Source organism: Dermacoccus barathri (assembly GCF_015070805.1).
GTDB classification, from domain to species: Bacteria; Actinomycetota; Actinomycetes; order Actinomycetales; family Dermatophilaceae; genus Dermacoccus; species Dermacoccus abyssi.
Map to the genome: position 1 here is coordinate 288,358 of NZ_JADCTK010000004.1, position 181,480 is coordinate 469,837.

Sequence of the window (181,480 nt, forward strand, 5' to 3'; positions counted from 1 at the left end):
GGTGCGCCGCTTGGAGGACAAGACGGGCACGGCTCTCGTCGAGCGCCTCGGACGTTCGGTGCGTCTGACCGAGGCGGGCCACGTGCTCGCCCGCACAGCCACTCCGGTGCTCGCCGCTCTCGAGGCGGCGGAGGGCGAAGTGGCCTCGATCGCCGGCCTGAGGGCGGGACGAGTGCGCCTCATGGCCTTCCCCTCGGCCTCGTCGACCGTCGTCCCACGAGCGCTGTCGCTCGTCAAGCAGCGCTACCCCGACGTTCAGGTCACCTTCGCGGAAGCGGAGCCGCCGGAGTCACTCGCGGCGCTTCGGGCGGGAGATTGCGATGTTGCAGTCGCGTTCTCCTACGACGGCGACGAGATCGCGGCACACGCGGAGGATCTCGAGGGGCTCACCACGCTCGACCTGCTCGAGGACGAGGTGCGCCTCGCCGTACCGGCCGATCACCCGTTTGCGGGAAGGGGCTCCGTGTCGATGGAGGAGCTCGAGTCCGCGTCGTGGATCGCCGGATGCCCGCGCTGCCGGGGCCACCTGCTCTCGCTCGCCACCTCGGCGGGTTACACCCCTGACGTCGCGTTCGAGACCGAGGACTACGTCACCGTGCTCGGACTCGTGGCCGAGGGGTTGGGCGTGGCCCTCATCCCGGAGCTCATCCTGCGTTCGACCCAGCACCCCCGCGTGGCCACCATCGCCATCGAGCCGGCGAGCCGTCGTTCGGTTCAGGCTGTCACCACGCCCGACCTCCAGCGTGTGCCGGCGGTCAAGGCCACCCTCGACGCGCTGCGGGAAGCAACCGACGCTCTGCCGAACCTGTAGCCGGTTCCCTCCGGCTCGCGAGTGGAATCTCCTACGACTCTCACCGGTGTCATCTCTGCGGTTCGACCGTGAGCGATCTACCGACGGGTACGACGTCGAGGTCTCCTGAAAGGTCCGTTCGGTAGACGGCTGTTCCGCTCTGGGCGAGTAACGACAGGAGCGATTCCTTCGGGTGTCCGTAATCGTTGCCCTCCCCCACCCCGATGAGGCCGACCCGCGCCGAAGCCGCCCGATAGAGCCCGGCACTCTGGTTCGCGCTGCCGTGGTGAGCGACCTTGACGAGGTCGTAGGGACGCGACGCTGCTCGGCGCGTCACCTCCCCGATGCACGCGGCCTGCGCCTCCCGTTCGACGTCGCCGAGCATGAGCGCATGCACGCTCGGCGTCGCCACATCGAGCACGAGGGAAGCATTGTTGACCGGCGAACCCGCCGCCAACGCTCGGCGCGGCCAGAGGACGTCGAGCACGGCGTCACCGACACGGACCTGCTGACCCGGTGCGAGGCGTTGCGCAACCTTCCCGTGACGGCGCAACACCTGCGTCGTCTGGGCATCGGCATCCCTCTCCCCTCGCCCACCACGAGGGCTCGAGCTGTGGCTCGTCAGCCACGTCACGAAGACCTCGACCGACGGCTGCCGCTCGAGTACGGCCCCGAGACCATCGACGTGGTCGGCATGCAGGTGAGTGAGCACGACGGCGTCCACGCGCGTCACGCCGTGACGATCGAGGCACCCGGTGACGTCGCCTTCCTCGGGTCCGGTGTCGACGAGGATCGCCGCCTGCTCGCCGGTGCGTACCAAGGCGGCATCTCCCTGCCCGACGTCGCACTGGGCATACAGCCACCCCGGATCTGCGCGTCCCTCCCCGGGGATCGGAAGCCACAGGGCCGCGGGGACGAGCGCCACCAACGTGACGGATGCCCATCCTCGAAGGCCGAGCCACGGGACGATTCGCCACCCGAACAGGAGCGCCGCGAGGAGGATGACGGCCAGCACGATGCCAGGCGCTCCGCTCGGCCACGGCAACGAGCCCCCTGGCACGGACGCGGCGACGTGCGCAATCGTGGAAATGGCCCAGGCGGGAAGACCCGCCGCCCACACGAGCAGATCGGCCAGAGCCGGGACGAGTGGCGCCACGAGCAGAACGACCATCCCCGCGAGCGTGGCCGGTGCGACAAAGGGCTCCGCGAGAACGTTCGCCGGCAGGGAAACGAGCGACACGGCACCACTCAGCGCCACGAGGATGGGCAAGCACAGCGCCTGGGCGGCGACGGGAATGAGACACAGTTCGATTGCGTGGGTCAGCTTCGACGACGGCGTTTGCGGCAACCGTTCCGTCAGGGCGTTCGCCCATCGCTTCGCGAAGAGCACGAGGCCGAGCGTGGCGAGCGCCGAGAGCGCGAACCCCGCACTCACGGCGAGCCACGGATCCCACATGAGGAGCAGCGTGATGGCCGCCCCGAGCGCCGGGCAGGCAGCTTTCGGTCTGCCCCACGACGTGCCGAGCAAGCCGACGATGCCCATCGCTCCGGCACGGACAACGCTCGGATCCGGATGGCACACGAGCACGTAGAGGAGGACGACAAGAAGAGCCACCACTGTGCGGGCGCGCCGACGCAGACCACACCAGGACAGACACCACGACGCCGCGACGAGCACGATGGTGACGTTCGACCCGCTCACCGCGTTGAGGTGCGACATGCCCGTGACGCTCATGTCGTCGTTCAACTCGGTCGAGATCGCGGCGACGTCACCGACGACGAGAGCCGGCACGAGGCCGCGCGGGTCGTCCGGGAGGTTTCGAGCCGCGTGCGACAGACCCCGGCGCAAGACTTCGAGTTGTGCGATGACCGGTGGCGACCCGTCAAGGACATGAGGTCCACCGCGCGCCACGAGCAGCGCCTGGGCAGACCCGAGCCGTTCCGAGGGCGCGAGTCTGCCCTTCACATCGAGCCGAGCTCTCCACGGCACGGTCCGCCACCGCCCGTCACCGATCAGGACGACCGGCGTCGCCACGTCGACCCGCGTTCCGCGGGCCTGGACTCGGTGCACGGTGAGGGGAACGAGATACCGCGTCTCCGCAGCGCCCGGCCCCTTAGGTTCAAGGGCGCGGGGTTGCCCCGTGACGACGGCCTCGAACGTTCCGCTGGCTCGTTCGGCCGCCAACTCGGCGAGCGGCCCCTGACGTTGGTGAGCGAGTTGTCCTCCGGCCGCCGTGGCGATCAGCGCCGTGACGACCGCACAGAAGGCAACGCCCACGACGAGCGCGCGCCGAACCCGCGACAGGAACAGCGCTCCCCCCAGCGCTGCGGCGGCGAGCGCCACCACGACGACCTCGGTGGCCGAGGCTCGTAGTGCGAGCAACACGGCGAGCACGCCCCAGCCACAACATGCCGCGCCGAGCAGCCGGAGGTCGTGCTCGCTCCTCACACCGTGACCTTGGAGCGCAGCCGCTCCAGGGCCTTGTCACCGATGCCGCTGACCTCACCCAACTCCTCGACGCTCGAGAATCGGCCGTGTTCCGTGCGCCAGTCGAGGATTCTCTGCGCGAGGACCGGCCCCACTCCGGGCAGGGTGTCGAGCGCGGCCGCGTCGGCCGTGTTGAGATTGACGAGGGCGGACGCCCCTGCAGAGGCCCCCGGGGTTCCCGGTGTGATGGCCGCTGCACCCGCTGACGGTTGACCACCCGCCGGAGCCGCGGGCGGGCTGGGAACCGGCGGGGACTCCCCCGGCCTCGGCACGATGACCTGCTCTCCGTCGGCGAGTGGCCGCGCGAGATTGATGCCGGAAGCATCGGCTCCCTTCAGCCCACCGGCTGCCCTGACGGCGTCCTCGACCCTGGCGCCCGGTGTGACCGTGACGACGCCGGGAGTGCGCACCGCCCCGACGACGTGGATATTGAGCACCGAGGGCGACGCCGCAGCGGCGGGGGTGGCCGCTGTCGAGGCAGCGTTCGTGGGCGCCGCGGCAGCGCCCGATGGGGTGCTCGACACTGTGGCACGACCCGCGACCTGCAGCGGTTTGGCTGAAGAGCCAGTTGCGGCGCTCGATGTGTCCGGCGTGAGCATGACACGCACACCGAAGACGAGAGCAGCGAGCAGTGCACACAGTGCAACCACGACAACGGCCGTGCGTGACGGCGCCCAGCGAGCCTCGTCGAGCGGAGCAGGAGGGCGGATGAGCCGTCGGGGCGTGCGCTCCGGCTCAGGGGTCCACGCGGGTTCACGACGTGCCCGTTCGATCTCCGCGAGCACTTCGTCGAGCCGGTCGTCGCTGTCGTGTCGAGTCGTCATGGCGTGACGCTACGAAGGCCTCCGGAGTGAACACCATCCTGCGCCGCTTGAGCCTGTGGAAGCGCCTGCAGCGACAGTTCGGGGGCATGCGCAGGCATCACGCCTGTGGATGAAAGCTCGGACGCTGCCCGCCCGGCTCACGACGGAATCAGACCGTCACGCGGCGTCGGTGTCCCCGTCCGGGTCGGCCTCCGACGAATCCTCCGGCATCCGCGCCACGGCCACGCCGATCGCCCCGCTGCCGATGTGCGCCGTGACGGCGGCGGCCAGCGGTGCCTGCACGATGGGTTCTGCCCAGGTCACCGGCTCTGCTCCGTCAGTGTCCTTCTCCGCCGATTCCGTGAGGAGCCCCGTGAGTCGCTCGGCAAGGTCCTGTCGCGTCACGGAGTGCACGGCGCAGACGACCGGGCCCGGTCCGAGGGCCCGCGCCTCCGCAAGCGCCCACCGCCCCAGGCGTTCGATGGCCTTGCCCGTCGTTCGCACGCGTGCCAAGGGCTCGATCACCCCGTCCTCGAGGCGCAGCAGCGGCTTGATCGACAGCGCGGAGCCGAACAGAGCACCGGCGCGACCGACGCGGCCACCGCGACGCAGCGGTTCGAGCGAGTCGACGTAGAGCGCCGTGCGCGACGTCGTCGCCACGGAACGGATGACCTCCTCGACCGCGGCGAAGCCCTCCCCGCGCACGGCCGAACGGGCCCCCGCGAGCGCCGCGAAACCCATCGCCATGCCCATCGTCGTGGAGTCCACGACGGACACGGGCACCGGCGACTCGGCCGCCGCGAGGCGCGCCGAACTCACCGTGGACGACAGCTGGGCCGCCGCGTGAACGGAGACGATCTCGGTGCAGCCCTGACCCGCGAGGTACTCGTACGCCTCGACCATGCGCGCAGGCGCCGGCCGGGCCGTCGACAGTTCCCGCTCGTTCTGTTCGGCTTGGGCCACCGTCTCCCCGGTGACGCCCTCACCCTCGACGAGCGCGCGCCCGTCGATCGTCACGGTCAGCGGCACGACGGCGAGCGTTCCGCCGAGCGCCGCCACGAGCTCATCCGGCAGGCACGCCGTCGAGTCCGTGACGACGCCCACGCGAGGGGCGTCCCGCCGTCGCGCAGCCATCAGTTCGCGACGATGTTGACGAGCTTGGGAGCTCGGACGATGACCTTGCGAACCGTCTTGCCCTCGAGGAACGACTGCACTCGCTCGCTCGCCATGGCTGCGGCCTCGAGGTCGGCTTCGCTGATGTCGGCGGCGACGTCGAGGCGATCGCGCACCTTTCCGGCCACCTGGACGACGGCCACAACGGTGTCCTGCACGAGGAACGCCGGGTCGGCGACCGGGAACGGCTCGAACGCCAGCGTCGTGTCGTGACCCAGGCGCTTCCACAGCTCCTCACCGATGTGCGGGGCCAGCGGCGCCGTCATGAGCACGAGCGCCTCGGCCGCCTCGCGCGGCACGGCGTCGAGCTTCGTCAGCGTGTTGTTGAGCTCGATGAGTCGAGCGACCGCCGTGTTGAAACGCAGGTTCTCGAAGTCGGCGCTCACCGCGTCGATCGTCTGGTGGAGTGCGCGCTTCGTGGCGTCATCCATCGGCGCATCGGTGACGGTGACCTCGCCGCTGCCCTCGTCGACGACGTTGCGCCACAGACGCTGCAGGAAGCGCTGCGAGCCGACGGCGGCACGGGTCTCCCACGGACGCGACGCGTCGAGGGGGCCCATCGACATCTCGTAGACGCGGAAGGTGTCGGCGCCGAACGCGTCGCACATCTCGTCCGGCGTGACGACGTTCTTGAGCGACTTGCCCATCTTCCCGTACTCACGGGTGACGCGCTCGCCCTGCCACTCGAACACCGTCTCGCCGTCGACCTCGCGCTCGGTGACCTCGGCAGCCGGCACCGGCTGGCCGCGCCCGTCACGGTACGCGAAGGCCTGCACCATGCCCTGGTTGTAGAGCTTGCGGAATGGCTCATCGCTCGAGATGAGGCCGAGGTCGAACAACACCTTGTGCCAAAAACGCGCGTACAACAGGTGCAGGACGGCGTGCTCGGCGCCGCCGACGTAGAGGTCGACGCCGCCCGGGTCGTTCGCGACGCCCTTGCCGAAGCCGCGGCCCTTGCCGAGCCAGTACTCCTCACAGCCCGTGTCGACGAAGCGCTCGTCGTTTGCGGGGTCTGCGTAACGCAGTTCGTACCAGCACGAACCGGCCCAGTTGGGCATCGTGTTCGTCTCGCGCGTGTACGTCTTCGGACCGTCACCGAGGTCGAGCTCGACGCTCACCCACTCGCTCGCACGCGACAAGGGCGACTCCGGCATGGACTGGGCGTCCTCCGGGTCGTAGGTCTTCGGCGAGTAGTCCGCGACGTCGGGCAGTTCGACCGGCAGCATCGACTCCGGCAGGGCGTGCGCCTCGCCGTTCTCGTCGTAGACCACCGGGAAGGGCTCGCCCCAGTAGCGCTGGCGGCTGAACAGCCAGTCGCGCAGGCGGTAGGTCGTCGTGCCGCTTCCGCGCTCGTTCGCCTCGAGCCACTCGATGATCTTGACCTTGGCGTCCTCGATGCCGAGCCCGTCGAGGCTGAGGCCCGAGGTGGCCGAGTTGATGGCGACGCCCGCGCCGGTGAACGGCTTGTTCTCCGGGTGGCCCTCGGACGGCTGCACGGTGCGGATGACGTCGAGGTCGTACGCGGCCGCGAAGTCCCAGTCGCGCTCGTCCTGCGCGGGCACGGCCATGATGGCGCCGGTGCCGTAGCCCATGAGGACGTAGTCGGCGACGAAGACGGGCATGCGTCGACCCGTCACCGGGTTCGTGACGAAGGCACCGGTGAAGACACCGGTCTTGCCCTTCTCGCCGGTCTGACGCTCGAGGTCGCTCTTGCGGGAGGCCTCACGACGATAGGTGTCGACGGCCTCGCGCGGGCTGGTCGCGCCCCCGCTCCATGCGTCCTTCGTGCCCTCGGGCCACGTGTCGGGCACGAGCGTGTCGACGAGCGGATGCTCCGGGGCGACCACCATGAACGTCGCGCCGAAGATCGTGTCGGGGCGCGTCGTGAAGACCTCGAGCTGAGCGCCCTCGTGGTTCTCGACGTCGAAGCGGATGCTCGCGCCGTTGCTGCGACCGATCCAGTTGCGCTGCTGCAGCTTGATCGACTCCGGCCAGTCGAGGCGCTCGAGGTCGTCGACGAGGCGGTCGGCGTAGGCGGTGATACGCATCATCCACTGCGGCAGATTGCGCTTGAAGACCGGGAAGTTGCCGCGCTCGGTGCGGCCGTCGGCCGTCACCTCCTCGTTCGCCACGACAGTGCCGAGGCCGGGCGACCAGTTGACCGGAGCGTCCGACTTGTACGCGAGGCGACGGGCGTTGACGGCAGCGGCGCGCTCGGTGGCGTCCAGTTCGGCCCATGCGCGGCCGTCCGGCGTGGCGACGCGACCACTTTCGAGGGCTTCGACGAGCGTGTCGATCGGACGGGCCTTACCCGCGTCCTCGTCGTACCAGGCGTTGAAGATCTGCAGGAAGATCCACTGCGTCCACTTGTAGTAGGACGGCTCGATCGTGGCGAAGGTGCGACGCATGTCGTGCGACAGCCCGAGCTGACGCAGCTGGCGACGCATGTTGACCATGTTGTCCTCGGTCGTCTTGCGCGGGTGCTGGCCGGTCTGGACGGCGTACTGCTCTGCCGGCAGGCCGAACGCGTCGTAACCGAGGGTGTAGAGGACGTTCTTGCCCTGGGTGCGCTGGTAGCGCGCGTAGACGTCGGTGGCGATGTAGCCGAGCGGGTGCCCGACGTGCAGTCCCGCACCGGAGGGGTAGGGGAACATGTCCTGGATCATGACCTTCTCGCGCTCGGCCACGCCCTGCGGGTCGGCCCACGGCCCCGTGGGGTTGGGGGCCTCGAAGGTTCCCTGCTCCTCCCACACGTCCTGCCACTGCTTCTCGATCTGCCCCGCCAGTTCGGCGGTGTAGCGGTGGCCGTGCTCGGTGTCGCTCAAGGAAGTACCTCACTCGCGTCGTACGGCGTCAGCGCGACGCCGGATTGTTCGCCCGTCATTATGTCAGCAGCCGCCGTCGCCGCCCGGGCACCGGGCTCTGGCGACCTTCGATGTTGCCTCGGAAACGCGGCACCTGTGCCGCGGTCCCCGCTCAACATCGAAGGGTCGTCACCGCGGACGGTGACGACCCTTCGTCGTGCTGAGTCCTCGTGAGGACTCACGGAAGAACTCAGAGGTTGTTGAGCTGCTTCGCCATGGCCGACTTCTTGTTGGCGGCCTGGTTCTTGTGGATGACTCCCTTGGAGACAGCCTTGTCCAGCTTCTTCGAAGCGGCAGCAAGGGCCGTGGTAGCGGCGTCCTTGTTACCGGCCTCGACCTCGGCGCGGAACTTGCGGATCCAGGTACGCAGCTCAGCCTTGTAGGACTTGTTGCGCTCCGTACGAACAGCGTTCGTCTTGATCCGCTTCATCTGCGACTTGATGTTTGCCACGAAAACTCACTTCTTCGGTCGAATGATTCTGTCGTGAGGGCGACAGTCGGCCTCTCGGATATGGCGTGGGGACACCTGGCGATGAGAGACCGCTGGTTACTGCTTGCGTGTGCGCACGACCTGAGCCCACACGCACTCGTCCAAACTTACCAGCCGGACCCCGCGGGCACGCAATCGGCCGAAGCGCTCGGTGTCCGACCAGCTTCAGCCTCGCTCGGGCGGCGCGTGACGCTGCTTGCAGATCTCGAGCACGGCGTGCTCGACGGCGTACTGCGGATCGCGCCCGCCGCCCTTGACGGCGAAGTCGGCCGCAGCCACGGTCTGAATCGCGCGGCCCAACCTGACACCGTCCCAGCCGCGCGACGCGCCGCGGGCACGATCGATCTGCCACGGGGGCATACCGAGCTGCTTGGCGAGTTCAGCGCTGCGTCCTCCCCCGGCGGTGGCCACCTTGGCAACCTGCCGCAGCTGTGAGGCGAGGACCGCCACGACCGGAACCGGGTCGAGCCCGGAGGCGAACGCGTGACGCAGGAGTCGAAGCGCTTCGGGAGCATTGCCGGCGATGGCGGCGTCGGCAACCCGGAAGCCCGTGGCCTCGACCTTGCCCGAGTGATAGGTGGCGACGACGTTCTCGTCGACCACGCCCGTCGTGTCGTCGACGAGTTGCTTGCACGCCGCAGCCAGCTCCGACGTGTCCTTGCCCGCTGCCTCGAGCAACGCCCGCACGGCCTCGGGGGTGATCTTGCGGCGCGCGATACGGAATTCGTTCGTGATGAAGGCCGACTTGTCGCGGTCCGACTTCATGGCCGGCGCCTCGATGACGTGCGCCTTCGCCTTCTTCATCGCTTCGAGGACACGCTTGGCGCGGTTGCCGCCCTGGTGGAGGACGACGAGGTGCGCGTCGTCGAGCGGATGCTTGAGCACGTCGGAGAGTTCGTCGACGAGCGGATCGGTGGCCTCGTCGAGGTCGCGCACGACGACGACGCGGTGCCCGCCGAACAGGCTCGGCGACAGGTCCATCGTCAGCCGGCCCGGCTCGTACTCGAGCGCGTCGAGGCGGATGACCTCCGCGTCGGGGTGGCTCGAACCGAGGGCCTCGAGCACGTGGGAGAGCGCTCGTTGCGCGAGCACGCGCTCGGGGCCGGTGATGAGCACCAGCTGAGGCAGCGCCGACGATTCGTTCATGGCGTCAGCCTCTCACCGGCCACCGACAACCGGGGCGCCGACCGGTGCACCAGCGACGTGGGAAGCACACCTCGCGAGACGAACACCCCGATCGTCATGCTGCTCACAGCGCACGTCACTCCCCCGCCGGGCGGATGCCGAGTTGCGCGCAACGGGCGAGCACCGACTCCGCCGAGAGTTCGAGGTGGTCGGCCAGCTCTTCGGCTGACAGGCCCATGCTGACGCCCTCGCGCAGTTCCTCGTCGGACTCCGCCGTCCACGCCTCGCCGCCGGTGACGGCGGTTCGGGCCGTGTCGTCGACCGGAGGCGGCGTCGGCTTGGTCGGTGCCTTGATGGCGCTGGCCGTCCCCATGCCGCTGACGCCGGCTGCCGCTGCGGCGGCGAGCGCCCGCTCCTTCGCGTCCGCCGAGGAACCTGCCGACAACCCCGACGACGCTGCCGAGGACGCCGACGAAGCGCCCGACGAGCGGACGGAACTCGACCAGGGGCTGGGAACCGACGGCTGCTTCGTCGAGCGCGTACCGGCCGCCGGCGGAGGGGTGACGTCCGGGGCGTTCTCGTCGAGACGAGCGAGCGCCTTGAGGATGAGCGCACGATCGGTGGTCGGCCAGAACGGCGGCAACGAGCGCTGGAGGAAACCGGCGTAGCGGGCCGTCATCATGCGCGAGTCGAGGAACGCGACGACGCCACGGTCGTCGGTGTGCCGGATGAGGCGCCCGGCGCCCTGCGCGAGGCGCAGCGCGGCGTGGGTGGCCGAGACGGCCATGAACCCGTTGCCGCCCATCTTCGCGATGGCCTGCGAGCGAGCCGAGGCGAGGGGGTCGTCCGGTCGCGGGAACGGGATGCGGTCGATAATGACGAGTTGGAGGCTGCTTCCGGGCACATCGACGCCCTGCCACAGCGTCAGCGTGCCGAAAAGGCACGTGCGGGCGTCGGCGGCGAAGGTGCGCACGAGGGTGCCCATCTGGTCCTCGCCCTGGCACAGCACGGGGATCTCGTCGCCGAAGCGCTCCCGCATCGCCTCGGCGGCGGCCTGGGCGGCGCGCATCGAGGAGAAGAGGCCGAGCGTGCGTCCACCGGCCGCGCGCACGAGCGTCTCGATCTCGTCGAGGGCCTGCGGTGAGAGTCCGTCACGCCCGGGCGGAGGAAGGTGCTGGGCGACGTAGGCGATGCCCTGCTTGGGGTAGTCGAACGGCGAGCCGACGTCGAGGCCCTTCCACTGCGGGCCGCCCGCTCCGCGCAGGCCGAGGGTTCCGGCCACGGCGTCGAACGAGCCACCGAGTTCGAGGGTGGCCGACGTCATGACGACCGATCGCTCACCGAAGATCTTGTCCCGCATGAGCATGGCCACGCTCATCGGCGCGACACGCAGCGCGGAGACGCCGGTGCGCTGGTTGTGGGAGACCCACAGGACGTCGAGCTCCCGCTCCTCGAGGATGCGTTCGCACGTCTCGAAGATCTCGTCGATCGCGGCTCGAGCCATCTGGCGAACGCCGTCGTTGTCCTGCGGGTTCTTCGGCTTCAGTTCCGAGGCGATGGAACGTGAGGCGTCCAGAATCGTGCGCAGGGCCGCCTCGAGAACGTCGGAGACTCCGAGCAGCCGCCCTTCCTGGTGTTGCTCGAGTGCCTCGCCCAGCACCTCGGCCCCGCGCTTGAGGTCGTCGGTCTCGGCGAGGCGGCCACAGCGCTTGGCGGCCGCGTTGATCGTTCCGGTCGTCAGTTCGTCGGTGATGGTCGCGGTGACGCGGTCGACGAGCTCGTGGGCCTCGTCGACGACGAGCAAGTCGTGCTCGGGCAGCATCTGGCGCCCCTCGAAGGCGTCGATCGCCATGAAGGAGTGGTTCGTCACGACGACGTCGACCTCCTTCGCGTCGGCGCGCGCCATTTCGACGAAGCAGTCCTCGACGACGGGGCACTTGCTGCCGAGGCACTCGTGGCTCGAGACGGAGACCTGGCGCCACGCCCTCTCGGACACGCCGGGCACGAGTTCGTCGCGGTCGCCGGATTCGGTCTCGTCGGCCCACTCCCGCAGGCGCACGACCTCGCGGCCGGTGCGTCCGGCGTGTTCGTCGACCTGGCCGACGCCCATGAGCGTGCCCTCGTCGTCGTCCGGGTAGCCACCGGTGAGCTTGTGCTGGCACAGGTAGTTACGCCGCCCCTTGACGAGCGCGTACGTGGGCCGGCGCCCGAGCAGCGGTTCGAGCGCGTCGGCGAGGCGCGGCATGTCGCGATCGACGATCTGCGCCTGGAGGGCGAGCGTCGCCGTGGCCACGATGGCCGGCTTGTTCACCTCGAACGCGTGACGGATCGCGGGCACGAGGTAAGCCAGCGACTTTCCCGTGCCCGTACCCGCCTGCACGAGCAGGTGCTCGTCGCGCTCGATGGCCTCCTGGACGGCGTTCGCCATCGTCGACTGCCCCGGCCGCGGGACGCCGCCGACGCCGGAGACGGCCGCGGACATGAGTTCGTCGAGCGAGGGCAGTTCGGGCATGCGCCCACCCTATGGCAGCACCGGGACGCCCTCCGAGTCGCGACGCGGGCACGGCTGTGGAAACGACTGTGCGGGCGTCGTCCCTGTGGACGACGCCCGCACAGGCCACCGCATGCGGCTCACTCGCCGGGCAGAACCCCCGGCAGGTGCGGCGCGTGATCGGAGCAAATGTAGTGCGCCACGAGCGCCGTCCACCCCGTCTGGTGCGCGGCGCCGAGGCCGACGCCGGTGTCGCCGTGGAAGTACTCGCTGAACGTGACGTGCTCGTCCCACAGCGGCCCGTTCGGGTACTCACGCTGGTCGCCCGGGCGGCCGTTGGGTCCGAGACGGAAGAGATTGACGAGCCGGTCCTCGAGGTCGGAGACGATCTCGGACAGCTTGACCATCCGCCCCGATCCGGTTGGGTACTCGTACTCGACGTCGCCCTCCGCCGACGCGGCGTACAGACGCAGCGAGTCGACGACGAGGAAGTTGACCGGGAACCACACCGGCCCACGCCAGTTGGAGTTGCCGCCGAACAGGTCGATGTCGGACTCTCCGGGGGTGTAGCGGATCGACATCGAGCGTCCGCCGATCTCCGCCGTGTACTCCTCGCGGTAGGCCGCGGACAGCGAACGGATACCGAACTCGGAGAGGAACTCGTTCTCGTCGAAGAGTCGTTCGAGCAGCAGGCCGCGGCGTCGCTTGGAGATGAGCGTCAACGTCAGCTTCTCGCCGCCGGAGTCGGCCTCGGCCTGCGTGATGGCCTTCATCATGGCCGGCTCGCGCTCCATCATCCACTCGACCTCGCGCACGAAGTCGGGCAGTTCGTGCTGCACCCAACTCGGGGCGATGAGCACGGCCATGAGCGGCAGCAGGCCGACCATCGAGCGAACGCGCAGCTGGATGATCTCGCCGTCCTCGCGCTGGAGGGCGTCGTAGAAGAAGCCGTCCTCCTCGTTCCACAGGCTCGACACCTTCTCCGGCGTCGTGCGGTCCATCGCGTGGGCAAGGTTGATGAAGTACTGCAGGAACGTCGTGGCCGTGTTGTCGTAGGCCCGCTCGTGGCGCGCGAGTTCGAGGGCCATGCGCAGCATCGACAGCGAGAAGAACGCCATCCAGCTCGTCGCGTCGGACTGCTCCAGCTTGTAGCCCGGGGGCACGGCGGTCGAGCGGTCGAACAGCGCGATGTTGTCCATGCCGAGGAAGCCGCCCTCGAAGAGGTAGGAGCCCTCGGCGTCCTTGCGGTTGACCCACCACGAGAAATTGAGAAGCAGCTTGTTGAAGACCTGGATGAGGAAGGCCTGGTCCTGTCCGCCGTCGATGGCGTAGACCTGCCAGCAGGCCCACGCGTGGACGGGCGGGTTGACGTCCTCGAAGGCCCATTCGTACGCGGGCAGCTGACCGTTGGGGTGCTGGGCCCACTCCCGGCACATGAGCACGAGCTGGTGCTTGGCGAACTCGGGGTCGATGTGCGCGAGCGGCACGGTGTGGAACGCCAGATCCCACGCGGCGAACCAGGGGTACTCCCACTCGTCCGGCATCGAGATGACGTCGGCCAGGGCGAGGTGGCGCCAGCCGACGTTGCGTCCGTGTCGGCCCTCGACGCCGGTGACGCGCTCACGCGGCGGCGCCTTGACGGCCGGGTCGCCCTCGAGCCATTCCTCGACGTAGTAGCGGTAGAGCTGCTTGCCCCACAAGAGGCCCGCGAAAGCGCGACGGGCAATGTGACGGTCGTCGTCGCTCACCGTGGCCGGGATGACCGCGGCGTAGAACTCGTCGGCCTCCTCGGCGCGCACCCGACGGACGATGTCGAAGCCCTCACCGAAGGCCGGGTCGCCGGGCACCGGCTCCTGGTGGGCGGTTCCCTTGGGCTGGTGGGCGCTCGAGCGCCCGACGCCGCGCAGACGCAGCCGCACGGTGACGCTCTCACCCGGCGCGATGGCCTCGAAGTGGTACCAGAAGCCGACCTTCGTGCCGTGGTCGAGGCGGATGCCGTCGCTCTCCCCCGACACGATGCGCTGGTTGATGCCGTCCTTCGTCAGCTCACGAGGGTTGGTCTCCGCGCCGAACACGGCGATCTCGTTCGTCTCGTTGTCACAGAAGATGATGCGCGGCTCGCCGTCGGCGTGCAGTTCGTAGTCGCCGAGCCAGCCGTGTTCGGCGCGCACGCAGTTCTCCGTGACGAGGGAGATCGAGGGTTCACGCTCGTCTCGTCCCCACGACCACGTGTTGCGGAACCACGCCTGCGGCACGAAGTCGAGCGGCGCGGCGACGGGGCCGTGGTTCGTCGCGGTGTACTCGAGGCAGATGTCGGTCGGGTTCGCCTTGGCGTGCGTGACCTCGATGTCGAAGAAGCGGTTCTCGTCGAAGACTCCCGTGTCGATGAGCTCGTACTCGTCGTCGGTTCGCCCGCGCGAGGCGGCCTCGGCGCGCAGGTGGTTGTACGGGAACGCGGCCTGTGGGTAGCGATAGAGCCACGTGCCGTAGGAGTGGGTGGGGGTGGCGTCGGTGGGCCACCAGACCTCCTTGACGTCCTCGCCGTGGTTGCCTTCACCGTTCGTCAGGCCGAACAGACGTTCCTTGAGGCGGTCGTCCTCACCGTTCCACAACGCCAGCGAGACGTTGAAGAACCCGAAGCGGTCGCACAGACCCGCCAGTCCGTCCTCGCCCCAGCGGTAGGCGCGCTGGTGGGCGTGGTCGAACGGCAGGTAAGCCCACGCGTTGCCGTCGGCAGAGTAGTCCTCACGGACCGTGCCCCACTGGCGAGCGGCCATGTACGGCCCCCACAGGCGCCACGGGTCGCTGTCCTTCGGTGCCTGGGCCAGACGGCGGTGTTCGGCGGTGGCCGTGGTGCGGGAAGACGAACTCACGAGCGCATCCTATTGAGGCCCGCTGGGGTGCGACGAATCCGTGGCGCGACGCTCAGGCGACGCTGGACGTCAGGTACGGCTCCAACTCGCCGGCCAGTTCCTTCGTCACCTTGGCGTGCACGTGGGTGCCCTCGGGCCGGTGCTCGACGCCGAGCACGTCACCGTCGGCGTGCACGCGGCTGAGGAGGTCACCTCGCTCGTACGGCAGCAGGAGTTCGACCCGCACGTCGGGGTGGGGCAGTTCGTCGGCGATGAGTTGCAGCAGTTCGGGCAGCCCCTCGCCGGTACGAGCCGACACGGCGATGCAGTGCTTCTCGTGGCGCATCAGGCGGTCGATGACGTCGGGGGCGGCGATGTCGGCCTTGTTGATGACGATGACTTCCTTGACATCGCTCGCGTCGACGTCGGCGAGCACCTCGCGCACCGCGGAGATCTGCGACTCCGGGTCGGGGTGGGAGCCGTCGACGACGTGCAGGAGCAGGTCGGCGTCGGCCACTTCCTCCAGCGTCGAGCGGAAGGCCTCGACGAGTTGGTGCGGCAGGTCGCGCACGAAGCCGACGGTGTCGGCCAGCGTGTAACCGCGCCCGTCCGGCGTCTCGGCGCGGCGGACCGTCGGGTCGAGCGTGGCGAACAGCTGGTTCTGCACGAGCACACCGGCGTTGGTGAGGCGGTTGAGGATCGAACTCTTGCCGGCGTTCGTGTAACCGGCGATGGCGACGCTCGGCACGTTGTTGTTGCGGCGCCCGCTGCGCTTGGTGTCGCGGGTCGTCTTCATCTCCGCGATCTCGCGGCGCAGCTTGGCCATGCGCGTGTTGATGCGACGGCGGTCGAGTTCGATCTTCGTCTCACCCGGACCGCGCGACCCCATGCCCTGGCCACCCGCGGCCTGACCACCGGCCTGACGCGACATCGACTCACCCCAACCGCGAAGACGCGGCAGGAGGTACTGCATCTGAGCCAGCTCGACCTGGGCCTTGCCCTCCTTGCTCTTCGCGTGCTGGGCGAAGATGTCGAGGATGAGCGCGGTGCGGTCGATGACCTTCACCTTGACGACGTCCTCGAGGGCGCGGCGCTGGCTCGGGGCGAGTTCGCCGTTGGCGATGACGGTGTCGGCGCCTTCGGCGACGACGATCTCCTTGAGTTCCTCGGCCTTGCCCTTACCGAGCCAGGTGCCCGGGTCGGGGCGCAGGCGACGCTGGACGACGCCCGCGAGCACCTGGGAGCCAGCCGTCTCCGCGAGAGCGGCGAGCTCACGCAGGGAGTTCTCGGCGTCCTCGCTCGAACCCTCGGACCAGACGCCCGCCAGGACGACGCGCTCGAGGCGCAACTGGCGGTACTCGACCTCGGAGACGTCCTCGAGCTCCGTCGACAGGCCGTGCACACGGCGCAGAGCGGCGCGCTCTTCGCGCTCGATCTGGTCACCGTCGTAGGAGTCGACGACAAATCCGCGGTCGTCGTAGACGACCGTTGCGTCGTCGCCGTCCGCAAGCGCCTGGGCTCGGCGGGAAAGGAAGTCGGCGGGGTTGCGCTCGTTCAGGGCTGATCCTCACGTTGTACGTCGTTGCGGTCGAGGTGACGCGCAGAGTTCGATCGTTGCAGGGTTCAACGAGCGAGGCCAGCGATTTACTCCCGCGGTTGCGACGCGCCCGGGCGGAGTTCTCCGCTCCCGCGCCGGTTCTCGAGCCAATGCGGCGGTCGTAGGCTGTGCCGTGATGAGCGATCACTACTTCTCTGCGGAGCCGGCGTCACCCGACGAACGGCGCACCCTCACCTTGCGCCTGGCCGGGCGCAGCGTCGCCATGCAGACCGCACCCGGTGTCTTCTGCCCCGACCGTCTCGACTCGGGCACTGCTGTTCTTCTCAACCACGCACCGGCGCCGCCCGAGGCAGGCACTTTCCTGGACATGGGGTGCGGCTGGGGGCCGATCGCGACGACGCTCGCGTTGGAGAGCCCGGATGCGCACGTGTGGGCGGTGGACGTCAACGAACGCGCCCTCGACCTGTGCGCGACGAACGTTGCGGCTCAGGGGTGTTCAAACGTGACGACCGCTCGCCCGTCGCAGGTTCCGGCCGACGTTCGGTTCGATCTCATCTGGTCCAACCCGCCGATCAGGGTGGGCAAGAAGGTGCTGCACTCCATGCTGCTCACGTGGCTACCCCGCCTCGTCGTCGGCGGGCGCGCCTACCTCGTCGTCCAGCGCAACCTCGGCTCGGACTCACTGGCGAAGTGGCTCGTGGAGCAGTTGGGCGACGCCTACGAGGTCACGCGCCTGACATCGGTCAAAGGCTTCCGCATTCTCGAAGTCGTGCGCACGTCCGACGGCGGACCTACGCCCTTGGAGGCTGTGGAGGACACCGGAGCGCCGGCGTCGAACACCGACATCTAGGCCGCTGAGCGGCGCGCGGATGCGCCCTCGCTGACCAGGTTTCCCGTTGGGACGCAGACTGTTTCGCCGACCAGACTTCGAGCGTTGCTCGACCCTTCGACTCAGCGTTGCGGCAGGTCGACCTCACCGTCGGCGACAAGCTGAGCCGGACCCGAGAGCGCAACCTCGTCGCCCTTGATGTGCACGCCGAGCGTGCCGCCGAGGACGTCGACCTTCCAGTCGAGCTGGCCCTCGGGCTTGCCGCCCCACCACCACGTCGCGATGGCCGCGGCCGCAGCGCCGGTGCCGCACGAGCGCGTCTCGCCGCTGCCGCGCTCGTGCACGCGCATGCTGATGTGGGCGTGCTCGATCGCATGGACGAACTCGACGTTGCTGCCGTGCTCCGGGTGAGGGTCGACGTGCGGTGCCTCGTGCAGCTCGAGGGAGCCCAGGTGCACCGACGGAGGTAGCGCGACGACGGTGTGCGGGTTGCCGAGGTCGAGGCTGAGCGCGGGCAAGGGGTCGGGCGAACCGTGGACCTGGACGACGGAGTCCATACCGCGGCGCTCGGCCTCCTCTTCCCGGGCGAGGCGCCACTGGCCGAGCTCGACGGCCCAGCCGTGCGGGACGGCCACCATCTCCTTGACGCCGGCGCGCGTCGCGATGGCGAACTGCTCGCTCGCGACGAGTCCGCGCGAGCGCAGGTATTCGGCGAAGACGCGCGTTCCGTTGCCGCACATCTCGGCGAGCGACCCGTCGGCGTTGCGGTAGTCCATGAACCACTCAACCTCTCCGGCGAGCGCCGCGACCTCGGGCACCGCAGCCGTGCGCACGACGCGGATCATGCCATCGCCGCCAATGCCGGCGCGGCGGTCACACAGGAAGGCGACGTCGTCGACGCTGAGGTCGAGGGTGCCGTCATGATCGGGCACGAGGACGAAGTCGTTCTGCGTGCCGTGGCCCTTGGTGAATGGAATGCGCGTCACGCGCTCATCGTGTCACACCCCCGTCGGACCAGTACCCGCCGGATGCGACGTCGCTCGGACTTGACTAGCACAAGAAATGCTTCACTTCAGCCTTTAAAGAAATATGCCCAATCAGGCTCAGGAACCATTTCGATCTCCATCACCCCACTTGCAATGAAATGAACGGCTGCGGCGGTTGCAGAGTGCAGGTACCTCATCACCATCGAAAATGGGGCACAGCGGCGGCTCATCACAAACAGTGGCGATGAGGAGACAACAACCTCGCATTCCGAAGGGAACTCGCCGGAACTCGCGTCGGTGTCGAATGTCAGACGCAACCACGGCGCATTCTTTGCTTCTTCCGAAGCGGAAGATGCCCGACTGCGCAGCGTCTCCAACTCGACCGCCCCAGGGCCTGGATTCATCGGGATGAGTTCATAGTGTTTATCTCGAACAGCGATGTCGTTAAGCAGGGAAAGACCCCGCGTGACATCATTGTCGCTCTTCAGCGGCTGCAGTTGCTCAACGCGGTCAAGCAGGGTTGCGGGCATAGAACTTAGCCACTTGCGCGCATTCCGCCATTCCTTTCCACTCCCAGCGATGGGAAACTGAACCTTCCGAATGTCCACGGGCACAGCCCCTTCCAACATGCACACCTGTTGCATGAGATGATCCAAGGCTGCACGAAGGTCATGGACGGCGTGACCGAACCGCACGGCCCAATCCGTGGGGAACTTGGGCAGATCGGGTTCAGCAACGGTGAGGACGACCTCCGTCCCGGTCGAAGCTACCCAGGCGGGCGCCCACGTGGACGAATGGCTCACGAATTTCGATATATCAGACTCCAGGCTCCGAAATATGGCGGCAGCACTTGCTAATCGAACTGGGACATCCGAGGAAATTTCGAAAGAGACATTTTCACTCACCGCATCGTTTCCCACTCTTCGAGGCGCGAGAACGATCAACCACCCGCGCTTGAGAATGGCTCACGGCGACTCCGTGCCGCGCCGGGCTGTAGCCGTCGACCTCCGCCATGGCGCGGGCGAGGAGATCGGGTGCGTCGTAGGGCAGCCACACCGGCCGCGGATCCGGGCGGAACCAAGCGCGCTGACGACGGGCGAACTGGCGCGTCGCGATCGCCGCCGCCTCCTTCGCGGCCCGCTCGTCGAGAAGGCCGTCGAGGTGCTCGAGCGCCTGGGAGTAGCCGATGGCCCGGCTCGCCGTCCGCCCGTTGCGCAGGCCTCGGGCGTCGAGTTCACGCACCTCGTCGAGCAACCCGCACTCCCACATGAGATCGACACGTCGCTCGATGCGGGTCACGAGTTCCGTCGGGTCGGCCTGGAGGCCGAGCACGATCGTCGGTTCGAGGAAGGTTTTCGTCGGCGCCGTGGCGCTGAAGGGGCGTCCGGTCAACGCGATCACCTCGAGCGCGCGCACGACCCTGCGCCCGTTGCTCGCAAGGATGTCGGCAGCCGCCGCGGGATCCTGCTCGGCCAACTCCCGGTGAAGGGCGCCTGAGCCCTCGTCCTCGAGGCGCTGCTCGAAGTGGGCTCGTACCTGCGGATCGGTCGGCGGGATCTCCAGGACGTCGAGCGCGGCCCGCAGGTAGAGGCCGGAGCCGCCCACGACGATCGGAACGTTGCCGCGAGCCAGCACCCCTTGAATGTCGGCCCGAGCCTCGCGCTGGAAGCGCGCGATCGTCGCCTCGTCGAGGATGTCGAGGGTGTCGATCTGGTGGTGCCGGATGCCGCGCCGCTCCCCCACAGGCAGCTTGGCCGTACCGATGTCCATACCGCGGTAGAACTGCGACGCATCCGCGTTGACGATCTCGCCGCCGAGTCGCTCGGCAAGGTCGAGCGAGAGATCGCTCTTGCCGGTTGCCGTCGGGCCGACGACGGCGATGACGCGCGGTCGCACGAGCGCTCGATCGGTACCGGGGGTGTTCACGCGCCTATTCTCCCAAAGCTCGGAGCACGCTTGCACCAGCCGCGCACGGCGGTGCTTACGCCGCGGCGGGAGTCGGCGCCTGGCCCGCGCGACGCCACAGGGTGAGGGCGAGACCGAGCGCCGCGAGGACGGCGGCAAGCACGAGGACGAGCGTCCCGCCCCATCCCAGCGTGGCGAAGGGCCACCCGGCCAGCGCACCGATGACGGACGAGCCCGTGTAGTAACCGAACAGATAGAGCGAGCTCGCCTCGGCGCGATGGTGCGTTGCGAGGGCCGTGACCCACCCGCTCGCGCTCGCGTGGGCCGCGAAGAATCCACCGGTGAACGCCAGCATGCCGACGAGCAGCGTCGCGAGGTTGTCGAACCAGGTGAGGAGCAGGCCGAGAGCCATCGTCAGGGTCGAGACGGCGAGTACCGGCCCGCGACCGTATCGGTCGGCCAAGCGTCCGGCCCAGGCGGACGTGAGCGTGCCCGACAGGTAGAGGCAGAACACGAGGCCGACCACGGCCTGCGGCAGAGCGAAGGGCTCGCGCAGGAGGCGGAACCCCAGCACGTTGTAGATCGAGACGAAGCCGCCCATGAGGAGGAAGGCAACAGCCACGAGTGCCATGATGCGCGGGTTGCGCAGGTGGTGGGCCAGATTGGCGCTCGACGCGCGAAGGCCGATCCGCTTGGGTTCGAAGAAGCGGCTCGCCGGAGCGAGCTTCACGAAGAGGGCGGTGAACGCCAGCGCGACGACGGCAGCCGCTTCGAGCGCCCACCGCCACGTCGTGACGTCGAGCGCGAACGAGGCCACGATGCGTCCGGCCAGCCCACCGATCGTCGTCCCTGCGATGTAGCGGCCCATGGCCGTTCCGAGGGACGCGCCGTCCACCTCCTCGGCGAGGTAGGCCATGGCGACGGCGGGCACACCGGCGAGGGTCAGGCCCTGGAGGGCACGGCCGGCGAGGACGACCTCGAGCGAGGTCGCGAGAGGAATGAGCAGGCCGATGATCGCGGAGAGCAACGCCGAGGCGACCATGACGCGGCTGCGTCCGAAGCGTTCCGAGAGGATGCTGGCCGGAACGATGGCGAAGGCGAGCACACCGGTCGTCGCGCTGACGGCGAGGGCCGCCACGGCCGGGGCCGCATCGAACTCACGCGAGAGGTCGGGCAGGACGGCCTGCGCCGAGTACATCGACACGAAGGTCGCCATACCGGCCGCGAAGAGCGCCGTCGTGATGCGGGTATAGCCGGCGTCGCCGCGCACATAGCCCCGCGGTGCATCGGCGTGCTGTGCCGCCCCGTGCTGCTCGGTCTCCGCTGTCGCTGTCATGTCCCTCACTCTGCGCCGGGCGACCCACATACGGAAATACGTTCTCAATGCCACACTGATGCACATGACGCATGAACAGGATGCGGAGGTTCTCTCAGGTCACAGCTGGATCGTGACCCTGGCCGAGGTGGAGAACGTCACCGATGCCGCGGCGATGCTCGGGACGACCCAGCCGACCCTCTCCCGGAGGCTTGCGACGCTCGAATCAGCGCTCGGAGCGTCGTTGTTCGATCGACCGGGGCGGCGGCTGCGCCTCAACGACGCCGGACGCATCTACGTCGACGCGGCCCGCCGCGCGGACTTCACCATGGCCGTCGCCCGCGCGCGCATCGCCGAGATGCACGGGGGCGACGACGAACTGCGCCTCGGCTTCCTCCACAGTTTCGGCCCCTGGCTCGTGCCCCACCTGCTCGGCCACGTGCGTCGCAGTCACCCGCACGCACGCTTCCAACTCGTGCAGGACGCCGCCGAGACGATCTGTCGCCTCGTGCGCGAAGGTGACCTCGACGTCGGGATCGTCTCCCCGAAGCCGCGCGTGGAGGAAGGCCTCCAATGGCGCTCTCTCATCCAGCAACCGATCGCCCTGGCCGTTCCCGAAGACCACCCGTTGGCCTCACGCGGGGAAGTGACGCTACGCGACGCAGCCGAGGAAACCTTCGTCACCATGCCGGCTCACTACGGCATGCGACGCGTGCTCGACGAGGCCTGCGCCGAGGCCGGATTCCGCCCGCGTCTGGGGACCGAGTGCCAGGAGTTGGGTACGGTGCGCGGGCTCGTCGAAGCGGGGCCGGGCGTAGCCCTGCTCCCCCGCGAACAGCGTCGATCAGGCGCGGACGGTGTGCGCCTCGTGACTCTGTGCGACCCGGCACTCACGCGCGAGATCGGCATCGTGCGCGCCGCCGATCGGGTGCTCCCCGCCGTGGCACGTTCGCTCGCCGACGCGGAAGCGCCCCCACTACCTTTCGGGCAGTAGGGGCGCGTGGCGTGGGATGCGGAGCGGCGTCAGCCGATGTCGCAGGCGGGGGCGCTCGGCGCCGGGGTATCCGGCTTGCCGATCGACGGCATGCCGAGCGCGACGGCGGGCTTGGCCGCGCCGGCCGGCGTTCCCGCTGAGGCCGCGTCCTGCAGAGCCTGCCAGGCGTCGCCGCCGCGAGTGCGACGCACGTCGTACGTGCCCCCATCGAGACCGGAGTCCGCGACGAGGTGGTGCGGCGCACCGTAGGTGACCTCGACCGTCACCATGTCGCCCGGGCGGGGGCGCTCGGCTCCCTCGGGAACGGCGAAGTGGACGAGACGGTTGTCGCGGGCACGGCCCGACCTGCGGTTGGTCTCGGCGTCCTTGCGGCCCTCGGCCGGGGCGACGAGCACCTCGACCGTGCGACCCTCCTGCTCACGGTTGCCCGCCCAGGAGACGCGCTCCTGGAGCTCGATGAGGCGCTCGAAGCGCTCCTGCACGACTTCCTTGGGGATCTGGCCGTCCATCGTGGCCGCCGGGGTGCCGGGGCGAATGGAGTACTGGAACGTGAACGCGGAGCTGAAGCGCGACTTCTCGACGACGTCGAGCGTGCCCTGGAAGTCCTCCTCCGTCTCGCCGGGGAAGCCGACGATGATGTCGGTGGTGATGGCGGCGTCGGGCATGCGCTCGCGCACCTTGTCGATGATGCCGAGGAACTTCTTGCTGCGGTAGCTGCGACGCATGTCCTTGAGCACCTTGTCACTGCCCGACTGCAGGGGCATGTGCAGGCTCGGCATGACGTTCGGCGTCTCGGCCATGGCCTCGATGACGTCGTCGGTGAAGGCGGCGGGGTGCGGACTCGTGAACCGGACCCGCTCGAGGCCTTCGATCTCACCGCAGGCGCGCAGCAGCTTGCTGAAGGCCTGGCGGTCGCCGAACTCCACGCCGTAGGTGTTGACGTTCTGGCCGAGCAGGGTGATCTCGACGACGCCCTGGTCGACGAGTGCCTTGACCTCGTTGAGGATCTCGCCGGGTCGGCGGTCCTTCTCCTTGCCGCGCAACGCGGGCACGATGCAGAACGTGCAGGTGTTGTTGCAGCCCACCGAGATGGAGACCCAGCCCGAGTAGGCAGAGTCACGGCGCGTCGGCAGCGTCGAGGGGAAGACCTCGAGGGATTCGAGGATCTCGACCTGCGCCTCGGCGTTGTGGCGCGCGCGCTCGAGCAGCACCGGCAGGGAGCCGACGTTGTGCGTTCCGAAGACGACGTCGACCCAGGGGGCGCGGCTGACGATGTCGGAGCGGTCCTTCTGCGCGAGGCAGCCACCGACGGCGATCTGCATGCCCGGCGTCTTGTCCTTGACCGGGCGCAGGTGGCCGAGGTTGCCGTACAGCTTGTTCGAGGCGTTCTCACGCACCGCGCACGTGTTGAACACGACGAGGTCGGGGTTCTCCGGGCGCTCGGTGTCGGGCACCGCAGCGAAGTCGGTGTACCCGGCCTGCTCGAGCAGCCCCGAGATGCGCTCGGAGTCGTGGACATTCATCTGGCACCCGTGGGTGCGCACCTCATACGTCTTAGCCATGGCCCATCGATTCTAGTGCGCCTCGTCGGGTGCGGCCGAACCCTGGATTTCCTTGATGACCGACCACACGAGCGAAGGCGGATATCCCTTGCGGGCGAGGAGCCCGGCGAGACGCCTCGTCTGCGTCTGTTCGTCGAGGCGCGACATCGTTGTCATCTTCTTGCGCGCGAGTTGGAGGGCGACGGCGCGCTCGGCGTCGTCGTCGACCTGTTCGAGGGCGCCCTCGGCCACCTCGGGGGTGATGCCCTTGCGCTTGAGCTCCTGCACGAGCGCCTTGCGCGCCAGTCCGCGGGAGGCGACCTGTGAACGCACGAGCATGCCCGCGTAGGCCTCGTCGTCGACGAGCTTCACGTCCTCCATGCGGTCGAGCACGGCTTCCGCCACGTCGTCGTCGACCTCCTTCTCGCGCAGCTTGTCCGCGAGCTGCGCTCGACTCTTCGGGGCGGCCGTGAGCTGACGCAGAACGATCTCGCGAGCAAACCCCAGCGGATCCTTCTCGCGCTCGGCCGCCTCCTCCTCGCGGCGCTTCTGCGCCCGCTTCTCCCGGCGCTCGGCCTTCTCGGCCCACGTGAGCTGCTTCTTCTTACGCCCCTTGCCCTTGGCGCCACGGCCCGACGACCGTGCGCCCTCGCCGAAGGACGAACTCGAGGAGCCTCGCCGACCGGCCGAAGACGACTGCTCATCATCGCGAGGCTCGAAACCACCCGATGCCGGGCTCGAGCGCTCCTCACCCCAGGTGGTCGATGCGTCGAAGCTCGCCTCGACGACGTCGGAGGGGTCGATGAAGTCGGGCAGCCCCAGAGACTGCCCGACGTCGTCAGGTCGGTGGTTCATGCGCGTGCACGAGTCGGCGCGCGCCGGGTTACCGGTCGCGCGCCGGCGTCGATCAGAAGTCGACCGCAACCTCGGCGTCGATCGGCGCATCCGGGTCGAGAACGCCTGCCGCGTCCTCGGCGTCCGGGTCGGCGAGGATGCCCAGCTTCCGCTTGATCTTCAGCTCGAGCTCGTCGGTGAGCTGCGGGTTGTCCTTGAGGAAGTTGCGGGCGTTCTCCTTGCCCTGACCGAGCTGGTCTCCTTCGTACGTGTACCAAGCACCAGACTTGCGCACGAAGCCCTGCTCGACACCCATGTCGATGAGACCACCCTCACGGGAGATGCCCTGGCCGTAGAGGATGTCGAACTCGGCCTGCTTGAACGGCGGAGCGACCTTGTTCTTGACGATCTTGGCGCGGGTGCGGTTACCCACGGGCTCCGAACCGTCCTTGAGCGTTTCGATGCGGCGCACGTCGATGCGAACCGAGGCGTAGAACTTGAGCGCCTTACCACCGGTGGTCGTCTCCGGGGAGCCGAACATGACACCGATCTTCTCGCGCAGCTGGTTGATGAAGATCGCCGTCGTGCCGGTGGAGTTGAGCGCACCCGTGATCTTGCGCAGCGCCTGGGACATGAGGCGCGCCTGCAGACCGACGTGGCTGTCGCCCATCTCGCCCTCGATCTCGGCGCGGGGCACGAGTGCGGCGACCGAGTCGATGACGATGATGTCGAGCGAACCGGAGCGGATGAGCATGTCGGCGATCTCGAGCGCCTGCTCACCGGTGTCGGGCTGGCTGACGAGGAGCGAGTCGGTGTCGACGCCCAGCTTGCGGGCGTACTCCGGGTCGAGCGCGTGCTCGGCGTCGATGAAGGCGGCGATGCCGCCGGACTTCTGGGCGTTGGCCACGGCGTGCAGCGCGACGGTCGTCTTACCGGACGATTCCGGGCCGTAGATCTCCACGACACGACCACGCGGAAGACCGCCGATACCGAGCGCGACGTCGAGCGCGATCGAGCTGGTCGGGATGACCTCGATGGGCGGGCGCACGTCCTCACCGAGGCGCATGATCGAGCCCTTGCCGTGAGCCTTCTCGATCTGAGCCATCACGGTGTCGAGCGACTTCATCTTGTCGCCGCCTGGGGAAGTGGTGGGAGCCTGGGACTTGGCCATGGCGTTCTCCTTCGTCGAATCGTGGATGAGCGCGCCTACAGACGATCGAGCCCTCGGTCCACGTGCGGGTGACCTGGTGTCGAATCAGACGCTAGAGGCGAACACCGACAACCCCGCAATGGCAGCCCACGCACGTTGTGGACGGGGGTTCCCCGGCGTCGCATCTGTGGATGACGATACACGAAAGTTAGAACACGCGTTCGATCACGTGCAGCGTGGCGTGGCGGGAGGCGTCCCGGCTACTCGAAGGGGCGCTCGACGATGGGGAGATCCTCACCCAGACGGCGCGACTCCGGCACCTCGAAGGCGTCGCACACGGCCTCCCACACGCGGCGCGCGGGTACCCCCTCGGCGAGCGCCTCGTTCGCGGTGCGCCCGCCGAGGTCGGTGAGCACGTGGCTCGAGGCGACCATCGGGCCGTAGGCATCACCGAACTCGCCGAGCATCAGACGATTGAACTCACTCTCACGCACTCCCCCAGACTCTCCCGCCCGCACTCGGTTCGCCAAACGAGCGCCTTGCCCGACGGCCGACCTCCCCAACTCCGCGGACGCGCCACGTCCCTGCGTGCCAGGGTGGAGAACATGCTGGAACGTACGCCCGCCCATGTCCGCCCCGGAACCCGAGTGCTCGTCACCGGCGCTGCACGTGGCATCGGAGCCGCGCTGGCCACGCAACTCGCCTCCCACGGCGCACGTGTCGCGTTCACCGGTATCGAGCCCGACGCGCTCGAAGCGGCTGCTTCGGCCGCCGACAGCCCTTCGTACGCACTCGATGTCAGCGACCGTGACGCCGTCGACGAGGTCGTCGATCGCGTCGCAGCCGACTTCGGCGGCCTCGACGTCGTCGTCGCGAACGCCGGCATCGCACGGCAACTGCCGATGACGGGCGGCGACCCGAGTGTCATGGAGCGCATGCTCGAGGTCAACACCCTCGGCGCGTACTACACGGCCCGCGCGGCCGCGCGACACGTGGCGCACCCCGGCGGCTACCTCCTCATGACGTCCTCGCTCGCGGCCGCGGTGCACCTACCGTTGCTCGGTGCGTACTCGGCGTCGAAGGCGGCCGTCGAGGCGGTCGGCGACACCCTACGCATCGAACTGCGCCCCAACGGAGCCCGCGTCGGCGTCGCCTATTTCGCCGAACTCGACACAGAGATGACCTCCCGCGGGTTCGACACGGGAGCAGCGCACGCCCTGCTCGGGTCCCGGGGCACGTTGAGTGGCCTCGGCTCCCTGCCCCAGGCCGTCGACCGCATCGAACGCGGTATCGCCCGCCGTTCTCGCACCGTCTGCGCCCCGGCGTGGGTGCGCCCTGTCGTCCCGCTGCGTCATCTGGCCCAGCGTGCCGTCGAGTTGCGGGGCTTTCCCAACCTGCGCGAAGCCCTCGAGGTGGCCCGCAGCGAGGACGCCCCGTGGACGACTCCGCAGCCCGACGGCAGGCCGAGCGCACGTCACGGGGAGCACGCACGATGACGGCGCGCATCGCACCCGGCGGCCGTCGCGAGATCGGAGCCGTCGCCTGGCTGGGCTCGCGGATCGCGGGTCGGGTCACAGGAACCGAGCCACCGGCCTTCATCACGACGCTCGGGCGGGGACGGCGGCAGTTCTGGGGGTGGCTCGCGTTCGCCGGTTCACTCATGCCGTTCGGCACGCTGACGCGGCGCGAGAGCGAGTCGGTCATCCTGCGCGTCGCGGCCGTCACTGGGTGCGCCTACGAGAGCGCCCACCACCGTCACCTCGGCGAGCGCGCGGGCTTGAGCGCGGCCCAGGTCGACGACGCCGACGACACGGGCGACCTCAGCCCGGCGCTGTGGAGCGAGCGGGAACTCACAGTGCTCGCAGCCGCGGACGAGGTGGCCCGCACGGGTGACCTCACCGGCGCGACCTGGCAGCGAGTGCGCGGTCAGCTCAGTGAGCGCGAGGCCATCGAACTCGTCCAGCTCACCAACCACTACGTCATGCTCGCCACGACGCTGCGTGTGCTGCGCGTCGAACCGGATGCGCCCCGACGCACGGCGTGATTGAGAGCCCACCGACGCCGGTGGCGCTTCGGGTATACACCGCGACGACGGGGTTGTCGGCGGCTCGTGGGAGGCTGCCGTCATGAGCAGTTCCGTCGTCGAGCGTTTCTCCCCTGCCACGCGTGAGTGGTTCACGGGAACGTTCGGCGAGCCCACTCCCGCGCAGGAGGGCGCGTGGGAATCCATCAGTGAAGGTCGGCACACGCTGGTCGTCGCCCCGACCGGTTCGGGCAAAACCCTCAGTGCGTTCCTCTGGGCGCTCGATCGGCTCGCGAGCACGCCGCGCCCCGACGACGTGGACCGTCGCTGCCGAGTGCTCTACGTCTCGCCGATGAAGGCCCTCGCCGTCGACGTGGAGCGCAACCTGCGCTCACCGCTCGTCGGCATCAGGCACGCCAGCACGCGCCTCGGCCTCGAGGAGCCGGATCTCGGCGTCGCCGTCCGCTCGGGCGACACGACGCCGGCGGAGCGCCGCGCGTTCTCGTCGCGCTCGGCGGACGTTCTCATCACGACGCCGGAATCGCTGTTCCTCCTCCTCACGAGTAGCGCCCGCGAGCGCCTGCGGGGCGTCGAGTACGTCATCGTCGACGAGATCCACGCCGTCGCCGGCACCAAACGCGGAGCGCACCTCGCCGTGACGCTCGAGCGGCTCGATGCGTTGCTCGACTCTCCGGCACAGCGCATCGGGTTGTCGGCGACGGTCAGCCCGGTGAGCGAGGTGGAGCGCTTCCTCGCGGGCGGCCGCCCGGTCACGACGGTGCAGCCGCCCAGCACGAAGAACTGGGAGCTCGACGTCGTCGTGCCCGTGGAGGACATGGCCGACCTCGCGACGACGCCCACACCGGACGCCGAGGCCTCGTACGACGATCACGCGCCCGAGGCAACGGCCTCCATCTGGCCCCACGTGGAGGAGCGCATCGTCGACCTCGTGGCCTCGCACACCTCGACGCTGGTGTTCGCCAACTCTCGGCGCCTCGCCGAACGCCTCACGGCGAGACTCAACGAGATCTGGAGCGAACGCCTCGAGGCGGCCGAGGCCGAGCGTGCCACGAGCGCAGGGGAATCCGGGGGCCCCGGTGACCCCGCAGACGCGCACGAGCCGGAAGCCGACGCTGATTCCGGGGAGTTCATGCACGGGTACGACGCCCGGGCGAGCAAGCCGGCCGCCCAACTCATCGGTGGGGCGGGCACGAGCCGAGGCGCTCCGGCGGTCCTGGCCCGCGCGCACCACGGCTCCGTGAGCAAGGACGTGCGCGCCGACATCGAGACCGAACTCAAGGCCGGGCGCCTGCCGGCCGTCGTCGCCACGAGTTCGCTGGAACTCGGCATCGACATGGGCGCCATCGACCTCGTCGTCCAGGTGGAGTCGCCGCCGAGCGTGGCGAGCGGCCTGCAGCGCATCGGACGCGCGGGCCACCAGGTGGGTGCGACGAGCCACGGTGTGCTCTTCCCGAAGTACCGTGGCGACCTCCTCTCGGCAGCTGTCGTCGTCGAGCGCATGCGCTCGGGTGAGATCGAACCTCTCCGGGTGCCGAGCAACCCCCTCGACGTCCTCGCCCAGCAGGTCGTCGCCATGGTGGCGATGGACGACGTCCCCCGCTCCGATCTGCTCGCGCTCATGCAGCGCAGCGCGCCGTTCGCCTCGCTCACCTCCGGAGTGCTCGACTCCGTCCTCGACATGCTGTCCGGCCTCTACCCGAGCGACTCGTTCCGCGAGCTACGCGCACGCATCGTGTGGGATCGCACCGACGACGTCCTGCGCTCGCGCCCGGGCGCCCAACGTCTCGCGGTCACCTCCGGCGGCACGATTCCCGACCGTGGGCTGTACGGAGTCTTCCTCGCGGGCGGTGACGGCCCCGGCCGTCGCGTCGGTGAGCTCGACGAGGAGATGGTTTACGAGAGCCGCGTCGGCGACGTCTTCACGCTCGGCACGAGCACGTGGCGCATCGAGGACATCACGCGCGACCAGGTGCTCGTGACGCCGGCTCCGGGTCAGGCGGCGCGCCTGCCGTTCTGGAAGGGCGACTCCCTCGGTCGTCCGCTTGAACTGGGGCGAGCCATCGGTGCGTTCGCCCGCGAACTCGGCGACCTCGACGACGCCGCAGCCACCGCCCGGGCTCGCGCCGTCGGTCTCGACGACCTCGCCTCCCGCAACCTCGTCACGTACCTGCGCGAGCAGCAGGAGTCGACCGGGCGCCTCCCCAGCGACCGCACCATCGTCGTCGAGCGCTTCCGCGACGAGATGGGCGACTGGCGGGTCGTCGTCCACTCCCCCTTCGGCGCAGCCATCCACGCGCCGTGGGCCCTCGTCGTGGGCGCGCGGATGCGCGAACGCTTCGGCGCCGACGTCCAGGCCATGCACACCGATGACGGTCTCGTCTTCCGGCTGCTCGACACCGAGGGCGACGACGACACCCTCACGGCGGCCTTGCTCGAAGCGATCGTGCTCGACCCCGACGAGATCACCGCCCGCGTCACCGACGAGGTGGGCGGCACCGCGCTGTTCGCCTCCCGCTTCCGGGAGTGCGCCGCCCGGGCGCTTCTGCTCCCGCGTCAGAACCCGGGACGCCGCCAGGCGCTGTGGCAGCAACGCCAGCGGGCCGCCCAGCTCCTCGAGGTGGCGAGCGACTATCCGAGCTTTCCCATCGTGCTCGAGGCCGTGCGCGAGGTCCTCCAGGACGTTTACGACGTGCCGGGCCTCGTCGAGCTCATGCGCTCGGTGGAGCGCCGCGCCATCCAGGTGGTGCACACCGAGACGACGTCACCCAGTCCGTACGCCAAGGCCATGCTGTTCAGCTACGTGGCCCAGTTCCTCTACGAGGGCGACTCGCCGCTCGCCGAACGCCGCGCCGCCGCTCTGTCCCTCGACCCGGAGTTGCTCGCCGACCTGCTCGGCTCGGCCGGTGGCCTGTCGATCGCGGAACTGCTCGACCCCGACGTCGTCCGTCGCCACGAACGCCGACTGCAACTGCTCGATCCGAGCCGCCGGATGCGTCACGCGGAAGACCTCGCGGACGCATTGCGCACCCTCGGCCCGTTGACGCTCGACGAGATCGTTGCGCGCTCGGGGCGTCACGACTCCGCTGACGATGATTCCGGGAGCCGGGATCCCGGGGAACCTGATGCCTCACCGCACAGCGATGCCGCCCCGAATCTGAGTTCCGACGAGTGCCGTGCCTGGTGGAACGCCCTCGTCGGTGAGCGCCGCGCCATCGAGGTTCGGTGGGGCTCTCAGACGAGGCTCGCAGCCGTCGAGGACGCAGCTCGGTTGCGCGATGCGCTCGGTGTCGCCCTGCCGCCCGGCGTCCCGCAGGCCTTCCTCGAGCCCGGCGACACGCCCCTCGACGATCTGCTCACGAGGTACGCCGCGTGCCACGCACCGTTCACGGCGCAACAGGCGGCCGAGGCCTTCGCCCTCGGGGTGTCCGTCGTTCGAAACGCCCTCACGCGCCTCACACGAGCCGGACGCCTCACGCACGGCGCGCTGCTGCCCGACGCGCTGGGCGGCGGCGATACCTCCGGCGAATACTGCGACAACGCCGTCCTGCGTTCCCTGCGTCGGCTGTCCCTCGCGGCTCTTCGCGCCGAGATCGAACCGGTGTCCGCCACGCAGTACGCCCGGTTCCTGCCCCGCTGGCAGCAGGTGGGCGACACGTTGCGCGGTGCCGACGGGGTGTTGGCCGCTCTCGAACCCCTGCTCGGTGTGCCCATGCCGGCGTCGGCGATCGAGAGCCTCGTCCTGCCCGCACGGGTTCGCGGCTACCGGCCCGCCGACCTCGACGAACTGCTCGCCGCGGGTGAGCTGCTCTGGCAGGGCCACGGCAGCATCTCGACCGACGACGGATGGATCAGTTTCCACACGCCCGACTCGGCACCGTTGACCCTTCGGTCGGGCGGCAGCGACGCACCGGCCGACGATTCAGTTGATGCTCACGCTCCTGCGCCGCGCGCCGACGACGAGATGAGCGATCACACCGAAGCGCACACCACCGACCCTGACACCACCACGAGTCACGAGGTCACTGCTGGCGCGCAGCGCGTCACGTCGCGCGCGGTGCGCGACGTCCTCGCCCGCGGCGGAAGTCACCTGTTCCGTGACATCGCGGGAGCTCTCGGATCACACGATGACACCGCCGTCGCGGCAGCCCTCTGGCAACTCGTGTGGGACGGCGCCGCGAGCGGTGACACCTTCGCGCCGGTTCGGGCCCTGCTCAGCGGCGGCGCCAGTGCCCACAAGCCGCGGGTTCCGAGCAACCGCGGTTCTCGGTACGCGCGCCTGCGTGGCCCGTCGCTCTCCACCCGCTCGCGACCGACCGCCGCCGGTCTCGCGACGGGTCGTGGACCGGCGCACGGCGCGGGTCGTGGACCGGCGCACGGCGCGGGTCGGTGGCGGCTCCTGCCGGAGGCCCACGACGACCTCACCGAGCGCACGTTCATGGCGGCTGAGCTCCTGCTCGCCCGACACGGGGTCGTCACGCGCGGCGCCGTCGTGGACGAAGAAATACCCGGCGGGTTCTCCGCCGTCTACCGGGTGCTCGCCGGCGCCGAGGAGCGTGGCCTCGTGCGCCGCGGCTACTTCGTCGAGGGCCTGGGGGCGTCCCAGTTCGGTGCCGCCGTCGCCGTCGACTCGCTGCGTGCCACACGAGCGCCCGAGCCCGATCCGTGGGGTCGACGCGAACCGGAGATCCTCGTGCTCGCTGCCTGCGATCCCGCCAACCCGTTCGGAGCGGCCCTGCCGTGGCCGGCCGCCCAGGATGCTCACGCCGGGCATCGTCCTGGCCGTAAGGCGGGCGCCCTCGTCGTCATCGCCGACGGCGAGCTCGTCACCTATCTCGAACGTGGCGGTCGAACCGCCCTCACGTGGCCGGCTGACGACGCCGCCTGGGCACCCGTAGCCCGCGCCCTCGCCGACCTCGTGACGCGTGGTGCGCTCTCGTCGCTCACCGTGCGCACAGTCAACGGCCTCACCGCCCTCGGCAACGACGCTCCCCTCGTCGCGGCGCTGCTCGAGGCGGGCTTCCATTCCTCACCCCAGGGCATCCGCAAACGCCGCTGACGTTCCGCGGTCCGAACACGACGAAGGCCCGCCACCCGCTCGAAGCGGGTGACGGGCCTCGTCCTGGCGTGATGCGTCAGGCTGCGCGGGCCACCGCGTCACGCTGCGGGTGCAGCACGACGGGGGCGCTGGCCTTCTCCGCGGCCTGCACGCTCGCGGCGACGAGCGACAGCGTCTCGGACATAGGCAGCTCGAGAGCCTCGCAAACCGCAGCGAGCAGCTCCGAAGAGGCTTCCTTCTCGCCGCGCTCGATCTCGCTGAGGTATCCGAGCGAGATGCGGGCCGTCTTCGAGACCTCGCGCAGGGTGCGCCCCTGTGCGCGGCGCTGCTGGCGCAGCACGTCACCGAGCTGTTCGCGAAGCAAGATCATGCGTTCCTCCTGGCGACGGCGCATCGGTGCGCGCGATTGGCGATGTCAGGTTCCAACATAGCGCTGAGGGGTGACAACCCCAACGGGTGTTCACCGCGTGTGGTCGAGCGCCATCTGCCAGGCCGCCCAGGCGGCTGCCCGACGGATCTCGGCGCGGTCCCCCACGAACTGAAACCTGTCGACATGGCAACGCCCTCGCTCACCCGAAGATTCCCCGGAGAACGCCACGGCGACGTAACAGGTTCCGACGTCCTGGCCGTCCTGGATGGCAGGTCCTGCGACGCCCGTCGTCGCCACGGCGAGGTCTGCCGCGAAGAGGCGTACGGCACCGTGAGCCATCTCGAGAGCGACGTCGGCGTCGACAGCACCGCGCTCACGCAGCAGGTCGGCATCGACGCCGAGCACCGCGGCCTTGGTGGGCGTCGCGTAGGTGGCGGCTCCCCCGCGCAGCACGGCGCTGGCGCCGGGAACGTCGGCGATACGCGCGCTCACGAGGCCGGCGGTGAGGGACTCGGCCGTGGCGATCGTCAGGCCACGATCACGCAGCTGCTCGACGAGACGCGTCGCGAGATCGGCCGAGTCGTTCTCGGTCACGGCGCGCCGGTCCTGCTCGCTCATGACTGCGTCGAGCGCGCCCGCGCCGTCCGGGCGCTCTCACGTCGCAGCTCGGCCGCGCGGAAGAAGTAATCGATGCCAGTCGCGACGGTGACGACGATGGCGGCCGCCATGACGACCCACGCCCCGATGTGGCCCCAGTCCGGAAGCGGCAGGACGAAGAGTCCAGCCGCGAGCGCCTGCAGGGCCGTCTTCAGCTTGCCGCCGTGACTCGCGGGCATCACGCCGTGACGGATGACGACGAAGCGCAGCGCGGTGATGGCGAGCTCGCGGGCGAGCACGACGATCGTGGCCCACCACGGCAGCACGTCGATGATCGACAGCCCGATGAAGGCCATGCCCATGAGCGCCTTGTCGGCGATCGGGTCCATGAGCTTGCCGAACTCGGTCTCGAGGCCACGGGATCGGGCGATCTGGCCGTCGATGCGGTCGGTGATCGAGGCGACGACGAACAGGACGAACGCGATGATGCGGTAGGTGGTGTTCTCACCGCCGTCGGCGAGCAGGAACCAGGCGAAGAACGGTACGAGGGCGATACGGCCCATCGTGAGAACGTTCGCGAGGTTCCAGGTGCTGACGGGCTTGCGCGCCGCGGTGGGCGTCTCGGTCTCGTGATCGCTCATCCGCTTCACCGCACCTCGGCGACGAGGTCGATGCCTTCGGTGGCGACGACCTCGACGCTCACCATGTCGCCGGTGGCGAGGGGGCGCTCGTCGCTCGTCTCGACGTACGTGACGCCGTCGACGTCGGGGCCCTGCTGTCCGGCGCGGCCGACGAAGCGCAGTTCGCCGTCCTCGTCCTCCTCCGCCTCGATGAGGACGTCGAGGCGTTCTCCGACGCGCTCCTCGGCTCGCTGGAGGTTGAGTTCCTCGGTGAGCGTACGGAAGTGCTCGAGGCGGGCTTCGATCTCGTCCGTGGGTAGCTTGTCCGCGTAGCTCTCGGCCTCGGTGCCGTCCTCGTCGGAATAACCGAAGACACCGACGACGTCGAGACGCGCGGCGACGAGGAACTGCTCGAGTTCCTGGAGATCCTTCTCGGTCTCACCGGGGAAGCCGACGATGACGTTCGAGCGGATGCCGGCGTTCGGCGTGCGGCGGCGCACGTCGTCGAGGAGCGTGAGGAACGACTCGCGGTCACCGAAGCGGCGCATCGTGCGCAGGAGCGGCCCGGAGGCGTGCTGGAAGGAGATGTCGTAGTACGGCGCGACGCCGGGCGTGTTCGCCATGACGTCGAGCAGGTCGGGTCGGATCTCCGCAGGCTGCAGGTACGACACACGCACACGCTCGATGCCGTCGATGGCGGTGAGTTCGGGAAGCATGGTGTCGAGCAGACGCAGGTCGCCGAGGTCCTTGCCGTACGACGTCGAGTTCTCCGAGACGAGGAAGACCTCCTTGACGTCGTGCTCCGCGAGCCAACGCGCTTCGGCGAGAACGTCGGAGGGACGGCGGGACAGGAACGCGCCGCGGAAGGCCGGGATGGCGCAGAACGCGCACCGTCGGTCGCAACCGCTCGCGATTTTGAGCGGGGCCCACGGGCGGCCGTCGAGGCGGGCGCGGATGACGCGCGGCGTACTGACGGGCGAGGCGACTTCCACGTCGGAGGGCTCACGCGTCGGAGCGTCGCCGTGGCCGGGCAGCGCGAGGCCGGAGGCTCCCTCCTGACGCTTGGCCGGCGAGATCGGCAGCAACTTACGACGGTCCCCCGGCGTGTGGGCCTCCGGCTTGTGGCCGTTGAGCACGGCAGTGAGGTGGGAGCTCATGTCGGAGTAGGAGTCGAAGCCGAGCACGGCGTCCGCCTCGGGAAGCTGCTCCGCGAGCTGGTTGCCGTAACGCTCGGCGAGGCAGCCGACGGCGACGACGGCCTGCGTGCGGCCCGAATCCTTGAGGTCGTTCGCCTCGAGGAGAGCGTCGATGGAGTCCTTCTTCGCCTGCTCGACGAAGCCACACGTGTTCACGACGGCGACGTCGGCCTGAGCGGCGTCGTCGACGAGGGTCCAGCCCTCGGCCGAGAGGCGACCGGCCAGTTCCTCGGAGTCGACCTCGTTGCGCGCGCACCCGAGGGTGACGACGGCGACGCTTCGTGAGGGGGCGGAAGTCATGGCACCGAGTGTAGTGGCGCACCGTCACCGCGCCCGACGACGCGCGGGGTGCCACCTATGCTGAGCGCTGTGTATGACGCGCCACTGACCACTGCTCCGTTGCTCCTGTCGCTCGTACTCGCAGCCTCGGGGGTGGCCAAGCTCGTGGACCGCGAGACGGTCGGTGAAGCGTTTGTCAGCCTGCGTCTTCCCGGAGCGCTGACTCGGCTGAAGGCACCCACGCTGCTGCCGTTCGCGGAACTAATGCTCGCGTTGGCACTTCTCGTGACGTCAGGAGCGCTCGCCGTCGTCGTCGCCCTCGTCGCGCTCGCGGTGTTCGTCGCGTACCTCGTCGTCATCGTGCGAGCTCTGGGCTTCGACGAGCCGGTGACCTGCTCGTGCTTCGGCAAGCTGGGTCTCGGGACGGTCGACCGTTTCACCGCCGTGCGCAACGGGGTGCTCGTCGCCCTGGCGCTCGTCACGCTCTACGACGCGACACGCGGGCGCAGCGTCGTGTCGCGGTTCGCCGACTTCGACGGCGAGGCCTGGGCCTGGCTCCTCGCCGTGCTCGTCGGCATCGTGCTCACGTGGCTCATCGCGGGCCACCGCGGCGGGCAGGAAGCGTCTGCGCCCAGCGACGCGGGCGACGACTATGTGCGTCAACCCATCCCCTACGCCGTGCTGCGCACCCGCGAGGACGCCGGCGTCACCCTGCGCGAGATGGCCTACAGCAACCCTGTCCTCCTGCTCCTCGTCTCGCCGCACTGCGGTTCGTGCCTCCCCGTGATCGAGCGGGCCCGTACGTGGCAGCACAAGCACGAGAACCTGCGCACCGTTATCGTGCTGAGCGGCGATCCGGACGAACCCACCGGACTGCAGGACGAAGGCGACTTCGACGTGATGTTCGACCCGTCCTTCGAGATCGGCCGCCTGTTCGCAGGCGGCAACCCGACCGCCGTCCTGCTGGGCGCCGACGGAATGCTCGCCGGCGGTCCGGTGAGCAGCAAGGGCAACGTCCTGGAGCTCCTCGACGAGATCAGCGAAGAACTGTCGGCCGTCGAACAGCCTGCGGCCGATGACGACGCGGCCGCTGAGGACGCTCCCGACGCGTCTGTGACGCAGACGTCCCTCGAGACGCCGCCAGCCCTCGCGACACCGGCTCCCGTGGTCCAGTCATCCCCCGCTCCCGCCGTCGACGACGCTGCCGACCTCCCGGTGACCGACACCGGTGTGGCCGAGACCCAAGACGTCGTCGAAGACGACGAGTACGTCACACGCCCGACGCCCTACGCGCTGTTCACCGACGGCACCGGCACGAAGGTCTCGCTCATGGACATCGGCCGGGCCGGGCCGACCGTGTTGCTCCACGTCAGCACCGGATGCGGGTCGTGCAAGGAGGTACTGAACTCCGTCGCCACGTGGCAGGCCTCGCTGCGCGGCGTTCCCATCTTCTGCATCGTCGGCCACGAGGCCGAGGTCGAGCGGCTGGCGCCGTACGGCATCGAACCGAACCGCGCGCTCATCGACGAGCCGCGCGCCGTCGCGACGATGATGCGCCTCGGCACGCCATCGCTGTTCGCCATCGGTCCCGACGAGCACCTCCTCGCCGGCCCGGTGAGCGGCCAGGTCGACATCACGGCAACGATGGAGGCGATCATCGGCGAGGTCAGGGCGGTGCGCCCCGAGGACGCCGGTGACGACCAAGCTGACGGCACGCCGGTCTGAGGCGAGACGGGCCACGCCCCGCGAAGCAGACAGAACGACGGCGCCGCACCTCTCGGGTGCGGCGCCGTCGTCGTTGCCTGTGTTCTCCGTCAGCGGCCGTTCTGCGTCAGTTCCCAGGCGTCCTCGGAGCCGTCGCCGCCGTCGTGACCGTCGTAGTACTGCTCGCCCGGTTCGTCGAGATCGCCCTGCGCCTGGGCGACGAGGTCGACCGGACCGCCGTCGGCGCCGCTGGCCACGGCATCGTCCGGAACGTCCTCGCCCTTGAGCAGCGCGAGCGTCATGGGGAGGTCGTCGGGCTTGACGAGCACGTCGCGGGCCTTGGAGCCCTCCGAGGGGCCGACGATCGCACGCGACTCGAGCAGGTCCATGAGGCGACCGGCCTTGGCGAAGCCGACGCGCAGCTTGCGCTGCAGCATCGAGGTCGAACCGAACTGCGTCGTGATGACGAGCTCGGCCGCCTGCAGCAACACGTCGAGGTCGTCACCGATGTCCTCGTCGATCTCCTTCTTGGGCGCCGTCTGCTGAACGTCCTCGCGGTAGTTGGGCGCGAGCTGAGCCTTGACGTGCGCGACGACGCCGTGGATCTCCGACTCGTTGACCCACGCGCCCTGCACACGCATCGGCTTGCTCGCGCCCATCGGCAGGAAGAGCGCGTCACCCTGACCGAGGAGCTTCTCGGCGCCGGGCTGGTCGAGCACGACGCGGCTGTCGGCGAGCGACGACGTCGCGAACGCCAGACGCGACGGCACGTTGGCCTTGATGATGCCGGTGACGACATCGACCGACGGGCGCTGCGTCGCGAGGATGAGGTGGATACCGGCGGCACGCGCGAGCTGCGTGATGCGCTGGATCGAGGCCTCGACGTCACGCGGCGCGACGAGCATGAGGTCCGCCAACTCGTCGACGACGACGAGGAGGTACGGGTACGGCGCGAGCTTGCGCTTGCTGTCCGGCGGGAGGGTCACCTTGCCCGCACGCACGGCCTTGTTGAACTCGTCGATGTGCTTGTAGCCGAACGCGGCGAGGTCGTCGTAGCGCGCGTCCATCTCGCGCACGACCCACTCGAGAGCCTCGGCGGCCTTCTTCGGGTTCGTGATGATCGGCGTGATGAGGTGCGGGATGCCCTCGTACGCCGTCAGCTCGACGCGCTTGGGGTCGACGAGCACCATGCGCACCTCTTCGGGCGTGGCCCGCATGAGGAGTGAGGTGATCATCGAGTTGACGAAGCTCGACTTACCGGCACCGGTGGCACCGGCGACGAGCATGTGCGGCATCTTCGCGAGGTTGGCCACGACGTAGCCACCCTCGACGTCCTTACCGACACCCATGACCATCGGGTGGTGATTGTTGCGGGCCGCCTGGCTGCGCAGCACGTCACCGAGGCTGACAAGTTCCTTGTCGGCGTTCGGGATCTCGATACCGATGGCCTTCTTGCCCGGGATGGGCGACAGGATGCGCACGTCGGCGCTGGCCACGGCGTAGGCGATGTTCTTGCTCAGACCCGTGACGCGGTCGACCTTGACGCCGGGGCCGAGCTCGACCTCGTAACGCGTGACCGTCGGGCCGCGGGTGAAACCGGAGACGACGGCGTCGATGCCGAACTGGTCGAGCACCTCGGTGAGCGCGTCGACGACGCGATCGTTCGCGGCCGAACGCTCCTTGGGCGGCGTGCCCTCCTCGAGGAGGGTCGACTCGGGCAGCGTGTACGTGATGTCGCCGGCGAGGGCGAGCTGCTCGACGCGCTGTGGGAGCTGTTCCGTCGGCTGAGCCTCGACCTGACGTTGAGGCACCTCGGCGGCCGGGCGCTGCGCCGTCTCCTGGCGGGCTGCGGCGGCCTTGGGCGATTCGCCGGGACGCTGCTTGGAGCCGCCGGCCGTCTCGACGGCGGCGGTGTCGGCCTCGTCTGTGTTGGCCGGACGGGACGTGGTCGCACGCGAGCCGCGGGCCCGAGCCAGGGCTGCGGCGCCCGCCGAAGTGGCGCGCTCGCCCTCGTCGGCGGCGGAGCCGTCCGCCGGGTCGCCGTCTTCGATCGTGTCGATGTCGTAGATCTGCTGCTCGCCGCGCTGGCGACCGAGGGTCTTGCGCGAGCCACGCCCGCGACCGCGCGGACCGCGGCCGACGACCTCTGCTGCCTGCTCGTACGGCTCGTCGCCGTGGTGGACGTCGGCGGCGCGGCGGGGTGCTCCGCCGCGCGCACGGTTGCCGATGTCGGCGCCGTGCAGGTCGTCGGCGACAGCGTCGCTTTGGGCGTAATCGCGCTCCTCGGTCGGAGCGTGACCGCCGAAGATCGTGGCCTCAACCTCACGCAGACGCTGAGGGATGCGGTTGACCGGCGTGCGCGTCAGCACGAGGAAACCGAAGAACGACACGAGGCCGAGGATGACACCGGCGCCCCAGAGCGTCAGGCCTGCGGCTAGCGGGCCACCGGAGATGACGCCGAGCACTCCGCCGGCGTCACGCACGGCGTCGACGTCACCCGCGGCCGGGCGTCCGCCGACGAGGTGAGCGATACCGGTGGAGCCGAGGGCGAGGATGCCGAGACCGATCGACATGCGGTGGGTGGGCTGGTGGCCGCGCGGGTGGCGGAACATGTGCAGACCCATGCCGATGAACACGACAGGCAGGACGTAGGCGATGACGCCGAACGTTCCCGCGGCGACGGCGTGGACGATGTCACCGAACATGCCGGGCAGGTTCCACCACTCGCGCGCCGCGACAACGATGCCGAGGGCGAGGAGGAAGAAGCCGATGCCGTCGCGACGGTGCTCCGGCTCGAGTTCGGCAGCGCTGGCGCCGACACGACGCACGGTGCCGCCGGCGACGTGGGAAACCCCCATCCAGGCGCCACGAGCAGCACGGCTGGAGGCCGACGGGCCCTGCTGAGCCGAGCTCGAACCGCGCCCCTTGCCGGGCGCGCTCTTGGAGGGCGCCTGCTTGCGGGGCGCGTTCTTCGCCGGGGTGGTGCGGGCGCGCGAGGAGGTGGTGCTCCGACTGTTCGGGGCACTCTTCTTCGCTACGAGAACGCTGTCGTTCGGGGGTGTTTTCCGTGTCGCCACCCGGCCAGATTACGGGAGAAGGGGCGCAGTTCTTCGGCCCCACGCCGGGGACCTCGCGACGATCTGGCGGCCCCGAGGGGCGGCGTGAACGGCGAGTCGCATCTCACCATCCGGGCGACCTCGGGCACATTCGTGGACGGTTCGAGGAGTCGCGTGTCACGGTGTTGCTCGGTCACGAGTTCCAGCGCACAGCCCCGGCTTGCTGGGCGGCAACCCTCCACCGCGGTGGGGTGCTCCGGGTGACGACCTGGCTGCGTGCGACCGCACGCAGCAAGTGCGGGTTCGCGACGCTTCTCGTCGGGCGGACCCCTGACGAAGGAGTCTCCTCATGAGTTCTGTGCTTTCGACGCTCGCTGCGACCCGTCAGCCGAAGTCGTTGCCCGCTTCCCTTTCTGCTGTTCGGGCGAGCGCCCGCGCCACCCCTGCAACCGTCTCTGACGGCGTCGGTGTGCCGACCTTGCACCACACGGTTGTCGAGTTCGCGAACCTCGATCACGGTGCCACCGCTCCTGCCCTCGTGGGCGTTGCCGAGGCTGCGGAGCGCATCCTGCGCACCTACGGCTCGGTTCATCGCGGGGCGGGGTACGCCTCGCGTCTGACGACCGGCTGGTTCGAGGAGGCGCGTTCGGAGGTGGCGCACTTCGTCGGTCTCGGCGAGGACAGCCACGTCGTCTTCACGCGCAACACCACGGATGCGCTGGCTCTGCTCGCCCACGTCCTGCCCGACAACGCTCAGGTCTTCGTCTTCGAATCCGTGCACCACGCGGCGCTCCTCCCCTGGCCCGCCGAGCGCACGACGCGACTGTCGGTGCCATCCTCCCCCGAGGCTGCGATCGCCACCGTCGACGGCGCGCTCTCCCGCTTCCGCGCGACATCGGATGCTCCCGCGCTCGTCGTCATCACGGGTGCGTGCAACGTGACCGGGGAGATCTGGCCGATCGGTGAACTGGCCGCCGTCGCGCGCTCCCACGGGGCACGTTCGGTCGTCGATGCGGCGCAGCTGGCTCCGCACCGCGTCATCGACATCGCCGCGTGGGGTGTCGACTACGTCGCGTTCTCGGGTCACAAGATGTATGCGCCGTACGGAGCCGGCGTTCTCGCGGGTCGCGCCGACTGGCTGGATGCGGCCGATCCGTACCTCCCGGCCGGCGGTGCGAGCAAGCGGGTGACAACGGACGACGTCGAGTGGTCCGAAGGCCCGGCACGGCACGAGGGCGGCACGCCGAATGCTGTCGGCGCGATCGCTCTCGCGGCAGCGGCGGCGAAGCTGCGCGCTCACAGTCACGCGATCGAGAACCACGAGCACCGTGTTCACGGCATCATCCGGGACGGGTTGAGCGCGCTGCCGGGTGTGAAGATTCTTCACGTGCTCGGCTCCGACGACGAGCCTGTCGACGGTGTCGGCGTCACGACGTTCACGGTCGACGGGTGCGACCCGACGCTCGTGGCTCAGGTACTCGCGGACGAGCACGGCATTGCGGTGCGCGACGGCCGCTTCTGTGCGCATCTGCTGTGTGACGAGCGGCTCGGCAAGGGCGCGACGGCGGTGCGCGCCTCCATCGGCCTCGCGACGACGGTGGAGCATGCGCACCGTCTCGTCGCGGCGGTTCGTTCGCTCGTGGAGCGCGGCCCGGCGTTCGAGTACGTGCACACGCCGGGCATCGGCTGGGCACCGGTGGGTGACGAGCGGGATCTGAGCGAGCCCCGCCCCTGGTGACGGACGGCTCGGGCCGCCGGTTCTGGGGACCGGCGGCCCGAGTCATTCGCAATGGCCTTGCCCGGAGGGTGCCCGGAAGGAGTGCCGAGAAGGGCACCAACACGCCCGGTTGCCCGGGCCCGCGTCCGACCGTCAAGTGACTACCCAGACGCCGCCATGGCTTGGCGGGCGGAAATTGCGCCGACCACGGGCTGGTGACAGCCATACGAAAGCTGCCCACCCCGAGAAGTGGACGGCCGTGTGTCGCACCGAGACAGGCCCGCCAGGGCCTGGCCGGAAGGCGCGCCGAACAATGCAGCGGTGTGGTTTCACGCGCAGGGAAGGCCGAGCTTGCGAGGCCCTTCCCTGCGCGTGAAACCACACCGCGACCGATTGTTCTGAACGCTCCGCCGGCGCGAAGCGCCGGCTACGCGTTCAGGACAATCGGAATGATCATCGGCCGGCGGCGCAGCTTGCCGCCGACGAAGCCGCCGACGGTGCGGCGGATGACCTGCTGGAGCTGGTGGGTGTCGGTGATGCCCTTGCCGCGGGCGTCGGCGAGCGCCTGTTCGATCTTGGGGCGGATGCGTTCGAACACCTCGTCGCCTTCGGCGAATCCGCGGGTGCGGATGTCGGGGCCGGCGACGATCTCTCCGGTGGAGGCGTTGCGCACGACGGTGATGGTGATGAAGCCTTCGTCGCGAAGGACGCGGCGGTCCTTGAGCATGTCTTCGTCGGTGGTGCCGACGAGGGAGCCGTCGACGTAGACGTACCCGACGGGCACGGCGCCGGTGATGGCGGCCTTGCCGTCGACGAGGTCGACGACGACGCCGTTCTCGGCGAGGAGCACCTGCTCGGCGGGCACTCCGGTGGCTGCTGCGAGCTTGCCGTTGGCCACGAGGTGGCGCCATTCGCCGTGGATCGGCATGACGTTCTTCGGCTTGACGATGTTGTAGCAGTAGAGCAACTCGCCGGCGGAGGCGTGACCGGAGACGTGCACCATGGCGTTGCCCTTGTGCACGACGTTGGCGCCGAGGCGCATGAGGCCGTTGATGAGGCCGTAGACGGCGTTCTCGTTGCCCGGGATGAGCGAGCTGGCCATGAGGATGGTGTCGCCGGGGCCGACGTCGATGCGGTGGTCGCGGTTGGCCATGCGGGCGAGGGCGGCCATGGGCTCACCCTGGGAGCCGGTGCAGATGAGAACGACCTTGTCGTCCTCGAGCTGGTCGAGCTTCTTGACGTCGACGAGCACGTTGTCGGGCACCTTGAGGTAGCCGAGGTCGGCGGCGATCGTCATGTTGCGCACCATGGAGCGGCCGACCATGGCGACCTTGCGGCCGTACAGTTCGGCGGCGTCGAGCACCTGCTGGACGCGGTGCACGTGCGAGGAGAAGCAGGCCACGATGATGCGGCGCTCGGCGCGCTCGAAGACGCGCTCGATGGCGGGCGTGATGTCCTTCTCCGGCGTGGTGAAGCCGGGCACCTCGGCGTTCGTCGAGTCCGTGAGGAACAGGTCGACGCCCTCCTCACCGAGGCGGGCGAAAGCGCGCAGGTCGGTGATGCGCCCGTCGAGCGGCAGCTGGTCCATCTTGAAGTCGCCGGTGCCGAGGATCGTTCCGCCGCCGGTGCGCACGAAGACGGCCAGGGCGTCGGGGATGGAGTGGTTGACGGCGACGAACTCGCAGTCGAACGGGCCGATCTGCTCGCGCTGACCTTCCTTGACCGCCATCGTGTACGGGCGGATGCGGTGCTCCTTGAGCTTCGCCTCGATGAGCGCGAGGGTCAGCGTCGAGCCGATGAGCGGGATGTCGCTCTTCACGCGCAGCAGGTACGGCACGGCGCCGATGTGGTCCTCGTGGCCGTGCGTGAGCACGATGGCCTCGATGTCGTCGAGGCGATCCTTGATGTACTCGAAGTCCGGGAGGATGAGGTCGACGCCGGGGTGGTCCTCGGGGAAGAGCACGCCGCAGTCGATGATGAGCAGTCGACCCTCGTACTCGACGACGGTCATGTTGCGCCCGACCTCGCCGAGGCCTCCGAGGGCGACGACGCGGACGCCGTTCTTGGCCAGGGCGGGCGGTGCGCTCAGTTCGAGTGCGGTGTCGTTCACAAAAGTCCCGATTCGCTCAGGCCTCCGCGCAGGCGCGCACGCATGTCGTCCGTGGCGGGCAGCAGCGGAAGGCGGATGAAGTCACTGTCGATGACACCCTTGTCGGCCATGGCGGCCTTGGCCATGATGGCGCCCTGCGAGGTGTTCATCAGGGCGTCGATGGCCGGGATGAGCCGGGTGTGCAGCTCACGGGCGCGGGTCATGTCGCCGGCGTCCACGGCGTCGATCATGGCGCGGAACTCGTTACCGGCGACGTGTCCGACGACGGAGACGAGACCGACGGCGCCGAGGCTGAGCCAGATGAGGTTGGAGACGTCGTCACCGGAGTACCAGAGCAGGTCGGTCTCGTTCATGAGCTTGGTCGCCTCGAAGAAGTCGCCCTTGGCGTCCTTCACGGCGAGCATCTGGTCGATCTTGGCCAGTTCACGGATCGTGTCGCTCGCGAGCGGCGTGCCCGTGCGGCCCGGAATGTCGTACGCCATCGCGGGCAGATCGGTGGCACCGACAACGGCTTTGAAGTGTTCGACGATGCCGACCTGCGTCGGCTTGTTGTAGTACGGAGTCACGACGAGCACGGCGTCGGCGCCGACGGCCGCGAGCGCCTTGGCCGCGCGCACCGAGTGTGCGGTGTCGTTCGTTCCGACGCCTGCGGTGACGGCGCAGCGGTCACCGACGGCGTCGACGACGGCGCGGACGGTCTCGACGTTCTCCTCGTCCGTGGTCGTCGCGGACTCACCGGTGGTGCCGTTGACGACGAGGCCGTCGTGTCCGTTGTCGACGAGGTGGTTCGCGAGGCGAGCCACACCCTCGTAGTCGATGGAGCCGTCAGGTTTCATCGGTGTGACCATGGCCGTGACCATGCGTCCGAAAGGTGTCGTCGTCATGCGCCCCAGGCTAATGCACGGCCTCCGGCTGTGGCCCGAAGCCTCGCGCGAGGCAGTCCGGCACTCGACACGGGCACGGCTGTGTGGGTGCAGCGCCGTACAGTGACCGGGTGCAGCAGTATCTCGACCTCCTCACGCGCATCCTCGACGAAGGCGCCGTCAAGGGCGATCGCACCGGTACCGGCACCCGCAGCGTGTTCGGCCACCAGATGCGCTTCGATCTGTCCCAGGGCTTTCCCGTCACCACGACGAAGAAACTTCACCTGCGTTCGGTCTTCGGTGAACTCCTGTGGTTCCTGCGCGGTGACACCAACGTCGGCTGGCTGCACGAACGCGGCATCTCGATCTGGGACGAGTGGGCCGACGAGTTCGGCGACCTCGGCCCGATCTACGGCCACCAGTGGCGCAGCTGGCCCACCCCGGACGGCCGGCAGGTCGACCAGTTGGCGCAGGTCGTCGAGGCGATCAGGACGAACCCGAACAGCCGACGTCACATCATCTCCGCGTGGAACGTCGCCGACGTCGACGACATGGCCCTGCCGCCGTGCCACACGATGTTCCAGTTCTACGTCGCCGACGGGAAGCTCTCGTGCGGCCTCTACCAGCGCAGCGCCGACGTGTTCCTCGGTGTGCCGTTCAACATCGCGAGCTACGCGCTGCTCACGCACATGGTGGCGCAGGTGACCGACCTCGAGGTCGGCGACTTCGTCCACACCCTCGGCGACGCGCACCTGTACTCCAACCACCTCGAGCAGGCGCAGCTGCAGCTGACGCGTACGCCGAAACCGCTGCCGCGCCTCGTGCTCAACCCCGAGATTCGCGACATCGACGGCTTCGACCTCGACGACATCCGCCTCGAGGGCTACGAGGCCGACCCCACGATCAAGGCACCGATCGCGGTCTGACCGCACCGAAACACCCCTCGCCGGCTCCCGACCCGGCGCGTTCGAAGGAACCGACGTGAGCCACCTGACATCCATCGCCGCCGTCGCGCGCAACGGCGTCATCGGCGCCGACGGAGACATGGTCTGGAACATCCCGGAGGACTTCAAACACTTCAAGCGCACGACGATGGGGCACCCGATGATCATGGGGCGCACCACGTTCGAGGGCATGGGTGCGTTGCCCGGCCGCCGCTCGATCGTCGTCACGCGCAACCCGGAGTACGCACCGAACCTCACCAAGGGTGACGACGTCGTCGTCGTGCACTCGCTCGACGAGGCGCTCGAGGAGGTCGCCGGCGAGGACGCCTTCGTCGTCGGTGGCGCACAGATCTACGAGGCCGCGATGGACGAGGTGACACACCTGCTCATCAGCGAGATCCCCCTCGAGCCCGAGGGCGATGCCCACTTCCCCACCATCGACCCGAAGCACTGGCGCGAGAGCGACCGCGACCCGCGCGATGGCTTCACCGTCGTCACGTACGAACGGCGCGAAGCATGACGCCCAACGAGCGGCGCGACGAGGTCGGGCCGGCCGTGGGTCACGGGGAACACGGCCACGGACAACACGGCAATGGACAACACGGCGGTGGGCAACACGACGTGGACGGCCGACACGACGGCCCCGTGGACGCGCTCCACGAGGACGAGGGTGCGGTCAAGAAGGACTCGATCTCACTGGCCGTCGCCACCGGCGTCTACGGCATCAGCTTCGGGGCTCTCGCCATCGCGGCGGGCCTCAACACGTGGCAGGCGATGGCGCTGTCGCTCCTGCTCTTCTCGGGCGGTTCGCAGTTCGCCGTCGTCGGAGTTCTCGGTGCCGGCGGCACGGGCGCATCCGCCGTCGCGACCTCGACGCTCCTCGGTGTGCGCAACTCCATCTACGGCCTGCAGCTGAACGCGATCCTGCGCCCCCGCGGTCTCAAGCGTGTCGTCGCTGCGCAATTGACGATCGACGAATCCGCCGCCATGGCCGTCGGTCGCCCGACGGCGAAGCTGTCGGGCATCGGTTTCTGGTGGACCGGCCTCGGCGTGTACCTGCTCTGGAACTCCATGACGTTCGTCGGCACCATCGCGGGCAACGCCATGGGCGATCCGAAGAAGTACGGCCTCGACGCCGCAGCGGTCGGTGCGTTCCTCGCCCTGCTGTGGCCGCGCCTCGGCACGCTCCAGGGCAAGCTGACGGCCGGGCTCGCGGCCGTCATCGCCCTCGGCCTCTCCCCCGTCACCCAGGCCGGCCTGCCGGTGCTCGCCACCGTCGTCGCGGCCATCGCGGTCGGCCTGTGGTGGTCGACACGCACGGACGAGGTGCCGACGCTGCCGAGTGACGACGCCACCGAGGAAGGGGCGGGCGCATGAGCACCTGGACCACCGTTCTGCTCGCGAGCGGCCTGTCGTTCGTCCTCAAGTTCATCGGCTACCTCGTGCCGCCGAAGTACCTCGAAGGCAAGAAGACGTCGAACGTCGTCGCCCTGTTCCCCGTCGCTTTGCTGACGGGACTCGTGTGCGTTCAGGCGTTCGTCGGTGACCACGGCAAGCTGGTGCTCGACGCTCGCGCCGCCGCCGCGCTCGCCGCGGTCGTCGCGCTCCTGTTGCGCGCGCCGTTCATCGTCGTCGTCCTCGTGGCCGCCGCGACGGCGGCGCTCATCCGCTTGATCTGACCCGTCGACCGGCCCGGTCACGAACCGGCCCGGCGACGGAACGACACAACGAACGAACCCGGCCTCCCCCAAGGAGGGAAGGCCGGGTTCTTTCGTCGGCGTCACCGCTGACGGGAGTCGACAGGCGTCAGGCCGCCTTCGGCTGCACCTGGCGCTGCGCGAGGTCGGTGACGTTCTGCGGCTTGCGCTCGAGCTTCGCGGCGAAGTCGTTGGGCAGCGACAGACGGATGATCGTCCACCACGCCGAGGCGACCTGGCGCGGCAGCGAGCCCGTGACGTACGACAGGCCGTAGCGCTCGCAGATGTCCTGCACGTCCTTGCTGATCTCCTCGTAGCGGTTGCTCGGCAGATCCGGGAACAGATGGTGCTCGATCTGGTAGCTCAGGTTGCCCGTGGCCACGTGCATCGCCTTCGAGCCCGAGATGTTCGCCGAGCCGAGCATCTGACGCAGGTACCAGTCGCCGCGGCTCTCGCCGACGATCGACTTCTTCGTGAAGGTCTCGACGCCGCTCGGGAAGTGACCGCACATGATGACGGAGTGCGTCCACAGGTTGCGCGTGAGGTTGGCGATGAAGTTGGCCTTGATCGTCTGCTTGCCCGAACCGGTGAGCGCCGCGAGGAGCGGGTGGGCGACGTAGTCCTTCGTGAACTGCTCGCGGATCTTGTGCAGCACCTTGCGGCTGTCACGCTGGAAAACGGCCTTGTCCTTGCGGCCCTTGAGGTACTTGCCGAGCTCGAGGTCGTACGCGGCGATGCCGTACTCGAAGAAGCACGCGTTGATGAAGTTCCACGCCGGCTGGCCGAGGTAGAACGGCACCCACTTCTGGTCCTCGTCGACGCGCATGATGCCGTAGCCGAGGTCGTTGTCGCGGCCGATGACGTTCGTGTACGTGTGGTGCAGTTCGTTGTGCGAGTGCTTCCACAGGTCCGACGGCGACGCGTTGTCCCACTCCCACGTCGAGGAGTGGATCTTCGGGTCGCGCATCCAGTCCCACTGGCCGTGCATGACGTTGTGGCCGATCTCCATGTTCTCGAGGATCTTCGCGGCGGCCAGGCCGACCGTGCCGACGACGAACGCCGGCTTCTTCTTGGAGAACAGCAGCAGGGCGCGCGAGCCCATCTCGAGGTAGCGCTGGCCCTTGATCACGCCGCGGATGTACGCGGCGTCCTTCGCGCCCCGGCTCTCGATGATGCGGGCGCGCACGGCATCCAGCTCCTCGCCGAGGCGCTCGATGTCGCTGCGCGTGAGGTGTGCGACCGGGTTGACGTCCTTCTTCTGCATCGCGGTCATCGTGCGTCCTTTCGTAGGGGTGACGTGTGAGTCGTAAGGGTTCGGTGGGCGCCGGGGCGGTTGTCCCTCGCGTGGTGGGGTTCATCGCCCGATCTCGCAAGCTCCGGCGACGCTGGAGATGCAGGTCTGCACCATGACGCCGTCGCCTTCGCTTCCCGAGGTGATCTCGCCGGTGCGCAGATCGCGCACGTTTCCCGAGCGCAGGGGCAGCACGCAGCCGTAACAGATGCCCATACGGCAGCCGGAGGGCACGAGGGCCCCGGCGGCCTCGGCGGCGTCGAGGATGGCGGTGTCGCCGGCGACGTCGAGTTCGAGCGTGTTCGAACCGTCGTGGAGGGTGAGCGCGCCGCCCTCGCCGGGCTCGGCCAGTTCGACGGTGAACTCCTCGGTGTGCAGGTGATCGGCGACGCCGTTGAGGTCGGCGTACTCCCGCAACGCGCGCAGCATGCCCGCAGGTCCGCACGCGTAGGTGGTGCGATCGCACCAGTCCGGCACGAGGTCGTCGAGCTCGCGCGGCTCGAGCCGCCCCTCGGCCTGGGTGTGACGCTCGACGAGGCGAATGCGGCCCGTCGCGTCGAGCGAGCGCAGTTCGTCGGCGAAGATGACGTCCTCGGGGTGGGCCGCCGAGTGCAGGACGACGATGTCGTGCGCGCTCCCGGCGTGCTCGGTGTCGGCGGCGAACGCCTCCTCGGCGTCGATGCGGTGACGCAGCATGCCCATGACGGGCGTGATGCCGGAGCCGCCGGTGACGAAGAGAACTGGCTCGGCGCCGCCGTTCCAGGTGAAGGCGCCGTCGGCCTGCTCCATATGGACGATCTGACCGGGACGCAGGCTCTCCTGCAGGTGCGCGCTCACGACGCCACCGGTGAGGGCCTTGACCGTGATGGAGATGTAACCGTCATCGCGCGGGCCGGAGGTGACGGAGTAGGCGCGCCACAGGCGCACGCCGTCGATGTCGACGCCGATGCGGATGTACTGACCCGGGCGGTGGCCGAGCCAACCGCGGCCGGGCTGGAGCGTCACGGTGCTGGCGTCGGCCGTCTCGGGCGTGACGTCGACGACGCGGGCGCGCAGATACCGGCGCGAGCGAAGCGGGTCGACGAGATCGACGTAGTCCTCGGGCACGAGAGGCGTCGTGAGGGCGCGCACCGCACGCCAGGCGAGGCGGGTTGCCGAGCCCGCCGGAGAGGTTCGTGGCGCACTCGGCAGGGAGGTCGTCCGAGTGGGCGAAAGAGAGGTTACGGACACACCGACAGTCTATTTAGCCGAATCGACGCAATTCTTGGCCCAGCCCCGACATGATCCTCGATCTATTTGTTCGTAGAGTGTGAACATGCCGATTCTCACCGACCGCACCCTGGCCGAGCTTCGGGCGTCCCTGCCCGAGACGGCGAGCGCCTGCGTCGAGGCGATCGTCGAGGAGGTCCCCGGTTACGACCGCGCCTTCGATCCTGCGTTACGCAGCAACATCGAGCGCGCCGTCGAACAGGCCCTTTCGGGGTTCGTCGCCACCCAGATCGAGGGCGACCGCGCGACCTCCCGTGCCACCCTCGACGGCGCCTACCGGCTGGGACAGGGAGAGGCAGCGAGCGGTCGCTCCACGGACGCTCTGCTCGCCGCCTACCGCGTGGGTGCTCGTGTCGCGTGGGCTCAGTTCGCTGGCAGCGCCGTGGCCGCCGAGGAGCCGGCGGCGAACGTCGCGGCTCTCGCCGAGAAGACCTTCGCCTTCATCGACGAGTTGTCCGCCCAGAGCCTCGCCGGTCACACGGCGGCCCTCACCGCCCGCACCCGTGAACTGGCCCGTCGCCGGGATCAGCTGACGGCGGCCCTCGTCGCGGGCGAGGCCCGCCCGGCCCTCGAGCACCTCGCCGAATCGGCCCGGTGGAAGGCGCCCGAAACGCTCACCGCCCTCGTCGTCGACGGCGAACCGCGCACGGCGCTCGCCACGGCCCTCGGCGAGCGCGCCCTGTGGTCTCCCGTTGCCGACGGTCCCACCGTCGTGCTCGTCCCCGGCGTGCGAAGCAACGCTCGGAACGGCCTTCTCGAGCGCTGCGTCGGTACGCCCGCCGCTCTGGGGCCGACCGTGGCGTGGACCGAGGCCGGCGAATCAGTCCGTCAGGCACTGCGCGCGCTGCGTTTCGCGAGCGACGACGACGGCGCCGACTGCGACGAGCTGTTGCCCGAACTCGCTCTGGACTCAGCGCCTCTCGTTGCCACCCGACTTCGCGAACGTGCTGTGGCTCCACTCGAGGACCTCTCCCCCGCCAAACGGGAGGTGCTCGCCGAGACGCTGCTCGCCTGGCTCCTGCACCAGGGCCGTCGTGACGAGGTCGCCGGCCGCCTGCATGTCCACCCGCAGACGGTGCGCTACCGCATGAACACGGTGCGCGAACTGTACGGCGACGCCCTCACCGACCCGCGGCGCGTGCTCGAACTGACGCTCGGTCTCCTCGTCGAGGCACGCACCGAACCCACCTCTGACGCGAAGGACGAACGATGACCACCGAACGTTGGCGCACGCCGCTCGGCGACTCGCTGCGCCAGCATGCCGGTGAGATGCCTCCCGTCTCGCACGAAGGCGTCGACGCGGACGTCGTGCGCGTGGCCAAGCCGCTGCTGCGCGGGTGGTTCCACCTCGTCCTCGCGCCGATCTGCCTCGTGGGGTGTCTCGCGCTCGCGATCCTCGCGCCGACGACGGCCGGGCGCGTAGGCGCCCTCGTCCTCGGAGCGACGGGAACACAGCTGTTCGCCACGTCGGCGCTCTACCACCGCAGGTACTGGAGCCCGCGCGCCGACGCGATCCTGCGTCGCATCGACCACTCGAACATCTACCTCATCATCGCGGGCACGTACACGCCGTTCGCTCTCGTCCTGTTGCGCGGCAACCAGCGGTTGTCGCTCCTGCTCATCGTGTGGATCGGTGCCGTTGCCGGCGTCCTGTTCCGAACGTTCTGGGTCGGCGCGCCGCGCTGGCTCTACACCCCGATCTACGTCGCCCTCGGCTGGGTCGCCCTCTTCTACGCCGCCCCGCTGCACGCCGCGGGCGGCACCGCCGTCATGACGCTCATCGCCGTGGGAGGCATCCTCTACACGATCGGCGCCGTCGTGTACGGGTTCAAGAAGCCCGACCCGTGGCCCACCGTGTTCGGTTTCCACGAGATCTTCCACGCGTGCACGGTGGCCGCGTTCGTCGTCCACTTCGTCGCGGCGTGCCTCGTCGTGTTGCGGGCCTGACGAGGGCGGCATGGCGGGTTGGGCGGGGAACACCGCGTTCGGCACGACGCAGGGACGCCGTGAACTCATCGACGACTTCCTCGACGGTGCCGCAATGGACCATCTTGAGGAGGACGACCCCGTGAGGAAGCGCGGGCGGACGACGCGACGATTGCCCGCGTCCTCGATGAGGGTTACCTCCCCAGCCGCGAGGCGCTGCTCGCCATGATGGTGTTCGAGGAATGCGACCTCGACGCGGCGGCCGCGGCGATTCGCGCGTTCGGCGACGTCACGCCCGTGTCACTCGACGAGCAGGCGCCCACCTCACAGCTCTGAGCGTCTCGCCACCTCGGTGGTGACCGGGCCGCCATCAGCGGCACCTCGCGTCACCCCCATGCCCCGGCCGACGAGGGCTCCTTCTCGTCCTGCGACCTCTCCGAGCGCTTTTCGGCGTGGTGGCGGCGCCATTCGAGCAGCCCGGCCAGAACGATCGCGATGCCCATGCCGGTGGCGATGCCCGCGATCGGGTTGTCCTCAAACGCGTGCCCGCCGATGTAGCCGATGACGGTGCCGTGCACGGCCCACACGAGCGTCGCGAAAAGGTCGTACGGTGTGAACGAGCGCAGGGGGTAGCCGGTCGCGCCGAGCGAGAGCGTCGCGACGCAGCGGCCACCGGGGATGAAGCGCACGACGAGGAGCGCCCACGAACCGCGTTGGTGGAGCACGCCTCTCACGCGTTCGACGGTGCGTCGGCGTTTCGGCTTCTTCTCGAGCCACGACGTGCCGAGCAGGTGCCCGAGCCCGTAGGACAGGTGATCACCGAGGCACGCACCGAGTGCGGAGACGAGAACGACGAGGACGACGTTGGGCCCGTGCGGATCCGACGCGGCGTACACCCCGGCAAGGATGAGTGGCGCCTCGCTGGGGAAGACCGGAACGAGCGCGTCAACGGCGCACAGACCGAACAGTGCCGCATACACCCACCACGAGGTCATGAGGTGCTCGAGCGGCCCCAGGATCGCGTCGGTCATTGCCCGAACCTAGGAGGTCGACATGACGGGCACCTGACCCGAGGGTGAACGGTGGCACCTCACCCGGCGACGGCCCGCCGCGGGCCACGCCTCAAGGTGGACAGGGCCAGCGAGTCCTAGCGCGCGGATCCCGCCTCGACGATGTCCTTGATCCGCGCGAGCGTCGCGCCGATGCCCTCGCGCGCGGCAAGGCGACGTTTCTCGGCTTGGGCCTGGGCGTCGTCACCGAAACGTTCGGCGAACGTGCGCTCGCTCTGTTCGGTGAACGTCGTCGAGTGCGTGAGGCGCGTGCCATGACCCTCGCGCTCCATGCGGTAGCTCCAGCGCACCTCGGCGGGCACGACGTCCCAGGCGAACTCGACGGCGGGATCGGCCACCGCCACCTGCGAGGTCGTCGTCCACTCGCGCTCGGGCGTTTCGTTGTGGCCGGTGAAGCGTGCGCCGACGCCGCGGGCGTCGTTCTCCCATTCGACACGGCGGCACTGCTCGCTCCACTCACCGGTGCGTGTGACGTCGCTGATGACGGCGTACACCGCCTCGGGCGTGGCGTCGATGAAGACGTCGTCGGAGAGTTCGTACGTCATGGGACGAGCCTAGGAGGGCCGGTGCGGGTTCCAGGCAGGTCGGGTCAGAGGCCGAGGAAGTTCTCCAGGCCCACGGTGAGGCCGGGCGTCGTCACCACGTTGCGAACGCCGGTGAGCACGCCGGGCATGAAGCTGACGCGCTCGAAGCTGTCGTGACGGATCGTGAGGGCCTCACCCTCCGCGCCGAACTGCACCTCCTGGTGCGCGACGCGCCCCCGCATGCGGATGGCGTGCACCGGGATGCCGTCGACGCGGGCTCCGCGCGCGCCGTCCGGGTCGTGTTCCGTGGCGTCCGGAACGTCGCCGAGACCGGCCTCGCGGCGGCCCTCGGCGATGGCGCGCGCTGTGTGCGCGGCGGTGCCGGAGGGGGCGTCGACCTTGTTCGGGTGGTGGATCTCGACGACCTCGACCGACTCGTAGAAGGCCGCCGCCTCGCGCGCGAACTTCATCATGAGCAGGGCCCCGATGGAGAAGTTCGGCGCGATGAGCACACCGACGCCGTCGGCTGCGTCCACCTGCGAGCGCAGCGTCGCGAGCTTCTCCTCGGTCCACCCCGTCGTACCGACAACGGCCGAGACGCCTTGGGCGACGCAGTGGGCGAGGTTGCCGGGCGACGCGTCCGGCACGGTCAGCTCGATGGCGACGTCGGCGCCCCCGAGGTCGCCGAGTTCGTCGCCGACGTCGAAACGACCGACGAGTTCCATGTCGGATGCCGCCTCGACCGCCTTCGCGGCCTCGCTGCCCATGCGCCCACCGGCGCCGATCACTGCAACCTTGATCGTCTCGCTCATGGGCCCGAGCCTAACGACGCAGCTTCTTGACCTGCTCGACGATCCGCATGCCGAGTGGCTGCCACGTCTGAAGCCGGCCGCGATCGCCCTTGCTGTCCATCCGGTTGCTGTCACCATCCGAGTCGACACGGATGTCCGAGACGAGCCGCAGACGCGGGTGCTCGAGGTCGCCGTCGACGATCTCACCCGCCTCCCAACGGAAGTCGAGGCCCTTCTCGGTGACCTCCACCGTGGCGAGGTTGTTGTCGAACCACGGCCCGTGCGTCGTACGCCAGGTGAAGTGCGGCGTGCGCACGGCCTTCGTCCGCTCGACGACCTCACGCAGCGGCCACGCGAGTCCGCGACCGATGATCGACTGCCCCGCGCGCACATGCCGCGGCAGCGGGTTTCGGATCGGCGAACACACGGCCTGGAAGATGCGCGACTTCGTGCCGTCGGCGTCCTGGACCTCGGAGAGGAACGAGTTGTGGATGTCGCCCGAAAGGAACGTCACCGTGCGCGGGGCCACGCCGCGCTCACCGCGCGCAACCTCGAGCACCATGTCGGAGACCTTGAAGAACGTGTCACTGAACGCGGCCCAGTGCTCGAGGTCGATCGTCTGGCGCATCTTCTCGCCGAGGCTCGCGACCGTCTTGCCCCACGCGCCGTCGCACGCGGCCTCGTCGAGCGCCTCGAGCATGTGGATGCCCTCGGGCATGAAGAACGGCAGCGACGTACCGATGAACAGGTGCTCCACGTCGCCGCGCAGTTCACCGTCGAGCCAGTCGAGCTCCTCGGCGTCCAGCATCGCGCGGTGGCCGGGACGCAGATCGCGTGCCGCGCGCGAGTCCACGACGATGAGCTTGCTCTCACCGAGATCGCGCGTGTACGAGAAGCGGTACGACTGGGCGTCCCGGTCGACCTTCTCCGCAAAGGCCTCGATCATGTCGGTGATGTCGAGCTCGTCGCTACCGGTGTGCGCGGTGATCTTCTGCCAGACCTCGTCCTCGGCGAGCGCCTCGGGCGAGAGGTTGCCGCAGTGCTGGTAGACCCAGTACGACGACAGCGCGCCGACGATGCGACCGTGCCACCAGGAGGTCTTGTTCATCCCCTCGTGCCACGCGAGCGAGGTGTTCCAGTCGTCGCGCACGTCGTGGTCGTCGAAGATCATCGCGCTCGGCATCGTCGAGAGCATCCAGCGCACCGCCGGCTCGCTGTAGGCGAGGCGGTAGAGGTGGGCGTACTCGACGTAGTCCTTGAGCTCCTCGCCGGGCTCGCTCTCGAGGCCGCGCTTCTCCTCGATGAACTCCTGCATGGCCTCCGACGTGATGTCGGCGTACACCTGGTCACCGAGCAGGACGACGAGGTCGGGCCACCGCTCGTCCCTGGGGTGACGCGCCATTTCGTGCGCGTAGGCGCGCAGCGAGTCGATGCCGTTGGTGCGGTTGTGCTTGGCGTCGTGCGGCACGCTTGTGCGGCAGCTGCCGAAGGCCATCTTCGTCGGACGATCGGCCTTGAGCATCTTGACGACCGGCGCGGGGAACGGCGAATCGGGCTGCGGCCACGCGTGTTCGCCGTTCACCTCGACCGTGTACTCGTACACTTGGCCGGGCTCCAGGCCGTCGAGCAGGACGAGGGCGTAGTGGTGCCCGTGCGCCGCGAACGTGCGTGCGCTCCACGACTTCTCGCCGATGCGCACCGTGAGCTCGCCCGCGTCACGCGTCTGAGCCCAGAGCGTCGCCTCGCGCTCCCCCGCATAGCGCACCATGGGGCCGAGCTGGATCGGCTCGTTCGTCCTGAGGTCGTTCGTCATCATTCGCTTCCGTCGACACTGCGGTTGTCTTCCACTTCGGCCGTGAGTCCCCACATCCCGGACGGCCGCGTCGGATGCCCACGCTTCAACCATTGCTCGTGGGCGTCCACTGCATCGTGCCATCGCAGGTCGAGGTCCGAGGGCTGATCGGCAACACCGTCGTTGTTCTTGTCGAAGACGACGTCGATCGCTTGGTAGTTCTTGAAGCGCTGCATCGTGGACTGCAGGGTGTACGCCTGCTGGTCGGCCAGGGTGAGGTCGACGTCGTCCGTGAACTGCGTCATGAGCGAGCGTGGGTACAGACGGCGGTGGAGCACGACGTTGACCTCGCACCCCACGACGAACGCGACCGCCATGATGTAACAGGCGACGAGAATCGTCAGGATGCTGCCGTACGTGCCGTAGATGTCACTCGAACGCGCGCCGAAGATGTTGGTGAAGGTACTGCCCGCGGCCATGAACAGCTGCCACACGACCGTCACGAGCAGCGCGCCAGGAGCCAGACGACCCCACCCCTGCCCGCGAGCCGTCGTCATCTTCATGAGGAGCAGGAAGATGACGGTGCCGAACACGAGATTGAGCGCCAGCACGAGCCAACCGGGCGCGTGCCACGTCTGAGGCAGCCACCCCAGGGACACAAGAGCGACGCCGAGGAAGAGCAGCACCGCAGCGCTGCGCACGCGCATGAGGATGGGGTTGGGGCGCGAGTTGCGCGGCACCGACCAACACGTGTTGCTCGTGTGCTGGAGCGCCTGAGCCACCCCGAGGCCACCGTAGAGGGCCACGATCGAACCGAGCACGATGCCGGAGACGCTGCCGCGCAACGCGCTGGGCGCGGCGTTGCTCAGCGTGTTGCCGAGCACGGGAATCTGGCCGAGCACCGAGTCGAGGATCTGTTTGTGCAGCCGCTCGTTGCCGTGGATGAAGAAGCCGAGAGCCGACTGCAGCAGCAGGATGAGCGGGAAGACCGAGAGGAAGCCGTAATAGGTGATGAGCGCCGCGAGATACGCGCCCTGGTCGTCGATGAACTTGTACACGACACCGATCGGGTACCCGAGCACGGGGTGACGGCGCTGAAACGCGTCCGCCCGGTCGACTGCTCTCACCCGCCCATCCTCCCACGAAGCCCGAATCCCGCCGGAACGTCGTGGCCGGGAAAGGGAACGTCTTCCACGCATGCGGAAAGCTCCGCCCCCGACGAACGTCGGGAGCGGAGCCTTCATGCTCGAACCGGTGTGGCTCAGGCGTCCTCGGAGGTCGCCTTCGCCTCGTTGCCGTCGGAGCCTGCGTCGACGAGCTGGTCGGCGGCGGCGTTGCCCTCGCCCTGCTCGGCGCCACGGCCACGACCGCGACCGCCACGGCGACGCTGACGCGGCTTCTTGTCACCGGACTCGTCCTCGGAACCCGAGTGCGGGTCCATGTGACCGGCGGAGTCGGCGACCTCGGCAGCAGCCTCGGCCGTCGCGGCGTCCGTGTTCTCCGGCGTGTTCGCGGACTCGGCCTTGGCCTCCTCGACGACGGCGAGCGAAAGCTTGCCGCGCGGGTCGACCTCCTTGAGCTCCACCTGGACCTTCTGGCCGATCTTCAGCACGTCCTCGACAGCGTCGATGCGCTTGCCGCCGACGAGCTTGCGCACCTCGGAGATGTGCAGCAGGCCGTCCTTGCCCGGAAGCAGCGAGACGAACGCACCGAAGGTCGTCGTCTTGACGACGGTGCCGAGGAAGCGCTCGCCGACCTCGGGCATCTGCGGGTTGGCGATCGCGTTGACCGCGGCGCGCGCAGCCTCGGCGCTCGGGCCGTCCGTGGCACCGATGTAGACCGTGCCGTCGTCCTCGATGGACAGGTCGGCGCCCGTGTCCTCCTGGATCTGGTTGATCATCTTGCCCTTCGGGCCGATGACCTCACCGATCTTGTCGACCGGGATCTTCACCGCGAGAACGCGCGGGGCGAACGGCGACATCTCGTCGGGAGCGTCGATCGCCTCGTTCATCACGTCGAGGATGTGCAGGCGGGCGTCGCGCGCCTGCGTCAGTGCACCGGCGAGAACCTGGGCCGGGATGCCGTCGAGCTTCGTGTCGAGCTGGATGGCCGTGACGAACTCACGGGTACCGGCAACCTTGAAGTCCATGTCGCCGAATGCGTCCTCGGCACCGAGGATGTCGGTGAGGGCCGCGTACTGCGTCTGACCGTCGATCTCGGCAGAGACGAGGCCCATCGCGATACCGGCGACCGGGGCGCGCAGCGGCACACCGGCGTTGAGCAGCGACAGGGTCGAGGCGCAGACCGAACCCATGGACGTCGAACCGTTGGAGCCGAGAGCCTCGGAGACCTGACGGATGGCGTAGGGGAACTCTTCGCGCGTCGGCAGCACCGGCATGAGCGCACGCTCGGCCAGAGCACCGTGACCGATCTCGCGGCGCTTCGGCGAACCGACGCGGCCCGTCTCACCCGTGGAGAACGGCGGGAAGTTGTAGTGGTGCATGTAGCGCTTGCGCGTCACCGGCGACAGGGAGTCGATCTGCTGCTCCATGCGCAGCATGTTGAGCGTCGTGACACCCATGATCTGGGTCTCGCCGCGCTCGAAGATCGCGGAACCGTGAACGCGCGGCAGCACCTCGACCTCGGCCGAGAGCGCACGGATGTCCGCCAGGCCACGGCCGTCGATGCGGACCTTCTCGCGCAGGATGCGCTCGCGCACGAGCTGCTTCTGCAGCGAACGGAACGCGGCGGAAACCTCGGACTCGCGGCCCTCGAACTCGCGGCCTTCGCCGGCGAGCTCGGCCTTGAGCGCGTCCTTGATCTCGTCGAGCTTGTCCTCACGCTCGGCCTTGCCGGCGATCGTCATCGCAGCGGACGTCTGGTCCTTGGCCGACTTCTCGACCGCACCGTAGACGTCGTCCTGGTAATCGAGGAACACCGGGAAGTCCTGGACCTCCTTGGCGGCCTGCTGCGCGAGCTCGACCTGAGCCTCACAGAGCACGCGGATGAACTTCTTCGCAGCCTCGAGGCCCTCGGCGACGACCTCTTCGGTCGGGGCCTGGGTGCCTTCGGCCACGAGGTTCCACGTCGACTCGGTGGACTCGGCCTCGACCATCATGATGGCGACGTCGTCACCGACGAGACGGCCGGCGACGACCATGTCGAACGCCGAGCGCTCGATGTCGGAGAAGTTCGGGAAGGCGACCCACTGGCCGTCGATGAGGGAGACGCGCACGCCACCGATCGGGCCGGTGAACGGCAGACCGGAGATCTGCGTGGAGGCCGACGCGCCGTTGATGGCGAGAACGTCGTACTGCACGTCCGGGTTCTGCGCGAGAACCGTGATGACGACCTGGACCTCGTTGCGCAGACCCTTCTTGAAGGCCGGGCGCAGCGGGCGGTCGATGAGGCGGCAGGTGAGGATCGCGTCCGTGGAGGGACGACCCTCACGACGGAAGAACGAGCCGGGGATCTTGCCGGCCGCGTAGCTGCGCTCCTCGACGTCCACCGTGAGGGGGAAGAAGTCGAAGTGCTCCTTGGGCTGCTTGCTGGCGGTGGTGGTGCTCAGCAGGCAGGTGTCGTCGTCCAGGTAGGCGAGGACTGCGCCGTTGGCCTGCTTCGCGAGACGTCCCGTCTCGAAGCGAACCGTGCGGGTGCCGAACGAGCCGTTGTCGATGACGGCTTCGGCGAACTGGATCTCGGGACCCTCCATTTGGGCCCTCCTTCTTGTTTCATCTACGTCTCGGATGCGCACATCGTCGTTGTGTGCGACCCGTTTCTTGCTGCCGAGCGGCCCGTCCGAGCCCCTCGAAACACCGAAAGGCGGCCACTCGTAGACGAGTGACCGCCGTCCGGCGTCAAATCATGGTGATCAATGCGATCAACGGCGCAGGCCGAGGCGCTTGATCAGCGAGCGGTAACGCTCGATGTCGACCGACTCGAGGTAGCGAAGCATGCGCTTGCGCTGACCGACGAGCAGGAGCAGACCACGACGCGTGTGGTGGTCGTGCGGGTGCTGACGAGCGTGCTCCGTCAGGCCCTTGATGCGTTCCGTGAGGAGGGCAACCTGCACCTCGGGCGAGCCCGTGTCGCCTTCGGACGTGCCGTACTCGGCGATGATCTTCTTCTTCGTCTCAGCATTCAGGGCCATGCCCAACTCCTTCAACACATCGTTGCGCGGTGCTCCCAGGCCTGTTCACTGGGGCGCTCTTGGTCCGCGGCCGATCGACGGCAGAGTTCAGATTATCAGCGGGGTCGTGTGCCGACCTAATCAGCGCGGGAGCCCTCGGCGAAGCGCGGCGTCGCGTCGAACGCGGCACGGCGCGAGGCACGGCGCAGCGCGACCATGATCGGTCGGCCCGCGACGAGGATGAGGGCGACGTTCGTGATGACGCGCCCGAGGTCCCAACCCAGCGACGTGGCCAGGGTGTAGGCGACGAAGCGTGCGAGGTTGTCGCCCAGCGGCGCGCCGGGCACCGGCATGATGGCCGGGTCGTCACCGGTGGCGAACGGCCAGAAGGACATGTTGAGCACGAACCCGTAGGCGAGCGACGCGAAGGCGCCGTAGACGCACAGCAGGAGCAGTTCGAGCGGCCACCTGAGCCCGCGCCGCCACGGCAGAAGGCCGGCGCCCATGGCGACCCAGGCCGCTCCGAGCATCTGGTACGGCAACCACGGGCCGATGCCCGCGGTGAGCACGGCGGAGGCGAACATACTCGTCGCGCCGAGCGCGAAGCCGAAGCCCGCTCCGAAGACGCGGCCGCCGAGAACGAGAAGGAAGAACATCACCTCGATACCGCCGGTCCCCGCACCGAGGGGACGCAGGACGGCATCCACGGCGGACAGGACGCCGAGCATCGCGACGGCCTTCGCGTCCATCCCTCCGTCCGCGATCTCGGCCAGGACCACGACGAGCATGAGCGGCAGGAGGATGGCGAAGAGCATCGGGGCGTCACGGCTGTGGCCGGCGACGGCCGAGTGCTCCTCGACGAGGAGGGGCCACAGGTTCGCGAGCAACCCGATCAGGCTGACGACGAGGATCGTGGCGACGCTACGCGGCTTCAGACGGACGGCGCTCGTTGCCTTCGAGAGGGTGGCGCGTTTCACCGGTCGGGCGGTGCCCGCGCGCTCTTCCGGGTTCACAGAAGCCTGCGGACTCATGACGGCACTCCGAGCACCGTCAGCGCATCGGCCAACGTGAGAGCGGGAACGGGCGCGAGCACCTTCGCCATCTGTGGGGCCAGGGCGGGCGACGCTGTGAGCACGTCGCGTGCACTGCCGGTGGCGATGAACTCTCCCCCGGCCATCTGGATGACCACGTCGGCCACTCCAGCGGCAAACTCGACGTCGTGCGTCGCCACGAGAACGGCCTGCCCTTCGTCGGCGCGCGTGCGCAGGATCGCCCGCAGGGCCTCCTTGCCGGCGTAGTCGAGACCGCGGGTCGGTTCGTCGAGCACGAGCACCTGAGGTTCGGCCACGAGCTGGACGGCGAGGACGAGCGCGAGGCGCTGCCCTTCGGACAGGTCGCGGGGATGCATGGCCGGGTCGATGCCCGGGGCCAGGTTCGCGAGGTACGCCTGGGCCGCACCGGGCTCGCGGCCGGCGTCGGAATCGGCCTGCGCGAGTTCCTCCCCCACCGTGTCGAGGTAGAGGAGGTCCCCGGCGGTCTGCGGCACCATGCCGACGAGACCGCGGCGCTGCGCGGGGTTCAGTTTCGCGGGGTCGAGCGATTCGCCTCGTGCGGAGACCACGCCGATGCTGCCGCCGTCACGCCGGCCACTTCCCTGAAGCGCCCACATGAGCGTCGACTTGCCGCAGCCGTTGCGGCCCATGAGCGCCGTCACCGTGCCGGCGCAAAGGTCGAGGTCCACACCCGCGACGACGTCGAGGCCGGACAGGCGAACGCGTACGCCCCGCGCCTCGAGCACCGGCGCAGTCGAGGGCACGTCTGTCCCGCGGATGGGCGGTGCCTCGACCGTGAAGGGCGCACTCGCGGCGCGCTCCACGAGCACCCGCCGCGCGTCGCGGATCGTCAGCGGCAGCGGCGACCAACCGGCGGCACGACCGAGTTCGACGACCGGCGGTGCGACGTCGGATGCTCCGAGCATCTCGCCGGGAGCCCCGGAGGTGACGACGCCGTTCGCCCCTACGTGCACGACCTGGTCGGCGAACGGGAGCACGCGCTCGATGCGGTGTTCCGCGACGACAACGGTCGAACCGACATCCTGGACAAGGCGCGTGAGTACGGCGAGAACGTCCTCGGCGGCCGTGGGGTCGAGCGCCGACGTGGGTTCGTCGAGGACGAGGATCTGCGGGTGCATGACGAGCACACTGCCGATGGCGACGCGCTGCTGCTGGCCGCCCGACAGGTCGCGCAACGGAGCCTCGCGCAGCTCGGCGATACCGAGCAGATCGAGCGTCTCCTCGACCCGCCGACGCATGACCTCCGGCGCTATGCCGAGCTGTTCCATGCCGTAGGCGAGTTCTTCCTCGACGGTGTCGGTGACGAAGCCGGCGAGGGGGTCCTGCCCGACGTACCCGACGACGGAGGCGAGTTCGCTGGGCTTGTTCTCGGAGATGTCGAGCCCGCCGATGACGACCCTGCCCTGCAGGAGTCCGCCCGTGAAGTGCGGGACGAGCCCGGTGAGCAGCCCGAGGAGCGTCGACTTGCCCGAGCCGGTGCGGCCGATGACGGCGACGAGCTCACCGCGTTCGATGCGCAGGTCGACGTCGCGCAGCGAGGGGTGTTCGGCTCCGTCGTACGTCAGCGTCGCGGCCTCCATGACGACGGCAGGCTCCCTGGTCCAGACGGTGGCCGCGTCACGCCCTCCCACGTCCCCCGCGGGAGTTGTGTCGTGCGTTTCGGTCATGAGGTGGCTCCTCGCAGGGCCCGGGCGTCGCGTCCGGGCGCTGCGTCGTCGAGGGTGCGTTCGGGCGCGCTCGTACGCCGCGGGCGTTCCGGTTCGGGTGTGAAGAACGCCGGCAGGAGCGCGGGCACGAGCGCGAGCGGTAGCCACAGGGGCACCACCGGCATGGCGAGGGGCGAAACCGAGAGGTTGCGCGCGTCGGGCTGGTCCTCGAGAACCGCACGAACAGCCACGAGCGTCACAATGCCGCAGGCCACGACGGCCCACTCGAGCAGGCCCCACGGGTCGCGCCGGTAGCGGGTGCGACGCATCGAACGTCCTGCGAAAGCCACCCCGACCACGCTCGCCAGGATGCCGACGACGAGCACGGGCGCCGTCGTCCACCAGGGAACGTCGCTCACGACTCCCTCGGCTCCAGAGCCCTGCATCGTGCCGTAGACGCCGACGCACGTGAGCAGCGCGCCGCCGAGCATGAGCACGCCGATGACGAAGCGCGTCACGAAGGGCCGCTCGGCCCGACGGCCGTACCCACGTGCCTCCATCGAGGCCGCGAGGGAGATGGAACGGTCCAGCGTGTCGTGCAGCACGGGAAGGGCCACCTGCTTGACGCGCGTGGCGCGGCGTGCGTCGCCACGCAGGACGCGCGCCTTGCGCACCCGTTGGACGCTCTCGACGAGCTGGGGCGCCACGGACAGCGCAATGACGGTGGCCGTCCCGATGTCACGGACGGCCGGAGGCGTGGCCGCGAGCAGGCGCTTGGGGTTGGCGAGGGCGTTGGCTGCGCCGAAGCAGAACAGCATCGTGGCGAGGCGCAGGCCCTCGAGGAAGGCACCGACGAGGCCGCCAAGACCGACCGGGCCGAGAAGAGTGATGCCGCGAGCCCACTCGGGAAGCCCCACCCGCGGCAGCGGAAGGACGATCGTGTCGCTCGTCTTCATGCCCACGAGGACATGCAGAACGACGCGACTCACGACGACGAAGGCTCCGAGCGCCGCGTAGAGGCGCAGGCTACGGGCCCACGGCGCATAGGGGCGCCGAGCGACGACCGTGAGCACCACGACGGCAAGCACGAGGGCCAACAGGACGGGATTCGTCGTCGTGGCGATGGCAACGGCCATCGCCGTCGCCCACATCCACCACGCACCGGGGTGGACGACGCGACGGCGATGGCCGGAGGCCGAGGTCATCCGCGACGGCGTGCCGCGTATCCGGCTCCCACGGCTGCGACGCCGAGCACACCGACGCCGGCGATGATGCCCGGAAGGTTGTTGCTGCCTGAGCTCTTCTTCTCCGGCACGGCGAGACCGGGCACACTGCCCGACGTCGAGATGCTCGGGTGAGCAGTGTTCTTCGGCTGGGGCACCTTCGTGCCCGTCATCTTGGTGGCGGCGGGCGTGGCGCCCTTCTTCTTCACACCGACCTTGTACTTCTTGGCATCGCTCGAGTTCGCATCGAGCGTCGTCGACGAGCCGTCACTGAAGGTGATGACCTTGAGTGGCTTCCCGTCCTTCGTCACGAGGGCCGTTGCCTTGACCGTGGGAGTCGACGTGGCGCCCTGGCCCGGCTTCGATCCCGAGGTGGTCGGCTGGGGGCTGCTCGTCGAACCCGCCGTCGAGGAAGGCTTGCTCGGCGTCGGTTTCGGCGCAGCCGACGTGGAGCCGGCCTTCGTCGAGGACGGCTTGGACGAGGGCTTCGAACTCGGCGGCTTCGGCTGCGACGTGGTCGGCTTCGTGCTGCTCGGCTTGGGCGAGCTGGGCCTCGGAGTCGATGTCGTGGGCTTCGTCGTGCTCGGCTTCGGCGACGTGATCGCAGCAGGAACGGGCACGGACGGCGCGGTGCCGCTGCCGAAGCGGAATCCGACGACTCCGCCCGGGGTGGCGGGCAGCGAGGCGACACCGAGGTTCGAGTAGTTCCACGAGCCGCCGCGCTTGGCGCTGAAGACCGTCCAGTAGGCGTTCGGCGGAGGCATCCGGCACGGCGAACTCGACGGGTACCCGTTGACGCCGCAGAGCACGCCGTCGTGGTACTGCGTGGAACCGGTCGTCGAGAACCCGGCGGCCCGCAGCGCCTGGAGCGCCGTGCCCGGACTACCCGGCGCGCAGCCGGTGGCCGAGCCGCTCGGGAACTGGACGACGACGGTCACGCCGCTCGTCGCACTCGTGCACGCACCCGCAGCGGACGCGGGCGCTGCGGCACCCGTCGTCACGGCACCGAGGCCCGCGAGGGCCGAGGCGCCGACGAGAACCGGTGCGCCGAGGCGCGCGAGATCAGCGGCGACGCGCGTACGCAACGGCACCTCCCGCGGTGACGAGGATGACGGCGCCGAAGGCGAAGCCGAACGGCACGGTGTTGTCCGAGACCTTGTCGGTGTTCACGATCGGGCCGGTGGCGGGCGTCGTCGACGTCGACTGCGGCACCGTGGACGTGGACGGCGCGCTCGGGCTCGTCGTCGAGGTCGGCGCTGCGGTGGCATCCGTGCTCGTGGTGCTCGTGGGAGCCGGCGTGGCGGAGGTGGACGTCGAGTTGCTCGACGAGGTGCTCGTCGGCTTCGGCGCGCTCGTCGTGGACGTCGAGGTGCTGGGCGACGACGTGGGCTCGGAGGAGCACGAGATGGCGGGAGTCGCGGTGGCGCCACCCTTCGTCAACGAGACGAGGGGCGCCCTCGTGAACGCGTAGAGACCCTGGGACGTGGCGCGGGTCTCGTTGCCGGCGAGCTTGCCGGAGGCACCGGCGCTCTTCATCGCCGCGAACGCGGTGCGGTCGTACGCGATGGCGCCACGCACAGCGGCAGGGAACGAGCAGCCGTACTGCAGCGAGGCGACGAACGACTGCGCCTTAACAGCGCGCGCGTCCTGACCGCCGAGGGTGAACGCCACCGCCGCGAGGCCCGTCGAGTTGGCGTTGGGGGTGGTCGTGCCCGTTCCGCCGGCGACGCCACCGTCGGCGTTCTGCTTCGTGGCGAGGAAGTTCACGGCCTTCGTCACGTCGGCGCCGTGACCGCCGGCGGCGGCGAGCGCCTGCACGGCGAACGACGTGGCGTCGGGGTCGGAGACGCACGCCGAACCGTCGTCGGCCAAGCGGAATCCGCCGTCATTGCAGCGCAGCGAGAGGAGGTAGTTCGTGGCCTTCGCGTCAGCGGGCGCGCCGGCCTTCTGCAGCGCGATGACGGCGAGGGACTGGGTGACGGCGTTCGAGTAGTCGCCGTAGGCCGAGACGTCGGAGAAGCGGCCGCTCGGCTCCTCGAGGCCCTGCAGCTTCGAGACGAGGTCGACGCCGCCGAACGCGCGCGGGTTCTGCCCCTGTGCCTTCGCGACGATGAGGGACTTCGCCACAGCTCCCGCGTACACGTCGGTGCCCGGCACGGCGTAGTCACCCACACCCTTGGCGAACGCTGTCGTGGCGGCACCGGCTTCGTTGCCCGCAACACCGGCCGACGTAAGGGCCAGGATGCCGTCGGCGGAAAGGCCCGCGTCGAGGTAGGTCTGACCCGAGTAGGTGGAGCTGAGCTCGTGGCGGCCTGCGGCGAACTGCCCGGCAAGGAAGGATGCCGCGGCGTCGCTTCCCGTCGCGGGAGCGGCAGTGGCGGGCGCCGAGGCTGCGGCAGCGAGAGCGACGAGGGCGGCGCTGGTGACTCCGGCGCGACGCAGGTGGGTCGTCATGATGACCTTCCGGGCAGGTGCGTGGCCGGTGGGCGACACCCTGCTCGAACGACGAGCCGGGCCTCTCCCGCTGACCTCGACGGGTGTGATGAGGCAGATGTGATCAGACACAGCCGAGACGAGGCATTCCGGCTCATCAGCGGACTGATCTACGGCTGCGGGTCAGCGCCGGAATTCGACCGGCTTCCCCTCGTTCTCGGCTCTCCGGCACGAGCCGAAGATCGCATCCAGGCTATCACCAGCCGCCGTGCGCCCTCGTCTCAGCGAGAGCGCCTGACGAGCGCGTCCCAGACGGAGCGCGCGATGGGTGCGGCGGTCCGTCCACCCTCGCCTCCTTCGTCGACCCGAACGACGACGACGTAGCGCTTGCCGTCCTCGTCTGCCCCGCCGAACGAGGCGAACCACGCGGTGGCGTGCTTGCCGTAGACCTCGGCCGTCCCTGTCTTGCCGTAGACGGCGTGCGCGTCGAGGTCGAAGCCTCGGAAGGCCTCGGAGGCCGTCCCCGTCGAGACCGCCCGTTTGAGCCCCTCGAGTTCACGGGCGTACATCCGGGCATCGAGGCTGAGGGTACGGGCCTCGGGCGACGGGAGCGCCGTGCGAGCGCTGCCGTCCGAACGCGCGGTTGCCACGGCGACGCGGGGCGTCGGCACACGACCGTTCGTCGCGAGCGCGGCGAAGGACGTGGCCACCTGCATCGGCGTCGCGGCGACGTCACCCTGGCCGATCGCGAAGTTCACCGCGTCACCGGCGCGTACGACGTAGCCACTCGTGCAGTTCTCCTTGGCCACCTGCGTGAGATACGAAGCACGGTCCTTGTCGGTGATCTCCGGGTAGCCGCTCTTCGCCCGCCTGCAGGACGCCGCCTTCGTCGCCTCCCACTCACGGCGCTTCGTCGCGCGGTCGGGAAGGGAGCCGCTCGCCTCCGCGGGCAGGTCAACCCCGGTTCGCGCGCCGTATCCGAACTCGCGGGCCACGCTGGTGTACGGGTCGGGAGCGTCGGTGGACGCCTTCACTCCCCCGGCCTTGACCCAGGCGTCGTACGCCCACCGGTAGAAAACGGTGTCGCAGGAGACCTCGAGCGCCTTCGGGATGTCGATCGTGCCGTGCGCCTGCGACTCGAAGTTGCTGTAGGAGCGGTTGCCGATCATGACCGACGACGGGCAGGAGTACGAGCCGTTCGGGTCCACGCCGGTCTGGGCCGCGGCGAAGAGGGAGAACACCTTGAACGTCGACGCGGGTGGGCCGGCCACGGACGTGGCTCGGTTGGTCAGCGGGTCGCCGGCCCTCGTGTCGAGCAGCGAGTCGTACTCGGCCTGCGTCACGCCGCCGTTCCACACGGACGGGTCGTAGGTGGGCTGGTTCGTCATGGCGACGACGTTGCCGCTGTCCGCCTCGAGGACAACGACGCTTCCCGAACCGGCCTTTTGCCCGCGCTTCCGGGCTGCGGCGATGCCGTCGGCGAGGGCCTTCGCCGCGGCGTCCTGCACGTCAGGGCGGATCGAGGTGACGACGTCCTGGCCCGCCACCGGCGGCACGTCCGCCACCTGACGTTGCGCCGTGCCGTCGGGGCCGATGGCGGTGGAGCGCTTGCCGTCGCGTCCGCGCAGGACGGCGTCGTACTGCTTCTCGACACCCGTGCGGCCGAGCAACGTCGGCACACCCGACCCCGAGCTCGAGACGCCGGTGTCGTCGGCTGTCGCTGCCGTGAGGTAACCGGCCACCTGGGCGAGGGAGTCGCCGCGGGAGCCGTAGGTTCGGGTCGCTGTCGGTCGCACCGCGATGCCGGGGTAGGCCTCGGGGCGCTCGAGCAGCGCGTTCGCAGCCGACGCCTCGACGTCGGAGGCGATCGGCACCGCCTCGAAGGGATGCCCGGCGAAGCAGACCGGCGACGGCGCGGCGCCCTTCGTCCCGCACGCCTTCGTCCGCGCCAAGAGGCTCAGCGGATCCCGGCCGATGGCCGAGGCGACGCGCGCGATGACCTTCGGCGCGTCGTCACGCGCGAGGGCCTGCGGCGAGATCGTCAGCGTCGTCGTCGAACCGTTCCCGACGAGAACGGTACCGTCGGCAGCGAGGATCCGCCCGCGTTGGGCAGGCACGACGACGTCACGCGTGTTGATGTCCGCTGCGGCCCGCGCGTTCTTCGCGCCGTCGACGATCTGCAGTTGAACGAGGCGACCCACCATGATCGTCGCGACGAGAGCGACGACAAGAGCCATGACGAGCAACCGCGCACGTCCCGACGCCCCTCGCGCACCACGCGAACCTGCCCCACGGAAGCTCGGCACGAGGAACGGTCCGAACGGACGGCGTTCCCTCGGCACGCCTCGGCGCAGCCGGGTCATGCGCGTCCTCGTTCCTGCTCGCGCAACGTCCACCGCACCCAGGTCGGAGCGAGGGCTGCGGTGAGAACGGCCGTCGTGGCCGTCGAGCCGAGCAGCGAGTACGGATCGACCTGAACCGAGCCGGACGCCACCACTCGCAGGGCGAGAACGACGAGGGAGGCAGTGAGGGCTCCGAGGCCGCCCACCATGGCCGGTACCCACGCGGCGCTGTTCCACGACCTCGCGGCCCTGGTGACGACGAGCGCCGCCGCAACCGCGGGAGCGAGCGCGAGGCCCGGCGCCGACGACGCGGGCGGCGCGAGGTCGAGCAGGAGTGCCCCTGCGATCGCCCAGACGACGGCGGACCACGCACCGCCGGTCACGCCTGCGGTGACGAGCAGGGGCACGAGCATCCACGGCGCCCAGGTGGGCAGGAGGGGCAACACGGTGACGGCGAGCAGGAGGGTCAGAACGAGCCAGGCAAAGCGGCTCCACGTGACGGCGGAGGGCCGAGCCACGATCGTCGTGGGCTCGCGCAGGGGCGTGCGACCGGGAGCACCGGGGGTTTCAGCAGCCACGCGCGCCATCAGTGGTTCTCCTGCGGCACGAGAACACCCACGACCTCAAGCGCACCGGGGTCGACGAAGGGACGCACGGCGGCGTTGCGCTCCGCCTGACCGTGGTCGGCCTCGACGCGGCTCACCTTCCCGAGCGGAATACCGGCGGGGTACGGGAACCCGTTCGGGCTGCCTGCCGTGACGACGGTGTCGCCGATGCGTACCGAACCTCCGTCGGCCACGACGAGGCTGACCTCGCTGCCGCTTCGCTTGGCCACACCCGCCGGCGCGCTCCCGCTGAGTCGGACCAGGGAACGGGTGCGCTCGACGCGCGCCCCCACTACGGACGAAGGGTCGGCGAGCAGCGTGACCGTGGAGGAGTCGGCCCGGACTGCGGTGATGCGCCCCACGAGGCCGCGATTGCCCACGACGGCCTGCGAGAGTGAGATGCCGTCGCGCGAGCCGATGTCGAGTTCGACCTTCCGCTCGCTACCCGTTGAAGGTGCCGGCGTGAAGGCGACGGCATGACCGACGACAACATCGTGCTTGCCGCCCCCGAATCGTTCGGAGAGCGTTGCCGATTCCTCGACCGCTGCGAGTCGCTCCTCGGCCGATCGAGCGCGTTCGCTCACGGCCAGGTTCTCCTTCGTCAGGCGCTTCACCTCCGCGTCGCGCCCGGTGAGGGACGAGACGAGAGACGTCACGCCACGTGACAGGAGCGAACTGACGCCGTCGCGCACCGGCGGAACGAGGTTGACGACGAGCGCGATGACGAGGAGGACGGCGACACCGATGCGCCTGCGTCGGGCGCGCGACCGGGTACCGCGTCCCGGCGCAGCCACCGCCGCGGACGCACCCGAATCTCGCCTCAACGCTCCACCTGCGACAGCAGCGACCGCGTCGCTGCTGGATCCTCGACGCACGTGCCCGCGCCCGTGACGACCGCGGTCAGTGGATCCTCGGCCAACCGGACGGGAACGCCCAACTCGTGGCTCATGCGCACGTCCAGGCCGCGCAGCATCGCTCCCCCGCCGGTGAGGACGATGCCTCCGTCGAGGACGTCGCCGGCCAGTTCGGGAGGGCAGGAGTCGAGGGTGGAGCGCACCGTCTCGCAGATCGTGAGCAGGTGCGGTTCGAGGGCTCGGCGGATCTCACCGCTCGTCAGCGTGACCGCACGCGGAAGGCCCGTGATGAGGTCGCGACCGCGCACCTCGTGGGTGAGTTCGTGACTCATGGGGAAGGCCGAGCCGATGGCCGTCTTGATCGTCTCCGCGCTGCGCTCGCCGAGCAGGAGCGCGTACTCGTTCTTGACGTGGTTCGCGATGGCGTCGTCGAGGTCGTGGCCCCCGATGCGCACGGAGTGGGCACGCACGACGCCGCCGAGGCTCGTGACCGCGACGTCGCTCGTGCCGCCGCCGATGTCGACGACCATCGCGCCGGCCGTCCCGTGAACGTTCAGGCCGGCACCGAGGGCAGCTGCGACCGCCTCTTCGATGACGTCGACCCGCCGCGCCCCGGCGCGCATCGCCGCGTCCTCGAGCGCGCGACGTTCGACGCCCGTCACCTCCGAGGGCACGCAGACGACGATGCGCGGGCGGATGAGGCGCGACGGTCGGGAGCGGGCAATGAAGTAGCGCAACATCCGCTCGGCGGCGTCGGCGTCACTGATGACGCCCGCGGCGAGCGGACGCACGATGCGCACCTTCGCCGGAGCTCGCCCGAGCATCTCCTTGGCATCGGACCCTGCGGCGAGGAGCTGGCCCGTGGCAGCGTCGAGCGCGACCACGCTCGGTTCGTCGACGACGATGCCCTCCCCCGCTTCGTAGACGAGGGTGTTCGCGGTGCCGAGGTCGATCGCGAGGTCGCGGGACGGGTTTCTCAGGCGCTCGAACACGCCGCCGAGTATTTCAAACTCGGCTGGACGTTCGCGGCACGTCCACGCGGGCGACACCTCGACGCGGCAGCGGTGTTCACCCGCGCCGCTTCATGACGAGCAGTTCCCCGGCGCTGCGCACATACGGGTCGTTGTAGCGACCGGCCACCTCGAACCCGTGACGGGCGAACATCGTGGCGATGCGCTCGGAGGTCACCGGATCCAGGGCCCCGTGCTCGCCCGGCGCGGCGGCACGCTGTTTGCCCTCGCGCGAGTTGAGCGAGACGGCATAGCGAATACCCGTGCCGCAGACGAGATCGACGTAGTTCTCGACGACGTCGGGCTCCATCTCCTGGAACGAGAAGGAGTTGACGAAGACCTCGAAATCCTCCTCGAGGTCCGGCAGGCGGTAGTTCGGAACGACGCCGCTGTTCGGCACGGTGAGCGGGCCGGCATCCGGCCGGTCGAGGTACGTCGTCACACGATCACCGAACAGTTCGGTGAGGTACCAGGACGCAACGGTCAGGAGGGGTGGGATGTCGGCATTGACGTACCGCACGTTCTCGTCGCGGCTCATCAGGATCTCGCCGAGGGCGCCGAAGCCGCCGCCGATCTCGAGAAAACTCGACGGCGGTGCGTCGACGTGCTGCGACAGCGCGGCGAGAACGAGAAGGTAGTTGTTGTAGGCGCGTCCGACGGTGACCGCCGAATCGTCCTTCGTCACGGGGAACGCCTGCGGCGGACGGCCCACGCGACTCTCACCGTGCGAGCGCAGATCGAACGGCCACCGCTCGGTGTTCCACCACGCGCTCGCGACGTCGTGATCGCGCCACGCGTCGCGACTGCCGCTGAGTGCGGCCCGAAAGTATCCCGGGTTGACGCCCTCCCGGCTCGTTCGTGCCACGTCGAGGAGCTCTTCGCTCAACGCCGGGGAATAACCGTCTCCGTAGAGCGGATAGAACCAGAACGACGCGGTTGGCCAGCGCTTGAATTCCTCGAGGCCCCGCTCCTGCAGGTCGTGGAGAAGCTCACGCAGGCCGGGCCCCCAGAAGTTCGTCGGGCGGAACTGCTCGTTCACGCCCTCGATCTCACACAAGGTTCGCTCGGTCAGGTCGTTCCACGATGCGCTCACGATGCCTCCTCGAGGTGAACTCGGGCGCCCGCGTTCAGGGTCTCACGTCTGCCGTTGGTCTTCTCGAAAACCACTCGCGCCGTTCGCCCTGCCACGGGCAGAATGAGGGTCGGCGCAGGCTCGCGCCCAGCGCACCGCGTGACCCCAGCTCACGCGGACGGCGTGAAGGGAAGCAGATTCTCGAGCCGAGCAACGCCTTCACCGCACATGCACACGTTCGGCTGCGGTTCATGCTGGGGATGACGCAGACCGTGAGGTGTGACATGACACGTGACCAGGATTTCAAGCGACTCGTGCGAGCTCGGATGCGCGAGACGGGTGAGAACTACGCCCTCGCACGAAGCCACTTCGAGAACGCTTCGCGCAACTCCGCCAGGAACGACGCTCCACACGACGAAGCGAGCGCCGACGCATCCGCAGGCGTCCGATCGTCCACCGCCGGCGCAACGGCCCATGAGCGCGCGGCGGCACAGCAGCGCCGCACGATTCGCCCGTTCTTCGACGCCGAGGGGCGCCGCTTGCTGTCCATCCCGACCAAACGGAGCACCCGCATGGCCGTGCTTCTCGATCTCGTGCGGCATTTCGAGCCAAATCGCGAGTACACCGAAGCCGAGGTGGGCGCTGTGCTCGCACCGGTCCATGAGGACGTCGCGTACCTGCGCCGCGAACTCGTCAACGTCGGCTACCTGACGCGCTCGGCCGGCATCTACCGGCTGGCCGGGCGAGTGCCGGAGCGTGACGTGCGCTGGGCCCACGAGTTTCCCGAGTGGGAGCGGCTGTGGCTCTCGGCGTACCTGGCCGGAGCCGGGGGCAACCCCGGGTGACCCAACAAAGCAAAGGAGCGGCGCGCCCACCGGGGCGCGCCGCTCCTTCACGTCACGTGGTCGATCAGAGGTTGGGGAACCAGATGCCGATCTCGCGCTCGGCCGACTCCGTGGAGTCGGAGCCGTGGACGATGTTCTGCTGCACCTTGAGGCCCCAGTCGCGGCCGAGGTCGCCGCGGATCGAACCGGGGGCGGCCTCCGTCGGGTTGGTGGCGCCGGCGAGCGAACGGAAGCCCTTGATGCAGTCGTTGCCCTCGATGACGGCGACGACGACGGGGCCGGAGCCCATGAACTCCACGAGCGGCTCGTAGAACGGCTTGCCCTCGTGCTCGGCGTAGTGCTCGGCGAGCTGCTCACGCGTGGCCTCGGTGACCTGCAGCGCGGCGAGGGTGTAACCCTTCGCCTCGATGCGGCGCAGGACCTCGCCGGTGAGGCCGCGACGGTAGCCGTCGGGCTTGACGATGACGAGCGAACACTCGGTCTGTGCGGTCATGACGGGTTCCTCCAGAGGAAGTTTTCGAATGCTTGCTTCGGATGATGTCAGGCGTGCACGGCGGCGTCGACGACGCCGGTGGCGAGCAGCACGTAGATGACGAGCGCGAGCCCGATGCGGTAGATGACGAACGGGCGGAAGTTGTGGGTCGAGATGTACTTCATCAGCCACGAGATGACGGCGTAGCCGACACCGAAGGCGATGACGGTGGCGATACCGATCATGCCCCAACTGCCCGAGTCGGCGTCCTTACCGGCCGAGGCGACCTCGACGACCTGCAACGCGCCCGAGGCGAGCACGGCCGGGATGGCGAGGAGGAATGCGTAGCGCGTTGCCGCCGGACGCGAGTAGCCCATGAACAGACCACCGGCGATCGTGCCGCCCGAACGCGAGACACCCGGGATGAGCGCGAGCGCCTGGAAGAGACCGAACTTGAGGCCGTCGGCCCACGACAGGTGCTCGAGGTCCTTCTCCGTCTGCTTGTTCTCGAGGCGCTTGTCGGACTGGATGTCGGCCACCATGATGACGAGCGCGAAGACGAGCAGCATCGTCGCGGTGATCCACAGGTTGCGCAGCGTGCCCTCGATCGCATCCTTGAACAGGATGCCGAGCAGGGCGATCGGGATGGTGCCGATGATGACGAGCCAACCCATGCGAGCGTCCGGGTCGTTCTTCTCGACCTTGCCGGTCAGCGACCCGAACCACTGCTTGACGATGTGGACGATGTCCTTCCAGAAGTAGACGAGGACGGCTGCCTCGGTGCCCAGCTGGTTGATCGCCGTGAAGGCCGCGCCACCACCGTCGTTGCCGAAGAAGATGCGCCCGACGAGGAGTTGGTGCGCCGATGACGAGATCGGCAGGAACTCGGTGAGTCCCTGCACCACGCCGAGGACGATCGCCTCGAGCCAGTTCATGTATTACTCCCAACGAAGTTGCGCGTCAGTTCGTCCATCTTGTCGCCCTGCACGAGCGCGGTGATCCACAGCGCGAGGAAGAGCAACCCGGCGATGAGCATCAGTGGTGCGATGAACGCGGTGAGCAACGTAGCCACCTGAAGCACCCACCCTAGGGGGATGCCGATCGACTTCCGCATCGACGCGGAGGCGTACAGACAAAGCACAGCCAGACCGAGGCCACCCCAGAGGTAGAGGCTCTGGTTGCCGCCGCCGTCGGGGTGCTCGGCGTTCTCCAGACCCCACGCCGTGAGGGCGAAGAAGAACAGGATGAACGCCTGGCAGCCGATCGTCGCGCCGGCGAGCTGTCGCGTCTTGCGCTCACCGATGCCGGTGAAACGCAATCGCCGGATCCATTCGGCGATCACGAGTTCGTCACCCCCAGGAGCATGCGCACCTCGGCGGCCGTGATGACCGACCCGGTGGCGAGCACACCACCGCCGACGCCCTCTTCGTCGGCCAGCTGTGCGGCGTGGTCGAGCGCGTCCGGCAGGTTCTCGATGACGGTGACACGGTCGTCGCCGTACAGCTCGGCCGCCAGCGTGCCCAGCTCCCGCGGCGCCATCGAGCGCGGCGAGGTGTTGCGCGTGACGACGACGTGGTCGAGCGTCGGCTCGAGGGCCGTGAGGATGGCCTCGGCGTCCTTGTCCGCGAGCACGGCGACGAGACCCACGAGGCGGTTGAACTGGAACGAGTCGGCGAGCGCCTCACGCAACGCGGCAGCACCGGCCGGGTTGTGCGCTGCGTCCACGACGACCGTGGGCGAACGACGCACGATCTCGAGACGACCCGGCGACGTCACGCCTTCGAGCGCAGCGCGCAGGACGTCGTCGTCGATCTTATGCTCGCCCCCGCCGAGGAACGCCTCGACAGCCGCGATCGCGAGCGCCGTGTTGTGCGCCTGGTGCTCGCCGAAGAGCGGCAGGAACAGATCGGCGTACTCGGCGGCGAGGCCACGCACGGAGATCATCTGTCCGCCGACGGCAGGTTCGCGGGCTGTCACGCCGAAGGCGTCGTCCTCGCGCAGCATCGTGGCGTCGACCTCGAGGCAGTACTCGCGCACGATCTCGTCGACCTCGGGGGCCTGTTCGGCGACGACGGCGATGCCGCCCGGTTTGATGATTCCCTTCTTCTCCCCCGCGATGTCCTCGAGGGTGTCGCCGAGCAGGCGCGTGTGGTCGATGGCCACGGGTGTGATGACGGAGACGACGCCGTCAGCCACGTTCGTGGCGTCCCACACGCCGCCGAGGCCGACCTCGACGACGGCGACGTCGACGGGCGCGTCCGCGAACACGGCGTAGGCGAGGACGACGAGGACCTCGAAGTAGGTCATCGTCGGCTCGTCGGCGGCGAGGCATTCGGCGTCGACCATCGCGATGAACGGCTCCACGTCCTCCCAGACCGCGACGAAGCGCTCCGGGTCGACCGGTTCCCCGTTGAGCGCGATGCGCTCACGGAAGTCGTGCAGGTGCGGCGAGGTGAACCGGCCGGTCTTGAGGCCGTGCTCGCGCAGCACCCGCTCGACGATGCGCGTCGTCGTCGTCTTCCCGTTCGTGCCCGTGAGGTGGATCATCGGGAACGTCTTCTGCGGGTCGCCGAGCAGTTCCATCGCCCGGCGCACGCGCTCGAGCGACGGCTCCGGGTTGTTCTCCGGGGTGCGCGCGAGGATCGAGTCCTCGATCTCGCGCACCCGCAGGCGCAGCGCGGCCTGGTGCTCGGCCTCGCGGGCCTCGGCGTCAGGAGCGCCGCTTCGCTTCGTGGGCGTCACTTGCCCTCCACCTTCTTCACGACGATGCGAACCTTCTGCTTGTCGCCGACCTCGGCCTCGGTACCGACGCCCTCGGGCAGCTGGTGCGCGGCACCGGCCGAACCGAACTGGACGGCGAGCGTCTCGCGCATGATGAGGTCCTGGTGCGCGACGGTGGCGCCCCAGACCTCGTCGTCACCGGTGACGGTGAGCGAGATGCGGTCGGAGATGTCGAGTCCGGCGTCGCGGCGGGCCTGCTGGACGGCGCGCACGACGTCACGGGCGAGCCCCTCGGCGGCGAGCTCTGGGCTCACTTCGGTATCGAGGACGACGAAACCGCCGCTCGGCAGCATCGCTGCCGCCGTGTTGGCGCCGGCCTTGTCGGCGTCGACAGCCATGTCGAGCGTGTACTCGCCCTCGACGAGTTCGAGCCCGCCGGCGGTGACGACGCCGTTCGCGTCGACCGACCAGTCACCCGACTTGCTGCCCTTGATGGCCTGCTGGACGTTCTTGCCCAGGCGCGGGCCGGCAGCGCGAGCGTTGACCGACAGGCGCTGGCTCACGCCGAAGCGGTCGGCGTCGGCGCTGGCCGAGTCGGCCAGGACGAGGTGACGCACGTTGACCTCGTCGGAGACGAGGCTCGCGAACTCCTCGAGCTGGTGCGGGTTCTCACCGACCACCGTGACGCTCGCGAGCGGCAGACGCACACGCAGGCGCTCCGCCTTGCGCAGGCCGAGCGTCACCGAGCAGACCTCACGGGCGCGGTCCATCGCGGCGACGAGTTCGTCGTTCGCCGGAAGGTCGTCGACGACCGGCCAGTCGGTGAGGTGCACCGAGCGGCCACCGGTGAGGCCGCGCCAGATCTGCTCGGTCTCGAACGGCAGCAGCGGAGCGGCGACGCGCGTGACGACCTCGAGGGCCGTGTAGAGGGTGTCGAACGCCTCCGACGACAGGGACTCGTGCGACTCACCCGTCTCCGCGGACGTGCCGGTGCCCCAGAAACGCTCACGGCTGCGACGGATGTACCAGTTCGTCAGGACGTCGAGGAAGCCGCGCACGCTCTCGCAGGCCCCGGCGATGTCGTAGGCGTCCATCTGAGCCTGGACCGTCTCGACGAGGTCGCGCAGCTTGGCGAGCAGGTAGCGGTCGAGGACGTCGGTGGAGCCCGTCGTCCACTTCGCCTCGTAGCCCTCGCCGCCGTTCGAGGCGTTGGCGTAGAGCGCGAAGAACGACCACGCGTTCCACAGCGGCATCATGACCTGACGCACGCCGTCGCGGATGCCCTGCTCGGTGACGGAGAGGTTGCCGCCGCGCAGGATCGGGCTCGACATGAGGAACCAGCGCATCGCGTCGGCGCCGTCACGGTCGAAGACCTCCGAGACGTCCGGGTAGTTGCGCAGCGACTTGCTCATCTTCTGCCCGTCGCTGCCGAGCACGATGCCGTGACAGATGACGGAGCTGAACGCCGGCTTGTCGAACAGCGCGGTCGCGAGGATGTGCAGCGTGTAGAACCAGCCACGCGTCTGGCCGATGTACTCGACGATGAAGTCGGCCGGGAAGTGGTTCTCGAACCACGCCTCGTTCTCCATCGGGTAGTGCACCTGCGCGTAGCTCATCGAACCCGAGTCGAACCAGACGTCGAGCACGTCGCTGACGCGGCGCATCGTGGACTGGCCGCTCGGGTCGTCCGGGTTGGGGCGCGTGAGCTCGTCGACGAACGGACGGTGCAGGTCGGGCTCGCCGGCGGCGTTCTTCGGCAGCGTGCCGAAGTCGCGCTCGAGGTCGGCGAAGGAGCCGTACACATCGATGCGCGGGTAGGCGGGGTTGTCCGACTTCCACACGGGAACGGGGCTGCCCCAGAAGCGGTTACGGGTGATCGACCAGTCGCGGGCGTTCTCCAGCCACTTGCCGAACTGTCCGTGCTTGACGTTGCCGGGCACCCAGGTGATCTCGTCGTTGTGCGCGAGCATGCGCTCCTTGATCTTCGTCACCTCGACGAACCAGGAACTGACCGCCATGTAGATGAGCGGCTGACGGCAGCGCCAGCAGTGCGGGTAGGAGTGGTCGTAGCTCTCGCGGCGCACGAGCACCGTGCCGTCACTGACGTGCCCCGTCGCGCCCGCACCCTTCGTCGCCGCCTTGAGGTGGTCGATGATGTGCGGGTTCGCGTCGAAGACCTGCATGCCTTCGTAGTCGCTCACCGGGTAGGTGAAACGACCGTCGGGGCCTACGGGAACGACCGGTGGGATGCCCGCGGCGTCCGTGGCGGCCTTGTCCTCCTCACCGAAGGCGGGGGCCATGTGGACGAGGCCCGTACCGTCGTCGGTCGTGACGTAGTCGGCCGAGAGGATGCTCCACGCCGCGCTGCCCGCGAGCTTCTCCTCGTTCGCGAAGTAGGTGAAGGGTGCGGTGTAGCGGCGTCCGACGAGGTCGCGGCCCTTCAGCCGCTCGACGACCTTCCCGGCGAGCGCGTCGGCGTCGAGCTTCTCGCCGAACAGGTCCTTGGCGTAGGCAGCGAGGCGCGCTTCGGCGATGACGTACCGCTCGCTCGAGCCGGTGGGGGCGTCCGCCTCGACGACGACGTAGTCGATGTCCGGGCCGACGGAGACGGCCAGGTTGCTCGGAAGAGTCCAGGGCGTGGTCGTCCAGATGAGTGCCTTCTCCCCCGTCTCGAGGGTGAAGCCGACGGTGACCGCCGGGTCCTGCCGATTCTGGTAGACGTCCTCGTCCATGCGCAGTTCGTGGTTGGACAACGGCGTCTCGTCGTTCCAGCAGTACGGCAGCACCCGCAGGCCTTCGTAGATGAGGCCCTTCTCGTACAGCGATGTGAACGCCCAGATGACCGACTCCATGTAGCCGGCGTTGTACGTGCGGTAGCCGCGCTCGAAGTCGACCCAGCGGCCCATGCGCCCGACGTAGTCGACCCACTCGTCGGCGTACTTCATGACGCTCGCCTTGGCGGCGTCGTTGAACGCCTCGATGCCCATCTCGACGATCTCGTCCTTGGTCTTCAGACCGAGTTGACGCATCGCCTCGAGTTCGGCGGGCAGGCCGTGGGTGTCCCACCCGAAGACACGGTCCACCTTCTTGCCGCGCATCGTCATGTAGCGCGGCACGAGGTCCTTGACGTAGCTCGTGAGGAGGTGGCCGTAGTGCGGCAGACCGTTGGCGAAGGGCGGGCCGTCGTAGAAGACGAACTCGTTCTCGCCGTTCTCACCGGCGTCGCGCTGTTCGATCGAGGCGCGGAAGGTGTCGTCGGCCGCCCAGTAGTCGAGGACTGCGCGTTCGATGTCGGGGAACGCGGGCGAGGAGGGCACGCCCTTGATACCGAATGCCTCACCGGCGTGCTGATCTGCGGCAGTGGCATTCTGGGTGAGATCGACCTTGGGATAGGTCATGGCGGCATCCTTTGCGCGGTCAGGTCGTATGCAAGGACGACGGCACCGACGTGTGTCGGAACCTCGCGGTACCACCTTGCTTGCCATCTCGAACCCGCGTGCGCAGGGAGCGATCTGACCGCTTCATGCCGGCTGTGACGGGCCACTCCCGCCCGGTTCTACTGAGTGCCTCCGTGGGGTGGCACTGTTCTTCCGGGGACTCGCCGCTGATGACGGCTCCAACGTCGTTACGACTATCGTAGCGTGACAGCCACCAACCGCAGCAAGAGCTTGCCTGCCACTCACCGGGAATCTTAACCGAGATCCTCCCGCTACTCCGCTCCTATCACGGTCCCCTGCCAGCTCTCAGTAGGCTGGGGTAGCGTCAATGGCATTCCCCAGCGCTTCCGCGAGCCGATCAAGCTCTCCCGCCCGCGGGGAGGGCGCGGTGGAGGCCACTACGTGAGCAGCGCCACCAGCCCCCGAAGCGCGACTCACGACCCATCCGCCCCGCTTGAGCTCCGAAGTCCACTTTTCATGGACGCCATTCCTCGAGGAAAACGCAACGGATGCGTCAGCAGCCCACTCAAGCACGACCTCGATTGCCGCTCGAGAGACCACACGAATCTGGCATTTGACGCCACTGACCAGGCGCACCTCAACACCTCCTTCGAGTAGCGTGAAATCACGCTCTGAAATCGGGTCACAGCGAGCAACCAACTCATCAACCAAAAGATTGGCATCCTCTACCAGATCCGGATCCAGGTGAGCTTCCTCGAGCGCCTTCAATTCCGCCCTGATATAGCTCATGGTCGGCCTCCGACGCTGATCATTTGCGATGCAGGAATTAATCAACCGAGCATATCGAACAGGAAGCGATCGCCATTTGGAGGATGGGAAAACTCGGCACGCACGGAAAACTTCTTTCTCGAACTCAACCGGATCATATCTCGCCGGCTCACGCTGAGAACAGAGGTAATAGAGCGTCATTCCCACTCCAAACGAGTCGACAAGAGCGTTCTTTGCCTCCGCACTTCTTTCGCGAGATAGCTGCTCAGGTGCAAGATAGCTAGTAGGCCCGGTACTCTTGTCCGCAAGAAAGGTCCTGTCGTCGGCGCGAACATATGTCGAAAGATCAAAATCGAGCACCGTCACCTCCCAACTCGTCTTCTCCCACGGCGACGAAATCATAACATTCCCCGGGCGAATATCGCGATGAATAACTCGCTCCTTCAAGCCATGGGCACTTTCAATGATCTCAGCCAAGCGGGAACCCAGGGAAAGCACATCTTGCCACTCGGTCACGAGTCGATTTTCGACAACTTCGGCAAGAGTTGAACCGTGAATATAATCCATCACCACCATGGCAGGAATCTCAGAAGACTCCACATATCTAACCATTCCAGGAATGCCGTAAGCGGTCAATATTTTCATCGCCTGTACGCCACGCCTAAAGGCAACCATCATGTCAATGTTCGAACGCTGCTCCTCTCGAAGAATCTTCACTGCGTAGATTTGCTTGTTTTCATCGAGAGCGGGGAAAACTCGACCGAATGCACCGGCGCGCCCGTCGTCTTGCAACTCATACCCCATAAAGGGATAGTCGCGCACCTTAGCCGGGAGGTACCAAGACTTATAGATAGACCGATCGTACTTCTCGAGAAATTCATAGAACTCGTCACTCAGGCCCGACCGTCCAACGATCTCTAGAGCCTTCTCGTTGAGAGCCCCGCGAAGATCATCCTCATCCATCCCCGCCGCTTCGTCCGCTGACTCCGGAAGCCTTATGCGCCCTCCGAATGACTTGAAATCGGGGGACAGAGTCCGGTCTGCGGGCTGCGCGCGGGAGAAGACACGTACCATTTGAAGCAAATCGCCATGGCGGCCAGCGGAGTATCCCACCACGCGAACGTCATTTTCCTCGGCCCATTTAGACGACTGAAGATCAACATGGTCCGTGACCCAGTAGCGGTCTTCGTAACGCCTGCCTTCACTCTTCAGAGCCTTTAATACTGCCGCGATTGCTTCATCTTGCGGTCCCACCCCGATGAACACAACGGTGGACCGGTCGAAGATATCTCGAATTGTGGACGCAACCTCCACATTCTTGAGGCGGCGCTCAAGATCTGCCCGTGTCATCACCCAAGACTTGTCATTCTCCAATGCGCCGTGGAGCTGCCAGAGGAACGGGCGCCCGCCCTCCCCGACATTATGGGCGAGGCCTTCAACCTCTGCACCTACGTGATAATGAGCCGGAGCTGCACCTGACCTAGCCTTCGCATACGCGAAATGCGCCGCTTCATCGATATTGAGATTGACAATTCCAGCAATGGGCAATCTCCAAAGATCCTCATAAAGACCAAAGCTGCTATTGCCGTCAACCTTAAGAATTGATTTAATGGCGCTCGAAAACTCTGGGCGCCCGCCTGCCTCGCTCATCCGCTCGAAGGCCACCCAAAGATCGTCCTCGCACTTAGCGCTTTCGAGAAGGTGGCGCTTGGCCTCGCTTTCCGCTCCGGGAAGAGCGGCGCCTAGGAGGCAGTCGCAGACCTGGTCGCGTAACGAACCCCACAACGGGAGGCCGATTCCTTTACTCACACCAGCCCCTACCACCAGGACAATCGGGCGGGCTTTCAGGGCGAACTCGTTCGTCAATGCGCGAAACGTCGTGGGTGTCGTCGTAAGACTATCCGCCATGAAACATCTCCCTCGGGGCATCAATTTTGGTGGGCGCGTTTGGAGCTAATCCTACATGCGGCGCCGGTTCGAGTACACCCTTCAGGTCTACCACCTTGAACCGCACTGGGTTTCGTTCCGCGCTTATGTGGTGACGAGGGTTCTCGTCCGGGCTTGATCGTAGGCCGCTTCGACCTCGACCGGCGTGCGGTAGCCGAGTGCTTCGTGCAGGCGCTGGTGGTTCCACCACGTGACCCACTCCAGCGTTGCCAACTCGACCGCTGATGTCGACGGCCACGTCGTACGCGAGTAGATCAATTCCGCCTTGTACAAGCCGTTGACCGTCTCGGCCAAGGCATTGTCATACGAATCACCAACCGTCCCAACCGGCGGGGCGACACCATGCTCGGCCAACGTGTCGGTGTAGGCCAGGCTGACGTACTGGACTCCACGGTCGCTGTGATGCACCAGCCTGCCGCCCTCACGTGCCGCCGGCGTCGTGGCCAGGGCCTGTTGCAACGCGATCATCGGCAACGCTTGCGTCGTCAACGACGACGCGACTGACCAGCCGACGATCTTGCGCGTGCACGCGTCGGTGATGAATGCCGTGTACGCGAAGCTGCTCGTCGTCCTGACATAGGTGATGTCGGCGACCCACAACTCGTTCGGCAACGGCGCGTGGAAGTCACGCTCGACCCGGTCCGGGCGGTGATCGGGCACCTTCGACGCAACGGTCGTGAAGGGGCGGCGTCCGCGCCGAACACCGTGCAGCCCAACAGTTCTCATAAGCCGGGCGGTTTGGTCGCGCCCGATCACCCAGCCCTCACGGCGCACCGCGTGTCACATCTTGCGGTGGCCGTACACGCCGTAATTCTGCGCGTGCACCCGCCGAATCTCGTCGACAAGGACCTCGTCACGAATCGCCCGCGCGCAGCGCGGGCGCGCCTTCGCAGCGCGGTAACCACGGGAAGTGATGAACCCACAGCCCGTCGCGCCCAGGATCCGACAGATTGGCTCGACCCCGAACTGATCACGGTGTTCGTCGATGAACCGGATCATCTCGTCGTGGGGCGGTCGAGCTCCGCCGTGAAAAATGCCGATGCCTTCTTCAAGATCTCGTTCGCCCGCCTGGTCTCTGCCAGTTCACGGCGCAAGCGCCGGTTCTCTTCCTCCAGCGACTCCCGCGGAGGCGCGGCCGTGGCAGACGCGACGCGCGGTGAACGCCTCCAGCCACGCAACGTCGGGTCTGAGATTCCGAGCGATGTCGCGACCGCGATCAAGGCCGAACGCTGCGAACAACCCTCAGCAGCGACCTTGTCGGCCACCATCCTGACCGCATGCTCACGAAACTCCGGCGCGTAGTGCCTGAGCATGATCCGATTCTTCCCTCAGTAAAGTCGGAACCAAACCCAGTGCGCTTCACCTTGTCTGCAGTTCGGCGCGCCTTCGTGCCAAAGTTCACCCCATGATGACTGATCTCATGAAGACTGATTCCGCCGTGTTGGTCACTGGAGGAACCCGCGGCATCGGCAAGGCGATCTGTGACGCCCTCGCCGAGGATCACGATCTCGTCGTCGGTGGCACCGACCCGGCTGCCGTCGACGCCGCGTGTGAGCAGTACCCGTCGGCTCGTCCGTTCGCGGCCGACCTCACCGACGGCGACGCCGTCGTGAGGGCGGTCGATGAACTAGGCCTCGAACGACTCGACGGCCTCGTGCACTCTGCGGGTCTGCTCGGCAGCGGCGCCTTCCGCGACCTCACCCGTGACGACTGGCGCCGCACCTTCGAGGTGAACGTGTTCGCCGTCGCTGATCTGACGCGCCTGCTCCTGCCCGCGCTCGAAGAGGCGTCCGGCACGGTCGTCGTCATCAACTCGGGTTCGGGTCTCACGGCCAACGGGCCTGGCGGCGTCTACTCGGCGTCGAAGTTCGCCGCCCGCGCGCTCACCGATGCGATGCGTGAGGAGCTTCGTCCGACCGGGATCCGTGTCTCCTCCGTGCACCCCGGCCGCGTCGCCACGGACATGCAGGTCGAACTCAACGAGTTCGAGGGGCGCGAGTACGACGCGGAGAACTACCTGCGCCCGGAATCGGTCGCGAACGCCGTCCGCGCTGCGCTGACGGCTTCGCCGGACGCCAACTTCGACATGGTCTCGGTTCGCCCCGGCCCCGCGGCCACGAACCGCACCTGAGCGTCCACAACGCCCCGATGTTGTGTTGTTTACGCGCCGTATGTGGCGCGCAAACAACACAACATCAGATTCCGTCAGCGCTGACGCTGCTCGCGCACCATCCGGTGGGTCAGGAGGGCGTGCTGGACGCCGTCGCCCTTCGTCAGCGACTCGGGGCTGACGGAGCCGCCCAGGGGAAGCATCGGCGTGAAGTAGTACAGCTCGCCGTCGCCCAGCGGGCCGAGCTTCGATCGCGCACCCTGGTGCGGGCCGCGCAGGTCGGAAAGGTGCGAGTTCTGCGAGAGCAGGTGCTCGGTGAAGAACTCCTCGACAGAACCGGCGACCACCGTGTTCGTGAGGAAGTGCGGGTCGAGGCACTCGACCTGGCCCGACGGAGCCACGTGGTACACGTGCCCGAAGCTCGTCACGGCGAACGGAATGCTCGACACGTCGGCGCCGAACCACTCGACGAGCACCGGCATCCACCGGCTCGGGTCGACGAGCAACAGTTCCTGCTGGCCGTACCAGCCGAGGCCGTGGCGGCGGTACAGCTCGACGAGCGACGAGGGCAGCTTGCCCTGCGCGTACTCGAGGAAGCCCTCCCCGACCGGCGTCACCTGGGTGGGGGCGTACCGCGAGACGAACGGCTCCAGCGCGAAGGACCCACGCGAGTCAAAGTTCATCGGACTTACTCCTTCTCGGGTTCACGCACCGACTCGCAGCCACTGCGCGAACGCCTCATCGTCGCGCGCCCGTGCTGTCGCGGGGCACGCCCATTCCTTCTAAGACTAGGCGGACGGCGCGGGCGTTGTCGCATCGAGGTGAAAGGGCATGAAAACATAGCCCCATGACTGCTGACTCCACGCCCACCGCTCGTCCCATGCCGGACAAGCCCACCGTCGACGGACTCGAAGACACGTGGGGCGCGGTATGGAAGCAGAACGGCACGTACACCTTCGACCGCGAGCGCGCCCTCGACCTGCCGCGCGAGCAGGTTTTCGCCATCGACACGCCCCCGCCGACGGCGTCCGGTTCACTGCACGTGGGTCACGTGTTCAGCTACACCCACACCGACTGCATGGCGCGCTACCAGCGCATGCAGGGCCGCGAGGTCTTCTACCCGATCGGCTGGGACGACAACGGCCTGCCCACCGAGCGTCGCGTGCAGAACTACTACGGCGTGCGCGGTGACGCGACGAAGGCGTACATCCCGAACTACACGCCGCCGCTCGAGGGCGCCGAGGGCAAGAGCGTCAAGGCCGCCGACCAGCAGCCCATCGGACGTCAGAACTTCATCGAGCTGTGTGACGTCCTCACCGTCAAGGACGAGGAGACCTTCGAAGCCCTCTTCCATCGCCTGGGCATCAGCGTGGACTGGAACGTCTCCTACCGCACGATCGACGAGCGCTCCCGCGCCGTTGCGCAGCAGGCCTTCCTGCGCAATCTCTCGCGCGGCGAGGCCTACCAGCAGGAAGCTCCCGGCCTGTGGGACGTCACGTTCCAGACGGCCGTCGCCCAGGCCGAGCTCGAAGCGCGCGACTACCCGGGCGCCTACCACCGCGTCGCGTTCCACAGCGACGCTGCTGACGACGGCCGCGTCTACATCGAGACGACGCGCCCCGAGTTGCTGCCCGCCGTCGTCGCGCTCATCGCGCACCCGGACGACGAGCGCTACCAGCCGCTGTTCGGCACCACGGTCACGAGCCCGCTGTTCGGCGTCGAGATCCCCGTGCTCTCGCACCCGATGGCGGAGATGGACAAGGGCGCCGGCATCGCGATGTGCTGCACCTTCGGTGACCTCACCGACGTGCAGTGGTGGCGCGAACTGCAGCTGCCGACCCGCTCGATCATCACCCGCAGCGGCCGCATCACCGCAGAGACCCCGGAGTGGATCGCGGGGGGCCCCGGCGAGCAGCTCTTCGCCGAGGAACTCGCGACGAAGACGACGTTCACGGCACGCGAGAACGTCGTCAAGGCGCTCATTGCCTCCGGCGACCTCGACGGTGAGCCGAAGAAGACCCAGCGCAAGGCCAACTTCTTCGAGAAGGGCGACAAGCCCCTCGAGATCGTCACGAGCCGCCAGTGGTACATCAAGAACGGTGGCCGCGACGCCGACCTGCGCGCTGCCCTCGTGGAACGCGGCAATGAGATGACCTGGCACCCGGGCTTCATGCAGAGCCGCTACACGAACTGGATCGAGGGCCTGCACGGCGACTGGCTCATCTCCCGCCAGCGCTTCTTCGGCGTGCCGTTCCCGATCTGGTACCCGGTCGACGCCCAGGGCGAGACCGACTACGACAACCCGATCGTGCCCGATGAGTCCGAGCTGCCGATCGACCCGCAGGGTCAGGCACCGAAGGGCTACGACGAGTCCCAGCGCGGCCAGGCGGGTGGCTTCGTCGCCGACCCGGACGTCATGGACACGTGGGCGACGTCGTCGCTGTCGCCGCAGATCGCCACCGGCTGGCCGATCGCCGACGGCAGCGCCCACGGCAGCGACGCCGAACTGTTCGCCAAGATCTTCCCGATGGACATGCGCCCGCAGGGCCACGACATCATCCGTACCTGGCTGTTCGCGACGGCGGTGCGCGCGCACCACGAGAACGGCTCGGTGCCGTGGACGAACACGGCCATCTCCGGCTGGATCCTCGACCCGGACCGCAAGAAGATGTCGAAGTCGAAGGGCAACGCGCAGACGCCCGAGGACGTCGTCAAGGAGTTCGGCGCCGACGCCGTGCGCTACTGGGCCGCCTCCGGGCGCCTCGGCACCGACGCCGCGTACGACACGGGTCAGATGAAGGTCGGCCGTCGCCTCGCGATGAAGATCCTCAACGCCTCGAAGTTCGCGTACATGACGCCGGAGCCGAGCGCCGCCGACGGTGACCTGCTCGCGCTCGTGACGCAGCCGCTCGACACGTCGATGCTGGCCACGCTGCACGACGTCGTCGAACGCGCCACGAAGGGCTTCGAGGCCTGGGATTACACCCGCTCCCTCGAGCTGACCGAGACGTTCTTCTGGACGTTCTGTGACGACTACATCGAGCTCGTCAAGGAGCGCGCCAACAACCGTGACGGCAAGTTCAGCGACGCCGAGGCCGCTTCGGCCCAGGCTGCGGTCCGCATCGCTCTCGACGTGCTGCTGCGCCTCTTCGCGCCGGTGTTGCCGTACGCCACGGAGGAAGTGTGGTCGTGGACGCACGCGGACTCGATCCACCGCGCGCCGTGGCCGTCGGTCACAGGCTCGACGCTCCCGGCCGACGCCGACGCGAAGGTTCTCACGGTGGTCTCGCAGGCTCTCGCGGGTGTGCGCCGCGCCAAGTCGGACGCGAAGCTCGGCATGCGTGCCGAGGTCACGTCGATGACGCTCGCGGGCCCGGCTGACGCTCTCGCAGCCGCCGAGAAGGGTGAGGCCGATCTGCGCGCTGCAGGTCGCATCACCGGTATGACGACGGCGGTCGAGGACACCGAGGGCGCAACGCTCGTCGTGCGCGACGCAGAGCTCACGCCTCCCCCGCCGAAGCAGAAGTGACGCAGTGACACGACGAAGCGGCCCTGACCTTTGAAAGGTCAGGGCCGCTTCGTTCGTTCTCGCCCTTAGCCGTGGCGGCGAGAGCGTGAATCAGGCGGCGCGGCGACGCACGATCGTCGGGTCGACGCGGTCGAGCACGACCTCGCGGGTGACGACGACCTTGTCGATGTCGTCCTCGCTCGGCACGTCGAACATCACCGGCAGGAGAACCTCTTCGAGGATGGCGCGCAGACCGCGAGCGCCGGTGCCGCGGCTCATCGCCTGCTCGGCGACGGCGTCCAGGGCATCGGGCGTGAACTCGAGCTTCACACCGTCGATCTCGAACATGCGCTTGTACTGCTTGACGAGCGCGTTCTTCGGCTCGGTGAGGATGCTCACCATGCCCTCACGGTCGAGCGGCTCGACGGTCGTGATGACGGGCAAACGACCGATGAACTCGGGGATGAGGCCGAACTTCATGAGGTCCTCGGGCTGCACCTCGGCCATCGAGGCATCGCCACCGGCGGGCGTGTGCAGCTGCGAGCCGAAGCCGAGGCCCTTCTTGCCGTTGCGGTCCTCGATGATCTTCTCTAGGCCCGCGAACGCACCACCGACGATGAACAGCACGTTCGTCGTGTCGATCTGGATGAACTCCTGGTGCGGGTGCTTGCGCCCACCCTGGGGCGGCACCGAGGCGGCCGTGCCCTCGAGGATCTTGAGCAGCGCCTGCTGCACGCCCTCACCGGAGACGTCGCGCGTGATCGACGGGTTCTCGCTCTTGCGGGCCACCTTGTCGATCTCGTCGATGTAGATGATGCCGGTCTCGGCCTTCTTCGTGTCGAAATCGGAGGCCTGCAGTAGCTTGAGCAGGATGTTCTCGACGTCCTCACCGACGTAGCCAGCCTCCGTCAGCGCCGTGGCGTCCGCGATGGCGAACGGGACGTTGAGCATCTTGGCCATCGTCTGGGCGAGGTAGGTCTTGCCACAGCCGGTGGGGCCGATGAGCAGGATGTTGGACTTGGCGATCTCCACCGGGTCCTTCGACGTCGAGTCGGACGCCTGGACGCGCTTGTAGTGGTTGTAGACCGCGACGGCGAGGGCGCGCTTGGCGGCGTCCTGGCCGATGACGTACTCGCGCAGGAAGTCGAAGATCTCGCGCGGCTTCGGCAGCTTCTCGAGGCCGAGATCGACCGAGTCGGTCAGCTCTTCCTCGATGATCTCGTTGCACAGGTCGATGCACTCGTCACAGATGTAGACGCCGGGGCCGGCAATCAGCTTCTTGACCGTCTTCTGGCTCTTGCCACAGAACGAACACTTGAGCAGATCGCTGCTCTCGCCCACTCGTGCCACCGGTCGTTCCCTTCGTCGTCCTACCTAGACAACACGGGGATCGCCCCCGTGAAGTGCACCGTACGACGGTAGTTCACCGCGCACGTCTCCCCCATCATTGAACCGCGCGTGGCGGCTCGACGCGAGCCTGTTCGCCACCGGCGGAAAGCCCGCGTCACCTACGCGAACGCGCCGGCACCCCCGAAGGGCACCGGCGCGTTCGTGTCGTCACGTCGCGTTCACAGCGCGAGGCATCACTGCTCGAGCGAGGCCTTGCGGCTCTGCAGCACCTCGTCGACGAGACCGTACTCCTTGGCCATCTCGGCCGTGAGGATCTTGTCGCGGTCGATGTCGGCTCGCACCTGCTCGAGGCTGCGACCGGAGTGCTTGGCCAGCGTCTCCTCCAGCCAGTCACGCATACGCATGATCTCGTTGGCCTGGATCTCGACGTCGGAGGCCTGGCCACCCGAGCCCTCCATGGCCGGCTGGTGGATGAGAACGCGAGCGTTCGGCAGCGCGAAACGCTTGCCCGGCGCACCGGCACCCAGCAGCACAGCGGCGGCCGAAGCGGCCTGGCCGAGCACGAACGTCTGCACGTCCGGGCGGATGTACTGCATCGTGTCGTAGATCGCCGTGAGGGCCGTGAACGAGCCACCGGGCGAGTTGATGTACATGAGGATGTCGCGGTCCGGATCCTGCGATTCCAGGACGATGAGCTGCGCAATGATGTCGTCGGCCGACGCGTCGTCGACCTGGACGCCGAGGAAGATAATGCGGTCCTCGAACAGCTTCGTGTACGGGTCGAGGCGCTTCGTGCCGTAGGAGGTGCGCTCCTCGAACTGCGGCAGGATGTAGCGGCTCGTGGGCATCGGCGCCGTCACGCCGCCGTGAGCGCCCGTCGGGTTCGTGTAGTTCATTGAATTACTCCGTCAGTAGTCGCGGGCGGCGATCAGTTGGACGACTTCGTCGCGTCCGAGGAACGCTCGAAGACGTGGTCGACGAAGCCGTACTCCTTGGCCTCGTTCGCCGTGAACCAGCGGTCGCGGTCCGAGTCGGACTCGATCTTCTCGACCGGCTGACCCGTGTGCTCTGCGATGAGCTCGGCCATCTGCTTCTTGATGTGCAGCAGCTGCTCGGCCTGAGTTTTGACGTCGGACGCCGTTCCCTGAATGCCACCGAGGGGCTGGTGCATCATGATGCGCGCGTGCGGCGTCGCGTAGCGCTTGCCCTGAGCGCCGGCGGACAGCAGGAACTGGCCCATCGAGGCAGCGAGGCCCATGGCCACGGTGCACACGTCGTTCGGCACCCACTGCATCGTGTCGAAGATGGCCATACCAGCGGTCACCGAACCACCCGGGGAGTTGATGTAGAGCCAGATGTCCTTCTCCGGGTCCTCGGCAGCGAGCAGGAGAAGCTGCGCGCAGATCGCGTTCGCGTTGTCGTCGCGCACGTCCGATCCGAGGAAGATGATGCGCTCCTTGAGGAGGCGGTTGTAGATCTGGTCGTCGAGACCGGCAGCCATCTGCTGGCTCGCCATGACCACGTCCGAGGACTTGGCTGTCGTCAAGGGATCACTCCATCCGAATCTGCCACCCGGCACGCGGATGACACCATGCTTGCACTCTTCACTGACCCTAACGCGCGGGCCCGCGACTTTCGTCCCCGTCCCGGCCGGTGTTCGCCCTGAGCGCAAGCGCGGGCGCTGACCGACTGACGCGAGGCACACGCAAAACTGCGGCCCGATGACGAGAGCGCGGCTCCGCTCGCACCGGGTGTGCGTGCGGAGCCGCGCTCCTGCTGGCGTTCAGGCCTGCGGCGACATCACTTGTCGTCGGCAGCCTTCTTCGTCGCGGTCTTCTTGGCCGTGCTCTTCTTGGCAGCTGCCTTCTTGGCCGGCTTCTCGTCGCCGTCCTTGGCAGCGGCCTTCTTAGCCGTGCTCTTCTTCGCGGCAGCCTTCTTGGCCGGCTTCTCGTCGCCGTCCTTGGCAGCGGCCTTCTTGGCCGTGCTCTTCTTCGCAGCTGCCTTCTTGGCCGACTTCTCCTCAGCGGGCTTCCCGTCCGCGTCGGCCTCGTCGTCACCGGTGTCGACGGCCTCGTTGAGGTCGACGACGTTGCCCGCGGTGTCCTTGACCTTGGCGGACTCGAGGACCGTGGCGAGCGCCTTGCGGCGAGCGACCTCACCCATGATGGCCGGCACCTGGCCCTGGGCGTCGAGCGCCTGGGCGAAGGTGTTCGGGTCCATGCCGTACTGCTGCGCCGACATGATGAGGTACTCGATGAGCTCCTCCTGGCCGACCTGGATCTCCTGCGTCTCGACGATCTCGTCGAGCAGGAGCTGCGTGGCGACCTGCTTGCGGGTGCTCTCGGTGACCTCAGCACGGTGCTCGTCGTCGTCGAGGCGGTTCTCGCCCTCGAGGTGGTTGTGCACCTCTTCGTTGACGACGCCGTCCGGGACGGGGATGTCAATGGCCTCCAGAAGCGCGTCGAGCACCTTGTCACGGGCCTGGACGCCCTGCTCGAAGCGCTTCGTGCGCTCGACCTCGGAGCGAAGGTCGGCCTTCAGCTCGTCGAGCGTGTCGAAGGACGAGGCCAGCTGGGCGAACTCGTCGTCGAGCTCGGGGAGCTCGCGCTCCTTGACCGACTCGATCTTGACGGTGCACTCGGCGTCCTGGCCCTCGTGCTCGCCACCGGCCAGCGGCGACGTGAAGGTGGTCTCCTCGCCGGCCTTGAGGCCGGTGAGCGCCTTGTCGAGGCCTTCGAGCATCGTGCCCGAGCCGATCTCGTAGGAGACGCCAGAGACGGAGTCGATCTCGTTGCCGTCTATCGTGGCGGACAGGTCGATGGAGACGAAGTCGCCCTTCTTGGCCTTGCGCTCGACGCCCTTGAGCGTGCCGAAGCGCTCGCGCAGCTCGGTGATGCGCTCGTCGAGGTCGGCGTCGCTGACCTCGATCGGGTCGACCTCGACCTCGAGGGTGTCGAAGGCGGGGAGCTTGATCTCGGGGCGGACGTCGACCTCAGCGGTGAACGTCAGGCCCTGGCCCTCTTCGAGCGGGAAGTCGGTGATGTCGACCTCGGGCTGACCGAGCGGCTTGATGTCGTTCTCGACGATCGCGTTGGTGTACAGCTCGGGGAGCGCCTCGTTGACGGCCTCCTGCACGACGGCTGCACGGCCGAAGCGCTGCTCGATGAGCTTCGCGGGAACCTTGCCCTTGCGGAAGCCGGGGATCTGAACCTGCTCGCCGATCGTCTTGTACGCCTTGTCCAGGCTCGGCTTGAGCTCCTCGGCAGTCACGTCGACGGTCAGCTTGACCCGCGTCGGGTTGAGGGTCTCGACAGCGCTCTTCACAGCGTGTACTCCAGTAGTCGATGGGATGGGTCACGAGCCGCGACCGGCGAGGCGGGACGCCTGCTGCGTCCTGGCGCCTCATTGCACGGCGCGGCTCGCCGTACATGAACTTCTGTCCATGCTAACGGTCGGGGTAACAGGATTCGAACCTGCGGCCTTCCGCTCCCAAAGCGGACGCGCTACCAAGCTGCGCCATACCCCGCTCACAACCTCGTGTGAACACCGCATTCTCGCACAAGCCGCGGCCTCACCGGCTCTGGCACCTGCCAGGAACGACGAACGGCGGCCCTCGTGGTGAGGGCCGCCGTTCGCGGTGTGGAGCGGGCGACGAGAATCGAACTCGCGTAATCAGTTTGGAAGACTGAGGCTCTACCATTGAGCTACGCCCGCATGTTCGGCCCACATGCTAGCGCACTCGATGCGCGCCTCGCGCACCGCACCTGCCCGCGCCGCGTCAGGTCGCAGTTTGCGCCACATGGTGAACGCGAACTCTCGACTCCGACCTGAATTTGTGTTGGGGTGGGAACCAAGTCCGGGAACCTCCGGCACAGTGTTCCGACCTACACAGGAGGATCAGCATGGGAATCTTTGACAGCGCCAAGGACAAGGCCAGCGACTTCGCCGAGCAGAACCCCGACAAGCTCGACCAGGGCGTAGAGAAGGCGGGTGACTTCGCCGACGACCGTACGGGCGGCGAGCACGCCGACAAGATCGACAAGGGTCAGGACTTCGCCAACGAGAAGCTCGACGGCCTCGGCGGCGGTCAGTGATCTCGGGCTGACGCCTGAAACTTCGAAAGGGCCCCTCGGACAACGCGTCCGAGAGGCCCTTTTGCTGTGCGCCGGGGCGAGCGCGCCCGACCACGCCCCCTTGCGGCGAACGTTCCTGCGTGGCTCAGAGCATCGGACGTCGGTAGCGGCGGTTGCCGTCGCGCCAGATGACGACGACGGAGCGGTCGTCGTCGCCGCCCAGGGCGGCGGAGCTCGTGCAGATGCGATGAGCGCCACCCGTGAGACCCTCGCTGATTGCCGACTGCGTCATGGCGAGCAGGCGGTGCGTCCCGGCGGTGATGTCGCCGCCGGGACCCTCGACGACGCCATCGCTGTAGAGCACGACGACATCACCCGGCGCGAGCATCCCTGCCGCACGGGAGAAGTCGTCCCGTCCCTGCTCGAAGAGGCCGAGGAGCAACCCCTCGGCACCGGTGACCATCTCCCAGCGGCGCGAGTCCGCGTGGTAGTGCGCCGCACTGGGGTGGCCCGCGGTCCCGATGCTGTACGAGCCGGTCCGCAGGTCGAGGCCGATGTGGATGGCGGAGGCAAAACCGTCACGCCAGCCCTGACGAATGAGGTAGCGGTTGGCCGCCGGCAGGAAGCCGGCCGGGTCCGTTTCCCCGAGCAACCCGCTCATTGCACCCGAGAGGAGCAGCGCGCGCATCCCTGCGGAGTGGCCACTGCCGGAGACATCGGTGAGAGCCACGTCGAGCTGGTCGCCGTGTCGGGCGCAGACGACGAAGTCGCCGCTGAACGCGCCACCCTTCGCGGGCAGGACGCAGTGCTCCATACGCACGTCGTCGGGAAGTTCGGGGGCGAGTGCCTGACGGTCGAGCCGCTCGCGAAGGTCCTTGAGCATGCCGGAACCCACGCTGAGTGGCACACCGAGTGCCTGCACGTTGCGCGTCACGAAGAACACGAGGCCGACGACGGCGAGGACGACGCACGCCACCGACCACTCGACGGCGCGATCACCCCAGGCGTACGCGACGACCACGAGGTAACCCGCCACGACGACGGCGATGGCCCGAGCCAGGGTGCGCCCCGACAGGAGGAACCCGGCGCACACGATGAGCGGCACGAAAACCGATTGGGAAACCGTGCCGGGGAAGCTGATACCGGCCAGTGTCGCGACGAGGGTGAGGAACGTGATGACCGCCGCGAGCAGGCGCGAGGAGTTGCGCCGGGGCGTCACGATGCGGCGCACCGACCGCTGGGGGCGCACCCGCTCGCTCGTGACGTCAAGAACCACAGATGCCATTCTATCCGGGGTGACAAACGTCTCACGAGGCGCCTGTGGGCAAAGCGCAAGCACCGAGCCCGCACGGCATGCGGGGCATGCGGGGCCCGGCGCTCGGGTGTCAGTGACTCACAGCGGCGGCAGCGTGCCGTCCGTCTCGTAGGCCTCGACCATGGCGATGCGGCGCGCGTGACGCTCGACGCCGGTGAACTGCGTCGTGATGAAGGTGCGGGCAATCTCCTTCGCCTGCTCGATCGTGACGAAGCGGCCACCGATCGAGGCGATCTGCGCACCGTTGTGCTCGCGCGCCAAGGAGGCGAACTCCGGCGTCAGACACAAGGCGGCACGAATGCCCTCGACCTTGTTCGCCGCCATCTGCTCGCCGTTGCCCGAACCGCCCAGGACGAAGCCGAGCGAGTCGGCGTCGTCACGCACGGCCTCGGCCGCGCGCAGCACGAACACCGGGTAGTCGTCCTCCGCGTCGTACTCGGTGGGCCCGTGGTTGACGACGTCGTGCCCCTCAGCGGTGAGGAAGTCGACGAGGGCCTGCTGGGTTTCAAAGGCGGCGTGGTCGCCACCGACGTGGATGCGCATGTCTCTCTCTCGGTCGAGCGGGTCGTGGAGCTGGTCGATCACGTTCGGGCGCGGTACGCCCCCAGCCGCGGGCCGTACCGCAAAGAACGCTCGTGCAATCCATCCTGCCACCTTCACCCCCGTGCAAAGATGGTCGACGGCGACCACTCGGGCGCGAGCGCGCCTCAGCGAACTGCGTCGCCTCCCCCATCGCCTTCAGGAAGGAACCGACGCCGTGACCGGCTCGAACCTCACACGCGAGGAAGCCCTGGAGCGCAGCGCCAACATCGCTGTCGACTCCTACGACATCACGCTCGACCTCACGACGGGAGCCGAGACGTTCACGACGTCGTCGACGGTCCGTTTCAGCGCCACGCCGGGGAGTGAGACCTGGCTCGACTTCCTCGGCGAGAGCGTGGACCGCGTGGTTGTCGGCGGTGAGGACATCGCCGTCGAGTGGGACGGCGCCCGCGTGCGCGTGCCGAACCTCGCGGCCGAGAACGAGGTTCGCGTCGATGCCGTCGGCCGGTACATGAACACGGGTGAGGGCCTCCACCGCTTCGTCGACCCGGCTGACAACGAGGTCTACCTCTACTCCCAGTTCGAGGTTCCCGACGCGCGGCGCATGTACCCCGTGTTCGAACAGCCGGACCTCAAGGCGAGCTTCACCTTCACCGTCACCGCCCCGTCCCGCTGGCAGGTGCTCTCCAACGAGCCGACGCCCGAGCCGCAGCCGGTGGACACGACCTACACCGGTCCCAACGGTGAGACCGAGCCTGCGGCCACGTGGCGCTTCGGAGCGACGCCGCGCATCTCCTGCTACATCACGGCTCTCGTGGCCGGCCCGTACGAGAAGTACACGGACGAGGTGACCTCCCGCGCGGGCACAGTGCCGCTCGGCGTCTACTGCCGCAAGTCGCTCGCGCCCCACATGGACGCCGACGAGATCTTCGACATCACCAAGCGCGGCTTCGCGTTCTTCGAGAACGAGTTCGACCAGCCTTACCCGTTCACCAAGTACGACCAGATCTTCACGCCCGAGTACAACATGGGCGCCATGGAGAACGCGGGCTGCGTCACCTTCACGGAGATGTACGTCTTCCGCGCCAAGGTGAGCGAGGCCATCATCGAGCGCCGCGCCCTCACCGTGCTGCACGAGCTCGCCCACATGTGGTTCGGCAACCTCGTCACGATGAAGTGGTGGAACGACCTGTGGCTCAACGAGTCGTTCGCCGAGTGGGCCTCGACGACGGCGCAGGCCGAAGCCACCCGTTGGGAGAGCGCCTGGACGACGTTCGGCACCTCGGAGAAGGCGTGGGCGTACCGCCAGGACCAGCTGAGCTCCACACACCCGATCGTCGCCCCGATCCGTGACCTCGCCGACGTCGAGGTGAACTTCGACGGCATCACGTACGCCAAGGGCGCCTCGGTGCTCAAGCAACTCGTCGCCTACGTCGGGCGCGAGTCGTTCACCGCCGGCCTGCGCGCGTACTTCGCGAAGTACGCGTGGCAGAACACGACGTTGCCCCAGCTGCTCGGCGAGCTGGAGTCGACGAGTGGCCGCGACCTGTCGTCCTGGTCGAAGCAGTGGCTCGAGACGGCCGGCGTCAACACGCTGCGCCCGGTCGTCGAGATCGACGGCTCCGGTGTCATGACGCGCGTGCTCATCGAACAGAGCGCGACGAACGAACTGCCGACGCTACGCCCCCACCGTCTCGCCGTGGGGTGCTACCGCCTCGAGGGCGACACCCTCGTGCGTACGCAGCGGGTGGAGCTCGACGTCACGGGTGAGAGCACAGAGGTCACCGAGCTCGTCGGGGTGGAGCAGCCGGATCTGCTCCTCGTCAACGACGACGACCTCGCCTACGCCAAGATCCGCCTCGACGAGCGCAGCCTCGCCACCGCCATTGCTCACCCGCGCGCCTTCACCAGCTCGCTGCCGCGTGCGCTCGTGCTCGGTGCGGCCTGGGACATGACGCGCGATGCGCAGATGCCGGCGGGCGACTTCGTCCGCATGGCGCTTGCGACCCTGCCGGGCGAGGACGACTCGACGTTGCTGCGCACCTTGCTCGGCCAGATGTCCACCGCCGCACTCACGTACTCGGCGCCCGCCAAGCGCGAGAAGCTCGTCGCCGACGTGACGGCCGGTCTGCGCTCCCTGGCCGAGGAAGCCGAAACCGGCAGCGACGCCCAGCTGCAGCTCGTGCAGACGTTCGCATCCTTCGCGCAGAGCGAGGAGGACGTTGCGTTCGTCCGTGCACTGCTCTCGGGTGAGCGCACCCTCGACGGCCTCACCGTCGACACCGAGATGCGCTGGACGCTGCTCACGTCGCTCGCTGCTGCAGGTGCCGCCGACGCCGCGGAGATCGACGCCGAACTGACCCGCGATAACACGGCCACGGGTGCCGAACGCGCGGCGCGGGCCCGCGCGGCGCTGCCGACGTCCGAGGCGAAGGCGGCCGCATGGTCGTCCGTCGTCGACTCCGACGAGCTGGCCAACCAGACGATCGCCGAGACGGCGGCGGGATTCGGACACGTTCACGACGTGAGCCTGCTCGAGCCGTACGTCGAGAAGTACTTCGCGATGGCCGAGGACTACTGGGCAGGGCGCACCCACCACATCGCGGAGCTGGGCATCTCGTCGCTGTTCCCGATGGCGCTGGCCGGACCGCAGCTGCTCGACGCCGCGCAGCAGTGGCTCTCGTCGCACAGCGACTCCCCCGCGGGTCTCGTGCGCACGGTCGCCGAGAACCGTGACGCCGTCGCCCGAGCCGTCACGGCGCAGGAGTTCGACGCTCGCGCCTGATCCGGACTGATTACCGGAAGGAGGCCCCCGACACGATTCGTGTCGGGGGCCCTTCGTCGAGTCGTGCTCGAGGCTCAGCTGCGCGCCCGCACCACCCGGATGACCCGCTTGGCACGACGCGAGGTCATGAGATCGTCCAAGCTCACCCCCGAATCGTCAGGGCCCGCGACGGGGCGACGCCACAGGGCATGCACGTGGGTGACGCCGTGCTCGCCCACGATGCGCTGATCGCCCACGAGATCGGCGACACGGACCGTGAGCAGCAGGCTCGGGGCCGATGCCAGATAACGGTGCAGGGCCCCCACCTGGTCTTCCACACTCGCGCGCGGCGTCGTGAGACCGCGCGCCGCGAGGGCCTCGACGAGAGCCGCGCGACGCTTCTCGGCGCGCTTTTCGTAGGCAGCGTGGTCGTCGCGCAGACCGTAACGACGTGCCTCCTCGAGGTGAGAGCCCGTGAGCAGTGCTGCGCTCGGGGGCGCGTCCTTGGCGCCGAGCGAGGTCATGGCGAGCTCGGGCAGCTTCTTCGGGTCTCGCGAGCCGCTTCCCTCGGTGTCGTCGAGGAGCACGGCCGAGGAAACGACACCGCGCTCGGCGAGGTAGTCGCGGATCCACGGCTCGGTTTCGTCCTCGTCACCGGCCACGACGAGCGCGCCCGCCCGATGCGCCTCGAGCAGCAGAATGCCGATGAGCGCTTCGTGGTCGAACTGAACGTAGGTACCCGCGTCCGCAGCGTTCTCGGCCGCCGACGGCTGCGGTATCCACCACTGGCGGAACAGGGTGCCGATGCGCTCCACCCGCAGTGCGCCACTGCGAGCGAGGGTGCGACGCACGATGTCACGCCACTGTGCGTAGCCGTTCTCGGCGAGCGCCGAGGGCTTCATCGCAGCAAGGCCGAGATCGACGACCGTGCCGTCCGCGGCGCGCGCTCCGAGACGCATGTCGGCGGCGAACGCCTCCGGCCAGGCCCACTCCTCGAAGCCACCGTCGATGACGCCAGGAGCGATGTCGTGCATGACACCGATGCGCATGCCGGCCGCTTTCACCTCACGCTGCGCATCCGCGAACTGTGCGCCGGCGACCCACTGCAGCCACGCCTCGAACTCGACGTCGTCGGCGTGCTCCTCGCGGAAGGCGACTACCTCGGGGCTGCGCGGATTCTGCAGTTCCTCGGGCCATGTGCTCGCCGGAAGACCGTGTTTCAGCGCAATGACGCACCACGTCGCGTAGTCGAACAGCCAACCCGCCTCGGACTCGACGAAGTGCCCGAAGTCGCGACGACGGCGGTGGGAACGCTCGACGTTGAAGATCATCCGCAGCGCGGCTCGCTTCGACTCCCAGACCGCGTCGCGGTCGACCTCGTCCGTGAGATTGAGGCGGCGGGCGTCGTCGCCGTGCCACTCGACGAGTTGGTGCTCCGCGGCCGAGAGATAACCGATCTCGGGCACCTCCTCGACGCGGATCGCGAGGGGGTCGAGCGCCGCACGGCTCGCGGGGCGATACGGGTTGGGGTCGATCGTGGGCACGGGATCGGCCGCGTTCACCGGGCCGACGTTGACGTAGTCCGCACCGCTTCGGGCGGCCCATGTGCCGAGTTCGGCGAGGTCTGCTGCATCGCCGATGCCCCACGAGCGGTCGGACCGCACGGCGTAGAGCTGGCCGGCCACTCCCCAGCCGCGCTTGGCGGCCAGATCGGGCGGCAGGGTCATCGTCGCGGGCGTGACGACGACCGGACGGACGTGACGACGGCCCCCTGCGCTCACCTGAAGTTCGTGGTAGCCCAGGGGAAGATCGCCGGGCAGGTCGAGGTCGACGACCTGAGGAGATGTGCTGTCGCTCTCGCCGGCTGCGTCGCTCTCGTCCTCCCCACCTTCGCTCTTGTCCTCGTCCTCGCCTTCGGACTCGCTGCCGGTGTCCGATGGAGCGTCGAGTTCATCGTCATGGTCGAGGGGGACGATGCTGCCGTCCTCGAGCACGATGCGCGCCTCGAACTCAGCGGTCGCGGGCACGGTGAGCGTGACACTCGGGGTCCAGGACTCGCGCAGGACGAGTGCGTCAGGAAGGCCCACCACGGAAGGCGTGCCTCCATCATGGCGATCGGCACTCGGCGCCGCGTCTTCGCTGCATTCGACGCCCAGCGAGGTGAGCACCGCCTCGACGACCTCGGGCGCGACCGCTCGGGCGCGTCCCGAGCGGTCCCGGACATGGGTGGCAACGCCGTGGGCGTTCGCGAGTTCGTTGAGCGAAGGAGTGCCGGGCATAGGGCAATTCTGGCAGACGCTCCTGGCCGTTCCAGCCGTTCGGCGGGATGGTTTGATGGCAGGCATGGCTGCACCGTCCTTCGTCCCCCACGCCGCCTCCCTGCCCGAGGGATGGGAGTGGCTGGTCGGCACTCCGCTGCAGATCGTCGTGGTCGTGCTGGGAGCCCTGGCCGTGCGCTGGATCCTGCACCGGGCCATCACCCGCGCGGTCCACGCGATGGAGACGCGAAGCACCACGCCGGAGGTCGGCGAGGAGGGCGCTCTCTCCCCCGCGAGGGCCCGTCTGCGGGCCGCCGCTGGCCTCGACGACGAACGCCGCCGTCAGCGCGCGGCAACGATGGGCTCGCTCCTGCGGTCGGTGACGACGGTCGTCGTCCTCGCCGTCGCCACCCTCACGGTCGCCGCGCAGCTCGGCATCCAGCTCGGCCCGCTCATGGCGAGCGCCGGCGTGGCAGGTGTCGCCGTCGGTTTCGGTGCGCAGTCGCTCGTCAAGGACTATCTGTCGGGCATCTTCATGATCTTCGAGGACCAATACGGCGTCGGCGACGTCATCGACACCGGAGAAGCCGTCGGCACCGTCGAGGAGGTGACGCTGCGCATCACTCGGCTGCGCGACGCCAACGGCGTCGTCTGGTACGTGCGCAACGGCGAGATCATCCGCGTCGCGAACCGCTCCCAGGGGTGGTCGACATCGCTCGTCGACGTCCCGGTGTCGTACGACGCGGACATTCGCAAGGTCACCTCGGTGCTCGACGAGGTCGTCGACGCGCTGTGGCAGGACGAGACGTGGGGCGCCAAGCTCATCGAGCGCCCCGACGTCGCGGGTGTCGAATCGGTCGGAGGAGGCGCGATGACCTTCCGCGTCATCGCCAAGACGGCACCGAACGAAAACTTCGGTGTGACGCGCGAACTGCGACGCCGCGCCGTCATCGCCCTGGAGAACGCCGGAGTGAAAGCACCACCGGTCGTTCCGGGCTATGGCAACGTCAACCCGAACCTGCCGCCCGTGAAGTAGTCGGCCCCGGGTGCAAGACTGGTCACATGACTGAGGCAACCCTGTACGAGAGGTTCGGCGGCCACGAGACGTTCCACCGCCTCGTCGAAGTCTTCTACGACGGCGTGGCCTCGGACGAGAAGCTGCGGGCGTTGTACCCCGAGGAGGATCTCGAACCGGCGAAGCGCCGTTTCGAGATGTTCCTCGAGCAGTACTGGGGTGGCCCGACGACGTACTCCGAGGAGCGCGGGCACCCGCGCCTGCGGATGCGTCACATGCCGTTCGCCGTCACACCGGAGCAGCGTGACCGCTGGCTCACCCACATCATGGCTGCCTGCGACACCGTCGATCTCGAGCCGGAACTCGATGCGCTCCTGCGCGACTACCTCGTGCGTGCTGCGTACAGCCTCGTTAACACACCCGGCCCTGAACCGGAGAACCCGATCCGCTGAGTCTGGCCCTGCCGCCCAACGGTGAAACGCGTTTCGCGTGGGCAGACCTCGGTTGGCACACTGGGTCGGTGAGCCAAACGACCACCTGGAACAGCCAGTCCGCACCCGCCCACGACCAGACGCCAGAGGCCGAGTGGTGGCGCTCGTCGACGATCTACCAGGTCTACCCGCGCTCGTGGGTCGACTCGAACGGTGACGGCGTCGGCGACCTGCCGGGCATCACCTCGAAGCTGCCCTACCTGCGCGATCTCGGCGTCGACGCCCTGTGGATCTCCCCCTTCTACCGCTCGCCGATGGCGGACGCCGGCTACGACGTCGCCGACTACCGCGACATCGACCCGCTCTTCGGATCGCTCAGCGACGCCGACGACCTCATCGCACGCGCCCACGAACTCGACCTGCGCGTCATCGTCGACCTCGTGCCCAACCACTCCTCCGACGAGCACGAGTGGTTCAAGGCCGCCCTCGCGGCCGGCCCCGGTTCGCCGGAGCGTGAGCGCTACATGTTCCGCGACGGCAAGGGCGAGAACGGCGAGGAGCCACCGAACGACTGGAAGGCCATCTTCGGTGGCAACGCCTGGACGCGTGTCACGGACGCGGACGGCAACCCGGAGCAGTGGTACCTGCACTTGTTCGACCCCAAGCAGCCCGACTTCAACTGGAACAACGAGGCCGTGCGCGAGGAGTTCCTCAGCATCCTGAGGTTCTGGCTCGATCGGGGTGTCGACGGTTTCCGCGTCGATGTGGCCCACAGCCTCGTCAAGGCCGATGGCCTGCCCGACCACTCCGCTCACGCCAAGATGGCCGGACTTTCCGACGCGAACCACGACAACGGCGGCCCGATGTGGGATCAGGACGGCGTCCACGAGATCTACCGCGCATGGCGCGAGGTGCTCGACTCGTACAACCCCGTCGACGACGAGCGCTACGACTCGGCGGGTGACCGCGCCATGTGCGCCGAGGCATGGGTCAACCCGCCGGAGCGCCTCGCGCGCTACGTGCGCCCGGACGAGTTCCACCAGGCCTTCAACTTCGCCTTCCTCGAAACGCCGTGGCGTGCCCCCGATCTGCGCGAGAGCATCGCGTCGTCGTACGCCTCGAACGACGCTGTCGGCGCCCCGACGACGTGGGTGCTGAGCAACCACGACGTCGTGCGTCACGCCACGCGTTTGGCACTGCCGATCGGTGAGCCGCGCCCCAACGGCATTCGTGCCGAGGACCCGCAGCCGGACGCCGCGCTCGGCCTGTGTCGCGCCAAGGCCGCCACGGCTCTGGAGCTGGCGCTGCCCGGCGGCGCCTACCTCTACCAGGGTGAGGAGCTCGGCCTGCCCGAGCACACGACGATGGCCGACGAAGCCCGTCAGGACCCGACGTGGGAGCGTTCGGAACACACCGAGGCCGGGCGCGACGGCTGCCGCGTGCCGATGCCGTGGGCCAAGGACGCGCCGTCGTTCGGCTTCGGTTCCGGTGACGCCCCGTGGCTTCCGCAGCCCGACGTCTACGGCGACCTCGCCGTCGACCAACAGGACGGCGTGCCCGGATCGACCCTCGAGTTCTACCGCCACATGCTGCGCGAACGCCGCGCCCGTCGCCTGGGTGAGGGCGCCCTTACGTGGGTGGAGGGGCCGGCCGACACGGTCGCCTTCGTCAACTCGCGTGACGGCCACGGGGACCTGTGGTGTGTGACGAACTTCGGCGGGGCCACGACGCTGCCGGACGACGCCGTCGTCGTCGTGCGCAGCGACGAGCGTGACGACCTCACGGTGCCGACCGACGTGACGGTCTGGTTCACCCGCGCCTGATCGCCGCGAATCAACAAGCGCTGCCCCGCCGAGACTCTCGGCGGGGCAGCGCTTGTTCGGTTTCGGCTCAGACCGGAACGGCTCAGAACGGGTAGTCGGCGATCTCGAGGCGGACCGTCACCCACTGGAGTTCGGTGAAGGCGTCGATGTTCACCGAGGCGCCCCCGACACGCGAGCCGTTGCCGGAGTTCTTCACTCCGCCGAACGGCACGTTGGGCTCGTCGGAGACGGTCTGCTCGTTGATGTGGATCTTGCCGACGTCGACGAGATCGGCAAGACGCATGGCCTGCCCGACGTCGCCGAGGATGCCGAGCGAGAGGCCGTAGTCGTCGTCACCGACGATCCGCGCGGCTTAACCGAGTGTCAACCGTTGGCCACCGGTCACGACGCGTTGGACTTCCTCGTCAGCGAATCACGTGTGGTGCCATCGAATTTGAGCGACTACTCGCCAGGGTAGGTCACACCCAACTGGCGCCGTACGTCGTCCATGAGTTCCATGATGCGCAGGGTCTCTGCGTGCGACATGAGTGGCGACTCGCTCTCCCCTGCCGTGATGCGGCGCGCCACCTCGGCAGCTTCGTAATGCAACGCGTGGATCGTGTCGGGTGAGCGGTACTCGTCGATCAGTTCACCGTCGTTCGACAGGAGCCGTACTCGCGTGGGGAAGTAGAACCAGCCGTCGATCTCGACCCGGCCGTGCGTTCCGGCCACGACGGCGGTGTTCGGCGTCTGCGTGGCCATGGTCGTCGAGGCAGTCGCGACAGCGCCGTCAGGAGTCGTGAGGACGATGACCTCGGATTCGTCGACGCCCTGGTCGGTGAGCGTCCCTCGCGCGGTCACTGAAGAGAACTCTGGAACGAGCATCGCGGCGAAGGACAGTGGGTAGATGCCGAGGTCGAGCAACGCGCCGCCGGCAAGGGCCGGGTCACTCAGGCGTTGCGGGCCGCCCGGAAAGAGTGCCTGGCCGTGGTCCGCCGCAATCCACTTCACGTCGCCGATGAGGCCACTGGCCACAGCCCGCCGCACGACGTCGTAGTGAGGCAGGAACCGCGACCACATGGCCTCCATGCAGAAGACCCCTGCTTCGCGCGCCGCATCGAACACCTCACGCGCTTCGGCCGCGTTGCGCGTGAAGGCCTTCTCGACGAGCACGTGCTTGCCTGCGCGGATGGCCGCCAGTGCGTGATCGCGGTGCTCGCTGTGAGGGGAAGCGACGTACACGACGTCGACCGAGGAGTCCGCGACCAACGCGTCGTACGAGCCGTACGCGGTTGCTCCCGGAGCGAATTCGTCGACGAAGGTCTGAGCTCGCTCCACGCTGCGCGATCCCACGGCCACGATGCGCTGCTGGGTCTCGGCCCCGATGGCGGAGGCGAATGTCCGCGCGATGCCACCGGGTGCGATGACGCCCCACGCGAGGCCGGGAGCCTCCTGAGGGTCGGGCGTGGACGGAGCTGGAAGGCGGCGGTCGTCGGATGTACGCGTCATGCGACGACCCTATCGAGGCGTCAGCGCACGAGCACGTGGCCGACGGACGTCGACACCCGGTGCCAGCGCGCGGTGCCGAACACGTGGGCCTCCGAACCGATGGCGAACCCGAGGGCGTAGATGCCGAGCGCCGCGCCCGCCGGAAGCCCGTCGGCACCGCCCAGATCTCCCGCGATGGGCCGGTTCCAGACCTTCTCGCGCAGCTGCTCGACGGCGGCTGCGCCGGCTCCCTGCGGGGTGCCCTCGGCGACCTGCGCAATGCCGTTGCGGGCAACCTGGACGAGATCCGCCAGGGGTAGTCGCGCGAGCGGGGACCAGCCGGCTCGCGGGGGTGTCACCGCAGCCCACGTGGTACGCACGGTGGTGGGCGGCACCTCGAGCAGGCGCGGGTCGGCGTTCCGACGACGCGCCAAGCGGTCGCTGACGGCGCGCAGCGGCACGACGGTGTCGAGGGGGTGGTCGACCGGTTCCGCCAGCCGGAGGACTCGAAGCCCGACGACGGTTCCCTCCCCCATGAGCCCGCGCCCCTTGCGGACGCCCACCCACGTGGCAAGCGTCGCGCCGTCCGCCTGGAGACGGATGGCACCGTCGTCCTCGAGCGTGCGTGCGCGTGAGACGAAGGTGGCGAGGTCCTCGGCCGTCTCGTAGTCGGCGAGGTGGAGCGGGCCCGTCACGACGACGAACGCTCCGCGCGCTTGGCGCTGTTGTGGCGGAAAGGCACCGCAGGTCCGAGAAACGTCGACAGGCTCTCGCGGTCGACAGGATCAAGACGACGAGGACGTTCGGCCTCGAAGTCGTACCCGACGAGCGTGGTCTCGGCCAGGGCGTACGTCGTGGAACCGACGCCACCGTCACGGACCTCGTAACCGATGTCGTAGGACGCCCCGGTCAGGCGTGTCACCCACATGGCGACCTCGATGGGTTCGACGCGGAACACGAGGGGCGCCCGGTACTCGATCTCGTGACGCGCCACGATGATTCCCTCACCGACGACGGAGCGAGCTCGCCCGAACCATTCCGTGAAGGCGAGGATGCGCGCGTCTTCGAGGAGGCGGAGGAACTGCACGTTGTTGACGTGCCCGTAGGCATCCATGTCGGACCAGCGCAGGGGCACGGGAACGACGGAGCAGCGTTCGGGAGCGAAAGTCATACCTGCATTGTGGCGCGTCCGGTGACGTGCCGTGCACTCGCCGTCCACCAAACGTTCACGACCTCCTGTTCCCGATGGGTAACCTCTCCGGGTGAGCGAAAACAAGGATGAAGCGCAGGTTCCGGTCGACCCCATGAGTTCGCTGCTGCACGTACTCGATCTGCAGCCGGTGGGAAGCGCGACCGTCAGTGCCACGTTCAGCGCGCAGACGAGCCTGGCCGACCTCGGCCAGAGCGAGGCGGACGTCTTCGTCGGAGAGTCCCAGCCGCAGCCCCACGGGCGCATCTTCGGCGGGCAGGTGCTGGCCCAGTGCGTCATCGCGGCCGGTCGCACCGTGACCCCCGCGGACGGGCGCCCGCCACGCTTCATCCACTCACTGCACGGCTACTTCCTGCGCCCGGGCGACTCGATGCAGCCCGTTCACTTCGCCGTGGAGCGCCTGCGTGACGGCGGTTCCTTCTCCGCGCGCCGGGTTCACGCCATCCAGAAGGGCGCGCCCATCATGAGCGTCATCATGAGCTTCCAGGAGGAGGCCGAGGGCATCGACCACCAGGTACCCATGCCCGAGGTCACCGACCCGCTCGACCTCCCGACGACAGCGGACGTCGTCGGCGACATCGACCACCCGATCGCGCAGCACTGGGCGCACGGGCGGGCGGTCGACGTCCGTCACGTCGAGGGCGCGCTGTACCTGCAGCCCGCATCCGAACGCACGCCGCAGCAGCACCTGTGGATGCGCACGTTGAGCGCCATCCCGGACGACCCGCTGCTCGGCGCCGCCGTGCTCGCCTACGCCTCCGACTACACGATGCTCGAGTCGGCGATGCGCGCGAACGGGGTTGCCTGGGTGACGCCGGGCTTCCGCGCTGCGAGCCTCGACCACGCGATGTGGTTCCACCGCCCGGTGCGCCTCGACGACTGGATCCTCTATGCCCAGGATTCCCCCTCCGCCCAGGGCGGACGCGGCCTCGGTACCGGGCGCATGTTCACGCGTGACGGCACCCTCGTCGCGACGGTCGCGCAGGAGGGCATGATGCGCGTCAAGGACCTCTCGGTTCTCGACTGAGGGCCCGCTTCGGTGCGGCGTGACCACGCGCCGGAACGTGCGTGACTTCCGACGCCGGACGGTGTGAGGTGGAGCCATGACGGACATCGATCGCGACATCACCCTCTCCGGCGCACTCGTGCGCCTCGAGCCTCTCTCCCACGATCACCACGACGGGCTCGTCGAGGCCACGAACGACGGGCAGATGTGGACGCGCTGGTACACCTCGGTGCCGCGCCCGGAGGGCATCGCCCAGATGATCGACGAGCGTCTGCGCCTCAAGGACGAGGGTTCGATGGTGCCGTTCGTCGCGGTGCGTCAGTCGGACGGCACCGTGCTCGGCAGTACGGCGTTTTACGACATCCGGCCCGAGGTGCCGCGCGTGTCGATCGGTTACACGTGGAATCGAGCCTCGACGCACGGCACGGGCACGAACGTGGAGAGCAAGCTGCTGCTCATGACCTACGCGTTCGAGACGGCTCGGTGCGCCGGCGTCCGGTACGAGACGAGTTGGTCGAACCAGCAGTCGCGTGCCGCGATCGAACGCCTGGGGGCGCACCTCGACGGCGTGCTGCGGGCGGATCGACTCGAAAGCAACGGCGCGCTGCGCGACACCGTCGTCTACTCGATTCTGGCGCACGAATGGCCGAGCGCGAAGGCGAACCTCGAGCTGCGTCTCGCGCGCCACTGCGATTGAGTCAGCCCGCGGCGCTCCAGTAGGCCTGGGCGTGAAGCCGTTCCTTACCGACACCGTGATCCTTGCGCAGGGCTCGCACGACGGCTCGCGTGGCCGAGGCCTCAGTCGTGACCCAGAAGCGCGTCGTGGCTTCGCCCGCGAAGTCGTGCGTGCGAGTGAGCAGCGCCTCGTCGCCCATGGCGAACCACTCGACGTCTGTAGCGGCCGCTAGGCCGAGTGGAATGTCGCGGTCGTCGTCGTACTCGCTGTGCAGGAGCACCGTTGCCGGAGCCTCGGACCAGTGATCCAGCAATGACCGAATGGCAGGTACGCACGCCGTACCGCCGATGAGGACCGTTCGCTCCCAGGACGTTCCGGGCGCCGGCTTCTCGGACGGCCAGGGGCACTTGGAGCCGAGCAAGGACGCGCGAATGCGGGTGCCGGCGGTGACGTTCTGCGACCAACGAGCGGCCACGCCGTCGTGGAGCGCGAATTCGAGGGTGGCGCGGCCGCTCGCCTCGTCGGCGTCGACGAGGGTGAAGGCACGCTGGTGGTCCTTGCCGTCGTCGTCGAACCACAGGCGAAGCCACATCGACGGGTGTAGCCCGTGGGTGCGCAGGAAGTCGCCGCAGTCGACGTGCACGCGGTGGTAGTGAGGCGTGACGGGTTCGCTTCCGAGCACGACGAGCTCGGTGTTCTTGGCGCCGAACGCGTTAACGACGAGGCGCTCGAACGAAGGTGACATGGTTCCCTTTCGCGCGGGGTAGGACGCAGTCACCCTAACTTAGGGAACCGTCGGTAGCTGCCCGGACCATTTCCCGGAGCAACCGATCCGCGTCGTTCTAACGCGGACGTGTGCGGCCCAGCCAGCAACACAGCCGAGCCGACAGCCAGCAAGGAACAACGCTGGAAGCGGACTCGGAGCGCACGAAAGCCCACAGTGTGACCCCGAGCTTGCGAGGGTCACACCGTGGGCTTTCGTGAAGCGACGCCCGACGCGCTGTCGCACCGAGCGAACTGAGCGAGCTTGCGAGGTCAGTTCGCCGGAAGACGGCGCAAGGGAGAGGCTGCCTGTCGTACCGAGGTTGAGTTCCGAGCCTGCGAGGAACTCAACCCGGAAGACGGGCCAATGATCGCCTAATCGCGCGTGAGGCGGCGGTGCGTCACGCGGTGGGGGCGTGCGGCTTCGGCACCGAGGCGCTCGATCTTGTTCTTCTCGTAGTCGTCGAAGTTGCCTTCGAACCAGTACCACGCCGAGGGGTTCTCGTCGGTGCCTTCATAGGCGAGGATGTGCGTCGCGACGCGGTCGAGGAACCAGCGATCGTGGCTGATGACCACGGCGCAGCCCGGGAAGTTGAGCAGCGCGTTCTCGAGGGAGCCGAGGGTTTCGACGTCGAGGTCGTTGGTCGGCTCGTCGAGAAGGAGCAGGTTGCCGCCCTGCTTGAGGGTGAGCGCGAGGTTGAGGCGGTTGCGCTCACCACCGGAGAGGACACCGGCCTTCTTCTGCTGGTCCGGCCCCTTGAAGCCGAACTGCGAGACATACGCACGGGCCGGGATCTCGACCTGACCGACCTGGATGTGGTCGTTTCCTTCGGAGACGACCTCGAACAGGGTGGCTTCGGAGTCGATGCCGCCGCGGTTCTGGTCGACGTAGCTGATCGAGACCGTGTCACCGATCTTGACGGTGCCCCCGTCGGGCTCTTCGAGGCCGACGATGGTCTTGAAGAGCGTCGTCTTGCCGACACCGTTCGGGCCGATGACGCCGACGATGCCGTTACGCGGAAGCGTGAACGACAGACCGTCGATGAGGACGCGGTCGCCGAAGCCCTTCTTGAGGTCGGTGACCTCGATGACCTGGGCGCCGAGGCGCGGGCCCGGCGGGATCTGGATTTCCTCGAAGTCGAGCTTGCGCGTGCGCTCGGCCTCGGCAGCCATCTCCTCGTAGCGGGCGAGGCGGGCCTTGCTCTTCGTCTGGCGAGCCTTGGCGTTGGAGCGGACCCACTCGAGCTCGTCCTTGAGGCGCTTCGCGAGCTTCTGATCCTTCTTGCCCTGGACCGTGAGGCGCTCCTGCTTCTTCTCCAGGTAGGTGGAGTAGTTGCCCTCGTAGGGGTAGAGGCGGCCGCGGTCGACCTCGCAGATCCAGCCGGCGATGTTGTCGAGGAAGTACCGGTCGTGGGTCACGGCGAGCACAGCGCCGGCGTAGGAGGCGAGGTGCTGCTCGAGCCAGAGGACGGACTCCGCGTCGAGGTGGTTGGTGGGCTCGTCGAGCAGGAGAAGGTCCGGCTTTTGCAGCAGGAGCTTGCACAGGGCGACGCGGCGCTTCTCGCCACCGGAGAGCACGCTGACGTCTGCGTCACCGGGCGGGCACCGCAGGGCGTCCATGGCCTGCTCGAGCTGGCTGTCGAGATCCCACGCGTCAGCCGCGTCGATCTTCTCCTGGAGCTTGCCCATCTCCTCCATGAGGGCGTCGAAGTCGGCGTCCGGTTCGGCCATCTCGGCGGAGATCTCATTGTAGCGGTCGAGATCCTGCTTGATCTGCCCGAGACCCTCTTCGACGTTGCCGCGCACGGTCTTGTCCTCGTTGAGCGGCGGCTCCTGGAGCAGGATGCCCACCGAGTAGCCGGGCGACAGGCGTGCTTCGCCGTTGCTCGGCTGGTCGAGGCCGGCCATGATCTTGAGGATGGTCGACTTGCCGGCGCCGTTCGGGCCGACGACGCCGATCTTCGCGCCCGGGTAGAACGACATCGAGACGTCGTCGAGGATCACCTTGTCGCCAACGGCCTTGCGTGCCTTGGTCATGGTGTAGATGAACTCTGCCATGGCTCAGAGGCTATCGGTTTCGCGCGGCACGGCGCGACTCGTCACTGCGCACCCGCCCTGTTCCGACGCCGGAGACCGGGCTCACGGGTCCGGGCTCCTGACACGCACGCCGTCGCGTTCGCTCACGAGGCGAGCCGCTCTCCCTGTTCTGTCGCGGCGTCGCCGGTGTCCGCCTGGCCGTTCATGTTGGCCGCACCGACCTCCTTGCCCTCGGTCACCGCGTCCTGCCGCGCATCGCTGTCGCCCTCATCCGGCGCGAGGTCACCCTCCAGCTCACGCATGGCGAGGGTGACGGCGTCGTCGGCCAGACGGTCATTGCTCGGGTTGACCGGCCGGACGCTCTTGGTGAACGTGCTCTGACCGAACTTCAACGACGGCCCGATGTCGTGGGCGTCGATCTGTGCGCTCGTGCGCAGTTCGCCGTCACGCGCTTCGTACTGCGTGAGCCGCAAGCGCCCGGTGACCATGACGTGCTGGCCCTTGGTGAGCGAGTGGTAGGCGTTGCCCGCGAGCGCCCGAAAGGCCGTGACGCTGAAGAACTGCGCTTCGCCGTCGCTCCACGAACCGTCCTCGGCGTTCCAGCGGCGCGGGTTGACCGCGATGCGGAAACTGACGAAGGGATCACCGGCCCGCGTTTTCCGCAGGACGGGGTCGCTCACCACGGTGCCGCTGACGTCGACCTTCACTTCGTTCATGACTCTCTCCTCCTCGTGTGCACCGAACCGGGTTCGGCGACGGGCGCTCACCCACGCCAATGACGCTAGGAACGTCACCGTCGCCTGACCAGGGCAGAGCCTTCGAGGGTGTGGAAAGGCCTCCCCGGAACGTGTCCGGGGAGGCCTTTCCACAGGTGAGAGTTACTCCGAGGCTTGGGCCAGCGCCTTCGCGGTGTCGTCGTGACGTGTCACGACGGCGGCGACCGGCGCCACAATGCGCTCCTGGGCAACCTCCGTGATGGCCGCGTACAGGCGCTCACGAGCGTCGTCGCGAGCACGCGCCGCACCGGCGCGGGCAAGGGATCGCGCCAACAGGGCGAGCAGGAAGCCGAGCAACAGCCCGACCACGACCATGACGAGCGGAATCGGCAACCAGTCGCCACCGAGCGTCGGCACTCCGACGTCGATCTGCATCATGCTGAAGCCGAAGAGCACGAGCAGCCACACGGCCCCCGCGAGCGCCACCGCGGCGAAGATCCACTGGAGCACGGCGGCAACGCCCCACCACGCGGGGAAACGTCCGCGCAACGGAGTACGCATCACGGCCTGGTCGAGCGCGTCGGCCATCGAGCCGTCCCGCGGCGTGGCGGCGGCGCGCACCTCGTCGGCCCACGGAGCAGGCATCCCGTCGGAGGCCCGCTCGCCGAGGCGCCTCGTCGCGAGATCGACGGCTGCGCGGGCAGCGGGGCTCGCCGGCGGCAGCGACGACTTTCCGAGAGCGATGCGGCGGTCCGCACGGCTGAGGTTCGCTTCGGCCTGGGTATCGAGACCCAGACGGGAGAGCGGCTTGGCCTTGAGGTTCTGCGTCCAGCGCGTGAACGGCCAACCGGTGCGGCGGGCCGCTTCGACGCGGTAGTCGCGTTCCACAGCGTCGAGCGCCACGTTGACACCGGCGGAGTCTGCGAGCGCCGAGACGAGTTCGTCGTTCGATCCGGTGACCCGCTGGGGACGAACGGATCCGACGTGCGAGTTGAGGCGCTGTGCCTGGTGCCGCAGATCGCCGGCCAGACGTCGGTCGGAGGCGTTCTTCGACTGCACGAGGTCGGCGAGGGCGTCGATGAGCAACTCGCCGCCACCCGTGGCGATCGTCGAGGTCGGCAGAACGACAGCATCGGTCAGCCCGTCCTCCTCGAGCAGACGCGTGAGGTCGGCGAGGCAGCTCTGCGCGGCCTCGGGCGTGAGCCGGTCGACCTGGTTGAGGACGACGACGGACGTCGCCTTCGCGACGGCCAGCTGGCGCACGTACTGCTCGTGCAGGACGGCGTCGGCGTACTTCTGCGGGTCGGTGACCCACACGAACAGGTCACACATCTCAAGCACGCGGTCGGCCTCGGCACGGTGCTCGCGCACGCGGGAATCGAAGTCGGGAAGGTCGAGGAGCACGAGGCCGTCGAGCTCGGCGTAGCGCGGCATGCTCGGGTGCACCTGGTGACGTGCGGAGATGTCGAGCCAGTCGAGCAGTTCTCCCGGCACGCTCTCGCCCCAGATGGCGGCGGAGGCGCGCGAGGTCGTCGGACGTCGCGCACCGATGCGGGAGACGGGCTCCCCGACGAGGAGGTTGAACAAGCTCGACTTGCCGGAGCCCGTAGCGCCGGCCAAGGCGACGACGGTGTGGTCGCCCCCGAGGCGCGAACGTTCGGCGACGCGCGCCAAGAGCTTGCGAGCCACTGCGACGTCGTCGGCGGGCAGAGCCGCCCCGCCGAGCGTCAGCGCGCGCTGGAGAGCGCCGGCGCGGCCGTCGACCTCCTCGCGCGACACCGGGGCCACGACGGGGCGCTCCTCGCGCTTACCGCGGGCGAACGGGTTCCAACTCATCGTGCGTCCTTCACGGCCGCGAGGGCCTTCTCGATGCGCTCGGGGGCGCCTGGAGCGAGCGCGACCTCTGCGAGGGCTGCGTCGTAGCGCTGCTCCTCACGCTCGAACAGCTCGGTGATGCGCTCAAGCAGCATGCCGCGGGCCCGGTTCGCCAGGGTACGAACGGCCTGGTCGCCGAAAATCGCTTCGAGGAGGCGCTGCGCGAGAACGGCCGAGCCTCCCGCGATGCCGACCTCCGCACCGCTCAGACCGTACGTCGAGGCGAACGTGATGAGCATGAGCATGACGGCGATGCCGTTGACGCCGAAGGCGAGGAAGCGCGCTGTCGTGCGCTTGTCGCCTGCCTCTTCCCGCACGAGGTCGAGCACATCGCCCTGCCAGTCGCGGACGAGACGTTCGACTGTGGACGTGAGCTCGGGGCTCGCGGCGTTCAGTTCGGGGTGGCGGGCCATGATCGGCTTGCCCGCAGGGTCGAGTCGCCAGGCGCGGCCCGCGTCGAGGGCAGCCGATTCTCCGTGCGACGTGACGAGCTGTGCGACACCGGACTGGAGGGCCTCCCCCAGATCACGAGCCGGAGCAGCGGTCTCGGTGCGGGCGCGGAAGAAGCCGGTGACACGATCGCGGAGCTTGCTCACGCCGGCCTCGAACTGCTTGAGCAGCTCGCCGGTACCGACGAGTTCCTGCCAGCGCGCGAGCACCTCGCCGCGCAGCAGGGTGCCGTCCTTGAGGCCTTCCTCGACCGCGCGCAGCTGCTCGGCGTAAGCCTCGGACGCGGCGCCGGCCAACGTCGTCGCCGCCTCGTGCTGCGCGCGTCCGGCCGCGACAGCACCGCGGGCGCGCCCGTCGAGGGAGTCGAGCGCCCCGTCGAGCGTTCGACGGATGACGACCTGACGCGACAGGGCGTCGTTGGCCAGCGAGTGCAGCCAGCTGGAGATACGTTCGACCTCGATGTGCGGCAGCATGCCGTTCTCGTCGAGCGTCGATTCTGCGACGGCGAACACCGGCGACTGGCCGAGGCCCTGCGCCGCGAGCATGCGCGCGAGGTCGGCACGCACCTCCTCCATCGCGTCACGAGGCACGCGGTCGAGCACGACGGCCACGGACGTCCCGCGGTCGATGGCCTGCTCGAGCATCTCCCACGGCACGGCGTCGGCGTAGCGGACAGCGGTCGTGACGAACAGCCACAGATCAGCCGCGGAAAGCAGCTGGCGCGCAAGGTCGCGGTTGGCGGAGACGACCGAGTCGATGTCAGGTGCGTCGAGCAGCGCGAGACCGCGGGGCACGGAGGCGGACGCGACGAGGCGCAGCGACGACGGGTCGTCACCCTGCGTCGCAGCGCCGGTGATGCGCGAGAGACCCGGCAGGACGCGCTCGCCGGTGAACCATTGAGCGTCCGAGGGATGGTGGATGAGCACCGAGGCTCGCGTCGTCGGGCGCAGGACGCCGGAGCGTGTCACCTGCTCCCGCACGATGGAGTTGACCAGCGTCGACTTGCCTGCGCCCGTCGAGCCACCGATGACGGCGAGCAGCGGGGCGTCGAGGGATTCGAGGCGCGGCAGGACGTAGTCGTCGAGCTGCGACACGAGCTCCCCCTGCTCGCGGCGCTGCTTGGCGACGTCAGCCGTCTCGAAAGGGAGGGCGTTGGCGGCGACAGCGGCACGCAACTCGCCCACGGCGCGGTGCAGGCGCGCACCGTCGAAAACTTCGTTCACCCGTACAGTCTCGTATGCCGTTGGCGCGCACTCAACTCGGAACGCGTCAGGATGTGAAGAGTTGCTGACCCACGAAGCCACCCTTGGGCACTCCCGGCGGCACGGCGAACAAGCCGGAACCTGTGTGCTTGAGGTACTCCATGAGCGCATCCTCACGCGACATCCGCATCTGCATGGGGATGTACTGGCGTGACGGCCGCCGCACGTAGGCGAGGAAGAAGAGCCCCGCGTCGAGTCGTCCCAAGGCATCGTTTCCGTCGGTGAAGTTGTAACCGCGTCGCAGCATCTGCGCGCCGCCGTTGTTCTTCGGGTGGGCGAGGAAGACGTGCGAGTTCTTCGCGATGAGCGGCTCGCCCCCGCGTCCCTTCACATCGAACTTCGGCTCGTCGAACTCCTTGCCACCGGAAAGCGGCGCACCTTCGGGGCGGTCACGCCCGATGATGGCTTCCTGCTCGCGCAGGCTCGATCGGTCCCAGGTCTCGAGGTGCATCGTGATGCGACGTGCCACGAGGTAGGAGCCGCCTGTCATCCAGTCGGCCTTCGGGTCGTCACCGCGGCCGACCCACACGTGGTCGTCGACAACGTCACGGCTCTCGGCCTTGATGTTGGCCGTACCGTCCTTGAAGCCGAAGAGGTTGCGCGGCGTGGCCTGGCTCGTCGACGTCGAACTGGTACGCCCGAAACCGAGCTGCGCCCACCGGATGGCGGCCAGTCCGAAGGCGATGCGAGACAGGTTGCGGATGGCGTGCACGGCCACCTGCGGGTCGTCGGCACAGGCTTGAACGGCGATGTCGCCGCCACTGCGGCGCGGGTCGAGTTTGTCGGCCGGGAAGTGCGGCAGTTCGCGCAGTTCCTTGGGCTGCTTGTCCGCGAGCCCGAACCGGTCCTTGCCCTTCTCGTCGCGGAACAGCGTCGGGCCGAAGCCGAAGGTGATCGTCAGGCCGGACGGCGGAAGGTCTTCGGCCTCACCCGTGTCGGCGGGTGGCGCGTCGTAGGCGGTGGCCTCGTCGGAGGCCGTCTCGCCTCGCATCATCCGCTCGGCGGCGAGGCTCCACGCCCGAAGCAGCGATTCGAGTTCGTCGCGCGTCGTGGCAGTGACGTCGAACGTCGCGAAGTAGAGCCTGTCCTGCGCGGGCGTCACGATGCCCGCTTGGTGTTCCCCGAAGAAGTCGTAGCTGCGCTCCCCCGGCGACGGCTTTTCATCGGCTGCAGCGTGAGAGGCACCCCACCCCCCCGCGAAACCGGCAGCACCGAGTGCCGCTCCACCACCGGCGAAGCCGAGCATCCCGCGGCGCGAGACGTTCGCCATGCTCACTCTCCTCCTTCGCGTGCGGTTTCCCGCGCGGTTACCTTCGCCCCCACGCCGAGCACGGGGGCGAAGGCACACCTCACAACGTGACGGCTGCCGTCAGCTTCGACAGCGGCTCACTCAGGGCGTTGACTGCATTCGACAGTTCCTTGACCTCGGCGTCACTCAGTTTGTCGTACGTCTTGAAGACGACGTCGTCACCCGAGCCCGAGACCTTGTGCTTGTCGAGCAGCTTCTGCAGCGCGGCGAACTTCGTCGCGATGCTCGAATCGAGCGACGCGTCCTTCTTCTTGAGCAGCGGACGCAGGTTCTCCCAGGCGATGCGGGCGCCGTCGACGTTGCCCTGGAAGTCCCACAGGTCGGTGTGCGACCAGGCTTCTTCCTCGCCGGTGACCTTGCCGGTGGCAACCTCGTCCATGAGCGCCTTCGCGCCGTTGCCAATCTTGTCGGCGGAGAACGTCGTCGTCTTCGTGCGCTTCTCGAGGGTCTTGGTGTCCTTGAGCAGCTGGTCGGCGATCTTCGTGCGATCAGCCTTCGACATGGCCGTGTAGCCGGTCTTCGGCGGCCACAGGTCCTTCTCGATACGGTGCCAGCCGGTCCACTCCTGGCCCTTCTCGAGGTCGGCCTCGCGCAGGTCCATCTTCGGGTCGAGGTCGCCGAAGGATTCGGCCACGGGCTCGATGCGTTCCCAGTGCAGACGCGCCTTGGCGTAGAGGGCGCGGGCTTCGTCGTCCTTACCGGCCTTGTACAGGTTGACGAACTTCGTCGTCTGCGTCGTGAGCGAGCTGGCCTGGTCCTTGACGTACGACTGGTACTGCTTGTCGGCGGTCTCGACGAGCTGCTTGTCGGCTCCGCTGGGCGCGAGGTCCTTGCCGGAGTCGGTGACCTTGAACTTGGCGGCGATGCCCTTGCCGACCATGCCCGGCTTGCACGCCGTGTAGTAGTCGCCCGGCGCCGCCTTGACGACGAGTTCACGCGTGAGACCCGGAGCGATGTTCTCGACCTCGCCGACGATGCGTAGCTTGTCCTCACCGAGGAGGTAGAACTCGGTGACCTTGTCGCCCTCGTTCTTCACGCTGAAGACGACGTTGCCCGACGGCGCCTCGGACTTGGAGACCTTGCACTCGGAGGCGGTCGAGGAGACGGTCAGCTTGCCGTCGCCGGACTTCGAGTCGGACGAGGACGAGTTGCTCGTGCAGCCTGCGAGTGCGAGGCCGGCGACGGCGAGCAGGGCGCCGCTGCGAGCGAGGGTGGGTCGGGTGGTCATGCCGTCACTTTCTGGGGAGTAGTCGAAGCCGGCCTCGCGGCCTTGGGGTTGTGGGAGGCACGCACGCGCTTGACGAAGATCGTCATGACGACGGCGACGTAACTGACCCACACGATGAGCTCCAGCCACGTCGTGGCCGGCGAGAAGTTGAGGGTGCCCTTGAGGAGCGTGCCGAGCCACGAGGTGGGCTCGATGGTGTCGCTCACGTCGAAGGCGAGGTTGTGCAGACCGGGCAGGATGCGCGCTTCCTGCAGGTCGTGGACGCCGTAGGCGAGAACACCCGCGGCGACGAGGATGAGGAAGCCACCCGTCCACGTGAAGAACTTCGACAGGTTGAGCTTGAGCGCGCCCTTGTAGAACGCGAACGCGAGGACGACGGCCGTCGCGATACCGAGCGCGGCACCCACGAGCGGCGCGGTGGACGACGACGAGCCGGAGCTGGCCGCCTGCGTCGCGGCCCAGAGGAAGAGCGCGGTCTCGAGCCCTTCGCGGCCGACGGCGAGCATCGCGACGACGACGAGGGAGGCACGCGACGCTTCGGCTGCTCGATCGACGTGGCTCTTGAGGTCACCGGAGAGGGTGCGCGCCGAACGCGCCATCCAGAAGATCATCCAGGTGACGAAGCCGACGGCGACGATCGACAGGCCACCACCGATGGCCTCCTGCGCCTCGAACGTCAGGCCGTTGGGGCCGTACGTGAGGAGTGCGCCGAAGGCGAGGGAAACGCCCACAGCCGCGGCAACGCCGAGCCAGATCCTCGGCAGGAGGTGTCGTCGATCCGACTTCACGAGATACGCGACGAGGATGACGACGACGAGCGACGCCTCCAGGCCTTCGCGAAGACCGACGAGATAGTTGCCGAACACGAGCACCCCCAGAGCGGGTTAGGTATACCTGAGCGAGGTAAACCTAACCTATCCCCGTGAATTTTCCGCCGCCAGCCCCTCAGTTCAGGACCAAAGTCACGTTCGCGCGACGGCTCCTGGCCAGCCATCTGTTGGTGCGGCGCGGACCGCTCGCTTCGCTCGGGCCCACGCCGCACCAACGAGTACCCCCGACAGGATTCGAACCTGCGACCTAGAGATTAGAAGGCTCTTGCTCTATCCAACTGAGCTACGGGGGCTCACGCAGTACCCGCGCCTCACGAGGCGAAGGCCCTGCGAAAACACAAAACCCCCTGAAATTTCAGGGGGTTTCGCGTCTGGGGTGAGTAACGGGACTTGAACCCGCGACATCCTGGACCACAACCAGGTGCTCTACCTGCTGAGCTATACCCACCATGTGCGCGACCGGGGAACCCCGGGTCAGGCAGCGCGGACGAATATACCCGACGGTGCCGCCGAACCCCTAATCGCGCGCGGCCGAAGGTCGGCCCTCGACCTGGTACTTCTTCGCGATGACCTGGGCCTCGTTGGACGACGGCCCGGGCTGCTCGACGAAGACCGCTTCACGGTAGTAGCGCAACTCCGCGATCGACTCACGGATGTCGGCGAGAGCGCGGTGACCGCCGTTCTTGGCGGGGGCGTTGAAGTACGCCCGCGGGTACCAGCGGCGCGAGAGCTCCTTGATGGAGGAGACATCGATCGTGCGGTAGTGCAGGTGGCCGGCCAGCTGGGGCATGTCGCGCTCCAGGAAGCCACGGTCGGTGCTCACCGTGTTGCCGCCGAGCGGCGCCTTTCCAGCGTCCGGAGCGTGAGTCATGACGTACTCCAGGACGAGGGCTTGGGCTTCCTCCATGCTCATCCCGTGCTCGAGTTCCTCGAGCAGACCGGACTTGGTGTGCATCTTCCGCACGAAGTCGCCCATCTGCTCCAGAGCCTCCGGCTCGGGGCGAATGACGACGTCGACGCCGTCACCGAGTTGGTTGAGTTCGAAGTCGGTGACGAGCGCGGCGACCTCGATGAGGGCGTCGTTCTCGAGGTCGAGGCCCGTCATCTCGCAGTCGATCCAGACGATGCGGTCGGTGTGGGCGCGGTCGGAGTCAGTCACGCCCCACATCCTAAGCGAGCCTTCAGAATGGCCAAATGCGTGCACCCCACCCCGTGGCGGGGTGGGGTGCACGCGTTTCGAGTCGGGAGATCAGCCCCGCTTGCCCTCGAACCACCGACGACGGCGGTCTTCACGCTCGGCGCTCACGGCACGGAACTCACGCGTGTTCGAGTGGTCGTAGCGAGCACGGTTGCTCTCGACCTCAGCCCACTTCTCCTCCAGCGGACGCTCCGCCTCCGCCTTCTTGGCCTCCTTGAGGCGCTCGGCCTCGACCTTCTTCTGCTCGGCCTTGACCTTCGCCTCCTGCGCGGCGAGACGCTCCCGCACGGCGCGCTTGTGCTGGCCCTCGGCGAGCGCACGGCGACGGCGCTGCTCACGGTCGGCGGCCACCTCGGCACGTTCGCGCTCGGCCTGCGCCGCGGCGTCGCGGCTCGGCTTGGCGTCGGCTCGCCGCTGAGCCTTGGTGACGGTGGCGTCGTCGCTGAGGTCCGGCGCCTCGTCCTTCGTCGCGGCAGCGATCTTGGGCGCACCCTCGAGCGTGCGGGTCGACGGCGTGACCGGCTGCTTCTCCGGGGAGCTGCTCTGCGCAGCGGTGGTGCGCTCGTTCGAACGCTCTGCCGGCACGACCGGCATCATGTTCTCGACCGCTTCATCCGGGACGCCCGAGTCGACGCGCAGTTGGTGCGCCGCCTCCACGAGGTCGTCGTACTTCTGGGCCTTCTTGTCGATGCCACTCTCGTCGCGCACGGGCAGAAGGACGAGTTCCTCGGCCGGGTAGCCCGTCTTGAGCTGACGGGTACGCAACGTCTCGGCGTCGAACTCGGCGCCGAACAGCATCGCGAGGTTCGTGATCCACAGCCACAGCAGCACCATGATCGCCGTGGCGAGCTGGCCGTACTTGCCGTAGTTGCCCATGTTGGACACGTACCAGGCGAACGCCGCGGAGCCGATGACCCACACGAAGAACGCCAGCACGGCGCCAGGGTTGAAGATGCCCTGCTTGAAGGGGCGTCGCACGTTCGGCGTGGCCCAGAACATGAGGCCGATGATGAACATGACGATGAGGACGACGAAGGGCCACTTCGCGATGTCCCAGACCATGACGGCGGTGTCGCCGAGTCCGATCAGCGACCCCACTTCCTTCGCCACCGGGCCGGTCATGACGAGCGCCATCGCGGCGATGACGAGCAGGATGACCTGGATGATCGTCACGAGGTACAGCCACGGGCGCAGCTTGAAGACGGGACGACCTTCCGCGACGTCGTAGATGCGGTTCTGCATGCGGGCGAAGGCCCCTACGTATCCGGAGGCCGACCAGAGCGAGAGCAGGATGCCGAAGAAGAACGCGAAGCCGGCGCCACCACTCGTCTGCAGGCCGTCGATGAAGTTGCGGATGCCGCCGAGTTCGCTCTCGTCCATGCCGGCGATGGCGGCAATCGACGTGACGACGCTGTTCGTCGTCTCCTTGCCGTCGCCGAACAGCCCGAGCAGCGAGACGCCGGCGATCATCGCGGGCACCATGGCCTGGATGGAGTAGTAGGTGAGCGCGGCGGCGAGGTCGGTGCACTGATCCTGCGAGAACTTCGCCAGGGTGCGCTTGAAGGCCACCTTGTAGTCGGGCTTGGCGTCGAGCACGGGCGGTTCGCCGTACGGACGCTCAACCCCGGTGTCAGGTAGGTCGGTCATGTCGTTCGTCTCCGAGATCTCGATGATCGAAAAGGTTCTCGCCAGAATCTATCGTCCCGACGCCACCTGTGCAGTGCGCCCGTAGAGGTGAAGACCCACGATGACCCGCGGCGCCCACCCCTCGGGAGGTGGGGTCGAACCGGCCCACGCCCCCTCTGCGACAACCGATTTGGCCACCAGACGGCCCTGAGGTAAGGTTTCTCCTCGTTGCGCGCCAATAGCTCAATTGGCAGAGCAGCTGACTCTTAATCAGCGGGTTCGGGGTTCGAGTCCCTGTTGGCGCACCGAAGGAAGGCCCACCGGCGACGGTGGGCCTTTCGCTTTGCCCGGCGAACCTCCACGTCGAATCGCCCGCCGGGAGGGCACGGCGTGCGTCGAGACCCGGCGTCAGCACGCCGTGGATCGCCGCCATTGCGGGGATTTCACGTTTCATCGTGCGTTCAGGTAATGTTTCACCTCGTTGCGCGCCAATAGCTCAATTGGCAGAGCAGCTGACTCTTAATCAGCGGGTTCGGGGTTCGAGTCCCTGTTGGCGCACCGAAGAAAGGCCCACCGGCAACGGTGGGCCTTTTGCTTGCCCTCAGGCGGCCCCTGAGCGCGCATGACGAAGGCCCGGTCTTCCCACGTGGGAAGACCGGGCCTTCGTCATGCGATACGAATCAGGAACGCAGACGCTTCGCGAGGCCGACGAGAAGCATGAACGCGCCGACGCCACCGAGACCCATCGCGACGCGGTCCTGACGCAGGTCGCCGTCGGCGGTGCGCGTAGCGTCCGTCAGAGCGAGACGAGCGCTCTCCGACTGACGCTTCGCGATCTCCTTGGGCTGGGCGCGGAAGGCCAGCTCGTCGATCGTGCCGGCGAGACGCGAACGCGACGCGGCCAGCTCGGCCTCGATCTGCTTGGCGGTCTTGGGTGCCATGGTGTGGATCTCCTTGCCACGTGCGGAAAACTAGGCTCTTGACCCACAGGTTAACGCACCGCGGCATCTTCACCGGAAGGACTTCCCATGACCCGCCTCGAGACCGGCACCCCTGCACCGTCGTTCACGCTCACGAGTGACAAGGGTGCAACCGTCAGCCTCGGCGACTTCTCCGGTCGCAAGCTCATCATCTTCTTCTACCCGGCCGCCATGACGCCGGGGTGCACGAAGGAAGCCTGCGACTTCCGTGACTCTCTCGAGCCGCTGCGCGCTGCTGGCTACGACATCGTCGGGATCAGCCCCGACTCCCCCGCCAAGCTGGCCCAGTTCGTGACGAAGGAATCGCTCACGTACCCGCTGCTCTCCGACGAGTCGAAGGAGACACTCGAGGCGTACGGCGCCTACGGCGAGAAGAAGCTGTACGGCAAGACCGTCGTCGGCGTCATCCGCTCGACGTTCGTCGTCGACGAGGAGGGCAACATCGAGGTGGCTCGGTACAACGTCAAAGCAACGGGTCACGTCGCCTCGTTGAAGAAGGCTCTCGGCCTCTCCGAGTGAGATGACCAACGAGCGGTGGCGGCCCCGGCGACGGTCACCACCGCTCGCGTACACTCGTGCGCGCTGCGCCTGTGGCGGAATTGGCAGACGCGCCAGATTTAGGTTCTGGTGTCTTAGGACGTGGGAGTTCAAGTCTCCCCAGGCGCACTCTCCCCAGCCCGTGCGAGGGCAACGTTGCCGCGCCCACACGGGGCTCGGCACAATCGAGATCGCACCGAGACCGAACATCCATGGAACCTTCGGGATGTCGGCCCTAAGGTGAATCACCGGCCCGTGCTCGAGTCCGGCACGCGCGGGCGTCACCCGCAGTCGAGGGAGACGACGTGCGCCGTTCGCTCACCGCCTTCGCCACCACGTTCGCCTGTGTGGGCCTCGTGACCGGGTGCTCGGACGCCCAGGTTTTCAGTGCCTCGTCGACGAGCCGCATGGTCAAGCCGACCGCTACCGAAGACGTCGCCGTCGACGGCATGGATCCCACCGGCGAAGAGCCGAGTGTGGAGGACACCGACCTCTCGATCGAGTGGACCGACATCCCTGGCGAAATCTGGGTGCGCGAGGCCGACTACTCCGGAGGGGAGTATTCCTTGACCGCCCTGTCGATGCCGGGCACTGAATTCGCCATCGCCGACACCTGGTCCGACGACGGCAATACCGTGGTGACGTATCCGTGCGCGGTGCAACGTCGAGTTCCCCTCTCGGCGAAGGTGCCCGGTGCAATTGCAGGGGTGAACACCCGATACAGCGTCACCTGTCACACCGGCGCCGCACTTCGAGCCCCCTCCCTCGCAGGGTCGTGGACGCGGAGCGAAACGTCGGGCGGCGGCAGCGAAGCAGTGTTCACGCTGGGTGGCCCCTCCGCGCAAGGGCGACCCCCGACCACGGAAACCGCAGAAGCCATCACCGACGTGACGATGCCGCCCACCGTCGTCTCCACCTCGCGGACCGCGAAGGCACTCGTCGTTCGTGCCTGGGCTCCTGCCGGTGCAACCCTGAGCGTCGACCCGGCGCAGCCCGAGGCGAGCGCGCCTCAGGAGGGAACCTGCACGTCGAAACGCCTCGGACCTTCCCGAAAGCGCGCCGGGGCTCAGGAGAACCTCTACGAGATCGAGTGCTCCGCCGGGTACACACGCCTCGACCTCACCCTGACGGCGATGAGAACCAGGCCCAAGGTCGGTGAGCCTCCGAGCTACGAAGCCGCCCAGGTATCGCTGCCACCCGCCAAGGAAGGGAAGTCGACCGCTTCCTCGACGGCGTCGACGCGATAGGCCGGTCGTCGCGGGTGGACGGGCGCCGTCCCTGACAGGACCTTCCGAACGTGCCTACGCTGAGCGCACCGAGGCACCACGGTCACGCTCGAACCGTCGGCCCCTCGGGTGACACTTCGGCAGACGGGGCGCGTATGACGTGGTCAGGGCACACGAAGCGCACGTTCCCGCGCACGGGAGTCTTCCTCGCCGCACTTGTCGGGCTCGTCGGCCTCCTGCCCCTTGTGGGCTGCACCTCTGGACCGAGCTTCCCCCGTTCGTCATCCAGCACCACTCGCATGGTCGTCCCGAGCGAGGTACCGCGGTTGGACGAGGGCTTCCTCGAGCGCCCCGTCGCCGAACCGCGGACTCGCGCCGATCGTGGCACCGAGTTGTGGGTGCGGAGCGTGCACCTCACGTCACGCGGTCGTGCCCACACGGTCACCGTCGCATCCGCTGCGAACGGATCGTTCTCCCTCACGGACGGGCGGCCGACGACAGCGACCACTCCCTTCGACCCGCCGGGGCGACCATCCTGCCGGATCATGAGCGAACGTCCTCTCGCGGCTCCTGTCCGGGGTGCCGCCTCGACGACCGACACCCTCTACGTCCTGCACTGTGCCGGTGGCGCGATGAACCTGCCCATCCTCACCGGAACGTGGAGCGGTGGAGGCTCCACGCATCAGACTCAGGCGGTCGTCGGAATCGGTGGCCCTGAGGCACAGGGACAGCCCACGCCCGCAGCAGGACCCGATTCGACCACCCGCCCGACGATCGAAGTTGTCACGGCCACGCACCAAGGCAACCGCGCCACACTTGTCGTGCGAGCCACGGAGGGATCGGTGCTCACACTCTCGAGCTACGCGACGCGCTGCACGACGCGCCTTTCTGGCCCGGCTCAGAAGGCTCCGGGGTCCGACATCCGCACCCTGCAGTACCGAATGGACTGCATGAAGGTGACCGGACTGGCCAACGCCCAGGTGATGGCCACACGGACCACCGGCGTACCCGGCGCCGAGCCCCGTGTCGACGCCGCCTTCGCGCCCGTTCCGAACCGGTGACGGCCGTCAGCCCAGCGCTGCCACTGCCGGAAGGATGGAACGGAACGCCACGCCGCGGTGACTGATGGCCGCCTTCTCCTCGGGGCTGTGCTCGGCCATGGTCCGCCCGCTGGGCAATTCGAAGATCGGGTCGTACCCGAAACCGCCCTCACCGCGACGATCACGCGTGAGGCGTCCCTCGACGGCGCCGTCGGCCACCTGCGTCGCCTGACCGGGCGCAGCGAGCGCAACGACGCAGTGGAAGCGCGCGGTCAGCCTCTCGAGGGGCACGTCGCCGGTCTGTGCGAGCAGGAGCTCCAGGTTCGCTTCGTCGTCGCCGTGGCGTCCGGCCCAGCGCGCCGAGAACACCCCGGGTGAGCCGCCGAGCACATCGACGGAGAGCCCGGAGTCATCGGCGAGCGCCGGCAGCCCCGTGGCTCGACTGACGTCGTCGGCCTTGAGACGAGCGTTCTCCTCGAAGGTGACGCCGCTCTCCACGGTGTCCACGAGATCCGGAAACTCACTCACGCCGACGACGTCGATGGCCAGGCGGGCGTCGTCGAGCAGGTGCTGGAACTCGGCGATCTTGCCGACGTTGCGCGTCGCGAGAACGATGCGCGTGCGCTCCCCCGTCACTGGATGCGCTCCCGCGCGTCGGCCTTGAGGGCTTCGCTCTGCTTCTGTGTGAGCGTCGTGATGCCACCCGCCGCGAGGTCGAGGAGCGCGTTCAGCTCGTCACGGCTGAACGGTGCGCCCTCGGCAGTTCCCTGCACCTCGACGATGCCGCCCGAACCCGTCATGACGACGTTCATGTCCGTCTCGGCCGTCGAGTCCTCTGGGTAGTCGAGGTCGAGGACGGGGCGCCCTTCGACGATGCCGACGCTGATGGCCGCGACCGAGTCGGTGAGCGGCTTCGCGGAGCTCTTGATGAGACCGCGCTCCTGCGCGTCCCGAATGGCGTCCGCGAGCGCCACGTAAGCACCCGTGATCGACGCGGTACGGGTACCGCCGTCCGCCTGGAGCACGTCGCAGTCGATGACGATGGTGTTCTCGCCCAGGGCCTTCGTGTCGATGACGGCGCGCAGGCTTCTGCCGATGAGGCGCGAGATCTCGTGCGTGCGCCCGCCGACCTTGCCCTTGCGGGCCTCACGGTCGCTGCGCGTGTTCGTCGAGCGCGGCAGCATCTCGTACTCACTCGTCACCCAGCCGGTGCCCTGGCCCTTGAGCCAGCGCGGCACGCCCTCGGTGAACGAGGCGGCGCACAGCACGCGCGTGCGACCGAACTCGACGAGGCAGCTGCCTTCGGCGTGGTCGAGCCAGTTGCGGGTGATGCGCACCTCGCGCAGCTGGTCGGGGGTACGTCCGTCGTGGCGGGGTGAGCTGGCGTCAGTCATGGGCACCACCCTATCGAGAGGACGCGAAGCTGCCGACGCCCTCGACGGGCGGACGGGGTCAGACGAAGCTCTGCCGGATCTCGTGACGCGGGCCGTCCATCGTCACGCGGGCGAGTGCTCCGTTGACGAGGACGTTCCCGGGCGGCACGTGGCCGAAGTCGACGTCACGCACGACGGGAACGTCCAGCTGTCCCAGGGCGTCCTCCACGGCGTCGTCCTGGGTGAAGTCGCCACTCGTCTTCGCTCCCGTTCGGCCGAGCAGCACGGCACGAGCGCCGTCGAACCAGCCCGCCAGCCGCAGGCCGTGCAGCATGCGTGCCGCGTCGAGAGCGGGGGCCTCGCAGTTCTCGAGGTAGACGATCGTGCCTTCCGGGCACCGCTCGGCGAACCGTGGCACGTCGCCGAACGGCGAGCCGGCCAGGTGACACACGACGTCGAGGCACCCGCCGATGAGCCTTCCCGTGACGTCGAGGCTTCCGCCGTCACAGCGCCAGCTCGCGGGTTCGCTCAGATCGACGCGGGTGACGGCGGGCAGCCTCGACCAGTCGTCCCAACCACCGCGACGGCGCACACCCGGGTCCTGCTGCACGAACTCCTCGCCGCGCTCGCGTGCGACGACATCGAGCCAGTGCGCCGTTCCGCGCGGCAGGTCGTAGGGCGTGTCCATGAGGTTCTGGCCGTGGAGGGTCGCCACGCCCGAACGGAGCGTCAGCGGCAGGAGAAGCGTCGAGATGTCGCTCCACCCGACCACCCAGGTGGGGTCGGCTGCGAGCGCGTCGGCGTCGAGCAGATCGACGATGTCGATGGCTGTCTCCCCACCCCACGGTGGCACGACGGCGCGCACCGACGGATCGCGCACGAAGGCGTTGAACTCGTCCGCGCGATCCTGCGCGGACGCACTCACGACGCCCTCGCCGCGCAGACAGTCCCCTTCGACGACACGGTAGCCACGGTCACGAAGCCACCCGATGACGAAGTCGAGGCGCCCCTCATGTTCGGGGCGCACGGGCCCGGACGATGCCGTCACCGCGATCGTGTCGCCGGGACGCAGGGGCCGCGGATAGGTGATGCCGGAAGGGGAACCGTTCATGCTTTCACCCTGTCAGAGGGGGCGGGCGCGGTCACCCCGACTTTCCGGTCGACTCAGAGGCCGGACAACTCGTAAACGTACGCCTCGACAACGCGCTCCTCGGCGCGTACCTCGACGACGACGCGGCGATACCCCGGCCCCTCGAAGTGATCGAGGCGCGGCCAGTGGCGCGGCAGCTCGGCCGACTCGAACAGGACACAGTTGACGTCGTCGGCGTCGTCGAGCGTCAGCCCCGGGTATCCGAACGCTGCGCCCCGGCCTGAGTCGACGCGCGTGCCGCGAACAACGGCGGGCGTCCATGTGCCGGGGATATCCGCCATGACGTGCTCGTTCGGCTCGCCGGGCGCGAGCGTCCCGTAGACGACGAGGCGGTGTTCGACGTCGAGTTCCTCTGGCGTCGCGGACGAACTCGTCATGCGCGCAGCTCGTAGCGCTGGCCCGCGCGAGCGACCTCGACCTCGCCCGCCCAGACGGTCTTGGCGTCGCGCACACAGTCCTCCACGGGCGTCCAGGCCGGAATGTGCGTGAGCACGAGTCGCTTCGCTCCGGCGTCCTGGGCGGCCTTCGCAGCGCGTGACCCGGTGAGGTGGACGTCCTTGAGGTCGTCGTCGCGTCCGTCGACGAAGGCGGAGTCCGTGAGCACGAGGTCGGCGTCGCACTCGAGGTCGACGAGGGCGTCACACGCGTCGGTGTCGCCGGTGTAGGCGAGCACGGCTCCGTCGGCTTCGACGCGCAGGCCGTAGGCCTCGACGGGGTGGTTGACGAGGAACGGGGTGATGTTCAGCGGTCCGACCGAGAACGTGGCGCGGTCGGCGAGATCGACGAACTTGTACGCGCCCGAGAGGTCCTCGTACTTGTCCACCATGTAGGCGCGCGTGATGCGCTCCTCGGCGCCGGGCGGTGCGAACACGGGCAGACGCGAGTCGAAGCGGCCGTGCGGGTCGTAGTTGCGCACGACGAAGTAACTACACAGATCGAGGCAGTGATCGGGGTGCAGATGGGAGATGACGACGGCGTCGATGTCATCGACCTCGCGGTAGTTCTGCAAGGCGCCGAGCGAACCGTTGCCGAAGTCGAGCAACACCGACCAGGTACGGCCCTCGCTCTCGGCCTCGACGAGGTAGCAGGACGCGGGGGAATCGGGGCCCGGGAACGATCCCGAGCAGCCGACGACGGTCAGCTTCACAGCACCGCCCCGTGCGTCACGGCGCTCACCTCGGGGCCGAGGAAGCGTCGGGCGAGATTTTCGAAGACCTGCGGATCGCCCGTCGTCGTCCACTGGTGCTGCGGCGGAGTGTCGTCCTCACGCAACTGACCGATGTCGGCCAGCACGCGGTAGACGTCCTTCGCCGTCTCCTCGGCGGAGGAGACGAGCGTGACCGTCGAGCCCATGACGTAGCTGATGACACCGGTGAGCAGCGGGTAGTGGGTGCAACCGAGGATGAGGGTGTCGACGCCCTGGTCGACGAGACCGTCGAGGTACTTGTGCGCCACGGTGAGGAGTTCGGGCCCGGACGTCGTGCCGGCCTCGACGAACTCGACGAAGCGCGGGCAGGGAACGCTGGCAACGTTGACCTGCGGTGCCGCGGCGAAACTGTCGACGTAGGCCGCGCTCTGGTGAGTGGCCCGCGTCGAGATGACCCCGACGCGGTTGTTGCGCGTCGCAGCGGCGGCGCGGCGGGTGGCGGGGCGGATCACCTCGACGACGGGAACGTCGTAGCGTTCGCGGGCGTCGTGAAGGACGGCAGCACTCGCCGAGTTACACGCGATGACGAGGGCCTTGACGCCCTGCTCGACGAGCGAGTCGAGGCACTCGAGCGCGTACTGGCGAACCTCGGCGATGGGACGCGGACCGTAGGGCGCCCGGGCGGTGTCGCCCAGGTAGATGATCTTCTCGTGCGGCAGCTGGTCGAGCACGGCGCGGGCCACCGTGAGGCCGCCGTAGCCGGAGTCGAAGATGCCGATCGGTGCGTCATTCACGCCTTTCAGCGTAAGTCCAGAACGAGCGCCCAGCGAAAACCCAGGCATGTGACAACACTCATGTTCGCCGCCATAGCGCCGGACTTTCCGCTGCCACATGCGGATTCGCGCCCGGCCAGCGGTTTCGTCAGGCGTCGTCCGACTCCTCGAGCGCGACGTAGGTGTTGGCCAGAACACCGATCTCCGGCACCTCGACCTCCACGCGCTGACCGGCCTTGACCGGACCGACACCCTCCGGCGTTCCGGTGAGGATGACGTCACCGGGCAGGAGGGTGAACGCGCGGCTCGCGTGCGAGATGAGTTCGGCGACGCCGAAGATCATGTCGGAGGTGGGGCCGTCCTGCACGACCTCGCCGTCGAGGCGGGTGGTGACTCGGCTGTCGGCCGGGTCGAGGTCGGTCTCGATCCACGGGCCGAGCGGGCAGAAGGTGTCGAAGCCCTTGGCCCGTGACCACTGACCGTCGCTCTTCTGCAGGTCGCGCGCGGTGACGTCGTTGCTGATCGTGTAGCCGAAGACGACCTTCTTCGCCTCCTCGGGCGAGACGTCCTTGCACATCCGGCCGATGACGACGGCGAGTTCGCCCTCGTAGTCGACGCGCTCGCTGATCGCCGGCATGACGACGGGGTCACCCGGGCCGATGACGGCGGTGTTCGGGATGAGGAACATGAGGGGCTCGGCGGGCACCTCGTTGCCCATCTCCTTGGCGTGGTCGGCGTAGTTGCGGCCTATGCCGATGATCTTGCTGCGCGGGATGACCGGTGCGAGCAGGCGAACGTCCTCGACCTGGTGCACCGTGCCGGTCAGCTCGATCTTCGTGTAGAGCGGATCTCCGGTGATCTCGGCGATCCTCTCGCCAGCCCCGTCGACCAGACCGAACATCGGGTCGTCGCCCGTGGTGAACCTCGCGATACGCATGCAGTCATCCTATCGACGCGGCGCCGGTTGCCCACGTCCGCCGTAGTCGCGCAACGGCGGCGTCCCTACGATGGTCCGGTGCAGGACTCAGCCACCACCCGCCCCACGCAAGTGGACTCCCAGGGCGTGAGAGCTGTTCTCACCCCGGACGAATGGCGTGCCTCCGAAGCGGCCCACGTCGCGCGCGTCGAACCGCACATCGCCCCGCACCTGGGACGCCGCAAGGAGAACCGCAAACACCCGGTCGAGGACTTCCTCTTCGTCTACTACTCGCACTCCCCAGGCAAGCTGCGCCGCTGGCATCCCGGCGCCGGCGTTGCGCTCCTCGTCGACGACGCAGGACGCACCCCGATCGCGGACGTCAAGTACACACGTCGTGTCGACCTGGCGAACGGCCCCGCCGAGATTCTCGACGTCGGTGCTTTCTCGCAGGCGCGCGACCGCACCATCGCGTTCGTCCGCTCACTGTTGACGGCCACCCTCGACCGCCCTGCGCACCTCGGCTGCTTCGGCATGCACGAGTGGGCGATGGTCTACAAGCTGCAGCCCGGCGAGCAGCGTCACGAACAGCTCCCCCTGCGTCTGAGCCAGGCCGCGACCGACGCTGTCGTCGACGCCGCCGACATCCGCTGCACCCATTTCGACGCCTACCGCTTCTTCACGCCGGACGCCGTGGACCTCAACCGCGAGCGCCCCACCCGCGAACGTCGGGTCGACTTCGAACAGCCCGCCTGTCTGCACGCCGGCATGGACGTCTACAAGTGGGCACACAAGCTGTGGCCGCTCGTGCCGAGCGAACTCGTCGTCGATGCCTTCGAGTTGGCCAAGGAGATCCGCGCCCTCGACATGGAGGCGAGCCCGTACGACGTGCGCGACCTCGGCTATGGCGTTGTGCCGATCGAAACCCCTCGCGGTCGAGCCGAATACGTGCGTCGCCAGAGGGAGTTCGCCGACAGGTCACAAGCTCTGCGTCGTCGCTTGCGCGACGCCCTTCCCAGCGACCGCGCCCAAGCCTGATCTCGCGTCACTCAGAGAAGGCGGCGGGCGAGGTACTCGGCCACGCCGTCCTCGTCGTTCGCAGCGCACCTGTCGTCGGCGGCCGCGAGCACGTCCTCGTGCGCGTTGGCCACGGCCACGCCGCGGCTCGCCCAGTCGAGCATCGGTAGGTCGTTGGGCATGTCGCCGAACGCCCAGACCGCCTCACGACCGATGCCGCGCTCGAGGCACCACGCCTCCAACCGGACGGCCTTCGTCACCCCGGGCGCCGAGATCTCTGCAAGCCCGCCCGCACCGGAGTAGGCCAGCACGCCACGCTCCCCCAGACACTGCGTGACGTCGGCGACGAACACGTCGTCGCTCCAAGCCTCGTCGCGAATGAGGATCTTGCCGACGACGAGGTCGTCGGGCAGTTCCGCGAGCTCGCAGTCGGTGACGTCACCAACGGCTGTGTCATGGCCGGGCTCACCGACGTGCTGATCGGGATAGGCGCGCGTGCGATACATGCCCCGGTCGGTCTCCACGGCAGCACCCGCGTTCGGGAACTCCCGCAACAGATCACCGACGAGGCCGCGCGCCACGCCCGGTTCGAAGCCGTGCGACTCGAGCACGACGCGATCGGCGACGTCGTAGACGAAGGCGCCGTTGCCACAGATCGCGACGCTGTGCGCGTCACGCGTACCGCCGACGATGTCGCTCAGGTGATGGAGCCATCGCGGCGGGCGCGCGGTGACGACGACCGTCTCCACGCCCGCACCCGCGAGCGCCGACCACACCTCGCCGGTGCGCGCGCTGACGGAGCCGTCGCTGCGCAGCAACGTTCCGTCGAGATCGCTCGCGACGAGACGCGGTCGCTCGTCGTCGTGTGAACGTGCCATGCCGATCAGGCCAGGCGCGTCATCCAGCCGCGCTTGTCCTCGACCTTGCCCTTCTGGATGGCGAGCAACGCCTCACGGATCTTCGTGGCCATCGGGCCGGCTTCGCCCTCGGGGCCGGACGTCACCTCACCGTCGGCCCACACGAGGCGACCGACCGGCGTGACGACGGCCGCGGTGCCGCAGGCGAAGATCTCGGTGATCGTGCCGTCGTTGCAGCCGTCGATCCACTCGTCGATCTGGATGCGACGCTCGACCGGCTTGAGGCCGAGGTCGGTGGCGAGTTCGAGGATGGAGTCACGCGTGACGCCCTCGAGGATGGTGCCCGTGAGCGCCGGCGTGATGAGTTCGCCGTCCTTCGTCACGAGGAAGAGGTTCATGCCGCCGAGCTCTTCGATGTAGGTGCCCTCGACCGAGTCGAGGAAGACGCTCTGGTCGCAGCCGCGCTCGTTCGCCTCGATCTGCGCCGCGAGGGAGCTGGCGTAGTTGCCACCGCACTTGGCAGCACCGGTGCCGCCGACGCCGGCGCGCGCGTAGTCACGCGAGAGCCACAGCGACACGGGCTTCACGCCGCCCTTGAAGTACGCACCGGCCGGCGAAGCGATGACCGAGTAGGTCACCTCCTTGCTCGGACGAACCCCGAGGAAGGCCTCGGACGCGAACATGAACGGACGCAGGTAGAGGCTCGCTTCGCCGTCCTCGAACGCGGGCACCCACGACTCGTCAGCCGCGACGATGGCCTTGAGCGACTCGACGAAGTCGGCCTCGTCGATCTTCGGCAGCGCGAGACGGTCGGCGCTGCGGTTGAAACGCTGAGCGTTCTTCTCGGGGCGGAAGGTCCAGACCGAACCGTCCTCGTGGCGATAGGCCTTCATACCCTCGAAGATCTCCTGCGCGTAGTGCAGAACGGCCGCGGCCGGGTCGATCTGGAAGGGGCCGTACTCCTTGACCTTGCCATCCCCCCAGCCCGACTCCTCACGCCACGTCGCGACGACCATGTGGTCGGTGAAGGACTGCCCGAAACCCGGGTTGCCCAGGATCTCGGCCCGCTCCGCGTCAGCGCGCGGGCTCGGGTTGGGCGTCATCGAAAAGGTCAGGGCCATGGTTCCTCCAGAGAAAGTGGTCCGGGTCACTGCGGATCAGGATATCGCCGCAAGGGAGGTGCGCGGACAACGGGCAACGCGTGAAACGGCGGGCGGGGCGCCTCGTCCGAGGTACCCCGCCGCCGCCGTCCGCGGATGGTGATGTCGCTCAGAGCCGCCCGGCGATCGCGTCGCCGACTTCGGTGGTCGAGCGCGGCTGCGAGCCGCGGGCTGCCAGGTCGGCGACGACGGCCTCCTCGATGCGTCGGGCCTCGTCCTCGCGGCCGAGGTGAGCCAAGAGCAGCGACGTCGACAGGATGGTGGCCGTCGGGTCGGCCTTGCCCTGACCCGCGATGTCGGGTGCCGAGCCGTGCACGGGCTCGAACATGCTCGGCGCCGCGCCCTCGGGGTTGATGTTTCCCGAGGCCGCAAGGCCGATGCCGCCGGTGACCGCGGCCGCCAGGTCCGTGACGATGTCGCCGAACAGGTTGTCCGTGACGATGACGTCGAAGCGCGACGGGTCGGTGACCATGTAGATCATCGCCGCGTCGATGTGCGCGTAGTCGTGCGTGACGTCGGGGTACTCGCGCCCGACCTCCTCGACCGTACGGCGCCACAGGTGGCCCGCGTACGAGAGCACGTTGTGCTTGTGCAGGAGCGTGACCTTCTTGCGCTCACGCTTGTTCGCGCGCTCGAACGCGTCACGAACCGTGCGCTCGATGCCGAATCGGCTGTTGACGCTCACCTCCGTCGCCATCTCGTGCGGGGTACCCACACGCAGGGCGCCGCCGTTGCCGGTGTACGGACCCTCGGTGCCTTCGCGCACGACGACGAAGTCGATTCCCTTGGCTGTGACGCTCTCGGCGAGCGGCGTCGTCACGCCTGGCAGCAACTTGGACGGACGCAGGTTGATGTAGTGGTCCAGTTCGAAGCGGATGCGCAGCAACAGCTCGCGCTCGAGCAGGCCGCTGGGGGCGCTCGGGTCGCCGATGGCGCCGAGGAGGATGACGTCGTGGCCGCGCAGCTCCTCGAGGACGGAATCCGGGAGCGTTTCACCGGTGGCGTTCCACCGACGGGCTCCGAGGTCGTACTCGGTTCGCTCGACGTCACCGTTCGTCATGGCGTCGAGCACCTTCAGCCCTTCGGCCACCACCTCGGGGCCGATTCCGTCACCTGCAATGACTGCCAGATCGATCGCGCTCATACGAGCAGAGTAGCGAACGTCTTGCAGTGTGAAACGCAAATCTCGCAATATGAGCAGACAAGGCGGGAGTGGCGCCTCGCGAAACGACGAACGGCCCCGCCGAGCCCGCCTGCGCACCTATGCTGACGTAGCTCTTCCCCTTACTTCGAGGTAACCGCGTGACCCAGCCGACCACCACCGGGCAACAGCACCACGAGGTGCCCGCTCTGGCGCGCAGCAAGCGACGTCCCGCGCTGGACGGTATCCGCGTGCTGTCCGTTGTGGCCGTGAAGATCTACCACGCCAACCCGGAGTGGATTCCGGGCGGCTATCAAGCCGGTGACCGACGCCACGTCGGGTTCGCCGCTCGACACGACGACGGGTTCGGGCGACAAGAAGATCGCGGTCGTCGGTGACTCGGTCGGCTACGGCCTCGCCTTCCAGTTCCCCGCCGGTTCCTACCCGGGTGTCTCCGTCACGGGTAGCGCGAAGATCGGCTGCGGTACCGCCGAGCAGTGGCTCGTCGTCAACGGCGTGCGTCAATCGCAGGACAACCCCGAGTGCCGCGACGTGTTCTCCGGGTGGGAGAACGCCGTGAAGAGTTCGAACGCGAAGGTCGTCGTCTGGTCGATGGGCGGCTGGGACGTCTACGACCACTACGTCGACGGCAAGGTGCTCAAGGAGCAGTCGCCCGAGTACGCGCGCTACTACCGTTCGCGCCTCGAGAAGGGCCTCGCGGCGTTCGGCCCGAAGACGCAGGTCTTCATCCCGAAGGTCGCCTGCTACGACCAGCCGAAGTTCGAGGTCGAAGGCCAGGACCTGGCCCTCGACCGCAACGACCCGGCGCGCGCCAAGGCCCTCAACGCCATCATCGACGACTTCGCGAAGGCGCACTCCGATCGCGTCCACGCCGTCGACCCGTCGTCGTGGCTGTGCAAGGACGGCAAGCCGATCGAGAAGATCGACGGCAAGGTCATGCGCGAGGACGGCGTCCACTACACCTCGGACGGCGCGAAGACGTTCTGGGCGTGGCTCATGCCGCAGCTCAAGAGCCATCTGTGACGCTGACGCCCACACACGCCGCTGCCCGCCCCGACCGATCAAAGGTTGAGGCGGGCAGCAGCTTACGGAGGGCGCTCCGGGGTGTCAGTCGACGACTCGTGCGGCGCCCTTGTCAGCGCTCTGCGCGAAGCGCGCGAAGATCTTGAGCGCAGCCGAGACGGGGCGGTGACGGCTCACCGGCTCCCAGCCCTTTTCGTCCTGCTCTGCCCGACGGCGCACGAGTTCCTCGTCGTCGACGAGCAGGTTGACGCGGCGGTTCGGGATGTCGAACTCGATGACGTCACCCGTACGCACGAGACCGATCGCGCCGCCCGCGGCCGCCTCGGGCGACACGTGGCCCACGGAAAGGCCCGACGAACCGCCGGAGAAGCGACCGTCGGTGATGAGCGCACACTTCGGGCCGAGGCCGACGCCCTTGAGGTAGCTCGTCGGGTACAGCATTTCCTGCATGCCCGGGCCGCCCTTGGGGCCCTCGTAGCGGACGACGACGACGTCACCGGCGTCGATCTCGCCCTTGAGGATCATCTCGACGGCCTCCTCCTGACTCTCGGCCACCTTGGCCGGGCCGGAGAAGTTCCACTGGTGCTCGGGCACGCCCGCGGTCTTGACGATGCAACCGTCGGGCGCGAGGTTGCCGGTGAGCACCGCGAGGCCGCCCTCGCTCGTGTACGCGTGCTCGACGGAGTGGATGCAGCCGTTCTCGCTGTCCTCGTCGAGCGACTTCCACCGGTTCGTCGAGCTGAACGCCTCCGTGGTGCGCACGCCACCGGGCGCCGCGAGGAAGAGCTCACGTGCCACCTCGGTGGCCTTGCCACCGCGGATGTCCCAGTCGGCGAGCCACTGCTCGAGCGACGGGCTGTGCACCGCGCGCACGTCACGGTTGAGCATGCCACCGCGGTCGAGCTCACCGAGGATGGCAGCGATACCGCCGGCCCGGTGCACGTCCTCCATGTAGAACTGCGCACTGTTCGGCGCCACCTTGACGAGGCACGGCGTCTCCCGCGACAGGGCGTCGATGTCGTGCTGATCGAAGTCGACCCCGGCCTCGTGGGCCGCGGCGAGCAGGTGCAGGATCGTGTTCGTCGAACCACCCATCGCGATGTCGAGGCGCATCGCGTTCTCGAAGGCCGGCTTGCCGGCGATGGCGCGCGGCAACACCGAGTCGTCGTCGCCCTCGTAGTACGTCTTGCACAGCTCGACGACGAGCTTGCCCGCGTTGAGGAACAGGTCGCGGCGAGCCGACGCCGTCGCAAGCGTCGAACCGTTGCCGGGCAGCGAAAGGCCGAGCGCCTCCGTGAGGCAGTTCATCGAGTTGGCCGTGAACATGCCCGAGCACGAACCACACGTGGGGCACGCGCTCTGCTCGATCTTGGTGATCTCCTCGTCGGAGACGTTGTCGTCGACCGACTTGATCATGGCGTCGATGAGGTCGAGGCGTGACTCGGCCTCGCCGTCCTTGATGACGGCCTTGCCGGCCTCCATCGGCCCACCAGAGACGAACACCGTCGGGATGTTGAGGCGCAACGCGGCCAGCAGCATGCCGGGCGTGATCTTGTCGCAGTTGCTGATGCACACGAGCGCGTCGGCCTGATGGGCGTTGACCATGTACTCGACCGAGTCGGCGATGATCTCGCGGCTCGGCAGCGAGTAGAGCATTCCGTGGTGACCCATGGCGATGCCGTCGTCAACCGCAATCGTGTTGAACTCGCGGCCGACACCGCCGGCCTCGGCGATCGCGCCGGCGACGAGCTGACCCATGTCCTTGAGGTGGACGTGGCCGGGCACGAACTGGGTGAAGCTGTTCGCGATGGCGACGATCGGCTTACCGAAGTCGCCCTCCCCCATTCCGGTGGCGCGCCAGAGCGCGCGAGCGCCGGCCATGTTGCGTCCGTGGGTTGTTGTGCGTGAGCGAAGTTCGGGCATGTCCCTATTCTCCCAGTCTTCGTCGTGTCGCCGAAGCGGCGTTCGTCAGATGAAAGCGACGTGCCCGGCTCCCCCAAGGAGAGCCGGGCATCGAACGCGAAGTCTGTGTACCAGCGTGACCCCAGAATCACGCTCCTACACCAACATCGGGTGGATCCTCAGCGGCACCTTTTCTGGGCCGCCTCGTCAACGCTTACTTCGGCAGGATCCTCACTGCGTTGCGGTCCTACCTCCGTGCGCTTGATCCTCAGCGGCCGGCAGAGCCCTCGACGTAGTCACTGTCCGTGTCCGCGTCCTTGAGCCAGCTCATGAGGCCGCGCAGTTCCTTGCCCGTCTTCTCGATCGGGTGCGAGGCACCCTTCTCGCGCAGACGCTTGAACTCCGGCGCACCGGCGTCCTGGTCCTCGATGAAACGCTTGGCGAACGCACCGCTCTGGATGTCGGCGAGAACGCCCTTCATGTTCTCCTTGACACGCTCGTCGATGACGCGCGGGCCCGAGACGTAGTCACCGAACTCGGCCGTGTCGGAGACCGACCAGCGCTGCTTGGCGATACCGCCCTCGACCATGAGGTCGACGATGAGCTTGAGCTCGTGGAGGCACTCGAAGTAGGCGACCTCCGGCTGGTAGCCGGCCTCGGTCAGCGTCTCGAAGCCGTACATGACGAGCTGCGACGCGCCACCGCAGAGGACGGCCTGCTCACCGAACAGGTCGGTCTCGGTCTCCTCGGTGAACGTCGTCTTGATGCCGCCCGCGCGCAGACCACCGATGGCCTTGGCGTAGGAGGCTGCAAGGTCCCAGGCGTTGCCCGAGGCGTCCTGCTCGACGGCGACGATGACCGGCACTCCACGGCCGTCGACGTACTCGCGACGCACGAGGTGACCCGGGCCCTTCGGGGCGACCATGACGACGTCCGCGTCCGACTCGGGCGTGATGTAGCCGAAGCGGATGTTGAAGCCGTGACCGAACAGCAGGGTCGTGCCCGGCTTGAGGTTCGGCTTGATGTCGTTGGAGTAGACGGTGCGCTGCACCTGGTCCGGCGTGAGGATGACGACGACGTCGGCCTCGGCGACGGCCTCGGCGACCGAGAGAACCTTGAGGCCCTCGTTCTCCGCCTTCTCCTTGGACTTGCTGCCCTCGGCGAGGCCGACGCGCACGTCGACACCGGAGTCGCGCAGGTTGAGCGCGTGGGCGTGACCCTGCGAACCGTAGCCGATGACGGCCACCTTCTTGCCCTGGATCACCGAAAGGTCGGCGTTGTCGTCGTAGAACATTTCAGCCACGGGATCGCTCCTATTCATCGTGGTCGTCACCTCGCTGGGTGACGTCTGTTGATTCGATTCTGCCCGCACGCGCCTTCGGCCCGGGCAGTGGGTTGAGGGAAAGCTCAGGCCTTCTTCTTGTCACGGGCGGCGATCGCCTTGGGCCCACGGCCCAGGGCGACGACACCCGACTGCACGAGTTCACGAATGCCGAACGGCTCCAGCGTCGCGAGCAACGCCTCGAGCTTCTCGAGCGTGCCGGTGGCTTCGATGACGACCGACTCGTTCGTCACGTCGATGATGTTCGCGCGGAACATCGTCACAAGGTCGATGATCTGCGAACGGGTGGCCGCATCGGCGCGCACCTTGAACAGCACGAGCTGACGTTCCACCGCAGAGCTGCGGTCGAGTTCGACGACCTTGAGCACCTCGACGAGCTTGTTGAGCTGCTTGGTCACCTGCTCGAGCACCTCATCGTCGACGTCGACGACGACCGTCATGCGCGAGATCTTCTCGGACTCCGTCTCACCGACGGCGAGCGAGTAGATGTTGAAACCGCGTCGGGAGATGAGGCCGGAGATGCGGGCGAGCACACCGGGCCGGTTCTCCACGAGCACGGACAGTGTGTGGCGGCTCATGCCTGCTCCTCCTCGTTGGGAATCTGCTCGTCGTCGGCGTCGTCGTCGTCGCGGTCCCACACCGGCGTGATGTCCCGCGCCATGGTGATGAGGTCGTTGCTCACGCCGGCGGGCACCATCGGCCACACCATGGCGTCACGCTCGACGACGAAGTCGATGACGACAGGGCGGTCGTTGATCTCGAGGGCCTTCTTGATCGTGTCGTCGACGTCGTCCGGGTGCTCGCAGCGCAACCCCACGCAGCCGTAGGCGTCGGCGAGCTTGACGAAGTCGGGCACCCGGCTACCGCCGTGACTCGTGTGCAGGTCGGTGTTCGAGTAGCGCTCGTTGTAGAAGAGCGTCTGCCACTGACGCACCATGCCGAGGCTCGAGTTGTTGATGATCGCGACCTTGATCGGGATGTTGTTGATGACGCAGGTGGCGAGCTCCTGGTTCGTCATCTGGAAGCAGCCGTCGCCGTCGATGGCCCACACGGTGCGCTCCGGCTCGGCGGCCTTGGCGCCCATGGCCGCCGGCACCGAGTAACCCATCGTGCCGAGGCCACCGGAGTTGAGCCAGCTGTTGGGACGCTCGTACTGCACGAACTGCGCGGCCCACATCTGGTGCTGACCGACGCCGGCCACGTAAACACCCTCGGGACCGGTCAGGGCCGACAGGCGTTCGATGACGTACTGGGGCGCGAGGAGCGACTCGTCCTCCGGCGGCGTGTAACCGAGGGGGAACTTGTCCTTCCACTCCGCCGTCGTCGCGTGCCAGGCGTCGTAGTTGCCCAGCTCGACGTCCTCGAGCGCCTTCGCCAGGTCGACGACGACCTCCTTGGCGTCCCCCACAATCGGCACGTCGGCAACACGGTTCTTGCCGATCTCCGCAGGGTCGACATCGGCGTGGATGACCTTCGCGAACGGGGCGAAGCTGTCGAGTGCGCCGGTGACGCGGTCGTCGAAGCGGGCACCGATCGTGATGAGCAGGTCGGCGCGCTGCAGCGCCGTCACGGCCGGCACGCTGCCGTGCATTCCAGGCATACCGAGGTGCAACTCATGGCTGTCCGGGAAGGCGCCGCGCGCCATGAGCGTCGTCACGACGGGGATCTTCGTCTGCTCGACGAGGGCGCGCAGTTCCTCGTGGGCACCAGCACGGATGACACCGCCGCCGATGTAGAACACGGGACGCTCGGCCCCGCGGATGAGCTCGGCCGCAGCCTTGATCTGCTTCGCGTGCGGCTTCGTCACCGGGCGGTAGCCCGGCAGATCGATCGCCGGAGGCCAGGAGAACGTCGTCTTCGCCGTCAGTGCGTCCTTCGTGATGTCGACGAGCACGGGGCCCGGTCGACCGGTGGAGGCGATGTGGAACGCCTCGGCGATGGCGCGCGGGATGTCATCGGCGCAGGTGACGAGGTAGTTGTGCTTCGTGATCGGCATCGTGATGCCGCGGATGTCCGCTTCCTGGAAGGCGTCCGTACCGATGGTCTTGGAGTTGACCTGTCCGGTGATGGCGACGATCGGCACCGAGTCCATATAGGCATCGGCCAGCGGAGTGACCAGGTTCGTGGCGCCCGGCCCAGAGGTCGCCATGCACACACCCACCTTGCCGGTGGCCGCGGCGTACCCCTGGGCCGCGTGGCCGGCGCCCTGCTCGTGGCGAACGAGGACGTGACGAACCTTGACGGAGTCGAGCAGCGGGTCGTACGCGGGAAGGATGGCCCCGCCCGGCAGGCCGAAGACCGTCTCGACACCCTGCGCCTCGAGCGCGAGGACGAGTGACTGAGCACCGGTCACGCTGGGCTTCTGGGGCTCTCGCCGCGCCAGATCACCCGGCGAAGGCGTGCGATCGGTCGTTGCCGCGTCGCTCATCTGTTGTCACCACTTTCGGCTGTTGGTAGCTGCACCGGTCTCGAACATCAAAAAATCCCTCAGCTCTGTGGGAGCGATGAGGGATCAGCGTGCGTCGTGAGTCGTGTTCGACTGCTCAGGACGCACGCTGCGTGAGTACGAGAATCTGTGCCATGCGAAATATTTTGTCGAGGTGAGCAGAGCGAGTCAAAGATGTGAGACACCGATCTCACTAAGTGAGATTGGTGTCTCACATCTGGTCACAGGCCACCGGCTCGCACATCGAGGAGATCGCCTGCGCCCCGCGCGACGTCCCCCCAGCCGCCCTCGAGCGCGACAACGGCAGCCGACGCCGGGACGAACCCACGCGTCAACGTTTCGAGATCACCGGCGTCACCAGCACCGGCCACCAGCTCGTACGCCAGCGCGGGGATCCCGGGTGCATGGCCGACGATGACCGCAGTCTGCGCCTCGGGGGCCGTCGCGTCGAGATCGCGCACGACGCGCAGAAGCGAATCGACATCCGCCTCGTAGATCACCGGCTCCATGGTGATGAGGACGCCATGGCCGGTGGCTTCCTGGATGGCGGCCCAAGTCTGACGGGTTCGCGCGGCCGGCGAACAGAGAACGGCTTCGCCGAGCAAGTCGTTCTCGCGTAGCCACTCCCCTGCTCGGGCAGCCTCGTCGAGGCCGTGGGCCGTGAGCTCTCGGGATTCGTCGCCTTTCCGGCCGTCGGGTTCGGCGGTGGCGTGACGCAGGAGGACGAGTCGGCGCACATTCTCGGACATGCGCCCATCATCGCCCCTTCTACTGCCCGAGTGGAAACCGGAACCCCGACGCAACACCGCCGATGTCGGCCGACGCGTCGATCAGACGGGCTTCGCCCATACGACGTAGTTGTTCGACCGGTGTTGCGCGTTGACCCACTGGCTGTCGGCGTCGCAGGTCACGAGGGCCACCACGGGAGTCGGGCTCCCACCCCACACGCGCATGTCGTTCTGCAGAGCCGTCTTGCCGACGCTCGCCTTGTTCGTGACGACGAAATCCTTGTGGGTGCCGTCGGCGTAGCTGATCGTCACCTTGCCGCCCACGGGGGTGCGGTGCAGCGAGTAGAAGATGTCCGGACCGTTGAGCGTCACGTGCCCGGCGAGCACGGCGATGCCCGGCATGCCCGGCTTGACGCGCCCGTATCCCGTGAACTGTTGGATGACGCCCCCGGGCGGATTGAGCACACCGTTGTTGAGGCCTCCCGGTGTGATCGCGTTTTTGAGGCCGATGCTCGGAATGGAGATGCGAACGGCCGCGGCTCGCGGCACACCGACAGACTTTCCGTTCGGCGTCTGCGTGCCGGAAGCCTTCGGCGCAGCGGCCGAGGTGGAAGCAGCCTTCTTCGATGCGGGACTCGAGGCGGAGCGCGATCCGGACGACGATGACGATTTCGCAGACGGCCCGCTCGTCGTCGACGAACTGGACGCACTGGACGAGGTGGACGCCGCCACGGGCTCGGACGACGAGTCGTCACTGCCGCCACAGCCGGAAAGGCCGACAGCGCAGACAAGGGCGAGCGAGGCGAGGAACTTCCCCCGAGAGTTCTTCATGGCGATCATCCTACGGGTGAGCGGGACGCGTGATGCCCCACCGGAGCGAACTCCGGTGGGGCATCACGAGCGTCCGGTTCGGGACGGTGTCAGCGGGTCACTTACGGCCGCGGCGAACGGCGATCGTGCCGCCGGCGGCGACGATCGCGAACGCACCGAGACCCGCGGCCAGAGCGGCCGTGTTGTCCGACTGCGGTGCGACGCGGTCGGTCTCGACCTTCGGGCCGGCCGTCGAGGTCGGGGCCGACGAGGTCGGCATCGGCGACGTGGTCGTCGAGGTCGGAGCCGGGGTCGTCGTCGTGCTCGTCGGGGACGGCGACGTCGACGTCGGAACGGGCTCAGCCGTCGGCGTACCGGCCGAAGCCCAGTTCATGACGGGCTGCGTCGTCGGCAGACCGGCGCAGGACGTGGGGACCTTGCCCGAGACGTTGAACGACGAGCCCGTGGTCGAACCGGCGGCGTGGACCGTGATCGAGCGACCCGGAACGCGCGTCAGCGACTTGATCGAGCCACCCGAGGTGTAGGGGCTGACGTTCGTGCGCTCGAGCGGGCGGTAGCCCGACGCGGTGAACGTGACCTTGGCCTCGGTCTTGTTCAGCGTGCGGTAGCTGAACGAGAAGTTGGGGGTGCCGTTGTCGCACCAGTACTGCATGTTCGTGTACTGGAAGTTGCCGCTAATGCTCGTCCGGAACGCCGCCTGCGACGGGGCTGCGGTCGTGGCGACCATGGCGCCGACTCCGACCAGAGCAAGGCCTGCGAACTTCTTCATCGTGTCGTACCTCTCGTGTGATTTTCCCGATCGGCGGAACGCCCTGGTCGGGGCTTCACACCCACACGACCGAGACTCCCTCCCCGCCTCACATCGAGGCTAGAGCACATTCAGGGATCACACAGCAATACCCGGGGGTAATTTTAAGGAACGGTCAGTTAACAGGTTTCGTCCACACGACGAAGTTGTTGACGTGGTGCACTCCGACGAGTTCGGAGGCCGAATCGCAGGTGATGAGCGCGAGCACCGGCGTCTTCGAGGAGCCCCACACACTCTGGTCGTGGCGCAGTTCCTCCTTGTCGACCGACTTGACTCGGGTGACCTGGAACTTCTGCGCCGACGTGTCGGCAAAGCGGACGGTGAGGCGCTGCCCCACTTTGACCTCGGGCAGTTTGGCGAAGACGTCGGGGCCGTTGAACGTCACGTGCCCCGCGATGACCGAGATGCCGACCTGCCCTGGGCTGACCGTGGCGTTGTACCACTGCGTCACACCCGGGGGCGGCGAGATCTTGCCGCTCTTGGTCAGGCCCATACCCGTGACCTTGCGGTCGAAGCCGATGGACGGGATCGCGAGCGAGACGGGCACGCTGCCGCCACCCTTGGGTGCAGTCGCCGTCGGAGCAGGTGTCGTTGTCGGCGCCTGTGCCGTTTCGACGTCGCTCGCTTCGTCGTCGGAGTCACGTTTGCGTGAACAACCTGCCACGCCGAGCAGACCGACCCCGGCCAACGCCAGCGCGCTGCGGCGGCCCACCTCGTTCATCGTCAGGCCTGGCCCAGCTGTTCGAGGATGATGGAACGCGCCTTGGCCGCGTCGGCCTGGCCCTTCATCTCCTTCATCACCTGACCGATGAGAGCACCAGCGGCCTGAACCTTGCCGTCGCGGACCTTCTGTGCGACGTCCGGGTTGGCCTCGATCACCTTCGTCACTGCGGCCTCCAGCGCACCGTCGTCCTGCACGAGTTCGAGACCGCGGGCGTCCGCAACCTCGGTCGGAGTACCTTCGCCGGCGAGGACGCCCTCGAGCGTCTGACGCGCCATCGAGTCGTTGAGGCGACCGGACTTCACGAGCCCGTCGAGCTCAGCGATCGTCTTCGGCGTGACGTGACGCTGGGCAGCGAACTCGACAAAGGGTTCACCGGCCTTGTTGGCCAGGCGGGCGATCTCGCCCGTCCACCACTTGCGCGCGCCCGCGGCACTCGCACCCGCCGCGATGGTCTCCTCGATCGTCTCGACCGCGCCCGCGTTGTAGACGTCGCGCATCTCGAGGTCGGAGAAGCCCCACTCGCCCTGTAGACGCTTGCGGCGCTCGGCGGGCGGCTCGGGCAGTGTGGCGCGCAGCTGCTCGACGAGCTCACGGCTCGGAGCGACCGGCACGAGATCGGGCTCCGGGAAGTAGCGGTAGTCGTCGGCGTCCGACTTCGGGCGACCGGACGTCGTGACGCCGGTGTCCTCGTGCCAGTGACGCGTCTCCTGCAGGATCGATCCGCCCTCGTTGAGGACGGCCGCGTGGCGCGTGATCTCGTAGCGCACCGCTCGCTCGACCGAGCGCAGCGAGTTGACGTTCTTGGTCTCCGTGCGGGTACCGAACTTCTCGGCGCCCTTCGGCATGAGCGAGACGTTCGCGTCGCAACGCATCGAGCCCTGCTCCATGCGGGCGTCGGACACGTCGAGCGCACGCATCAGTTCGCGCAGCGCACCGACGTAGGCCTTCGCGATCTCGGGCGCGCGCTCCCCCGCACCCACGAGCGGCTTGGTGACGATCTCGATGAGCGGGATGCCGGCACGGTTGTAGTCGAGCAGCGAGTGATCGGCGCCGTGGATGCGACCCGTGGCACCGCCGACGTGCAGCGACTTACCCGTGTCCTCCTCCATGTGCGCACGCTCGATCTCGACACGCCACGGCGTACCGTCCTCGAGTTCGACGTCGAGGTAACCCTCGAAGGCGATGGGCTCGTCGTACTGCGAGGTCTGGAAGTTCTTCGGCATGTCCGGGTAGAAGTAGTTCTTCCGGGCGAAGCGGCACCACTCGGCGATCTCGCAGTTGAGCGCGAGGCCGATGCGGATGGCGGACTCCACGCCCTTCGCGTTGACCACCGGCAGTGCGCCGGGCAGGCCCAGGCAGACCGGGCAGGTCTGAGTGTTCGGCTCGGCGCCGAACTCGGTGGCACAGCCGCAGAACATCTTCGTCTCGGTGTTCAGCTCGACGTGCACCTCGAGACCCATGACGGGGTCGTACGTGGCAATCGCCTCGTCGTAGTCGACAACGGCATCCATCAGTTGTTCTCCTTCAGTGCCGGTGCCTGCGCGAGGAGCGGTGCGCCCCACTTCTCTTCGAGTGCGCGCTCGAGCGCGGCACCGACGCCGTACATGCGCTCGTCCTTCGTTGCCGGGGCGAGAATCTGGAAGCCGACCGGAAGGCCGTCGTCCGAGAGGCCCGCAGGCAGCGACATACCGGGCAGACCGGCGAGGTTTGCCGGGATGGTGGCGACGTCGTTGAGGTACATCGCCATCGGGTCCTCAAGCTTCTCGCCCAGCTTGAACGCGGTGGTGGGGCTCGTGGGGCTGACGAGCACGTCGGCCGACTCGAAGGCACGGGCGAAGTCGCGCGCGATGAGCGTGCGCACCTTCTGCGCCTGCCCGTAGTACGCGTCGTAGTAGCCGCTCGAGAGGGCGTAGGTGCCCAGGATGATGCGGCGCTTGACCTCGTTGCCGAAGCCCGCCTCACGCGAAGCGGCCATGACCTGCTCGGCCGAGGGTGCGTCGACCCCCTCAGGCGCGACGCGCAGGCCGTAGCGCATGGCGTCGAACTTGGCCAGGTTCGAACTGACTTCCGACGGCATGACGAGGTAGTAGGCAGCGAGCGCCTGCTCGAAGCTCGGGCAGGAGACGGTGACGACCTCGGCGCCGGCGTCGGTGAGCGCGGCGACGGCCTCGTCGAAGCGAGCCTTGACGCCAGGCTGGTACCCCTCGCCGTCGAGCTGGGAGATGATGCCAATCTTCATGCCCTTGACGTCACCGCGACGGGCCGCGTCGACGACCGGCGGCACCGGAGCATCGATCGAGGTGGAGTCCATGGGGTCGTGACCGGCCATGACCTCGTGGAAGAGCGCTGCGTCGAGGACTGAGCGCGTGCACGGGCCCGCCTGGTCGAGCGAGCTCGCCATCGCGATGAGGCCGTAGCGGCTGATGCCGCCGTACGTCGGCTTCGAGCCGACGGTGCCCGTCACGGAAGCGGGCTGACGGATCGAACCACCGGTGTCGGTACCGACGGCCAGCGGCGCCTCGAAGGCGGCGACAGCCGCGGCGGAGCCACCGCCGGAACCGCCCGGGATGCGCTCGAGATCCCACGGGTTGTGCGTGGGGCCGTAGGCGCTGTGCTCGGTGGAACTGCCCATCGCGAACTCGTCCATGTTCGTCTTTCCGAGCAGCGGCATACCCGCTGCACGAAGGCGCGTCACGAGGGAAGCGTCGTACGGGGGCACCCAGCCCTCGAGGATCTTCGAACCGGCCGTCGTGGGCTGGCCCTTCGTCGTGACGACGTCCTTGACGGCCACCGGCACGCCGGCAAGTGCGTGCACCGGCTTGCCCGCGCTGCGGTCTTCGTCGACCTGCTTCGCCGCGGCGAGCGCCTCGGAGGTGTTGACGTGGAGGAAGGCGTGCACGTCACCGTCGACGGCAGCGATGCGGTCGAGGTGGGCCTGCGTCAGCTCCACGGCGCTGACGGAACCGTCGGCGAGCCGGGCCGCCATGTCGGCGGCGCTGAGGCGGATGATGTCGCTCAAAATCGAACCTTTGCTCGTCGTGTCAGTCTTCGCTGAGGATGCGCGGCACCAAGAAGCGCTGCTGCTCGCTCGCGGGGGCGCCCGACAGCGCCTCGTCCGCGGTGAGCGACGGGCGTACCTCGTCCGGTCGCGTCACGTTCGTCAGGGGCAACGGGTGCGACATGGGCGGGATGTCGTCGGCCGCGGCCTCGTTGACACTGGCCACGAAGCCGACGATGGAGTCGAGCTGCCCGGCGAAGGTGTCGAGTTCCTCGTCCGACAGGTGGATGCGCGCCAGGCCTGCGACGTGCGCGACCTCGTCACGGGAGAGAGAAGACATGAGCCTCATTCTAGGTGGTTGTCGTGCGTGGAATGGGCCCGGTGCCGCCGGGCGTTCGGCTCGTGAAGCCAGGCGCCGACGGCGGGCCGAGCCGGGCGGTCGTCAGCCCTTGAGAGCACGCGCCACGAGCGCGGGGTCGGGGTTGGTGTGGGGGCGGCCGTCGATGACGACGGTGGGCACGACCTCGTTGCCGTCGTTGACCATGGCGATGAACTCGCGGGCCTCGTCGTCCTCCCAGATGTTGCGCCAGGTGGCCTTGTTCCTGCTCGCGCCGAGGGCGTTCTCCAGGCGCATGCAGAACACGCAGCCGGGGCGCCAGTAGATCGTCACGTCACTCATGCGTCGTCCTTCTCGTCGGTCGTGTTGTCGTTGTCGGCGATGGGCTGCGCGGTGGCGGCGTCCACATCGTCATCGGTGTCGTCGGCGCCATCACCCAGAGCTGCGGGACCGCCCTCGAGCAGAATCTTGAACTGCTCCTCGTCGAGGATGCGCAGGCCCAGCTCCTCCGCCTTCGTCGCCTTGGAGCCGGCGTTGGCTCCGAGAACGACGTAGTCGGTCTTCTTACTCACGCTTCCGGAGGCCTTGCCGCCGCGCGCGATGATGGCCTCCTTGACGCCGTCACGCGTGAAGTCGTCGAGGGAACCGGTGGCGACGATGGTGAGACCGTCGAGCGTCTTCGTGATCGACGCGTCGGTCTCGTCCTCCATGCGCACGCCGCTCGTCGCCCACGACGCGACGATGTTCTCGTGCCAGTCGACGCCGAACCATTCCTTCACGGAGCGGGCGATGACGGAGCCCACGCCGTCGGTAGCTGCGAGCGCCTCCTCGTCGGCCCCACGGATGGCGTCGATCGAGCCGAACTGCGTAGCCAGTGCGCGGGCGGCCGTCGGGCCGACGTGCCGGATCGACAGGGCGACGATGACCCGCCAGAGCGGCTGGCTCTTCGCCTTCTCGAGGTTGTCGAGGAGCTTGAGCCCCGTGGCGGAGACGACGCGCCCGTCGCGCACCTTCTCCTCGGGGTCGTTCTTCTTCGCGGCCCGCGTGTAGATGCCTACCCGCGCAATGTCGTCGTAGGTGAGGTCGAAGAGGGTGGACTCGTCGGTGAGCACGCCCGACTCGAGCAGCGCGATGGAGCCCTCCCACCCGAGCGCCTCGATGTCGAACGCACCGCGACCGGCGAGGGAGAAGATCCGCTCGCGCAACTGCGACGGGCAGGTGCGCGCGTTCGGGCAGCGGATGTCCTTGTTGCCCTCCCGCTCGTAGGCGAGCTCCGTGCCGCACGACGGGCAGTGCGTGGGCATGACGAATTCACGCTCGTCACCGGTACGCGCTTCGACGACCGGCCCGACGATTTCGGGGATGACGTCCCCTGCCTTGCGCAGGACGACCGTGTCGCCGATGAGAACGCCCTTGCGCTTCACCTCGAACGCGTTGTGGAGGGTGGCCATCTCGACGGTCGAGCCCGCCACGGTGACCGGCTCCATGACACCGAACGGCGTGACGCGACCGGTGCGCCCGACGTTGACGGCGATGTCGAGGAGTTTCGTGTTGACCTCCTCGGGCGGGTACTTGTACGCGATGGCCCAGCGCGGCGCACGCGAGGTGTTGCCCAGCTGACGCTGCACGGCGACCTCGTCGACCTTGACGACGACTCCGTCGATCTCGTGCTCGACGGAGTGACGCTGCTCGCCACCGTAAGCCGCGACGAACTCCTGCACCTGCTCCATCGTGTCGAGCACCTTGGCGTAGGGCGACGTCGGCAGACCCCATGCGGCGAGCTGTTCGTAGGCCTCGCTCTGCCGTGTGATGTCGAAACCGGTGCGTGCGCCGATGCCGTGCACGAGCATCCGCAACGGCCGTCGTGCCGTCTTCGCCGGGTCCTTCTGCCGCAGGGATCCGGCGGCCGCGTTTCGCGGGTTCGCGAACGGCGACTTCCCCTCCTCGACGAGGCCCTCGTTGAGCTTTTCGAATGCCGCGACGGGGAAGAACACCTCACCGCGGATCTCGACGAGCGCCGGCACGTCCTCACCCTTGAGTTCGTGCGGGATGCCGTCGATCGTGCGGACGTTGAGCGTGACGTCCTCACCGGTGCGTCCGTCACCGCGGGTCACGCCGCGCACGAGTTTGCCGTTCTCGTAGAGCAGGTTGATGGCGAGGCCGTCGATCTTGAGTTCACACAGGTAGTGGTAGGTGGTGTTCGCCTCTCGGGCGACGCGCTCACCCCACTCGGCCAGTTCCTCGGGGCTGAACGCGTTGTCGAGCGAGAGCATCCGTTCGACGTGGTCGACGGGGGTGAACTCCGTGGAGTAGGTGCCCCCGACACGCTGGGTCGGGCTCTGCGGTGAACGCAGTTCGGGGTGTTCGTCCTCGATCTGCTGCAGCTCACGAAGGAGCGCGTCGTAGGCGCCGTCGCTGACGGTCGGAGCGTCTTTGACGTAGTACGCGAACTGGTGGGCGTCGATCTGCTCGGTCAGCTCGGCTGCGCGCCGACGCACCTCGTCGGGCACCTCACTGCGCAGGGCGTCGGGAGCCTGTTTCGTTGTCTTCTCGCTCACGGGTCAATCCTGCCTCATGTCACCGACAGGGGCCGGAAAGGCGGGGCGTGATGCTCAGTCGGACGTGTCGGCGAGCATCTGGACCGCCTCGACGGCCAGGCGCTGCACCGTGACGGCCTGCTTCGGCGCCAAGCCGGCGAGGCCGCACGCAGGGGTGACGACGATACGGTCGTACTCGCCCGCGCCGAAGCCAATGCGGCGCCACATCCGCTCGAAGGCCTCGACATGGGCGCGCGGGTGGCGCTCGGCCGCCGACGTCGGAACGAGCCCGGCCCAGAGCGTCAGACCGGAGTCGATCGCCTCGCCCAGCGGCTCGAAGGCCGCCTCCGTGAGCAACGACGTGTCGAGGGACACTCCGTCGACACCGAGGCGGTGCAGCAGCGACACCGGTACGTCCGGCGCGCACGAGTGCACGACCACCTGAGCACCCGCTGCTTTCACCGTGTCAACGACGTGGCCGAGAACATCACGCGCTTCACCGTCGTCGATGCGCCGCAAGCGCCCCACGCCCGACAGTGTCTTGAGTCCGCCGGACAACACGGCAGGAAGGGACGGTTCGTCGAGCTGGACGATCGGCGATGCACCGGGCACGAGTGTTCGAACGTGCTCGAGGTGAGCAACGAGTCCCGCCGCGAGCGACTGCCCGAGATCGCGGGTCGCCCCGTGGTCGCTGAGAACGCGGTCGCCGCGCGGCAGCCACAGCGAAGCGGCGAGCGTCCACGGCCCGACCACCTGAGTCTTGAGCGGTCCGGTGTATCCGTCGTAGGCCTCGGCCACCTCGTCGAGGTCTTCGCCCAGGTATCCCCCGGCGCGGCGGAGGTCACGGCTGCGCGACGATCCGGGAGGCGTCAGTCGCCACCCGCTCGGCTGGAGGTCGGCGGACATCTCGACGAGCAGATCGGCGCCGCGCCCGACCATGTCCGCGCCGGGCCCACGGGTGGGCTGCTCGGGCACGTACGGGATGCCGGTGCCGTCGGGCACGTCGCCGACGAGAAGATCACGCACTGCGCGCACCGCGTCGCGTGCACCCATCTCGGGCAACGAACCGACACCGCTCGCGAGAGGAAACACCGTCTCGCGCGCGCTGCCCTGCGTCGCCCTCATCGTCATCGAGGTGCCCGGGAGGTCGCCGTGATCGTGGCCGACCCGACGACGCGCGTGCCCTCGTAGAGCACGACCGACTGTCCTGGAGCCACACCACGGGTGCGCTCGTCGAGACGGACAGTGACGCGCTCCCCGTCAGCGCTGACCCACGCGGGAAACTCCTCGCCGTGGGCGCGCAGCTGCGCTCCGAGGCGCACCTCACCGGTGGGCGGCGGTCCCGGCCAGCGCGCGTGCGCGGCCTCGATGACGTCGACGCCGAGCAGGTCGGCCGTGCCGACCACGACCGTGTTCGTCTTCGGCTGGACGTCGACGACGTACCGCTTGGCATGGTCCTCGCGCGGCACCTTGAGTCCGAGACCTCGCCGCTGACCGACGGTGAAGCCGTAGGCGCCCTCGTGCCGGCCGACCACCTCGCCGTCGCTGTCGACAATGTCGCCGGGCTGCTTGCCCAGACGCTTCGCGAGGTAAGCCTGAGTGTCGCCGTCGGCGATGAAGCAGATGTCGTGGCTGTCCGGCTTGTTGGCGACGTAGAAGCCCTTGGAGGCGGCCTCCTCGCGGATCTGCGGCTTCGTCGTGTCACCGAGCGGGAAGAACGAGTGCGCGAGCTGATCGGCGTCGAGCACACCCAGCACGTACGACTGGTCCTTCGCCATGTCGACGGCGCGGTGCAGTTCGCGGCCGTTCGGACCCTCCACGATCTGGGCGTAGTGGCCCGTCGCGACGGCGTCGAAGCCAAGGGCCAAAGCCTTGTCGAGCAGTGCGGCGAACTTGATCTTCTCGTTGCAGCGCAGGCACGGGTTGGGGGTGCGGCCCGCCTCGTACTCGGCGACGAAGTCCTCGACGACATCGGCCTTGAACCGCTCGGCCATGTCCCACACGTAGAACGGGATGCCGAGCTTGTCGGCGACGCGGCGCGCGTCACCGGCGTCCTCGATCGTGCAGCAGCCCCGCGCACTCTCGCGGAGCGTTGCGGCGGACTGGGAGAGAGCGAGGTGCACCCCGACGACCTCGTGTCCGGCCTCGAGCATGCGCGAGGCGGCGACGGCCGAGTCGACTCCCCCGCTCATTGCAGCGACGACGCGCATCACGACACCTTCCGGGTTGCTTCCTGGGCACGGCGGGCACGCTCGGCGACCGCCGGCAACTCCCGCAGGAAGGCGTCAACGTCGTCATCGGTCGATGTATGCCCGAGCGTGAGTCGCAGCGCGCCGCGAGCCTGCTCTTCGGGGATGCCCATGGCCAGCAGGACGTGGCTCGGGCGCGGCACGCCGGCCTGGCAGGCCGAACCGGTGGAGCACTCGACGCCCGCCGCGTCGAGGAGGTAGAGCATCGAGTCGCCGTCGCAGCCGGGCACGCGCAGGTGGGCGTTGCCCGGCAGGCGACGCTCCACGTCACCCTCCTCGTAGTAGCCGCTCACCGAGACGCCGAGGTCGAGTGCGAGCGCGCCCTCGACGAGTCGATCACGCAGCTTGGCGAGGCGCGCGGCCTCACCCTCACGCGTGGCGCAGGACTTCTCGACGGCCTCGGCGAGGCCGAGGATGCCTGCGACGTCCAGGGTGCCGCTGCGCACCTGGCGCTCCTGCCCGCCGCCGTGCGTCAACGGATCGAGCCGGGCGTCGCGCGCCAGGAGCAGTGCGCCGACGCCCTGGGGACCGCCGACCTTGTGACCGCTCAGGGCGAGCATCGTGGCACCGGAGGCGCCGAAGTCGACGCCGAGGTGACCTACGGCCTGCACCGCATCGGTGTGGAACGGGATGCCGAACTCGGCACAGACGGCGCCGATCTCGGCGATGGGCTGCACCGTGCCGACCTCGTTGTTCGCCCACATGACGCTGACGAGGGCGGCAGTGCCCGCTCCCCCGTCGGCTTCGAGCGCCGTGCGGACGGCATCCGCAGTGACGACCCCGTCACCGTCGGGCTCCACCCACGTGACGCGGGCGTCCTCGGTCGCGACGAGTGCCTCGACAGCGTCGAGCACGGCATGGTGTTCGATGCCGCTCACAACGAGTCGGTCACGGGCGGCGTCGATGCGGCGCGTGGCGCGGTAGGTGCCCTTGATGGCGAGATTGTCGCCCTCGGTGCCACCGGAGGTGAAGATCACCTCTGACGGACGAGCTCCGAGGGCAGCTGCGATGCGTTCCCGCGCTTCCTCGACGACGCTGCGGGCGTTGCGGCCACTCGTGTGCAGGCTCGAGGCGTTGCCCACGACGGCCATCTGCTTCGCCATCGCTTCGATGACCTCGGCGTAGATCGGCGAGGTGGCGGCATGGTCGAGGTAGACGCGGTTCGGCACCGTACAAGTTTAGGCCTCGGTGCAAATGGGCCCAATCACGCGAGAGCGCCCGGCTCCCTTTCGAGGGGAACCGGGCGCTCTCGGTGAGAACGATCAGACGATCAGTTCTTGGCTTCCTTGACCGCGTCCGTGGCCTGCGGGAGCACGTTGAACAGGTCGCCGACGACGCCAAAGTCGACGAGCTCGAAGATCGGCGCCTCCTCGTCCTTGTTGATGGCGACGATCGTCTTCGACGTCTGCATACCGGCGCGGTGCTGGATGGCACCGGAGATGCCCGCCGCGACGTACAGCTGCGGCGAGACCTGCTTACCGGTCTGACCGACCTGGTTCGTGTGCGGGTACCAGCCGGCGTCGACGGCGGCGCGGGAGGCACCGACGGCAGCACCGAGAACGTCGGCGAACGCCTCGACCGGCGAGAAGTCACCGTTCGTACCGCGACCACCGGAGACGACGATCGGAGCCTCGGTGAGCTCGGGGCGACCCGACTTCTCCTTCTCCTTGCGCTCGGTGATCTTGGCGCCCTTGGCGGCGTCGGAGACCGAGACGTCGACCGTGACCGGTGCGGCCTGGGCCTGCGAGGCCTGCGGCGGCGTCGAGTTCGGCTTGACCGTGATGATCGACAGGCCCGTCGTGGCCTGCGCCTTCAGGGTCCAGGAACCGGCGAAGACCGACTGCGTCGTGACCGGGGCGTCACCGTCGCCGGCCTCGACGTTTGCGGCGTCCGTCGTCAGACCGGAGTTGGTCTTGACGGCAAGGCGCGCGGCGGCCTCGTTGTTCGTGCCCGAGGAGGGCAGGAGGATCGCGGACGGCGAGGCCTGCTCGACGACGGCGGCGAGCGCCTCGGCGAGCGGAGCCGGGTGACCGTCGAGGTCACCGTTGTCGACGACGTAGACCTTCTCGGCGCCGAACTGGGCCAGACGCGGACGAGCGGCGTCGACGTTCGAGCCGACGAAGACGGCGGACGGCGTGCCGATGCGACGAGCGAGCGTCAGCAGTTCGGCGGTCACCTTGCGGACCTGGCCATCGACGTGGTCGACCAGGACGAGAACTTCAGCCATGGTGTGTGTTTCTCCTAAGTCAGTGGGGTCGATGATCAGATGAGCTTCTGACCGGCGAGGAACTCGACGAGCTTCTTGCCGCCGTCACCCTCATCGGTGATGACCTCGCCCTGCTCACGCGGCGGGCGCTTGGTCGTGTCGAGCACCTTCGTCGAGGCGTTGTCGAGACCGACCTGGCCGGCGTCGACACCGAGGTCGCCGAGGCTCATCTCCTCGACCGGCTTCTTCTTCGCGGCCATGATGCCCTTGAAGGACGGGTAGCGCGGCTCGTTGATCTGGTCGGTGACCGAGACGACGGCCGGGATCGAGGCGACGAGCGTTTCGGAGGCGACGTCCGAGTCACGGCGGCCGGTGACGTTGCCGTCGGCGACCTCGAGGGTGGAGACCTGCGTGACCTGCGGCAGGCCGAGGCGCTCGGCGACCATGGCCGGAATAACGCTCATTCCACCGTCGGTGGAAGCCAGACCGAACAGGACGATGTCGGGCTGACCGACCTTCTTGATGGCCTCGGCGAGGATGAGCGACGTCGCAAGGGCGTCGGAACCGGCGATGGCGTCGTCGCTGACGTGGACGGCCTTGTCGGCGCCCATCTGCAGAGCCTTCTTCACGGCGTCCACGGCATCGGCCGGGCCGACGGTGAGCGCGGTGACTTCGCCGCCCTCGGCCTCGGTGATCTTCAGCGCAGCTTCGACCGCGTACTCGTCGAGCTCCGAGAGGAGACCGTCGACGTTCTCGCGGTCGGTGGTGTTGTCATCGGAGAACCCGCGCTCGCCCTGAGCGTCGGGAACGTGCTTGACACAGACGACGATGTTCATGCGTCTACCGTCCTTTTCGTAGGAGCTTGGTCCGTCTCGCGACACGTTACCCATCAGTAACGTGATCGTCGAGTCCTGGGTTGAGGTGATTTTGGTGACTGAGACCTGTGGCCTCAGCCGTGCGTCAGCTTCACGACGAGCATGCCGACGAGGGTGAGCGCGACGATGATCCACGGCAGGAGCCGGTTGAGGAGAGTCGAGCCCGCGTCCTCCCGGCCCTGCGTGAAGTCGGCGTGACGCCCGAGAACGGTGTCACCGACCGCCGCGGCGACCGCGATGATGAGGCCGAGAACGAACCAGATCGTGGGGTTCGCGCCCCAGACCTTCGTCGCGTCGGTCACCATGCCGGTCCAGCCGAGCAGAGCGAAGAACATGCCGACGAGGCCGGCGATCGCCAGCAGCAGCGCTCGGGTGCGGGAAAGGCCCGCCTCGCGTGCCGTCATGGGCTCGGACACAGGGATTTCCTTTCCGTAGGCGACCGGGTCTCCGAAGAGCTCCTTCGCCGTGGCGTTCTCACGGATGCAGGCCTCGTCCACCTCGCCGAGCGCGGCGTCGCAGGCCTGCGGGGAGGCGCCGCGAGCGCGCAGGGCCTCGAGGAAAGGCTCCTGCCACTCACGCTCGACCTTCCATTGCTTGATCATCGCCGTCAGCGACCCTCGAAGCGGGCCTTGCCCGGCCCGTGCTCGACGAACGACGCCATACCGATTTCGCGGTCCTTCGTGGCGAAGAGACCGGCGAAGAGCTGCGACTCCGTGGCCAGGCCCGTGGCGAGGTCGACGTCGGCGCTGCGGTTGATCAGTTCCTTCGCGAAGCGCAGCGCGATCCGCGGCATCTTCGCGTAGGTACGAGCACGCTCGAGGGCCGCCTCGTACGCCGTGCCGGCGTCGACGAGCTCGTCCACGAGGCCGATCTCGAGGGCCTCGTCTGCCTCGACGAAGCGGCCGCTGAAGACGAGGTCCTTCGCCTTGGACTGCCCGACGAGCCGGACGAGGCGCTGCGTACCGCCGGCACCCGGGATGAGGCCGAGGAGGATCTCGGGCTGGCCGAGCGTGGCCTCCTTGGAGGCGACGCGGAAGTCGCACGTCATGGCCAGTTCGCAGCCGCCGCCGAGGGCGTACCCCTCGATGGCGGCGATCGTCGGGATCGGCAGTTCCGCCAGGGCGCGGTAGGCGTCCTGGATGAGGTGCGCGCGCTCGACCATGTCGACGTAGTCGAACGCCGTCATCTCCTTGATGTCGGCGCCGGCTGCGAAGACCTTGTCACCGCCGGTGATGATGGCGACGCGCACGCTCTCATCAGCGGCGATGTCGGCCGCGGCACGCCCCAGGCTCTCCTGGACGTCAGCATCGATCGGGTTCATCTTCGGTCGGTCGAGGCGGATCGTGGCGATGCCGTCCTCGATCGTGACCTTGATCCACTGGCCGTACTCGCTCATGCGATCAGGCCTCCGGCGTGGGCTGCTCGCCGTCCGTCTGCGCGAACGCGGGCACGCCACCCTCGGCCGCGTGCGGGCCGTCGGAGTTGACGCTCTGGTGCCACAGCTGGGTGGCCTGCAGGATCATCTGCGTCGTCGAGGGAAGAACCATCTGCAGGTCGAGGTCCGGCGTGACGAGGTGCTCACCGGAGACGACAACCATGTCGCGGGCGATGCCGACCTTGACGATGTTGAGGCTGAGCGTGACGTCGTTGGCCGCGTTGAGGCGCTTGGCGAGGTCGGACGTGATGTCGTCCGTGATCTGCCACTGGCCGAAGAGGCGGACGAGGTCGATCTCGCCCTCCATGACACGCACGAAGAGGTTTTGGTCCTCGACCGTGTACATGACGTCGCCGTCGGAGTCGATCTGCGGGTTGAAGCCGAAGCCGTTCAGCACACCGACGACCTTGTCGGTGAGGGATGCGGACGCGCCGTCACCACCGGCTGCGGGGGTGGGCTGGCCGAAGTTCGGAAGCGCTGTGGGATCAGTCATACGGCAAACCTACCCACTCTTATCCTTGTTCGCATGACTGCCCCGCCACGAGTCTTCGCTCATCCCCCCAAGCCCGGCGTCACACTCGAGCGCGGCGGCGTCACATTTTGCGTCTACGCAGGCCACGCCGAGCGTGTCTGGCTGTGTCTCTTCGACGGCGAGAACGAGACGCGTCACGCGATGAGCGACGTCGGCGGTGGCCTGTGGGCGATCTTCCGCGACGACGCGGGCTTGGGCACCCGCTACGGCTACCGCGTTCGCGGTCGCTGGGCCCCCGATCAGGGCTATCGCCACAACGAGGCCAAGCTGTTGCTCGACCCCTATGGGCAGGCGGTCGACGGTGAGGTCACCTGGCGCCCCGAGGTCTTCGGCCACGTCGTCGACGAGGCGTTCCACGGCGACGACGCCGTGCGCGACGAACGGGATTCGGCGCCCTACGTGCCGCGCTCGGTCGTCGTCGACGAGACCTATGACTGGGGTGACGATGCGTCCGGCCCCCGTGTGCCGATGGCCGACACGGTCTTCTACGAAACCCATGTGGCCGGGTTCTCGCGCCTCAACCCCGAGGTGCCCGAGCACCTGCGTGGCACCTACGCCGGTTTGGCTCACCCCGCCTCGATCGAACACCTGCGCTCGCTCGGCGTCACGTCGGTGGAGCTGCTGCCCGTGCACGCATTCACGGACGAACCGCACCTCGTGAAGCTCGGCCTGACGAACTACTGGGGCTACAACACGCTGGGCTTTCTCGCCCCGCACGCGGCGTACGCGTCAGCCACGGATCCTCAGGCCGTGAATCGTGAGTTCAAGGACATGGTCAAGGCCCTGCACGCCGCGGGTCTCGAGGTGATCCTCGACGTCGTCTACAACCACACCGCCGAGCAGGGCGGGCACGAGGGCGCCACGTTCTCACTGCGCGGCCTCGACAACCGTGCGTACTACCGCCTCGACGAGCACGGGCGCGACGTTGACGTCACCGGCTGCGGCAACAGCGTTGACGTCCGACACCCGGCCGCGATGCGGCTCGTGCTCGACTCGCTGCGCCACTGGGTGACGACCTACCACGTCGACGGCTTTCGCTTCGACCTCGCCGTGACGCTGGGTCGCGCGCCCGGTGACGACTTCGATGCCAACGCTGCGCTGCTCGTGGCGATGCGCACCGACCCCGTCCTTTCACAGGTCAAACTCGTCGCGGAGCCCTGGGACATCGGCCCGAACGGTTGGCGGACCGGCCAGTTCCCGCCCGGCTTCGGCGAGTGGAACGACCGGTTCCGCAACACGGTGCGTGACTTCTGGCTCGGGGACGTGGCGCGCGCCGGCGCCGGGCAACCCGGCCAAGGCATCGCCGATCTCGCGACGCGCCTCGCCGGATCACGCGACCTGTTCGCCGGCCCGCTACGCCGCCCGCAGGCCGGGGTCAACTACGTCACGGCACACGACGGCTTCCCGATGGCCGACCTCACGGCGTACGACTCGAAGCACAACGAGGCCAACGGCGAGCACAACCACGACGGCACGAGCGACAACCGTTCGTGGAACCACGGCGTCGAAGGGCCGAGCGACGACCCGTCGATACGGGCTGCGCGCCTGCGGACGGTGCGCAACCTGCTCGGCACTCTGTTGCTGTCGGCCGGCGTCCCGATGATGACGGCCGGCGACGAGTTCGCCCGCACCCAGGGCGGTAACAACAACGCGTACTGCCAGGACAACGAAACCAGTTGGCTCTCCTGGGATCACGACGCCGACCAGCGTCAGCTCTTGTCAACGACCCGTCATCTTACAAGCCTGCGCGAACGCTTCTCCGTCCTGCGGCACACGACGTTCTTCCCCGGCGCGAGCGATGCCAGTGACGTGGCGGACCTGCGGTGGTTCGGAGCGCACGGCCGCACGCTCACCGCGGACGAGTGGATCGACCCGAGTGTCCACACGGTGCAGGCGCACTTCGACGGGTCACGCGAGCACGAGGAGTCGCTCCTTCTGGTGCTGCACAACGGGCCGGGGGCCGAGATCACCCTGCCCGAATCGGCGGGAGTGAACGCGTGGGAGGTGCTGTGGGATTCGAGTGTGCCCGACCCCGCCCAGCTCGCACCCGAGACGATCCCAGCTGGTTCTGCCAGGCCGGTGAACGGGCCGACGATGCTGGTCCTCACTCCGACGAGCTGACCGCTCGGCCGCGGACTGGCGAGCCCTCGCGACTCGACTGAGACGAGCGCCGGGCGTCAGGTCAGCGGGTCGGCGCGCTCCGGCGCAGCCAGAGCAGACCGATGATCGGCAACAGAAGGGGCACGAACCCGTAGCCCTGGCCGAAGTGCGACCACACGGTCTTGTCGTGGAACGCGTCGGGCTGGAGCACACTCCACAGCCCGACGATCAGGACACCGGCGAGTTCGAAACCGATCGTCGCCCGGGCGAGACGCACCGACGTCCGATCACCGCGTGCCAGGGCCACTGTCGCGACGATGTAGACGATCGCCGCGAGCGCCGAGAGGAGGTAGGCGGCCGGCGCTTTCGAGAAGCTCTGGGACAACTGCATGATCGAGCGCCCCGTCGCGGCGAGCGCGAACAGGCCGTACACGGCCACGAGCATTCGTCCCGGTCCCGAGTTCACGGTTCGGGTGTTCCGGCTGGTCACGTCGCGCGCGTCCTTCGTCTCGTTCGGTGCGGGGTCGTTGTCGCTCGGGGTCACGGGTGACCGTTCCACAGCTGCAGAATGCGGCCGACCATGATGCCCAGGCCGACGGCGGCGAGCAGCAGCACCGCCGTCCCCCAGCGCGATTCCCGCTCGGCGATGGCCCAGAATCCTGCGACGGGCAGGACGATGAGCAGCCCGACGAGGTAGGCGATGAAGATTCCGGTGTTCATCCGCGGATCGGCCGAACCCGACGTCGCGATGCCGACGACGAGCTGCAGCACGAGCAGCACCTCGACCGCGATCATGAGATAGAAGATCGGGTTGTCGATGGGACGCCCGCGAACCGTCGCGACTGCGGCGAACAGCGCGAGCAGGGTGGTGGCGCCGAGGACGACGACAGTCAGGGGGACGAACACCCCGTCATCGTAGGCGGGCCTCATCTCGGCCCGCGAACCGGGCGCAAGCTCCGCGAATGCCCATGTGAGGCCGGTCTCACGCGGCTGGCCGTCTCGCCGCTACTCGCGCGAGAAGCGGTTGTCAGTGGTATTGGGTAGCGTGACGCACGTGACTGTTTCTCAGCCGGGCCGATCGCCCATGCCGAAACCGACCCCCGACACCTCTGCCGCGTCGCCCGCCTCCGCGCGAGACGACATCGACCTCGCCTCGAACCCGGCGAGCGCCGAGCCGGAAACCGGCCGGTACACCCCCGACACCGCTGAGCCCCGCCCCGCACCCGCGGCGAGCGCCCCCACGACGGCGCACGTGGAGATCGGTGGCGTGCGAGGCATCGGACGCATCCCGGTCACCGACGTCATGCCGATCGTGGACGGCGGCAACCTGCCGACCAAGTCGGTCGTCGACGAGCCCTTCACCGTGCGCGCCACCGTCTTCCGCGAGGGCCACGACGCGGTCAACGCCTCCCTCGTCATGGTCTCGCCGCACGGTGCCGAGCGCATCGTCACGATGACCTGCGTCAACCCGGGTCTCGACCTGTGGCACGGCGACGCCGAAGCCGACCACGAGGGCGTGTGGCACTTCCGCGTCGAGGGCTGGAGCGACCCGTACGGCACGTGGGAGCACGACGCCACGATCAAGGTGCCCGCCGGCATCGACGTCGAGGTGATGTTCGAGGAGGGCGCCCGCGTTCTCGACCGCTCGCTCGCCACGAACGACCACCCGGACGACGATGCCCGCGTGCTCGAGCACGCGGCCGCCACGATGCGCGACATGAGCCTGCCCAAGGACGAGCGCCTCGCCGCGGGCACGTCGCTCAGCGTCAAGGAGGTCATGGAGCGCCTGCCGCTGCGTGACTTCGTCTCTCCCAGCCCCGACTACCCGTGGCTGGTGGAGCGCAAGCTCGCCCTGACCGGCGCGTGGTACGAGTTCTTCCCGCGCTCCGAGGGCGCCTACTTCGACGAGGCCACGGGCAAGTGGGTCTCCGGAACGCTGCGTACGGCCGCCGAGCGCCTTCCGGCCGTCGCCGACATGGGCTTCGACGTCGTCTACCTCACGCCGATCCACCCGATCGGCGCGATCAACCGCAAGGGTCCGAACAACTCGCTGACGGCCGGCCCCGAGGATCCGGGTTCGCCGTACGCCATCGGCAGCAAGGACGGTGGCCACGACGCCATCGAGCCGTCGCTGGGCACCTTCGACGATCTCGACGCCTTCGTCGCCCGCGCCGAGGAGCTCGGCCTGGAGGTCGCGCTCGACATCGCGCTGCAGTGCGCGCCTGACCACCCGTGGGTCACCGAGCACCCCGAGTGGTTCACGACGCGTAGCGACGGCACGATCGCCTACGCCGAGAACCCGCCGAAGAAGTACCAGGACATCTACCCCCTGAACTTCGACAACGACCCGGCCGGCATCTACGCCGAGATGCGCCGCGTCATGCAGGTGTGGATCGACCACGGCATCAAGATCTTCCGGGTCGACAACCCGCACACAAAGCCTGTCGAGTTCTGGCAGTGGCTCATCGCCGACGTCGCGAAGAACCACCCGGACGTCATCTGGCTCGCCGAGGCGTTCACGAAGCCCGCCATGATGCACAACCTCGGGCGCATCGGCTTCCAGCAGAGCTACACGTACTACGCGTGGCGCCACCAGCCGTGGGAGATCCGCGAGTACCTCGACGAGCTCATCGGCGACACGGCGAGCTACATGCGTCCGAGCTTCTGGCCGACGACACACGACATCCTCACGCCGTACATGCAGTTCGGCGGTCCGGCAGCGTGGAAGCTGCGCGCCGCTCTCGCCGCAACGCTCGTGCCCACCTACGGCATCTACGCCGGCTACGAGCTCATGGAAAGCGTCGCCCGACCGGGTGCCCAGGAGCAGATCGACAACGAGAAGTACCAGTTCAAGAACCGCGGGTGGGACGACTACCTGCCCGGCGGGCCCAAGGAAGGGCAGTCGATCGACTGGTACTTGCGCCGGATCAACGAGATCCGCCGCGCGCACCCGGCCCTCGAACACCTGCGTAACCTGCGCTGGCACGGCGTCGACGACGAGAACTTCCTTGTCTTCTCCAAGCGCCGTGTGCTGACCGACGGCAGCGAGGACACGATCCTCGTCGTGGCCAACACCGACCCGCACGCCACGCGTGAGACCTGGGTGCACCTCGACATGGGAGCGCTCGGCCTGCGCGGCGACGAGGGCTTCGTGGCCCACGACCTCCTCAGCGATGCCACCTGGCACTGGGGCGAGCACAACTTCGTCCGGCTCGGACCGGACGCCGAAAACGTTCACATCATTCACGTGAGGCGGTTCTGAAGACATGCAGGGACTTGGACTCCACCAGCCCGGGCTCAAGCACGACCCCCAGTGGTTCCGTAAGGCCGTCTTCTACGAAGCGCTCGTGCGCGGTTTCAGCGACTCCACCGGCAACGGTTCGGGCGACTTCTCCGGCCTCATGGGCAAGCTCGACTACCTGCAGTGGCTGGGCGTCGACTGCCTGTGGCTGCCCCCGTTCTACGCCTCGCCGCTGCGCGACGGCGGCTACGACATCAGTGACTACAAGCAGGTGCTGCCCGAGTTCGGCACGCTGCCCGAGTTCCAGGAGCTCGTGGCGCAGGCCCACGCTCGCGGCATCCGCATCATCACCGACTTCGTCATGAACCACACGAGCGACCAGCACGCGTGGTTCCAGGCGAGCCGCGAGGATCCGGAAGGTCCGTACGGCGACTACTACGTGTGGTCGGACACGGACGAGAAGTACTCCGAGGCGCGCATCATCTTCGTCGACACCGAAGAGTCCAACTGGACCTTCGACTCCGTGCGCCGCCAGTTCTTCTGGCACCGCTTCTTCTCCCACCAGCCGGACCTCAACTTCGAGAACCCGGCCGTCCAGGAGGAGATGTTCGACATCGTCCGCTACTGGATGGACATGGGTATCGACGGTTTCCGTCTCGACGCCGTGCCGTACCTCTTCGAGGAGGAGGGCCACAACGGCGAGAACCACCCGAAGACGCACGAGTTCCTCGCGCGCCTTCGTCGGATGGTCGACGAGGAGTACCCCGGACGCGTGCTGCTCGCCGAGGCCAACCAGATGCCGCACGAGGTCGTCGACTACTTCGGCACCGAGGAAGACCCGGAGTGCCACATGTGCTTCCACTTCCCCGTCATGCCGCGCCTGTACTACTCGCTGCGCGAGGAGAAGGCCGCGCCGATCATCGACGTGCTCGCCGACACCCCGCCGATCCCCAAGGGCACGCAGTGGGGCACCTTCCTGCGCAACCACGACGAGTTGACCCTCGAGATGGTGACGAACGAGGAGCGTGCCGCCATGTACGGCTGGTACGCACCGGACCCGCGCATGCGCGCGAACGTCGGTATCCGCCGCCGTCTCGCTCCCCTGCTCGACAACAGCCGCGCCGAGATCGAACTCATCAACGCGCTCCTGCTGTCGCTGCCGGGCTCGCCGTGCCTGTACTACGGCGACGAGATCGGCATGGGCGACAACATCTGGCTCGACGACCGTGATGCCGTCCGCACGCCGATGCAGTGGACGCCGGACCGCAACGCGGGTTTCTCGACGGCCGACCCGGGAAAGCTGTACCTGCCCGTCATCCAGAACCTCGTGCACAACTACTCCACGGTGAACGTCGAGGCGCAGATGGCCAGCAACTCCTCGCTGCTGCACTGGACGCGCGGCATGCTCGCCGTACGCTCGCGCCACGCGGCGTTCGGTATGGGCGACTTCGTCGTCACGCCGGCCGACAACGAGGCCGTGCTCACCTACACCCGCTCGATGTCGGACGACGACGCGAAGTCCGAGGACTCGGCCAAGCACCTGCTGTGCGTCAACAACCTGTCGTCGCGCCCGCAGGGTGCTCGCATCACGGTCGGTGAGAAGTTCGCCGGCGCCGAGCTCACCGACATCTTCGGCGGTCAGGGCTTCGGCGCGGTCCGCGAGGACGGCACGCTCGAGGTCATGCTCGGTTCGCGCGGCTTCTACTGGCTCGCCATCGAGTCCGACGTGAGCGCGGACGCCGAGCTGCCCGCCGCCAAGGGCAGCGCCGAGGCCGACGCCTCCGAACTGCTCGACGTGCTCAAGGAGGACGGCTGATGGTGGCTGAGATCCACTCGAACGCTTCGATGGAGCCCGGCAAGATCGACCTCGTCGGCCCCTGGGTGGCGAAGCAGCGCTGGTTCCAGGGCAAGGGGCGCACGCCGCAGTTCCACCGGACGAGCGCCTTCCGGCTGGCCGACCCGAGCGGTCAGGTCGGCGTCGAGATCATGTTCCTGCGGGACGTCACGTCCGGCGAGAACACGACCTACCAGATCCCTGTCACCTACCGCGGCGAGCGGGTACCGGAGTTGGAGCACGCCCTCATCGGCACGTCCGAGCACTCCGTCCTCGGCACGCGGTACTTCTACGACGGCCCGCACGACCCGGTGTTCGCGGCAGCCTTGCTCGACGTCATGGTCAACGCTGGCACGGAGGAGGAGCGCAGCGACGGCGTCGTCGAGATGACCGTCAAGGGCCGCCCCAGCCCCCGCGGCGCGGGGCTGCCCCGCATGCGCAGCGCGAAGGTGCTCAGCGGCGAGCAGTCGAACACGTCGATCATCTACACGCTCGACGACGACTCGCAGCTCATCGCCAAGGTCTTCCGCGTGCTCCACGTCGGCTCCAACCCCGACATCGAGATCACGAACGCCCTCACCGCGGCGGGTAACCAGCACGTGCCGGCCCTCTACGCGTCGCTGGCCGGCTCGTACAGCGAGGGTCGCCACAGCCGCGAGCGCGTGACGGCCGACCTCGCGTTCGCGCAGGAGTTCCTGCCGAACGTGCGTGACGCATGGCGCGAGGCCCTCGAGGCCGCTCGTGACAACCGTGACTTCACCGAGGGAGCCCGCGCCCTGGGCCGCACGACGGCTGAGGTCCACCGCACCCTTGCCGAGGTTCTGCCGACGGCCGAGCCCGACGCGAACCGCATCAGCGACCTCGTCGACGAGATGCACGAGCGTGCTGCCGCGGCCTTCCACGAGGCTGAGCACCTGGCACAGCACACGACGGCCGTCTCCGCCCGCATCGAGGCGAGCCGCGGCGCGACGTGGCCGGCGTTCCAGCGCATCCACGGTGACTACCACCTCGGTCAGGTGCTCGACGTGCCCGAGCGCGGGTGGGTGCTCCTCGACTTCGAGGGCGAGCCGCTGCGTCCGCTCGGCGAACGAACGAACCCCGACGTCACCGTGCGCGACGTCGCGGGCATGCTGCGTTCCTTCGACTACGCCGGAGGAACAATCGAGAACGAGCAGCCCGGCGCCGACGGCGACCGCCGCGCCTGGGTCGACGCGACGCAGGCGGCGTTCCTCGAAGGCTACGAGCGTGAGGCCGGCGCCGCCGTCCCCCGCGACCTGCTCGATCTGTTCGTGCTCGACAAGGCGCTCTACGAGATCTCCTACGAAGCCCGCAACCGCCCGGAATGGCTCAGCATCCCCGCGAACGCCGTCGTCCGGATCCTCGAGGCCGCACCGCAGGCCTCCGAAGTGCACGCCATGAGCGCGCACCCCGTCACGCCGCTCGCCGACACCGGCAACGCAGCTGCGGGCATCGACGAAAGGAGCACCATGAACTCCGAGAACACTCCCCCTCCTGTCACGACGCGCGGTGTCCCCGCAACCGATGACGCCACCGTCGCCGAGCCGGGCAGCAAGCCCGACGCAGTGGGAACCGGGGTCGTGAGCAGCGTCGTCGGTGCAACGAAGGACCTCGCGGCCCAGGCCGGTTCGGCCCTCGGAATGGGCACCGAACGCTCTGGCGGCGAGGTGCGTCCCGCATCGGTCGACACGAACGAGTTGAACGCTGTCCTCGCCGGTGAACACCGCGACCCGCACCGCGTCCTCGGTGCTCACGTCGCCGACGGCGTCATCACGTTCCGTGTCGTGCGTCCGATGGCACGCACGGTCACCGTCGAGATGGGCGATCAGCGCATCGAGCTCACACACGAGTACGAGGGCATCTGGGTGGGCGCCACGGCGGGCGAGCACATGCCCGACTACCGCATCCTCACAACCTACGAGGACGACGCGGAGCAGCGCGGGGACGACCCGTACCGCTTCATGCCGACGCTCGGCGAGATCGACCTCCACCTCATCGGTGAGGGTCGTCACGAGGAGCTGTGGAACGTGCTCGGTGCGCACGTGCGCACCTACCCGAGTGTCATGGGTGACGTCACCGGCACGTCGTTCGCGGTCTGGGCGCCCAACGCCAAGGCCGTGCGCGTCGTCGGCGACTTCAACCACTGGGACGGTGTCGGCCACGGCATGCGCACGCTCTCCGACTCCGGTGTGTGGGAGCTCTTCGTGCCCGACGTGCACGAGGGCACCGCCTACAAGTTCGAGATCCTGTGCAGCGACGGCGTCCGTCGCGCCAAGGCCGACCCGATGGCGCGCCTCGCCGAGACGGCGCCCGCCACCGCCTCGAAGGTGACGAGTTCGCGCTACGAGTGGAACGACTCGGCCTGGATGACGAAGCGCGCGGAGACCGACCCGCACCACGGCCCGATGTCGACCTACGAGGTCCACCTCGGCTCCTGGCGTCAGGGGCAGAGCTATCGTGACCTCGCCGAACACCTGGTGAACTACGTCAAGGATCTTGGCTTCACGCACGTGGAGTTCATGCCCGTCATGGAGCACCCCTACCCGCCGAGCTGGGGCTACCACGTCACGAGCTACTACGCGCCCAACAGTCGCTTCGGCGACCCGGACGACTTCAAGTTCCTCGTCGACCGCCTCCACCAGGAGGGCATCGGGGTCATCCTCGACTGGGTGCCAGGTCACTTCGCCACCGACGAGTGGGCGCTGGCCCGCTTCGACGGCCAGGCGCTGTACGAGCACCCGGACCCGCGCAAGGGTTGGCACCCCGAGTGGGGTTCCAACATCTTCGACTACGGCCGCCCGCAGGTGCGCAACTTCCTCGTCGCGAACGCGCTGTACTGGCTCGAGGAGTTCCACGCCGACGGTCTGCGCGTCGACGGCGTCGCCTCGATGCTCTACCTCAACTACGCCCGCAAGGACGGTGAGTGGGAGCCGAACAAGTTCGGCGGCCAGGAGAACCTCGAAGCGGTGCAGTTGCTTCAGGAGACGAACGCCACGGCGTACAAGCGCACGCCGGGTGTCGTCATCGTCGCCGAGGAGTCGACGTCGTGGCCGGGCATCACCCGCTCGACCGATTCGGGCGGCCTGGGCTTCGGCCTGAAGTGGAACATGGGCTGGATGCACGACTCGCTCGACTACGTCGCGCGCGAGCCGATCTATCGCCAGCACCACCACCACGACCTCACATTCGCGCTCGTCTACGCGTTCAGCGAGCAGTTCGTCCTTCCCATCAGTCACGACGAGGTCGTGCACGGCAAGGGCAGCCTGCTGCGCAAGATGCCCGGCGACCGTTGGCAGCAGCTCGCCGGTGTGCGCGCCTACCTCGCGTACATGTGGGCGCACCCGGGCAAGCCGCTGCTCTTCATGGGCTCGGAGTTCGCCCAGGAGGCCGAGTGGGCCGACGGGCGCAGCCTCGACTGGTGGCTCCTCGACCAGCCGGCACACTACGGCGTCCACGCGATGATGAAGGATCTCAACCGGGCCTACCGTGAGCGCCCGGCGATGTGGGCTCTCGACCACTCGGGTGAGGGCTTCCGCTGGATCAACGCCGACGACGCCGACCGCAACGCCTACACGTGGCTCCGCTTCGCCGAGGCGGAGTCCGACGGCTACCGCCCCGTCGTCGCTGTGGCGGCCAACTTTGCCGGATCGCCGCACGAGAACGTGCGCGTCGGTCTGCCACACGCGGGCACCTGGAACGAGATCCTCAACACCGATGCCCAGGCGTACGGTGGTTCCGGAGTCGGAAACCTCGGTTCCGTCGTCGCGGAGGAAATTCCGTGGGACGGTCAGCCGTACTCGGCCGAGATCACCATGCCGCCGCTCGGTGTCGTGTGGTTCGAGCCGGCGACGCGCCCCGACATGACCCAGGTGCCTGCGCACACCGCTACCGAGCAGGCCGGTGGCGCCGATTCATCGTCCACCGCAACGGCACGACAGGAGAACACGATGAGTGACCAGAACGCAGCGACGAGTTCGTCCGACAGGCAGCCGTCCGAGGCCCTCATCGCGGGCGCGCCGCTCGAGGACGCCGCAGGCAACCCGGGCGCACTCGATCAGCCGCTCGACGGTTCGCGTGGCGGCGCGCAGGTCGAGGACGCTCAGGGAGCGGCCGGCGACCAGCAGGCGTGTTCGCGTACCGGCGTCCCGGCGACGCACCCCGTCGACCACGCGGACGAGGGTGGTTTCGACGTCGAGCAGACCGAGTCGAAGGCGCACGAGCGTGCCTTCACGCCGGCCGGCGAGGACGAGACGGGTGACGAGCCCGTCGAGCACCTCAAGGACATCACCGGCACGCCCAGTGGCGGCCTCGACGAGGACGTCGAGGGTGGCCGCTGGGGCCCCGACGACGAGGCTCGCGACGCCGCCGCCCAGACGCGTCAGCGCGACTGACGACCCGCTCGATCGAGCGCATGAGGCCGGCCGTACCCGCCAGGGGTGCGGCCGGCCTCATCGCGTCCGCCCCGCCTCGCTCGGGGCATCGGTTCGGGCGTTTACGTCGCCGCTCACAGAGGGCAGGATGAAGGCATGAGCAACCGCGCGGGCCAGTTGGCCGAACCTCGTGACCTGATCGACGTCCCCCACCTCGTCACGGCGTACTACACGCTGACGCCCGACCCTGAGAACGTCGACCAGCAGGTGGCGTTCGGCACGTCGGGGCACCGCGGTTCGAGCCTCAAGACCGCGTTCAACGAGGCGCACATCCTCGCGACGACGCAGGCGATCGTCGACTACCGCCGCTCGCAGGGCTTCGACGGCCCGTTGTTCCTCGGCCGCGACACCCACGCGCTGTCCGAGCCTGCGTGGGCGAGTGCGCTCGAGGTGCTCGTCGCGAACGACGTCACGGTGCTCGTCGACGACCGTGACGGCTACACGCCGACGCCCGCCGTCAGCCACGCCATCCTGCGCGCGAACAAGGGCAAGGATCTGACGAACGGATCCGGCCTGGCCGACGGCATCGTCGTCACGCCGTCACACAACCCGCCGGCCGACGGTGGCTTCAAGTACAACCCGCCGCACGGTGGGCCGGCCGACTCGGATGCCACGAAGGTCATCGCGGCACGCGCCAACGAGTACATGCGTGGTGGGCTCTCCGGTGTCAAGCGGGTGGCCTTCTCGAAGGCGTCGGAGAAGGCGCAGAAGTACGACTTCCTCGGCACGTACGTCGACGACCTGCCCAACGTCGTCGATCTGGCGGCGATCAAGAACGCCGGCGTGAGGATCGGCGCCGACCCGCTCGGCGGCGCTGCCGTCGCCTACTGGGGCGAGATCGCCGAACGCCACGGCCTCGATCTCACGGTAGTCAATCCTCTCGTGGACCCGACGTGGCGCTTCATGACGCTCGACTGGGACGAGAAGATCCGCATGGACTGCTCCTCCCCCAACGCCATGGCCTCCCTCATCGCCCAGCGCGAGAAGTACGACATCGCAACCGGCAACGATGCCGACTCCGACCGCCACGGCATCGTCACGCCCGACGCCGGCCTGATGAACCCGAACCACTACCTCGCCGTCGCGATCCAGTACCTCTACGGCGGCGCGCGCCCGCAGTGGGGCGACGGATTCATCGGGAAGACGCTCGTGAGCAGCTCGATGATCGACCGTGTGGCCGACGACCTCGGCCGCAAGCTCGTCGAGGTGCCCGTCGGCTTCAAGTGGTTCGTGCCCGGCCTGCTCGACGGCTCGGGCCCCTTCGGCGGCGAGGAGTCGGCCGGGGCGTCGCTCGTCCGCTTCGACGGCTCCGTGTGGACCACGGACAAGGACGGCATCCTGCTCGCCCTGCTCGCGTCGGAGATCAAGGCGACAACGGGCAAGTCCCCGTCGGAGCTCTACGGCGAACTGACAGCGAAGCACGGCGCCCCCGCCTACGCCCGCGTGGACGCACCCGCATCGCGTGAGGAAAAGGCAAAGCTCGGCGCACTGACGCCCGACGCCGTCGCCGCGGACACGCTCGCCGGCGAGTCGATCACGGCGAAGCTGACGGAGGCGCCGGGCAACGGTGCGAAGATCGGGGGCCTCAAGGTCGTCACCGACAGCGCCTGGTTCGCGGCGCGCCCCTCGGGCACCGAGGACGTGTACAAGATCTACGCCGAGTCGTTCAAGGGCGAGGAGCACCTCGCCCAGGTGCAGGCCGAAGCCCGCGACGTGGTGTCAGCAGCGCTCGGAAGCTGACTCTCGCGGATTCATATGTCGCACCTGGCATGACCGCACGAATGGTGGGTGTGTGGTGATCTCCTTCACCAGACCCCCACCATTCGTGCATTACAGGACCGGTCTACGAATAGTGCCGCTGTTTCTCTCCATGAAAGCGCAATTGCGCTGTTGTCAGTACAGCGCAGACATCAGCGCGGTGCGGGCCTTGTTGACGCGTGGGTCGGTCGACCCGACGACGTCGAAAAGCTCGATGAGGTGCTCGCGCACCGTGGTGCGCTCGTCGTCACGCGTGGCTTTGACGACATCGATGAGGCGCGCGAAAGCGTCCTCGACGTGCCCGCCGAGCAGGTCGAGGTCCGCGACGGTCATCTGCGCTTCGATGTCGGCCGGATTCGACGCCGCAGCCTCGCGCGCAGCGTTGAGGTCGGCACCCTGGGTGCGCTGCATGAGCTTGACCTGGCCACGCGCGAGGCGGGCCTCCTCGTCCTTGGGGTTCTGCTCGAGCGCCTGGTCGAACGCGGCGAGCGCCCCTTCGTAGTCGCCCTTCTCAATAGCGTCGTACGCCAACTGGTGAAGCGGCGGCAGTTCCGCCTCGGCTTCGTCCGCGCCCTCGTCAGTGTCGCTTGTAGGCGCAGCGTTCGGGTCGTACCCCTGCACACGCCCCGTCACGCCGTTCTGCACGGCGATCTGGACGATCTGGCCGAGAATCTCGTCAGCCATGGCGTCCTCGACGACGGGCGGAATCGGGATCGGCTGGCCCTGCACGAAGGCCGCCGCGAGGATCTGACCGGGCTGTCCCTGCTGCGCAGCCTGCTGTGACAGCTGCGCGAAGACCTGCCCGATCTCGGGGCTCTCGTCGAGATCCGCCACACCGAGGAGAACGCGTCCCTCCTGCTTGCGGACGGCGCGGGCAAGAACGTCGATCGGCTGCTGCGACGCAGGCTGCGAGCGCGCCCAGATCGCCACGATGACGGGGTGCGCAACCGACTGCTGAGCGAGGGCCTGGAAGTTGTCCGTCGTGACGTCGACGACCAGCCCGTCGTGACGGAACGTGTCGGCAGCCTGCGCATCAGGCGACGCCGCAGGCGCCTCAGCGGCGCCCGGCAGAGGCGCCGACGTAGCGCCGGAGGTGTCGCTCGTCCGAGCGGCACCCGCAGGAGCGCCCTGCGGCTTCTTCAGGGAGGAGAGGTCGACGGCACCGCGCAGTGACGCGGCGTTCAGCGGCTGATTCGTCATACCGGCATTCTTGCAGGAACACGTGGTTCGCACCTACCTCGGGCGCACCAGCGACGGAAGTCCGTTCGGTGTGCCACAGTGCCACCGTGGGCGGCTCGACTAGAACGCGGCAGGCTCTCGGTACTCGCCCCACAGCTCCTTGAGAGCCCCACAGATCTCGCCGAGGGTCGCCTCGGCGCGGGCCGCCTCGAGCATCGGCTCGATGAGGTTGGCGTCGGTCTTCGCCGCCGCCACGAGGGCGTCGAGCTTCTCCTGCACGACGGCGCCGTCGCGTCCGGCCTTGCGCTCCTTGAGTGACGCGACCTGGTCGCGCTCGACCTCGTGGCTGATGCGCAGGATCTCCAGCGGCTTGGCGTTCGTCTCCATGTGAGCGTTGACGCCGACGATGCGCTTGTCGCCCTTCTCCAGCGCCTGCTGGTAGCGGAAGGACGAATCGGCGATGTTGCCGGTGAACCACGCCTCCTCGATACCGCGCAGCAGACCACTTGTCATCGGCCCCACCTCGTGGCGAACCGCGCCGTCCTCGTCACGCGGTGCACCTGCCTCCCCGAGGTCACGGATCTGAGCGAAGATCTTCTCGGCCTCTGCCTCGATCTTGTCGGTGAGTGCCTCGACGTACCACGAGCCGCCGAGCGGGTCGGCGACGTTCGTGATGCCGGTCTCCTCCATGAGCACCTGTTGCGTACGCAGCGCGATCTCGGCCGACTCGTCCGTCGGCAGCGCCAGCGTCTCGTCGAGGGCGTTCGTGTGGAGCGAGTTCGTTCCGCCGAGCACGGCTGAAAGCGCCTCCACCGCGGTGCGGACGACGTTGTTGATCGGCTGCTGCGCCGTGAGGGAGACACCCGCCGTCTGCGTGTGGAACCGCATCCACATCGCCTTCTCGGAGGTGGCGCCGTACTCCTCCTTCATCCAGCGCGCCCAGATACGGCGTGCCGCGCGGAACTTCGCGATCTCCTCGAAGAAATCGACGTGCGCGTCGAAGAAGAAGGACAACCCGGGCGCAAAGGTGTTGACGTCGAGACCACGCGAGAGGCCGAGTTCGACGTAGCCGAAGCCGTCGGCCAGCGTGTACGCCAGCTCCTGCGCGGCCGTCGCCCCCGCCTCACGGATGTGGTACCCGGACACCGAGAGCGGCTTGTAGGCCGGCATCTTCTCGGTGGTGTACTCCATGAGGTCACCGATGAGGCGCAGGTGCGGCTCCGGAGCGAAGAGCCACTCCTTCTGCGCGATGTACTCCTTGAAGATGTCCGTCTGCAGCGTGCCGTTGAGCGTGCCAACGTCCACGCCCTGGCGCTCGGCCGCGACGACGTACATGCAGAACACCGGCACCGCGGGGCCGGAGATGGTCATCGACGTCGTGACGTCGCCGAGCGGAATGGAGTCGAAGAGGATCTCCATGTCGGCGACGGAGTCGATGGCGACACCGCAGTGGCCGACCTCGCCGAGGGAGAGTTCCTCGTCGGAGTCGCGTCCCATGAGCGTCGGCATGTCGAATGCGACGGAGAGACCGCCACCGCCGCGGCCGAGGATCATTCGGTAGCGCTCGTTGGTCTGCTTCGCGTTGCCGAAGCCGGCGAACTGACGGATCGTCCAGGGGCGCCCGCGGTACCCGGTCGAGTGCAGACCACGCGTGTACGGGTACTCACCCGGCCACCCGATCCGTGGGTCGACCTCACCGTCGGTGGGGCCGTAGACGGGGTCGACCTCCTCGCCCGAAAGGGTCGTGAAGTCGGCGTCGCGCACGAGGCCCTTGGCGACCGCGTCGTCATAGCGCTTCTGCCAGGCGCTGCGTCCGGTGCTCGGGGTGGTGGCACCGCCGTCCGCGCCGCTGCCGTGGGATGAGTCGGCATCGATGTAGGCGTTCATGGCGACCACGGTACGCGACGAGTGTGACCTACTTCACGGTAGTTGGCGCGTCATCCGCAGATCGCGGTTGCCCTCGTCGTCCTGTTCCCTCCTGACGCCGTCGATGTCGAAACCGTGGCGGCGGTAGAACGCAATGGCGCGCTCATTGCCCTCGACCACCCACAGGTAAGCGGGCCGATCCGCCAGCTCGAGCCTCATGAGTTCCTGGGCAACGCCCGTCCCCTGGTGCTCGCGGGCGAGGTTGAGCACCCAGAGCTCCGTGGGCGCGGGAGCGTCCTCGTCGCGCGCCTGCCCGACGGTGATCCATCCAGCCAGGGCACCCGTGGCGCGTTCGATCGCCCCGACGACGCGGGGTGAGTCGTCACCGCCGAGGATCTCGCGCCACTTCACGGTGGAGCGCTCGACGTCGAGGGCATCGAGAGCCGCCTGTGCCATGAGTCCCGGGTAGGTCTCGCGCCAGACGCGGATGTGCACGGCCGCGATGTCCGCAGCGTCGTCAGCCGTAAGACGGCGGATGGCGTAGCGATCAGCGACGGCGGAGTAGTCGTTCATGGCAGAACGCTAACGTTTCAGCCCCTGACGAAAGAGCTTGCATCCACTCATGCGAGGGGCGTTGCCTGGCGACATGACGAGTGATCTGCGCACGACATTGCGCGAAAGGCTGACGTCAGCCATGCGAATGCGCGACTGCGATACCACGAACGTTCCGGGTTCTACGCTGGCAGCGATCGACAATGCCGAGGCCGTACCGCTCACGAAGCGCGGAGTCTGATCGGGCGAGTTGCCCGACATCGGCGTCGGCTCGACAGAGGCCGAACGGTGTGACCTCACCTCACGCGATGTGCTCGACATCGTCCAGCACGAGATCGACGAACTCTCCCGGGCCGCAAGTCTTCTCTGCGACGGTCAGCCGGAGTCGGTCGCGCGGTTGCGGCATCAGGCCGCCATCCTCACGGTGGTTCTCGCGAAGGCGGGCCACTGACGCCCGGGAGCTTGGGGCACACCACGCGCGACGAAGTGTCACTCGCCCGTGAGTCGCTCCTCGATGCGCGCGACCTTGGCGTCGAGTTGGCCGGTGAAACCGGGCCGGATGTCAGCCTTGAGCACGAGTGAGACCCGGGGCGAAACGGCTCCGACGGCTTCGCAGGCCCGCTTCACGACGTCCATGCACTCGTCCCACTCCCCCTCGAGGGTCGTGAACATCGCGTCGGTGCGGTTCGGGATGCCCGACTCACGCACCACGCGGATGGCTGCGGCCACCGCCTCGCTGACGGAACCGTCCGGGTCGTCCGTCGCCGACGGTGCGACGGAGAAAGCGACGAGCATCATGATCTCCTCGAAGGTGATGGGAACGATGCAGTCAGGTTCGCACGTCGGCCACCCCGCGCGGCGTGCGACGAGCGTCGGTCTTGGGCCCGGCAGGATCAGCTCGCGCAGGCGTCCGGGTCGCAGGTCCCCGTCACGACGGCCTCGAGCCAGTGGTGAACGAGCGTCACGGCCCCCGCGCCCTCACCCGACGCCGCGGCGACGCGCTTCATCGACCCGGCGCGGATGTCGCCTGCGGCGAACACGCCAGGCACGCTCGTCGCGAGCGCTTCCGGGGGCAGCCCGTCACGCCAGAACTCCTGCGGCACGTCACGACCGGTGAGCACGAAACCCTTGGCGTCACGCGCCACGGTGCCGTCGAGCCAGTCGACGCACGGGTGCGCGCCGAGCAGGAGGAACAGCCCGCAGGCGGGAACCGTCAGCTCCTGGTCCTTCTCGTTGAAGCGGATCGTCATGTGCTGCAGCCGATCGGTGCCGCTCGCCCCGACGATCTCCGCATTCGTCTTGACGACGATTCGCGGGTTCGCCTCGATCTCGCGGATGAGGTAGTCAGACATCGTCTCCGCGAGCCCGTCGCGACGCACGACGATGCTGACGGAGCGCGCGAAGCGTGAGAGGTGGATGGCGGCCTGGCCCGCCGAGTTGCCGCCGCCGACGACGAGGACGTGCCCGCCCTCGCACTCGCGGGCAGCCGACGACGCCGCGCCGTAGTACACGCCGCGTCCGACGAAGCCTTCGACCTCCTCGACGCCGAGGCGACGGTAGGCCACGCCCGTCGAGATGAGAACGGCGCGGGCGCAGACCGGCCCGTCGTCGGTCTCGAGCACGTGCGGTTCGCCCCGATAGCCGGGCGTGAAACCGGTGACCTCGGTGGCCGGGTAGATGCCCGCGCCGAACCGGGTGGCCTGGAACCGCGCGCGCTGCGCGAGGCGCATGCCCGAGATGCCGCGGGGAAAGCCCAGGTAGTTGCGGATCATCGAGCTCGTGCCGGCCTGGCCGCCCACGGCGTCGGCCTCGATGACGGCTGTGCTCAGCCCCTCGCTCGCGCCGTACACCGCGGCAGCGAGGCCGGCCGGGCCCGCACCGACGATCGCAAGGTCGACGACGTGGCCCTCGCCCAACTCGTCGACGGTGGCGCCGAAGGCGCGCCCGAGCACACGGACGTCAGGGTTGGCGTGAACCTCGCGCTCGGCGATGCGCACGAGCGGATAGGCGATCTCGATGCCCTGCGAACGCGCCATCTCGAGCGTCTTGGCTGCGTGCGGAGCGTCCGGCGGCCAGACCCCCATCGGGATGCCCTGGCGGTCGAGGAAGTCGCGCAGTACCCCGACGTTGGGGTCGCCTGCGGGCGCCACGATGTTGACGAGCTCGATCTCGGGGCCACCCGCCGACCACCCCCAGTCCGAGAGCAACTCGGTGACGGCGGTGTGGAACTCCTCGTCGCGCGGGCCGCTCGGCAGCAGGAGCGCGGCCTCGATCTGGCCGCTGATCTGCGCGACGCGCTGCTCCTCCACCGCCCACGGTTCGCTGCGCAGGCGCACCATGACCCGCTTGGCCGCCGGCATGACGGCATGCAGGCACTGCAGCGTGACGAGGCCCGTCGCGTCGCCCACCTGCGTCGTCGCGGCGAACATCGCGACCGGGATGCCGCGCGCATTGAGGCCCTGCGCCATCGTCATCGATTCGCTGAGCGTCGTGGCGAGTTGCAGGTCGTAGTCGGCAGCGTAGCGGTGGGTGAATTCGTCCCGCATCTCTTCGGCGTGCTCAGCGGCCGCGATGAGCATGATGACGGGCGTACGAGGCTTCATGCTCCAAGTCTATGTATCGGCGCCGACAACCCCGGTATTCCGCGGAATCAGAGCTGATACCGGCCGGCGACGCACCTCAGAACACGCTCTGGCGACGCCTCGCCGCCATGGGCTCTCGCGCGGTTTCGGACGCGCATCGAGCCCCTCAGCCTCAACCCGCGACGGCCTGCGCCGCGGCGTAGGGGTCCAGAACCCCTCGAGCGACAGCCTCAGCGAGGTCGTCGAGCTTCACCTCGGCATTGGGGCGTTCCCAGCGCTCACGCAGTCGCCGCACCGCCAGCTCTTCGATCTCGCCCGCGGCCCGACGTCGGCGGCGCACGCTGAGCTCGTCGTGCTCGAGCATCCACGCCCGGTGTGCCTCGACGGCCGCGACGACGTCCTCGACGCCCTGCGCCTTCTCGGCCACCGTGGAGACGACCTCCGGGCGCCACTCACCGGGTTCACCCGACATGCCGAGCGAGATCATGTGCCGCAGATCGCGCACCGTCGCAGGCGCACCGTCCCGGTCGGCCTTGTTGACGACGAAGAGATCACCGACCTCCAGGACGCCGGCCTTCGCGGCCTGGATGGAATCTCCGGCACCGGGCGCGAGCAGGACGATCGTCGTGTCCGCGAGGCCCGCGATATGCACTTCCGACTGTCCGACGCCCACGGTCTCCACGAGCACGATGTCGAAGCCTGCTGCGTCGAGCACGCGCAGGGCCGCCGGAGCGGCGGCCGCGAGACCACCGAGGTGGCCGCGCGTCGCCATCGAGCGGACGAACACGCCCTCGTCACCCGAGTGGCCGACCATCCGGATTCGGTCGCCCAGCAGGGCTCCTCCGGAGAACGGCGAACTCGGGTCGACCGCAAGGACGGCCACCGTCTTGCCGTCCTTGCGGTAGGCCTCGACGAGCGCGTTCGTCGACGTCGACTTACCGACCCCGGGCGGCCCCGTGAGACCGATGATCTGCGCCTCGCCCGTGTGTGGCGCGATGGCCGCTCCGATCTCCTCGAGCTTGGGGTGTCCGTTCTCGACGCAGGTCAGCAGCCGCGCGAGCGCACGCCTGCTGCCGTCGCGCATCTGCGCGACGAGCTGGGGCACGTCGATCTCGCGCGGCACGGCTGATCAGCCTTCCGCGGCCACGCGCAGGACGAGCGCGTCACCCTGTCCGCCGCCACCGCAGAGCGCAGCGGCGCCGACCCCGCCACCACGACGCTTCAGTTCGTGGGCCAGGGTGAGAACGAGACGGGCTCCGGACATGCCGATCGGGTGGCCCATGGCAATGGCGCCGCCGTTCGGGTTGACCTTCTCCGGATCCAGGCCGAGTTCCTTGGTGGACGCGAGGCCGACGGCCGCGAACGCCTCGTTGATCTCGACGACGTCGAGGTCGGTGGGCGCAAGGCCGTCCTTCTCACAGGCGGCGGCGATGGCGCGCGCCGGCTGGCTCTGCAGCGTCGAGTCGGGCCCGGCGACGACGCCGTGAGCCCCGATCTCGGCGAGGATCTCAAGGCCCAGCTCCTCGGCCTTCGCCTTGCTCATGACGACGAGCGCTGCGGCGCCGTCGCTGATCTGCGAGGCCGAACCGGCCGTGATCGTGCCGTCCTTGCTGAACGCAGGACGCAGCTTGCCGAGGGACTCGGCCGTCGTGTCGGCCCGCACACCCTCGTCGTTCTTGAACTGCACGGGCTCGCCCTTGCGCTGCGGGATCTCGACGGAGACGACCTCGTCGTCGAAGTAGCCCTTCTCCCAGGCAGCTGCAGCCTTCTGGTGCGACGCCGCGGAGAAGGCGTCCTGCTCCTCGCGGCTGAACTGCGCATCACCGCAGTTGGCCTGCTCCGTGAGGTTGCCCATGGCCTGGTCGGTGAAGGCGTCCCACAGACCGTCGTAGGCCATGTGGTCGCGCATCGACACGTCGCCGTACTTGAAGCCTTCACGGGACTTCTCGAGAAGGTGCGGCGCCTGGGTCATCGACTCCTGACCACCGGCCACGACGACGTCGAACTCACCGGCGCGGATGAGCTGCGCGGCCAGCGCCACCGCGTCGAGACCCGAGAGGCAGACCTTGTTGATCGTCAGGGCGGGCACGCTCATCGGGATGCCGCCCTTGACCGCGGCCTGACGGGCCGGGATCTGGCCGGCGCCGGCGGTGAGCACCTGACCCATGATGACGTAGTCGACCTGATCGCCCGTGACGCCGGCCTTCTCGAGGGCCCCCTTGATGGCGATCCCGCCAAGATCGGAGCCCGAGAAACCCTTGAGCGAGCCGAGCAGGCGACCCATGGGGGTACGGGCACCCCCGACGATGACGGCGGTGGTGTCGGTCATGTCTTCCTCCACATTGAGTTAATCGTCATTAACCAAAGACGCTGTTTCCAGCAAACCATATGGTGGGGTCATGACCGGCTCTTTCACGCACCTGTTCGAGGCGATCGACCACGTCGGCATCGCAGTGGCCGACCTCGACGACGCGATCGCCTTCTATCGCGACACGTACGGCATGACGCTCGCTCACGAGGAGACCAACGAGGAGCAGGGTGTGCGTGAGGCGATGATGAGCGTCGGCCCGGCCGATGCCCCGCACACCCACATCCAGCTGCTCGCGCCGCTGTCACCGGAGTCGAACATCGCGAAGTTCCTCGACCGCTCCGGCCCCGGCATGCAGCAACTCGCCTACCGCGTCGCAGACCTTGACGCGGTGAGCGCGACGCTGCGCGAGCGCGGCATGCGGTTGCTCTACGACGCGCCGAAGATCGGCACCGGCGGCAGCCGCATCAACTTCATCCACCCCAAGGATGCCGGCGGCGTGCTCGTCGAACTCGTCGAGCCAGCGGCTGAAGGACACTGAGGCAGCCCATCGTTTCTACCCCAAGGCTCGGCGTCGTATCAAAAACGTTGGCGGATTCAACCGGTCAACGCACCATTGATGGTGTTCAGGCTATCGGTGAAGGCGTCGTGGGATGAGGCCCAGCCGAGGACCTTGCGGGGCCGTTCGTTGATGCGCGTCGCGATGGTGTCGAGGTCGGTCTGGGTGAAGGAGCGTAGGTCGGCGTTCTTCGCGAGGTACTGACGCAGCAACCGGTTCGTGTTTTCGTTCGTGCCGCGCTGCCATGGCGAACGGGCG

Annotated in this window: 150 protein-coding genes, 7 tRNA genes, 1 pseudogene, 2 riboswitches and 1 other annotated feature (1 of these 161 cut by a window edge); of the genes and pseudogenes, 40 read left to right on the forward strand and 118 right to left on the reverse strand. The window is 68.3% G+C overall.

Going from position 1 to position 181,480, the window contains the following annotated elements:
• Positions 1 to 811 carry the 3' portion of a LysR family transcriptional regulator gene (locus IM689_RS09390; RefSeq protein ID WP_129662984.1) on the forward strand. It extends 107 nt beyond the left edge of the window, so 811 of the gene's 918 nt are visible here — the last part of the coding sequence; the start codon falls outside the window, past its left edge; its stop codon occupies positions 809 to 811.
• A 49-nt stretch (positions 812 to 860) separates the two neighbouring features.
• Here the strand turns inward: IM689_RS09390 and IM689_RS09395 are convergent, their stop codons facing one another.
• The 9 genes from IM689_RS09395 to hflX all read right to left on the reverse strand — a co-directional run bounded on the left by IM689_RS09395 (position 861) and on the right by hflX (position 16,634).
• Positions 861 to 3,239, reverse strand: coding sequence for a ComEC/Rec2 family competence protein (locus tag IM689_RS09395; protein WP_193643776.1), 2,379 nt, complete (start codon positions 3,237 to 3,239; stop codon positions 861 to 863).
• Positions 3,236 to 4,102, reverse strand: coding sequence for a ComEA family DNA-binding protein (locus IM689_RS09400; protein ID WP_227484669.1), 867 nt, complete (start codon positions 4,100 to 4,102; stop codon positions 3,236 to 3,238). The genes IM689_RS09395 and IM689_RS09400 overlap by 4 nt, the downstream gene beginning before the upstream one ends.
• A 156-nt stretch (positions 4,103 to 4,258) precedes the next feature.
• Positions 4,259 to 5,185, reverse strand: coding sequence for a DegV family protein (locus tag IM689_RS09405; protein ID WP_193643777.1), 927 nt, complete (start codon positions 5,183 to 5,185; stop codon positions 4,259 to 4,261).
• Positions 5,186 to 5,214: 29 nt separating this feature from the next.
• A complete protein-coding gene (gene leuS / locus IM689_RS09410; protein ID WP_193643778.1) occupies positions 5,215 to 8,079 on the reverse strand; it encodes a leucine--tRNA ligase in 2,865 nt (954 codons plus the stop codon).
• A 229-nt stretch (positions 8,080 to 8,308) separates the two neighbouring features.
• Entirely contained in the window at positions 8,309 to 8,569 is a 261-nt protein-coding gene (gene rpsT / locus IM689_RS09415; RefSeq protein WP_047311410.1) for a 30S ribosomal protein S20, read from the reverse strand.
• A gap of 204 nt (positions 8,570 to 8,773) precedes the next feature.
• Positions 8,774 to 9,754, reverse strand: a complete 981-nt coding sequence (holA, locus tag IM689_RS09420) for a DNA polymerase III subunit delta (RefSeq protein ID WP_193643779.1) — start codon at positions 9,752 to 9,754, stop codon at positions 8,774 to 8,776.
• A 115-nt stretch (positions 9,755 to 9,869) separates the two neighbouring features.
• Positions 9,870 to 12,245 carry an ATP-dependent DNA helicase gene (locus IM689_RS09425; protein WP_193643780.1) on the reverse strand — a complete coding sequence of 792 codons (2,376 nt, stop codon included), beginning with the start codon at positions 12,243 to 12,245 and terminating at the stop codon, positions 9,870 to 9,872.
• Between the two features lie 119 nt (positions 12,246 to 12,364).
• Positions 12,365 to 15,097 (reverse strand): MGH1-like glycoside hydrolase domain-containing protein, encoded by a 2,733-nt coding sequence (locus IM689_RS09430; protein ID WP_193643781.1) that lies wholly within the window; start codon positions 15,095 to 15,097, stop codon positions 12,365 to 12,367.
• Positions 15,098 to 15,149: 52 nt separating this feature from the next.
• A complete protein-coding gene (gene hflX / locus IM689_RS09435; protein ID WP_047311406.1) occupies positions 15,150 to 16,634 on the reverse strand; it encodes a GTPase HflX in 1,485 nt (494 codons plus the stop codon).
• A 175-nt stretch (positions 16,635 to 16,809) separates the two neighbouring features.
• Here hflX and IM689_RS09440 point away from each other — a divergent pair, with 175 nt between their 5' ends.
• Positions 16,810 to 17,484, forward strand: coding sequence for a class I SAM-dependent methyltransferase (locus tag IM689_RS09440; RefSeq protein WP_193643782.1), 675 nt, complete (start codon positions 16,810 to 16,812; stop codon positions 17,482 to 17,484).
• Between the two features lie 101 nt (positions 17,485 to 17,585).
• Here the strand turns inward: IM689_RS09440 and dapF are convergent, their stop codons facing one another.
• The 4 genes from dapF to IM689_RS09460 form a co-directional block, all read right to left on the reverse strand.
• On the reverse strand, positions 17,586 to 18,449 hold the full coding sequence (gene dapF / locus IM689_RS09445; RefSeq protein ID WP_193643783.1) for a diaminopimelate epimerase: 864 nt from the start codon (positions 18,447 to 18,449) through the stop codon (positions 17,586 to 17,588).
• Positions 18,450 to 18,535: 86 nt separating this feature from the next.
• Positions 18,536 to 19,057, reverse strand: coding sequence for a hypothetical protein (locus IM689_RS09450; protein ID WP_193643784.1), 522 nt, complete (start codon positions 19,055 to 19,057; stop codon positions 18,536 to 18,538).
• A 289-nt stretch (positions 19,058 to 19,346) separates the two neighbouring features.
• A complete protein-coding gene (gene miaA, locus IM689_RS09455; protein WP_319803851.1) occupies positions 19,347 to 20,375 on the reverse strand; it encodes a tRNA (adenosine(37)-N6)-dimethylallyltransferase MiaA in 1,029 nt (342 codons plus the stop codon).
• A 55-nt stretch (positions 20,376 to 20,430) separates the two neighbouring features.
• Positions 20,431 to 21,690 carry an MFS transporter gene (locus tag IM689_RS09460; RefSeq protein WP_193643785.1) on the reverse strand — a complete coding sequence of 420 codons (1,260 nt, stop codon included), beginning with the start codon at positions 21,688 to 21,690 and terminating at the stop codon, positions 20,431 to 20,433.
• Positions 21,691 to 21,754: 64 nt separating this feature from the next.
• Between IM689_RS09460 and IM689_RS09465 the strand changes: the two genes are divergently transcribed.
• A complete protein-coding gene (locus tag IM689_RS09465) occupies positions 21,755 to 22,663 on the forward strand; it encodes a LysR family transcriptional regulator (RefSeq protein WP_193643786.1) in 909 nt (302 codons plus the stop codon).
• Positions 22,664 to 22,692: 29 nt separating this feature from the next.
• On the opposite strand, the gene miaB is transcribed toward IM689_RS09465, so the two are convergent.
• The 4 genes from miaB to IM689_RS09485 form a co-directional block, all read right to left on the reverse strand.
• The gene (gene miaB, locus IM689_RS09470; protein ID WP_193643787.1) at positions 22,693 to 24,225 is read right to left on the reverse strand and encodes a tRNA (N6-isopentenyl adenosine(37)-C2)-methylthiotransferase MiaB; all 1,533 of its coding nucleotides are present in this window, start codon (positions 24,223 to 24,225) and stop codon (positions 22,693 to 22,695) included.
• Positions 24,226 to 24,237: 12 nt separating this feature from the next.
• Entirely contained in the window at positions 24,238 to 25,059 is an 822-nt protein-coding gene (locus IM689_RS09475; RefSeq protein ID WP_193643788.1) for a regulatory protein RecX, read from the reverse strand.
• A 52-nt stretch (positions 25,060 to 25,111) separates the two neighbouring features.
• Positions 25,112 to 26,164, reverse strand: coding sequence for a recombinase RecA (gene recA / locus IM689_RS09480; RefSeq protein ID WP_370633531.1), 1,053 nt, complete (start codon positions 26,162 to 26,164; stop codon positions 25,112 to 25,114).
• Positions 26,165 to 26,448: 284 nt separating this feature from the next.
• Positions 26,449 to 26,682, reverse strand: coding sequence for a DUF3046 domain-containing protein (locus tag IM689_RS09485; RefSeq protein ID WP_182434682.1), 234 nt, complete (start codon positions 26,680 to 26,682; stop codon positions 26,449 to 26,451).
• A 111-nt stretch (positions 26,683 to 26,793) separates the two neighbouring features.
• Between IM689_RS09485 and IM689_RS09490 the strand changes: the two genes are divergently transcribed.
• From IM689_RS09490 to IM689_RS09500, 3 genes are all read left to right on the forward strand, one after another.
• On the forward strand, positions 26,794 to 27,684 hold the full coding sequence (locus IM689_RS09490; RefSeq protein WP_193643790.1) for an SDR family NAD(P)-dependent oxidoreductase: 891 nt from the start codon (positions 26,794 to 26,796) through the stop codon (positions 27,682 to 27,684).
• On the forward strand, positions 27,681 to 28,232 hold the full coding sequence (locus IM689_RS09495) for a carboxymuconolactone decarboxylase family protein (protein WP_193643791.1): 552 nt from the start codon (positions 27,681 to 27,683) through the stop codon (positions 28,230 to 28,232). Before IM689_RS09490 ends, IM689_RS09495 begins: the two co-directional genes overlap by 4 nt.
• Positions 28,233 to 28,314: 82 nt before the next feature.
• Complete coding sequence (locus IM689_RS09500; RefSeq protein ID WP_193643792.1) at positions 28,315 to 33,288, forward strand: Lhr family ATP-dependent helicase; 4,974 nt, start codon at positions 28,315 to 28,317, stop codon at positions 33,286 to 33,288.
• Positions 33,289 to 33,364: 76 nt separating this feature from the next.
• Here the strand turns inward: IM689_RS09500 and IM689_RS09505 are convergent, their stop codons facing one another.
• The 4 genes from IM689_RS09505 to rimO form a co-directional block, all read right to left on the reverse strand.
• Positions 33,365 to 33,658 carry a helix-turn-helix domain-containing protein gene (locus tag IM689_RS09505; RefSeq protein WP_047311399.1) on the reverse strand — a complete coding sequence of 98 codons (294 nt, stop codon included), beginning with the start codon at positions 33,656 to 33,658 and terminating at the stop codon, positions 33,365 to 33,367.
• Between the two features lie 90 nt (positions 33,659 to 33,748).
• On the reverse strand, positions 33,749 to 34,276 hold the full coding sequence (locus IM689_RS09510; protein ID WP_193643793.1) for a CinA family protein: 528 nt from the start codon (positions 34,274 to 34,276) through the stop codon (positions 33,749 to 33,751).
• Entirely contained in the window at positions 34,273 to 34,896 is a 624-nt protein-coding gene (gene pgsA, locus IM689_RS09515; RefSeq protein ID WP_193643794.1) for a CDP-diacylglycerol--glycerol-3-phosphate 3-phosphatidyltransferase, read from the reverse strand. The genes IM689_RS09510 and pgsA overlap by 4 nt, the downstream gene beginning before the upstream one ends.
• Before the next feature lie 5 nt (positions 34,897 to 34,901).
• Positions 34,902 to 36,371, reverse strand: coding sequence for a 30S ribosomal protein S12 methylthiotransferase RimO (gene rimO / locus IM689_RS09520; RefSeq protein WP_193643795.1), 1,470 nt, complete (start codon positions 36,369 to 36,371; stop codon positions 34,902 to 34,904).
• Between the two features lie 69 nt (positions 36,372 to 36,440).
• On the opposite strand from rimO, the gene IM689_RS09525 reads away from it, so the two are divergent.
• Positions 36,441 to 38,075 (forward strand): MauE/DoxX family redox-associated membrane protein, encoded by a 1,635-nt coding sequence (locus IM689_RS09525; RefSeq protein ID WP_193643796.1) that lies wholly within the window; start codon positions 36,441 to 36,443, stop codon positions 38,073 to 38,075.
• An 89-nt stretch (positions 38,076 to 38,164) separates the two neighbouring features.
• Here IM689_RS09525 and IM689_RS09530 read toward each other — a convergent pair whose 3' ends face one another.
• Positions 38,165 to 40,912 carry an FtsK/SpoIIIE family DNA translocase gene (locus tag IM689_RS09530; protein WP_193643893.1) on the reverse strand — a complete coding sequence of 916 codons (2,748 nt, stop codon included), beginning with the start codon at positions 40,910 to 40,912 and terminating at the stop codon, positions 38,165 to 38,167.
• A 389-nt stretch (positions 40,913 to 41,301) separates the two neighbouring features.
• A riboswitch (SAM riboswitch) is annotated at positions 41,302 to 41,414 on the forward strand.
• Positions 41,415 to 41,459: 45 nt separating this feature from the next.
• On the opposite strand from IM689_RS09530, the gene IM689_RS09535 reads away from it, so the two are divergent.
• Positions 41,460 to 42,848, forward strand: a complete 1,389-nt coding sequence (locus IM689_RS09535) for an aminotransferase class V-fold PLP-dependent enzyme (RefSeq protein ID WP_193643797.1) — start codon at positions 41,460 to 41,462, stop codon at positions 42,846 to 42,848.
• A gap of 406 nt (positions 42,849 to 43,254) precedes the next feature.
• Here the strand turns inward: IM689_RS09535 and IM689_RS09540 are convergent, their stop codons facing one another.
• Positions 43,255 to 44,937, reverse strand: a complete 1,683-nt coding sequence (locus IM689_RS09540; protein WP_193643798.1) for a ribonuclease J — start codon at positions 44,935 to 44,937, stop codon at positions 43,255 to 43,257.
• Positions 44,934 to 45,821: a 4-hydroxy-tetrahydrodipicolinate synthase gene (gene dapA, locus IM689_RS09545; RefSeq protein ID WP_193643799.1), complete on the reverse strand. Its 888-nt coding sequence runs from the start codon at positions 45,819 to 45,821 to the stop codon at positions 44,934 to 44,936. Before dapA ends, IM689_RS09540 begins: the two co-directional genes overlap by 4 nt.
• A 110-nt stretch (positions 45,822 to 45,931) precedes the next feature.
• Between dapA and IM689_RS09550 the strand changes: the two genes are divergently transcribed.
• The 4 genes from IM689_RS09550 to IM689_RS09565 are packed head-to-tail and all read left to right on the forward strand — an operon-like array spanning position 45,932 to position 48,423.
• Positions 45,932 to 46,726 carry a thymidylate synthase gene (locus tag IM689_RS09550; RefSeq protein ID WP_193643800.1) on the forward strand — a complete coding sequence of 265 codons (795 nt, stop codon included), beginning with the start codon at positions 45,932 to 45,934 and terminating at the stop codon, positions 46,724 to 46,726.
• Between the two features lie 55 nt (positions 46,727 to 46,781).
• On the forward strand, positions 46,782 to 47,264 hold the full coding sequence (locus tag IM689_RS09555) for a dihydrofolate reductase (RefSeq protein WP_047311386.1): 483 nt from the start codon (positions 46,782 to 46,784) through the stop codon (positions 47,262 to 47,264).
• Entirely contained in the window at positions 47,261 to 48,121 is an 861-nt protein-coding gene (locus IM689_RS09560; protein WP_193643801.1) for an AzlC family ABC transporter permease, read from the forward strand. The genes IM689_RS09555 and IM689_RS09560 overlap by 4 nt, the downstream gene beginning before the upstream one ends.
• Positions 48,118 to 48,423 (forward strand): AzlD domain-containing protein, encoded by a 306-nt coding sequence (locus IM689_RS09565; RefSeq protein ID WP_187035494.1) that lies wholly within the window; start codon positions 48,118 to 48,120, stop codon positions 48,421 to 48,423. The genes IM689_RS09560 and IM689_RS09565 overlap by 4 nt, the downstream gene beginning before the upstream one ends.
• 127 nt (positions 48,424 to 48,550) lie before the next feature.
• On the opposite strand, the gene IM689_RS09570 is transcribed toward IM689_RS09565, so the two are convergent.
• Both IM689_RS09570 and IM689_RS09575 read right to left on the reverse strand, forming a co-directional pair.
• Complete coding sequence (locus tag IM689_RS09570; RefSeq protein ID WP_193643802.1) at positions 48,551 to 49,714, reverse strand: fatty acid desaturase family protein; 1,164 nt, start codon at positions 49,712 to 49,714, stop codon at positions 48,551 to 48,553.
• Between the two features lie 81 nt (positions 49,715 to 49,795).
• A complete protein-coding gene (locus IM689_RS09575) occupies positions 49,796 to 50,863 on the reverse strand; it encodes a ferredoxin reductase (protein WP_319803852.1) in 1,068 nt (355 codons plus the stop codon).
• Between the two features lie 184 nt (positions 50,864 to 51,047).
• On the opposite strand from IM689_RS09575, the gene IM689_RS09580 reads away from it, so the two are divergent.
• Both IM689_RS09580 and trhA read left to right on the forward strand, forming a co-directional pair.
• Positions 51,048 to 52,214 carry a PucR family transcriptional regulator gene (locus IM689_RS09580; RefSeq protein WP_129662926.1) on the forward strand — a complete coding sequence of 389 codons (1,167 nt, stop codon included), beginning with the start codon at positions 51,048 to 51,050 and terminating at the stop codon, positions 52,212 to 52,214.
• On the forward strand, positions 52,211 to 52,948 hold the full coding sequence (trhA, locus tag IM689_RS09585) for a PAQR family membrane homeostasis protein TrhA (protein WP_227484673.1): 738 nt from the start codon (positions 52,211 to 52,213) through the stop codon (positions 52,946 to 52,948). Before IM689_RS09580 ends, trhA begins: the two co-directional genes overlap by 4 nt.
• A gap of 365 nt (positions 52,949 to 53,313) precedes the next feature.
• On the opposite strand, the gene IM689_RS09590 is transcribed toward trhA, so the two are convergent.
• The 17 genes from IM689_RS09590 to IM689_RS09670 all read right to left on the reverse strand — a co-directional run bounded on the left by IM689_RS09590 (position 53,314) and on the right by IM689_RS09670 (position 73,512).
• On the reverse strand, positions 53,314 to 53,958 hold the full coding sequence (locus IM689_RS09590) for a DedA family protein (RefSeq protein WP_129662924.1): 645 nt from the start codon (positions 53,956 to 53,958) through the stop codon (positions 53,314 to 53,316).
• Positions 53,959 to 54,074: 116 nt separating this feature from the next.
• Positions 54,075 to 54,542, reverse strand: coding sequence for an SRPBCC family protein (locus IM689_RS09595; RefSeq protein ID WP_129662922.1), 468 nt, complete (start codon positions 54,540 to 54,542; stop codon positions 54,075 to 54,077).
• 44 nt (positions 54,543 to 54,586) lie between these two features.
• Positions 54,587 to 55,333: a 4-hydroxy-tetrahydrodipicolinate reductase gene (gene dapB, locus IM689_RS09600; RefSeq protein ID WP_193643803.1), complete on the reverse strand. Its 747-nt coding sequence runs from the start codon at positions 55,331 to 55,333 to the stop codon at positions 54,587 to 54,589.
• A 10-nt stretch (positions 55,334 to 55,343) separates the two neighbouring features.
• Positions 55,344 to 57,125 carry an alkaline phosphatase D family protein gene (locus IM689_RS09605; protein ID WP_227484674.1) on the reverse strand — a complete coding sequence of 594 codons (1,782 nt, stop codon included), beginning with the start codon at positions 57,123 to 57,125 and terminating at the stop codon, positions 55,344 to 55,346.
• The gene (locus IM689_RS09610; RefSeq protein WP_129662919.1) at positions 57,125 to 58,231 is read right to left on the reverse strand and encodes a YihY/virulence factor BrkB family protein; all 1,107 of its coding nucleotides are present in this window, start codon (positions 58,229 to 58,231) and stop codon (positions 57,125 to 57,127) included. The genes IM689_RS09605 and IM689_RS09610 overlap by 1 nt, the downstream gene beginning before the upstream one ends.
• Positions 58,232 to 58,365: 134 nt before the next feature.
• Positions 58,366 to 60,816: a polyribonucleotide nucleotidyltransferase gene (locus tag IM689_RS09615; protein WP_047311376.1), complete on the reverse strand. Its 2,451-nt coding sequence runs from the start codon at positions 60,814 to 60,816 to the stop codon at positions 58,366 to 58,368.
• Positions 60,817 to 60,984: 168 nt separating this feature from the next.
• A complete protein-coding gene (gene rpsO, locus IM689_RS09620) occupies positions 60,985 to 61,254 on the reverse strand; it encodes a 30S ribosomal protein S15 (protein WP_047311375.1) in 270 nt (89 codons plus the stop codon).
• 116 nt (positions 61,255 to 61,370) lie between these two features.
• The gene (locus IM689_RS09625; protein WP_193643804.1) at positions 61,371 to 62,264 is read right to left on the reverse strand and encodes an ECF transporter S component; all 894 of its coding nucleotides are present in this window, start codon (positions 62,262 to 62,264) and stop codon (positions 61,371 to 61,373) included.
• Entirely contained in the window at positions 62,261 to 63,973 is a 1,713-nt protein-coding gene (locus IM689_RS09630; RefSeq protein ID WP_227484676.1) for an ABC transporter ATP-binding protein, read from the reverse strand. The genes IM689_RS09625 and IM689_RS09630 overlap by 4 nt, the downstream gene beginning before the upstream one ends.
• On the reverse strand, positions 63,970 to 65,157 hold the full coding sequence (locus IM689_RS09635; protein WP_193643805.1) for an energy-coupling factor transporter transmembrane component T: 1,188 nt from the start codon (positions 65,155 to 65,157) through the stop codon (positions 63,970 to 63,972). Before IM689_RS09635 ends, IM689_RS09630 begins: the two co-directional genes overlap by 4 nt.
• Positions 65,154 to 66,260, reverse strand: a complete 1,107-nt coding sequence (locus tag IM689_RS09640) for a hypothetical protein (RefSeq protein WP_193643806.1) — start codon at positions 66,258 to 66,260, stop codon at positions 65,154 to 65,156. The genes IM689_RS09635 and IM689_RS09640 overlap by 4 nt, the downstream gene beginning before the upstream one ends.
• Positions 66,238 to 67,629, reverse strand: a complete 1,392-nt coding sequence (locus IM689_RS09645; protein WP_193643807.1) for a prenyltransferase/squalene oxidase repeat-containing protein — start codon at positions 67,627 to 67,629, stop codon at positions 66,238 to 66,240. The genes IM689_RS09640 and IM689_RS09645 overlap by 23 nt, the downstream gene beginning before the upstream one ends.
• A gap of 100 nt (positions 67,630 to 67,729) precedes the next feature.
• A riboswitch (cobalamin riboswitch) is annotated at positions 67,730 to 67,870 on the reverse strand.
• A gap of 19 nt (positions 67,871 to 67,889) precedes the next feature.
• Positions 67,890 to 69,971 (reverse strand): penicillin-binding transpeptidase domain-containing protein, encoded by a 2,082-nt coding sequence (locus tag IM689_RS09650; protein ID WP_193643808.1) that lies wholly within the window; start codon positions 69,969 to 69,971, stop codon positions 67,890 to 67,892.
• Positions 69,968 to 70,528, reverse strand: coding sequence for a hypothetical protein (locus IM689_RS09655; RefSeq protein ID WP_193643809.1), 561 nt, complete (start codon positions 70,526 to 70,528; stop codon positions 69,968 to 69,970). Before IM689_RS09655 ends, IM689_RS09650 begins: the two co-directional genes overlap by 4 nt.
• 8 nt (positions 70,529 to 70,536) lie before the next feature.
• Entirely contained in the window at positions 70,537 to 71,379 is an 843-nt protein-coding gene (mreC, locus tag IM689_RS09660) for a rod shape-determining protein MreC (protein ID WP_193643810.1), read from the reverse strand.
• Positions 71,376 to 72,401: a rod shape-determining protein gene (mreB, locus tag IM689_RS09665; RefSeq protein ID WP_129662902.1), complete on the reverse strand. Its 1,026-nt coding sequence runs from the start codon at positions 72,399 to 72,401 to the stop codon at positions 71,376 to 71,378. Before mreB ends, mreC begins: the two co-directional genes overlap by 4 nt.
• A gap of 76 nt (positions 72,402 to 72,477) precedes the next feature.
• Complete coding sequence (locus tag IM689_RS09670) at positions 72,478 to 73,512, reverse strand: putative sugar O-methyltransferase (protein ID WP_193643811.1); 1,035 nt, start codon at positions 73,510 to 73,512, stop codon at positions 72,478 to 72,480.
• 263 nt (positions 73,513 to 73,775) lie between these two features.
• Between IM689_RS09670 and IM689_RS09675 the strand changes: the two genes are divergently transcribed.
• Entirely contained in the window at positions 73,776 to 74,336 is a 561-nt protein-coding gene (locus IM689_RS09675; protein WP_193643812.1) for a DUF2087 domain-containing protein, read from the forward strand.
• A 64-nt stretch (positions 74,337 to 74,400) separates the two neighbouring features.
• On the opposite strand, the gene ndk is transcribed toward IM689_RS09675, so the two are convergent.
• From ndk to IM689_RS09710, 7 genes and pseudogenes are all read right to left on the reverse strand, one after another.
• Entirely contained in the window at positions 74,401 to 74,829 is a 429-nt protein-coding gene (gene ndk / locus IM689_RS09680) for a nucleoside-diphosphate kinase (RefSeq protein ID WP_193643813.1), read from the reverse strand.
• A 47-nt stretch (positions 74,830 to 74,876) separates the two neighbouring features.
• On the reverse strand, positions 74,877 to 75,743 hold the full coding sequence (locus tag IM689_RS09685; RefSeq protein WP_118913049.1) for an undecaprenyl-diphosphate phosphatase: 867 nt from the start codon (positions 75,741 to 75,743) through the stop codon (positions 74,877 to 74,879).
• The gene (locus tag IM689_RS09690; RefSeq protein WP_118913048.1) at positions 75,740 to 76,150 is read right to left on the reverse strand and encodes a DUF4233 domain-containing protein; all 411 of its coding nucleotides are present in this window, start codon (positions 76,148 to 76,150) and stop codon (positions 75,740 to 75,742) included. Before IM689_RS09690 ends, IM689_RS09685 begins: the two co-directional genes overlap by 4 nt.
• The gene (locus IM689_RS09695) at positions 76,147 to 77,550 is read right to left on the reverse strand and encodes a bifunctional folylpolyglutamate synthase/dihydrofolate synthase (RefSeq protein ID WP_193643814.1); all 1,404 of its coding nucleotides are present in this window, start codon (positions 77,548 to 77,550) and stop codon (positions 76,147 to 76,149) included. Before IM689_RS09695 ends, IM689_RS09690 begins: the two co-directional genes overlap by 4 nt.
• Entirely contained in the window at positions 77,547 to 80,927 is a 3,381-nt protein-coding gene (gene ileS, locus IM689_RS09700; RefSeq protein ID WP_129662891.1) for an isoleucine--tRNA ligase, read from the reverse strand. The genes IM689_RS09695 and ileS overlap by 4 nt, the downstream gene beginning before the upstream one ends.
• A gap of 345 nt (positions 80,928 to 81,272) precedes the next feature.
• The gene (locus IM689_RS09705; protein WP_165357827.1) at positions 81,273 to 83,603 is read right to left on the reverse strand and encodes a protein kinase domain-containing protein; all 2,331 of its coding nucleotides are present in this window, start codon (positions 83,601 to 83,603) and stop codon (positions 81,273 to 81,275) included.
• Positions 83,604 to 83,726: 123 nt separating this feature from the next.
• Positions 83,727 to 84,955 (reverse strand): annotated as a pseudogene (locus IM689_RS09710) (IS3 family transposase).
• Positions 84,563 to 84,680: a sequence feature (AL1L pseudoknot), on the reverse strand. (Overlaps the previous pseudogene by 118 nt.)
• Before the next feature lie 107 nt (positions 84,956 to 85,062).
• On the opposite strand from IM689_RS09710, the gene IM689_RS09715 reads away from it, so the two are divergent.
• Positions 85,063 to 85,773, forward strand: coding sequence for an SDR family oxidoreductase (locus IM689_RS09715; RefSeq protein WP_129662886.1), 711 nt, complete (start codon positions 85,063 to 85,065; stop codon positions 85,771 to 85,773).
• 74 nt (positions 85,774 to 85,847) lie between these two features.
• Here the strand turns inward: IM689_RS09715 and IM689_RS09720 are convergent, their stop codons facing one another.
• Positions 85,848 to 86,435 carry a T6SS immunity protein Tdi1 domain-containing protein gene (locus tag IM689_RS09720; RefSeq protein ID WP_129662884.1) on the reverse strand — a complete coding sequence of 196 codons (588 nt, stop codon included), beginning with the start codon at positions 86,433 to 86,435 and terminating at the stop codon, positions 85,848 to 85,850.
• 164 nt (positions 86,436 to 86,599) lie between these two features.
• Here IM689_RS09720 and valS point away from each other — a divergent pair, with 164 nt between their 5' ends.
• A complete protein-coding gene (gene valS, locus IM689_RS09725; RefSeq protein ID WP_193643816.1) occupies positions 86,600 to 89,281 on the forward strand; it encodes a valine--tRNA ligase in 2,682 nt (893 codons plus the stop codon).
• Positions 89,282 to 89,371: 90 nt separating this feature from the next.
• On the opposite strand, the gene clpX is transcribed toward valS, so the two are convergent.
• From clpX to IM689_RS09755, 6 genes are all read right to left on the reverse strand, one after another.
• Positions 89,372 to 90,610 (reverse strand): ATP-dependent Clp protease ATP-binding subunit ClpX, encoded by a 1,239-nt coding sequence (gene clpX / locus IM689_RS09730; RefSeq protein ID WP_129662879.1) that lies wholly within the window; start codon positions 90,608 to 90,610, stop codon positions 89,372 to 89,374.
• A 233-nt stretch (positions 90,611 to 90,843) separates the two neighbouring features.
• Positions 90,844 to 91,506, reverse strand: coding sequence for an ATP-dependent Clp protease proteolytic subunit (locus tag IM689_RS09735; protein WP_047311361.1), 663 nt, complete (start codon positions 91,504 to 91,506; stop codon positions 90,844 to 90,846).
• A gap of 32 nt (positions 91,507 to 91,538) precedes the next feature.
• Positions 91,539 to 92,126, reverse strand: a complete 588-nt coding sequence (locus tag IM689_RS09740; RefSeq protein WP_129663224.1) for an ATP-dependent Clp protease proteolytic subunit — start codon at positions 92,124 to 92,126, stop codon at positions 91,539 to 91,541.
• 284 nt (positions 92,127 to 92,410) lie between these two features.
• On the reverse strand, positions 92,411 to 93,934 hold the full coding sequence (gene tig, locus IM689_RS09745) for a trigger factor (protein ID WP_193643817.1): 1,524 nt from the start codon (positions 93,932 to 93,934) through the stop codon (positions 92,411 to 92,413).
• Between the two features lie 128 nt (positions 93,935 to 94,062).
• Positions 94,063 to 94,136: transfer RNA gene (locus tag IM689_RS09750), tRNA-Pro, on the reverse strand.
• 114 nt (positions 94,137 to 94,250) lie between these two features.
• A tRNA-Gly gene (locus IM689_RS09755) sits at positions 94,251 to 94,324 on the reverse strand.
• Between the two features lie 188 nt (positions 94,325 to 94,512).
• Here IM689_RS09755 and IM689_RS09760 point away from each other — a divergent pair.
• Positions 94,513 to 94,704 (forward strand): antitoxin, encoded by a 192-nt coding sequence (locus tag IM689_RS09760; RefSeq protein ID WP_047311360.1) that lies wholly within the window; start codon positions 94,513 to 94,515, stop codon positions 94,702 to 94,704.
• Between the two features lie 124 nt (positions 94,705 to 94,828).
• On the opposite strand, the gene IM689_RS15060 is transcribed toward IM689_RS09760, so the two are convergent.
• The gene (locus tag IM689_RS15060) at positions 94,829 to 95,959 is read right to left on the reverse strand and encodes a PP2C family protein-serine/threonine phosphatase (protein ID WP_193643818.1); all 1,131 of its coding nucleotides are present in this window, start codon (positions 95,957 to 95,959) and stop codon (positions 94,829 to 94,831) included.
• A 117-nt stretch (positions 95,960 to 96,076) separates the two neighbouring features.
• Entirely contained in the window at positions 96,077 to 96,541 is a 465-nt protein-coding gene (locus IM689_RS09770; protein WP_047311655.1) for a ribose-5-phosphate isomerase, read from the reverse strand.
• A 214-nt stretch (positions 96,542 to 96,755) separates the two neighbouring features.
• Here IM689_RS09770 and pepN point away from each other — a divergent pair, with 214 nt between their 5' ends.
• Positions 96,756 to 99,326, forward strand: coding sequence for an aminopeptidase N (gene pepN / locus IM689_RS09775; RefSeq protein WP_193643819.1), 2,571 nt, complete (start codon positions 96,756 to 96,758; stop codon positions 99,324 to 99,326).
• A gap of 74 nt (positions 99,327 to 99,400) precedes the next feature.
• Here pepN and malQ read toward each other — a convergent pair whose 3' ends face one another.
• Complete coding sequence (gene malQ / locus IM689_RS09780; protein WP_193643820.1) at positions 99,401 to 101,584, reverse strand: 4-alpha-glucanotransferase; 2,184 nt, start codon at positions 101,582 to 101,584, stop codon at positions 99,401 to 99,403.
• Between the two features lie 64 nt (positions 101,585 to 101,648).
• Here malQ and IM689_RS09785 point away from each other — a divergent pair, with 64 nt between their 5' ends.
• The 3 genes from IM689_RS09785 to IM689_RS09795 all read left to right on the forward strand — a co-directional run bounded on the left by IM689_RS09785 (position 101,649) and on the right by IM689_RS09795 (position 104,832).
• Positions 101,649 to 102,599 carry a mechanosensitive ion channel family protein gene (locus IM689_RS09785; RefSeq protein ID WP_193643821.1) on the forward strand — a complete coding sequence of 317 codons (951 nt, stop codon included), beginning with the start codon at positions 101,649 to 101,651 and terminating at the stop codon, positions 102,597 to 102,599.
• Between the two features lie 26 nt (positions 102,600 to 102,625).
• Positions 102,626 to 103,030, forward strand: coding sequence for a globin (locus tag IM689_RS09790; protein WP_193643822.1), 405 nt, complete (start codon positions 102,626 to 102,628; stop codon positions 103,028 to 103,030).
• Between the two features lie 68 nt (positions 103,031 to 103,098).
• Positions 103,099 to 104,832, forward strand: coding sequence for a glycoside hydrolase family 13 protein (locus IM689_RS09795; protein ID WP_193643823.1), 1,734 nt, complete (start codon positions 103,099 to 103,101; stop codon positions 104,830 to 104,832).
• 82 nt (positions 104,833 to 104,914) lie between these two features.
• On the opposite strand, the gene IM689_RS09800 is transcribed toward IM689_RS09795, so the two are convergent.
• The 4 genes from IM689_RS09800 to IM689_RS09815 form a co-directional block, all read right to left on the reverse strand.
• Positions 104,915 to 105,175 carry an aldehyde dehydrogenase family protein gene (locus IM689_RS09800; protein WP_193643897.1) on the reverse strand — a complete coding sequence of 87 codons (261 nt, stop codon included), beginning with the start codon at positions 105,173 to 105,175 and terminating at the stop codon, positions 104,915 to 104,917.
• Positions 105,176 to 105,273: 98 nt separating this feature from the next.
• The gene (locus tag IM689_RS09805) at positions 105,274 to 106,320 is read right to left on the reverse strand and encodes a Gfo/Idh/MocA family protein (protein WP_193643824.1); all 1,047 of its coding nucleotides are present in this window, start codon (positions 106,318 to 106,320) and stop codon (positions 105,274 to 105,276) included.
• 20 nt (positions 106,321 to 106,340) lie between these two features.
• The gene (locus IM689_RS09810; RefSeq protein ID WP_193643825.1) at positions 106,341 to 106,994 is read right to left on the reverse strand and encodes a hypothetical protein; all 654 of its coding nucleotides are present in this window, start codon (positions 106,992 to 106,994) and stop codon (positions 106,341 to 106,343) included.
• Complete coding sequence (locus IM689_RS09815) at positions 106,991 to 107,470, reverse strand: acyl-CoA thioesterase (RefSeq protein WP_193643826.1); 480 nt, start codon at positions 107,468 to 107,470, stop codon at positions 106,991 to 106,993. Before IM689_RS09815 ends, IM689_RS09810 begins: the two co-directional genes overlap by 4 nt.
• A 91-nt stretch (positions 107,471 to 107,561) precedes the next feature.
• Here IM689_RS09815 and IM689_RS09820 point away from each other — a divergent pair, with 91 nt between their 5' ends.
• Both IM689_RS09820 and IM689_RS09825 read left to right on the forward strand, forming a co-directional pair.
• Complete coding sequence (locus IM689_RS09820; RefSeq protein ID WP_259921839.1) at positions 107,562 to 108,536, forward strand: acyl-CoA thioesterase; 975 nt, start codon at positions 107,562 to 107,564, stop codon at positions 108,534 to 108,536.
• Positions 108,537 to 108,612: 76 nt separating this feature from the next.
• Positions 108,613 to 109,212, forward strand: a complete 600-nt coding sequence (locus tag IM689_RS09825; RefSeq protein ID WP_193643827.1) for a GNAT family N-acetyltransferase — start codon at positions 108,613 to 108,615, stop codon at positions 109,210 to 109,212.
• Position 109,213: 1 nt separating this feature from the next.
• Here IM689_RS09825 and IM689_RS09830 read toward each other — a convergent pair whose 3' ends face one another.
• The 12 genes from IM689_RS09830 to IM689_RS09885 all read right to left on the reverse strand — a co-directional run bounded on the left by IM689_RS09830 (position 109,214) and on the right by IM689_RS09885 (position 122,505).
• Positions 109,214 to 109,936 carry a siderophore-interacting protein gene (locus IM689_RS09830; protein ID WP_193643828.1) on the reverse strand — a complete coding sequence of 241 codons (723 nt, stop codon included), beginning with the start codon at positions 109,934 to 109,936 and terminating at the stop codon, positions 109,214 to 109,216.
• Between the two features lie 392 nt (positions 109,937 to 110,328).
• Positions 110,329 to 112,011: an energy-dependent translational throttle protein EttA gene (gene ettA / locus IM689_RS09835; protein ID WP_047311350.1), complete on the reverse strand. Its 1,683-nt coding sequence runs from the start codon at positions 112,009 to 112,011 to the stop codon at positions 110,329 to 110,331.
• Between the two features lie 122 nt (positions 112,012 to 112,133).
• Complete coding sequence (gene ssb / locus IM689_RS09840) at positions 112,134 to 112,706, reverse strand: single-stranded DNA-binding protein (protein ID WP_193643829.1); 573 nt, start codon at positions 112,704 to 112,706, stop codon at positions 112,134 to 112,136.
• A 162-nt stretch (positions 112,707 to 112,868) separates the two neighbouring features.
• A complete protein-coding gene (locus IM689_RS09845; protein ID WP_193643830.1) occupies positions 112,869 to 114,542 on the reverse strand; it encodes a GTPase family protein in 1,674 nt (557 codons plus the stop codon).
• On the reverse strand, positions 114,539 to 116,254 hold the full coding sequence (locus IM689_RS09850) for a dynamin family protein (RefSeq protein ID WP_193643831.1): 1,716 nt from the start codon (positions 116,252 to 116,254) through the stop codon (positions 114,539 to 114,541). The genes IM689_RS09845 and IM689_RS09850 overlap by 4 nt, the downstream gene beginning before the upstream one ends.
• Positions 116,255 to 116,300: 46 nt before the next feature.
• On the reverse strand, positions 116,301 to 117,563 hold the full coding sequence (gene efeB, locus IM689_RS09855) for an iron uptake transporter deferrochelatase/peroxidase subunit (RefSeq protein ID WP_193643832.1): 1,263 nt from the start codon (positions 117,561 to 117,563) through the stop codon (positions 116,301 to 116,303).
• A gap of 79 nt (positions 117,564 to 117,642) precedes the next feature.
• Positions 117,643 to 118,830, reverse strand: coding sequence for an iron uptake system protein EfeO (gene efeO, locus IM689_RS09860; protein WP_047311347.1), 1,188 nt, complete (start codon positions 118,828 to 118,830; stop codon positions 117,643 to 117,645).
• Positions 118,827 to 119,696: an iron uptake transporter permease EfeU gene (gene efeU / locus IM689_RS09865; RefSeq protein ID WP_193643833.1), complete on the reverse strand. Its 870-nt coding sequence runs from the start codon at positions 119,694 to 119,696 to the stop codon at positions 118,827 to 118,829. The genes efeO and efeU overlap by 4 nt, the downstream gene beginning before the upstream one ends.
• A gap of 183 nt (positions 119,697 to 119,879) precedes the next feature.
• Positions 119,880 to 119,953: transfer RNA gene (locus IM689_RS09870), tRNA-Arg, on the reverse strand.
• Positions 119,954 to 120,032: 79 nt separating this feature from the next.
• A tRNA-His gene (locus IM689_RS09875) sits at positions 120,033 to 120,108 on the reverse strand.
• A 69-nt stretch (positions 120,109 to 120,177) separates the two neighbouring features.
• A complete protein-coding gene (gene orn, locus IM689_RS09880; protein WP_193643834.1) occupies positions 120,178 to 120,828 on the reverse strand; it encodes an oligoribonuclease in 651 nt (216 codons plus the stop codon).
• 81 nt (positions 120,829 to 120,909) lie between these two features.
• Complete coding sequence (locus IM689_RS09885) at positions 120,910 to 122,505, reverse strand: YihY/virulence factor BrkB family protein (RefSeq protein ID WP_193643835.1); 1,596 nt, start codon at positions 122,503 to 122,505, stop codon at positions 120,910 to 120,912.
• 211 nt (positions 122,506 to 122,716) lie between these two features.
• Here IM689_RS09885 and IM689_RS09890 point away from each other — a divergent pair.
• Together IM689_RS09890 and IM689_RS09895 are read left to right on the forward strand one after the other, a co-directional pair.
• Positions 122,717 to 122,789, forward strand: a tRNA-Lys gene (locus tag IM689_RS09890).
• 180 nt (positions 122,790 to 122,969) lie between these two features.
• A tRNA-Lys gene (locus IM689_RS09895) sits at positions 122,970 to 123,042 on the forward strand.
• A 122-nt stretch (positions 123,043 to 123,164) separates the two neighbouring features.
• Here IM689_RS09895 and IM689_RS09900 read toward each other — a convergent pair.
• A complete protein-coding gene (locus tag IM689_RS09900) occupies positions 123,165 to 123,425 on the reverse strand; it encodes a DUF3618 domain-containing protein (protein WP_193643836.1) in 261 nt (86 codons plus the stop codon).
• 87 nt (positions 123,426 to 123,512) lie between these two features.
• On the opposite strand from IM689_RS09900, the gene bcp reads away from it, so the two are divergent.
• The 4 genes from bcp (at position 123,513) to IM689_RS09920 (ending at position 126,288) form a co-directional block, all read left to right on the forward strand.
• On the forward strand, positions 123,513 to 123,983 hold the full coding sequence (bcp, locus tag IM689_RS09905) for a thioredoxin-dependent thiol peroxidase (protein WP_129662835.1): 471 nt from the start codon (positions 123,513 to 123,515) through the stop codon (positions 123,981 to 123,983).
• A 65-nt stretch (positions 123,984 to 124,048) separates the two neighbouring features.
• Positions 124,049 to 124,130 (forward strand) — tRNA-Leu (locus IM689_RS09910).
• Positions 124,131 to 124,306: 176 nt separating this feature from the next.
• A complete protein-coding gene (locus IM689_RS09915) occupies positions 124,307 to 125,248 on the forward strand; it encodes a hypothetical protein (RefSeq protein WP_193643837.1) in 942 nt (313 codons plus the stop codon).
• 524 nt (positions 125,249 to 125,772) lie between these two features.
• Positions 125,773 to 126,288, forward strand: coding sequence for a hypothetical protein (locus tag IM689_RS09920; protein WP_193643838.1), 516 nt, complete (start codon positions 125,773 to 125,775; stop codon positions 126,286 to 126,288).
• Positions 126,289 to 126,294: 6 nt separating this feature from the next.
• Here the strand turns inward: IM689_RS09920 and rdgB are convergent, their stop codons facing one another.
• The 7 genes from rdgB to IM689_RS09955 form a co-directional block, all read right to left on the reverse strand.
• The gene (gene rdgB, locus IM689_RS09925) at positions 126,295 to 126,903 is read right to left on the reverse strand and encodes an RdgB/HAM1 family non-canonical purine NTP pyrophosphatase (RefSeq protein ID WP_193643839.1); all 609 of its coding nucleotides are present in this window, start codon (positions 126,901 to 126,903) and stop codon (positions 126,295 to 126,297) included.
• Positions 126,900 to 127,661 (reverse strand): ribonuclease PH, encoded by a 762-nt coding sequence (gene rph, locus IM689_RS09930; protein WP_193643840.1) that lies wholly within the window; start codon positions 127,659 to 127,661, stop codon positions 126,900 to 126,902. Before rph ends, rdgB begins: the two co-directional genes overlap by 4 nt.
• Positions 127,662 to 127,719: 58 nt before the next feature.
• A complete protein-coding gene (locus IM689_RS09935; protein WP_193643841.1) occupies positions 127,720 to 128,751 on the reverse strand; it encodes a S66 family peptidase in 1,032 nt (343 codons plus the stop codon).
• 53 nt (positions 128,752 to 128,804) lie between these two features.
• Positions 128,805 to 129,167, reverse strand: a complete 363-nt coding sequence (locus IM689_RS09940; RefSeq protein WP_193643842.1) for a gamma-glutamylcyclotransferase family protein — start codon at positions 129,165 to 129,167, stop codon at positions 128,805 to 128,807.
• Positions 129,164 to 129,937, reverse strand: coding sequence for an MBL fold metallo-hydrolase (locus IM689_RS09945; protein WP_193643843.1), 774 nt, complete (start codon positions 129,935 to 129,937; stop codon positions 129,164 to 129,166). The genes IM689_RS09940 and IM689_RS09945 overlap by 4 nt, the downstream gene beginning before the upstream one ends.
• Complete coding sequence (gene murI / locus IM689_RS09950; RefSeq protein WP_193643844.1) at positions 129,934 to 130,731, reverse strand: glutamate racemase; 798 nt, start codon at positions 130,729 to 130,731, stop codon at positions 129,934 to 129,936. The genes IM689_RS09945 and murI overlap by 4 nt, the downstream gene beginning before the upstream one ends.
• A 127-nt stretch (positions 130,732 to 130,858) precedes the next feature.
• Positions 130,859 to 131,647, reverse strand: a complete 789-nt coding sequence (locus IM689_RS09955; protein ID WP_193643845.1) for a fumarylacetoacetate hydrolase family protein — start codon at positions 131,645 to 131,647, stop codon at positions 130,859 to 130,861.
• Between the two features lie 126 nt (positions 131,648 to 131,773).
• Between IM689_RS09955 and IM689_RS09960 the strand changes: the two genes are divergently transcribed.
• Positions 131,774 to 132,664 (forward strand): 3-methyladenine DNA glycosylase, encoded by an 891-nt coding sequence (locus IM689_RS09960; RefSeq protein ID WP_193643846.1) that lies wholly within the window; start codon positions 131,774 to 131,776, stop codon positions 132,662 to 132,664.
• An 11-nt stretch (positions 132,665 to 132,675) separates the two neighbouring features.
• Here IM689_RS09960 and IM689_RS09965 read toward each other — a convergent pair whose 3' ends face one another.
• From IM689_RS09965 to IM689_RS09975, 3 genes are all read right to left on the reverse strand, one after another.
• Positions 132,676 to 133,521 (reverse strand): HAD family hydrolase, encoded by an 846-nt coding sequence (locus tag IM689_RS09965; protein ID WP_193643847.1) that lies wholly within the window; start codon positions 133,519 to 133,521, stop codon positions 132,676 to 132,678.
• Between the two features lie 5 nt (positions 133,522 to 133,526).
• Entirely contained in the window at positions 133,527 to 134,621 is a 1,095-nt protein-coding gene (locus IM689_RS09970) for a branched-chain amino acid aminotransferase (RefSeq protein WP_193643848.1), read from the reverse strand.
• A 148-nt stretch (positions 134,622 to 134,769) separates the two neighbouring features.
• Entirely contained in the window at positions 134,770 to 135,804 is a 1,035-nt protein-coding gene (locus IM689_RS09975) for a 3-isopropylmalate dehydrogenase (RefSeq protein ID WP_193643849.1), read from the reverse strand.
• A 158-nt stretch (positions 135,805 to 135,962) separates the two neighbouring features.
• Between IM689_RS09975 and IM689_RS09980 the strand changes: the two genes are divergently transcribed.
• Positions 135,963 to 136,199, forward strand: coding sequence for a hypothetical protein (locus IM689_RS09980; RefSeq protein ID WP_193643850.1), 237 nt, complete (start codon positions 135,963 to 135,965; stop codon positions 136,197 to 136,199).
• Entirely contained in the window at positions 136,123 to 136,845 is a 723-nt protein-coding gene (locus IM689_RS09985) for a DUF459 domain-containing protein (protein ID WP_193643851.1), read from the forward strand. The genes IM689_RS09980 and IM689_RS09985 overlap by 77 nt, the downstream gene beginning before the upstream one ends.
• Positions 136,846 to 136,929: 84 nt before the next feature.
• Here the strand turns inward: IM689_RS09985 and ilvD are convergent, their stop codons facing one another.
• From ilvD to IM689_RS10090, 21 genes are all read right to left on the reverse strand, one after another.
• Positions 136,930 to 138,768 carry a dihydroxy-acid dehydratase gene (ilvD, locus tag IM689_RS09990; RefSeq protein ID WP_129662804.1) on the reverse strand — a complete coding sequence of 613 codons (1,839 nt, stop codon included), beginning with the start codon at positions 138,766 to 138,768 and terminating at the stop codon, positions 136,930 to 136,932.
• A gap of 247 nt (positions 138,769 to 139,015) precedes the next feature.
• Entirely contained in the window at positions 139,016 to 140,050 is a 1,035-nt protein-coding gene (ilvC, locus tag IM689_RS09995) for a ketol-acid reductoisomerase (protein ID WP_047311330.1), read from the reverse strand.
• 104 nt (positions 140,051 to 140,154) lie between these two features.
• Positions 140,155 to 140,667 carry an acetolactate synthase small subunit gene (gene ilvN, locus IM689_RS10000; RefSeq protein ID WP_193643852.1) on the reverse strand — a complete coding sequence of 171 codons (513 nt, stop codon included), beginning with the start codon at positions 140,665 to 140,667 and terminating at the stop codon, positions 140,155 to 140,157.
• Positions 140,664 to 142,517, reverse strand: a complete 1,854-nt coding sequence (locus IM689_RS10005; protein ID WP_193643853.1) for an acetolactate synthase large subunit — start codon at positions 142,515 to 142,517, stop codon at positions 140,664 to 140,666. Before IM689_RS10005 ends, ilvN begins: the two co-directional genes overlap by 4 nt.
• Positions 142,518 to 142,756: 239 nt before the next feature.
• On the reverse strand, positions 142,757 to 143,284 hold the full coding sequence (locus IM689_RS10010; protein ID WP_193643854.1) for a SixA phosphatase family protein: 528 nt from the start codon (positions 143,282 to 143,284) through the stop codon (positions 142,757 to 142,759).
• 81 nt (positions 143,285 to 143,365) lie between these two features.
• Complete coding sequence (locus IM689_RS10015) at positions 143,366 to 144,094, reverse strand: class F sortase (protein WP_193643855.1); 729 nt, start codon at positions 144,092 to 144,094, stop codon at positions 143,366 to 143,368.
• A 97-nt stretch (positions 144,095 to 144,191) separates the two neighbouring features.
• On the reverse strand, positions 144,192 to 144,863 hold the full coding sequence (locus IM689_RS10020) for a hypothetical protein (RefSeq protein WP_165357826.1): 672 nt from the start codon (positions 144,861 to 144,863) through the stop codon (positions 144,192 to 144,194).
• A 154-nt stretch (positions 144,864 to 145,017) separates the two neighbouring features.
• Positions 145,018 to 145,623, reverse strand: coding sequence for a class F sortase (locus IM689_RS10025; protein ID WP_193643856.1), 606 nt, complete (start codon positions 145,621 to 145,623; stop codon positions 145,018 to 145,020).
• A gap of 2 nt (positions 145,624 to 145,625) precedes the next feature.
• Entirely contained in the window at positions 145,626 to 147,137 is a 1,512-nt protein-coding gene (gene gatB, locus IM689_RS10030) for an Asp-tRNA(Asn)/Glu-tRNA(Gln) amidotransferase subunit GatB (protein ID WP_187035634.1), read from the reverse strand.
• Positions 147,137 to 148,645 (reverse strand): Asp-tRNA(Asn)/Glu-tRNA(Gln) amidotransferase subunit GatA, encoded by a 1,509-nt coding sequence (gatA, locus tag IM689_RS10035; RefSeq protein ID WP_193643857.1) that lies wholly within the window; start codon positions 148,643 to 148,645, stop codon positions 147,137 to 147,139. Before gatA ends, gatB begins: the two co-directional genes overlap by 1 nt.
• Positions 148,646 to 148,667: 22 nt before the next feature.
• The gene (gene gatC / locus IM689_RS10040) at positions 148,668 to 148,964 is read right to left on the reverse strand and encodes an Asp-tRNA(Asn)/Glu-tRNA(Gln) amidotransferase subunit GatC (RefSeq protein ID WP_047311323.1); all 297 of its coding nucleotides are present in this window, start codon (positions 148,962 to 148,964) and stop codon (positions 148,668 to 148,670) included.
• A gap of 102 nt (positions 148,965 to 149,066) precedes the next feature.
• Complete coding sequence (locus IM689_RS10045; protein ID WP_193643858.1) at positions 149,067 to 149,303, reverse strand: glutaredoxin family protein; 237 nt, start codon at positions 149,301 to 149,303, stop codon at positions 149,067 to 149,069.
• Positions 149,300 to 151,519: an NAD-dependent DNA ligase LigA gene (ligA, locus tag IM689_RS10050; RefSeq protein ID WP_193643859.1), complete on the reverse strand. Its 2,220-nt coding sequence runs from the start codon at positions 151,517 to 151,519 to the stop codon at positions 149,300 to 149,302. Before ligA ends, IM689_RS10045 begins: the two co-directional genes overlap by 4 nt.
• A 54-nt stretch (positions 151,520 to 151,573) precedes the next feature.
• On the reverse strand, positions 151,574 to 152,629 hold the full coding sequence (locus IM689_RS10055) for a uroporphyrinogen decarboxylase/cobalamine-independent methonine synthase family protein (RefSeq protein ID WP_227484679.1): 1,056 nt from the start codon (positions 152,627 to 152,629) through the stop codon (positions 151,574 to 151,576).
• Positions 152,626 to 153,708: a tRNA 2-thiouridine(34) synthase MnmA gene (gene mnmA, locus IM689_RS10060; RefSeq protein WP_193643860.1), complete on the reverse strand. Its 1,083-nt coding sequence runs from the start codon at positions 153,706 to 153,708 to the stop codon at positions 152,626 to 152,628. Before mnmA ends, IM689_RS10055 begins: the two co-directional genes overlap by 4 nt.
• Positions 153,708 to 154,850 (reverse strand): cysteine desulfurase family protein, encoded by a 1,143-nt coding sequence (locus IM689_RS10065; RefSeq protein ID WP_227484738.1) that lies wholly within the window; start codon positions 154,848 to 154,850, stop codon positions 153,708 to 153,710. Before IM689_RS10065 ends, mnmA begins: the two co-directional genes overlap by 1 nt.
• Before the next feature lie 167 nt (positions 154,851 to 155,017).
• Complete coding sequence (locus tag IM689_RS10070; protein ID WP_193643862.1) at positions 155,018 to 155,974, reverse strand: electron transfer flavoprotein subunit alpha/FixB family protein; 957 nt, start codon at positions 155,972 to 155,974, stop codon at positions 155,018 to 155,020.
• 35 nt (positions 155,975 to 156,009) lie between these two features.
• Complete coding sequence (locus IM689_RS10075; RefSeq protein ID WP_193643863.1) at positions 156,010 to 156,789, reverse strand: electron transfer flavoprotein subunit beta/FixA family protein; 780 nt, start codon at positions 156,787 to 156,789, stop codon at positions 156,010 to 156,012.
• Between the two features lie 113 nt (positions 156,790 to 156,902).
• Positions 156,903 to 157,430: a hypothetical protein gene (locus tag IM689_RS10080; protein ID WP_193643864.1), complete on the reverse strand. Its 528-nt coding sequence runs from the start codon at positions 157,428 to 157,430 to the stop codon at positions 156,903 to 156,905.
• Positions 157,431 to 157,435: 5 nt separating this feature from the next.
• Complete coding sequence (locus tag IM689_RS10085; protein WP_129662776.1) at positions 157,436 to 158,224, reverse strand: enoyl-CoA hydratase/isomerase family protein; 789 nt, start codon at positions 158,222 to 158,224, stop codon at positions 157,436 to 157,438.
• A 4-nt stretch (positions 158,225 to 158,228) separates the two neighbouring features.
• On the reverse strand, positions 158,229 to 158,756 hold the full coding sequence (locus IM689_RS10090; protein ID WP_047311314.1) for a T3SS (YopN, CesT) and YbjN peptide-binding chaperone 1: 528 nt from the start codon (positions 158,754 to 158,756) through the stop codon (positions 158,229 to 158,231).
• 33 nt (positions 158,757 to 158,789) lie between these two features.
• On the opposite strand from IM689_RS10090, the gene glgX reads away from it, so the two are divergent.
• Positions 158,790 to 160,916, forward strand: coding sequence for a glycogen debranching protein GlgX (glgX, locus tag IM689_RS10095; protein ID WP_193643865.1), 2,127 nt, complete (start codon positions 158,790 to 158,792; stop codon positions 160,914 to 160,916).
• A gap of 61 nt (positions 160,917 to 160,977) precedes the next feature.
• Here glgX and IM689_RS10100 read toward each other — a convergent pair whose 3' ends face one another.
• Both IM689_RS10100 and IM689_RS10105 read right to left on the reverse strand, forming a co-directional pair.
• Entirely contained in the window at positions 160,978 to 161,454 is a 477-nt protein-coding gene (locus IM689_RS10100) for a hypothetical protein (protein WP_370448503.1), read from the reverse strand.
• Positions 161,436 to 161,801, reverse strand: a complete 366-nt coding sequence (locus tag IM689_RS10105; protein ID WP_193643866.1) for a hypothetical protein — start codon at positions 161,799 to 161,801, stop codon at positions 161,436 to 161,438. Before IM689_RS10105 ends, IM689_RS10100 begins: the two co-directional genes overlap by 19 nt.
• Positions 161,802 to 161,979: 178 nt before the next feature.
• On the opposite strand from IM689_RS10105, the gene IM689_RS10110 reads away from it, so the two are divergent.
• The 4 genes from IM689_RS10110 (at position 161,980) to pgm (ending at position 172,158) form a co-directional block, all read left to right on the forward strand.
• Positions 161,980 to 164,157 (forward strand): alpha-1,4-glucan--maltose-1-phosphate maltosyltransferase, encoded by a 2,178-nt coding sequence (locus IM689_RS10110; RefSeq protein ID WP_193643900.1) that lies wholly within the window; start codon positions 161,980 to 161,982, stop codon positions 164,155 to 164,157.
• A 4-nt stretch (positions 164,158 to 164,161) separates the two neighbouring features.
• Positions 164,162 to 165,952 carry a maltose alpha-D-glucosyltransferase gene (gene treS, locus IM689_RS10115; protein WP_193643867.1) on the forward strand — a complete coding sequence of 597 codons (1,791 nt, stop codon included), beginning with the start codon at positions 164,162 to 164,164 and terminating at the stop codon, positions 165,950 to 165,952.
• Positions 165,952 to 170,379, forward strand: a complete 4,428-nt coding sequence (gene glgB / locus IM689_RS10120) for a 1,4-alpha-glucan branching protein GlgB (RefSeq protein ID WP_193643868.1) — start codon at positions 165,952 to 165,954, stop codon at positions 170,377 to 170,379. Before treS ends, glgB begins: the two co-directional genes overlap by 1 nt.
• Positions 170,380 to 170,514: 135 nt before the next feature.
• Positions 170,515 to 172,158, forward strand: a complete 1,644-nt coding sequence (gene pgm, locus IM689_RS10125) for a phosphoglucomutase (alpha-D-glucose-1,6-bisphosphate-dependent) (protein WP_193643869.1) — start codon at positions 170,515 to 170,517, stop codon at positions 172,156 to 172,158.
• A gap of 153 nt (positions 172,159 to 172,311) precedes the next feature.
• On the opposite strand, the gene IM689_RS10130 is transcribed toward pgm, so the two are convergent.
• The 3 genes from IM689_RS10130 to IM689_RS10140 all read right to left on the reverse strand — a co-directional run bounded on the left by IM689_RS10130 (position 172,312) and on the right by IM689_RS10140 (position 175,794).
• Positions 172,312 to 173,376 (reverse strand): co-chaperone YbbN, encoded by a 1,065-nt coding sequence (locus IM689_RS10130; protein WP_193643870.1) that lies wholly within the window; start codon positions 173,374 to 173,376, stop codon positions 172,312 to 172,314.
• Between the two features lie 99 nt (positions 173,377 to 173,475).
• Positions 173,476 to 175,242, reverse strand: coding sequence for an acyl-CoA mutase large subunit family protein (locus IM689_RS10135; protein WP_193643871.1), 1,767 nt, complete (start codon positions 175,240 to 175,242; stop codon positions 173,476 to 173,478).
• A 33-nt stretch (positions 175,243 to 175,275) separates the two neighbouring features.
• Positions 175,276 to 175,794 (reverse strand): GNAT family N-acetyltransferase, encoded by a 519-nt coding sequence (locus tag IM689_RS10140; RefSeq protein WP_193643872.1) that lies wholly within the window; start codon positions 175,792 to 175,794, stop codon positions 175,276 to 175,278.
• A 229-nt stretch (positions 175,795 to 176,023) separates the two neighbouring features.
• On the opposite strand from IM689_RS10140, the gene IM689_RS10145 reads away from it, so the two are divergent.
• Complete coding sequence (locus IM689_RS10145) at positions 176,024 to 176,224, forward strand: hypothetical protein (protein WP_193643873.1); 201 nt, start codon at positions 176,024 to 176,026, stop codon at positions 176,222 to 176,224.
• 38 nt (positions 176,225 to 176,262) lie between these two features.
• Here IM689_RS10145 and IM689_RS10150 read toward each other — a convergent pair whose 3' ends face one another.
• From IM689_RS10150 to IM689_RS10165, 4 genes are all read right to left on the reverse strand, one after another.
• Positions 176,263 to 176,568 carry a thiamine-binding protein gene (locus tag IM689_RS10150; RefSeq protein ID WP_118912311.1) on the reverse strand — a complete coding sequence of 102 codons (306 nt, stop codon included), beginning with the start codon at positions 176,566 to 176,568 and terminating at the stop codon, positions 176,263 to 176,265.
• A gap of 98 nt (positions 176,569 to 176,666) precedes the next feature.
• Positions 176,667 to 178,376, reverse strand: a complete 1,710-nt coding sequence (locus tag IM689_RS10155) for an FAD-dependent oxidoreductase (protein WP_193643874.1) — start codon at positions 178,374 to 178,376, stop codon at positions 176,667 to 176,669.
• Between the two features lie 151 nt (positions 178,377 to 178,527).
• Positions 178,528 to 179,478 (reverse strand): methylmalonyl Co-A mutase-associated GTPase MeaB, encoded by a 951-nt coding sequence (gene meaB / locus IM689_RS10160; RefSeq protein WP_319803853.1) that lies wholly within the window; start codon positions 179,476 to 179,478, stop codon positions 178,528 to 178,530.
• Between the two features lie 6 nt (positions 179,479 to 179,484).
• Complete coding sequence (locus tag IM689_RS10165) at positions 179,485 to 180,684, reverse strand: acetyl-CoA C-acetyltransferase (RefSeq protein WP_193643875.1); 1,200 nt, start codon at positions 180,682 to 180,684, stop codon at positions 179,485 to 179,487.
• Between the two features lie 70 nt (positions 180,685 to 180,754).
• Between IM689_RS10165 and mce the strand changes: the two genes are divergently transcribed.
• Positions 180,755 to 181,204 (forward strand): methylmalonyl-CoA epimerase, encoded by a 450-nt coding sequence (gene mce, locus IM689_RS10170; RefSeq protein ID WP_193643876.1) that lies wholly within the window; start codon positions 180,755 to 180,757, stop codon positions 181,202 to 181,204.
• 56 nt (positions 181,205 to 181,260) lie between these two features.
• Here mce and IM689_RS10175 read toward each other — a convergent pair.
• On the reverse strand, positions 181,261 to 181,480 hold a 220-nt coding region (locus tag IM689_RS10175; RefSeq protein WP_193643877.1), incomplete at its 5' end, for an IS30 family transposase.

Bases quoted from the DNA above. Each gene is read 5' to 3' on its own strand.
- IM689_RS09400 (WP_227484669.1), bottom strand. From the start codon at position 4,102: ATGACGACTCGACACGACAGCGACGACCGGCTCGACGAAGTGCTCGCG.
- holA (WP_193643779.1), bottom strand. From the start codon at position 9,754: ATGAACGAATCGTCGGCGCTGCCTCAGCTGGTGCTCATCACCGGCCCC.
- IM689_RS09425 (WP_193643780.1), bottom strand. From the start codon at position 12,245: ATGCCCGAACTGCCCTCGCTCGACGAACTCATGTCCGCGGCCGTCTCC.
- IM689_RS09440 (WP_193643782.1), top strand. From the start codon at position 16,810: ATGAGCGATCACTACTTCTCTGCGGAGCCGGCGTCACCCGACGAACGG.
- IM689_RS09460 (WP_193643785.1), bottom strand. From the start codon at position 21,690: ATGACAGCGACAGCGGAGACCGAGCAGCACGGGGCGGCACAGCACGCC.
- IM689_RS09465 (WP_193643786.1), top strand. From the start codon at position 21,755: ATGACGCATGAACAGGATGCGGAGGTTCTCTCAGGTCACAGCTGGATC.
- miaB (WP_193643787.1), bottom strand. From the start codon at position 24,225: ATGGCTAAGACGTATGAGGTGCGCACCCACGGGTGCCAGATGAATGTC.
- IM689_RS09475 (WP_193643788.1), bottom strand. From the start codon at position 25,059: ATGAACCACCGACCTGACGACGTCGGGCAGTCTCTGGGGCTGCCCGAC.
- recA (WP_370633531.1), bottom strand. From the start codon at position 26,164: ATGAAGTCGCTCGACACCGTGATGGCTCAGATCGAGAAGGCTCACGGC.
- IM689_RS09490 (WP_193643790.1), top strand. From the start codon at position 26,794: ATGCTGGAACGTACGCCCGCCCATGTCCGCCCCGGAACCCGAGTGCTC.
- IM689_RS09495 (WP_193643791.1), top strand. From the start codon at position 27,681: ATGACGGCGCGCATCGCACCCGGCGGCCGTCGCGAGATCGGAGCCGTC.
- IM689_RS09500 (WP_193643792.1), top strand. From the start codon at position 28,315: ATGAGCAGTTCCGTCGTCGAGCGTTTCTCCCCTGCCACGCGTGAGTGG.
- IM689_RS09505 (WP_047311399.1), bottom strand. From the start codon at position 33,658: ATGATCTTGCTTCGCGAACAGCTCGGTGACGTGCTGCGCCAGCAGCGC.
- IM689_RS09510 (WP_193643793.1), bottom strand. From the start codon at position 34,276: ATGAGCGAGCAGGACCGGCGCGCCGTGACCGAGAACGACTCGGCCGAT.
- pgsA (WP_193643794.1), bottom strand. From the start codon at position 34,896: ATGAGCGATCACGAGACCGAGACGCCCACCGCGGCGCGCAAGCCCGTC.
- rimO (WP_193643795.1), bottom strand. From the start codon at position 36,371: ATGACTTCCGCCCCCTCACGAAGCGTCGCCGTCGTCACCCTCGGGTGC.
- IM689_RS09530 (WP_193643893.1), bottom strand. From the start codon at position 40,912: ATGGGGGTTTCCCACGTCGCCGGCGGCACCGTGCGTCGTGTCGGCGCC.
- IM689_RS09535 (WP_193643797.1), top strand. From the start codon at position 41,460: ATGAGTTCTGTGCTTTCGACGCTCGCTGCGACCCGTCAGCCGAAGTCG.
- dapA (WP_193643799.1), bottom strand. From the start codon at position 45,821: ATGACGACGACACCTTTCGGACGCATGGTCACGGCCATGGTCACACCG.
- IM689_RS09560 (WP_193643801.1), top strand. From the start codon at position 47,261: ATGACGCCCAACGAGCGGCGCGACGAGGTCGGGCCGGCCGTGGGTCAC.
- IM689_RS09565 (WP_187035494.1), top strand. From the start codon at position 48,118: ATGAGCACCTGGACCACCGTTCTGCTCGCGAGCGGCCTGTCGTTCGTC.
- IM689_RS09570 (WP_193643802.1), bottom strand. From the start codon at position 49,714: ATGACCGCGATGCAGAAGAAGGACGTCAACCCGGTCGCACACCTCACG.
- IM689_RS09580 (WP_129662926.1), top strand. From the start codon at position 51,048: ATGCCGATTCTCACCGACCGCACCCTGGCCGAGCTTCGGGCGTCCCTG.
- trhA (WP_227484673.1), top strand. From the start codon at position 52,211: ATGACCACCGAACGTTGGCGCACGCCGCTCGGCGACTCGCTGCGCCAG.
- IM689_RS09590 (WP_129662924.1), bottom strand. From the start codon at position 53,958: ATGACCGACGCGATCCTGGGGCCGCTCGAGCACCTCATGACCTCGTGG.
- IM689_RS09595 (WP_129662922.1), bottom strand. From the start codon at position 54,542: ATGACGTACGAACTCTCCGACGACGTCTTCATCGACGCCACGCCCGAG.
- dapB (WP_193643803.1), bottom strand. From the start codon at position 55,333: ATGAGCGAGACGATCAAGGTTGCAGTGATCGGCGCCGGTGGGCGCATG.
- IM689_RS09605 (WP_227484674.1), bottom strand. From the start codon at position 57,125: ATGACGAACGACCTCAGGACGAACGAGCCGATCCAGCTCGGCCCCATG.
- IM689_RS09615 (WP_047311376.1), bottom strand. From the start codon at position 60,816: ATGGAGGGTCCCGAGATCCAGTTCGCCGAAGCCGTCATCGACAACGGC.
- rpsO (WP_047311375.1), bottom strand. From the start codon at position 61,254: ATGGCCCTGAATGCTGAGACGAAGAAGAAGATCATCGCCGAGTACGGC.
- IM689_RS09625 (WP_193643804.1), bottom strand. From the start codon at position 62,264: ATGAGTCCGCAGGCTTCTGTGAACCCGGAAGAGCGCGCGGGCACCGCC.
- IM689_RS09630 (WP_227484676.1), bottom strand. From the start codon at position 63,973: ATGACCGAAACGCACGACACAACTCCCGCGGGGGACGTGGGAGGGCGT.
- IM689_RS09635 (WP_193643805.1), bottom strand. From the start codon at position 65,157: ATGACCTCGGCCTCCGGCCATCGCCGTCGCGTCGTCCACCCCGGTGCG.
- IM689_RS09645 (WP_193643807.1), bottom strand. From the start codon at position 67,629: ATGACGACCCACCTGCGTCGCGCCGGAGTCACCAGCGCCGCCCTCGTC.
- IM689_RS09650 (WP_193643808.1), bottom strand. From the start codon at position 69,971: ATGACCCGGCTGCGCCGAGGCGTGCCGAGGGAACGCCGTCCGTTCGGA.
- IM689_RS09675 (WP_193643812.1), top strand. From the start codon at position 73,776: ATGACACGTGACCAGGATTTCAAGCGACTCGTGCGAGCTCGGATGCGC.
- ndk (WP_193643813.1), bottom strand. From the start codon at position 74,829: ATGACCGCACAGACCGAGTGTTCGCTCGTCATCGTCAAGCCCGACGGC.
- IM689_RS09685 (WP_118913049.1), bottom strand. From the start codon at position 75,743: ATGAACTGGCTCGAGGCGATCGTCCTCGGCGTGGTGCAGGGACTCACC.
- ileS (WP_129662891.1), bottom strand. From the start codon at position 80,927: ATGACCTATCCCAAGGTCGATCTCACCCAGAATGCCACTGCCGCAGAT.
- IM689_RS09705 (WP_165357827.1), bottom strand. From the start codon at position 83,603: ATGGCGGATAGTCTTACGACGACACCCACGACGTTTCGCGCATTGACG.
- IM689_RS09715 (WP_129662886.1), top strand. From the start codon at position 85,063: ATGAAGACTGATTCCGCCGTGTTGGTCACTGGAGGAACCCGCGGCATC.
- IM689_RS09720 (WP_129662884.1), bottom strand. From the start codon at position 86,435: ATGAACTTTGACTCGCGTGGGTCCTTCGCGCTGGAGCCGTTCGTCTCG.
- valS (WP_193643816.1), top strand. From the start codon at position 86,600: ATGACTGCTGACTCCACGCCCACCGCTCGTCCCATGCCGGACAAGCCC.
- IM689_RS09735 (WP_047311361.1), bottom strand. From the start codon at position 91,506: ATGAACTACACGAACCCGACGGGCGCTCACGGCGGCGTGACGGCGCCG.
- IM689_RS09740 (WP_129663224.1), bottom strand. From the start codon at position 92,126: ATGGCGAGCCAGCAGATGGCTGCCGGTCTCGACGACCAGATCTACAAC.
- IM689_RS09760 (WP_047311360.1), top strand. From the start codon at position 94,513: ATGGGAATCTTTGACAGCGCCAAGGACAAGGCCAGCGACTTCGCCGAG.
- IM689_RS09770 (WP_047311655.1), bottom strand. From the start codon at position 96,541: ATGCGCATCCACGTCGGTGGCGACCACGCCGCCTTTGAAACCCAGCAG.
- malQ (WP_193643820.1), bottom strand. From the start codon at position 101,584: ATGCCCGGCACTCCTTCGCTCAACGAACTCGCGAACGCCCACGGCGTT.
- IM689_RS09785 (WP_193643821.1), top strand. From the start codon at position 101,649: ATGGCTGCACCGTCCTTCGTCCCCCACGCCGCCTCCCTGCCCGAGGGA.
- IM689_RS09790 (WP_193643822.1), top strand. From the start codon at position 102,626: ATGACTGAGGCAACCCTGTACGAGAGGTTCGGCGGCCACGAGACGTTC.
- IM689_RS09805 (WP_193643824.1), bottom strand. From the start codon at position 106,320: ATGACGCGTACATCCGACGACCGCCGCCTTCCAGCTCCGTCCACGCCC.
- IM689_RS09815 (WP_193643826.1), bottom strand. From the start codon at position 107,470: ATGACTTTCGCTCCCGAACGCTGCTCCGTCGTTCCCGTGCCCCTGCGC.
- IM689_RS09825 (WP_193643827.1), top strand. From the start codon at position 108,613: ATGACGGACATCGATCGCGACATCACCCTCTCCGGCGCACTCGTGCGC.
- IM689_RS09830 (WP_193643828.1), bottom strand. From the start codon at position 109,936: ATGTCACCTTCGTTCGAGCGCCTCGTCGTTAACGCGTTCGGCGCCAAG.
- ettA (WP_047311350.1), bottom strand. From the start codon at position 112,011: ATGGCAGAGTTCATCTACACCATGACCAAGGCACGCAAGGCCGTTGGC.
- ssb (WP_193643829.1), bottom strand. From the start codon at position 112,706: ATGAACGAAGTGAAGGTCGACGTCAGCGGCACCGTGGTGAGCGACCCC.
- IM689_RS09845 (WP_193643830.1), bottom strand. From the start codon at position 114,542: ATGAGTTGGAACCCGTTCGCCCGCGGTAAGCGCGAGGAGCGCCCCGTC.
- efeB (WP_193643832.1), bottom strand. From the start codon at position 117,563: ATGGCGAACGTCTCGCGCCGCGGGATGCTCGGCTTCGCCGGTGGTGGA.
- efeO (WP_047311347.1), bottom strand. From the start codon at position 118,830: ATGACCACCCGACCCACCCTCGCTCGCAGCGGCGCCCTGCTCGCCGTC.
- orn (WP_193643834.1), bottom strand. From the start codon at position 120,828: ATGTGGGGCGTGACTGACTCCGACCGCGCCCACACCGACCGCATCGTC.
- IM689_RS09885 (WP_193643835.1), bottom strand. From the start codon at position 122,505: ATGACCGACCTACCTGACACCGGGGTTGAGCGTCCGTACGGCGAACCG.
- IM689_RS09900 (WP_193643836.1), bottom strand. From the start codon at position 123,425: ATGGCACCCAAGACCGCCAAGCAGATCGAGGCCGAGCTGGCCGCGTCG.
- bcp (WP_129662835.1), top strand. From the start codon at position 123,513: ATGACCCGCCTCGAGACCGGCACCCCTGCACCGTCGTTCACGCTCACG.
- IM689_RS09920 (WP_193643838.1), top strand. From the start codon at position 125,773: ATGAGCGAACGTCCTCTCGCGGCTCCTGTCCGGGGTGCCGCCTCGACG.
- rph (WP_193643840.1), bottom strand. From the start codon at position 127,661: ATGACTGACGCCAGCTCACCCCGCCACGACGGACGTACCCCCGACCAG.
- IM689_RS09935 (WP_193643841.1), bottom strand. From the start codon at position 128,751: ATGAACGGTTCCCCTTCCGGCATCACCTATCCGCGGCCCCTGCGTCCC.
- IM689_RS09940 (WP_193643842.1), bottom strand. From the start codon at position 129,167: ATGACGAGTTCGTCCGCGACGCCAGAGGAACTCGACGTCGAACACCGC.
- IM689_RS09955 (WP_193643845.1), bottom strand. From the start codon at position 131,647: ATGCGTATCGCGAGGTTCACCACGGGCGACGACCCGATGTTCGGTCTG.
- IM689_RS09965 (WP_193643847.1), bottom strand. From the start codon at position 133,521: ATGGCACGTTCACACGACGACGAGCGACCGCGTCTCGTCGCGAGCGAT.
- IM689_RS09970 (WP_193643848.1), bottom strand. From the start codon at position 134,621: ATGGCCCTGACCTTTTCGATGACGCCCAACCCGAGCCCGCGCGCTGAC.
- IM689_RS09975 (WP_193643849.1), bottom strand. From the start codon at position 135,804: ATGAGCGCGATCGATCTGGCAGTCATTGCAGGTGACGGAATCGGCCCC.
- ilvD (WP_129662804.1), bottom strand. From the start codon at position 138,768: ATGCCCGAACTTCGCTCACGCACAACAACCCACGGACGCAACATGGCC.
- ilvN (WP_193643852.1), bottom strand. From the start codon at position 140,667: ATGAGCCGCCACACACTGTCCGTGCTCGTGGAGAACCGGCCCGGTGTG.
- IM689_RS10005 (WP_193643853.1), bottom strand. From the start codon at position 142,517: ATGAGCGACGCGGCAACGACCGATCGCACGCCTTCGCCGGGTGATCTG.
- IM689_RS10010 (WP_193643854.1), bottom strand. From the start codon at position 143,284: ATGTCCGAGAATGTGCGCCGACTCGTCCTCCTGCGTCACGCCACCGCC.
- IM689_RS10015 (WP_193643855.1), bottom strand. From the start codon at position 144,094: ATGAAGAACTCTCGGGGGAAGTTCCTCGCCTCGCTCGCCCTTGTCTGC.
- IM689_RS10020 (WP_165357826.1), bottom strand. From the start codon at position 144,863: ATGAAGAAGTTCGCAGGCCTTGCTCTGGTCGGAGTCGGCGCCATGGTC.
- IM689_RS10025 (WP_193643856.1), bottom strand. From the start codon at position 145,623: ATGAACGAGGTGGGCCGCCGCAGCGCGCTGGCGTTGGCCGGGGTCGGT.
- gatB (WP_187035634.1), bottom strand. From the start codon at position 147,137: ATGGATGCCGTTGTCGACTACGACGAGGCGATTGCCACGTACGACCCC.
- gatC (WP_047311323.1), bottom strand. From the start codon at position 148,964: ATGTCTTCTCTCTCCCGTGACGAGGTCGCGCACGTCGCAGGCCTGGCG.
- IM689_RS10045 (WP_193643858.1), bottom strand. From the start codon at position 149,303: ATGAGTGACGTGACGATCTACTGGCGCCCCGGCTGCGTGTTCTGCATG.
- IM689_RS10055 (WP_227484679.1), bottom strand. From the start codon at position 152,629: ATGACGATGAGGGCGACGCAGGGCAGCGCGCGCGAGACGGTGTTTCCT.
- mnmA (WP_193643860.1), bottom strand. From the start codon at position 153,708: ATGCGCGTCGTCGCTGCAATGAGCGGGGGAGTCGACTCGGCCGTCGCC.
- IM689_RS10065 (WP_227484738.1), bottom strand. From the start codon at position 154,850: ATGGCGAAGCAGATGGCCGTCGTGGGCAACGCCTCGAGCCTGCACACG.
- IM689_RS10070 (WP_193643862.1), bottom strand. From the start codon at position 155,974: ATGGCTGAAGTTCTCGTCCTGGTCGACCACGTCGATGGCCAGGTCCGC.
- IM689_RS10075 (WP_193643863.1), bottom strand. From the start codon at position 156,789: ATGAACATCGTCGTCTGTGTCAAGCACGTTCCCGACGCTCAGGGCGAG.
- IM689_RS10080 (WP_193643864.1), bottom strand. From the start codon at position 157,430: ATGATCAAGCAATGGAAGGTCGAGCGTGAGTGGCAGGAGCCTTTCCTC.
- IM689_RS10085 (WP_129662776.1), bottom strand. From the start codon at position 158,224: ATGAGCGAGTACGGCCAGTGGATCAAGGTCACGATCGAGGACGGCATC.
- IM689_RS10090 (WP_047311314.1), bottom strand. From the start codon at position 158,756: ATGACTGATCCCACAGCGCTTCCGAACTTCGGCCAGCCCACCCCCGCA.
- glgX (WP_193643865.1), top strand. From the start codon at position 158,790: ATGACTGCCCCGCCACGAGTCTTCGCTCATCCCCCCAAGCCCGGCGTC.
- IM689_RS10110 (WP_193643900.1), top strand. From the start codon at position 161,980: ATGCCGAAACCGACCCCCGACACCTCTGCCGCGTCGCCCGCCTCCGCG.
- treS (WP_193643867.1), top strand. From the start codon at position 164,162: ATGCAGGGACTTGGACTCCACCAGCCCGGGCTCAAGCACGACCCCCAG.
- glgB (WP_193643868.1), top strand. From the start codon at position 165,952: ATGGTGGCTGAGATCCACTCGAACGCTTCGATGGAGCCCGGCAAGATC.
- pgm (WP_193643869.1), top strand. From the start codon at position 170,515: ATGAGCAACCGCGCGGGCCAGTTGGCCGAACCTCGTGACCTGATCGAC.
- IM689_RS10130 (WP_193643870.1), bottom strand. From the start codon at position 173,376: ATGACGAATCAGCCGCTGAACGCCGCGTCACTGCGCGGTGCCGTCGAC.
- IM689_RS10135 (WP_193643871.1), bottom strand. From the start codon at position 175,242: ATGAACGCCTACATCGATGCCGACTCATCCCACGGCAGCGGCGCGGAC.
- IM689_RS10140 (WP_193643872.1), bottom strand. From the start codon at position 175,794: ATGAACGACTACTCCGCCGTCGCTGATCGCTACGCCATCCGCCGTCTT.
- IM689_RS10150 (WP_118912311.1), bottom strand. From the start codon at position 176,568: ATGCTCGTCGCTTTCTCCGTCGCACCGTCGGCGACGGACGACCCGGAC.
- IM689_RS10155 (WP_193643874.1), bottom strand. From the start codon at position 178,376: ATGAAGCCTCGTACGCCCGTCATCATGCTCATCGCGGCCGCTGAGCAC.
- IM689_RS10165 (WP_193643875.1), bottom strand. From the start codon at position 180,684: ATGACCGACACCACCGCCGTCATCGTCGGGGGTGCCCGTACCCCCATG.
- mce (WP_193643876.1), top strand. From the start codon at position 180,755: ATGACCGGCTCTTTCACGCACCTGTTCGAGGCGATCGACCACGTCGGC.